220 protein-coding genes, 2 tRNA genes and 1 riboswitch (2 of these 223 only partly in view) are annotated in these 225484 nt (G+C 74.0%); of the genes, 87 read left to right on the top strand and 135 right to left on the bottom strand.

Translation table 11 applies throughout. The annotated features are described in order from the left end of the window. The 5 genes from sufU to ACOACO_RS11330 all read left to right on the top strand — a co-directional run. On the top strand, positions 1–416 hold the 3' portion of the coding sequence (gene sufU / locus ACOACO_RS11310) for a Fe-S cluster assembly sulfur transfer protein SufU (RefSeq protein ID WP_277498182.1). 49 nt of this gene lie to the left of the window's left edge; 416 of the gene's 465 nt are visible here — the last part of the coding sequence; its start codon lies off the left edge, out of view; its stop codon occupies positions 414–416. 359 nt (positions 417–775) lie between these two features. Next, a complete protein-coding gene (locus ACOACO_RS11315; protein WP_420297220.1) occupies positions 776–1135 on the top strand; it encodes a metal-sulfur cluster assembly factor in 360 nt (119 codons plus the stop codon). Positions 1136–1148: 13 nt separating this feature from the next. Then, positions 1149–1766: an acVLRF1 family peptidyl-tRNA hydrolase gene (locus tag ACOACO_RS11320; protein ID WP_420296384.1), complete on the top strand. Its 618-nt coding sequence runs from the start codon at positions 1149–1151 to the stop codon at positions 1764–1766. A 48-nt stretch (positions 1767–1814) separates the two neighbouring features. Beyond that, the gene (locus ACOACO_RS11325) at positions 1815–2717 is read left to right on the top strand and encodes a phosphotransferase (RefSeq protein ID WP_420296385.1); all 903 of its coding nucleotides are present in this window, start codon (positions 1815–1817) and stop codon (positions 2715–2717) included. Between the two features lie 86 nt (positions 2718–2803). Continuing rightward, the gene (locus tag ACOACO_RS11330) at positions 2804–4402 is read left to right on the top strand and encodes an ABC-F family ATP-binding cassette domain-containing protein (protein WP_420296386.1); all 1599 of its coding nucleotides are present in this window, start codon (positions 2804–2806) and stop codon (positions 4400–4402) included. Here ACOACO_RS11330 and ACOACO_RS11335 read toward each other — a convergent pair. Then, a complete protein-coding gene (locus ACOACO_RS11335) occupies positions 4375–6012 on the bottom strand; it encodes an adenylate/guanylate cyclase domain-containing protein (RefSeq protein ID WP_420296387.1) in 1638 nt (545 codons plus the stop codon). The two genes, ACOACO_RS11330 and ACOACO_RS11335, sit on opposite strands and share 28 nt — an antisense overlap. 85 nt (positions 6013–6097) lie before the next feature. Here ACOACO_RS11335 and ACOACO_RS11340 point away from each other — a divergent pair, with 85 nt between their 5' ends. Next, entirely contained in the window at positions 6098–7984 is a 1887-nt protein-coding gene (locus tag ACOACO_RS11340; protein ID WP_420296388.1) for an ABC transporter ATP-binding protein, read from the top strand. Between the two features lie 23 nt (positions 7985–8007). On the opposite strand, the gene ACOACO_RS11345 is transcribed toward ACOACO_RS11340, so the two are convergent. Next, a complete protein-coding gene (locus ACOACO_RS11345; RefSeq protein WP_420296389.1) occupies positions 8008–8862 on the bottom strand; it encodes an SURF1 family protein in 855 nt (284 codons plus the stop codon). A 45-nt stretch (positions 8863–8907) separates the two neighbouring features. Between ACOACO_RS11345 and moaA the strand changes: the two genes are divergently transcribed. Further along, positions 8908–9948, top strand: coding sequence for a GTP 3',8-cyclase MoaA (gene moaA / locus ACOACO_RS11350; RefSeq protein WP_420296390.1), 1041 nt, complete (start codon positions 8908–8910; stop codon positions 9946–9948). Positions 9949–9951: 3 nt separating this feature from the next. On the opposite strand, the gene ACOACO_RS11355 is transcribed toward moaA, so the two are convergent. Beyond that, entirely contained in the window at positions 9952–10188 is a 237-nt protein-coding gene (locus ACOACO_RS11355) for an acetone carboxylase (protein WP_420296391.1), read from the bottom strand. Next, a complete protein-coding gene (locus tag ACOACO_RS11360; RefSeq protein WP_420296392.1) occupies positions 10185–10667 on the bottom strand; it encodes a DUF3099 domain-containing protein in 483 nt (160 codons plus the stop codon). The genes ACOACO_RS11355 and ACOACO_RS11360 overlap by 4 nt, the downstream gene beginning before the upstream one ends. 74 nt (positions 10668–10741) lie before the next feature. Here ACOACO_RS11360 and ACOACO_RS11365 point away from each other — a divergent pair, with 74 nt between their 5' ends. The 4 genes from ACOACO_RS11365 (at position 10742) to ACOACO_RS11380 (ending at position 13426) form a co-directional block, all read left to right on the top strand. Next, positions 10742–10954 (top strand): dodecin, encoded by a 213-nt coding sequence (locus ACOACO_RS11365; RefSeq protein ID WP_420296393.1) that lies wholly within the window; start codon positions 10742–10744, stop codon positions 10952–10954. 111 nt (positions 10955–11065) lie between these two features. Continuing rightward, entirely contained in the window at positions 11066–11797 is a 732-nt protein-coding gene (locus ACOACO_RS11370; RefSeq protein WP_420296394.1) for a beta-ketoacyl-ACP reductase, read from the top strand. Positions 11798–11899: 102 nt separating this feature from the next. Next, on the top strand, positions 11900–12670 hold the full coding sequence (fabI, locus tag ACOACO_RS11375) for an enoyl-ACP reductase FabI (RefSeq protein WP_420296395.1): 771 nt from the start codon (positions 11900–11902) through the stop codon (positions 12668–12670). Positions 12671–12895: 225 nt separating this feature from the next. Then, complete coding sequence (locus ACOACO_RS11380; RefSeq protein WP_420296396.1) at positions 12896–13426, top strand: SixA phosphatase family protein; 531 nt, start codon at positions 12896–12898, stop codon at positions 13424–13426. An 18-nt stretch (positions 13427–13444) separates the two neighbouring features. Here ACOACO_RS11380 and serB read toward each other — a convergent pair whose 3' ends face one another. Both serB and ACOACO_RS11390 read right to left on the bottom strand, forming a co-directional pair. After that, positions 13445–14713, bottom strand: coding sequence for a phosphoserine phosphatase SerB (serB, locus tag ACOACO_RS11385; protein WP_420296397.1), 1269 nt, complete (start codon positions 14711–14713; stop codon positions 13445–13447). A 70-nt stretch (positions 14714–14783) separates the two neighbouring features. After that, positions 14784–15509: a hypothetical protein gene (locus ACOACO_RS11390; RefSeq protein WP_420296398.1), complete on the bottom strand. Its 726-nt coding sequence runs from the start codon at positions 15507–15509 to the stop codon at positions 14784–14786. A 51-nt stretch (positions 15510–15560) separates the two neighbouring features. Here ACOACO_RS11390 and ACOACO_RS11395 point away from each other — a divergent pair, with 51 nt between their 5' ends. Together ACOACO_RS11395 and ACOACO_RS11400 are read left to right on the top strand one after the other, a co-directional pair. Next, the gene (locus ACOACO_RS11395) at positions 15561–16364 is read left to right on the top strand and encodes an ABC transporter ATP-binding protein (protein WP_420296399.1); all 804 of its coding nucleotides are present in this window, start codon (positions 15561–15563) and stop codon (positions 16362–16364) included. Continuing rightward, on the top strand, positions 16361–17131 hold the full coding sequence (locus ACOACO_RS11400) for a sulfite exporter TauE/SafE family protein (protein ID WP_420296400.1): 771 nt from the start codon (positions 16361–16363) through the stop codon (positions 17129–17131). Before ACOACO_RS11395 ends, ACOACO_RS11400 begins: the two co-directional genes overlap by 4 nt. A 4-nt stretch (positions 17132–17135) precedes the next feature. Here ACOACO_RS11400 and ACOACO_RS11405 read toward each other — a convergent pair whose 3' ends face one another. Together ACOACO_RS11405 and ACOACO_RS11410 are read right to left on the bottom strand one after the other, a co-directional pair. After that, on the bottom strand, positions 17136–17684 hold the full coding sequence (locus tag ACOACO_RS11405; RefSeq protein WP_420296401.1) for an RDD family protein: 549 nt from the start codon (positions 17682–17684) through the stop codon (positions 17136–17138). Positions 17685–17754: 70 nt separating this feature from the next. Then, positions 17755–18720 (bottom strand): alpha/beta hydrolase, encoded by a 966-nt coding sequence (locus ACOACO_RS11410; protein ID WP_420296402.1) that lies wholly within the window; start codon positions 18718–18720, stop codon positions 17755–17757. A gap of 202 nt (positions 18721–18922) precedes the next feature. On the opposite strand from ACOACO_RS11410, the gene ACOACO_RS11415 reads away from it, so the two are divergent. The 3 genes from ACOACO_RS11415 (at position 18923) to ACOACO_RS11425 (ending at position 21874) form a co-directional block, all read left to right on the top strand. Further along, positions 18923–20023: a PP2C family protein-serine/threonine phosphatase gene (locus ACOACO_RS11415; RefSeq protein ID WP_420296403.1), complete on the top strand. Its 1101-nt coding sequence runs from the start codon at positions 18923–18925 to the stop codon at positions 20021–20023. A 61-nt stretch (positions 20024–20084) separates the two neighbouring features. Continuing rightward, positions 20085–21239 (top strand): LLM class flavin-dependent oxidoreductase, encoded by a 1155-nt coding sequence (locus tag ACOACO_RS11420; protein ID WP_420297221.1) that lies wholly within the window; start codon positions 20085–20087, stop codon positions 21237–21239. Then, a complete protein-coding gene (locus ACOACO_RS11425; RefSeq protein WP_420296404.1) occupies positions 21236–21874 on the top strand; it encodes an FMN reductase in 639 nt (212 codons plus the stop codon). The genes ACOACO_RS11420 and ACOACO_RS11425 overlap by 4 nt, the downstream gene beginning before the upstream one ends. A 97-nt stretch (positions 21875–21971) precedes the next feature. On the opposite strand, the gene ACOACO_RS11430 is transcribed toward ACOACO_RS11425, so the two are convergent. Both ACOACO_RS11430 and ACOACO_RS11435 read right to left on the bottom strand, forming a co-directional pair. Then, positions 21972–22910: a type IV toxin-antitoxin system AbiEi family antitoxin domain-containing protein gene (locus tag ACOACO_RS11430; protein ID WP_420296405.1), complete on the bottom strand. Its 939-nt coding sequence runs from the start codon at positions 22908–22910 to the stop codon at positions 21972–21974. A 227-nt stretch (positions 22911–23137) separates the two neighbouring features. Then, positions 23138–23659, bottom strand: coding sequence for a YbhB/YbcL family Raf kinase inhibitor-like protein (locus tag ACOACO_RS11435; RefSeq protein WP_420296406.1), 522 nt, complete (start codon positions 23657–23659; stop codon positions 23138–23140). A 74-nt stretch (positions 23660–23733) separates the two neighbouring features. On the opposite strand from ACOACO_RS11435, the gene cobT reads away from it, so the two are divergent. Genes cobT through ACOACO_RS11450 form a run of 3 tightly spaced genes read left to right on the top strand, consistent with a single transcriptional unit; the run spans position 23734 to position 26851 of the window. Continuing rightward, positions 23734–24810: a nicotinate-nucleotide--dimethylbenzimidazole phosphoribosyltransferase gene (gene cobT / locus ACOACO_RS11440; protein WP_420296407.1), complete on the top strand. Its 1077-nt coding sequence runs from the start codon at positions 23734–23736 to the stop codon at positions 24808–24810. Continuing rightward, a complete protein-coding gene (gene cobA / locus ACOACO_RS11445; protein ID WP_420296408.1) occupies positions 24810–26045 on the top strand; it encodes a uroporphyrinogen-III C-methyltransferase in 1236 nt (411 codons plus the stop codon). The genes cobT and cobA overlap by 1 nt, the downstream gene beginning before the upstream one ends. Before the next feature lie 2 nt (positions 26046–26047). Next, positions 26048–26851: a TrmH family RNA methyltransferase gene (locus ACOACO_RS11450; RefSeq protein WP_420296409.1), complete on the top strand. Its 804-nt coding sequence runs from the start codon at positions 26048–26050 to the stop codon at positions 26849–26851. A 22-nt stretch (positions 26852–26873) separates the two neighbouring features. Here the strand turns inward: ACOACO_RS11450 and ACOACO_RS11455 are convergent, their stop codons facing one another. After that, positions 26874–28145, bottom strand: a complete 1272-nt coding sequence (locus ACOACO_RS11455) for a DUF1501 domain-containing protein (protein WP_420296410.1) — start codon at positions 28143–28145, stop codon at positions 26874–26876. 13 nt (positions 28146–28158) lie between these two features. Further along, positions 28159–29697, bottom strand: a complete 1539-nt coding sequence (locus ACOACO_RS11460) for a DUF1800 domain-containing protein (protein ID WP_420296411.1) — start codon at positions 29695–29697, stop codon at positions 28159–28161. A gap of 276 nt (positions 29698–29973) precedes the next feature. Here ACOACO_RS11460 and ACOACO_RS11465 point away from each other — a divergent pair, with 276 nt between their 5' ends. The 12 genes from ACOACO_RS11465 (at position 29974) to gcvP (ending at position 41554) form a co-directional block, all read left to right on the top strand. Beyond that, positions 29974–31332, top strand: a complete 1359-nt coding sequence (locus ACOACO_RS11465; protein ID WP_420296412.1) for a hemolysin family protein — start codon at positions 29974–29976, stop codon at positions 31330–31332. Continuing rightward, entirely contained in the window at positions 31329–32375 is a 1047-nt protein-coding gene (locus tag ACOACO_RS11470) for a hemolysin family protein (RefSeq protein ID WP_420296413.1), read from the top strand. Before ACOACO_RS11465 ends, ACOACO_RS11470 begins: the two co-directional genes overlap by 4 nt. Before the next feature lie 89 nt (positions 32376–32464). Next, positions 32465–33100, top strand: a complete 636-nt coding sequence (locus ACOACO_RS11475; RefSeq protein ID WP_420296414.1) for a CDP-alcohol phosphatidyltransferase family protein — start codon at positions 32465–32467, stop codon at positions 33098–33100. A gap of 172 nt (positions 33101–33272) precedes the next feature. Continuing rightward, on the top strand, positions 33273–34049 hold the full coding sequence (locus ACOACO_RS11480) for a DUF881 domain-containing protein (RefSeq protein ID WP_420296415.1): 777 nt from the start codon (positions 33273–33275) through the stop codon (positions 34047–34049). Next, positions 34046–34378 carry a small basic family protein gene (locus tag ACOACO_RS11485; protein WP_420296416.1) on the top strand — a complete coding sequence of 111 codons (333 nt, stop codon included), beginning with the start codon at positions 34046–34048 and terminating at the stop codon, positions 34376–34378. The genes ACOACO_RS11480 and ACOACO_RS11485 overlap by 4 nt, the downstream gene beginning before the upstream one ends. Continuing rightward, entirely contained in the window at positions 34371–35135 is a 765-nt protein-coding gene (locus tag ACOACO_RS11490) for a DUF881 domain-containing protein (RefSeq protein ID WP_420296417.1), read from the top strand. The genes ACOACO_RS11485 and ACOACO_RS11490 overlap by 8 nt, the downstream gene beginning before the upstream one ends. 69 nt (positions 35136–35204) lie before the next feature. Further along, positions 35205–35591 (top strand): glycine cleavage system protein GcvH, encoded by a 387-nt coding sequence (gene gcvH, locus ACOACO_RS11495; protein ID WP_420296418.1) that lies wholly within the window; start codon positions 35205–35207, stop codon positions 35589–35591. 115 nt (positions 35592–35706) lie between these two features. Next, on the top strand, positions 35707–36207 hold the full coding sequence (locus ACOACO_RS11500; protein ID WP_420297222.1) for an FHA domain-containing protein: 501 nt from the start codon (positions 35707–35709) through the stop codon (positions 36205–36207). A 2-nt stretch (positions 36208–36209) separates the two neighbouring features. After that, the gene (locus ACOACO_RS11505; RefSeq protein WP_420296419.1) at positions 36210–36959 is read left to right on the top strand and encodes a MerR family transcriptional regulator; all 750 of its coding nucleotides are present in this window, start codon (positions 36210–36212) and stop codon (positions 36957–36959) included. 85 nt (positions 36960–37044) lie between these two features. Continuing rightward, positions 37045–37512 (top strand): bifunctional nuclease family protein, encoded by a 468-nt coding sequence (locus ACOACO_RS11510; protein ID WP_420296420.1) that lies wholly within the window; start codon positions 37045–37047, stop codon positions 37510–37512. A 216-nt stretch (positions 37513–37728) separates the two neighbouring features. Further along, on the top strand, positions 37729–38343 hold the full coding sequence (locus ACOACO_RS11515) for a MerR family transcriptional regulator (RefSeq protein WP_420296421.1): 615 nt from the start codon (positions 37729–37731) through the stop codon (positions 38341–38343). A 114-nt stretch (positions 38344–38457) separates the two neighbouring features. Next, a riboswitch (glycine riboswitch) is annotated at positions 38458–38567 on the top strand. A 77-nt stretch (positions 38568–38644) separates the two neighbouring features. Beyond that, positions 38645–41554, top strand: coding sequence for an aminomethyl-transferring glycine dehydrogenase (gene gcvP / locus ACOACO_RS11520; protein ID WP_420296422.1), 2910 nt, complete (start codon positions 38645–38647; stop codon positions 41552–41554). Between the two features lie 121 nt (positions 41555–41675). On the opposite strand, the gene ACOACO_RS11525 is transcribed toward gcvP, so the two are convergent. The 12 genes from ACOACO_RS11525 to ACOACO_RS11580 form a co-directional block, all read right to left on the bottom strand. Next, positions 41676–42845 (bottom strand): YihY/virulence factor BrkB family protein, encoded by a 1170-nt coding sequence (locus ACOACO_RS11525; RefSeq protein ID WP_420296423.1) that lies wholly within the window; start codon positions 42843–42845, stop codon positions 41676–41678. Between the two features lie 10 nt (positions 42846–42855). Continuing rightward, positions 42856–43254, bottom strand: a complete 399-nt coding sequence (locus tag ACOACO_RS11530; RefSeq protein WP_420296424.1) for a DUF3618 domain-containing protein — start codon at positions 43252–43254, stop codon at positions 42856–42858. Further along, a complete protein-coding gene (locus ACOACO_RS11535) occupies positions 43238–43648 on the bottom strand; it encodes a phage holin family protein (protein WP_420296425.1) in 411 nt (136 codons plus the stop codon). Before ACOACO_RS11535 ends, ACOACO_RS11530 begins: the two co-directional genes overlap by 17 nt. Positions 43649–43655: 7 nt before the next feature. Further along, positions 43656–43973 carry a hypothetical protein gene (locus tag ACOACO_RS11540; RefSeq protein ID WP_420296426.1) on the bottom strand — a complete coding sequence of 106 codons (318 nt, stop codon included), beginning with the start codon at positions 43971–43973 and terminating at the stop codon, positions 43656–43658. Between the two features lie 275 nt (positions 43974–44248). Beyond that, the gene (locus tag ACOACO_RS11545) at positions 44249–45640 is read right to left on the bottom strand and encodes a metallopeptidase TldD-related protein (protein WP_420296427.1); all 1392 of its coding nucleotides are present in this window, start codon (positions 45638–45640) and stop codon (positions 44249–44251) included. After that, positions 45637–47169, bottom strand: a complete 1533-nt coding sequence (locus ACOACO_RS11550) for a TldD/PmbA family protein (RefSeq protein ID WP_420296428.1) — start codon at positions 47167–47169, stop codon at positions 45637–45639. The genes ACOACO_RS11545 and ACOACO_RS11550 overlap by 4 nt, the downstream gene beginning before the upstream one ends. Positions 47170–47178: 9 nt before the next feature. Then, complete coding sequence (locus ACOACO_RS11555) at positions 47179–50238, bottom strand: AAA family ATPase (RefSeq protein ID WP_420296429.1); 3060 nt, start codon at positions 50236–50238, stop codon at positions 47179–47181. Then, positions 50235–51395, bottom strand: coding sequence for an exonuclease SbcCD subunit D (locus ACOACO_RS11560; protein ID WP_420296430.1), 1161 nt, complete (start codon positions 51393–51395; stop codon positions 50235–50237). The genes ACOACO_RS11555 and ACOACO_RS11560 overlap by 4 nt, the downstream gene beginning before the upstream one ends. A gap of 73 nt (positions 51396–51468) precedes the next feature. Beyond that, positions 51469–53916, bottom strand: coding sequence for an aminopeptidase N (pepN, locus tag ACOACO_RS11565; protein WP_420296431.1), 2448 nt, complete (start codon positions 53914–53916; stop codon positions 51469–51471). Between the two features lie 87 nt (positions 53917–54003). Beyond that, positions 54004–54696 carry a peptidylprolyl isomerase gene (locus tag ACOACO_RS11570; protein ID WP_420296432.1) on the bottom strand — a complete coding sequence of 231 codons (693 nt, stop codon included), beginning with the start codon at positions 54694–54696 and terminating at the stop codon, positions 54004–54006. A gap of 22 nt (positions 54697–54718) precedes the next feature. Further along, positions 54719–55786: an alanine racemase gene (locus tag ACOACO_RS11575; RefSeq protein ID WP_420296433.1), complete on the bottom strand. Its 1068-nt coding sequence runs from the start codon at positions 55784–55786 to the stop codon at positions 54719–54721. Then, on the bottom strand, positions 55783–56628 hold the full coding sequence (locus ACOACO_RS11580) for an aldo/keto reductase (protein WP_420296434.1): 846 nt from the start codon (positions 56626–56628) through the stop codon (positions 55783–55785). Before ACOACO_RS11580 ends, ACOACO_RS11575 begins: the two co-directional genes overlap by 4 nt. 77 nt (positions 56629–56705) lie before the next feature. Here ACOACO_RS11580 and ACOACO_RS11585 point away from each other — a divergent pair, with 77 nt between their 5' ends. After that, positions 56706–57902 carry an MFS transporter gene (locus ACOACO_RS11585; RefSeq protein ID WP_420296435.1) on the top strand — a complete coding sequence of 399 codons (1197 nt, stop codon included), beginning with the start codon at positions 56706–56708 and terminating at the stop codon, positions 57900–57902. Positions 57903–57905: 3 nt separating this feature from the next. Here ACOACO_RS11585 and ACOACO_RS11590 read toward each other — a convergent pair whose 3' ends face one another. Next, positions 57906–58649 carry a VWA domain-containing protein gene (locus ACOACO_RS11590; protein ID WP_420296436.1) on the bottom strand — a complete coding sequence of 248 codons (744 nt, stop codon included), beginning with the start codon at positions 58647–58649 and terminating at the stop codon, positions 57906–57908. A gap of 188 nt (positions 58650–58837) precedes the next feature. Between ACOACO_RS11590 and ACOACO_RS11595 the strand changes: the two genes are divergently transcribed. The 5 genes from ACOACO_RS11595 (at position 58838) to ACOACO_RS11615 (ending at position 63888) form a co-directional block, all read left to right on the top strand. After that, a complete protein-coding gene (locus tag ACOACO_RS11595) occupies positions 58838–59479 on the top strand; it encodes a TerD family protein (protein ID WP_420296437.1) in 642 nt (213 codons plus the stop codon). Continuing rightward, a complete protein-coding gene (locus tag ACOACO_RS11600) occupies positions 59476–60102 on the top strand; it encodes a class I SAM-dependent methyltransferase (RefSeq protein WP_420296438.1) in 627 nt (208 codons plus the stop codon). Before ACOACO_RS11595 ends, ACOACO_RS11600 begins: the two co-directional genes overlap by 4 nt. Before the next feature lie 9 nt (positions 60103–60111). Next, the gene (locus ACOACO_RS11605; protein ID WP_420296439.1) at positions 60112–61374 is read left to right on the top strand and encodes an MFS transporter; all 1263 of its coding nucleotides are present in this window, start codon (positions 60112–60114) and stop codon (positions 61372–61374) included. A gap of 227 nt (positions 61375–61601) precedes the next feature. After that, positions 61602–62852, top strand: coding sequence for a DUF222 domain-containing protein (locus ACOACO_RS11610; RefSeq protein WP_420296440.1), 1251 nt, complete (start codon positions 61602–61604; stop codon positions 62850–62852). Between the two features lie 346 nt (positions 62853–63198). Beyond that, a complete protein-coding gene (locus ACOACO_RS11615) occupies positions 63199–63888 on the top strand; it encodes a DUF6924 domain-containing protein (protein ID WP_420296441.1) in 690 nt (229 codons plus the stop codon). Between the two features lie 43 nt (positions 63889–63931). On the opposite strand, the gene ACOACO_RS11620 is transcribed toward ACOACO_RS11615, so the two are convergent. Continuing rightward, complete coding sequence (locus ACOACO_RS11620) at positions 63932–64369, bottom strand: hypothetical protein (protein WP_420296442.1); 438 nt, start codon at positions 64367–64369, stop codon at positions 63932–63934. Between the two features lie 286 nt (positions 64370–64655). Here ACOACO_RS11620 and ACOACO_RS11625 point away from each other — a divergent pair, with 286 nt between their 5' ends. Both ACOACO_RS11625 and ACOACO_RS11630 read left to right on the top strand, forming a co-directional pair. Beyond that, positions 64656–65720, top strand: coding sequence for an NAD(P)-dependent alcohol dehydrogenase (locus tag ACOACO_RS11625; protein ID WP_420296443.1), 1065 nt, complete (start codon positions 64656–64658; stop codon positions 65718–65720). Between the two features lie 234 nt (positions 65721–65954). Next, positions 65955–66644, top strand: a complete 690-nt coding sequence (locus ACOACO_RS11630; protein WP_420296444.1) for a hypothetical protein — start codon at positions 65955–65957, stop codon at positions 66642–66644. A gap of 64 nt (positions 66645–66708) precedes the next feature. Here ACOACO_RS11630 and ACOACO_RS11635 read toward each other — a convergent pair whose 3' ends face one another. The 6 genes from ACOACO_RS11635 to ACOACO_RS11660 form a co-directional block, all read right to left on the bottom strand. Continuing rightward, positions 66709–67230, bottom strand: coding sequence for a putative immunity protein (locus tag ACOACO_RS11635; RefSeq protein WP_420296445.1), 522 nt, complete (start codon positions 67228–67230; stop codon positions 66709–66711). A gap of 87 nt (positions 67231–67317) precedes the next feature. Then, positions 67318–67992, bottom strand: a complete 675-nt coding sequence (locus tag ACOACO_RS11640) for a hypothetical protein (protein ID WP_420296446.1) — start codon at positions 67990–67992, stop codon at positions 67318–67320. 83 nt (positions 67993–68075) lie between these two features. Next, positions 68076–70427: a signal peptidase I gene (locus ACOACO_RS11645; RefSeq protein WP_420296447.1), complete on the bottom strand. Its 2352-nt coding sequence runs from the start codon at positions 70425–70427 to the stop codon at positions 68076–68078. A gap of 91 nt (positions 70428–70518) precedes the next feature. Further along, positions 70519–71127 (bottom strand): hypothetical protein, encoded by a 609-nt coding sequence (locus tag ACOACO_RS11650; RefSeq protein ID WP_420296448.1) that lies wholly within the window; start codon positions 71125–71127, stop codon positions 70519–70521. A gap of 263 nt (positions 71128–71390) precedes the next feature. Next, entirely contained in the window at positions 71391–71846 is a 456-nt protein-coding gene (locus ACOACO_RS11655; protein ID WP_420296449.1) for a VTT domain-containing protein, read from the bottom strand. Further along, the gene (locus ACOACO_RS11660; protein WP_420296450.1) at positions 71843–72487 is read right to left on the bottom strand and encodes a CDP-alcohol phosphatidyltransferase family protein; all 645 of its coding nucleotides are present in this window, start codon (positions 72485–72487) and stop codon (positions 71843–71845) included. Before ACOACO_RS11660 ends, ACOACO_RS11655 begins: the two co-directional genes overlap by 4 nt. 190 nt (positions 72488–72677) lie before the next feature. Between ACOACO_RS11660 and ACOACO_RS11665 the strand changes: the two genes are divergently transcribed. Together ACOACO_RS11665 and ACOACO_RS11670 are read left to right on the top strand one after the other, a co-directional pair. Beyond that, positions 72678–73994 carry a serine/threonine-protein kinase gene (locus tag ACOACO_RS11665; RefSeq protein ID WP_420296451.1) on the top strand — a complete coding sequence of 439 codons (1317 nt, stop codon included), beginning with the start codon at positions 72678–72680 and terminating at the stop codon, positions 73992–73994. Then, entirely contained in the window at positions 73991–74650 is a 660-nt protein-coding gene (locus ACOACO_RS11670) for a hypothetical protein (protein WP_420296452.1), read from the top strand. Before ACOACO_RS11665 ends, ACOACO_RS11670 begins: the two co-directional genes overlap by 4 nt. Positions 74651–74694: 44 nt before the next feature. Here the strand turns inward: ACOACO_RS11670 and ACOACO_RS11675 are convergent, their stop codons facing one another. Continuing rightward, positions 74695–75216 (bottom strand): 2'-5' RNA ligase family protein, encoded by a 522-nt coding sequence (locus ACOACO_RS11675; protein WP_420296453.1) that lies wholly within the window; start codon positions 75214–75216, stop codon positions 74695–74697. A 50-nt stretch (positions 75217–75266) separates the two neighbouring features. Between ACOACO_RS11675 and ACOACO_RS11680 the strand changes: the two genes are divergently transcribed. Beyond that, positions 75267–76082 (top strand): SDR family NAD(P)-dependent oxidoreductase, encoded by an 816-nt coding sequence (locus ACOACO_RS11680; RefSeq protein WP_420296454.1) that lies wholly within the window; start codon positions 75267–75269, stop codon positions 76080–76082. A gap of 46 nt (positions 76083–76128) precedes the next feature. Here ACOACO_RS11680 and ACOACO_RS11685 read toward each other — a convergent pair whose 3' ends face one another. Then, entirely contained in the window at positions 76129–76587 is a 459-nt protein-coding gene (locus ACOACO_RS11685; RefSeq protein WP_420296455.1) for a VOC family protein, read from the bottom strand. A 248-nt stretch (positions 76588–76835) separates the two neighbouring features. On the opposite strand from ACOACO_RS11685, the gene ACOACO_RS11690 reads away from it, so the two are divergent. Together ACOACO_RS11690 and ACOACO_RS11695 are read left to right on the top strand one after the other, a co-directional pair. Further along, positions 76836–78281: a hemolysin family protein gene (locus tag ACOACO_RS11690; RefSeq protein WP_420296456.1), complete on the top strand. Its 1446-nt coding sequence runs from the start codon at positions 76836–76838 to the stop codon at positions 78279–78281. Next, the gene (locus tag ACOACO_RS11695) at positions 78278–79288 is read left to right on the top strand and encodes a CNNM domain-containing protein (RefSeq protein ID WP_420296457.1); all 1011 of its coding nucleotides are present in this window, start codon (positions 78278–78280) and stop codon (positions 79286–79288) included. Before ACOACO_RS11690 ends, ACOACO_RS11695 begins: the two co-directional genes overlap by 4 nt. A gap of 59 nt (positions 79289–79347) precedes the next feature. Here the strand turns inward: ACOACO_RS11695 and ACOACO_RS11700 are convergent, their stop codons facing one another. Further along, entirely contained in the window at positions 79348–79848 is a 501-nt protein-coding gene (locus ACOACO_RS11700; RefSeq protein ID WP_420297223.1) for a phosphoribosyltransferase, read from the bottom strand. A 152-nt stretch (positions 79849–80000) separates the two neighbouring features. Here ACOACO_RS11700 and ACOACO_RS11705 point away from each other — a divergent pair, with 152 nt between their 5' ends. Genes ACOACO_RS11705 through ACOACO_RS11715 form a run of 3 tightly spaced genes read left to right on the top strand, consistent with a single transcriptional unit; the run spans position 80001 to position 82671 of the window. Beyond that, positions 80001–80942: a MetQ/NlpA family ABC transporter substrate-binding protein gene (locus tag ACOACO_RS11705; RefSeq protein WP_420296458.1), complete on the top strand. Its 942-nt coding sequence runs from the start codon at positions 80001–80003 to the stop codon at positions 80940–80942. Then, positions 80942–81970: a methionine ABC transporter ATP-binding protein gene (locus ACOACO_RS11710; RefSeq protein WP_420296459.1), complete on the top strand. Its 1029-nt coding sequence runs from the start codon at positions 80942–80944 to the stop codon at positions 81968–81970. Before ACOACO_RS11705 ends, ACOACO_RS11710 begins: the two co-directional genes overlap by 1 nt. Next, complete coding sequence (locus ACOACO_RS11715; RefSeq protein WP_420297224.1) at positions 81970–82671, top strand: methionine ABC transporter permease; 702 nt, start codon at positions 81970–81972, stop codon at positions 82669–82671. The genes ACOACO_RS11710 and ACOACO_RS11715 overlap by 1 nt, the downstream gene beginning before the upstream one ends. Before the next feature lie 18 nt (positions 82672–82689). Here ACOACO_RS11715 and ACOACO_RS11720 read toward each other — a convergent pair whose 3' ends face one another. Continuing rightward, positions 82690–83706 carry a zinc-dependent alcohol dehydrogenase family protein gene (locus tag ACOACO_RS11720; RefSeq protein WP_420296460.1) on the bottom strand — a complete coding sequence of 339 codons (1017 nt, stop codon included), beginning with the start codon at positions 83704–83706 and terminating at the stop codon, positions 82690–82692. A gap of 106 nt (positions 83707–83812) precedes the next feature. On the opposite strand from ACOACO_RS11720, the gene ACOACO_RS11725 reads away from it, so the two are divergent. The 4 genes from ACOACO_RS11725 (at position 83813) to ACOACO_RS11740 (ending at position 88199) form a co-directional block, all read left to right on the top strand. Beyond that, entirely contained in the window at positions 83813–85351 is a 1539-nt protein-coding gene (locus ACOACO_RS11725; protein ID WP_420296461.1) for a helix-turn-helix domain-containing protein, read from the top strand. A 70-nt stretch (positions 85352–85421) separates the two neighbouring features. After that, a complete protein-coding gene (locus tag ACOACO_RS11730; protein ID WP_420296462.1) occupies positions 85422–86249 on the top strand; it encodes a glycerophosphodiester phosphodiesterase in 828 nt (275 codons plus the stop codon). Between the two features lie 164 nt (positions 86250–86413). After that, positions 86414–87736 carry an MFS transporter gene (locus ACOACO_RS11735; RefSeq protein ID WP_420297225.1) on the top strand — a complete coding sequence of 441 codons (1323 nt, stop codon included), beginning with the start codon at positions 86414–86416 and terminating at the stop codon, positions 87734–87736. 88 nt (positions 87737–87824) lie between these two features. Continuing rightward, the gene (locus ACOACO_RS11740; protein WP_420296463.1) at positions 87825–88199 is read left to right on the top strand and encodes an RNA polymerase-binding protein RbpA; all 375 of its coding nucleotides are present in this window, start codon (positions 87825–87827) and stop codon (positions 88197–88199) included. A 12-nt stretch (positions 88200–88211) separates the two neighbouring features. On the opposite strand, the gene ACOACO_RS11745 is transcribed toward ACOACO_RS11740, so the two are convergent. The 7 genes from ACOACO_RS11745 to ACOACO_RS11775 form a co-directional block, all read right to left on the bottom strand. Then, entirely contained in the window at positions 88212–88793 is a 582-nt protein-coding gene (locus ACOACO_RS11745) for an FxsA family protein (RefSeq protein WP_420296464.1), read from the bottom strand. Further along, positions 88790–89551 carry a polyprenol monophosphomannose synthase gene (locus tag ACOACO_RS11750; RefSeq protein WP_420296465.1) on the bottom strand — a complete coding sequence of 254 codons (762 nt, stop codon included), beginning with the start codon at positions 89549–89551 and terminating at the stop codon, positions 88790–88792. The genes ACOACO_RS11745 and ACOACO_RS11750 overlap by 4 nt, the downstream gene beginning before the upstream one ends. After that, positions 89548–91263, bottom strand: a complete 1716-nt coding sequence (gene lnt, locus ACOACO_RS11755) for an apolipoprotein N-acyltransferase (protein ID WP_420296466.1) — start codon at positions 91261–91263, stop codon at positions 89548–89550. The genes ACOACO_RS11750 and lnt overlap by 4 nt, the downstream gene beginning before the upstream one ends. A 441-nt stretch (positions 91264–91704) precedes the next feature. Continuing rightward, the gene (locus tag ACOACO_RS11760; protein ID WP_420297226.1) at positions 91705–92079 is read right to left on the bottom strand and encodes a hotdog domain-containing protein; all 375 of its coding nucleotides are present in this window, start codon (positions 92077–92079) and stop codon (positions 91705–91707) included. A gap of 35 nt (positions 92080–92114) precedes the next feature. Beyond that, on the bottom strand, positions 92115–92930 hold the full coding sequence (locus ACOACO_RS11765) for an OAM dimerization domain-containing protein (RefSeq protein WP_420296467.1): 816 nt from the start codon (positions 92928–92930) through the stop codon (positions 92115–92117). Continuing rightward, positions 92927–94492: a lysine 5,6-aminomutase subunit alpha gene (locus ACOACO_RS11770; protein ID WP_420296468.1), complete on the bottom strand. Its 1566-nt coding sequence runs from the start codon at positions 94490–94492 to the stop codon at positions 92927–92929. The genes ACOACO_RS11765 and ACOACO_RS11770 overlap by 4 nt, the downstream gene beginning before the upstream one ends. Continuing rightward, complete coding sequence (locus ACOACO_RS11775) at positions 94489–95574, bottom strand: L-erythro-3,5-diaminohexanoate dehydrogenase (RefSeq protein WP_420296469.1); 1086 nt, start codon at positions 95572–95574, stop codon at positions 94489–94491. Before ACOACO_RS11775 ends, ACOACO_RS11770 begins: the two co-directional genes overlap by 4 nt. Positions 95575–95701: 127 nt before the next feature. Here ACOACO_RS11775 and ACOACO_RS11780 point away from each other — a divergent pair, with 127 nt between their 5' ends. Then, positions 95702–97120: a KamA family radical SAM protein gene (locus tag ACOACO_RS11780; protein WP_420296470.1), complete on the top strand. Its 1419-nt coding sequence runs from the start codon at positions 95702–95704 to the stop codon at positions 97118–97120. A gap of 146 nt (positions 97121–97266) precedes the next feature. Here the strand turns inward: ACOACO_RS11780 and ACOACO_RS11785 are convergent, their stop codons facing one another. Continuing rightward, the gene (locus ACOACO_RS11785) at positions 97267–97704 is read right to left on the bottom strand and encodes an Lrp/AsnC family transcriptional regulator (protein ID WP_420296471.1); all 438 of its coding nucleotides are present in this window, start codon (positions 97702–97704) and stop codon (positions 97267–97269) included. A gap of 60 nt (positions 97705–97764) precedes the next feature. Here ACOACO_RS11785 and ACOACO_RS11790 point away from each other — a divergent pair, with 60 nt between their 5' ends. Then, complete coding sequence (locus ACOACO_RS11790; RefSeq protein ID WP_420297227.1) at positions 97765–98676, top strand: 5'-3' exonuclease; 912 nt, start codon at positions 97765–97767, stop codon at positions 98674–98676. 52 nt (positions 98677–98728) lie between these two features. After that, a complete protein-coding gene (locus tag ACOACO_RS11795; RefSeq protein ID WP_420296472.1) occupies positions 98729–99385 on the top strand; it encodes an SDR family oxidoreductase in 657 nt (218 codons plus the stop codon). Between the two features lie 11 nt (positions 99386–99396). Here ACOACO_RS11795 and ACOACO_RS11800 read toward each other — a convergent pair whose 3' ends face one another. The 16 genes from ACOACO_RS11800 to ACOACO_RS11875 all read right to left on the bottom strand — a co-directional run bounded on the left by ACOACO_RS11800 (position 99397) and on the right by ACOACO_RS11875 (position 117229). Beyond that, complete coding sequence (locus tag ACOACO_RS11800) at positions 99397–99963, bottom strand: GNAT family N-acetyltransferase (protein ID WP_420296473.1); 567 nt, start codon at positions 99961–99963, stop codon at positions 99397–99399. Positions 99964–99970: 7 nt separating this feature from the next. Further along, entirely contained in the window at positions 99971–102811 is a 2841-nt protein-coding gene (locus ACOACO_RS11805) for a DEAD/DEAH box helicase (protein WP_420296474.1), read from the bottom strand. Beyond that, a complete protein-coding gene (locus ACOACO_RS11810) occupies positions 102808–103674 on the bottom strand; it encodes a diacylglycerol/lipid kinase family protein (protein ID WP_420296475.1) in 867 nt (288 codons plus the stop codon). The genes ACOACO_RS11805 and ACOACO_RS11810 overlap by 4 nt, the downstream gene beginning before the upstream one ends. Positions 103675–103679: 5 nt before the next feature. Further along, positions 103680–104450, bottom strand: a complete 771-nt coding sequence (gene tatC, locus ACOACO_RS11815; protein WP_420296476.1) for a twin-arginine translocase subunit TatC — start codon at positions 104448–104450, stop codon at positions 103680–103682. Positions 104451–104537: 87 nt separating this feature from the next. Further along, positions 104538–104840, bottom strand: coding sequence for a Sec-independent protein translocase subunit TatA (gene tatA / locus ACOACO_RS11820; protein WP_277500858.1), 303 nt, complete (start codon positions 104838–104840; stop codon positions 104538–104540). 49 nt (positions 104841–104889) lie between these two features. Further along, positions 104890–105882 (bottom strand): helix-turn-helix transcriptional regulator, encoded by a 993-nt coding sequence (locus tag ACOACO_RS11825; protein ID WP_420296477.1) that lies wholly within the window; start codon positions 105880–105882, stop codon positions 104890–104892. Continuing rightward, a complete protein-coding gene (locus ACOACO_RS11830; RefSeq protein WP_420296478.1) occupies positions 105879–106910 on the bottom strand; it encodes a helix-turn-helix transcriptional regulator in 1032 nt (343 codons plus the stop codon). The genes ACOACO_RS11825 and ACOACO_RS11830 overlap by 4 nt, the downstream gene beginning before the upstream one ends. A 27-nt stretch (positions 106911–106937) precedes the next feature. Then, positions 106938–108101: an FKBP-type peptidyl-prolyl cis-trans isomerase gene (locus tag ACOACO_RS11835; protein WP_420296479.1), complete on the bottom strand. Its 1164-nt coding sequence runs from the start codon at positions 108099–108101 to the stop codon at positions 106938–106940. Between the two features lie 101 nt (positions 108102–108202). Continuing rightward, the gene (pafA, locus tag ACOACO_RS11840; protein ID WP_420296480.1) at positions 108203–109564 is read right to left on the bottom strand and encodes a Pup--protein ligase; all 1362 of its coding nucleotides are present in this window, start codon (positions 109562–109564) and stop codon (positions 108203–108205) included. Positions 109565–109665: 101 nt separating this feature from the next. Next, entirely contained in the window at positions 109666–110385 is a 720-nt protein-coding gene (prcA, locus tag ACOACO_RS11845; protein ID WP_420296481.1) for a proteasome subunit alpha, read from the bottom strand. Continuing rightward, on the bottom strand, positions 110382–111260 hold the full coding sequence (gene prcB / locus ACOACO_RS11850; protein ID WP_420296482.1) for a proteasome subunit beta: 879 nt from the start codon (positions 111258–111260) through the stop codon (positions 110382–110384). Before prcB ends, prcA begins: the two co-directional genes overlap by 4 nt. Positions 111261–111263: 3 nt before the next feature. Beyond that, positions 111264–111461, bottom strand: a complete 198-nt coding sequence (locus ACOACO_RS11855) for a ubiquitin-like protein Pup (RefSeq protein WP_277500865.1) — start codon at positions 111459–111461, stop codon at positions 111264–111266. A 54-nt stretch (positions 111462–111515) separates the two neighbouring features. Next, positions 111516–113024: a depupylase/deamidase Dop gene (gene dop / locus ACOACO_RS11860; protein ID WP_420296483.1), complete on the bottom strand. Its 1509-nt coding sequence runs from the start codon at positions 113022–113024 to the stop codon at positions 111516–111518. A gap of 66 nt (positions 113025–113090) precedes the next feature. Further along, complete coding sequence (gene arc, locus ACOACO_RS11865) at positions 113091–114842, bottom strand: proteasome ATPase (RefSeq protein ID WP_420296484.1); 1752 nt, start codon at positions 114840–114842, stop codon at positions 113091–113093. A gap of 101 nt (positions 114843–114943) precedes the next feature. After that, on the bottom strand, positions 114944–115864 hold the full coding sequence (locus ACOACO_RS11870) for a tRNA (adenine-N1)-methyltransferase (RefSeq protein ID WP_420297228.1): 921 nt from the start codon (positions 115862–115864) through the stop codon (positions 114944–114946). 201 nt (positions 115865–116065) lie between these two features. Beyond that, entirely contained in the window at positions 116066–117229 is a 1164-nt protein-coding gene (locus tag ACOACO_RS11875; protein WP_420296485.1) for a M50 family metallopeptidase, read from the bottom strand. A 61-nt stretch (positions 117230–117290) separates the two neighbouring features. Here ACOACO_RS11875 and ACOACO_RS11880 point away from each other — a divergent pair, with 61 nt between their 5' ends. Beyond that, positions 117291–118166 (top strand): RecB family exonuclease, encoded by an 876-nt coding sequence (locus tag ACOACO_RS11880; protein ID WP_420296486.1) that lies wholly within the window; start codon positions 117291–117293, stop codon positions 118164–118166. Here the strand turns inward: ACOACO_RS11880 and ACOACO_RS11885 are convergent. Beyond that, on the bottom strand, positions 118163–118831 hold the full coding sequence (locus ACOACO_RS11885) for an HAD family hydrolase (protein ID WP_420296487.1): 669 nt from the start codon (positions 118829–118831) through the stop codon (positions 118163–118165). The two genes, ACOACO_RS11880 and ACOACO_RS11885, sit on opposite strands and share 4 nt — an antisense overlap. Position 118832: 1 nt before the next feature. After that, positions 118833–122477, bottom strand: coding sequence for a methionine synthase (gene metH / locus ACOACO_RS11890; protein ID WP_420297229.1), 3645 nt, complete (start codon positions 122475–122477; stop codon positions 118833–118835). A 219-nt stretch (positions 122478–122696) separates the two neighbouring features. On the opposite strand from metH, the gene ACOACO_RS11895 reads away from it, so the two are divergent. Beyond that, entirely contained in the window at positions 122697–123548 is an 852-nt protein-coding gene (locus ACOACO_RS11895) for a PAC2 family protein (RefSeq protein WP_420296488.1), read from the top strand. Between the two features lie 26 nt (positions 123549–123574). On the opposite strand, the gene mshC is transcribed toward ACOACO_RS11895, so the two are convergent. From mshC to ACOACO_RS11915, 4 genes are read right to left on the bottom strand one after another with little or no spacing between them, the layout of a single operon-like run. Continuing rightward, a complete protein-coding gene (gene mshC, locus ACOACO_RS11900) occupies positions 123575–124813 on the bottom strand; it encodes a cysteine--1-D-myo-inosityl 2-amino-2-deoxy-alpha-D-glucopyranoside ligase (RefSeq protein WP_420296489.1) in 1239 nt (412 codons plus the stop codon). Between the two features lie 30 nt (positions 124814–124843). Beyond that, positions 124844–125692, bottom strand: a complete 849-nt coding sequence (locus tag ACOACO_RS11905; RefSeq protein ID WP_420296490.1) for an SCO1664 family protein — start codon at positions 125690–125692, stop codon at positions 124844–124846. Beyond that, on the bottom strand, positions 125689–126267 hold the full coding sequence (locus tag ACOACO_RS11910; protein WP_420296491.1) for a DUF3090 family protein: 579 nt from the start codon (positions 126265–126267) through the stop codon (positions 125689–125691). The genes ACOACO_RS11905 and ACOACO_RS11910 overlap by 4 nt, the downstream gene beginning before the upstream one ends. A 10-nt stretch (positions 126268–126277) precedes the next feature. Further along, positions 126278–127015, bottom strand: a complete 738-nt coding sequence (locus ACOACO_RS11915; protein WP_420296492.1) for an MSMEG_4193 family putative phosphomutase — start codon at positions 127013–127015, stop codon at positions 126278–126280. 35 nt (positions 127016–127050) lie between these two features. Here ACOACO_RS11915 and corA point away from each other — a divergent pair, with 35 nt between their 5' ends. Continuing rightward, positions 127051–128028 carry a magnesium/cobalt transporter CorA gene (corA, locus tag ACOACO_RS11920; RefSeq protein WP_420296493.1) on the top strand — a complete coding sequence of 326 codons (978 nt, stop codon included), beginning with the start codon at positions 127051–127053 and terminating at the stop codon, positions 128026–128028. 19 nt (positions 128029–128047) lie between these two features. On the opposite strand, the gene ACOACO_RS11925 is transcribed toward corA, so the two are convergent. Continuing rightward, a complete protein-coding gene (locus ACOACO_RS11925) occupies positions 128048–128872 on the bottom strand; it encodes an undecaprenyl-diphosphate phosphatase (protein WP_420296494.1) in 825 nt (274 codons plus the stop codon). Between the two features lie 129 nt (positions 128873–129001). Between ACOACO_RS11925 and ACOACO_RS11930 the strand changes: the two genes are divergently transcribed. Then, a complete protein-coding gene (locus tag ACOACO_RS11930; protein ID WP_420296495.1) occupies positions 129002–129961 on the top strand; it encodes an aldo/keto reductase in 960 nt (319 codons plus the stop codon). Positions 129962–129986: 25 nt separating this feature from the next. Next, positions 129987–130223 (top strand): DUF5703 family protein, encoded by a 237-nt coding sequence (locus ACOACO_RS11935; protein ID WP_301800648.1) that lies wholly within the window; start codon positions 129987–129989, stop codon positions 130221–130223. Positions 130224–130272: 49 nt separating this feature from the next. Here ACOACO_RS11935 and ACOACO_RS11940 read toward each other — a convergent pair whose 3' ends face one another. After that, positions 130273–131613 carry a M20/M25/M40 family metallo-hydrolase gene (locus ACOACO_RS11940; RefSeq protein ID WP_420296496.1) on the bottom strand — a complete coding sequence of 447 codons (1341 nt, stop codon included), beginning with the start codon at positions 131611–131613 and terminating at the stop codon, positions 130273–130275. 173 nt (positions 131614–131786) lie between these two features. On the opposite strand from ACOACO_RS11940, the gene ACOACO_RS11945 reads away from it, so the two are divergent. Beyond that, positions 131787–132560: a hypothetical protein gene (locus ACOACO_RS11945; protein WP_420296497.1), complete on the top strand. Its 774-nt coding sequence runs from the start codon at positions 131787–131789 to the stop codon at positions 132558–132560. 54 nt (positions 132561–132614) lie between these two features. On the opposite strand, the gene ACOACO_RS11950 is transcribed toward ACOACO_RS11945, so the two are convergent. Further along, the gene (locus tag ACOACO_RS11950; RefSeq protein ID WP_420296498.1) at positions 132615–133385 is read right to left on the bottom strand and encodes an isocitrate lyase/PEP mutase family protein; all 771 of its coding nucleotides are present in this window, start codon (positions 133383–133385) and stop codon (positions 132615–132617) included. 71 nt (positions 133386–133456) lie between these two features. Then, on the bottom strand, positions 133457–134179 hold the full coding sequence (locus tag ACOACO_RS11955) for an AfsR/SARP family transcriptional regulator (RefSeq protein WP_420296499.1): 723 nt from the start codon (positions 134177–134179) through the stop codon (positions 133457–133459). A gap of 414 nt (positions 134180–134593) precedes the next feature. Between ACOACO_RS11955 and ACOACO_RS11960 the strand changes: the two genes are divergently transcribed. Next, positions 134594–135511 (top strand): manganese catalase family protein, encoded by a 918-nt coding sequence (locus tag ACOACO_RS11960; RefSeq protein ID WP_420296500.1) that lies wholly within the window; start codon positions 134594–134596, stop codon positions 135509–135511. Positions 135512–135522: 11 nt separating this feature from the next. Further along, positions 135523–136704: a putative manganese transporter gene (locus ACOACO_RS11965; protein ID WP_420296501.1), complete on the top strand. Its 1182-nt coding sequence runs from the start codon at positions 135523–135525 to the stop codon at positions 136702–136704. A gap of 250 nt (positions 136705–136954) precedes the next feature. On the opposite strand, the gene ACOACO_RS11970 is transcribed toward ACOACO_RS11965, so the two are convergent. Next, on the bottom strand, positions 136955–137680 hold the full coding sequence (locus tag ACOACO_RS11970) for a hemerythrin domain-containing protein (protein WP_420297230.1): 726 nt from the start codon (positions 137678–137680) through the stop codon (positions 136955–136957). Further along, on the bottom strand, positions 137680–138447 hold the full coding sequence (locus ACOACO_RS11975; protein WP_420296502.1) for an MBL fold metallo-hydrolase: 768 nt from the start codon (positions 138445–138447) through the stop codon (positions 137680–137682). The genes ACOACO_RS11970 and ACOACO_RS11975 overlap by 1 nt, the downstream gene beginning before the upstream one ends. A gap of 69 nt (positions 138448–138516) precedes the next feature. Here ACOACO_RS11975 and ACOACO_RS11980 point away from each other — a divergent pair, with 69 nt between their 5' ends. Beyond that, a complete protein-coding gene (locus ACOACO_RS11980) occupies positions 138517–139305 on the top strand; it encodes an inositol monophosphatase family protein (protein ID WP_420296503.1) in 789 nt (262 codons plus the stop codon). Positions 139306–139362: 57 nt separating this feature from the next. On the opposite strand, the gene ACOACO_RS11985 is transcribed toward ACOACO_RS11980, so the two are convergent. From ACOACO_RS11985 to ACOACO_RS11995, 3 genes are all read right to left on the bottom strand, one after another. Then, entirely contained in the window at positions 139363–139926 is a 564-nt protein-coding gene (locus ACOACO_RS11985) for a hypothetical protein (RefSeq protein ID WP_420296504.1), read from the bottom strand. An 87-nt stretch (positions 139927–140013) separates the two neighbouring features. Further along, positions 140014–140098: transfer RNA gene (locus ACOACO_RS11990), tRNA-Leu, on the bottom strand. Positions 140099–140137: 39 nt separating this feature from the next. Next, positions 140138–140842 carry a SatD family protein gene (locus ACOACO_RS11995; protein WP_420296505.1) on the bottom strand — a complete coding sequence of 235 codons (705 nt, stop codon included), beginning with the start codon at positions 140840–140842 and terminating at the stop codon, positions 140138–140140. Between the two features lie 94 nt (positions 140843–140936). Between ACOACO_RS11995 and ACOACO_RS12000 the strand changes: the two genes are divergently transcribed. Next, positions 140937–141533 carry a LysR family transcriptional regulator substrate-binding protein gene (locus ACOACO_RS12000; RefSeq protein ID WP_420296506.1) on the top strand — a complete coding sequence of 199 codons (597 nt, stop codon included), beginning with the start codon at positions 140937–140939 and terminating at the stop codon, positions 141531–141533. Between the two features lie 92 nt (positions 141534–141625). Next, positions 141626–143479, top strand: a complete 1854-nt coding sequence (locus ACOACO_RS12005) for a BCCT family transporter (RefSeq protein WP_420296507.1) — start codon at positions 141626–141628, stop codon at positions 143477–143479. Positions 143480–143579: 100 nt separating this feature from the next. On the opposite strand, the gene ACOACO_RS12010 is transcribed toward ACOACO_RS12005, so the two are convergent. From ACOACO_RS12010 to ACOACO_RS12085, 16 genes are all read right to left on the bottom strand, one after another. Continuing rightward, positions 143580–143915 (bottom strand): muconolactone Delta-isomerase family protein, encoded by a 336-nt coding sequence (locus ACOACO_RS12010; RefSeq protein ID WP_420296508.1) that lies wholly within the window; start codon positions 143913–143915, stop codon positions 143580–143582. Then, positions 143912–144898, bottom strand: coding sequence for a LacI family DNA-binding transcriptional regulator (locus ACOACO_RS12015; RefSeq protein ID WP_420296509.1), 987 nt, complete (start codon positions 144896–144898; stop codon positions 143912–143914). Before ACOACO_RS12015 ends, ACOACO_RS12010 begins: the two co-directional genes overlap by 4 nt. Before the next feature lie 17 nt (positions 144899–144915). Continuing rightward, on the bottom strand, positions 144916–145386 hold the full coding sequence (locus ACOACO_RS12020) for a VOC family protein (RefSeq protein WP_420296510.1): 471 nt from the start codon (positions 145384–145386) through the stop codon (positions 144916–144918). Then, positions 145383–146375, bottom strand: a complete 993-nt coding sequence (locus tag ACOACO_RS12025) for an alpha-ketoacid dehydrogenase subunit beta (protein ID WP_420296511.1) — start codon at positions 146373–146375, stop codon at positions 145383–145385. The genes ACOACO_RS12020 and ACOACO_RS12025 overlap by 4 nt, the downstream gene beginning before the upstream one ends. Then, the gene (locus ACOACO_RS12030; RefSeq protein WP_420296512.1) at positions 146368–147306 is read right to left on the bottom strand and encodes a thiamine pyrophosphate-dependent dehydrogenase E1 component subunit alpha; all 939 of its coding nucleotides are present in this window, start codon (positions 147304–147306) and stop codon (positions 146368–146370) included. Before ACOACO_RS12030 ends, ACOACO_RS12025 begins: the two co-directional genes overlap by 8 nt. Next, positions 147303–148685: a lyase family protein gene (locus tag ACOACO_RS12035; RefSeq protein ID WP_420296513.1), complete on the bottom strand. Its 1383-nt coding sequence runs from the start codon at positions 148683–148685 to the stop codon at positions 147303–147305. The genes ACOACO_RS12030 and ACOACO_RS12035 overlap by 4 nt, the downstream gene beginning before the upstream one ends. Further along, entirely contained in the window at positions 148685–149482 is a 798-nt protein-coding gene (locus ACOACO_RS12040; RefSeq protein ID WP_420296514.1) for an SDR family NAD(P)-dependent oxidoreductase, read from the bottom strand. The genes ACOACO_RS12035 and ACOACO_RS12040 overlap by 1 nt, the downstream gene beginning before the upstream one ends. Continuing rightward, positions 149479–150597, bottom strand: a complete 1119-nt coding sequence (locus ACOACO_RS12045; protein ID WP_420296515.1) for a Gfo/Idh/MocA family protein — start codon at positions 150595–150597, stop codon at positions 149479–149481. Before ACOACO_RS12045 ends, ACOACO_RS12040 begins: the two co-directional genes overlap by 4 nt. Next, entirely contained in the window at positions 150594–151457 is an 864-nt protein-coding gene (locus ACOACO_RS12050) for an amidohydrolase family protein (protein ID WP_420296516.1), read from the bottom strand. The genes ACOACO_RS12045 and ACOACO_RS12050 overlap by 4 nt, the downstream gene beginning before the upstream one ends. Then, positions 151454–151834 carry an L-rhamnose mutarotase gene (locus ACOACO_RS12055; RefSeq protein ID WP_420296517.1) on the bottom strand — a complete coding sequence of 127 codons (381 nt, stop codon included), beginning with the start codon at positions 151832–151834 and terminating at the stop codon, positions 151454–151456. The genes ACOACO_RS12050 and ACOACO_RS12055 overlap by 4 nt, the downstream gene beginning before the upstream one ends. Then, positions 151831–153111, bottom strand: coding sequence for an ABC transporter permease (locus ACOACO_RS12060; RefSeq protein ID WP_420296518.1), 1281 nt, complete (start codon positions 153109–153111; stop codon positions 151831–151833). The genes ACOACO_RS12055 and ACOACO_RS12060 overlap by 4 nt, the downstream gene beginning before the upstream one ends. Then, positions 153104–154633 (bottom strand): sugar ABC transporter ATP-binding protein, encoded by a 1530-nt coding sequence (locus ACOACO_RS12065; protein WP_420296519.1) that lies wholly within the window; start codon positions 154631–154633, stop codon positions 153104–153106. Before ACOACO_RS12065 ends, ACOACO_RS12060 begins: the two co-directional genes overlap by 8 nt. Positions 154634–154741: 108 nt before the next feature. Next, complete coding sequence (locus tag ACOACO_RS12070; RefSeq protein WP_420296520.1) at positions 154742–155692, bottom strand: sugar ABC transporter substrate-binding protein; 951 nt, start codon at positions 155690–155692, stop codon at positions 154742–154744. 275 nt (positions 155693–155967) lie between these two features. Further along, positions 155968–157404 (bottom strand): GuaB1 family IMP dehydrogenase-related protein, encoded by a 1437-nt coding sequence (locus tag ACOACO_RS12075; protein WP_420296521.1) that lies wholly within the window; start codon positions 157402–157404, stop codon positions 155968–155970. A gap of 135 nt (positions 157405–157539) precedes the next feature. After that, a complete protein-coding gene (gene glpK / locus ACOACO_RS12080; RefSeq protein ID WP_420296522.1) occupies positions 157540–159033 on the bottom strand; it encodes a glycerol kinase GlpK in 1494 nt (497 codons plus the stop codon). Then, entirely contained in the window at positions 159030–159998 is a 969-nt protein-coding gene (locus ACOACO_RS12085; protein ID WP_420296523.1) for a putative protein N(5)-glutamine methyltransferase, read from the bottom strand. The genes glpK and ACOACO_RS12085 overlap by 4 nt, the downstream gene beginning before the upstream one ends. Here ACOACO_RS12085 and ACOACO_RS12090 point away from each other — a divergent pair. Next, the gene (locus ACOACO_RS12090; protein ID WP_420296524.1) at positions 159997–160296 is read left to right on the top strand and encodes a YiaA/YiaB family inner membrane protein; all 300 of its coding nucleotides are present in this window, start codon (positions 159997–159999) and stop codon (positions 160294–160296) included. The two genes, ACOACO_RS12085 and ACOACO_RS12090, sit on opposite strands and share 2 nt — an antisense overlap. A 113-nt stretch (positions 160297–160409) precedes the next feature. On the opposite strand, the gene ACOACO_RS12095 is transcribed toward ACOACO_RS12090, so the two are convergent. Then, the gene (locus ACOACO_RS12095) at positions 160410–161621 is read right to left on the bottom strand and encodes an acyl-CoA dehydrogenase family protein (protein WP_420296525.1); all 1212 of its coding nucleotides are present in this window, start codon (positions 161619–161621) and stop codon (positions 160410–160412) included. 42 nt (positions 161622–161663) lie between these two features. Further along, positions 161664–163028, bottom strand: a complete 1365-nt coding sequence (locus tag ACOACO_RS12100; RefSeq protein WP_420296526.1) for an acyl-CoA dehydrogenase family protein — start codon at positions 163026–163028, stop codon at positions 161664–161666. Between the two features lie 104 nt (positions 163029–163132). Here ACOACO_RS12100 and def point away from each other — a divergent pair, with 104 nt between their 5' ends. Next, positions 163133–163735 carry a peptide deformylase gene (def, locus tag ACOACO_RS12105; protein WP_420296527.1) on the top strand — a complete coding sequence of 201 codons (603 nt, stop codon included), beginning with the start codon at positions 163133–163135 and terminating at the stop codon, positions 163733–163735. Between the two features lie 58 nt (positions 163736–163793). On the opposite strand, the gene ACOACO_RS12110 is transcribed toward def, so the two are convergent. Beyond that, on the bottom strand, positions 163794–164450 hold the full coding sequence (locus ACOACO_RS12110) for a TetR/AcrR family transcriptional regulator (protein ID WP_420296528.1): 657 nt from the start codon (positions 164448–164450) through the stop codon (positions 163794–163796). Positions 164451–164594: 144 nt separating this feature from the next. Between ACOACO_RS12110 and ACOACO_RS12115 the strand changes: the two genes are divergently transcribed. The 3 genes from ACOACO_RS12115 to ACOACO_RS12125 all read left to right on the top strand — a co-directional run bounded on the left by ACOACO_RS12115 (position 164595) and on the right by ACOACO_RS12125 (position 165970). Continuing rightward, positions 164595–165035, top strand: a complete 441-nt coding sequence (locus ACOACO_RS12115; protein WP_420296529.1) for a CrcB family protein — start codon at positions 164595–164597, stop codon at positions 165033–165035. Further along, positions 165032–165403: a fluoride efflux transporter CrcB gene (gene crcB / locus ACOACO_RS12120; RefSeq protein ID WP_420296530.1), complete on the top strand. Its 372-nt coding sequence runs from the start codon at positions 165032–165034 to the stop codon at positions 165401–165403. The genes ACOACO_RS12115 and crcB overlap by 4 nt, the downstream gene beginning before the upstream one ends. A 99-nt stretch (positions 165404–165502) precedes the next feature. After that, entirely contained in the window at positions 165503–165970 is a 468-nt protein-coding gene (locus ACOACO_RS12125; protein WP_420296531.1) for a DUF3995 domain-containing protein, read from the top strand. Positions 165971–166025: 55 nt separating this feature from the next. Here the strand turns inward: ACOACO_RS12125 and ACOACO_RS12130 are convergent. From ACOACO_RS12130 to ACOACO_RS12140, 3 genes are all read right to left on the bottom strand, one after another. Continuing rightward, a tRNA-Pro gene (locus ACOACO_RS12130) sits at positions 166026–166099 on the bottom strand. A 209-nt stretch (positions 166100–166308) separates the two neighbouring features. Then, the gene (locus ACOACO_RS12135) at positions 166309–167226 is read right to left on the bottom strand and encodes a DUF72 domain-containing protein (RefSeq protein WP_420296532.1); all 918 of its coding nucleotides are present in this window, start codon (positions 167224–167226) and stop codon (positions 166309–166311) included. Between the two features lie 2 nt (positions 167227–167228). Further along, a complete protein-coding gene (locus ACOACO_RS12140; protein ID WP_420296533.1) occupies positions 167229–167384 on the bottom strand; it encodes a hypothetical protein in 156 nt (51 codons plus the stop codon). 97 nt (positions 167385–167481) lie between these two features. Here ACOACO_RS12140 and ACOACO_RS12145 point away from each other — a divergent pair, with 97 nt between their 5' ends. Continuing rightward, positions 167482–167889, top strand: a complete 408-nt coding sequence (locus ACOACO_RS12145; protein ID WP_420296534.1) for a hypothetical protein — start codon at positions 167482–167484, stop codon at positions 167887–167889. A 48-nt stretch (positions 167890–167937) separates the two neighbouring features. On the opposite strand, the gene ACOACO_RS12150 is transcribed toward ACOACO_RS12145, so the two are convergent. Further along, positions 167938–168924: a cation diffusion facilitator family transporter gene (locus tag ACOACO_RS12150; protein ID WP_420296535.1), complete on the bottom strand. Its 987-nt coding sequence runs from the start codon at positions 168922–168924 to the stop codon at positions 167938–167940. 95 nt (positions 168925–169019) lie between these two features. On the opposite strand from ACOACO_RS12150, the gene ACOACO_RS12155 reads away from it, so the two are divergent. After that, positions 169020–169784 (top strand): acyltransferase, encoded by a 765-nt coding sequence (locus tag ACOACO_RS12155; protein WP_420296536.1) that lies wholly within the window; start codon positions 169020–169022, stop codon positions 169782–169784. A 44-nt stretch (positions 169785–169828) separates the two neighbouring features. On the opposite strand, the gene aztA is transcribed toward ACOACO_RS12155, so the two are convergent. Continuing rightward, positions 169829–170515: a zinc ABC transporter ATP-binding protein AztA gene (aztA, locus tag ACOACO_RS12160; RefSeq protein ID WP_420296537.1), complete on the bottom strand. Its 687-nt coding sequence runs from the start codon at positions 170513–170515 to the stop codon at positions 169829–169831. A gap of 56 nt (positions 170516–170571) precedes the next feature. On the opposite strand from aztA, the gene aztB reads away from it, so the two are divergent. The 4 genes from aztB to aztD all read left to right on the top strand — a co-directional run bounded on the left by aztB (position 170572) and on the right by aztD (position 175049). Continuing rightward, positions 170572–171447 carry a zinc ABC transporter permease AztB gene (gene aztB / locus ACOACO_RS12165; RefSeq protein ID WP_420296538.1) on the top strand — a complete coding sequence of 292 codons (876 nt, stop codon included), beginning with the start codon at positions 170572–170574 and terminating at the stop codon, positions 171445–171447. Between the two features lie 133 nt (positions 171448–171580). Further along, on the top strand, positions 171581–172831 hold the full coding sequence (locus ACOACO_RS12170) for an ABC transporter (protein ID WP_420296539.1): 1251 nt from the start codon (positions 171581–171583) through the stop codon (positions 172829–172831). 71 nt (positions 172832–172902) lie between these two features. Then, positions 172903–173796 (top strand): zinc ABC transporter substrate-binding protein AztC, encoded by an 894-nt coding sequence (aztC, locus tag ACOACO_RS12175; protein ID WP_420296540.1) that lies wholly within the window; start codon positions 172903–172905, stop codon positions 173794–173796. Positions 173797–173831: 35 nt separating this feature from the next. Beyond that, complete coding sequence (gene aztD / locus ACOACO_RS12180; protein ID WP_420296541.1) at positions 173832–175049, top strand: zinc metallochaperone AztD; 1218 nt, start codon at positions 173832–173834, stop codon at positions 175047–175049. Between the two features lie 81 nt (positions 175050–175130). On the opposite strand, the gene ACOACO_RS12185 is transcribed toward aztD, so the two are convergent. The 3 genes from ACOACO_RS12185 to ACOACO_RS12195 form a co-directional block, all read right to left on the bottom strand. Next, a complete protein-coding gene (locus ACOACO_RS12185; RefSeq protein WP_420296542.1) occupies positions 175131–176762 on the bottom strand; it encodes a catalase in 1632 nt (543 codons plus the stop codon). Continuing rightward, a complete protein-coding gene (locus ACOACO_RS12190) occupies positions 176759–177229 on the bottom strand; it encodes a Fur family transcriptional regulator (RefSeq protein WP_420296543.1) in 471 nt (156 codons plus the stop codon). Before ACOACO_RS12190 ends, ACOACO_RS12185 begins: the two co-directional genes overlap by 4 nt. A 127-nt stretch (positions 177230–177356) precedes the next feature. Next, complete coding sequence (locus ACOACO_RS12195; protein ID WP_420296544.1) at positions 177357–177788, bottom strand: hypothetical protein; 432 nt, start codon at positions 177786–177788, stop codon at positions 177357–177359. A gap of 97 nt (positions 177789–177885) precedes the next feature. Between ACOACO_RS12195 and ACOACO_RS12200 the strand changes: the two genes are divergently transcribed. Continuing rightward, complete coding sequence (locus ACOACO_RS12200) at positions 177886–178509, top strand: TIGR00730 family Rossman fold protein (RefSeq protein WP_420296545.1); 624 nt, start codon at positions 177886–177888, stop codon at positions 178507–178509. Positions 178510–178571: 62 nt separating this feature from the next. Here ACOACO_RS12200 and ACOACO_RS12205 read toward each other — a convergent pair whose 3' ends face one another. From ACOACO_RS12205 to ACOACO_RS12215, 3 genes are read right to left on the bottom strand one after another with little or no spacing between them, the layout of a single operon-like run. Next, positions 178572–180023 carry an MFS transporter gene (locus tag ACOACO_RS12205; protein ID WP_420296546.1) on the bottom strand — a complete coding sequence of 484 codons (1452 nt, stop codon included), beginning with the start codon at positions 180021–180023 and terminating at the stop codon, positions 178572–178574. 56 nt (positions 180024–180079) lie between these two features. Continuing rightward, positions 180080–180376: a Dabb family protein gene (locus tag ACOACO_RS12210; RefSeq protein ID WP_420296547.1), complete on the bottom strand. Its 297-nt coding sequence runs from the start codon at positions 180374–180376 to the stop codon at positions 180080–180082. A 16-nt stretch (positions 180377–180392) separates the two neighbouring features. Beyond that, the gene (locus tag ACOACO_RS12215) at positions 180393–181034 is read right to left on the bottom strand and encodes a TetR/AcrR family transcriptional regulator (RefSeq protein WP_420296548.1); all 642 of its coding nucleotides are present in this window, start codon (positions 181032–181034) and stop codon (positions 180393–180395) included. 93 nt (positions 181035–181127) lie between these two features. Here ACOACO_RS12215 and ACOACO_RS12220 point away from each other — a divergent pair, with 93 nt between their 5' ends. Then, the gene (locus tag ACOACO_RS12220) at positions 181128–182144 is read left to right on the top strand and encodes an NADP-dependent oxidoreductase (RefSeq protein WP_420296549.1); all 1017 of its coding nucleotides are present in this window, start codon (positions 181128–181130) and stop codon (positions 182142–182144) included. 37 nt (positions 182145–182181) lie between these two features. Here ACOACO_RS12220 and ACOACO_RS12225 read toward each other — a convergent pair whose 3' ends face one another. The 10 genes from ACOACO_RS12225 to ACOACO_RS12270 all read right to left on the bottom strand — a co-directional run bounded on the left by ACOACO_RS12225 (position 182182) and on the right by ACOACO_RS12270 (position 194346). Further along, on the bottom strand, positions 182182–185511 hold the full coding sequence (locus tag ACOACO_RS12225; protein ID WP_420296550.1) for an error-prone DNA polymerase: 3330 nt from the start codon (positions 185509–185511) through the stop codon (positions 182182–182184). A gap of 101 nt (positions 185512–185612) precedes the next feature. Beyond that, positions 185613–186854: an NAD(P)/FAD-dependent oxidoreductase gene (locus tag ACOACO_RS12230; protein WP_420296551.1), complete on the bottom strand. Its 1242-nt coding sequence runs from the start codon at positions 186852–186854 to the stop codon at positions 185613–185615. Continuing rightward, positions 186851–187174 carry a 2Fe-2S iron-sulfur cluster-binding protein gene (locus ACOACO_RS12235; RefSeq protein WP_420296552.1) on the bottom strand — a complete coding sequence of 108 codons (324 nt, stop codon included), beginning with the start codon at positions 187172–187174 and terminating at the stop codon, positions 186851–186853. Before ACOACO_RS12235 ends, ACOACO_RS12230 begins: the two co-directional genes overlap by 4 nt. A 5-nt stretch (positions 187175–187179) precedes the next feature. Next, positions 187180–188379 carry a cytochrome P450 gene (locus ACOACO_RS12240; protein WP_420296553.1) on the bottom strand — a complete coding sequence of 400 codons (1200 nt, stop codon included), beginning with the start codon at positions 188377–188379 and terminating at the stop codon, positions 187180–187182. Between the two features lie 664 nt (positions 188380–189043). Then, the gene (locus ACOACO_RS12245) at positions 189044–190174 is read right to left on the bottom strand and encodes a DUF3500 domain-containing protein (protein WP_420296554.1); all 1131 of its coding nucleotides are present in this window, start codon (positions 190172–190174) and stop codon (positions 189044–189046) included. Further along, positions 190171–190392 (bottom strand): cupin domain-containing protein, encoded by a 222-nt coding sequence (locus ACOACO_RS12250; protein WP_420296555.1) that lies wholly within the window; start codon positions 190390–190392, stop codon positions 190171–190173. Before ACOACO_RS12250 ends, ACOACO_RS12245 begins: the two co-directional genes overlap by 4 nt. A 126-nt stretch (positions 190393–190518) precedes the next feature. Further along, the gene (locus ACOACO_RS12255) at positions 190519–191337 is read right to left on the bottom strand and encodes a fumarylacetoacetate hydrolase family protein (protein ID WP_420296556.1); all 819 of its coding nucleotides are present in this window, start codon (positions 191335–191337) and stop codon (positions 190519–190521) included. A gap of 18 nt (positions 191338–191355) precedes the next feature. After that, positions 191356–191799: a nuclear transport factor 2 family protein gene (locus ACOACO_RS12260; RefSeq protein WP_420296557.1), complete on the bottom strand. Its 444-nt coding sequence runs from the start codon at positions 191797–191799 to the stop codon at positions 191356–191358. A 55-nt stretch (positions 191800–191854) separates the two neighbouring features. Beyond that, entirely contained in the window at positions 191855–192631 is a 777-nt protein-coding gene (locus tag ACOACO_RS12265) for an alpha/beta hydrolase fold domain-containing protein (protein WP_420296558.1), read from the bottom strand. A 128-nt stretch (positions 192632–192759) separates the two neighbouring features. Then, on the bottom strand, positions 192760–194346 hold the full coding sequence (locus ACOACO_RS12270) for an FAD-dependent monooxygenase (RefSeq protein WP_420296559.1): 1587 nt from the start codon (positions 194344–194346) through the stop codon (positions 192760–192762). Positions 194347–194450: 104 nt separating this feature from the next. Here ACOACO_RS12270 and ACOACO_RS12275 point away from each other — a divergent pair, with 104 nt between their 5' ends. Beyond that, the gene (locus tag ACOACO_RS12275; protein ID WP_420296560.1) at positions 194451–195140 is read left to right on the top strand and encodes a FadR/GntR family transcriptional regulator; all 690 of its coding nucleotides are present in this window, start codon (positions 194451–194453) and stop codon (positions 195138–195140) included. A gap of 191 nt (positions 195141–195331) precedes the next feature. Here the strand turns inward: ACOACO_RS12275 and ACOACO_RS12280 are convergent, their stop codons facing one another. From ACOACO_RS12280 to ACOACO_RS12315, 8 genes are all read right to left on the bottom strand, one after another. Beyond that, on the bottom strand, positions 195332–195928 hold the full coding sequence (locus ACOACO_RS12280; RefSeq protein WP_420296561.1) for an NAD(P)H-dependent oxidoreductase: 597 nt from the start codon (positions 195926–195928) through the stop codon (positions 195332–195334). A gap of 4 nt (positions 195929–195932) precedes the next feature. Then, positions 195933–196952, bottom strand: coding sequence for a D-2-hydroxyacid dehydrogenase family protein (locus ACOACO_RS12285; protein ID WP_420296562.1), 1020 nt, complete (start codon positions 196950–196952; stop codon positions 195933–195935). 69 nt (positions 196953–197021) lie between these two features. After that, on the bottom strand, positions 197022–198608 hold the full coding sequence (locus tag ACOACO_RS12290) for a DNA polymerase Y family protein (RefSeq protein ID WP_420296563.1): 1587 nt from the start codon (positions 198606–198608) through the stop codon (positions 197022–197024). Next, positions 198608–199282, bottom strand: coding sequence for a hypothetical protein (locus ACOACO_RS12295; protein WP_420296564.1), 675 nt, complete (start codon positions 199280–199282; stop codon positions 198608–198610). The genes ACOACO_RS12290 and ACOACO_RS12295 overlap by 1 nt, the downstream gene beginning before the upstream one ends. A 45-nt stretch (positions 199283–199327) precedes the next feature. After that, complete coding sequence (locus ACOACO_RS12300; protein ID WP_420296565.1) at positions 199328–200398, bottom strand: prenyltransferase; 1071 nt, start codon at positions 200396–200398, stop codon at positions 199328–199330. A 53-nt stretch (positions 200399–200451) separates the two neighbouring features. Further along, on the bottom strand, positions 200452–201165 hold the full coding sequence (locus ACOACO_RS12305) for a class I SAM-dependent methyltransferase (RefSeq protein ID WP_420296566.1): 714 nt from the start codon (positions 201163–201165) through the stop codon (positions 200452–200454). Between the two features lie 10 nt (positions 201166–201175). Next, positions 201176–202438, bottom strand: a complete 1263-nt coding sequence (locus ACOACO_RS12310) for a glycosyltransferase family 4 protein (protein WP_420296567.1) — start codon at positions 202436–202438, stop codon at positions 201176–201178. 65 nt (positions 202439–202503) lie between these two features. Beyond that, positions 202504–203316 (bottom strand): response regulator transcription factor, encoded by an 813-nt coding sequence (locus ACOACO_RS12315; protein WP_420296568.1) that lies wholly within the window; start codon positions 203314–203316, stop codon positions 202504–202506. A gap of 161 nt (positions 203317–203477) precedes the next feature. On the opposite strand from ACOACO_RS12315, the gene ACOACO_RS12320 reads away from it, so the two are divergent. From ACOACO_RS12320 to opgC, 5 genes are read left to right on the top strand one after another with little or no spacing between them, the layout of a single operon-like run. Next, a complete protein-coding gene (locus ACOACO_RS12320) occupies positions 203478–204761 on the top strand; it encodes a PP2C family protein-serine/threonine phosphatase (protein ID WP_420296569.1) in 1284 nt (427 codons plus the stop codon). Further along, positions 204761–206755 carry a glycosyltransferase family 2 protein gene (locus ACOACO_RS12325; RefSeq protein ID WP_420296570.1) on the top strand — a complete coding sequence of 665 codons (1995 nt, stop codon included), beginning with the start codon at positions 204761–204763 and terminating at the stop codon, positions 206753–206755. Before ACOACO_RS12320 ends, ACOACO_RS12325 begins: the two co-directional genes overlap by 1 nt. After that, complete coding sequence (locus ACOACO_RS12330) at positions 206752–207084, top strand: STAS domain-containing protein (protein WP_420296571.1); 333 nt, start codon at positions 206752–206754, stop codon at positions 207082–207084. Before ACOACO_RS12325 ends, ACOACO_RS12330 begins: the two co-directional genes overlap by 4 nt. Further along, positions 207077–207532 (top strand): ATP-binding protein, encoded by a 456-nt coding sequence (locus tag ACOACO_RS12335; protein ID WP_420296572.1) that lies wholly within the window; start codon positions 207077–207079, stop codon positions 207530–207532. Before ACOACO_RS12330 ends, ACOACO_RS12335 begins: the two co-directional genes overlap by 8 nt. Then, entirely contained in the window at positions 207514–210105 is a 2592-nt protein-coding gene (opgC, locus tag ACOACO_RS12340) for an OpgC domain-containing protein (RefSeq protein WP_420296573.1), read from the top strand. Before ACOACO_RS12335 ends, opgC begins: the two co-directional genes overlap by 19 nt. A gap of 48 nt (positions 210106–210153) precedes the next feature. Here opgC and ACOACO_RS12345 read toward each other — a convergent pair whose 3' ends face one another. Genes ACOACO_RS12345 through ACOACO_RS12355 form a run of 3 tightly spaced genes read right to left on the bottom strand, consistent with a single transcriptional unit; the run spans position 210154 to position 214033 of the window. Further along, on the bottom strand, positions 210154–211446 hold the full coding sequence (locus ACOACO_RS12345) for an MFS transporter (protein WP_420296574.1): 1293 nt from the start codon (positions 211444–211446) through the stop codon (positions 210154–210156). A 31-nt stretch (positions 211447–211477) separates the two neighbouring features. After that, on the bottom strand, positions 211478–213607 hold the full coding sequence (gene uvrB / locus ACOACO_RS12350; protein WP_420296575.1) for an excinuclease ABC subunit UvrB: 2130 nt from the start codon (positions 213605–213607) through the stop codon (positions 211478–211480). 60 nt (positions 213608–213667) lie between these two features. Next, complete coding sequence (locus tag ACOACO_RS12355) at positions 213668–214033, bottom strand: response regulator transcription factor (protein ID WP_420296576.1); 366 nt, start codon at positions 214031–214033, stop codon at positions 213668–213670. A 76-nt stretch (positions 214034–214109) separates the two neighbouring features. On the opposite strand from ACOACO_RS12355, the gene ACOACO_RS12360 reads away from it, so the two are divergent. The 3 genes from ACOACO_RS12360 (at position 214110) to ACOACO_RS12370 (ending at position 216922) form a co-directional block, all read left to right on the top strand. Beyond that, positions 214110–215369 carry a phospholipase D-like domain-containing protein gene (locus ACOACO_RS12360; RefSeq protein WP_420296577.1) on the top strand — a complete coding sequence of 420 codons (1260 nt, stop codon included), beginning with the start codon at positions 214110–214112 and terminating at the stop codon, positions 215367–215369. Positions 215370–215480: 111 nt separating this feature from the next. Continuing rightward, on the top strand, positions 215481–216368 hold the full coding sequence (locus ACOACO_RS12365; protein WP_420296578.1) for an SDR family oxidoreductase: 888 nt from the start codon (positions 215481–215483) through the stop codon (positions 216366–216368). Then, positions 216365–216922: a carboxymuconolactone decarboxylase family protein gene (locus ACOACO_RS12370; RefSeq protein ID WP_420296579.1), complete on the top strand. Its 558-nt coding sequence runs from the start codon at positions 216365–216367 to the stop codon at positions 216920–216922. The genes ACOACO_RS12365 and ACOACO_RS12370 overlap by 4 nt, the downstream gene beginning before the upstream one ends. 28 nt (positions 216923–216950) lie before the next feature. Here ACOACO_RS12370 and ACOACO_RS12375 read toward each other — a convergent pair whose 3' ends face one another. The 9 genes in view from ACOACO_RS12375 to ACOACO_RS12415 are tightly spaced (at most 11 nt apart) and all read right to left on the bottom strand, a layout consistent with a single transcriptional unit that may run on beyond the window. Beyond that, positions 216951–218042 (bottom strand): MlaD family protein, encoded by a 1092-nt coding sequence (locus ACOACO_RS12375; protein WP_420296580.1) that lies wholly within the window; start codon positions 218040–218042, stop codon positions 216951–216953. A gap of 1 nt (position 218043) precedes the next feature. Next, a complete protein-coding gene (locus tag ACOACO_RS12380) occupies positions 218044–219108 on the bottom strand; it encodes an MCE family protein (protein ID WP_420296581.1) in 1065 nt (354 codons plus the stop codon). Then, complete coding sequence (locus tag ACOACO_RS12385; protein ID WP_420296582.1) at positions 219105–220202, bottom strand: MCE family protein; 1098 nt, start codon at positions 220200–220202, stop codon at positions 219105–219107. Before ACOACO_RS12385 ends, ACOACO_RS12380 begins: the two co-directional genes overlap by 4 nt. After that, positions 220199–221182 (bottom strand): MCE family protein, encoded by a 984-nt coding sequence (locus ACOACO_RS12390; protein ID WP_420296583.1) that lies wholly within the window; start codon positions 221180–221182, stop codon positions 220199–220201. The genes ACOACO_RS12385 and ACOACO_RS12390 overlap by 4 nt, the downstream gene beginning before the upstream one ends. Next, positions 221179–222201: an MCE family protein gene (locus ACOACO_RS12395; RefSeq protein WP_420296584.1), complete on the bottom strand. Its 1023-nt coding sequence runs from the start codon at positions 222199–222201 to the stop codon at positions 221179–221181. Before ACOACO_RS12395 ends, ACOACO_RS12390 begins: the two co-directional genes overlap by 4 nt. A 1-nt stretch (position 222202) precedes the next feature. Further along, positions 222203–223279: an MCE family protein gene (locus tag ACOACO_RS12400; protein WP_420296585.1), complete on the bottom strand. Its 1077-nt coding sequence runs from the start codon at positions 223277–223279 to the stop codon at positions 222203–222205. 4 nt (positions 223280–223283) lie between these two features. Then, entirely contained in the window at positions 223284–224105 is an 822-nt protein-coding gene (locus tag ACOACO_RS12405) for an MlaE family ABC transporter permease (protein WP_420296586.1), read from the bottom strand. Between the two features lie 11 nt (positions 224106–224116). Next, positions 224117–224950, bottom strand: coding sequence for an MlaE family ABC transporter permease (locus ACOACO_RS12410; RefSeq protein WP_420296587.1), 834 nt, complete (start codon positions 224948–224950; stop codon positions 224117–224119). A gap of 9 nt (positions 224951–224959) precedes the next feature. Further along, positions 224960–225484, bottom strand: partial view of an SCP2 sterol-binding domain-containing protein gene (locus tag ACOACO_RS12415; RefSeq protein ID WP_420296588.1) — the 3' portion only. Its footprint extends 423 nt past the window's final position; the window shows 525 of its 948 coding nt (coding positions 424–948); its start codon lies off the right edge, out of view; the stop codon is at positions 224960–224962.

Below are 225484 nucleotides of genomic sequence, written 5' to 3' on the forward strand. Positions count from 1 at the left end.
ACTACAAGAACCCCCACAACAAGGGGCTGCGCGAGCCGCACGAGGCCGAGGTGCACCACGTGAACCCGACCTGCGGCGACGAGGTCACCCTCCGGGTGCACCTGACCGGGGAGCCCGGCGCGGAGACGGTGGCCGACGTGTCGTACGACGCGGTCGGCTGCTCGATCTCGCAGGCCTCCGCGTCGGTGCTGACCGACCTCGTCATCGGCCGCCCCGTCGACGAGGCGATGGAGATCCACGAGTCGTTCCTGACCCTCATGCAGGGCAAGGGCACCGTGGAGCCCGACGAGGACGTCCTGGAGGACGGCATCGCGTTCGCCGGCGTCGCCAAGTTCCCCGCGCGCGTGAAGTGCGCCCTGCTGTCGTGGATGGCCTGGAAGGACGCCACGGCCCGAGTCATCGAGGAGAAGGCATGAGCACCGAGTCCCCCCAGCAGGCGCACGACGAGCAGGGCCTGGTCACCACCGACGGCCCCGTGACCGGCGAGGTCACCGACACCGCGCCCACGGCCCGCCCCGGCGAGGTCGCCCCGACCGCCGACGCCCCGGCCCGAGCCGCCGAGCTCGCGGCCGAGCAGGGTGCCGCGCACCGCCACGGCCAGGGCCAGGAGCCCGGCGAGGCGGACGAGCAGCACGAGGCGCTGCACGGCGACCACGGGCTCGCCGCCGGCACCCACGAGCACCACGACCACGCGGGTCACGACCACTCCGGTCACGACCACTCCGGTCACGACCACTCCGGTCACGGGCACGGTCACGGGCACGACCACGGCGACCTGCCGCACGTCCCCGAGGCGAGCGGCGGCGTCTCCAGCAGCCGCTCCGCCAGCGTGTCGGTCGAGGACGTCACCGAGGCGATGAAGGACGTCGTCGACCCCGAGCTCGGCATCAACGTGGTCGACCTGGGCCTCGTCTACGGCGTGCACGTCGACGAGGACTCCAACGCGGTCCTCGACATGACGCTCACGTCCGCGGCGTGCCCGCTGACCGACGTCATCACCGACCAGACGGTCAGCGCGCTCGAGGGCATGGTCAACGACGTCGCGATCAACTGGGTCTGGATGCCGCCGTGGGGCCCGGACAAGATCACCGACGACGGCCGCGACCAGCTGCGTGCCCTCGGCTTCAACGTCTGAGCGGTCCGCCCCCGTGGCCGAGGTCGTCGTGCCACCCGAGCGGCTCGAGCGCTGGGTGGTCAACTTCGGCGCGCGCCACGGGGGAGTGACGACCGACGTCGCCGCCGGACGCCTCACCGGTGCCGGCGGCGACGGCTCGACCTTCGCGGCCGCCCTGCCGTTCGCCCGCGCGTACGGCGGCAGCCCCGACGTCGACGCCTTCCGTGCGGCCGCCGCGCCCCCGGAGACCTGGGGCGTCCTGCTCGTGCGCAAGGGCGGCTTCGCCGTCGCCCGCCTGGCCGGTCCCCGCGTCGTGGCCAGCAAGGTCGGCCGACGCCACGTGCAGGGCCGCAGCAAGGCCGGCGGGCAGAGCCAGCAGCGCTTCGCCCGCCGCCGCGACAACCAGGCCCGGTCGGCGTACGACGCTGCCACCGACCACGCCGTGACCGTCCTCGGCGAGCCGGCGCTGGCGCTCGTCGTCGGCGGCGACCGCACCGCCGTCGCCGCGGTGCTGGAGGACCGCCGCCTGGCCCGGCACGCGGTCGTCGACCCCTGGCTCCCCGTGCCCGAGCCGCGCCGCGCCGAGCTCGACGCGGCGATCGCTGCCGCGGCGGCCGTGCGTGTCGAGGTCGTCAACGCGCCGGGCACGTAGCCCGCGTCGTACCACGTCGGCGGGCCCCGCTCTGCCAGACTGCGGGCCATGTGGCGGCCCGACGACGGCTGGGTGCCCCTCCCCGGCGGGAGCGGCACCTCGACCGGTGGGGTGTGGCTGGACCGGTCCACCGAGCCCGCCAGCGTCGTGAAGCGGTTCGTGCCGCCCGGCCCCGACGACCCCGACGAGCTCGCCGACCCGCACCACGCGGGCTGGTGGCGACGCGCGGCGGCCGTCGCGCAGGGCGGCGTCGTCGACGCCACGGCCGGCCTGCGGTCGGTGCGGACCCTCGACGTCGCCGAGGACGCCTCCGGCATCACCCTGCGGCAGGAGTACGTCGAGGCGGACCCGCTGCCGGGCCCCTACCTGGCCGCGCGCCTCGCGGTCTTCGCGGGCAACGCCGTGCCCCGGGCTGACTGGCTGGCGCGCGCCCAGCTCGCGGACCGGGTGCGGCGCGTGGAGTGGCGCGGCGGGTGGCGCACGCTCGCACGCACCAACATCGCCGACGTCGCCGACCGCCTCTGGGCGCGGCGCCACCGCCACCTGGCCGCGCTCGACGCGCTCCCGCAGGTGCTGCAGCACGGCGACCCCGTGCCCGCGAACTTCCGCGCGCGCTCCGGCGACGACGTGCTGGCGCTCGACTGGAGCACCCTCGGCACGGGCCCGGTGGGCGCCGACCTCGGCTACCTCGCGCTGTCGGCGCGGGAGGACCTCGAGGTGCTCCTCGACGTGTACGCCGCCGCGCTGCCCCAGGACCTCGCGACCCGTGAGGAGGCGCTGCTGGGCGCCCGGGTCACGGCCGTCTACACCGTGCTCAACCGGGCCGAGTGGGTGCTGGCCCGGGCCGCGGAGGGCGAGGGCGCCCTGGCCGGGAAGTTCCGGCACCCCAGCGTCGCGCCGTACCTGCGGGTGCTGCAGCGGCAGTACCCCCACCTCGAGGCCCTGCTCTGAGGCAGGACCGCGGTGCCCGCAGGGCGGCCTGGGCCACTCGCGCCGATGCGTGCCCGGGGGGCGCGGCCACGTAGAATTCCGGACCGATGATCACCGCACAGAACGTCGAAGTCCGTGCGGGTGCCCGCCTCCTGATGGAGAACGTCTCGTTCCGGGTGGCGGCCGGGGACAAGATCGGCCTCGTCGGCCGCAACGGCGCCGGCAAGACCACCCTCACGAAGATCCTCGCCGGGGACGCGCTGCCCGCCTCGGGCACCGTCACGTCCTCCGGCGACGTCGGCTACCTGCCGCAGGACCCGCGCGTCGGGGACCCCGAGGTCCTCGCCCGCGACCGGATCCTGTCCGCCCGCGGGCTCGACGACGTCGTGCGCCGGCTGCGCGAGGCGGAGGAGCAGATGGCGTCGGCCGACCCCGAGGTCGCCGACCGCGCCATGCGCCGCTGGTCCCGGGCCGACGCCGAGCTGCACGCCGGTGGCGGGTACGCCGCCGAGGCCGAGGCCGCGACGATCGCGGCCAGCCTCGGCATCCCCGACCGGATCCTCGGCCAGCAGCTGAAGACGCTCTCCGGCGGCCAGCGCCGCCGCGTGGAGCTCGCGCGCATCCTGTTCTCCGGCGCCGACGTGCTGATCCTCGACGAGCCGACCAACCACCTCGACGCCGACTCGATCGTGTGGCTGCGCGACTTCCTCAAGGCCCACCGCGGCGGCTTCATCGTCATCAGCCACGACAACGACCTGCTCGCCGAGACGGTCAACAAGGTCTTCCACCTCGACGCGAACCGCTGCGTCATCGACGTCTACAACATGGGCTGGAAGCACTACCTGACCCAGCGCGAGACCGACGAGAAGCGCCGCAAGCGCGAGCGGATGAACGCCGAGAACAAGGCGAAGACGCTCACCGACCAGGCCAACAAGATGCGGGCCAAGGCGTCGAAGGCGCAGGCCGCGCAGTCGATGCTCAAGCGCGCCGAGAAGATGATGGCCGGCGTCGAGGGGGAGCGCGCCGCGGACCGGGTCGCCAAGATCACCTTCCCGTCGCCCGCCCCCTGCGGGAAGACGCCGCTGACGGCCGAGGGGCTCTCGCGCACCTACGGCTCGCTCGAGGTCTTCACCGACGTCGACCTGGCGATCGACAAGGGCTCCCGCGTCGTCATCCTCGGGCTCAACGGCGCGGGCAAGACGACGATGCTGCGCATCCTCGCCGGGGTCGACGCGCCGGACTCGGGCTCCGTGGTGCCCGGGCACGGGCTCAAGGTCGGCTACTACGCGCAGGAGCACGAGACCCTCGACACCTCGCGCACCGTGCTGGAGAACATGCAGAGCGCGGCGCCGCAGCTCACCGACACCGAGGCCCGCTCGGTGCTGGGCTCGTTCCTCTTCTCGGGCGAGGACGCGCACAAGCCGGCCGGGGTGCTCTCCGGTGGCGAGAAGACCCGCCTGGCGCTGGCCTCGCTCGTCGTCTCCAGCGCCAACGTGCTGCTGCTCGACGAGCCGACCAACAACCTCGACCCCGCCTCGCGGGAGGAGGTGCTCGACGCGATCCGCCGCTACGAGGGCGCCATCGTGCTCGTCACCCACGACGAGGGCGCGGTGCTCGCGCTCGAGCCCGACCGCGTGCTGATCCTCCCCGACGGCGTCGAGGACCTCTGGAACGCCTCCTACGCCGAGCTGGTCTCGCTGGCCTGAGGTCGCTGCTCCGGCTGCCCGGCGGGCTTGTCGGCCGGCTCCTGGGCCGGCTCCTGGGCCGGCTCGTCCTCGACCGGTACGGCGAGCCGCGTCGGCGTCGCGCGCCCCCTGAGCACCTCGGTGCCGTCCGGGCGCCAGCGGGCCGCCTCGTCGGGGGCCGCGGCCTCGACGCTCTCCTGCGCGACGAGCACGAGGCCGGGGCGACCCTTGGCGAGGTCGGTGAGCCGGGCGGCGGAGTTCACCGCGTCGCCGATCACCGTGTACTCGAAGCGGCGCTCCGCCCCCACGTTGCCGGCGACGGCCTCGCCGGTCGCCACCCCGACGCCGGCCCGGATCTCCGGCACCTCGACGGCCAACCGGCGGGCGACGGTGCGGGCGGTGCGCAGGGCGGCGGTGGCGTGGTCGTCGCTCGCGACGGGGGCGCCGAACACGGCGAGGACGGCGTCGCCCATGAACTTGTTGACGAGCCCGCCGGAGCGGTCGACCTCGTCGATGACGACCGAGCAGAACCGGTTGAGCAGCTCGACGACCGCGGTGGGCTCGCGCTCGGTGGCCAGCGTCGTGGAGCCCATGAGGTCCACGAAGAGGATCGACACGACGCGGGTCTCGCCGCCGAGCTCGACCTGCTGGCGCAGCGCGGCGTCGGCGACGTCGGTGCCGACGTGGCGGCCGAACAGGTCGCGGATGCGCTCGCGCTCCCGCAGGCCGGCGGCCATGCGGTTGAAGCCCGCCTGCAGGTGGCCCAGCTCGGTGGCGTCGTAGACGGGCACGGCGACGTCGAGGTCGCCGGACTCGACCTGGCGCAGGGCGCGCTGCACCGACGCGATCGGCCCGACGACGGCGCGCGAGGTGAGCGTCGTGATGTTGAGCCCGAAGAGGAGCACGACCCCGCCGAGCACGAGGATGAGGACCGCCAGGCGCACGCGGTCCACCTGCTCGTCCCCGGCCAGCGACAGCAGCGCGGCGAAGACGAGCGCCGTGACGGGGATGCCCGTGCCGAGCACCCAGAAGATGATGAGGCGGCGTCGTACGCCGGACCCCCGCCCGGCCGGCGGCAGGCCCTCGGCGAGCGCCCGGGCCGTGATGGGCCGCAGGACGAACTCGGTCCACAGGTAGGAGATCGCGCAGACCACGATGCCGGCGATCGCGACCGCGATCGACTCGGTGAGCGCGATGCTCGGCTGGGTCAGCAGCGAGAGCAGCGTGAAGAGCAGGACGGCGACGAACCAGAGCGTGCCCTGGCGGACCATCACGGTGCGCGGGGCCCGCAGCGTCTCGTGGCGCTCGCGGTCGGTGGGGGAGCGGCCCTCCCGCGCCCACGCCAGGGAGCGCAGCAGCCGGCGCGTGATCCAGACCAGGCCCACGACGACCGCCAGTCCGACGTACACCGGCGTGGCGATGAAGTGCGCCAGCCGGAAGTCGCGGCCCAGCGGCTCGTCGGGGCGCACGAGCAGCAGCAGCGCGATGACGACGCCGGCGCCGATGAGGTTCGCGGTGAGCAGGATGAACGTCAGCAGGGCCTGCACGCGCACGCGGAGGACCTGGGGACTCTGGTCGGGGGCGCCGAGCAGTCGCGAGCCGAAGGGGCTGCGGGCGTCGGCGCTGGTCACGGCTCGCATCGTAGGGTGCGGTGGACCACCCCGCGTGAGCGGGAACACGGCCGCGCGGTGAGGGGTTGTCACGAGCATGTCGGGGATGACCGGGATGGGCGCCGCCTGGCGGCACCTGCGCACCGACCGCTCGGCGGTCGGCACGCGGGTGGACCGCGCCGTCGTACGACGGGTGGTCGGCGCCGCGCGCCCCCACCGGCGGGTGCTGACGGCCTTCGCCGGGGTCACCGTGCTCGACGCCATGCTGGTCGTCGTCACCCCGCTGCTGGTGCAGCGGCTGGTGGACGACGGCGTGGTGGCCGGCGACCTGCGGGTCGTCACGACCGTGGCGGCGCTGATGGCCGCGGTGGCGCTCGTGGACGCGGCCCTCGGCGTGCTCGGCGGCTGGTTGTCCTCGCGGATCGGCGAGGGGCTCATCCTCGACCTCCGCACGCAGGTCTTCGCCCACGTCCAGCGCCAGGGCCTCGCGTTCTTCACGCGCACGCAGACCGGCGCCCTGGTCTCGCGGCTCAACAACGACGTCATCGGGGCGCAGCGCGCCTTCACCACCGTGCTGTCGAACGTGGTCGCCAACTCGGTGGCCGTGGTGGTCGTCGGCGTCACGATGGTGGCCCTGAGCTGGCAGGTGACCCTGCTGTGCCTCGTCATGTTCCCGTTGCTCTTCGCCGTCTCCCGGTGGGTGGGCGCCCGCCTCGCGGGGCTCACCCGTGAGCAGATGGACGGCAACGCCGACCTCGGCAACGTGATGACGGAGCGCTTCAACGTCGGCGGCGCGATGCTGCTCAAGCTGTTCGGCCGCCGGGGGGAGGAGGACGCGCTCTACGCCGCCAAGGCGACCCGCGTGCGCGACCTGGGCGTGCGCATCGCGCTCCTCACCCGCCTGTTCGCGTCGGTGATGATGCTCGTCCCCGCGCTGGCGACCGCGCTGGTGTACGGCGTCGGCGGCTGGCTCGTCGTGCAGGGCGACCTGACGCTGGGCACGCTGCTCGCGCTGGCCACGCTCCTGCTGCGTCTGCTGGGCCCGATGCAGGGGCTCTCCAACGTGCGGGTCGACGTGATGACCGCGCTCGTCAGCTTCGAGCGGGTCTTCGAGGTGCTCGACCTGCCCTCGACCGTCACGGAGCGCGCCGACGCGGTGCCGCTGCGCGTCGCGGACGGCAGCCGCGGGGTGCGGCTGGAGTTCGACCACGTCGGCTTCGCCTACCCGGACCCGTCGACCACGACGCTGGCCTCGCTCGAGGCGGTCGCGAGCCCCGACCGCGGCAGCGCGTCCGAGCCCGTCCTCCACGACATCACCTTCGTGGCCGAGCCCGGCCAGACCGTCGCCCTCGTCGGCCCGTCGGGCGCGGGCAAGACCACGATCACCCACCTGGTGGCCCGCCTGTACGACGCGACCTCCGGCACCGTGCGGGTCGCCGGTCACGACGTGCGGTCGGTGACGCTGGAGTCGCTGGAGGACGTGGTCGGCTACGTCACCCAGGACGCCCACATGTTCCACGACACCATCCGGGCCAACCTCCGCTACGCCCGGCCGGACGCGAGCGAGGAGCAGATCTGGGCCGCGCTCGAGGCCGCGCGCATCGCCCCGCTGGTGCGCTCGCTGACGCACGGCCTCGACACGGTCGTGGGCGACCGGGGCTACCGGCTGTCCGGCGGCGAGCGCCAGCGCCTCGCGATCGCCCGGCTCCTGCTCAAGGCGCCGCCGCTCGTCGTGCTCGACGAGGCCACCGCCCACCTGGACGGGGAGTCGGAGCAGGCCGTGCAGCGCGCGCTCGACGCGGCGCTGGAGGGGCGCACCTCGCTCGTCATCGCCCACCGGCTCTCCACGGTGCGCAACGCCCACCGCATCCTCGTGGTCGACCAGGGCCGCATCGTGCAGAGCGGCACCCACGCCGAGCTGCTGGCGCAGGGTGGGCTCTACGCCACCCTGCACGGCACGCAGCTGCGCGACGACGTGACGACCGCCGGCTGACACGCCCCAGGAGGGGCGGACCGTCAGGTGCGGCTGCGCTCCCGCTCGGCCCGGATGCGGGCCTGCACCTCGGCCTGCTTCCGCTCCTCCTCCTCGGCCCGGGCCCGGCGCTCGGCCCGCAGCCGGTCGCGGCGCGCGGGACCACCGCGCCACTCGTCGTACGCCAGGTAGCAGAAGCCGAAGACGGCCAGCAGGCCGAAGAACCACCACTGGAGCCCGTAGAAGAAGTGCGGACCCTCGTCGAGCTCGGGCAGCGGCGGTGGGTCGAGCGGCTCGGCGGCCTCGGGCGACTCCTCGGCCAGGTCGACGAACCCCGTGAGCACCTCGCGGTCCAGCGCCTCGCCGATGCGGTCCGAGGAGATCGAGCGGGTCGACTGCTGCGTGACCTCGGTGCTGCCGCCGTCGGTGGCGTCCCGTCGCACCCAGCCGGTCACGGTGACCTCGCCGGACGGGGGAGCGGGCAGCGCGTCGGTGTCGGTGCCGCGCAGGCCCCCGCTGTTCTCCGTCGCCATCCAGCCGCGGTCGACGAGCACGGACGTGCCGTCGGCCAGCACCAGGGGCACGACCACGTCGACGCCGGGGGCGCTGTCGCGGGTGCGGTAGCGGACGACGACGGAGTCCTCGACGGCGTAGGTGCCGGTGGCCGTGACCGACGTCCACTCCTCGCTCGCGTCGACCGGCTCGCCGACCCCCAGCACGTCGGTCACCTCGACCGGGTCGCGGCCCTCGTTGCGCTCCACGATGGAGTTGCGGTCACGACGGTCGTCCAGGCGGTGGAACTGCCACTGGCCCAGCACCCACGCGAGGTAGGTCAGCAGCACCACCGCGATCCCGAACAGGATCCAGCGCCGGGACAGCAGGAAGCGGAAGGAACCCACACCGGAAGGCTATCCGGCGACCGGGCCCGACCTAGACTCGACCACGTGACCCAGTCCGTCGACCTCCCCCTGCTGCCCCGCGGTGCCGCGGGTGGTCTGGTCGACCGCCACGGCCGCACCGCGACCGACCTGCGCGTCTCCCTCACCGACCGGTGCAACCTGCGCTGCAGCTACTGCATGCCGCCCGAGGGCCTCGACTGGATGCCGGTCGAGGAGACGCTCAGCGACGACGAGGTCGTCCGGCTGGTCGGTATCGGGGTGCACCACCTCGGCATCCGCGAGGTGCGCTTCACCGGGGGCGAGCCGCTGGTGCGCCGCGGGCTCGTCGACATCGTCACCCGGGTGCGCCGCGACGCGCCCGACGTGGACCTCTCGCTCACCACGAACGCGCTCGGCCTGGCGCGCACCGCGCAGGCCCTGGCCGACGCCGGCCTCGACCGCGTGAACGTGAGCCTCGACAGCATCCGCCCCGACTCCTTCGCGGAGGTCACCCGCCGCGACCGCCTGCACGACGCGCTCGCCGGCGTCGAGGCCGCGGCCGCCGCGGGCCTGACGCCGGTCAAGATCAACGCGGTGCTCCTGCGCGGCATCAACGACGGCCAGGCGCCCGAGCTGACCCGGTGGGCGCTCGAGAACGGCTACGAGCTGCGCTTCATCGAGCAGATGCCGCTGGACGCCCAGCACGACTGGTCCCGCACCGAGATGGTGACCGCCGAGGAGATCCTCGCCTCCCTGCAGGCCGCGTTCACCGTCGTCCCGTCCGAGGAGGCGCGGGGCAGCGCCCCGGCCGAGCGGTTCCTCGTCGACACCGGGGACGTGCAGGGCGTCGTCGGCGTCATCGCCTCGGTCACCCGCCCGTTCTGCGGCGACTGCGACCGGGTGCGGATCACCGCGGACGGCCAGGTGCGCAACTGCCTCTTCGCCCGTTCCGAGTCGGACCTGCGGGCCGCCCTGCGCGGCGACGCGGACGACGCCGCGGTCGCGGCGCAGTGGCGTCGCGCGATGTGGACCAAGGCGGCGGGGCACGGCATCAACGACCCGAGCTTCCTGCAGCCCACCCGGTCGATGTCCGCCATCGGCGGCTGAGGCTCAGTCCCCGGCCCGGTCGTCGGGCTCGTCGTCGTCCGTCACGACCTCGGCCGCCGGCACCACGTCACGCAGGAAGTCCCGCGCGCCGAGGAAGTCCGACAGCGAGGCGCGGTGGTCGTCGCACGCCAACCAGATCTTGCGGCGCTCCGGGGTGTGCAGGCGCGGGTTGTTCCAGCGCAGCGCCCAGGTGGCCTCGGCCCGGCAGCCCCGGGCGGAGCAGGTCGCGGGCGCGCTCACGCGCCCGCCCGGCCGCCCGCGGGGCGCTCGTCGAGGTCGTCCCAGCGGTCCGCGCGCTCGGCGTCGTCCCAGCCCGCCTGTTCCCAGTCGACGTCGTCCCAGGCGGAGTCGTCGCGCGGGCCGGGGGCACCGGGGGTGCCGCCGTCGCCCGCACCCGGCTCGATCCGCAGCGTCTCGCCCGCGGCGGGCGGGAGCGCGTAGGCGTCGACCGGCTCGATCTCGAAGTCCTCGCTCCGCTGCGAGGTGACGTTGGCCGCGACCACCGCGAAGTACGGCAGGAACACCGCGCCGGCGAGCAGCACCCACCGCAGCCAGCCGGGGCCCACGGCGAAGGCGCCGAGGAAGCAGAGGGTGCGCACGGACATCGCGATGAAGTAGCGACGGCGGCGCTGGTCGAGCTCCTCGGTGGGGGAGACCGGGGCGGTGGTGATCCGGACGGCGTCGGCCTTCGGCGCGGTACGGCGGGGACGCGTCGGCATGCTCCCACTGTACGTCGGTAGCATCAGCCGACCCGGGCCGTGCCGGGCCGGGCCCCGTCCACGAGGAGACCACCATGACCAGCCGCACCTACCGCGTCACCGAGATCGTCGGCACGTCCCCCGAGGGCATCGACCAGGCGATCCGCAACGGCATCGGGCGCGCCGGCGAGACGCTGCGCCACCTCGACTGGTTCGAGGTCACCCAGGTCCGCGGGCACGTCAAGGACGGCCAGGTCGACCACTTCCAGGTCTCGATGAAGGTCGGCTTCCGCCTCGAGGACCAGTGAGTCCCGCCCGTCCGTCCCGCCCGACCGCGCCGGCCCGTCCGCGCCGTCCGGCGTGACCGGGCGGGGAGGCGGTTTTCCGGTACCTGTCGGTAAGCACTAGCGTCGCGAGGCGTGAGCGACGCAGAGCAGACCGGGCCCCAGGGCCGCACCGTCCTCGTCACCGGCGGCAACCGCGGCATCGGCCGCGCGATCGCCGAGGCGTTCCTGGCGCAGGGGGACCGCGTCGCGGTGACTACCCGCAACGGCGGTGCGCCCGAGGGTGCGCTCGACGTCCGCTGCGACGTGACCGACCCCGCCCAGGTGGACGCCGCCTACGCGCAGGTCGAGGCCGAGCTGGGACCGGTCGAGGTGCTGGTGGCGAACGCCGGCATCACCAGGGACACGCTCCTGCTGCGCATGAGCGAGGACGACTGGTCCTCGGTCATCGAGACGAACCTGACGGGCACGTTCCGGCTGGTGAAGCGCGCGACCAAGGGCATGCTGCGGCTGCGCCGCGGCCGCATCATCCTCGTCTCCTCCGTCGTCGGCCTGCTCGGCTCGGCCGGCCAGGTCAACTACGCCGCCTCGAAGTCGGGGCTCGTCGGCCTCGCGCGCTCGACCGCGCGGGAGCTGGGCAGCCGGGGCATCACGGCCAACGTCGTCGCCCCCGGGTTCGTCGAGACCGACATGACCGAGGTCCTCACCGACGCGCAGCGCGACGCCATCAGGACGCAGGTGCCGCTGGGCCGCTACGCGCAGCCGGCCGAGGTGGCCGGCGCCGTGACGTGGCTGGCGGGCGAGCACGCGGCGTACGTGACCGGTGCCGTCATCCCCGTCGACGGCGGCCTCGGCATGGGGCACTGAACGAGCCCCCCCGGTCTCCGGCCTCCCGCCGGACCTCACCACCCCGCGCACCGACCGTGCACACCACCACCCGTCACGGGTAGAGAAGAGGACACGCAGCAGATGGGCATTCTCGAGGGCAAGCGCATCCTGGTCGCCGGCGTCACGATGGACTCGTCCATCGGCTTCGCCACGGCGAAGTTCGCGCAGGAGCAGGGCGCGACCGTGCTGATCTCCAACTTCGGCCGGGCGCTCGGCATCACGCGGCGCATCGCGAAGCGCCTGCCGGTCGAGCCCGCGGTGCTCGAGCTGGACGTCACCGACCCCGAGCACCTGGCGGGCCTCGAGGCGGCGGTGCGCGAGCACGTCGACGGCCTCGACGGCGTCGTGCACTCGATCGCCTACGGCAACCCCGAGACGCTGCTCGGCGGCAAGTTCCTCGACGGGCCGTGGGAGGACGTGGCGCAGGCGGTGCACGTCTCGGCGTACTCGCTGAAGTCGCTCGCCGTCGCCACGCGCCCGCTCCTCTCGCGCGGCTCATCGGTCGTCGGCCTCACGTTCGACGCGACGGTGGCGTGGCCGGCGTACGACTGGATGGGCGTCGCGAAGGCGGGCCTGGAGTCCACCGCGCGCTACCTCGCCCGGGACCTCGGTGCGGACGGCATCCGCGTGAACCTGGTGTCCGCCGGGCCGCTGAAGACGCTGGCCGCCAAGGCCATCCCCGGCTTCGAGGACCTCGAGGCGCTGTGGGAGACCAAGGCACCGCTGGGCTGGGACAACAAGGACCAGGAGCCGACGGCCCGGGCCGTGTGCGCGCTGCTGTCCGACCTGTTCCCGGCGACCAGCGGCGAGATCGTGCACGTCGACGGCGGCTTCCACGCGATGGGGGCCTGAGCCCCGACCACCGGGCCGGGGGAAAGGGGAGGGGTGGCCCCGGGATGCGGGGCACCACACCGCGTGCAGCTCCTCCCTCCCAGTCGGAGCTGCGGGCGTGGTGCCCCGGGAGGCCGAGCCTCCCTCCCATGAGAGCCCGCTCAGCCTACCGCAGGCCCCCTGACCTGCGGGCGCCGACCTCGCGGGAGAGGCGACACGGGGTCCTCGCGGGTGGGACCATCGGGCGTGAGCTCCCCCCAGCCCTCCACGACCCGGCGCCTGGTCATCCTGCGCCACGCCGAGGCCGCGCCGGCCGCAGCGTCCGACCACGACCGCGACCTGACCCCCGACGGGCGCGCCGCGGCGGCCGCCGCCGGACGGTGGCTGGCCGCCGAGCAGCACGTGCCGTCGGCGGCGCTCGTCTCCGACGCGCTGCGCACGCGTCGTACGTGGGAGGAGCTGGCCGCGGCCGCGGGCTGGCTGGACGTGCCGGTCGAGCACGCGGCGCCGCTGTACTCCGCGGGGCCCGAGACGGCGCTGGACATGGTGCGCGGCACGGACGTGGACGTCGCGACCCTCGTGCTCGTCGGGCACAACCCGACGGTCGCGTCGCTGGCCCACCTGCTCCACGACGGGCAGGGCAACGAGCGCGCGGCCGTGCGGATGACGCAGGGGTACCCGCCCGCCGCCGTCACCGTGCTCGCATGCCCGGTGCCGTGGGCGGAGGTGGCGTGGGGCGGGTGCCGCCTCGTCGACTTCCACCTCGCCGGCGCCTGAGCGCCGGCGGGCGAGGAGTCAGGACAGGTCGGGGGAGGGCGTGACGAAGCCCGCGGCCGCGTCGGCCGCCTCGATCTCCTCGCGCGAGATGCCGAGCAGGTAGAGGATCGTGTCGAGGTAGGGCACGTTGACCGCGACCTCCGCCGCCTCGCGCACGGCCGGCTTGGCGTTGAACGCGATGCCCAGCCCGGCGGTGCTCAGCATGTCGAGGTCGTTGGCGCCGTCGCCGATCGCGATCACGGACTCGACGGAGACACCGACCTCGGCCGCGAACTGGCGCAGCGCCACGGCCTTGCCCGCCCGGTCGACGACCGGGCCGACGATGCGGCCGGTGAGCCGGCCGTCGACGATCTCGAGCTCGTTGGCCCGGGCGAAGTCGATGCCCAGCTCGGCGGCGAGACGGTCGGTGACCTGGCTGAAGCCGCCCGAGACGATGGCGAAGCGGTAGCCCAGCCGCTTGAGCACCCGCACCATCGTGCGAGCCCCCGGGGCCAGGCGGATGCCCTCGTAGACCGCGTCGAGCGCAGAGGCCTCCACGCCCTCGAGGCGGGCGACGCGCTGGCGCAGCGACTCCTCGAAGTCGAGCTCGCCGCGCATCGCGGCCTCGGTGACCTCCGCGACCTCGCGCTCGCAGCCGGCGTGGGCGGCGAGCATCTCGATGACCTCGCCCTGGATGAGCGTGGAGTCGACGTCCATCACGATGAGGCGCATGCCGCGGCGCAGCAGGTCGGCGGGCTGCACCGCGACGTCCACGCCCTGGCGTGCGGCCTCGGCGGCCAGCGCGGCGCGCAGGTGCTCGGGGGCGGTGCCGGAGACGTGCAGGTCGATGGCCGTGACGGGGTAGCGCGCCATGCGCTCGATGCGGTCGATGTTCGCGCCCGTCTCCGCGATGCGCCCCGTGATGGCGGCCAGCGCCCCGGCCCGCAGCGGCGCCCCGATGACGGAGACGTGGACGCGGCCCTCGCCGCGGCGACGGTTGTCTCCGGTTCCCTGCTCGACGTCGACCTGCATCTCGAGCTCGCCGGCCGCGCGGGTGACCTCGGTGCGCAGCCCCGCGACGTCGTGGGGCGCGGTGACGAGCACGCCGAGCACCATGCGGCCCCGGATCACGATCTGCTCGACGTCGAGCACGTCCACGCCGGCGGCGGCGAGGGTGGCGAGCACCGAGCTGGTCACGCCGGGGCGGTCCCTGCCCGTGAGGGTCACCAGGACCGTGTCGGTCGTGGGGCCGGCGCCGCCGGGTACGGCGGACGGCTCCGGGCGGCGGGGGGCGGCGGGCTCGCTCATCGCGCCGAAGGCTACCGCCGGGGGCGGGGTGCGCCGTACCCGGTGGGCGGCGCCGCGCCGGGGCCGCGGGTCAGTCGGGGGGCCAGGCCTCCGGGGAGGCCGCCGCGGTGAGGGCGTGCCGGGCGGCGCGGGCGAGGTCGTCGAGGACGGCGCGGCGCGCGACGGTCTCGCCCAGGGTCACCGCGGCGCCGTCGTCGCCGGTGCCGAGCTCGACGACGCGCAGCATCCGCAGGCCGCGGGCGGCGAGCTGCACGCACCGGGCGGGCACGCCGTCGGGGGCGTCGAGGCGGGGCACGGCGGTGAGGTCGAGGAGGTCGTCGGCCATGTCGGGGTTCCAGCGGGCGACGTCGAGCCGCGCCAGCCGGTCGGCCGCGTCGAGCAGGGCCGCCCGCAGCGCGCGGTCGGCGGCGCCGACGTCGGGGAGGGGACGCCGTGACGCGGGGTGCTGCTCCCACTCCACGGCGGCACCGACGGCGGCGGGCACCCAGCCCACGCCGGCGGCCGGCGCGAGCACGGCCTCGCCCGCGTCGATGGCGGCGGCGTTGAGGTCGCGCGGTCCGCCCAGGCCGACGGGGTCGCCGGGAGCGGGGAACGCGGCGCCCAGCTCACGGGCGCCGGCGCGGCGCAGGCCGCCCAGCACCTCGGCGGCCGTGGCGGGGTCCTCGCCCGGGGCGGCGAACACGTGGCGCACCCCGTGCTCGGCGAGGGCGTCGAGCACGTCGTCGGCGGCCGCACGGCCCCGCAGCCACGCGGTTCCCCACCACGCGAACGTCAGCGAGACGGGCACGGCGATCACGCCCCGAGGGTACGGACCGCGCCGACGCCGCCGGTCGATAGGGTGCTCGTCATGACCGCTGTGCTCGAGCTCGCCGACGTGACGGTCCGACGCGGGGAGGCGGTGCTGCTCGACCGCGTCACCTGGGTGGTGGACGAGGGTGAGCGCTGGGTGGTCCTCGGACCGAACGGGGCCGGCAAGACGACGCTGCTGCAGATCGCCGCCGCCCAGCTGCACCCCACCGACGGCGCCGTCGGGCTGCTCGGCGAGCTGCTCGGCACCGTCGACGTCTTCGAGCTGCGCCCGCGCATCGGCGTGGCCAGCGCCTCGGTGGCCGAGCGCATCCCGCGCGGCGAGAAGGTCCGCGACCTCGTCCTGACGGCCGCGCACGGCGTCGTGGGGCGCTGGCGCGAGGAGTACGACGAGGTGGACCACGCCCGCGCCGACTCGCTGCTGCGCGAGCTCAGCGTCGAGCACCTCGCCGACCGCGTCTTCGGCACGCTCAGCGAGGGCGAGCGCAAGCGGGTGCAGATCGCCCGTTCCCTCATGACGGACCCGGAGCTGCTGCTGCTCGACGAGCCCGCCGCCGGTCTCGACCTCGGCGGTCGCGAGGACCTCGTGAGCACCCTGTCGGTGCTCGCCTACGACCCCGACTCGCCGGCGACCGTGCTGGTGTCCCACCACGTCGAGGAGATCCCACCCGGGTTCACCCACGCCCTCCTGCTGCGCCAGGGCCGCGTCGTCGCGGCCGGGCCGCTCGGCGAGACGCTCACCGAGGCCAACCTCTCCGCCACGTTCGACACGCCCCTCACCGTCGCCCTCGAGGAGGGCCGCTGGTCGGCGCGTCGGCGCACGCGTCGCCAGGCCGGCGCGTGAGCCCGCTGGAGCTGGTGGCGATCCTCGTCGCCGGCGCGGCGGCGGGCGGCATCAACACGGTCGTCGGGTCGGGCACGCTCATCACCTTCCCGACGCTGATCGCGCTGGGCGTGCCGCCCATCACGGCGAACGCCTCGAACACGATCGGGCTCGTGCCCGGCTCGCTCTCGGGCGCGTGGGGCTACCGCCGCGAGCTGGCCGGCCAGCGCGCCCGGCTGCTGCGCTTCGCCAGCGCCTCCGCCCTGGGCGGCGTGCTCGGCGCCGTGCTGCTCTTCACGCTGCCCGACGGCGCGTTCGCGGCCATCGTCCCCGCCCTCATCCTGCTCGGGCTCGTGCTCGTGGTGACGGGCCCGCGGATCTCGAAGGCCATCGCGCGGCGCCGCGAGGAGCGCGGCTCGGGCGACCTGCCCGAGCACGGGCCGCGCTGGCTGTGGCCGGTGGTGGTGCTGACGGGGGCGTACGGCGGGTACTTCGGCGCCGCCCAGGGCATCATCCTCATGGCGTTCCTGGGGATCGGCCTGCCCGAGACGCTGCAGCGGCTGAACGCGCTGAAGAACGTGCTCGTGGCCCTCGTCAACGGCATCTCGGGCGTGCTGTTCGCGATCTTCGTCGACGTGGACTGGACGGTCGTGCTGCTCGTCGGCGTCGGCGCGGTGATCGGGGCCCAGCTCGGCGCGAAGTACGGTCGCAAGCTGCCCGACCACGTCCTGCGGGGGTTCATCGTGGTCGTGGGCGTCGTGGCCCTCGCCGCGTTCCTCCTCGGCTGAGCGGTCAGCCCACCTTCATCACGTAGGTCTGCCGGGCGAACCGGTCGTGCCAGCCCTGGTGCAGCCGGTCGGTCTGGATCGACCAGGCGAGCGCGGCGTACAGGGCGGGCGGGACCAGCACCGCCAGGAACGAGCCCAGGAGCGTCGGCACGAGCGCGATCAGCATGACCAGGTGGAAGGCGTTGCGCCGCAGGGACTGGGTGGGGGTGACCGCGGCGCCGGCCTGCCCGACGACCTGCAGCTCCAGCAGGGCCTTGCCCGGGGTGCGACCGGAGGTCGTCTCGAAGAAGAGGTGGTACCCCAGCGTCAGCACCAGGGTGAGGACGGGGACCACCGCGTCGGCCGCCCAGCGTTCCGTCGCGCTGCCCCCGTGGTCCAGGGAGAGGGCCGCGCGGACCCCGTTGCCGAGGAACGACGCCACGGTGACCACCAGCACCCAGTCGACGACGCGGGCGGCGACGCGGCTGGGCACCTGACCGGGGCGCGGCGGGGGCGGGCCGGGCGTCGGGGAGCGGGCGGCGTCGTACCCGCCGGGGGGAGGGAGGTGGCTCATGGTCGCTCCTTCGGCGGACACCGGTCGGCGCCGCCCCTCCACCGTAGCCGCGGCCGGCGGTCGGGCGCCGTCATCCTCCCCAGGCCGACAGCCACCGCTCCAGCGCCCGGTAGACCTCGGCACGGGCGGGCGCACGCGAGAGCACCACGTCGTGCCGGGCGCCCGGGATGGTTACGAGCGTGAGGTGGCGGGCCCCGACGTACGGCGCCCACCGCTTGATCTGCTGCACGTCGAGCACGACGTCGGAGCTGTGCACGTCCTCGCTCATCTCGGCCGGCGAGGTGGTGCGGTCCGACGACAGCACGAGCACGGGCACGGCCACCGCGAGCCCGCGGTGGAGCTCGGCGTGGGCGCGGCGCACCGCGCGCAGCCAGCCGAGGCTCACCGGCAGCGACTCCAGCGGCTTCCAGCGCAGGTCGAAGTCGAACTCGCCCTCGTGGTCGCGGTGGAGGCTGCGGCCGTAGAGCCCGCTCACCGACCGGGGGAGCACCCGTCGCGGCAGGACGGCTCCGAGGCGGTCGATCACCTGGGTGCCGACGGTGCGCATGAGCAGCGAGCCGCGCAGGTCGAACCAGGGGGAGTTGAGCACGAGCGCGGCGAGCCCGTGCGGGCGTCGGTCGTGGGCCCACAGCGCGAGGACGAGACCGCCCGTGCTGTGCCCGGAGGCGACGACGTGGGTGTGGCCGTCGCGCTCGACGATGCGCTCCCAGGCGGCGTCGAGGTCCTCGTGGTACTCGCGGAGGTCGGTGACGAACGCCGGCGTCTGGTGCTCGCGCAGGGACCGGCCGTACTTGCGGAGGTCGACCGCGTAGACGTCGTAGCCCTGCTCGGCCCACCAGTCGGCGTACTCGGTGTGGAAGAAGTAGTCGCAGAAGCCGTGCACGTGCAGCAGTGCGCCGCGGGAGGTGCCGACGGCCGGCCGGTGGACGAGCGTGGTGACGACCTCGCCCTCGTCGTCGGGGGGCAGGGGGATGGTCTCCGCGGTGTACGGCGCACCCAGGAGGTCGGGGACGGCCCCCGTCACGGCGTGGCTCATGGCGCCATGATGGCAGCGCCGACCCGGCGACCGGGGGGTCAGGTGGACCCCGCGGCGCGGCGCCGGGCCGTCGCGCGACGGTACGAGGCGACGAGGCCCGCCACGACCACGGCCGCGTCGGCGCTCGCCAGCGCGGGCGCAGCCCGGACAGGGCCGCGCATCCCGCCCTCGGCGGGAGCGCCGAACCCGTAGTCTCGCTCCGGTGATCACCTCGAACCGGGCACGGCGCGTCGCCACGACGTACGTGCGTGACGGGGTGGGTCGCTGGCGGTCCGGCTCCAGCGCCGGGCAGGCCTGGGTGCTGGGGGTGCTCGCCGCCGGCGTCGCCTGCTGCTTCGTGGTCTCGCTGCTCGACTACGACCTCATGCCGGTCGCGGCGTACCTCGTGTGGCTCCTCGCGGGCACCGTGCTGCTGCGGTTCTGGCCCCTGGTGGTGCACGCGCTCGTCTGCCTCCTGGCCGGCGTGACGGCGGTGCTGGTCGACGGCACCTTCGGCGGGGCCCGTACCTCCTCGCTGGTCGCGATGCTCGTCGCGGTCGGCCTGACGCTGCTGCACGCCCGGCGTCAGCGCACCGGGCTGCCGAGCCTGGTGAGCGAGGGCGTGCTGGTCGACCTGCGCGACCGGCTGCAGGCGCAGAGCACGGTGCCCCCGCTGCCCCAGGGGTGGCGGGCCGAGTCGGCGATGCGGCCGGCGCACGGGGTGGCCTACGCCGGCGACTTCCTCGTCGCCGAGCTCGACGAGGACGGCCGGCACCTCGAGATGATCCTCGTCGACGTGTGCGGCAAGGGGCTCGCGGCCGGCACGCAGGCGCTGCAGTTCGCCGGCGCGCTGGGCGGCCTGCTGGGTGCGCTGCCGCCCGTGGCCCTGATGTCGGCGGCCAACGCGTTCCTCCTGCGCCAGGGCGACGACGAGACGTTCGCGACCGCCGTGCACGTGCGGGTCGACCTGACGACCGGTGCCTACGGGATCGTCAGCGCCGGCCACCCACCCGCACTGCGGTACGACGCCGCGAGCCGCACCTGGCTCGTCGACCACGCCCGCGGCACCGCCCTCGGCGTCGACCACCGGCCGGAGCTGGTGACGAGCACGGGGACGCTCGCGGCGGGCGAGGGGCTGATGTTCTACACCGACGGCGTGATCGAGTCGCGCGACGCCGACCTCGACGTGGGTCTGGAGTGGCTGCGGGCCACCTCGGCGCGCGAGATAGCGCGGCGCGGCTTCCCCGGCGTGACGCGACGGGTGGTGGACCAGGTCGCGCGCGGCGACGACGACCGAGCGGTGCTCGTGCTGCACCGGGAATAGCCCGGCCCCCGCGGTCGTTCCCGTGATAGTTTCGCTTTCAACTATACGAGGAGTGAGCGACATGCAGATCGGGATCTTCACGGTCGGCGACGTGACCGCCGACCCCACCACGGGGCGCACGCCGAGCGAGCACGAGCGGATCAAGGCGACCGTGGCGATCGCGCGCAAGGCCGAGGAGATCGGTCTGGACGTCTTCGCGACCGGCGAGCACCACAACCCGCCGTTCATCTCGTCGAACCCCACCGCGACGCTCGCGTACGTCGGCGCGCAGACCGAGCGCATCATCCTGTCGACCGCCACGACGCTGATCACGACGACGGACCCGGTGCTCATCGCCGAGGACTACGCGAAGATCCAGCACCTCACCGACGGCCGCGTCGACCTGATGATGGGCCGCGGCAACACCGGCCCCGTCTACCCCTGGTTCGGCAAGGACATCCGCCGCGGCCTCGAGCTCGCCATCGAGAACTACGCGCTGCTCCACCGGCTCTGGCGCGAGGACGTCGTCGACTGGGAGGGGAAGTTCCGGACCCCGCTGCAGGGCTACACCTCGACGCCGCGCCCGCTCGACGGCGTACCGCCGTTCGTGTGGCACGGCTCGATCCGCAGTCCCGAGATCGCCGAGCAGGCGGCGTACTACGGCGACGGGTTCTTCCACAACCACATCTTCTGGCCGGCCTCGCACACGCGGCAGATGGTGGCGCTCTACCGACGCCGGTTCGAGCACTACGGCCACGGCAGCGCCGACCAGGCCATCGTCGGGCTCGGCGGGCAGTTCTTCATGCGCCGCAACAGCCAGGACGCGGTGCGGGAGTTCCGCCCGTACTTCGACAACGCCCCGGTCTACGGCCACGGCCCTTCGCTCGAGGACTTCACCTCGCAGACCCCGCTGACCGTGGGTTCGCCGCAGGAGGTGCTGGAGCGGACGCTGTCGTTCCGCGACTACGTCGGGCACTACCAGCGCCAGCTGTTCCTCGTCGACCACGCCGGGCTGCCGCTCAAGACGGTGCTCGAGCAGCTCGACCTGCTCGGCGAGATCCTGCCCGAGATGCGCAAGGGCTTCGCCGAGGGCCGCCCGGCGCACGTGCCGGACGCGCCGACGCACGGCTCGCTCGTGGCCGCGGCCGGCGGTGCCCGGGACACGACGGTGCACGCCACGGACGACGTGACCGGGCACCGCGTGGAGGACGACGCCCCCGCGCAGGTGACGGCATGACCCGCGTCGTCGTCGTCACCGCCGGGCTCTCCCAGCCGTCCTCGACGCGCCTGCTCGCCGACCGCCTCGCCGACGCCGTCACCGCGGCGCTGGCGGAGCGGGGGGAGCAGGTCGAGCTCGACGTCGTCGAGCTGCGCGACCACGCCCACGCGCTGGCCGACCACCTGCTGACCGGTTTCGCGACCGGCGACCTCGCCGACGCGATCGGCGCGGTGGCCCGTGCCGACGCGCTCGTGGTCGTCACGCCGGTGTTCAGCGCGTCGTACTCCGGGCTGTTCAAGACGTTCTTCGACGTGCTGGAGCCCGAGACGCTGGCGGGCACGCCGGTCCTGCTGGCCGCGACCGCCGGTACGCCGCGGCACTCGCTCGTGCTGGAGCACGCGCTGCGCCCGCTGTTCGCCTACCTCCGCGCGACGACCGTCCCGACGGCGGTGTTCGCCGCGACGGAGGACTTCGGCGCCGGCGACGGCTACCTGGCCTCCCGCGTCCACCGCGCCGCCGGCGAACTCGCCGACCTGGCCGCAGGCACGCGTCGTACGACGCAGCGCCGCCAGGCCGCGCTGCCCGCCGCCGACGAGGAGTTCGGCGACGTCATCCCCTTCGAGCAGCTGCTGCGGGGCTCCGACCCGCGGTGAGACGTCGGGTGGCGGGTTCCCCGGTGCACCGGGGAACCCGCCACTTCAGGGTGCAAACTTCACGCGACAAGTGGCGGGTTCGGTCCGCCGACCCGGCTCAGGCCAGGCCCAGCATCGACCGCGTGCGATCGATCATCCGCGCGCGCCGGTCGAGGTCCTGCCACGTGTAGCGGATGAAGCGGCAGCCGAGCAGCTCCCGGACCTCGTCCTCCCGCTGCTTCTCCGCAGCGAGCACGTCGGCCGGCGTCATCCCTTCCGGCACTAGCCGGCCGTACTTCGCCATGCCGTCGAACTCGCCGGCCAGGCCGTGCTCGGGCCACCAGAAGTCGAGCACCGCGACGAGTCGCTTCCCGTCCATGACGCGGTGCTGCAGGACGGGCGCCGGGATGCCGCCCCGCCAGAACTGGAAGCGGCTGCGTGACTCGCCGACCGACCCCGAAGCGCCGTCCGCCAGGTTGACGGCCATCCGGGTCCCGAGCGTGCCGGGCCAGGCGCGAGCGTGGTCCGCCATGTCCTGCAGCTCATCGGGCGTCACCTTGCGCTCGCGCAGGAGACTGTCCATGACGACGAGCGAACGCTCCGTGTCCGCGACGGTGGTCAGCTCGATGGCTGCCCGGGCCGCAGTGACCGTGGGTACGCCGCCGACCACCGCCAGGTGCTGCTCGGGGACCCGGCTCTGGTGGTGGACCACCCCGGACTCGCGTCGCTCGGATCGCCGGTGCGGGTGGGTGACGTGGACCGAGGACAGGTCGAGGTCCCACCAGCCGGCGGTGTGCAGCAGCACCGCGCTGGTGTGGGTGACGACGGGTTCGACGAGCGACCGGGCGAGGACGGCGTCGATGAGGACGCGGTGACGCGCATCGGCGTCCAGGCCGGCCCAGGTCTCCGGGAGGGAGAACGTGCCGTGCCGGAGCCGCTCGACGTCGCCGCGGCGCACGGCCCGGTAGAAGGCCGTCTCCGTGTAGCCGGCGGCGAGAGCGTCTCGCGTGAGGAAGTAGCCCTGACGGGCGCAGAGGTCGTGGAGGGCGTCGCGCATGGGGCGGAGGTGCCCGGCGGGGCAGTGCTCACACCCGGGCCCCCGGGGGCGGTGGAAGACCGGTGAGGCCAGGCCGCCTGTGGAGCACTAGTGGCCTCGGCGGGGCCGAGTCGTTCACGGCGTGAATGGTTGACCACGCAACCCGCCGCTTCCGGCGGGAAGTTTGGCACCGGAAGCGGCGGGTTCCCCGGTGCACCGGGGAACCCGCCAACCCGCCAACCACGCACTCAGTGCTGGTAGGTGCCGTGCAGGATGGCGCGGCCGAGGGTCTTGAACGCCAGGTTGAACGACACGACGGCGGGGGAGGCGTCGGCGTCGACGCCGAGCGACTCCTCGCCGACGGCGTGGACGACGAAGTAGTAGCGGTGCACCTGGTCGCCCTCCGGCGGGGCGGCGCCCATGAAGCCGTGGGAGCCGCCGTCGTTGCGCACGTGGAAGGCGGAGCCCGGGAGCTCGCCGGCGGCGGCGCCGGTGTCGAGGGAGGTCACCGACGCAGGCACGTCGACGAGCACCCAGTGCCAGAAGCCGCTCGGGGTGGGGGCGTCGGGGTCGAAGCACGTGACGACGTAGGACTTCGTGCCCTCCGGCGCGCCGCTCCACGACAGCTGCGGCGAGGTGTTGCCGAGGGCGGCGACCTGGTCGTCCTTCAGCGGCTGACCGTCGGTGACGTCCGTGCTGGTCACGGTGAACGACGCGGCGGCGGGCAGGAGGGTGTACGGGTCGGGGGTGACGGGGCGCTCGAGACTCATGTCACGAAACTAGCCAGAGCTCCCAGGGTGGACCACGACGTCCGCCGCGGCCGCCGTCGGGGAGAATGCCCGCCGTGCCACTTCTCGAGGAGACCCTCGCCCGCATCGTCCCGCCGGACGCCGGTGCCCGCCGCGACGCGGTGGAGCGCCAGGCCCAGCTGACCAAGCCGGCGGGCGCCCTGGGCGTGCTGGAGGACCTGTCGGTGCAGCTGGCCGGCATCGCACGCACCTGCCCGCCGCCGGCGCCGGCGCGCCCGGTCGTCGCCGTGTTCGCGGGCGACCACGGCGTGCTCGCCCAGGGCGTCTCGCCCTGGCCGGCCGAGGTCACGGTCGGGATGCTGGAGAACTTCCGCGCGGGCGGTGCGGCGGTCAACGTGCTCGCTCGCGCCTGCGGGGCCGACGTCGTCGTCGTCGACGTCGGGGTGGCCTCGCCGGTCGCGGCCGACGCGGTGGTCTGGGACCGGAACGTACGGCGGGGGACCGCCGACCTGCGCACGGGCGCCGCGATGACCCGCGACGAGGCCCGCGCGGCGCTCGAGGTGGGGATCACGGTCGCCACCGAGCTCGTCGCCCGCGGCCACGACGTGCTGCTGACCGGCGACATGGGCATCGGCAACACCACCCCGTCGGCCTGCCTCGTCGCCGCCCTCGCCGGCGTCGACCCGGCGGTCGCCACCGGACGCGGCACCGGCGTCGACGACGCCACGCTGGCCCTGAAGACCCAGGTGGTCGCCGACGCGCTGGCCCGGCTGGACACCGCGACCGGCACCGGATCCGCCGCTGACCCGCTCACCACCCTCGCGGAGGTCGGCGGGCTGGAGCACGCGGCGCTCGCGGGCTACCTGCTCGGCGGTGCCGCGGCCGGCGTGCCCGTGGTGCTCGACGGCTTCATCGCCGGCTCCGCCGCGCTCGTCGCCCAGGCGCTCGCGCCGGAGGTCACCGCCTACCTCGTGGCCGGGCACCGCTCGGCCGAGCAGGGCCACAGCGCGGCGCTCGCCCACCTCGGGCTGCGCCCCCTGGTCGACCTCGACCTGCGCCTCGGCGAGGGCAGCGGCGCCGCCCTCGCCCTCCCGCTCGTGCGCAGCGCCGCCCTGGTGCTCGCCGAGATGGCGACCTTCGACTCCGCGGGCGTGGCCCGCAAGGACGCCTGATGGGCGCCCGGGAGGAGGAGCACCCGCCGTACCCGGTCGGGCTGCGTCTCACCGGCCGCCGGGTACTCGTGGTCGGCGGCGGGCACGTCGCCCAGCGCCGCGTGCCGGCCCTCATCGCCGCCGGCGCCCGCGTGCACGTCGTCTCGCCGGTGCTGACCCCCGCGCTCGAGGGGATGCTGGCCGAGTTCACGTGGCGCGAGGGCCGCTTCGAGCCCGCCGACCTCGACGGCGCCTGGTACGCCATCGCCACCACCGACGACCCGGCCGTCAACCACGCCGTCATCGAGGCGGCCGACGAGCGCCGCATCTTCTGCGTGCGCGCCGACGACGCCCGCGAGGCCTCCGCGTGGACGCCGGCGGTCGGCCGCCACGGCGGCGTCACCGTCGCGGTGCTCGCGAACCGCGACCCGCGCCGTTCCTCGGCGGTGCGCGACGAGGTCGTCTCCGCCCTCGTCGACGGCCGTCTCGCCGCGGCGGGCACCGCCGACACCACGCCCGGCGTGGTGCTCGTGGGCGGCGGGCCCGGTGACCCGACGCTGGTCACCGTCGCCGCCCGCCAGGCGCTCGCGTCGGCCGACGTGGTCGTCGCCGACCGGCTCGCGCCCCGCGAGCTGCTCGACGAGCTGGCCCCGCACGTCGAGCTCGTCGACGTCGCCAAGCTGCCGCGCGGCCGGGCCGCGAGCCAGGACGCCATCAACGCGGTGCTCGTCGACCGCGCCCGGGCCGGCAAGCGGGTCGTGCGCTTCAAGGGTGGCGACAACTTCGTCTTCGGCCGCGGCTACGAGGAGATCCAGGCCTGCCGCGCCGCCGGCGTGCCCGTCACCGTCATCCCGGGCCTGTCGTCGTCGATCTCCGTGCCCGGCGTGGCCGGCATCCCGGTCACCCACCGCGGCGTCGCCCACGAGTTCACGGTGATCTCCGGGCACATCCCGCCCGGCCACCCCGACTCCCTCGTCGCCTGGGACGCCCTCGCCCGGCTCCGCGGCACCCTCGTGCTGCTGATGGCCGTCGCCAACGCGGGCGCCATCGCCGAGGCCCTCGTGGCGGGCGGGCGCGACGCGGCCACCCCCGTCGCCGTCGTGGCCGAGGGCACGATGCCGGAGGAGCGCACGGTGCTGAGCACGCTCGGCACCCTCGCCGACGACATCGCCGCCCAGGGCGTGCGCCCGCCCGCCATCATCGTGATCGGCGAGGTCGTCGCGGTCGCGCACCCCGAGCGGTACGGCGACCGCTGAGGATGGCGACCTTCGTCGAGGTCGACGCGGCCGACGACCCGCGCCTGTCCGACTACCGCGACCTGCGCGACGTCAGCCTGCGCAAGCACGTCGAGGCCACCCACGGCCTCTTCCTCGCCGAGGGCGAGAAGGTGGTGCGGCGCTCGGTCGAGGCCGGGCACGTGCCGCGGTCGTTCCTCATGGCGCCGCGCTGGCTCGACGGTCTCGCCGACGTGCTCGCCACCACCGACGCGCCGTGCTACGTCGTGTCCGAGCAGCTCGCCGAGGAGGTCACCGGCTTCCACGTGCACCGCGGCGCGCTCGCCTCCCTCGAGCGGCAGCCGCTGCCCCCGCTGGCCGACGTGCTCGCCGGGGCCCGCTCCGTGCTCGTGCTGGAGGAGATCGTCGACCACACCAACGTCGGCGCGATCTTCCGCAGCGGCGCCGCGCTCGGCTTCGACGCGGTCGTGCTCGCCCCGCGCTGCGCCGACCCGCTCTACCGCCGGGCGGTCAAGGTCGCGATGGGGGCCGTCTTCTCCCTGCCCTGGACCCGCCTCGACGACTGGTACGACGCGCTGCCGCTGCTGTCGTCGTACGGCTTCACCACGGTGGCGCTGACCCTGGCTGACGACGCCGTCGACGTCGAGGACGCCGTGCGCGGCGTCGACCGCCTCGCGCTGGTGCTCGGCTCCGAGGGGCACGGGCTCTCGGAGCGCTGGCAGGCCACCGCGGACCGGCGCGCCGTCATCCCGATGCACCACGGCATCGACTCGCTCAACGTGGCCGCCGCCAGCGCCGTGGCCTGCTACGTCGCCGCGCGCCGCTGAGGCGCGGGTCTCAGCGCGGGCCTCAGAGCATGACCCCCACGCGGGTCGGGGTGAAGCCGGGGAACACCTGGGCGGTGCTGGCCCCGAACCGCCGCGAGACGACCTCGGCGAGCACGCTGCGGTAGTCGGTCGTGACCAGCAGGTCGGCGTCGGCGGTGTCGGTGAGCCCGGGCCACGTGCCCAGGTACCGACCGCCGCGCACCCCCGCCCCGGCCAGCAGCATGACGTTGCCGTAGCCGTGGTCGAGGCCGTAGTTGTCGTTCTCCCGCACGCGGCGACCGAACTCGCTGAGCGTCACCAGCGTGACCTTGTCCCCGAGCGTGCCGAGGTCGGTGAAGAAGGCCGCCATCGCGCCGGCGAGGTCGGCGACGTTGCGCTGCATGCCGCCCCAGCTGAGCGTGCCGAGGTCGGTGTGCATGTCCCAGTCGCCCTGGTCGACGGTGACGACCTTGGTGCCGACGTCGCCGCGCACCACCTGGGCGACGTGCCGCAGCGCCTTGCCGAGGTCCGTGTTCGGGTACGTCGCGCCTCCGCCCGGTGTGGCGGGCAGCGCCCGCACCGGGGCGAAGTCGTCGACGGCCGCCAGCGCTGAGCGCACGCCCCGGCCGAGGGTGGAGGCGTCGGGGCCCCACAGCGACTGGATGGAGCGGCGGCGCCCGCCGATGGTGTCCCACTCGTCGGCGCCGGCCAGCTGGAGCGACGCGGGGTCGCGCATCGACGAGACCGCCTCGGCGCCGTACAGCGAGGTGGGCACCATGCCGTCGCCGACGGCCACGCCGTCGAGCGGGTGGGTGGAGGCGTCCTGGCCGAGCAGGCGGTTGAGCCAGCCCTCGCGGGTGGTGCTGCCGGCCGTGGCGTCCTCGACCTCCTCCATGGCGGCGAAGTGCGAGCGGTTGGGGGCCGGCAGGCCGGTCGCGTGGACGGCGGCGAGCTTGCCCGCGGTCCACATCGGCAGCAGCGGGGCGAAGCCCGGGTGCAGGCCGAACATCGCGTCCTTGGCGAGGAGGCGCTCCGCGGGGACGGCGATGCGCGGCCGGGCGCGGTAGTAGACGGGGTCGGCGTGGGGGACGACGAGGGACAGCCCGTCGGCGGCTCCCCGCAGGGAGAGCACGACGAGGACCTTGTCGCTCGGCGTGGTGCCGGCCGCGGCGTACCCGGCGGAGACGTTGACGACGGCACCGCCGAACGTGGCGGCGGCGCCGGCGAGGAGGGCGCCGCGCAGCAGGCTCCGGCGCGACACGCCGGCGAACTCGTCGCAGCAGGCGGGCGCGGCGGCGGGACGGGACTGGTTCACGAGGGTGCTCCGCTCAGCGCGTCAGGTGGTGGGGGGAGTCGAGCAGGATCGCCAGGAGCCGGTTGAACTCCCACTTGACGAGGGGGTGCGTGGCCGTGACGACCGTCGTGGGCTGGTAGCCCGTCGCCTCGCAGCACGCCTGCAGCAGCGCCGGCGTCGAGGGCGTGCCGAGCATCCGCCCGCACAGGTGGTCGACCAGCTGGGCGAAGGTGAGCGACGCCTGGGGGAGCCAGTCGGTGGGGGCGGCGTAGGCGATGTCGGTCTTGGGCCACCACCGCCCGGCCGCGCTCCAGTGGAAGGAGAACGAGGCGAGCGCCCGCGAGCCGGAGCTCCACGACGCGTTGTCGATCGGGGGGCCGTCCGGCCGCGGCCAGCTGAACGGGCTCGCGCCCAGGGCGGTGGCCTGCCACAGCAGCTGGTTGACCGCCGACCCGTCGGCGCTCGGGCGGGCGAGGGTGGCGCCGAGCGCGCGGTAGGTGCCCACGACGTCCTCGCCCGGGTCGCGCACCTTGCGACCGGCCGAGGCGAGGAACTCGGGGCGGGCCACGAGCGCCCGGAGCACCGCGGTGATGCTGGTGCCGCTCGTCAGGTAGACCGACGCGAGGTGGTCGACGAGCGCGGCGGGCGGGGAGTCCTGCACCAGCCTGGTCGCGATGCGCCGGCAGATGCGCCGCGCCGTCGCGGGGTGGCGGGCGAGGTAGGTGAGGTAGGCGCGGGTGACCGCGCGGCCGTCGGGGTCGGAGTTCGGGTGGGTGAACCCCATGACGCGGACGGGGCCCGTCGCGTGGTCGGTGGGCCGGTAGGTGGCGGCCCACGTCTTCCACACGTCGACGCGGTAGCCGGTGAGGATGCGGGCGGAGTCCTTGACGTCGGCCTCGGTGTAGTTGCCGCGCCCCACCGTGTGCAGCTCGAGCAGCTCGCGCCCGAGGTTCTCGTTCGGGCGGGCCTTGGTCGAGATGGCGTTGTCGAGGAACAGGCCCATGGCCGGGTGGGTGGTGGCCGTGATGAGGAGGTCGGTGAACGTGCCGAGCGCGCGGGCGCGCAGCGCGTCGCCGTACGACGTGCGGTGCACGAAGTGGGAGTCGCCGTTGACCGGCACGTGGAAGTGGCCCTCCCACAGCTCCGTCATCAGCTCGTGCACCTGGCGCTGCGACGTCAGGCGCCGCATCATCAGCCAGCGGGCGTAGTCGGCCATGACGACCCAGCCGTGCTCGATCTCCGCGACCTGGCGCTCCCACAGCTCGCTCGGCGCGCGGTTGAGCGAGGGCCACCAGGCGCGCAGGCCGTCGGCGGCCGCGTCCGGGATCGACGCGGGCCGCAGCTGGCGCTCGAACCACGCCCGCCGACCGCCCGCGGCCGCCATCTCGGCCGCCAGGGCCGGGGTGTAGCCGTAGGTGAGGCGGCGCGCGAAGTGCAGCGAGGCGGGGTCCAACGGTGCCGCACCGGGGTACCGCTGCGGTGTGTACGACGAGGTGGCCGCGGCGGGCGCGACGGTGCTCGCGCCGGTGCGCGTGCTGGTGCGTCCGGCCGGCTGTGCGACGGAGCGGCTCACGGTGCCTCCCGAGACGAGGAGGGGCGGCACCCTGCCGCCCTGCACCCGTCCCGATCGGTGCGCACGGGCCCGACCTGAGCGGAACCGCCGGACCGGTTCCGGGACCGCGCGCGGCGCGGACCTCGGAGCCGCGACGTGCCGGGCGTGGTCGCCCGGGGACGCACCTCCTAGGATGAGGCGTCCGACCGTCGTGCAGAGAGCTGGTTCGTCCTTCCCGATGGAGCGCCCCCGAAGTCCTGAGCCCCCCGACCCGACCGTGGTCCCCGGGGGGCACCGATGACCGAGTGGATCCTCCTCGCGGTCTCGTTCCTGCTGATCGCGGCCTGCGGCGTGTTCGTCGCCGCCGAGTTCTCGTTCGTCACCGTCGACCGCGGCCAGGTCGACCGGGCTGCGGAGAACGGTGAGCCCGGCGCCGAGGGCGTGCAGAAGGCGCTGCGGCACCTGTCGACCCAGCTCTCCGGGGCCCAGGTCGGCATCACGGTCACCAACCTGGCCGTCGGCTTCCTCGCCGAGCCCGCCCTCGCGGCCCTGCTGCGCGACCCGCTCACGGCGGCCGGGCTGCCGGCCGGCTCCGTCACGCCGGTCGCCGTCGGCGTCGCGCTCGTCGTCAGCACGGCCCTGACGATGGTCTTCGGCGAGCTGGTGCCGAAGAACCTCGCCATCGCCCTGCCCCTGCGCACCGCCCAGGCCACCCAGGTCTTCATGCGCGTCTTCACGGCCGTGATGGCCGGGCCGATCCGGCTGCTCAACGGGTCGGCCAACAGCGCGGTGCGCCGCCTCGGGATGGAGCCGCAGGAGGAGCTGCGCTCGGCGCGCAGCTCCCGCGAGCTGGCCTCGCTCATCGCCCGCTCCGCCGACCAGGGCACGCTCGACGCGGACACGGCCGAGCTGATGGAGCGCTCGGTGTCGTTCGGCGAGCGCACCGCCGGCGAGATCATGACCCCCCGCGTGCGCACCGACAGCGTCGAGCAGACCGACCGGGCGATCGCGGTCATCGAGCTCGCCCGTTCGACGGGTCACTCCCGCTTCCCGGTGCTCGACGCCGACGAGAACGTCGTCGGCACGGTCCACGTGAAGAACGCCGTGGGCCTGCCGGTCCACGAGCGCGCCACGACCCGCGTGCGCTCGATCATGGCCCCGCCCACCCTGGTGCCCGACACCCTGCGCCTCGACCCGCTCCTCACGCTGCTGCGCGACGACGGCTTCCAGCTCGCCGTCGTCCTCGACGAGTACGGCGGGCAGGCGGGCGTCGTCACGCTCGAGGACGTGGTCGAGGAGATCGTCGGCGACATCGCGGACGAGCACGACCGGCTCGGCTCCCGGGTGCGCCTGCGGCGCGACGGGACCTGGACCCTGTCGGGCCTGCTGCGTCCCGACGAGGTGGAGGACGCCTCGGGGATCGCCCTGCCGGAGCACGAGGACTACGACACCGTCGGCGGGCTCGTCGTGCGCGAGCTGGGCCGCATCCCCGTCGCGGGCGACGTGGTCGAGGTGCCGGTGCCCGTGCGCGACGGCGAGGACGGCGAGGAGCGCCAGCAGCTCGCGGTGCTCACCGTCGACCACATGGACGGCCTGCGGGTGGACCGCGTGTCGCTGCTGCTGCTGGACCGGGTGCCCGAGGGGGAGGACGCGTGAACGACTACGTCGCGATCGGCCTCGCCGTCGTGCTGCTCGGCCTCAACTTCTTCTTCGTCGGTGCCGAGTTCGCGCTCGTGGCGGCCCGGCGCAGCCAGATCGAGCCGCTGGCCCGCGCGGGTTCGCGGTGGGCGCGGATCACGCTGCGGGCGATGGAGCAGGTGTCGGTGATGATGGCGGGCGCCCAGCTCGGCATCACGATCTGCTCGGTCGGCCTGGGCGCGGTCGGCGAGCCGGCCGTCGCGCACCTGCTCGAGCCGCTCTTCGAGGCGGTCGGCGTGCCGCACGGCCTGACCCACCCCCTCTCGTTCGTCATCGCGCTGACGCTGGTGGTGTACCTCCACGTCGTGCTGGGCGAGATGATCCCGAAGAACATCGCGCTGGCCGACCCGGAGCGCGCCGCGGTCGTGCTCGGCCCGCCGCTCATGGTGGTCGTGACGGTGCTGCGCCCGCTGATCATCGCCCTCAACGCGGTGGCCAACACGACGCTGCGCCTGCTGCGGGTGGAGCCGAAGGACGAGGTGTCCTCGGCCTTCACCCGCGAGGAGGTCGCCGCGCTCGTGGAGGAGTCGCACGGCGAGGGCCTCATCGCGGCGGGGGAGTACGACCGCCTCTCCGGCGCGCTCGGCTTCACCGAGAAGCTGGTCGGCGCGGTGATCATGCCCCTCGACACGCTGGCGACCGTTCCCCGCGGGTCGACCGTGGCCGACGTCGAGGACCTGTGCGCCTCGACCGGCTTCAGCCGGTTCCCGGTCGCCGACGGCGACGAGCTCCTCGGCTACCTCCACATCAAGGACGTCCTGGAGACCGACGAGACCCGCCGCCAGCGCGTGATCGACGCGAAGTGGATCCGACCGTTCGCGGCGGTGCGCCACAGCGACCTGCTCCACGACGCCCTCGAGGTGCTGCAGCGGCGGGGGGCGCACATGGCCCGCGTCATCGGCGACGACGGCGAGCTGCTGGGTCTCGCGACGCTCGAGGACGTGATCGAGGAGCTGGTCGGCGAGATCCGCGACGCCGCCCACGCGGAGGACGGGGCCTGAGCCTGCCGGGGGCCGCCGACGACTAGGGTGACCCCGGCAAGGCCCCGGCGGGGCGTGGCACGACCGGAGTGAGTGCAGGTAAGTGACCCGTGTCCGATGAGTCGAGCCGGACGGCGAGCGTGTGGACGATCCCGAACGTCCTCTCCGGCCTCCGCCTCCTCGGCGTCCCGCTGTTCCTGTGGCTGGTGCTGGGGCCCGAGGCCGACGGCCTCGCCCTGCTCGTGCTCATGGTCTCCGGGGTCACCGACTTCCTCGACGGCTACCTCGCCCGCCGCCTCGACCAGCGCTCCTCCCTGGGGGAGGTGCTCGACCCGGTCGCGGACCGGCTCTACATCCTCGCGGTGATCATCGGCCTCGGCCTGCGCGACGTCATCCCGTGGTGGGTGGTCGTCATCCTCCCGCTGCGCGACGCGCTCCTGTGGTGCCTCGTGCCCTTCCTGCGCACCCGCGGCTACAGCGCGCTGCCCGTCCACTTCCTCGGCAAGGCCGCCACCTTCAACCTGCTCTACGCCTTCCCCCTCCTGCTGCTGGGCGACGGCACCGGGGTGGTCGCGACGCTCGCCCTCGTCTTCGGCTGGGCCTTCGCCGCGTGGGGCATCGGGCTCTACTGGTGGGCGGGCCTGCTCTACGCCTGGCAGGTACGGCGGCTGCTCGCCACGACCGAGCCCCTCGCCCGCCGCGCCGAGCGCGGACGCGCCGGCGACGGGGCCCCGGGGCCGCGATGACCACCCCGTCCGACCGCGCCACCCTGCCGCTTCTGGAGCTCGTCACCCGCCAGTCGCTGGAGGAGGACTACGTCCACGTCGCCGAGAAGAAGGCCCGTGCGGCGACGACGCCCACGGGACGGGCGCGCCGACCCCGGCCGGGCGCCGGCTCGGCCGGGCGACGGTCGTCGCGGTGGGGGTCTTCGGCCTCCTCGCCGCGACGGCGGCCGTGCAGAGCTCGCGCGACGCGGCGACCAACGAGACCAGCCGCACCACCCTCGAGGGCCGGGCCACGGAGGGCCGGGAGCGCCTCGCCGCGCTGCAGGAGCGCATCGCCGAGCTGCGGGCCGCCAACGGTGCCGCGACCGCCGCGCTGGAGGGGCTGGAGGCCCGCGAGCGCGCGGCGGCCGGCGAGGTCGAGGGGCTGCGCCTCGTGACGGGGTACGGCGAGGTGGTCGGCCCCGGCGTGCGCGCGGTCGTCGACGACGCGCCCGAGGACCCCTCCGGCGAGGGCACCGGCGACAGCTCCGGCCGGGTGCAGGACGAGGACCTGGCGCGGCTGGTCGCGGGCCTGTGGGAGGCCGGCGCCGAGGCGATCGCCATCAACGGCCAGCGGCTGACCCCGCTGTCGTCCATCCGCAACTCGGGCAGCGCGATCAACGTCAACAGCCGGCCCCTCACCGCGCCGTACGTCGTGGACGCCGTCGGCGACCCGCGCACGCTGCAGGCCGACCTGGCCGACACCCGGCCGGGGCGCGAGTTCGACGTCATCGCCTCGTCGGTCGGCCTCGTCGTGGAGCTCGACAACGTGGGCGAGCTGCGCCTGCCGGCCGGGCCCGCCCCCGTGCTGCGCCACGCCGAGGAGATGGCGCCGGCCGGCCCCGGGCAGCCGACCGACCCGCAGCAGGCCAACGACCAGGCGCCCGTCGGGGCGTCCACCCAGCCGTCGACGACGGGAGACCGACCGTGATCGCCGCCCTCGGGCTGCTCATCGGCATCGTGCTCGGGCTCGTGCTCGAGCCCGACGTGCCGCTGGCCCTCCAGCCCTACCTGCCCATCGCCGTCGTGGCCGCCCTGGACGCCGTGTTCGGCGGACTGCGCGCCTACCTCGACGGCATCTTCGACGACAAGGTGTTCGTCATCTCGTTCGTCAGCAACGTCGTGATCGCCGCGGTGATCGTCTACCTCGGCGACCGGCTCGGCGTGGGCGGCCAGCTCTCCACGGGCGTCATCGTGGTGCTGGGCATCCGGATCTTCTCCAACATGGCGGCCATCCGCCGCCACGTGTTCCATGCCTGAGGCGACCCTCCCCGACCCCGACGACGCGGCGGAGGGCAGCGGCACCACCGGACGCACCCGCCTGCGCGACGCGCTGCTGCGACCCTCGCGCAGCCAGGTGGTGGTGGGCGTCCTGCTCGCGGTCGTCGGGTTCGCGGGCATCGTCCAGGTGCGCACCATCGCCGCCGACGACACGTACTCCGGCTACCGGGAGCAGGACCTCATCGACCTGCTGAGCGGGATCGCGGGCACCACCCAGCGGGCGGAGGCGGAGATCGCCCGGCTCGAGCAGACCCGCGACGACCTGCGCTCGACCACCACCGGGCGCACCACCGCCCTCGAGCAGGCGCAGCGCGAGGCCCGCACCCTCGCCGTGCTGGCCGGCACGGTCGCGGTGGAGGGGCCCGGGCTGCGCGTGACGCTCACCGACGACGACGGCACCATCGACCCGGCCCACGTGGTCGACATGCTCCAGGAGCTGCGCACCGCCGGCGCCGAGGCGATCGAGGTCAACGACGAGGTCCGCGTGGTCGTGGACACCTTCGTCGGCACCGGGGGCGACGGGCTGGCGGTGGACGGGGTGCGGCTCTCCTCGCCGTACGTCGTCGACGTGATCGGCGCGCCCGACACGCTGGCCGGCGCCATGTCCTTCCCCGACGGCCCCACGGAGCGGTTCCGCGGCAAGGGCGTGGACGTCGAGGTGGAGGAGCTGGACTCCGTCGAGGTGACGAGCGTCGTCGAGCTCGACACGCCGTCCTTCGCCGACCCTGCCGGGTGACGCTAGGGTCGTCGTGCTGCCGCGTCGAGGGGCAGCCGCCAGCTCGTCCCGCACCCCGAGGAGCGCACCGTGTACCCCGAGGACCTGAAGTACACCGCCGAGCACGAGTGGGTGCGCCAGCCCGGTGAGACCGCCGGCGCCGTGCGCGTCGGCGTGACGCACTACGCGCAGGACGAGCTGGGCGGGATCGTCTACGTGACGCTGCCCGAGGTGGGGGAGTCGGTGAGCGCCGGCGAGCCCTGCGGCGAGCTCGAGTCCCACAAGTCGGTCAGTGAGATCTACGCCCCGCTGACGGGTGAGGTGGTGGCCGTCAACGAGGCGCTCGACGCCACCCCGGAGGTCGTCAACTCCGACCCGTACGGCGACGGCTGGCTCTTCGAGGTCGTGCCCGCCGACGCCGGCGCGGTGGACGCGCTGCTCGACGCCGCGGCCTACCAGGCCGACCTCCCCGCCTGAACAGAGCTCCACCACCCGTACCCGGTTGATCCGAGCCCTGTGACTGGTAGGTTCGGACCTCGTCACCCTCAGCCCGCCGTTGAGGGTTTCCGTGACTTCCCAGGAGGCCATCACCATGCCGTTCTGCACAGCCTGCGGTAGCCAGAACCCGGACGAGGCCCGGTTCTGCTCCCAGTGCGGCACCAAGCTGGTGACCTCCGCTCCCGCCGCGTCGGAGTCGACGGCCACCATCACCTTCGGCGCGTCGTCGTCCACGGAGAGCTCCGACCGGGCGCTCAACGCCGTCGACGCCGCCGCGGTGGACGCCCTGCCGCCGGGCCACGCGCTCCTCGTGGTGCAGCGCGGCCCGGGCGCGGGCAGCCGCTTCCTCCTCGACACCGACCTCGTGACCGCCGGGCGCCACCCGGAGAGCGAGATCTTCCTGGACGACGTGACGGTCTCGCGCCGCCACGCCGACTTCCGCCGTACCGGGGGGCGGTTCACCGTCTCCGACGTCGGCAGCCTCAACGGCACCTACGTGAACCGCGACCGCATCGACGAGGTCACGCTGAAGGACGGCGACGAGGTCCAGATCGGCAAGTACCGACTGGTGTTCTTCTCGGGCACGCCGGTCTGAGCATGGCCGCCCCCGGCGTCGACCCGCACCGGCAGGGGGGCGCCCACACCGACCGGATGAACATCGGTCAGGTGCTGGACGTCCTCCGGCCGGAGTTCCCGGGCATCACCATCCCCAAGATCCGGTTCCTCGAGGACAAGGGGCTCATCAAGCCCGAGCGCACCCCGTCGGGCTACCGCAAGTTCGCCCCCGGCGACGTGGACCGGCTGCGCTACGTGCTCGTCATGCAGCGCGACCACTACCTACCGCTCAAGGTCATCGGCGAGCACCTCGACGCCATCGACCGAGGGCTCGAGCCCCCGCCCATCGAGGGCGTGGTGCCGACGGTCCCGAAGGTCGCGCTGGCGGCCGACGGCCTCCCCGGGCCCGACGAGTTCCGGCGCCGCGGCCAGGTGCGGCTGACGCGGCGCGAGCTGCTGACCGTCGCGCGCATCGAGGAGTCGTTCCTCGCCACGCTGGAGGACTACGGCCTCGTGCGGCCCTCGGGCACGGGGCACTACGACGCCGAGGACCTGGTCGTCGCCGACACCGCCCGCGAGCTCGACGCGTTCGGCATCGAGCCGCGCCACCTGCGGGCCTTCCGCGCCGCCGCGGACCGCGAGGTCGGTCTCGTGGAGCAGGTCGTCGCCCCGGTACGCCGGGGGCGCGACGCCGCCGCCGAGGCCCGCGCCGCGGACGTCGCCGCCCAGATCGCCGCGCTGACCGTGCGCCTCCACGCGACCCTCGTCAAGGGATCGCTGCCGGGCCGCTGAGCGGCCCCGCGCTCCGTCCCGGGCTCGGTCCCCGCCCCGTCCGCACCGTCGGGGGCGCCTCGGTGCCGGGAGTAGGGTGGTGGACGTGCGCGAGGTAGATGTCGTCGGAGTCCGTGTGGAGATGCCCTCCAACCACCCGATCGTGCTGCTGCGCGAGAGCTCGGGGGAGCGCTACCTGCCCATCTGGATCGGGGCGGTGGAGGCGACGGCGATCGCGTTCGCCCAGCAGGGGGTGGTGCCGCCGCGACCCCTCACGCACGACCTGCTGAAGGACGTGCTGGACGCGACCGGCAACGGCCTCGAGGAGGTGCGGATCGTCGAGGTCCGCGACGGCGTCTTCTACGCCCAGCTCGTGCTCGCCTCCGGAGTAGAGGTGAGCGCCCGCCCGTCGGACTCGATCGCGCTGGCCCTGCGCACCGGATCGCGCATCGTCTGCGCCGACGACGTGCTGGACGAGGCCGGCTTGGCGGTGCCGGCCGAGCAGGAGGACGAGGTGGAGAAGTTCCGCGAGTTCCTCGACCACGTCACCCCCGACGACTTCGAGTCCCGCTGACACGGAGCGCCCACCGCGCCCGGAGGGCGGGCCCGCCCGTCACCGAAGTGTGACCCTCGACCTGAGATGGAGGGTTGCGACCGGCGTGTCGTGCGTTGACCCGGCTCGGTGGCAGGCCTACGTTGGGGACCGTCTTCGTTGTAACTCCACCGTTGTGCTCCGCACGACCACTTCCCTCCGGAGTTGCGTGACGCGAAGGAACCGACGGAGGTCGCAGTGAGCAGGAACGACGAGCAGCCCGCGCGCAGCGGGGCTGACGAGCAGGCGGTCGCCGAGGCGACCGAGCTCGCCGACGAGCAGGGGCTGCTCTTCACCGACGACGTGTCGCCGCTGCCCAGCGACCTGGGGTACCGCGGGCCGACCGCCTGCAACGCCGCGGGCATCACCTACCGCCAGCTCGACTACTGGGCCCGCACCGGCCTGGTCGAGCCGTCGATCCGCGGCGCGAAGGGCTCGGGCTCGCAGCGGCTCTACTCCTTCCGCGACATCCTGATCCTCAAGATCATCAAGCGGCTGCTCGATGCCGGCATCTCGCTGCCGCAGATCCGCACCGCGATCTCCCACCTGCGCGAGCGCGGCACCGACGACCTGACGCGCGTGACCTTGATGAGCGACGGCGCCTCGGTCTACGAGTGCACCACCAACGACGAGGTCATCGACCTGCTCCAGGGCGGCCAGGGCGTCTTCGGCATCGCGATCGGCGGCGTGTGGCGCGAGATCGAGGGCTCGCTGGCCGAGCTGCCGAGCGAGCGCACCGCGGACGACGCGGCCGCGAGCGACACGTCGGTCGTCGACGAGCTCGCCGCGCGCCGGGCCCGCCGCATCGGCTGAGCCGCTCCATCGGCCGAGCCGCGCCGTACCACCCGGAACACCTCCGTCGGGGGCCCGGCACCTTCGTGGTGCCGGGCCCCCGTCGTGTCCCGGTGGTAGCGTTGCGCCCGCTGACGAATCCGCACGGGAGAGCCTCCGTGCACCCGCGCGAGCGGGGGTCGACGGAGCGCCGAAGGGGCAATTCCTCCCCGGAACCTCTCAGGCGCACGGACCGAGCGGACGAGGCGACTCTGGAGCGGACGGCGACGTCGGTGACAGAGGGGGAGGCGGACCGACCGACCCCTGGTGACCGGAGCGCCTCATGACGGATCAGCCCACCCTCGCCGAGCTCGACTCGGCCCACCCCTTCGTCGAGCGCCACGTCGGCCCCGACGCCGACGCCGTCCGCACGATGCTCGAGCGGCTCGGCCACGACTCGCTCGAGAGCCTCCTCGACGCCGCCGTGCCCGCCGGCATCCGCGACCGCGACGTGGCGCTGGCCCTGCCGCCGGCCGCCTCCGAGGCCACCGTGGCCGCCGAGCTGCGGGCGCTGGCCGCCACGAACGCGCCGGGGGAGTCCCTCATCGGGCTCGGCTACCACCCGACGACCACCCCGCCCGTGATCCGCCGCAACGTGCTGGAGGACCCGAGCTGGTACACGGCCTACACGCCGTACCAGCCCGAGATCTCCCAGGGCCGGCTCGAGGCGCTCCTCAACTTCCAGACGATGGTCGGCGACCTCACGGGCCTGCCCACGGCGAACGCGTCCCTGCTCGACGAGGCCACGGCCGCCGCGGAGGCCATGACGCTGGTGCGCCGGGCCCAGCGGCGGGCGAGCGGACCGTTCGTCGTCGACGCCGACGCCCTGCCGCAGACCATCGACGTCGTGCGGACCCGCGCCGAGGCCATGGGCATCGAGGTGGTCGTCGCCGACCTCACCGACGGACTGCCGCCGACGGTCGCCGAGACCGGGCTGTGCGGGGTGCTGGTGCAGTACCCCGGCGCCTCCGGCCGGGTGCTCGACCCCCGCCCGCTCGTCGAGGCCGCCCACGGGCTCGGGGCGCTCGTCGTGGTCGCCGCCGACCTGCTCGCGCTGACGCTGCTGGAGTCGCCGGGGGCGCTCGGCGCCGACGTCGCGATCGGGTCGACCCAGCGCTTCGGCGTCCCGCTGTTCCACGGCGGCCCGCACGCGGCGTACATCGCCGTGCGTGACGGCCTGCAGCGCAACCTGCCCGGCCGCCTCGTCGGCGTCTCGGTCGACGCCGAGGGCCGCCCGGCGTACCGGCTGGCGCTGCAGACCCGCGAGCAGCACATCCGCCGCGACAAGGCGACCTCCAACATCTGCACCGCGCAGGTGCTCCTGGCGGTCGCGGCCGGGATGTACGCCGTGCACCACGGCCCCGACGGCCTGCGCACGATCGGCCACCGCACCCACCGGTACGCCGCCGTGCTGGCCGCCGCGGTCCGGGCCGCCGGCGGCACGACGCTCCACGAGGCCCTCTTCGACACCGTCACCGTGCGGGTGCCGGGCGAGGCCGCCGCGGTCGTCGCCGCGGCCCGCGAGCGGGGCCTGCACCTGCGCCTCGTCGACGCCGACCACGCCGGCATCTCGACGTCGGAGCGCACGACGCGCGGCACGCTCGACGGCGTGCTCGCCGCGCTCGCCGTGGCGCTGCCCGACCTGGCGGGCGTCGACGTCGACGAGGTCGACCGCACCACCGCGGACGCCCTGCCGGACGCGCTGCGGCGCGAGACGCCGTACCTGACCCACGAGGTGTTCTCGAGCCACCGCAGCGAGACCCAGATGCTCCGCTACCTGCGGCGGCTCTCGGCGCGGGACTACGCGCTGGACCGGGGCATGATCCCGCTCGGCTCCTGCACGATGAAGCTCAACGCGACGACCGAGATGGAGCCGATCAGCCTGCCGGGCTTCGCGGACCTCCACCCGTTCGTGCCGGCGGGCGACGCGGAGGGCTACCGCCGCCTCGTCGCCGACCTCGAGGGCTGGCTGGCCGAGGTCACCGGCTACGACCGCGTCTCGGTGCAGCCCAACGCCGGCTCGCAGGGCGAGCTCGCGGGGCTGCTGGCGATCCGCGCCTACCACCACGACCGCGGCGACACGGGCCGCGACGTCTGCCTCATCCCGTCGTCCGCCCACGGCACGAACGCCGCCTCGGCCGTCATGGCGGGCATGCGGGTGGTCGTCGTGCGCTCGGCCGAGGACGGGGGCGTCGACCTCGACGACCTGCGGGCCGCCTGCGCGGAGCACGCCGACGACCTCGCCGCGATCATGGTCACCTACCCCTCCACCCACGGGGTCTACGAGGACACGATCACCGAGCTGTGCGAGGTGGTGCACGCCCACGGCGGGCAGGTGTACGTCGACGGCGCCAACCTCAACGCGCTGGTCGGCCACGCCCGCCCGGGCGCGTTCGGCGGCGACGTGTCGCACCTCAACCTCCACAAGACGTTCTGCATCCCGCACGGCGGTGGCGGGCCCGGCGTCGGCCCGGTGGCGGTGAAGGCGCACCTGGCGCCGTACCTGCCCTCCCACCCGCTGCACGCGGAGGAGGACAAGCGGGCCGGCGTGGGCGCCATCAGCGCCGCGCCGTACGGCTCGGCGGGCATCCTGCCGATCTCGTGGGCCTACGTCCGGCTCATGGGCTCCGAGGGGCTGGCCCACGCGACGGCCGTGGCGGTGCTCGCGGCCAACTACGTCGCGGCCCGCCTGGAGGAGCACTTCCCCGTGCTCTACCGCGGGGAGAACGGGCTGGTGGCCCACGAGTGCATCCTCGACCTGCGGCCGCTCACGAAGGCGACGGGCGTGACTGTCGACGACGTGGCCAAGCGCCTGGTCGACCACGGCTTCCACGCCCCGACGATGTCGTTCCCCGTCGCGGGCACGCTCATGGTCGAGCCGACCGAGTCCGAGGACCTCGCCGAGATCGACCGGTTCTGCGACGCGATGATCGCCATCCGCGCCGAGATCGATCGGGTGGCGGCGGGGGAGTGGGCCGCGGAGGACTCGCCGCTGCGCCACGCCCCGCACACGGCCCGGGCGCTCACGGGCGGGTGGGACCGCGCGTACCCCCGCGAGCTCGGCGTCTTCCCCGCCGGCTACGACCCCGACAAGTACTGGCCGCCGGTCGGCCGGATCGACCAGGCGTACGGCGACCGCAACCTCGTGTGCGCCTGCCCGCCGCTCGAGGCCTTCGCGGAGGAGCGGGACTGAGGCGTCCCCCCCGTCCGGGTACGACGGAGCCCCGGGCCGCTGGGCCCGGGGCTCCGTCGTCGTGGCGCAGGTGGTGGTGCCGGCGGTGGGGGGCGAACCGGTCAGTCGCCCGGCTCCGACCTCACCGTCGATCGCCTGCGCGGTGCGCGTCCGCGTCCTGGGGTCCGCCGTCGGCCCGCAGGCGACGGCCCTCCGCGACGTCGTCGGCGTGCTTCTCGTCGGCCTTCTCCGTCGTGCGGGTGTCGCGCGGCGGCAGCTGGATGGTCTCCTCCGCGGCGATGCCCGCCTGCAGCTCCCGGCCCCGCTCGAGCTCGGCGTCGAGCTCGGCGCCGAACAGCAGCGCGAGGTTCGTGATCCACAGCCACAGCAGGAACACCGCCACACCGGCCAGCGATCCGTACGTCTTGTTGTAGCTGCCGAAGTTCGCGACGTAGAAGCCGAACGCCGCCGAGGCGACGACCCAGGTGAGGATCGCGACGATCGCTCCGACGCTGATCCAGCGGAACTTGGGCTGCTGCACGTTGGGCGTGACGTAGTAGAGCAGGGCCACGACGACCACGACGGCGAGCAGGATGACCGGCCACTTGGCGATGTTCCACACCGTGACCGCGGCCGAGCCGACGCCGATCGCGTCGCCCACGGCGGTGGCCGCGGGGCCCGAGATGACGAGCCCGAGCGCCACGAGGGCGACGAGCACCACCGAGACGGCGGTCAGCAGGAGCATCACCGGGCGCAGCTTCCAGATGGGCCGGCCCTCGCGGATCTCGTAGATCCTGTTCAGGGCACGACCGAAGGAGTTCACGTACCCCGAGGCCGACCAGAGCGCGGCCGCGAGGCCGATGACGAACGCCAGCCCCGCGCCCTGGGACGCGGACAGCTGCTGGAGCGTCGGCTCGAGGGTGTCCGCGGCCGAACCGGCGCCGACGTCCCGCAGGATCTGCAGGAGCGTGTCGACGGTCGCCTGGCCCTGGCCGAAGAGTCCGACCAGGGAGAGGAGGGCGACGAGGCCAGGGAACAGGGCGAGGACCGCGTAGTAGGTCAGCGCTGCCGCCAGGTCCGTGCACTGGTCCTTGCTGAACTCGCGCATCGTGCGGCGGGCGACGTAGCGCCACGACGCCTTCTCGATGTCGCCCATCGAGTCGGGCTTGCGGGGGTCGTCGGGGTCGGGTGCCGTCCGGCTCCGCTGCTCCTCCGTCGACTCGCCCGGGCGCGGTGTCGCGCGGGCGCCCGCGTGGTCGGCCGCGTGGTCGGCCGCGTGGTCGTCGTGCTTCTTCTTGCCTCGTCCTAGCACCGGGTCCACCTCACCGTCGACGGCGCCACAGGACGACGACGGTGACCAGGACGGCCACCGCCACCAGGCCGCCGGCACCCCCCAGGGCGACGGGAGTCGGCTTGCCGCGCTCGTCGGTCAGGGCCTCGCGGGCCTGCTCGACGGCGGCGGCAGCCTGGTCCTTGGCCTGGCCGGCGGCCCCGGCGACCTGGTCCTTGGCGTGGGCGACGCTGTCGCCGACGTTGCCCTTGACCTCCTCGACCTTGTCGTGGGCGCGGCCCTTGACGTCGAGCTTCGCGGTGAGGGCCTCGACGGTCTCGCCGAGCTCGGCGCGGACCTGCTCGACGTCGTGCTGCAGCTCCTCGATGCTCGGCTCCTCGTCGGTGGGCACGTCGGCGCGGTGCGCACCGGACTCAGGTGGTGTGGTCATGCTGACGGGCCTCCTTGACGGTGCGGACGTCTTCCTTGACGTTCTCGACGGTGCGCTCCGGCACCGCGGGCGCGGCGTGGTCGACCTGCTTCCGGCCGACGAGCGCGAGCACCCCGGCCAGCAGCAGGAGGGCCAGCGCCACGATGAGCCCCGCCAGCCACAGGGGCACGACGAGGTCGAGCGCGATGATCATCGTGGCGATCAGGGCCCCCAGGCCGAAGAACCCGATCAGCGCGGCCGCGCCGAACGCGCCCGCGCCGAAGCCGGCGTACTTGACCTTCTGCGAGATCTCGGCCTGGGCGAGCCGGATCTCCCCGCGCACCAGCTCGGAGGTCTGCGTCGACAGGCGGGAGATCAGCTCGCCGGTGGACTCGTCTCCACGGACGCTGCTCACGTCGACCTCAGATGCCGGCCGACGAGCCCGGCTGCGCCACGCCGTCCCCGATGGGCGTGCCCGACGGGTCCGCGTTGGTGCCGGCACCCTCGTCGTCCTTCTTGACCTTGGCGGCGACGCTGGAGGCCACCTCGCTCGCCTTCTCGCCGACCTTGGGGGCGGTCTCCTTGACCTTCTCCTGCGCCTGGGCGGCCTTCTCCTGCACGGCGGGGCTGTTCCACGCCTTCGAGGCCTGCGCCTTGATCTCCTCGTAGCGCTGCTGGCCGGCGCGTGCCCCCAGCACGTAGCCGATTCCGATCCCCAGCAGCAACGTCAGCTTGCGCATTGAAACGCCTCCTTGTCGATGTGTTCCGGAGGCCGATGGCGCTCCGGACCGCACGCGCTCCCTCTCGCGCGGTCACCGCCGGTACCCGCTCGCCCGCGGGACAACAGTGACCCGCACCGCTGCCCCGCACCGCTGCCCCGCACCGCTGCTCCGCACCGCCGGCCCGCACCGCTGGCCCGCGGCGCGGCCGAGCGTGCGACAACGCCCCGGACCGCTGGGTCCGGGGCGTCGTGGTGCGCGGGGGTGCGCGGGGGTGCGGAGGCGGGCTGCCCGACCTACTGCGCCTGGGACACGCTCGACATGTTGAAGTCGGGCAGGCGGAGCGCCGGCGTGGCGGTGCGGGAGAAGTAGTCGCCCCACTCACGGCTGAAGCTGGGCACGGTGGCGCCCGCGTGGGTGAACCGGCCGAGGACGTCGACGGGGCTCTCGTTGAAGCGGAAGTTGTTCACCACGCCCGTGATCTCCCCGCCCTCGACGAGGTAGACCCCGTCGCGGGTCAGCCCGGTCAGCAGGAGGCTCTGCGGGTCGACGACGCGGATGTACCACAGCGAGGTCACGAGCAGCCCGCGCTCGGTGCCGGCCACGAGGTCCTCGGTGCTGCCGGCGCCGCCGGCGACGTCGAGCACCAGGTTGTCGGGCGCGGGGGTCACGGGCAGGCCGGTGACGCGCGCCGAGTGCCGGCTCTGCAACAGGCTCGTCAGACGACCGTCGCGGATCCAGTCGGTGGGGCCGATGGGCAGGCCGTTGTCGAAGACCGACGTCGACTCGTCCGAGGTCGAGGTGTGCACGAAGGGCGCGCTCTGCAGGCCGGGGTAGCCCGGGTCCGAGTGCATCCGGACGGTCGGCGGCGCGACCTGCTCGCCGACGCGGGTGCCGCCGCCGCGGCGGCTCCACACCGACTGGCCGTCGTGGGCGTCGAGGCCCGAGCTGACCCACAGCGTGTAGATGAGCAGGTCGGCCACCGAGGTCGGCGGGAGCACGGTGTCGTAGCGGCCGGCCGGGAGGTCGACGCGGCGCCGCCCCCACGACAGCCGACGGGCGAGGTCGGCCTCGAACGCCACGGGGTCGACGTCGCGGAAGTCGCGGGTCGCGCCGCCGGCCCACGCGCTCTGCGAGAGGTCGGACGGCTTGGCGGTGCAGCCCCAGTGGCCCGTGGGCTGCTCGTGGCGCAGCCGCAACCCGGTCGTGGAGCCGAGGTAGGTCGTGGCGACCTCGTGGTCGACGAAGCCGTAGAGCACCCGGTCGGCGCCGCCCGCGGTGCCGAACGCCTCCCCGAGCGCCGGGGCCACCGCGTCGTACACGCCGATGGAGGTCGTGCCGGGCGGCTCGTCCCAGTCGGGGGCGGCGTCGCCGGTGACCAGGTCGGACGCGTCGTCGGCGACACCGGCGACCGTGGCCGCCGCGTCGGCCTCCTCGACGAGGGCGAGCACCTGCTCGACGGAGGCCGCGGCACTGGTGACGGAGCCGACCGCGACGCCGTCGGCGCGCCGGTCGAAGGCCAGCACGGTGACCTCGACGCCGCGCATCTCGCCGTTGGTGGTCAGGGTGTTGTTGGCCCAGCGCAGGTTCGCCGACGAGCGCGCGGTGACGATGACGACGGCGTCGTCGGAGCGCGTCGCGGCCAGGGCCCGCTCGACGAGGTCCTGGGGGCGGGTCTGCTCGCTCACTTGCCTGCCTCCTCGTTCGTGTTGAGGATCCGTACGCCGCGGAACAGCGCCGTCGGGCAGCCGTGGCTGACCGAGGCGACCTGGCCGGGCTGGGCCTTGCCGCAGTTGAAGGCGCCGCCGAGCACGTAGGTCTCGGGCCCGCCCACCGCCTCCATGGATCCCCAGAAGTCGGTCGTGGTGGCCTGGTAGGCGACGTCGCGCACCTGGCCGGCCAGGCGGCCGTCCTCGATGCGGTAGAACCGCTGGCCGGTGAACTGGAAGTTGTAGCGCTGCATGTCGATCGACCACGACTTGTCGCCGACGACGTAGAGGCCGCGCTCGACGCGACCGATCAGCTCGTCGGTGCTCGGCCCGTCGGGGGCCGGCTGCAGCGACACGTTCGCCATCCGCTGGATGGGGATGTGGCCGGGGGAGTCGGCGTACGCGCAGCCGTTCGAGCGGCCGCCGTTCAGCTCGGGGCGCTGGTGGCCCATGACCCGGTCGAGCTGGTAGCCGACCAGGACGCCGTCCTTCACGATGTCCCACTGCTGGGTGGCGACGCCCTCGTCGTCGTACCCGATCGTCGCGAGGCCGTGCTCGACGGTGCGGTCACCGGTGACGTTCATGACGGGGGAGCCGTAGCGCAGCGAGCCGAGCCCGTCGTACGTCGCGAAGCTCGTGCCGGCGTAGTTGGCCTCGTAGCCCAGCGCGCGGTCGAGCTCGGTCGCGTGGCCGATCGACTCGTGGATGGTCAGCCAGAGGTTGGAGGGGTGGATGACGAGGTCGTAGGTGCCGGCCTCGACGCTCGGGGCGCGCAGCTTCTCGGCGAGCAGCTCCGGCAGCTCGGCGACCTCCGCGTCCCAGTCCCAGCCGCCCTCGGCGACGGGGGACGCCAGGTACTCCCAGCCGCGGCCGACCGGCGGCGCGATGGAGGTCATGGAGTCGAACACGCCCGTGGTCGCGTCGGAGCCCATGGCGGTGAGGCCGGGCTGCAGGCGCACCCGCTGCTGGGTCGTGCGGGTGCCGGAGGAGTCGGCGTAGAACTTGTTCTCGACCACCTGCTGCAGGCTGGCCGTGGCGTGCTCGACCGCGGCGTGGGCGCGCAGCCGCTCGGTCAGGTCGACGAGCACCGCGACCTTGTCGGCGACCGGCACCTCGAGAGGGTTCACCGCGTACGACGACACCCACGTGACGTCGTCGTAGGTGGGCTCGGGCGCCAGCTCGACCGGCACCCGGGTCATCGCGGCGGCCACCCGGGCCACCTCGACCGCCCGGTCGGCGACGTGGCGGGCCTCGTCGTCGGTCAGGACGACCCCCGAGGCGAAGCCCCAGGCGCCGCCGTGCACGACGCGGACGGCGAAACCGACGTCCGAGCTGTCGCGGGTGCCCAGCAGGGAGCCGTCGCGGACGTTGAGGTCCTGGTAGCGGACCCGCTCGAACCGGAAGTCGGCGTGGGTCGCGCCGAGGTCGGTCGCACGCCGCAACGCCACGTCGGCGAGGCGGCGGAACGGGAGCGCGAGGAACGAAGGATCGACTTCGGGAACGCTCATGTCGCGAACCTACCCGTCGGCGTGGACCAGCCGCACGGTGGATCCGGAGCGGGCCGGGGTCACCTGCAGCTGGGTGGTGATGCGGGTGCGGAGCTCGCCGACGTGGCTCACCACGCCCACCACGCGCCCGCCCTCACGCAGCTCGTCGAGGGTGTCCATGACGTCGTCGAGGGTGTCGGGGTCGAGCGAGCCGAAGCCCTCGTCGACGAACAGCGTCTCCAGGTCGCTGCCCTCGCCGTCGGCCGCGGACTCCTGCGTGACGACGTCGGCGAGCCCGAGCGCGAGGGCCAGGGAGACGACGAACGTCTCACCGCCCGACAGCGTCGCCGGGTCGCGCCGCTCGCCGGACCAGTCGTCGCGCACGACGATGCCGAGGCCGCCGCGGGCGTCGGACTGCTCGAGTGCGTACCGGTGCCCCGACATGCGCCCCAGCCGGTCGTTCGCGGCCTCGACCACCTGACCCAGGCGCCACGCGACCACGTACGCCGGCAGCGCGAGCCGCAGGCGGTTGTCGCCCGAACGACCCGACGCGAGGGTGGCGACGCGCTCGGCGACCTCGTGGGCGGCACGGACCGGCTCCCACGCCGCCAGCGCGGCCCGCAGGTCGTCGGCGAGCGCCCCGAGGCGCCCCGCCCGGACGGCGGTGACCTCCGCCTGCGTGCGCGCGGCACCCGCCTCGGCGTCGGCGGCGCCGTGGCCGGCGCGGGCGGCGTCGAGGTCCGGGGCGGGGGCGGCGGCCGCCGCCACCAGCTCGGGGTCCGCCAGTGCGGCGCTCGTCGCCGCCACCGCGTCGTCGTGGGCGCGCACGCGCGCCTCGAGGGCAGCCACCTGCTCGGGGGTGCGGGCGGCGGCCTCCACCTCCTCCAGGCTCGCGAACCCGCACGCGGCGGCCTCGGCGCGGGCGGCCTCGTCGGTCTCCTCGACCGCGAGCCGGGCCCGCTCGCGCTGCTCGAGCGCCTCGAGCGCCCGGGTCCACCGCTCCTCGTCGCGCCGCAGGGCCGCCAGCGCGGTCGCCACGTCGGGCGCGTCCTCCGCCACGAGCAGGCCGCGCAGCCCCCGGTGCAGCTCGTCGGCGCGGGCGGCGTCGGCCGCCGCCCCGGCGCCCAGGGCGGCGCGCCGGCCCTCGAGCCGGCGCAGCTCGTCACCGAGCGAGGCCTGCCGCTCCTCGGCCCGGGCGAGGGCCGAGCGGGCGGCGGGGAGCGCGGCGACGCCGGCCGTCAGGTCGGCCAGCGCGCGGGCGAGGTCGTCGCCCTCGGCGCGCCACTGCACCGCGGGACGGTCCTGCGCGGCCTCACGGGCGCGGGCCAGCTGCTCGCGCAGGGTGCGCACGCGGTCGCCGTACGCCTGCTGCTCGACCTCGGCGTCGTCGAGGTCGCTGCGTGCCTGCTTCTCGGCGGCTGCGTCGGGGGCGTCGTGGGCCCGGCGGGCGGGCTCGGGGTGCTGGCAGGACCCGCACACCGGGCAGGCCCCGCCGACGGCCAGGCCCTGCGCGATCTCGGCGGCCATGCCCTCCAGCCGTGCCTCGCGGAGGTCGAGGAGCCGCTCGCGGCAGCGCTGGGTGCGGCCCGTCGCGTCGAGCAGGTCCTGCTCGGCGACGGCGAGGGTCTCGGTGAGCTCCTCGCTCCGCCGGGCGGCCTCGAGCCCCGCCCGCACGGCGCCCTGCCGCTCGCGCGTGGTCGTGATCGCCTCGACGGCGGCGACACCCGCGGCCACCTCGTCGCGCAGCGCGGCCAGGCGCCCCGGCAGCTCGCGCGCCTCCACCTCGAGGGCGGCGACGCGGTCGTCCACCTCGCCGATCTCGACGTCCCGGGCGGCCGCGGCCTCGCGCAGGCGTCGCAGCGTCGTCTCGTGACCTGCCGCGGCCTCGCACCGGTGGCGTCGGCCCACGACGTCGTCGAGGGCGCGCCGCGCGGTGGCGGCGTCCACCGCCGGTGTGCCCGCGGGCGAGCCGTCGCCGAAGTCGAGCTCGAGGGTGCCGGTGACGAGGTGCGCAGCCGTGCCCACCGCGCGGAGGGCGGCGTCCGCCGACGCCTCCGCCCGCGCGAGCCCACGGACGGCGCGGTCGTGAGCGCCCACCAGGGCCCGGGCCGGCGCGGCGCGGACGGCGGCGTCCCGCTCCGCCCGGGCCGCCTCGACCCCGTCCTGCTCCTCGGCGAGCTCCGCCGCGGCGGCTGCGGCGCGGGCGTGGCGTTCGCGCAGGCCGGCGAGGGACTCCGCGGCGGTGCAGGCGGAGGCCGCGGCCGCGAGGGCGTCCTCGGCGGCGGCGCGACGCCGGTCGGCGGCCTGCGCCGCACCGGCGGCGTCCGCGACGAGGCCCTCCGCCCAGGCGGTCAGCGCCGCGGTGCCCCCGTCGCCCGGGGTGCCCGACGGGTCGTCCAGCGCCAGGTCGTCGGGGAACGGGACGTGGCCGGCCTCGCTGAGGCGGTGCACGGTGCTCCGCACCCCCGCGAGGGCGTCGAGCGACTCCTGGCGCAGGGCCCGACGGCGGTCGGTGAGCCAGCGCTCGACCTCGGCGTACCGGCTCGTGCGGAAGATGCTCTGCAGGAGGCGCTGGCGGTCGTCGGCCCCGGCGCGCAGGAAGCGCTGGAACTCGCCCTGGGGCAGCAGGACCACCTGGCAGAACTGGGCCATCGTGAGCCCGAGCAGCCGGCCCACCAGCTGGCCCGCCTCGTCGATGCGCCCCGTCAGGTGGGTCCACGTGCCGTCGACGCGCTCCTCGACCAGCGCGCTGGCCTGCTGCGTCGTCGTGCCGGTGCCGCGCTTCTTGGGGCGCTCCCAGGCGGGGCTGCGGGTGAACCGGAACCGGCGGCCCGAGAGGGTCGCCTCGAGCACGACGCGCGGCGCGACGTCCGGGGCCGCGCCGTCGCTGCGCAGGTGGCGGGCGGTGCTCCGCTCGCCCGGGACCTGGCCGTAGAGGGCGAAGCAGATGGCGTCCAGGACGCTCGACTTGCCGGCCCCGGTGGGCCCGCAGAGCAGGAAGAGCCCGTCGGAGCCCAGGTCGTCGAGGTCGACGGTGACGGTGGCGGCGAACGGCCCGAACGCCGTCACCCGGAGGTCGTGGAGCCTCATCCGGCGGCGACCTCCCGCGTGGCGTCGGCGTCGCCGGTGCACGCCTCGCAGGCCGACGCGAGCAGCGCCGCCTCGTCGGCCAACGCGTCGGAGCCGCGGACGTGGCGCACGAAGTCGAGCGTGACGTCGTGGGGACTGCGGCCCGCCACGGGCCGGTGCGGCGCGGCCGGGGCGACCCCGCCCGCCGGCTCGTGGGTCAGCACGAGGGCGTGGGGGAAGCGGCGGCGCAGCCGCTCCATCGCGCCCCGCTGCCGCTCGGGGTCGGTGAGGGTCGCCTCGACCCACGCGCTCTCGTGCACCGCCAGCGACGGGTCGGACAGCAGCTCCTCCAGGGTGCCGCGGAGACGGGCCAGGGCCCGGGGGACCGGGGTGGGCAGGAAGGAGGCCGACACCGCGCCGTCGGCGGCGAGGTCCACGAGCCAGGAGCCCTTCTCGCGGCCCGCCTCGGAGAAGGAGTAGGCCAGCGGGGAGCCCGAGTAGCGCAGCCGGTCGGTCAGGACGTGGCTGGCGTGGAGGTGGCCCATGGCCACGTAGTCCACGCCGTCGAGGACCGGCACCGGCACGCGCTGCACGCCGCCGACCGAGATGTCCCGCTCCGACTCGCTCGGCTGCGCGCCGGCGACGAACGCGTGGGCCAGCACGACCGAGCGCGTGCCCGGACGGCCCGCCAGGTCCGCGCGCACGCGCCGCATCGCCTCACCGAGGGCAGCCTCGTGGGAGCGGGCGGGCAGGGCCCACGGCTCGCGGACCGCGTCGGGGTCGAGGTAGGGGATGCCGTAGACGGCGACCTCGCCGTCGCCGTCGGGGACCAGCACCGGGACGCCCACCTGGGTCGGGTCGGTGCGCACGTGCACGCCCGCCGCGTCCATCACCCGCGCGCCGAAGCCGAGGCGCCGGGCGGAGTCGTGGTTGCCGCTCGTCACGACGACCCGGGCCCGCGACGCCGCGAGCCGGGCGATCGCCTCGTCGGCCAGCCGCACCGCGTCGACCGGCGGCAGTGCCCGGTCGTACACGTCACCGGCCACCACGACCAGGTCGACGGCCTCCTCCTCGACGACGCCGACCAGGTGGTCGACGAACGCCGCCTGGTGACCCAGCAGGTCGGCCCGGTGGAACGAGCGGCCCAGGTGCCAGTCGGAGGTGTGGAGGATGCGCACGGGACGAACCTAGGTGGCCCCGCCGACAGTCCCGCGGACCCACGCCGCGGGGTGGCCGGGACCACCCTGGGCGTCAGCCGATCCGGCGCGCCAGCTCGTCGGCCATGTCGTCCACCCGGCGTCGCACGGCCCCGGGCAGGTCCGGGTCGGCCGCGAGCCGGCGTACCCGCTCGAGCACCTCGGGGCGCCGGGCCGTGAGCGGGAAGAAGGCCTCGGCGACGTCGCCGAGCAGCCAGCCCGAGAACACCTCCGCCGCGGCGGGCAGCCCGGTCAGGTAGCGCTCGACGTACGGCTCCGTCAGGTGCTCCTGGCCGCGCTGCCACAGGCCGAGCCCGGCGGCCTCGACCTCGTAGTTCGCGACGCGCGCCTCGCCGGTGAACCGCGCCCAGGCCCACTCCTTGGCCGCGGCCGTGGGCAGGGACGCGCGGGCCCGGGAGTGCTCGGTGCGCGCCACCGCGGAGGGCGCGGCGGCGAGCGCGGCGTCCAGCTCGTCGGCGTCGGTCGCGCCGCGCACCGCGAGCCGCACGAGCACCTTCCAGCGCAGCGCCTCGTCGAGCTCGACCCCCGGTGGCAGGTCGGTGCCGACGAGCCAGGAGCGCAGCAGCGCCTCGTCCTCGGTCGTCGCCACGACCGCTCCGAAGCCGGCGAGCTGGACGGTGCTGCCGGGCTCGGCGTCGCGCACGACGACCTCGGCCGCGGCCCGCACCTGCGTCTCCAGGTCCTCGGGGTCCGCCACGACGGCGCGGAGCCGGCCGAGGGCCCACGCGGTCACCACGCTGACGCCGTCGTCGTCGCGCTCGGAGGGCAGTCCGGCCGCGACCACCGCGAGCGCGGCGGCGGGCTCGACCGCGCCGGCGTGCACGCCGCTGCGCAGCGCGTTCCAGATCCCGGCCCGCAGCATCGGGTCGGTGGTGCGCGGCAGGAGGTCGGGCAGCGCCGCGAGCGTCGCGGCGTCGGGCGCGGACCACGACCAGGAGTCCTCGTAGGCGTCGACGACGACCGCGGCGTCGGGCCCCACGTCGTACGGCGTGCCCTCGCCGGCCAGCACGACCTCGTCGACCCGCCACGTCGCGTCGCCGGGCGCCGCGCTCGCGACCCGCACGGCGTGGGTCCGCTCGGCGGGGTGGGCGGCCGGCGGCACCCGCCGCAGCGTGCCCGCGGCCCGGTCCAGGCGCAGCTCGTCCACGCCGGGGGCGCGCAGCCAGCCGTCGACGAAGCCCGTCAGGTCGCCCGCGCCCGCGCGCTCCCAGGAGCCCAGGAGGTCGTTCATCGTGGCGTTGCCGAAGCGGTGGCGGGTGAAGTGGTCGACGGCCCCGGCCACGAACACGTCGTCGCCGACGACCGCGGCGAGCTGCTTGAGCACGCTCGAGCCCTTGGAGTAGGAGATGCCGTCGAAGTCCTGCAGCGCCCCGGCGGCGTCCTCGGCGCCGTTGCCGGCGACCGGGTGGGTGCTGGGGCGCTGGTCGGCGACGAGACCCCACTGTCGGCGGCGGTGGGCGTTGTGGACCCACGTGTCGCCGTACTCGGTGACGTCGGCGGCCACGCGGTTGCCCATGTACTCCGCGAACGACTCGTTGAGCCACAGGTCGTCCCACCAGCGGGGCGTGACGAGGTTGCCGAACCACTGGTGGGCCATCTCGTGGGCCACGGTGACGGCGCGCTGGATGCGCGCGCCGCGGGTCACGCGGCTGGTGAAGACCAGCGGGTCGCGGAACGTCACGCAGCCGGGGTTCTCCATCGCGCCCGCGTTGAACTCCGGCACGAACGCCTGGTGGTAGTCGCCGAACGGGTAGCGGATGCCGAACAGCCGGTGGAACTCGTCGAAGCACTGCCGGGTGACGGTGAGGAGCTCTTCGGCGTCGGCGTCGAGGTGCGGCGCGATGCTCCGGCGGCACGACAGGCCCAGGCGGATCCCGTCGTGCTCGTCCCGCACGTGGTGGTAGGGCCCGGCGACCACGGTGACGAAGTACGTCGCGAGCGGGGCGCTGCGCTCGAAGCGCCACAGCCCGGGCTCGGCCTCGGTCCCCGGCGCGTTGGCCGTGACCGTCCAGTCCCGGGGCGCGCGGACGGTGAGCGTGTACGGCGCCTTGAGGTCCGGCTGGTCGAAGCAGGCGAACACGCTCGGGGCGGCGTCCATGAAGCTCATGCCGTAGACGTAGCGGCGCCCGTCGGCGGGGTCGGTGTGGTGGTGCAGGCCCTCGCCGTCGGTGCGGAAGCCCATCACGGCGTCGACGACGAGGACGTTCTCGCCCGCCTCCGTCGGGAGCGGGAGGCGCCCGGCGTGGAGGGTGGCGGGGTCGAGCTCGGTGCCGTTGAGGGTGGCGCCGCGCAGCTCGAGCGGCTTGACGTCGACGAAGGTGTCGCCGCCCGCGCTGGTGAAGGTGATGGTGGTGCGCGAGGGGAAGGTGGCCTCGTCGGTGGCCAGGTCGAGCTCGAGCTCGTAGCCGGTGACGTCGAGCAGCGCCGCCCTCCGCTCGGCCTCGTCGCGACGCAGGGACGTGCTGGCTCCGGGAACGCTCACGGCGGCCACCCTACGAGGGGCGGCCGCCGTGGCGGGGTGGTGCTGGGTCGTGCCGGTCGTGCTGGGGTCGTGCGGGGCCGGGAGGGGTCAGCCGACGGTGACCGCGACGATGTCGATCGGGGTGTTGGGCGCGCCGCCGCCCGCGGGGTTCGAGCCGTCGTCGCCGGCCTCCGCGATCTCCTCGATCACGCCGAGGTCGGCGGGGTCGACCGTGCCGAAGACGGTGTAGTCGGGGGAGAGCTGCGTGTCGCCGTACACGATGAAGAACTGCGAGCCCTGCGTGTCGGGGCCCGAGTTGGCCATCGCCAGCGTGCCCGCGCCGTAGGTCTCGTCGCCGCTCAGCTCGTCGGCGTAGGAGTAGCCCGGGCCGCCGGCCGTCGTGCCCGACGGGTCGCCGCACTGCAGCACCTCGAAGCCGGCCATCGTCGTGATGCGGGGGCACGGGGTGTCGTCGTAGAAGCCCTGCTCGGCCAGCGACACGAACGAGTTGACGGTGCACGGTGTGGTGTCGCCGTTCAGCGTGACGTCGAGGTCGCCGTTCGAGGTGGAGATGACGGCCGGCGTCGGGGTGGTGACGGTGGGCTCGGCCGGCGGCAGGTCGACGTCGCGGGCGGCCTCGCCCGACTCCTCGTAGGAGCACGTGCCGTCGGTGACGCCGGTGGCGTCGGTCGACTCCTGCGAGCCGTTCGAGCCCTCGTCGGAGTCCGAGCCGCAGGCGGCGAGGAGCGGGAGGGCGAGGACGGCGGCGATCGACAGGGCGCGGGTGGTGGCTCGGCTCATGCGCCCGAGCCTAGGGGGACGGTCACGAGTTGCGGCCGCGGGCCTCCACGGGCAGGGGCGCACCGTCGACCCAGATCGTGTCGACGAGGTTGATCGCCGCACACACGTGGTTGGGAGCGACCTCCACCCGGGACCCGACGGCGGGCAGCGGGCCGCCCCCGAGATCGACGACGGCGTGGTGCTCCGAGAGCAGCACGACGCGGGCGTCGGGGTGGGCGGGGAGCCGCCCCCAGCCGGTCGCGTGCGGCGCACGGTCCGCGCCCAGCACCTTGCCGCCGGAGTCGAGGACGAGCCGTCCGCCCGCGTGGCTGACGACGGTCGCGACGCACGTGAGGGCGATGTCGTCCGGCTCGTGGTGGCCGAGCTCCCACTGCTGGGCGTCGCCCAGCAGGTAGACGCCCGGGCGCAGCTCGTCCGGCAGGGCACTGCCCACGGCCCCGGGTCCCTGCGCCAGGCTCGTGGCGAGGCTGGGCGTGGACCCGCCGCTGCGCACCGGGCAGGGCAGGCCGGCGGCCGCGAGGGCGTCGGCCGCGGCGGCGAGGGCCTCGGCCTCGGCCACCGCGGCGGAGGGCCCGGCCCCGGGGGCGTAGCTGTGGCCCGGGAAGGTGAAGACCCCGGCGATCTCCAGGCCCGCCTCGGCCGCGGCGCCCGCGACCGTCGCGGCCTCGTGGGGGAGCACCCCCGTGCGGTGGTGCCCGGAGTCGACCTCGACGTGCACGGCGACGTCGGGCGCGTGGGCGGCCACCCGCCGTACCCCGTCGACGGAGTCGACCCCCACGACGATGCGGGCCCGTTCGGCCAGCGTGCGCAGCCGGCGGCCACGCTCGGCGTCGACGAACAGCGGGTAGGCGACGAGCACGTCGTCGAAGCCGGCCCCCACGAACACCTCGGCCTCGCCGACCGTGGCGACCGTGATGCCCTGCGCGCCGGCCTCGAGCTGCAGCCGCGCCAGCACGGGCGACTTGTGGGTCTTGGTGTGGGGACGCAGCCGCACGCCCAGGTCGGCGGCGGCACCGTGCACGCGGGCGAGGTTGCGGGCGAGCCGCTCGCCGTCGACGGCGAGGTACGGCGTCGCGGGGGCGGCGCTCACAGCTCCTCGTGCGTCTCGGGGTCGGCGCCGAAGATCCGCCCGTCGGGGCGGCCGAGCGCGGTGATCGCGGCCACCTCCTCGTCGCTGAGCGCGATCTGGAAGACGTCGAGGTTGCTGCGCTGGCGCTCGGGTGAGGCCGACTTGGGGATGGGCAGCGACCCCACCTGCACGTGCCAGCGGAGCACGACGGCCGCGGGGTCGACGTCGAGGCGCTGCGCCGGTCCGGTCACGGCGGGCTCGTCGGTGAGGTCGCCGACGCGGGCCAGCGGGCTCCAGGCCTCGGTGAGGACGTCCCAGCGGGCGTGGGCCTGGCGCAGCGCCTCCTGGGGGAAGTAGGGATGCATCTCGACCTGGTTGACGCTGGGGGCCACGCCGGTGGCGTCGACGACGCGCTCGATGTGCTGCTCGGTGAAGTTGGAGACGCCGATGGAGCGCACGAGGCCGCGCTCGCGCAGGTCGACGAGCGCGCGCCACGCCTCGACGTACTGGTCGCGGCCGGGGTTCGGCCAGTGGATGAGCTGGAGGTCGAGGTGGTCGAGCCCGAGGCGCCGCAGGCTGCCCTCGACGCTGGCCACGGCGTCGTCGTAGGCGTGGTGGCGCCCGGGGATCTTGCTGGTGACCTGGAACTCGTCGCGGTCGAGCCCGCTGGTGCGCAGCGCCTCGCCGACGGCCTCCTCGTTCTCGTAGTTCACCGCCGTGTCGATGAGCCGGTAGCCCACCTCGAGGGCCGAGCGCACGCCGCGCACGGCCTCGTCGTCGCGCAGCGGGTAGGTGCCGAAGCCCACCGCCGGCAACCACGTGCCGTCGTTGAGCGCCCGGGTCGGGACGTCGATCGTCGTCATGGGCGTCAATGTACGGCGGCGGTCCACGGGCGGGGCCCGCGTCCGGGCCGGCGGTCACGGGGCCCGATGATGCGGGGGTGACGGCGACGTTCGAGGGCCACGACCGCGGCGATGCCGCCTACCGCCGGGTGGTGCTGGCGCTGTTCGCGGCGGGGTTCGCGACGTTCGCGCAGATCTTCGACGCCCAGGCGGTCCTGCCCGCGCTGGCCCGCGACCTCGACGTCACGCCGGCGACGGCGGCGCTGTCGGTCTCGGCGACCACGACCGGGCTCGCGGCCTCGGTGCTGGTGTGGGCGGCGGTGTCCGACCGGGTGGGGCGCACCCGGGCGATGGCGTGGTCGCTGACCGCGGCCACGGCCCTCTCGCTCCTCGCGCCGCTCATGCCGGGGCTCGGTGCCGTCATCGCCCTGCGCGCGCTGACGGGCGTGGCGCTGGGCGCGGTGCCCGCCGTGGCGATGGCCTACCTCAACGAGGAGGTGAGCCGGGCCTGGGTGCCGGTCGCGGCCGGCACCTACATCGCCGGCAACACGGTCGGCGGCGTCGTCGGCCGTCTCGTCGCCGGCCCGGTCTCCGAGGCGGTCGGCTGGCGGGCCGGGCTCTTCGCGGTGGCGGTGGTCTGCGCCGGGTTCACCGTCGCCTTCTGGCGGGTGGTGCCCACCCCGCAGGGCTTCCGGCGTCCCACGGAGCAGGTCTCCGCGGTACGGCGCGTGGCGCGGCACCTGCGCACCCCCGCCCTCGCCACGACGTACCTGGCGGGGTTCTGCCTCATGGGCGCGTTCGCGACCGTCTTCAACTACGTCGGGTTCCGCGTGAGCGGCCCGCCGTTCGACGTGCCGGTGACGTGGGTGAGCCTGCTGTTCGCGGTCTACGTCTTCGGCACGGCCGCGAGCCGCACCAGCGGGGTCCTGGCGCACCGCCACGGCGCGCCGCGGGTGGTCGCGTGCGGGGGAGCGGCGGTGCTCGTCGCGCTGCCGCTGCTCGCCGCCGGCGACCTCGTCGTGGTCGTGCTGGGCCTGGCGGTCTTCACCGTCGGCATCTTCCTCGCCCACCCGGTGACCAGCGCGTTGTCGGGGCAGCTGGCGAGCGTCGGCCGGGCGCAGTCGACCGCGCTCTACCAGCTGTCGTGGCTGGCGGGCACCGCCCTCGTGGGGTGGGCCGCCGGCCACGTGTACGACGACCGCGGCTGGTCCGCGACCCTGCTCGTCGTCGCGGCGCTCGTCCTGGTGGCGGTCGCCGCCGTGCTGGCCGGGCAGCGCCGCCCCGCGACCGCCTGAGGGTCAGGCGAGGATGCCGGCCCGGCGGGCCGCGGGAACCCAGCTCGTCACGTACTCCTCGAGCACGGAGTGGAACCACTGCTCGTCGGGGGTGCCCTTCGAGCTCGACATCGTGGTGAGGCCGACGTTGTCGACGACGCGCCCGCCCATCGTGTCGAGGTCGGCGAGGAACGTGGGGGAGTATCCGAGGCCGAGGAACTGCCAGAAGACGGGCTTGTCGGAGGCCTCGACGAGCAGCTTCTTCGCCGGGCCCTTGTCGAACGGCTCGCCGTCGGTGACGAAGAGGACGAGCGTCGGCAGCGTGGCCGGGCCCGACGACGCGGCCTTCCGCCCGCCGAAGAGGCGCTTGCCGATGCCCGCCTTGCCGTGGCCGGCCTCCGCGAGGACGTTGCGGATGACGTCGCCGTAGTTGGTGCCGCCCATGGAGCGGCCGGCGCGCCAGCGGTCGACGAAACCGGCGTACGACGAGGAGTCGACGACCTCGGCGTCGAAGGCCGAGCTGTGGAAGAAGTGCACCTGGATGTCGCCGTCGTCGTCGAGGCCCGCGAGGCTGAGCGCCAGCACGCGCTCCACGAGGTCCTGCACCTCGCCGTTCTCGTAGCGGGCGGTCATCGACGCCGAGTAGTCGATGGCCACGACGACGCGGGCGCTGACCTCGCCCAGGTCGATGCCCTTGTCCGCCTCGCGCTTGAGCAGGGAGATGATCGCTCCCTGCGCCGTGTCCGTCCGCTTCGTCAGGTCGACCACTTGTGCTGCCTCTCTCGGGTGCGTCCGGCGCCGGTCGGGGTGGACCGGGCCGCGGGGGGGTCCGCCGTGCGCGGCGGGCCGCGCCCCGTCCTGCCCTTTCCCGACCCGCGGGAAACGGCGGAGCCGGCCGGTAGGGTCCGCGGAGGGAGCGCACCCACGCGCACCGTGGCCGACGAGGGGAGCCAGAAGTGGTGGAGCAGCAGCCGGGCGGGGTCAACCTGTCGAAGATCACGCTGACGAAGTCGGCGCCGAGCATCTCGTTGAGCAAGGGTGCCGGTGCCGGTGGGCAGATGCGGATCAACCTGAACTGGTCGCAGCCCGCGCCCGCGAAGGGCTTCCTCAAGCGCGCCCTGGGTGGCTCGTCCGCCGTGGACCTCGACCTCGGCTGCCTGTGGGAGACCACCGACGGCAGCAAGGGCGTCGTGCAAGCACTGGGCAACGCGTTCGGCAACCTGCACCAGCCCCCCTACGTGCTGCTCGACGGCGACGACCGCAGCGGCACGAGCACCGGCGGGGAGAACCTGGTGGTGAACCTCGACCGGCTCGACCAGATCCGCCGCGTCCTCGTGTTCGCCTACATCTACGAGGGCGCCCCGAACTGGGCGGCCGCCGACGGCGTCGTGACCCTCTACCCCGCGGGCGGCGCCGCCCCCATCGAGGTGCGCCTCGACGAGCCGGCCGCCGACAAGCGGTTCTGCGCCATCGCCCTGCTGACGAACGACGGCGGGTCCCTCGGCGTGCGCCGCGAGGTGCAGTACGTCGCGGGGTGGCAGCCGGAGCTCGACAAGGCCTACGGGTGGGGCATGAACTGGACCTCCGCCACCAAGTGAGCGACGCCGACGGGACGCTGTGGCAGCGGGTCGCCCGGGCGCAGGCCGGTGACGACTACGCCCGCGCCTACGCCGAGCGGTTCCGCGCGATCGAGCGCGACGGCGGCGACGTGCACGGCGAGGCCGCCCTCGTGCGCTCGCTCGTGCCGGCGCCCGCGCGGGTGCTCGACGCGGGGTGCGGCACCGGGCGCCTGACGGTGCGTCTCGCCGCCGACGGGTACGACGTGGTCGGCTGCGACGTGGACGCCGCGATGGTCGAGGTGGCCCGCGCCGAGGCCCCGGAGCACGACTGGCGGGTGGCCGACCTGGCCTCGCTCGACCTGGGCACGACGTTCGACGCCGTCGTCCTGGCCGGCAACGTCCTGCCGCTGCTGGAGCCGGGCACGCTGGACGGCGCCTGCGTCGCGCTGGCCCGGCACGTGGCGCCCGGCGGGCTGCTCGTCGCCGGGTTCGGCCTCGACGCCGGGCACCTGCCGGCCGGCTGTCCCGTCACGCCGCTCGGGGCCGTCGACGCCGCGATGGCGGCGGCGGGCCTGCGGGCGGGGGAGCGGTGGGGCGGCTGGGCGCGGGAGCCGCTGCCCGCGGCCGACCCCGGCTACGTCGTCGCGACCTACCGGCCGTAGGTTCGCGCGGTGCCCGCCGCCGCCACCTCCGTCCCCACGCCGGGCCGGGCCCGTCTCGGGGTCTCGGCGATGTTCTTCACCAACGGGGTGCTCTACAGCGCCCTGCTGCCGCGCTACCCGGAGATCAAGGCCGCCCTCGGCCTGTCGAACACCGAGTTCGGCATCGTCGTCGTCGCCTTCCCGGCCGGCGCGATCCTGGCCGCGGCGAGCGCGGCTCCCGCCGTACGACGGCTCGGGGTCCCGCTCGTCACCGCCGCCGGCTCCGCGCTGCTGGCCGTCGCGATGGCCGTGGCGGGCTGGGCCCCGTCGGTGCTCGTGCTCGTCGCCGCGCTGCTGGTCGGCGGCGTCGTCGACGCCGTGGTCGACGCGGCGCAGAACGTGCACGGCGTCGCCGTCGAGCGGTGGCGGGGCCGCTCGATCATCAACTCCCTGCACGCGGTCTGGAGCCTGGGCGCCGCGACCGGCGGGCTCGTCGGGGCGGGGGCGGCTGCGGCCAGCGTGCCGATCGCGGCGCAGATGGCGGTCAACGGCGTCGTGTGGTCGATCGTCGCAGTGGTGGCCGCGCGCCTGGCGGTCATCCCGGCCGCGGTGGCCGCGGGCGAGGACGGGAGCGGCGGGCAAGCGGGTTCCCCGGGTCGCGGTGAGGGTGCCGCCGACGCCGACGCCGCCGGTGGCCCGGCCCGGGACGCGCGACGCGGTCGCCGTCGGGCGTGGCGGCTGCTGGCGCCCGTGGTGCTGCTGGCGGTCTGCGGCACGCTCGTCGAGGACGTCGCGTCGAACTGGAGCGTGCTCTACCTCGGGACCGAGGCGGGCGCCCCGGCCCGCGTCGCGACCCTGACGCTGACGGTGGTGCTCACCGGCCAGCTCGTCGGGCGGCTGCTCGGCGACCGGATGACCGACCGCTGGGGCCGCGACGCCGTGGCCCGGTCCGGCGGACTGCTCATCGCGGCCGGGATGGCCGTGGCGGTCGCGGCGCCGCCGTACCCGTTCGTGCTCGCCGGCTTCGCCCTCATGGGGTTCGGCAGCGCCACCCTCGTGCCGGCGGCGTTCGCCGCTGCCGACCGCGTGCCCGGCCTGCCCGCCGGCACCGGCATCGCCGTGCTCGGCTGGCTCATGCGGCTCGGCTTCCTCGTGACGTCACCGGTGGTCGGCGCGTTCTCCGACGCCACGAGCCTCCGGCTGGCCCTGCTCTTCCCGCTGGCCGCCGGCCTGCTCGCCGCCGCGCTGGCGCACCGCTCGGCACGGAGCGGTGGCCGCGCTCGACGCGGTTGAGGCGGGTGCGCCCGCGGTCCGATGGTCGAGGTGGCCGCGCTCGACCCGGTGGTTGAGGTGGCCGCGCTCGACGCGGTGGTTGAGGTGGCCGCGCCAGCGGCCCTCGAAACCACACCCGGCTGACCCGGCGGACGGGCGCGCCAACCCGCCTGACCAGCGGAAACTCAACCTGTGGAGGACCGCCGGTAGCGGCCGAGAATGTCGGTGGCCGGTGGTGTGATGGATCCATGACCGAGACAGCGCTGCACCCCATCGCCGGGGTCGCCGCGCGTCTGCACGGGGATCTCGACGACGGTTTCGACCTCGGTCTGCTGACGCTCGGCCCGACCGAGACGGGCGCCGCGCTCGTGGAGCTGGAGCGGGCGGCGAACCGTCTCGCGGCTCTGCAGTCGAGGCTGCTGGCCCACGCCACCGAGGTGCGGGTCGAGGACGAGACCGGCGCCGCGTCGACCGCGGTGTGGTTCGCGAACGCCACGCAGGTGACGCGCGCCGAGGCCCACCGCCGCGTCCGCGTCGCGGTCGCCACCCACGAGCGGTACGACGCCCTCGCCGCCGCTTGTTCCTCCGGCGCCGTGTCACCCGGCCAGGCCGAGGTGATCGTGCGAGCGCTCGACGACCTCGGCCACGGCATCGACGCCGGCGTCCGTGACGACGCCGAACGCGCCCTGGTCGGGTTCGCCGCCGACCACGACGCGAAGGACCTGCGGGTGCTGGGTCGTCGGATCCTCGACATCGTCGCGCCCGCGATCGGCGAGGCGCGTGAGGCGGAGCTGCTGGCGAAGGAGGAGCGCGAGGCGGCTGCGCGGATCCGGTTGACGATGCGGGAGGACGGCAACGGGTGCGTGCACGGGCGGTTCACGGTGCCGGAGATGCACGGGGCGATGTTCGCCAAGATGGTCGACGCCATCGCCTCGCCGCGTCGTGACCACCTGCGCGACGAGGCCGCTGACGACGCCGCCGGCCCTCGCCCGCTGTGGGAGCGGCGCGGTCAGGCGTTCGTCGAGCTGATCGAGCGGATGCGTGACGCCGACCTCCCCGATGCGGCCGGTGCAGGCGCGACGGTGGTGGTGACGATGCAGCTCGACACCCTCACCGGCGGCCTGGCCGCGGCGTCGCTGGACACCGGTCACCGCATCTCGCCCGGTGAGGCCCGGCGTCTCGCCTGCGGCGCCGATCTCGTGCCAGCCGTGCTCGGCACCAAGAGCGAGGTCCTCGACCTCGGACGCGCCGCGCGGTTCCACAACAAGCCGCAACGCATCGCCTTGGCCCTGCGCGACGGGGGCTGCACCACTGAGGGGTGCGACGCCCCGCCGCACCGGTGCGAGGCCCACCACGACGATGCGTGGTCACGCGGCGGGAGAACCTCGGTCGAGCGGGGGCGCTTGTTGTGCTGGCGCCACCACCGCGTCGCGCACGACCCGACCTATCTGACCGAGAGGCTCGGCACCGGCAAGCTCAGGTTCACCCGGCGGAACTGAGCAGCGCAGCCCAACAGCTCCCGTGGTTTCGAGGGCCGCTGGCGCGGCCACCTCAACCACCGGACCCGCGCGGCCACCTCAACCACCGGACCCGCGCGGCCACCACGACCACCGGACCCGCGCGGCCACCACGACCACCGGACCCGCGCGCCCACCACGACCACCCGACTGCACCCGCCTACCGCGATCACGCCGGTGGTTGAGGTGCTCGCGCCAGCGAGCCTCGAAACCACGGCCGCTTGACCCGAAACCCCGCTCCGCGCGCCCCGACGTGTGCAGGATGGGCGGGCCCGGACCACCGCTGCGCGGATCGGCCGCGGGCCCACGACGACCGAGGGGGACGGACATGCGACGACACGTGATCCTGTTGGCGGTCGCCGCGCTGATGCTCTCGGGGTGCGGGGGAGAGGGGGAGGACCAGACGGCGAGCGACCTCGTGGGGGGCACGCCGTACACGACGGACCCCTCGGCCGACGCGACCCCGTCCGCCGCGCCGACCCCGGCAGCACCGGCGACAACCTCGCCGTCCTCGCCGCCCTCTCCGACGTCGTTCACCGGCTTGCCCGACCACCTGTTCGAGAACAGGGCGACGCCGCTGGTCCGCACGGACTTCTCGGACGACGCCGCGTGGAACCGGGTCGTGGCGGCGGTGACGGCCGAGGTGGACCTGGGTTCCGGCACGGGGGAGTCCTGGCCGCTGGTCCCCAACGTGTGGGCGGTGGACGACCGCTCGTACGAGGGCGTCACCGCGGAGCTCGTGCTCGCGACGGCACCCGAGGGGCAGTACCGCTATGCCCTGCTCGCGGACGCTCGGAGCATGCAGGAGGTCGACGCCGACGGGGGACCGAGCGTCGTCTACGTCGACCTGACGACGTCACCGGTGGAGGCCGAGGAGTGGAACCTCCTGCGGCAGTTCCGCTGCGGCGCGAACATGGTGGCGGAGGTCGAGGCGAACCTGTCGATCGCGAACATGGCGTTCGACGACTACGCCGACGTCGAGGGTGCCGACGGCGTCTTCCGCGGGTTCCCGGGCTGAGCCCGAGACCTCTGCTGCGCGCTTGCGTCCGGAGCGGGACGGCTCAGCCGGCGGACCCGCCGAGCCAACGCTTGAGCACGCCCAGGTTGGCCAGGGGGATCCAGTGCCCCAGCAGGGGGTGGTCGACGGCCACGCCGAAGACGCCGGCCTGCTCGAACGCCGCGACGTAGTCGATCGCGGCCGGCAGCGGTACGCCGTACACCGGCACGTCGGTCGCGGCGTCGGCGAGGCCGAGGGCGCGGGCGGCGTCCCTCGCCCGGGCGGCGCTGCTGTAGAGGCAGACCACCGGGCCCTGGTCGAACGCCACGCCGTAGGGGCGGGGCTGCTCGGCCGAGCCCCGTGCGATGAAGAACCACTGCGGCAACCGGGTCACGTGCTGCCACAGCGCGATCTGAGCGGTCGTGTCCCCGGCGGGGGCCGTGCGCACCGCCGCGTCGAGGCGGTCCAGCTCGGCGAGCAGCCGGGCGTCGTCGTCGGTCATCTGGGTCCCTCCGCGTGCAGCAGCAGGGTGACGAAGTGCTCCCGCAGCGCAAGGTTCCGCAGGTCGCGGGTCACCTCGGTCTCGATCACCTCGAGGAAGTCCTCGTCCGCCATCTCCAACCCCCCCGGCCTGCGTGCGTGTCGTGCGGGTCCCCGCACCGGCGGCGGTCCCGCCATCGGCATTGTGTCGGATCGCCGGGGGACCGGCGCCCCCACCCGGCGTAGCGTGGAGAGCGACCGGCGGACGGCGAGCAGCGCGGCCCGCAGGACGACGGAGGGACCCTGGCATGAAGGCCGTGGTGTTCGACCAGTACAAGACGACTCCGAGCCTGAAGGAGGTCGACCGACCGAAGCCGGGCCCGGGGGAGGTGCTCCTCAAGGTCGCGGGCGCGGGTGCGTGCCACTCCGACGTCGCCGTCTACCGCGAGTTCGACGAGTCGTTCGGGCCGGCGCAGCTCAAGCCGTCGTTCACCCTGGGTCACGAGAACTCCGGCTGGGCCGAGGAGCTCGGCGAGGGCGTCGCGGGCATCGAGGTCGGTGAGGCGTTCCTGGTCTACGGCCCGATGGGCTGCGGCCGCTGCCGGGCCTGCTCGCGCGGTCAGGACACCTACTGCGAGAACGCCGCGACCATGCCGCACCTCGCGACGGGCCTGGGCCGCGACGGCGGCATGGCGGAGTACCTGACGGTCCCGGTGCGCAACCTGGTGCCGCTCGGCGACGCCGACCCGGTGGCGGCCGCGCCGCTCTCGGACGCCGGACTGACGCCGTACCACGCCATCAAGAAGTCCCTGCCGACCCTGGCCGGCGGTGGCAAGACCGCGCTGGTGATCGGGCTCGGGGGACTGGGCCAGATCGCCGTGCAGATCCTCAAGGCGCTGACCGGCGCCACGGTGATCGCGACGGACACCAAGCCCGAGGCCATGCGCCGCGCCGAGGCCAGCGGTGCCGTGACCGTCGCTGGCGGCGACGACCAGGCCGCGCAGATCCGAGAGATCACCGGCGGCAAGGGGGTCGACGCGGTGTTCGACCTCGTCGGCGCCGGCCCCACGATCGAGCTGGCCCTGGCGACCGTCGCCCAGCGCGGGCGCGTCACGGTCGTCGGCATCGCCAACGGCACGGCGGAGTGGAACTTCTACAAGGTGCCCTACGAGGTCGAGCTCACCAGCACCTACTGGGGCACGGTCGAGGAGCTGCACGAGGTCGTCGACATGTACCGCGCCGGCCAGATCACGCCCGAGGTCCAGGTCTACGCGCTGGACGACGCGCTCGAGGCCTACCGCGCCCTCGAGGCCGGCGAGCTCTCGGGTCGCGCCGTCGTCGCGCCGCACGGTCGGGGTACGGCGAGCAGCTGACGGCACGCGTCGTGGTCGGGACGTCGTCGAGGGCGTCCCGGCCCGCTCGAAGCGGAGGGCCCACCGTGCGCTAGTTGACATAATGCACGTTATCGGCGCACAGGGCTACGTGGTGTGCACACGCGGGAAACGCCGTCCAGGCCGTGCAGCTGAGAGTTGCCGGCCGACCACGACCAGACCGCCGCGACGACCAGGCGAGTTAGCAGAGGTCCCATGACGGGGAGAACCCAAGTCATGGACGAGATCGTGCGTGCCCGCGCCCGTGCAGCAGACGCTGTGCCCGGCTGGTGGGCTGACGTCGGACGGATGGCCCTCTACGCATCCGGCAGCATCACCCTGTGGACGGGGATCCTCTGGGTCGGCACGCTGGGAATGCTCCATCACCGCGCCTCGCCCATCGACCCGGAGACGATCCAACCGGGGATCTTCGCGGCCGCCCCGGTCCTGGCGTGGCCCTTCCTCCAGCTGAGCACCGAACGCCGGGACCGCGGCTTCAGAGCCGCGGGATTGCCGGGATTGATGGTGTGCACGATCTCGGCGGGAGCGGTCATCCACCTACTGGGCATGCTGCTGTGGCCGATGATCATGGGAGACAGGGCCGCCCCGGGCACCGTCGCAGCGGAGTTGCACCGGAACCCGACAGCGATGCTCCTGACCCTGGCCTTCCTGCTGGCCGGCATGTCGTGGTTCACCACGATCGCCCAGGCCATGATCTTCTGGCCGCTCTCTGCGGGATTGATCGCGCTCGTGCCCTTCCTGGCCGGGATCTTCGTCATCCCGTTCGCAGGGCTGGCGGTCTTCCAAGGCGTCGCTGCCACCGGCACCCTGGCCCTCTGGGGCCTGCTGGCACTCAGCGGGATGGTCGCTGTCTGGGTGGTCTCGCACCGGGTGACGCGACAGCGGCAGGCCGGGGCGATCCGGTAGCGCACGGTTCCATCTCGACGGGGCGCTGACGGTGGCCACGTCGGTGCTGATGCCACGGCTGATGTCACGCATCGAACACCGACCAGCACAGCTCGTTGCGACGACGCTGGTCCTCGAGCACGAGGTCCCGGATCTCCCCCGGCAGCTGGTCGCGCTGCCAGCGGCACTCGCGCCGGCCCGCCTCGACGGCGTCGTCCCCGGCCGCCTCGGCCGCGGCGCGCACGGCCTTGATGGCGTAGGCGGCGGCACCGAGGTCGTGCTCGGCGACGTGGGCCACGACGCCGGCCTGACCGGCGGCGTACGCCGCGTGCCGGGCCGCACCCCGCAGGTCCCGGGCCGCTCCCATGGCGTGACCGCCCGCGGCGCGCGACTGCATCATCGCCAGCTCGCCGCGGGTCCAGGCGCGTACCGCCTCGATGGCCTCCCGCGGCCGCGGGTCGTCCGGTCGGACCGCCGAGAAGAGGTCGAGCACGTGCTCCGCGCAGGTGGCCGCCCACGACGCGATCAACCGGTGGTCGGCGTCGGTGAGCGTGCCACCCCGGCGGACGGTCACGAGGCGGGGGTCCCGCACCTTCGACAGGATCACCGGCGCCACTCCCCCCGGCCGAGCCGCGCGAGCGACCCGGCCCGGTCGGCCGGGTGCGGTGCTCCGCGGTCCCCGCTCGGCGCCACCTCAGTCATCCGCCACCAGGCGCGACACGACCGTCCGTGACTCGCCGCCACCACCGGCCCCACCGAGGTCGGCCTCGGTCCACGCCTCCCCGTGGGTGACGAGGTCGACCTGGTCGAGCGTGCCCGACCACGCGACCGCCCCGTCGGCACGCCGCAGGGTGAGCACGGCGGTGGGCGGCCCCACGGCGACGATGGTCCCGTGCGGACCCACCCCCAGCTCGCGTCCGCCGAGCTCGCCACGGACCACGTCGAGCGCCACGCGCAGGAGGTCGACGCGCACGCCGTCGGCGAGCAGGTTGTGCACGGGCCAGCACCACGGCGGCTCGACGACGGCACGCCGCGCTGCGTCGCTCGCGGACGGCGCCGCGTCGTCGAACACATCCGTCGCCGCCAGGCTCCAGGTCGGTGGTTCGTCCTGCACGAGCACGACGACGACGTACGTGGAGGTGGCGCCCGACGGTTCGCCCGGGGCGGTCCGGACCGCCAGGGCGCACGTGGCCGCGGCCCGGTCGAGGTCACCGCCGAGGAAGTCCGCCGGGCCAACCGTCCGTTCCAGCAGGCGCCCCGGCGGGCCGGTGCGGACCCACCGCTCCTCGAACCCGCCCTCGATCAGCAGCGCCAGCTCGTCGGCGGGGTCGTCGGCCCCGAGGTCGAGGTGGTCCCAGTCGTCGGTCATGCGCTCCCCTGCCGCCGGCGGGAGCCCCGGGCCCCGCTCCCCCACGTCGGGCCCAGTTCACCAGACCGCGCGGTGCGCCGAGGTCAGAACTCGCGGTCCGACACCCCGGACTCGGTCACCGGCGTCGCCGAGACTGGCCGGCCGTTGAGGTCGGTGGCCGTGGTCGAGGGCGTCCACACCATCGCGGAGGGGGTGCTGACCGTGGAGAGCCCGGACCCGCTGGTCTGGGCACCGAGCACCAGGACGACCTGGGTGACGCTCACCCCGCCGACGGTCACCGTCGACGCGGTCATCGTGGCGTTGAACTGGACCGTCCGCAGCGACCGGATGTAGCTCTGCCGCAGGTTGATCGAGCCCAGCGCCACGGCCGAGCCGTTGCGGAGCACGTCGATCGTGTCGCCCGTGCTGCCGGTGCCGATCAGGTTGCCGTCCCGCAGGCGGACGCTCACGGCGAGCGCCTGACCGCTCCACCCGGTGGTGATCGAGGCCGGCCGGACCAGTCCGCCGTAGGTGAGCGTGATCCGGTCGCCGTGGTCCATGCGGCCGGCGGTCTGGCCGCCCTGGGTCGTCTGGACGTCGGCGGCGCGCACGGGGCTGTTGTCCACGCGGCGGCTCGCGACGACCGCCGACGTGGTGGTGCGGCCCGTGGTGTCGGTGAGGACCGCCCGCAGGTCGTACAGGCCGTTCGCGACGAGCGTCGTGTCCCAGGTGCAGGCGTACGGCGAGGTCGTGTCGGTGCACAGGTCGGTCCAGGTCGTCGAGCCGCTGGTGGCTCGCTGGACCCGGACCGAGGCGATGGCGCTCGGCGAGTACGCCGTCGCGGCGACCTGCACCGTGCCGCTGAGGAACGCCCCGGGGTCGGTGACGGCGACCGAGGCCACGCGGTTGTCGACCGTGCGGTTGGTGACGAGCGTCGAGGTGGTGGCGTTGCCGGCCTCGTCCGTGGCGACGGCCCGGAACGAGTACGAGCCGTCGGCGAGGGCGGTGGTGTCGAGACGACAGGTCGTCGGCTCCTCGGTGCTCACGCAGGCCTCGCGCCACGTCGTGGTGCCGGTGGCGGCGTACTGGAACACCACCGTGTCCACGCCAGAGTGGGCGTCACCGGCGCTGGCGGCGAGGGTGACCGTGCCGCGCAGCGGCGTGCCCGGGTCGGAGAGGACGACCGTCGGCGCCACGTTGTCGACCAGGACGTCCTCGACGAGCTCGGAGACGTGGGTGACCGAACCGGCGACCGCGACCGCCCGCAGGTCGTACTCCTGGTTGACGAGCGACGCGGTCGCCCAGCTGCACCCGTACGGCGCGGTGGTGTCGGTGCAGACGGTGCGCCACTGGGTGGTCCCGGCCGGGGCGTAGTCGATGCGCACGGCGGTGACGAGCTTGCTGGTGTCGGTGAGGGTCGCGGTCAGCGGGACCGTGCCCCGGACGGCGTCCGCCGGACGGTCGAGCACGACCTTGGTCGCGAGGCTGGCCGACACGGTCCAGCTCGAGCCCGGGTTGGCGGTGCTCGCCGTGAAGGCGGCGCCGGCGGTCCCCGACCAGGCGGTGGCCCCGAGGAGGAGCGCGGCGACCGCCAGCAGCGCGGAGCCGGCGCGCCGTGCGCTGGTGCCCGATCGCTCGGCCCGGTGGGTGGGCTCCGTTCCCTGGCCGGGTGCGTGGGCGCCGACCGCGGCCAGCGCTGCGGGCTGCTCGCCCGTCTCCCCCGCGCTCTCCCCGTCGCAAGGCCCACCGGCCCCCCCGGGGCCAGGGCCCCCGGGTCCCTCGGTGCGGCGACGCGAGGCCACGACGAACGCCGCGACCGTGAGGGCGAGCCAGCCGGCGAGGAGCAGGAGCTGGGCCGGCTGACCGCTGGCGGCCCACACGTAGGGCCGCCCGACGAACGGCACGAGCAGCACGGCCCTGCTGCGGAGGTCGTCCCTCGTGACAGGGGTGGCGTCGTTGCCGGGGTTCGCGTCGCCCCGGGTCGTCCAGGTGCCGTCGCCGCGGTCGTCCACGACGCGGTGCACGAGGAGCTGCTCGTGGTCGGGGCGCGCCGGGTTGCGGAAGATGAGGATGCGGCCGACCGGCACCTCCTCCGCGTCGGAGAAGGGCTGCGCGACGACGACGTCGCCGGGGCTGATCGTCGGTTCCATCGAGCCCGTGCGGACGACGTGGCTCGACCAGCTCCACAGGAGCGGCAGGGTCGCGATCGCCACGAGGGCGAGAAGGAAGGCGCGGTAAGCCCGCGCCGTGACGACGACGACCAGACCCGCCCACTCCCGCAGGGCGGTGGGGGCGGGCTGGGCCGGCGGTCCGCCGACCGTCCGGTCGCCCCGCCCGTCCGTCGGTGCGTCCGCCGGCCCACCCGCCGCGGAGCCGGAGCGTCCCGACCCGGGGTCGGTCGTCACGACCCGTGCGCCGGGGACGGCGGACGGGACGGGGACGACGGCGTCGACCACGGGCGGGACCTCCTCTCCGCGCACGGGCGGATCACGGACGGGGCGTCACGGGTGCGACGCCGGGGGTGGCGGGGACCCGCCGGGCGTGCGATCAGTCGGTCTGGAGCTCCCACTGGATGTCGATGCCGGTGCGGGCGCCCTGAAGCTGGTCGACCTGGGCCTGCGAGAGACCGGTCGTGTCGAAGGTCCACGTGATGGCGTAGGTGCGCGAGGTGGTGCCCGGGCCCACGGTCCACCCGCCGACGCCCTCGGCGTACTCGTCGATCTGCGACAGCGACCTCAGGCTCGTGCCGGCCGCCACGACGGTCTGCTCCTCGACGTAGCCGCTGCAGCTGCCGAACCCGCCGCCGTCCCCGGCGGTCATGCCGATCTTGATGTAGTTCTCGAGGCCCTGGGCGGAGCTGACCGCGTTGAGGGTGTAACCCTTCACGACGCCGGGGACGTCGGTGGTCGCGGTGACCTTGATGCACTTCGTCTCGGTGTCGCCCGGGGTCATGCTGGCGGCCTGGAAGCGGGCGGTGCCGGCGTCGTCGTCGGTGAGGCTCACCGCGCCGGTCGACCAGGAGTTGCCCGAGTTGCGGGTGGTGCCGCTGAACGCGGCGTGGGAGGACTGCCAGACCAGGGCGCCGGCCAGGACGACGGCGACGGGGGTGGCGGCAGCGGCGGCGATCTTCTTCGACTTGCTGGACGGGGTGCGCATGGCAGGGCCTTTCCGTGAGGGGTGTGATCCCCTCTCCCGTCGGCCGCGCAGCAGGGCTACCGAGGACAACCGCAGGAAGAACTGCTGCGAGCCCCGGAAATGGCCGACCGGTCGCCGGACCGGCTCGAAGGACCCAGGTGGTCTAGTCCGAAAGGACTACCTCGTGGTTGACCGACCCGTCGGCCGACCCGCTGACGACCCGCTGACCGACCCGCTGACCGACCCGCTGACCGACCCGCTGACCGACCCGCTGACCGACCGGCTCAGTGGAAGAGGAAGTGCACCCCGGCCAGCACCAGCCAGAACCGGATCGAGCGGCCGACGAGCACGGAAACCAGGAACACCTCGCGGCGCATCCGGAGCGCGCCGGCCACGGCGGCCATCACGAGCAGGGGTGGCACGCCGCCGAGGGCGGAGACGAACATGATGGCGGCGGCGTACCACGGCCGACCCTCCATGCGCTCGGTCCAGCGCTGGTAGACGCGCTGCACCTTGGGGCCGGACAGCTTCTTCTGTGCCCACTCGGTCTGGACACCACGGCGGGCGACCTCGTACCAGACCAGCTTGCCGAGCGTCTGGCCTGCGCCGGCCGCGATCGACAGCAGCACGAGGCCGCCGCTGCCCAGGGCGCCGACGCCGGCGAGGTAGGCCTCCGCGTTGACGACCGGGAGCAACGCGGACGCCACCCCCACACCGAGGGTGGTCAGGAGGAGGATCACCCGGTCGGTCCCCCGCTGGGTACGGCGGGCGCGGCCCGGGGCGCGGCGGGCACGGGCAGGCCGAGGTCGAGCACCCACTTGAGCGACACGCACTTCAGGACGAGCAGGCCCACGGCGATGATCAGCCCCAGCCACCACCAGCCCGTGACGAGCAGGATGATCGCGAAGAGCCCGGAGTTCGCCGCCTTGCCCAGCCGCGACCAGTTCCACAGGTAGATGCGGCGGTCGACGACGTGGAAGTAGTTGGGACTGCGCAGCGGCCACGCGAGGAACGCCATCGACAGGAACATGTCGATGACCATGAACTCGAAGAGGTACACGGCCACCGGGAACGCCATCTCGGGCTGGAGCCACACGAGGCCCAGGTAGAACGCGGCGCAGCTCATGCGGTCGCACAGCATGTCCACCACGGCGCCGATGCGGGTCTCGCAGTCGAACCAGCGCGCCCACTCGCCGTCCAGGGAGTCGCCCACCCAGTACACGACGAGACCGATCACGAGCAGCGTCAGGCTCTGCTCGTAGGCGCCCCAGAGGCTGAGCACGAGGGTCGCGACCGTGCGCACGAAGGTGATGACCGTCGCGCCCGTCATCAACCGCTCGGTCGAGGGGTCGGCGTAGATCCGGTCCGGGCTGCCCGCCATGCGCGCAACCTATCGCGCCGGGGGTGCCCGGTGACGAGCCGACTCGCGGTGCCGTGACTCGGCCGGCCCGCCGCGGGGTACCGGCGCCCGGGGTCGTCGGCCCCGCCGTCACGTCTCGCCGTGGGGCTCGTTGTATCTCGGGGGTGGATGAGGCGTGGACCCGGACCGCGCCCGATCGGAGGAGGCCCCGATGGTGACCACGGATCCCGACGTCCTCGCGGACCGCTACGCACTGCTCGAGCTCATCGGCAGCGGCGGGATGGCGGACGTGCACCGGGCGCGGGACCGCGTGCTCGAGCGCGACGTCGCCGTGAAGGTCCTGCGCGATCCCGGTACGCCCGGCGCCCACCACGACCGCTTCGCCGGGGAGGCCCGCACCCTGGCCGCCCTCAGCCACCCCGGTCTCGTCACCGTTCTCGACGCGGGCACCGACGGGGGCCGCCCCTTCCTCGTGATGCAGCTCGTGCGCGGCAGCACGCTGCGCGAGCACTGCGCCGCCGGCGCGCTCCCGCCGGCCCGGGTCGCGCACGTCGGCGCCCAGGTCGCGGAGGCCCTCGCCTACGTGCACGCCGCCGGCGTCGTGCACCGCGACGTGAAGCCCGGCAACGTCCTCGTCGGCGCCGACGACCGCGCCTGGCTCGCCGACTTCGGCATCGCGCGCCTCATGGGTGAGCAGGCGCAGCTGACGCGGGCGGGCGCCGTGATCGGCTCCCCGGCATACCTGTCGCCCGAGCAGGTCCGCGGCGAGCAGGGCGTGACCGCCGCCACCGACCTCTACTCGCTCGGGCTCGTGCTGCTGGAGGCCCTCACGGGGCGCCAGGTCTACTCGGGTCCGCCCACCGAGGCGGCCCTGGCCCGCCTCGCGCGCTCCCCCGCAGTCCCCACGCAGCTCGGCGGTGCGTGGGCGCGCCTGCTGAGCGAGCTCACGGCCTCGGACCCGGACCGACGTCCCGACGCCGCCCGGGTCGCCGCCCTGCTGCGTGGGCTCGCCGCCGCGCCGGGCGGTCGCAGGGTCGCGGTCTCGACGGTGGCCCCCGTCCCGAGCGCGGCCGACTCCTCCACCAGCACGCAGGCGTGGCAGCCCGGCTTCGGTACGGCGGGACCCGTCGCCGACCTGACCGCGCCGGCCCCGACGCCGGCCCCGACGCCGACGCCAACGCCGACGCCGGCTCACGCGGAGGCCACCGCGGCCCCCGCGGAGGCGGGCCACGGGCTCGCCGAGCCGGCGGGGACCGACGAGGTGCTCGCGAGGCCGACGGTTCCCGGCGACCGGGGCACCGCGGGGGCCCAGGAGACCCAGGAGGCGTCACCGCTGCCCCGCCGACGGGCGAGACGTCGCTGGGGCGTCGCAGCGGCGTCGGCCGCCGTCGTCGCGGCCGGATTCGTCGCCCTGCTGCCGACGGAGGAAGCCGTGCCTGCGGACGCGGAGCTGCCCGCGGAGGTCCCCGCGGAGCTGCGGGACCCGCTCGAGGACCTGCACGACGCGATCGACGGGACGGGCCGGTGACCGCGCGCCGCGGCCCCACCCGGCTCATCCCCGCCCGGGGCGTGCGACGGGCAGCCGGGGCGGTGCTGGTCGCCGTGCTCACCGTGGGGCCGCTGCAGGCCTGCGGCTCCGACAGCACGGCCGGCGAGGCGGTGCCCGAGCTGCGCACCTCCCTCGCGGCCATCGACGCCGCCGTGGCGGCCGGGGAGATCGAGCGCGCCGACGGCCTGCTGGCCACGCTGCTCGACCAGGTCACGCAGGCGCACGGCGACGGGGACCTCACGGACGCGCAGGCCGCCGAGGTGCTGACGGCCGCGCAGGCGCTGCGCTCGGCGCTCCCCGACCCGGCCGTGACCGACCCCGCGGTCGCCGACCCGGTCGCCACCGCCCCCGCGACGGCCGAGCCGCCGGCGTCACCCGCCCCGGCCGCGCAGCCCACGCCCACCCCCACGCCCTCCCCCACACCGGTCGCCCCGGCGACCGCCAGTCCCGCCCCTGCCCCGTCGGCGCCCTCGGGCAACGGGCGCGGCAACGGGTCCAGCGGCTCCGGCGGCTCGGGCAACAGCGGCGGCAACGGCAACAGCGGCGGGAACGGCGGCGGGAACGGCGGCGGCAACGGCGGCGGCAACGGCAACGGCGGTGGCAACAACGGGAACGGGAACGGCCGCAACGGCTGATCCGCCCCCTCCTGACGGACCCCTGCCGACGTCCGCGACGGTGGCTACCGGGCGCTGTCGTCGCCCAGGTCCCGCACGGCGCGGGTGCCCGGCGACCAGCGGCGCAGCCGGGCGCCGACGACGTCGTACCCCGGTCCCAAAACCGCGACCACCGCGCCCACCTGCGGCGGTTCGAGACGCCCGGAGACCGTGACGTGCGGCAGCCAGCGTCCCGGTGCCGACCACGGCGGACCACCCGGTCCCAGCGCCGCGTGGGCCGCGGCGTGCAGCGCGAGCAGCTCCGCGGTGGGTACGACGGAACGCGCCACGACGACCCCGCGCCGGGCGCCCAGCACCACGGGCGCGCCGAGGTGCACCGCGACCGGCAGCAGCGCCACCAGGGTCTCGATCGCCTCGTCGGCGCAGGGATCGACCGCGTCGCGCTCGGCCACCGTCACGTGGGGCGCGTGGGTCGCGTCGCGGCGGTCCCCGGCGCTCGGGAGACCAGCGTCGACCAGCGCCGTCCACTCCGCGCGGACAACGGCCTCCCCCGCGTCGTCGAGCAGGAGGTCGAGCGAGTCGCGCACGCCGCCACGCTACCGACGCTGCCCCCGGCGGGCGCTGGGTACCGGTGCGCATGGCACCCAGCGACCACGTCAGCGGCGATCGCCCCGGTCTCGCCCTCGTCACCGGAGCGTCCAGCGGCATCGGCCGGGCGCTGGCGGAGCAGCTCGTCGACCGGGGGTACGACGTGGTGGTCACCGGCCGCAGCGACGCCGTCCACGCCGCGGCCGACGCCCTCCGCGCACGTCGACCCGACCGCGAGGTCCACCCCGTCCGGGCCGACCTGGCGCACCCGGAGGGCGTGGAGCTCCTCTGGGGTGAGGTCACGGGTCGGGGCGAGGACCTCGCGGTGGCCGCCCTCAACGCCGGGGTCGGCGTGGGCGGCACGTTCGCGGGCAGCGACCTGGCCCGTCACCTGGAGCTCGTCGACCTCAACGTCCGCTCGACCGTGCACCTGGCGGGACTGGCGGTCGACCACATGGCGGCCCGCCGCAGCGGGCGCATCCTCGTCACCGCCTCCGTCGCGGCGGTCGCGCCGAGCCCCTACCAGGCGACGTACGCGGCGTCGAAGGCGTTCGTGCACTCGTTCGCGGAGGGGATCGCCCAGGAGCTGCGGGGATCGGGCGTCACCGTGACCTCGCTCATGCCGGGCCCCACCGACACCCGCTTCTTCGACCGCGCCGGTCTCGCGGACGCCCCGATCGCCCGCGGTCGCAAGGACGACCCGGGCGACGTCGCCCGCGACGCGGTCGACGCGCTGCTCGCGGGCAAGCGCCACGTCCGCGCCGGCTCCCTGCGCACGGCGGTGCTGGCCGAGGTGCTGACCCACCTCCCCGACGCGATCGGCTCCCGGGCGATGGGCCTGCAGTCGCGCCCCCGGCGGCGCTGAGCCCGGCTGACCTCTCCGGGGACGTCGGCGGGCATCCGCGGGCGGCTCAGTCCCCGGCCGGGTCGGGCCCGGTGAACGACACGCGGCCCTGCGGGTCGACGTACCACCCCGGGTTGTGCGCGACCTCCCAGACGACCCCGTTCGGGTCCTCGACGATCGCGTGGAAGACGCCGCCGAAGTCACCTTCCTGCGGCTCGACGAGGACCGTCCCGCCGCCGGCCACCATGGCGGCCACCACCTCGGGCACCTCCGCCCGCTCCCCCACGTTGTGGGCCAGCGTGACGCCCGACACCGCGGAGCGGTCGCGGTCGGTCCCCAGGTCCTGGTTGAAGCGGGACGCCTCGAAGAACCCCAGCACGGTGCCCGGTGCCACCTGGAAGAAGACGATCTCGTCCGCCACGTCCAGCAGCGGCTCCCAGCCGAGGCCGCCGGTGTAGAACCGGCGGGCGGCGTCGAGGTCGCGGGTGGCGAAGGTGATGAAGTGGACGTCCTGGCCGACGGTCATGGCCGCCATGGTCGTCCGTCGCCGACGGCCCCCGCAAGGACCCGACTGCGATGATGACGGTGACGTCGTGGCGGGAACCATCCGCGCCCCGGCGTCGTTGCACCCACCAGGACCGGCGCCCGCCGGAACCACCCCCGACAGAGGACAGGAATGAACGGGCCGACATCCGACCCCAGCGAACCCTGTAGACCCAGCTCGTCCCGGCAACGAGACGCCTGCCACCCCGCGCCCGGGGAGGTGAGCCGCCGGTGACGATCATCCTCTCCCTGCTCCTCGGCGTGCTCGTCGTCCTCGCGATCACCGCGGCGACCGGCTACTTCGTCGCCCAGGAGTTCGCGTACATGGCGGTCGACCGCTCCCGCCTCCGTGCCCGCGCCGAGGCCGGCGACGCCGCCGCCGTGCGCACGTTGAAGGTGACGAGCCGCACCTCCTTCATGCTCTCGGGCGCCCAGCTCGGCATCACCGTCACCGGCCTGCTGGTCGGCTACGTGGCCGAGCCGCTGATCGGCGCGGCGTTCGGCGACCTGCTCGGCCTCGGCGGCGTGCCCACCGCGGTCGGCGTGACCATCGGCACCCTGCTCGCGCTGCTGTTCGCGACGTTCGTGCAGATGCTGTTCGGCGAGCTGTTCCCCAAGAACCTGGCGATCGCGCGCCCCGAGCCCGTGGCCCGGTGGCTCTCGCGCTCGACGCTGGCCTACCTGGCGGCGACGGGCTGGCTGATCTGGTTCTTCGACCAGTCGTCCAACCTGCTGCTGCGGGCGCTGAAGATCGAGCCCGTGCACGACGTGGAGAGCTCGGCCACCGCTCGCGACCTCGAGCACATCGTGGCCGAGTCCCGGGCCTCCGGCGAGCTCACCGACGAGATGTCGGTGCTGCTGGACCGGGTGCTCGACTTCCCCCACCACGACGTGGAGCACGCCATGGTGCCCCGCAGCCGGGTCGACTCCGTCGACGCGGACGCGACGCTCGGCGAGGTCCGGGCGCTGATGCACACGGGCCACTCGCGCTACCCCGTCCTGGGTGAGGACGACGAGATCCTCGGCGTGGTGCACCTCGTCGACCTGCTCGACCTCGGCGCCGGTGACGACGACACCTGGACCCAGCCGGTGACCACCGCGTTGCGCCCCGCCGTCGTCCTGCCCGAGCTCATGCCGATGCCCGACGCGCTGCGGGCGATCGCCGAGGCCAAGGACCAGCTGGCCTGCGTCGTCGACGAGTACGGCGGTCTCGCCGGCATCGTCACGATCGAGGACCTGGTCGAGGAGATCGTCGGCGAGATCCGCGACGAGCACGACGAGCCGGCCGAGCCCGAGTTCCGCGTCGACGCCGAGCGCGGCGGCTGGGAGCTGCGGGGCGACCTGCCCGTCGACGAGGTCGAGCGGATCGTCGGTCGCGACCTGCCCTCCGGCGACTTCGAGACCATCGCCGGTCTCGTCATCGCCGAGTACGGCGCGCTCCCCGCGGCCGGCACGACGGTCGTCGTACGCCTGCCCGACGACCCGGGCGACCTGGCCGTGACCGACGAGCCGGGGGTGTGGCACCTCGAGGTCGAGGTGCTGGAGGTGGAGCAGTACGTGCCGGCCCTCGTGGGCCTGCGCCTGCTCCCCCCGCCGGACGAGGACGGCGCCGCGGACGACACGAACGGGTCCGAGCACGACGCACGCGCCGAGCGCACCGGTGAGGTGGACGCATGATGGAGAACCCCGTGGTCGTCGTGGTGGCGACCGTCCTGATCATCGCGCTCAGCGCGTTCTTCGTCGCGATCGAGTTCGCGCTCATCGGCGCGAAGAAGCACCGGCTGGAGGACGCCGCGGCCACGAGCCGGGCGGGCCGCGCGGCCCTGCGCAGCGCCTCCGAGCTGTCGGTCCTGCTCGCCGGCTCCCAGCTCGGCATCACGCTGTGCGTGCTCGCGCTCGGTGCGATCACCAAGCCGGCCGTGCACCACTGGCTCACCCCGCTCTTCGAGTCGTGGGGCGCCGCACTGTGGCTGGCCGACGTCGCCGGGTTCGTGCTTGCCCTCGTCGTGGTCACCTTCGTGCACCTCGTGGTGGGCGAGATGGCGCCGAAGTCCTGGGCGATCGCCCACCCGGAGCGCTCCGCGACGCTGCTGGCCATCCCCATGCGCGGCTTCATGTGGCTGACCCGCCCGGTCCTGCGCCTGCTCAACAGCGCGGCGAACTGGTGCCTGCACCGGGTGGGCGTCGACGCGGTGGACGAGCTGGCCTCGGGGCAGGACCCCGAGGCGCTGCGCCAGCTGGTGCAGCACTCGGCGAACGTCGGTGCGCTCGACGCCAGCTACTCCGCCCAGCTCGAGGGGGCGCTCGACCTGGGCCGCCTCCAGGTGCGCGACCTCGTGCGCCCGCGGCGCCCGGTGGCGGTGCCGACGGACGCGACGGTCGGTGCGGTGCAGGACGCCAGCCGGAGCACCGGGCACCTGCGCATCCTGGTGGGCAGCCCGGAGGTCCCGACAGGCCTCGTGCACGTGCGCGACACCCTCACCGAGGACCGCGACGGCCCCGTCGGCCCACTGGTGCGGCCGCTGCACGAGCTGGCTCCCGACACCACGGTGCTGGCGGCGCTGGCCGAGATGCGCGCGGAGAGCGCGCAGCTCGCCGTGGTGCGCGACCGCGACGGCCTCGTCGGCGTCGTCTCGTTCGCCGACATGCTGCGGGGCCTCTTCCCCGAGCAGGTCGCGAGCTGAGCACGGGCCGCCCGGGGTGCTCACCCCGGGCGGCTCCCCCGCGGCCCGGAGGGGCCGGGTCAGGCGTCGCGCACGCCGGAGCGGTCGGTGATGGGCGGCTGGGTCGACCAGGGGAAGTTGATCCACAGGTCGGTGTGCTTCCAGACGAAGTCGCCCTTGACCGCCGAGCGCGGCTTCTCGTAGATCACCGCGGTGCGAGCCTCCGCGACGTGGTCGCGGCAGAAGTCGTAGACCATCTCGAGCGTCCTGCCGGAGTCCGCCACGTCGTCGACGATCAGCACCCGCGCGTCGTCCAGCTCGGAGGCGTCGAGGTACGGCGGGAGCATCGTCGGCACCGCGAGGGTGGTGCCCACGCCGGTGTAGAACTCGACGTTCATCGTGAAGAGGTTCTTGCAGTCCAGGGCGTAGGCGATGGAGCCGGCCGGGATGAGGCCGCCCCTCGCGATGCCGAGCACGACGTCGGGGACGAACCCCGCGTCCGCCACCTGCTGCGCGAGCTCGCGCACCGCCTCGCCGTACGTCTCCCACGTCAGGGTCTCCCGCTCGCTCACCCGCCGCATCGTACGGGTCCGCGCCGGACGGGAGACGATGCTCACGTGGTCACCATGCGGGACCCGTGAGTCGCTGGGGTCACAGCGTCCTACCGTCTCATGGTCGCGGCTACCCGCCGCTCACGGTCGACGCGGTCACGAGCCGCAGAACAGGAACACCGATGTCCGAGAACATTCCCCTCGTCGAGAAGCCGAAGTCGCGGCTGCCGATCGTCGCCGCCGTCGTGGTGGCCCTCCTCGTCGTGGCCGCCGTGCTGGTCTTCGTCCTCACCCGCGGTGACGACGAGGTCGGCGCCGACGGCCAGCCCCTGACCGAGGTGAGCATCGGCGTCGCCGACGCCAGCGAGGAGTACTGGGACACCTTCGCCTCCGAGCTGGAGGACGAGGGCATCAAGCTCGACATCCAGAACTTCACGGACTACCTGCAGCCGAACCCGTCGCTCTCCGAGGGCGCGATCGACGTCAACCAGTTCCAGCACCTGCTGTACCTGGCCGGCTACAACGTGGCCAACGACGACGACCTGACGCCGATCGGCTCGACCGCGATCTACCCGCTGGGCCTCTACTCGAACGAGTACGACTCGCCCGAGGACATCCCGGACGGCGAGACCGTCGTGGTCCCCGACGACGACACCAACCAGGCTCGTGCCCTGCTGATGCTGCAGGAGGCCGGTCTCGTGGAGCTGGCCGACGGCGGCTCGGCGTACTCGACCGTCGACGACGTCGAGGACTCCTCGCGCGTCGAGGTCCGCGCCATCCAGGCCGACCTGACCGGCGCCTCGCTGCCCGACGTGGCCGCGGCCGTCATCAACAACGACTTCGTCGAGAACACGGGCCTGACCTTCGAGGACGCCATCGCGCAGGACGACCCGGCGGACGCCTCGGCCCAGGCCTACGTCAACATCTTCGTGGTGCGCGCCGAGGACGCCGACGACGCGACCTACCGCAAGGTCGTCGAGGTCTACCAGAGCAGCGAGGCCGTCCAGCAGGGCGTGCTCGACGCCTCCGGCGGCACGGCCGAGCTGGTCGAGATCCCCGCCGAGGAGCTGCAGGCGACGCTGGCGGACCTCGAGGAGCAGACCCGCGAGGCGAACGCAGGCTGATGTCCGTCGTCCAGCTCACCGACGTCGTCAAGGAGTTCCCCGGCCGCGGCCGCCGCGCCCCCGCGCTGCGCGCCGTGGACGGGGTCTCCCTGAGCGTCGAGGCCGGGGAGATCCACGCGATCGTGGGCTACTCCGGAGCCGGGAAGTCGACCCTCGTGCGCCTCGTCAACGCGCTGGAGGAGGCGACCTCCGGCAGCGTCGTGGTCAACGGGACCGAGCTCGTCGGACTGCCCGAGAAGCAGCTGCGGGAGGTGCGCCGCGACATCGGCATGATCTTCCAGCAGTTCAACCTCTTCGGGTCCCGCACGGTCTACGGCAACCTCGCCTACCCGCTGACCGTGGCCGGGGTGCCGAGGGACCAGCACCAGCGGCGCATCTCCGAGCTGCTGCACTTCGTCGGTCTCGCCGACAAGGCCCACGCCTACCCCGACCAGCTCTCGGGCGGGCAGAAGCAGCGCGTCGGGATCGCCCGCGCCCTCGCGACCGAGCCGAAGGTGCTGCTCGCCGACGAGGCGACGAGCGCCCTCGACCCCGAGACCACCCGGGACGTGCTCGACCTGCTGCGCCGCGTCAACCGCGACCTGGGGGTGACGATCCTGCTCATCACCCACGAGATGGAGGTCGTGCGCCAGCTCGCGCACACCGTCTCGGTGATGGAGGAGGGCCGGGTGGTCGAGCGCGGCGTCGTCGCCGACGTCTTCGCGGACCCCAGCCACCCCGTCACCCGCCGGTTCGTGGGCACGGTCGTCGACGACCGGCCCGACGACGCGCTCCTCGCGGTGCTGCGCGAGCGGCACCACGGGCGCTTCGTGCGCCTCGCGTTCCGCGACGCCGACGTGCGCCAGACCCAGGTGTACGACGCGCTCGCCCGCCACGGCGTCGGCTTCGAGCTCGTGTACGGCGGCATCGAGGCCGTCGGCGACCGCACCTTCGCCAACCTGACCCTCGCCCTCGAGGGCGGGCCCGACGCCGTCCAGGCGGCCATCGACGAGGTCGCCGGCCTCGTGCGTCTCGAGGAGGTCGAGTGATGGGCCCCGTCACGAGCCAGGCCGTCACGAGCCAGGCGGTGGACACCCGCCTGCCGGAGCTGTGGCCGCAGGTGTGGGAGGCCCTCGGGCAGACCCTCACGATGGTGTCGATCACCCTGGTGCTGGGCGGTGCGCTCGGGCTGCTGCTCGGGCTGGCCCTGCACCTGACGAAGCGCGGCGGGCTCTACGCGAACGCGCCCACCCACGTCCTGCTCAACACGCTGGTCAACTTCTTCCGGCCCATCCCGTTCGTCATCTTCATCGCGGCGGTGCAGCCGGCCGCCCGCCTCGTGGTGGGCATCGGCATCGGCACGCGGGCGGTCGTCTTCGCGCTGACGCTCGCGGCGATGTTCATGATCGCGCGCATCGTCGAGCAGAACCTGGTGAGCGTGAGCCCCGGCGTCATCGAGGCGGCCCGCGCCATGGGGGCGAGCCGCCTGCGCGTCACCTGCACCGTCCTGGTGCCGGAGGCGCTCGGCCCGCTCGTGCTCGGCTTCACCTTCGCGTTCGTCGCGATCGTCGACGCCTCCGCGATCGCCGGTGTCATCGCCGGCGGAGGACTGGGCACGTTCGCGCAGCAGTACGGCTACCGCCAGTTCGACTGGGTGGTCACCTGGACCGCGGTGCTCCTGCTCGTCGCGATCGTGCAGCTGGCCCAGCTCGCCGGCAACCTGCTGGCCCGCAAGGTCCTGCGCACCTGAGTCGCCGGGCGGCGCCCGTCACGGCTCGAGCATGACCTTGACGGCGCGCCGCTCGTCCATCGCCCGGTAGGCCTCGGGGGCCTCCTCGAGCGGCAGGGTCAGGTCGAAGACCCGGCCCGGCTCCATGGTCCCGGCCAGCACCCGCTCGAGCAGGTCGGGCAGGTAGCGCCGCACCGGCGCCATCCCGCCGGCCAGGCCCACGTTCGTGGCGAACATCCGGTTCACGGGCAGCTCGACGCCGTGCGGCACGCCGACGAAGCCGACGGTGGAGCCGGGACGGGCGATCGCGAAGGCGGTGCGCACCGCGTCTCCGGTGCCCACGCACTCCAGGACGGCGTCGGCCCCCACTCCCCCGGTGAGCTCGCGCAGCGCGGCGGTCGCCTCCTTGCCGCGCTCGGCGACGACGTCCGTGGCCCCGAACTCCCGGGCGAGACGCTGGCGCGGCTCGTGCCGCGACAGCGCGACGACCCTCTCGGCCCCCATGGCGCTGGCGGCGAGCACGCCGCACAGGCCGACGGCGCCGTCGCCCACGACCGCGACCGTGGACCCCGGACGCAAGCCGGCGCTCACCGCGGCGTGCCAGCCGGTCGCCATGACGTCGGTCAGGGTGAGCAGCGAGGGCAGCAGCGCCGGGTCTGGGGCGCCGCCGGGCACGGCGACGAGCGAGCCGTCCGCCTGGGTCACCCGCGCGTACTCGGCCTGGCCCGACACCGTCATGCCGAGGTTCGTGCAGGCGGAGTGCACGCCCGCCCGGCAGTGCGGGCAGGTGCCGTCGCTGTGGCAGAAGGGCACGACCACGAAGTCGCCGACGCGCACCTGGCGCACCTCGTCGCCGACGGCGACGACCTCGCCCACGGCCTCGTGGCCGATCGTGCGCCAGCCCTCGGTGGCCTCGTCGCGGTAGGGCCAGAGGTCGGAGCCGCACACGCAGCCCGCCCGCACCTTCACGATCGCGTCGGTGGGCAGCTCGAGGGTGGGGTCCGGGACGTCCTCGACGCGGATGTCGCGGGGGCCGTGGAGGGTGGTGGCGCGCATGGGCCCATCCTGCCGCAGCGGCCCGCACGGCGGCCTGCCCCGGGCCCTCGGCACGCCGTACGGACCGTGCGTTGTCCTATCTCATATCTGAGATACCGTGGTCGGCATGACTGGTGACGACCAGGCCGACTACAAGGCACGTATCGGCCGACTGATCCGCGACGCCCGCAACCACCGGGGCCTCACGCAGACCCAGCTCGCAGAGGTGCTCGGCACCTCGCAGAGCGCGGTGAACCGCATCGAGAAGGGACACCAGAACCTGTCCCTCGAGACGCTGGCCCGCATCGGCACGGCGCTCGACTCCGAGATCGTGGCCATCGGCTCCGGGCCCACGCACCTGCGCGTGACCGGGCCGACGACCCTCTCGGGCAGCATCGACGTCAAGACCTCCAAGAACGCCGGCGTCGCGCTGCTGTGCGCCTCGCTGCTCAACCGCGGCCGCACCGTGCTGCGCAAGGTGGCGCGCATCGAGGAGGTCAACCGCCTCCTCGAGGTGCTGCAGAGCCTCGGCGTGCGCACCCGCTGGCTCAACGCCGACAACGATCTCGAGATCATCCCGCCCGAGCACCTCGACCTGTCGAACATCGACGCGGCGGCCGCGCGTCGTACCCGCTCGATCATCATGTTCCTCGGCCCGCTGCTCCACCGCCTCGAGACCTTCGACCTGCCCTACGCCGGCGGCTGCAACCTTGGCGAGCGCACCGTCGAGCCCCACATGTCCGCGCTGCGCCACTTCGGCCTCGAGGTCAAGGCCACCGAGGGCCACTACCACGCGCAGGTCGCGCACGGCACCGAGCCGGTGAAGCCGATCGTGCTCACCGAGCGCGGCGACACCGTCACCGAGAACGCGCTCATGGCGGCCGCCCTCAACGAGGGCACGACGATCATCCGCAACGCCTCGTCGAACTACATGGTCCAGGACCTGTGCTTCTACCTGCGCAAGCTCGGCGTCGACGTCCAGGGGATCGGTACGACGACCCTCACCGTCACGGGCCGCGCCCACATCGACGTCGACGTCGACTACGCGCCGAGCGAGGACCCGATCGAGGCCATGTCGCTGCTCGCCGCGGCGATCGTGACCGGCTCGGAGATCACCATCCGCCGGGTGCCGATCGAGTTCATGGAGGTCGAGCTCGCGACGCTGGAGGGCATGGGCCTGCGCTACGAGCGCTCCGCGGAGTACGTGGCGCTCAACGGCGAGACCCGCCTGGTCGACATCACGACGTACCGCTCCGAGCTGCACGCGCCGCTCGACAAGATCCACCCGATGCCGTTCCCCGGCCTCAACATCGACAACCTGCCGTTCTTCGCCGTCATCGCGGCGGTCGCCAACGGCCAGACGATGCTGCACGACTGGGTCTACGAGAACCGGGCGATCTACCTGACCGAGCTGACGAAGCTCGGTGGCAACGTGAAGCTGATGGACCCCCACCGCGTGCTGGTGGAGGGCCCGACGCACTTCTCGGGTGCGGAGATCGTCTGCCCGCCGGCGCTGCGCCCGGCGGTCGTGATCCTCCTCGCGATGCTGGCGTCGAAGGGCACCTCGGTGCTGCGCTCGACGTACGTCATCCACCGCGGCTACGAGGACCTCGCCGAGCGGCTGAACCAGCTCGGCGCGAACATCGTCCCGTTCCGCGACATCTGAGCCGCACCCCTCCCCAGCCCTGCCGGCGACCGCCCTCCGAGGCGGTCGCCGGCGGGCTAGGGTGACGCCCGTGACCGCGACGACGACCCCGGTGACGGGGTTCGCCTACCTCGACGGCGACGAGGCCCACCCGGGCGCCCCCCTCGCCTTCGCGCACCGCGGCGGCGCCGCCCACCCGGCGGTCGTGGGCCACGAGAACACCCTCGAGGCGTTCGAGCACGCGGCCGACCTCGGCTACGTGCACCTCGAGACCGACGTGCAGGTCACGTCCGACGGCGTGCTGGTCGCCTTTCACGACGCCCTGCTCGAGCGGGTCACCGGTTCCACCGGCGCCGTCGGGGACCTGACGCTCGCCGAGGTCCGCCGGCTGCGGGTCGGCGAGCGGGGCACCGTGCCGACGCTCGCCGAGCTCGTCGAGCGCCTCCCGGGGGCCCGCTTCAACATCGACCTCAAGTGCGACCGCTCCCCCGACGCCCTCGCCGCGTTCATCGCCGAGGCCGACCTGTGGGACCGGGTGCTCGTCGGCTCCTTCTCGGCCGGCCGCCTGCGACGCTTCCGCCGCCTCGTCGGCCACCGCGTGCCCACCGCCGCCCACCGCGCCGAGATCCTCGCCTTCGTGCTGCTGCCCGGCCGGGTCGCCGACCGCCTCACCGGGGGCCGGGTCGCGGCGCTGCAGGTGCCGGTGGAGCGGGTCGTCCCGATCGTGACCCCGCGGCTGGTCCGACGCGCGCACGCCGCCGGCAAGCACGTCCACGTCTGGACGATCGACGACCGCGCCGAGATGGAGGCGCTGCTCGACCTGGGCGTCGACGGCCTCATGACCGACCGCACCGACGTGCTGCGCGACGTTCTCGTCGCCCGCGGCGCGTGGGGCGGGCGACACCCGCGCACGCCGTGAGCGGCGACCGCGACACGTCCGGGGACCACCCGCGGGACGAGCTGGCACCACCACGAGGAGGGGACGTGACGGTCGAGACGGACGGAACGGGCGGGACGGGCGGAACGGGCGGAACGCCCGGGAGCGGCGGAGCGGTCGAGCCGCGGAAGGCCCGCTGGCCCGTCGTGGCGTGGGGGCTGTGGGACTGGGGGTCGGCGGCGTTCAACGCCGTCATCACGACCTTCGTGTTCACGGTCTACCTGACGGCGGATGACGACGCGGGCGAGCCGCTGTTCGGCTCCGGCGTCGACACCAAGCTCGGCTGGGCCCTCGCCGCGGCCGGCCTGACCATCGCGGTGCTGGCCCCCCTCATCGGCCAGCGCGCCGACCGTTCCGGGCGCCGCACCTTCTGGCTGACGGTCAACACGATGCTCGTCGTGGTCGCCTCGGCCCTCATGTTCCTCGTGACCCCCGACGCGAGCATGCTCTGGCTGGGGCTGCTGCTCCTCGCGGCGGGCAACGTCTTCTTCGAGCTGGCGTCGGTCAACTACAACGCCATGCTCAACGAGATCGCCACCCCGGCCACCGTGGGCCGCATCTCCGGGCTCGGCTGGGGCCTGGGCTACCTCGGCGGCATCGTGCTGCTGCTGTTCGTGTACTTCGGCTTCATCAACCCCGAGGTCGGCCTCTTCGGGGTGACCGGGGACGAGGGCCTCGACGTGCGCGTGACGATGCTCGTCTGCGCGGCCTGGACCCTCGCGTTCTCCCTGCCCGTCATCCTCACCATCCGGGACCGTCCCCGCGACGCCGCCGCGGCCCGCGAGCCGCGCCTCGGGATCGCCGCGTCCTACCGCCGGCTGTTCGCGACGGTGGCCGAGCTGTGGCGCACCGACCGCGACACCGTCTACTTCCTCGGCGCCTCCGCGGTCTACCGCGACGGGCTCGCGGGCGTCTTCACCTTCGGCGCCGTCCTGGCGGCCGGCACGTTCGGCTTCAGCGACGGCGGCGTCATCATCTTCGGCGTCGCCGCGAACGTGGTCGCGGGCATCGCGACCATCGCGGCCGGCGCGCTCGACGACCGCGTCGGGCCGAAGCGGGTCATCGTCGTCTCGCTCGTGTGCATGTGCCTCGCCGGCGCGGCCGTCTTCCTGTTCCACGACGGCGGCACCACGGTGTTCTGGATCTTCGGCCTGGTCCTCTGCATCTTCGTCGGCCCGGCGCAGTCGGCGTCGCGCTCGCTGCTGGCGCGTCTCGTGCCGCCGGGGCGCGAGGGCCAGGTCTTCGGGCTCTACGCCACGACCGGCCGGGCGGCCAGCTTCCTCGCCCCGATGGGCTGGGCGCTGGCGCTGACCTTCGGCGCGGCCGTCACGGGCACCTCCTCCGACGACGCGCAGTACTTCGGGATCCTCGGCATCCTCGTGGTGCTGCTCGTGGGCCTGCTGCTCCTGCTGCCCGTTCGCGCGGGCCTGCGGCCGGGTACGACGCTCGCCGAGCCGCCCCGCGTGTGAGCAGGGGCGTCTTTTCGGGAATCCCCGGCCGACCAGTACCGTTGAGCACTTAGGCGTAGGGACCGATCGGAGAGGTGGAGGTGCCCGCATGGCAGAGCGCACGTTGCGAGGAGCGCGACTCGGGGGGCAGTCCTTCGAGGACGAGCGCGGCATCGAGTTCGCCGCGCGTCAGCAGGTGGGCTACCGCTGCACGCAGGGTCACGAGTTCGAGATCACGATGTCCGTCGAGGCCGACATCCCGGCGAACTGGGAGTGCCCGCGCTGCGGCTCCGAGGGGCTGAGCACCGCCGGCATCCAGCCGGAGGAGAAGGTCGAGAAGCCGGCCCGCACGCACTGGGACATGCTGCTCGAGCGGCGGTCCGAGGGCGAGCTCGAGGAGATCCTCACGGAGCGCCTCGAGATGCTGCGCGGCGGCCAGATCGGGCCGGCGCACCTGCACCGGCCCAGCCGCAGCAAGGGCTGACGCCCCGCGGGGTCAGGCCCGGGGCCCCTCGTCGGGGTCCACGACCTCGCCCCGCACCACGTCGTCGCGTCCGGCAGCCCCGGACGTCGCGGACGACCCGCCCCCCGGGGTGGGCCACGAGCCCGTCGGTACGCCGTACCGGCGGGCTCGCCGTGTCAGCAGGGCCCGCAGCGGCCGTCGTACGACGGGGCGCGCCACGAGGAGCAGCAGCCCCAGGACCCCGTTGACGAGGCCGGGCACGATCATCAGACCAGCTCCCACGACGACGAGGACGCCGTCGAGGAGGTCGTCGGCCGGCGGGCGACCCGAGCGGGCCGCGTCCAGCGCGGCGCGCCACGAGCGCCGCCCCTCGCGGCCCAGCAGCACGACGCCGCCGACCGTGGACGCCACGAGCAGCAGGGCGGTCGGGAGCACGCCGATCCACCCGGCGACCACCACGACCGCGGCCACCTCGACGACCACTCCCACCAGCAGCGGCAGCACGAGGCGCAGGGTGCGCAGGCGCGCCGCCCGGACGCTGCCGGCCGGGTGCGGTCCCTGTCCACCGGGTCCGCCGGGGCCCGGGGTGAGCGGGACGTGGGGCGTGGAGCTCACGGGCGGCGGCGCTCCCGGACGAACCGCCGCAGCTGGCGCCGGCGCTCGCGCAGGCCCCAGCGGGTGATGCGCCGCAGGGACTCCCCCGCCACCGCGCCCGTCATCTTCGACTCGCCGCGCTCGCGCTCGACGAACTCGATCGGCACCTCGGCGACCACGAGGCCCGCCTGCAGGGTGCGCCACGTCAGGTCGGTCTGGAAGACGTAGCCCGTCGACTGCACGGAGGCCAGGTCGATCTTCTCCAGCGTCGTGCGGCGGAAGAGCCGGAACCCGGCCGTCGCGTCACGCACCCGGATGCCGAGGAGGAGGCGCACGTAGAGGTTGCCGCCGCGCGACAGCGCCATGCGGGTCCACGGCCAGTTGACGACGGAGCCGCCGCGCACCCACCGCGACCCGATGACGAGGTCGGCGGACCCCAGGGCGTCGAGCAGCCGGCCGAGCTGCTCGGGCTGGTGCGAGCCGTCGGCGTCCATCTCGCCCACGACGTCGTAGCCGCGCTCGAGGGCCACCGCGAAGCCGTGGAGGTACGCCGCGCCCAGGCCGGCCTTCTCCGTGCGGTGCACGACGCTGACGGCCGGGTCGGCGGCCGCGAGGCGGTCCGCGATGGCGCCCGTGCCGTCCGGCGACCCGTCGTCGACGACGAGCACGTCGAGCTCGGGCTGGGCGGCGCGCACCCGGGCGACGACCGCCTCCAGGTTGAGCGCCTCGTTGTACGTCGGCACGACGACCACGCCGCGCCCCAGGTCGCTGTGGCTCATCCCACCGTCTCCCTCGTCGTCCCTGCGGTGCCCCGGGACCCGACGGGCCCGGTCTCCCCGTTCTCCGCTGTGTGCTCCGCGTGCCCGCCGTCCTCGGCCCGCCCGGACGCCCGCCCGGACGCCCGCCGGCCGGCGTCGCCGCTCGCGCCGTCGCGCTCCCCCGCAACGGTACGCCGCCGCAGCCACGCGACGCCCAGTCCCGCGAGCACCAGGCCGAGCAGCGGCAGGACGGTGGCCGCCGTGACGCCCGCCGCGACCCACGGGCCGATCCGCAGCCCCGGGGTCACCACGTCGTTCAGCACCACGTCGGCCTCGACGACGCCCCGCGTGCGCCGGTCGATCGAGCGCACGACCTCGCCGTCGGGACCGACCACGGCGCTCTGGCCGTTGATGGCGGCCACGACGAGGTACTTGCCGGACTCGAGCGCCCGCAGCCGGGTGATCTCGAACTGCTGGTCGACCTGGTGGGTGCGGATGAACATGGCGTTGGAGGTCTGCACGGTGAGCAGCTGCGCGCCGGCCCGGACCTGGTCGCGGAACCCGTCGTCGTACGCCACGTCGAAGCAGATCGCGTTGCCCACCCGGATGCCCGCGACGTCGAGCGGGGTGTCGCGGGTGCCCGCGACCATGTCGCGCGGGATCAGGTCGAAGTCGTCCACGATCGAGGCCAGGCCGGCGTTGCGGAACGGGATGAACTCGCCGAACGGCACGGGGTGGCGCTTCGCGTAGCGGTCGCCGGGGCCGGTGACGTCGTCCCAGACGATGCCCTGGTTGAGCACCTGGCCCTCGACCGGCGCGTCGACCATGCCCCCGACCACGACGGGCACGCCGACGGCGGCGACGGCCTCCTCGATGCCCGCGGTGGTCGAGCCGTCGGTGAAGGGGTCGACCGCGGTCGAGTTCTCCGGCCACAGCACGAAGGCGGGCTCCGGGGAGGTGCCGTCGGCGACGCGGTCGGCCAGCTCGACGGTGGTGCGCACGTGGTTCTCGGTGACCTCGCGGTGCACCGGCACGACGTCGTCGCCGGCGCCGGGCACGTCCCCTTGGACGGCGGCGACGGGGACGACCGGGCCGGAGGTGGGCACCTCGTAGGGCCGCAGCGCCGCCAGCGCGACGACGCCGCCCAGCACCCCGAGGGGTACGACGAGCCGCGCCACCCGGCGCCGGTCCCGCACGAGTCCCCGGCCCTCGGCCTGCAGCGCCACGACGGCGGCGGCGGCGAGGGTGCCGAGCAGGGCCAGCACGAGGCTGGTGCCGGCCGTGCCCACCCAGGGCAGCAGCGCGGAGAACGGGGTGTCGGCCGTGCCGAAGGCCAGCCGGCCCCACGGGAAGCCGCCGAACGGCCAGGTGCCGCGCAGCTCCTCGCAGGCCACCCACGCGGCCGCCACCCACAGCGGCCAGCCGCGCACGCGCTGCAGCGCCATCACGACGGGGCCGAGGACGGCGTAGTAGAGCGTCTCGATGAGGGACAGCGCGATCCACGCGTCGGGGCCCACGGCGCGCATCCACCACAGGAGCGCGAACTGGAAGGCCGCACCGAAGAGCGTGCCGAGCGCCAGGGCGGTGCGCACGCGGGTGCCGCGCACGGCGAGGGCGAGGCCGGCGACGGCCAGCGGGCCGCACAGCACGAGGCCCACCGGGTCGAAGGCGGCGGACCCGAGGAGACCCGCCACGACCGCGAGCAGCACGCGGAGACGGGACGACGCGGGCATGCGGGGAAAGGTAGCCCACCCGACGTGACGCCCCGGGATCGTCGGCGTGAACTCGCGGCGACCCTCCGCAGGGCGGAGGGGGTCGGCGTGGCCTTCGGACCGACGCGGGCCCGGCTGGCTACCGGGACCGAGAAGTTGTCTACGGACCACGCAACCCCCTCCGCGTCCACCACCGCAGCACGGGACCCGAGCGAGTCGGCCGGCCGGTCGGGAAGTGGTGCGCGACCCGTCGACCCACCGCTCGGCATCTCGGCCCCCACGCGCGAACTGCCCTAGGTGAACCCGGCACAGACTTCCGGTGTCGCCGGAGTGTGTCAATGTTGCGCTGACCTGGGCGGATGCACTATCGGCGCAGGTCAGGGCACGGGTGGCCCGCCGCGATTTTCCGCAGCGAATCCGCGCCCTCGCGGCGTGTCGCCGCCGGACACGCCGTCGTGCGGGCTAGGCCGCCTCGGGCCCCGGCACGACGACGGTCCCGGAGGCCCGCGTCGCGACCAGCGGCTCGTCCAGCAGCACGGCCGCGCCGGGGCGCCCCGGGGTGGCCGCGCCCCGCGCCACGACGCGCAGCTCGAGCGCCAGGCGGCGCGAGCGTCGCCCCACGGCGACGAGCTCGGCGCGCACCTCGACGACGTCGCCGGCCCGCACGGGAGCGAGGAACTGGACGTCGTCGTAGGAGGCGAACAGGCCCTCGTCGCCGTCGGTGCGGATGCACATCTCGGTGGCCACGTCGCCGAACAGCCCGAGCCCGAACGCGCCGTCGACCAGCCCCCCGGCGTAGTGGGCGTGGGAGTGCGCGACGTACCGGCGGTGGGTCACGACCGTGCCGACCACCGGGCCCGCCCCGGGGGCGCTCACGCCGCCACCCGCCGGCGTACCCGGTCGACGAGGAAGCTCGCGACCTCGCCCGGGGTCGTGCCGCGGGCGAAGACCCGGTCGACGCCGAGCTCGTCGGCCATCCGCTCGTCGAACCGCGGGCCCCCCACCACGAGCAGCGGCCGCCGCGCCGGCGGGTAGGCCTCCCGGAACGCCGCCGCCATCTCACGGGTGTTGAGCAGGTGCGCGTCGCGCTGCGTCACCACCTGGGAGACCAGCACGGCGTCGGCCTGCTCGGCCACGGCCGCCGCCACGAGGGCGGGGACCGCGACCTGGGCGCCGAGGTTCACCACCTTGATCTCCCGGTAGTACTCCAGCCCCTTCTCCCCCGCGAACCCCTTCACGTTGAGGATGGCGTCGATGCCGACGGTGTGGGCGTCGGTGCCGATGCAGGCGCCGACGACCACGAGGCGCCGCTGGAGGCTCTCGCGGATCGCGAGGTTCGCCTCCTTCGGGCCCAGCAGCGGGTAGTCGCGCTCCACGACCTCGACCCGCGCGGTGTCGACGACGTGGCGCACCCGTCCGTAGACGACGAAGAAGGTGAAGCCGTCGCCGATCGGGCGGGCGTGCACCACCATGGCCGGGTCCATGCCCATCTTCGCCGCCAGCTGCTCCGCTGCTCCCTCGGCGAGCTTGTCGTGCGGCAGCGGCAGGGTGAAGGAGAGCTGCACCATCCCGTCGCCGGTCGTGTCGCCGTACGGGAGCACCAGGCGGCCCGGCGGGGCCTCCCCCGGGGCGGGTGGTGTCCCGGGCGGGGTCGGGGGTGCCGGTACGTCGGCAGGTGCGCTGCTCACGTCGCCTCCAGCAGGTCGGTGGCCGGGTTGTGGTAGTCGTCCGCCTTGACGCGGACGCCGTCGAGGCCGCGGCCGCCGTCGGGCGGGCGGCGCATGAGCCCGAAGGTGCCGTCGGCGATGGCGTCGAGCAGGCCGCGCTCGTGGGTGAGGATCCGCTCGAGCAGGTCGACGGACTCGGCGAGCACCTGGTGGGCGCGCTGCACGATGACGCCGTCGGGGGCCGGGTGGAAGTCCTCGTGGAGCCGGCCCGCGGCGTCGAGCACGTAGCGGACGTTCTGCAGCGCCAGGTCGCGGTCCGAGAGCCACGGGGTGACGACCGCCTCCGTCATCATCCCGACGAGCAGGATGCCCTGGCCCGTCAGCGCCCCGGCCAGGTTGAAGAACCCGTCGAGCAGGTAGCCGCGGAAGACGTCGCCGGTCATGTGGCGCGTCGGCGGCATCCACTTGAGCGGGGCGCCGGGGAAGAGCTCGCGGGCCAGGAGCGCATGGGCCAGCTCGAGGCGGAACGAGTCGGGCACCGCCGGGTCGATCTCGAAGGCGTGGCCCAGGCCCAGCTGCCACGTCTCGAGCCCGGCCTCGCGGGCGAAGAACTCGTTGAGGAGCTGGCTGGTCGTCACCGTGTGCGCGGCCTCGACGGCGTCGGCGGTGGTGAGGTAGTTGTCCTCGCCGGTGTTGATGATGATGCCCGCCCGGGCGTGGACCTGGCGGCTGAACCGCTGGTCGACGAAGGTGCGCACCGGGTTGATGTCGCGGAAGAGGATCCCGTACATCGAGTCGTTGAGCATCATGTCGAGCCGCTCGAGACCGGCGAGCACGGCGATCTCGGGCATGCACAGGCCGCTGGCGTAGTTGGTGAGCCGCACGTAGCGGCCCAGCTCCCGGCTCGTCTCGTCGAGCGCGGCGCGCATGAGCCGGAAGTTCTCCTGCGTCGCGTAGGTGCCGGCGAAGCCCTCGCTGGTCGCCCCCTCCGGCACGAAGTCGAGGAGGCTCTGCCCGGTGCTGCGGATGACGGCGATGACGTCGGCCCCGGCGCGGGCCGCGGCCTGCGCCTGGGGCACGTCCTCGTGGATGTTCCCGGTCGCGACGATGAGGTAGATCCACGGCTGGCGCGGCGCGTCCCCGACCTCGCGCAGCAGGCGGTCGCGCTCGGCGCGCCGGGCGTCGACGCGGGCCAGGCCGGCGGCGACCGGGCCGTCGGCGGCGGCGCGGGCCGCCCGGGCGTCGGCGCCCGTCGGCAGGCGGAACCGCACGGACCCGGCGGCCGCCTTCTGCGCGAGCGACGGCAGGTCGTCGGCCTCGCCGCGCAGCAGGGCGTCCCAGACGGGCACGACGACGCCGTGCGCGAGGGCGTCCTCCCCGAGGTCCTCGTCGAGCACGTCGAGGAGCCGGTTCACCCAGGGCGTGCCCTCGGCGTCGGCACCGGGCAGCCCCGCCAGGCGCAGGGTGGCCCGCTCCACGGCCACGGTGGTGTGGGCGCGGGCCAGGTCGACCACGGGCTGCCCGACGCGGGCCGCGAGCTCGCGGGCGCGCCGTACGGTCTGGGGCGGCAGGTGCAGCTTCACCGGCGGGCCTCCCGCTGCTCCAGCAGGCTGCGCACGGCGGGCACCGTGCGCACGAGGTCGAGCGCGTACGCCGCGTGGCCCGGCACGTAGCCGTTGCCGACGAGCATCGTCACGTCGGCGGCCAGGCCCTCGGCGCCCAGCGCCGCCGCGGTGAACGACGTGGCCATGGAGAAGAACACGACCGTGCCGCCGTCGGCGGTGGCGAGCACCGCGCCGCCCTCGCAGCCGGGCACGTCGACGCAGACGACGGTGACGTCGGCCGGTCCCCCGCCGGCGACCACGGCGTCGCGCAGGGCGACCGGGTCCCGGGCGTCGGCGAGCACGACGGCGTCGGCGAGCCCCGACGCCTCGAGCGCCGCCCGCTCGTGCTCGACGGGGACGACGCCGACCACCCGTGCGGCCCCGGCGTCCCGGGCGGCGGCCAGCGAGAGCGACCCGGACTTCCCCGCGGCGCCCACGACGGCCACCACCGGTGCTCCGCGGTCGCGCTCGTGGTGCGCCGCCACCACGCGGCGGGTGAGGGCGGGGGCGCCGCACACGTCCATGACCGAGAGGGCGAGGTGGTCGGGCAGGTCGTCGGGGAGGACGGCGGCCACCGAGCGGCCGAAGAGGATGGCGTGCCCGTCCGTCGGCACCTGCTCGCCGCGCCCGTCCCACCGCTCGAGGCCGTCGGCCAGGACCAGGGGGGTCAGGGAGAGGGAGACGAGCGTGGCCACGCGGTCGCCCACCCGCAGCCCGAGCGGCGAGGCCGGCCCCACCTCCTCGACGGTGCCGAGCAGCATGCCGCCCGAGCCCGTCACCGGGTTCTGCATCTTGCCGCGCTCGGCGACGATCCCGAGCACCCGCGCACGCAGGGCGGGCACGTCGAGCGCGCCGTCGGGCTGCTGGTGCTCCCCCACGAGCTGGCGGTACGACGCGGCGTCCAGGTTGAGCCGCTCGACCCGCAGGCGCACCTCGTCGTCCGCCACCTCCGGGCGGGCGTCCAGGCGCGCGGCGGCCTGGGGCAGCACCCGGGGGCGGTCGAGCACGCGGTGCAGGCCGACGGGGTCGGCGGCGGGCAGGGTCTCTTGGGTCAGCGACATGTGGCGTCTCCCGGTCTGGACGACAGATCTTCCGGCGTGATGATCGACACACGGGACGATCTCCGCCTACTGTGGCAGAGGCCGCCCCCGGCGGCAACGACCACGCCGACACGTCCGGAGGAACCCCATGAGCCTCGACAGCGCGACCGGCCCGGTGGGCGCGCCGCAGCCCTACGCCTACGCGCGCACCGAGCTGGTGGAGCCCGACTGGCGGCGGCTGCCGGGCTGGCGCGACGTGACCGCAGAGGAGTGGGCCTCCGCGCAGTGGCAGCGGGCGCACTGCGTGAAGAACGTGCGGCAGCTGCGGGACCTGCTCGGCGACCTCGTCGACGACGCGTTCTACGCCGACCTCGAGCGCGACCAGGCCGCGACGGCCACGATGTCGATGCTCCTGCCGCCCCAGATGGTCAACACGATCGCGCCCCACGTCGTCCCGGCGGGTCCCGGCTCGCTGACGTCGGCCTGGTACGCCGACCCCGTGCGCCACTACATGCTGCCCGTGCAGTCCGACCGGCGCACCGACTGGCCCTCGCACCCCTACGCGGCGCGCGACTCCCTGCACGAGCACGACATGTGGGCCACCGAGGGCCTCACCCACCGCTACCCCACCAAGGTGCTCGCCGAGCTCGTCACCACCTGCCCGCAGTACTGCGGGCACTGCACGCGGATGGACCTCGTCGGCAACTCGACGCCCGCGGTGCCGAAGCTGAAGTTCGTGGGCCGCCCCGGCGACCGGCTCGAGGACATGCTCGCCTACCTGCGCCGCACCCCCGCGGTGCGGGACGTGGTGGTGTCCGGCGGCGACGTCGCCAACATGCCGTGGCCCCGGCTCGAGGCGTTCCTCGACGCGTTGCTGCAGATCGACAACATCCGCGACGTGCGGCTCGCGACCAAGGCGCTCGTCGGCCTCCCCCAGCACTGGCTCGGCGACGACGTGCTCGCCGGGGTGGAGCGCGTGGCCCGGACCGCTCGCTCGCGGGGGGTGTCGTTGGCGCTGCACACCCACGCCAACCACGCCGCGTCGGTGACGCCGCTCGTCGCCCGGGCCTCCCGGGCCCTGCTGGAGGCGGGCCTGCGCGACGTGCGCAACCAGGGCGTCCTGCTGGCCGGCGTCAACGCCGACGCCCACGACCTGCTGGACCTCAGCTTCGCGCTGCTCGACGGCGCGGGCATCACGCCGTACTACCTCTACATGTGCGACATGATCCCGTCGGCCGAGCACTGGCGGGTGTCGGTGGCCGAGGCCCAGCGCCTGCAGACCGCGATCATGGGCTACCTCCCGGGCTTCGCCACGCCGCGGATCGTCTGCGACGTCCCGTTCGTCGGCAAGCGCTGGGTGCACCAGACGGCGTCGTACGACGAGGTGCGCGGCATCTCGGGGTGGACCAAGAACTACCGCACCTCGCTCGAGGCCGACGACCCGGCGGCGCTGAGCCGCGAGTACCACTACTACGACCCGATCCACACCCTCGGCGAGGAGGGCCGGGCCTGGTGGCGCGAGCAGCAGGCGGTCACGCCCGTGCCCGGCGTGCCCGCCGGCGTCTGAGACCCGGCCACCCCTCCGAGGCCGAATGGGCAGCTCAGGTGACGGGGCTCAGGTGACGGGGCTCAGGTGACGGGGCTCAGGTGACGGGGCTCAGGTGACGGGGCTCAGGTGACGGGGCTCAGGTGACGGGGCTCAGGTGACGGGGCTCAGGTGACGGGGCGGTTCTCGTAGAACGTCGTGAGCACCATGGTCGTGCGCGTCGACACGTTGGCCGCCGCGCGGATGCGGGCCAGCAGGCCCTCCAGCAGCGCCGGGGTCTCGACCCGCACCTTGAGGATGTAGGACTCCTCCCCCGCGACCGACCAGCACGACTCGATCTCGACGATGTCGCGCAGCCGCTCGGGGCAGTCGTCCGGCTGCGAGGGGTCGATCGGACGGATCGAGATGAACGCCGTCAGCGGCAGCCCGAGCTGGTCGTAGTCGATCGTCGCGCCGTACCCCCGGATGAGGCCGCGCTGCTCGAGCCGCTTCACCCGCTGGTGCACCGCCGACGTCGAGAGTCCCGTGCCCCGCCCCAGCTCGGTGAAGGACATCCGGCCGTCCTGGGCGAGCAGGGCGAGGATCTTGCGGTCCGTCTCTTCCACGCCGGACAGGCTAACGACTCGTGGCAGGATCGGCGCGTGCCCCACCGTGACCCGCGCCTCCTGCTGCTCGACACCGCCTCGCTCTACTTCCGGGCCTTCTTCGGCGTGCCCGACTCGATGCGGGCACCGGACGGCACCCCGGTCAACGCCGTGCGGGGCCTCATGGACTTCGTCACCCGCCTCGTCGGCGAGTACGAGCCCACCCACCTGGCCTGCTGCTGGGACGACGACTGGCGCCCGCAGTGGCGGGTGGACCTGCTGCCGACGTACAAGGCGCACCGTGTGGTCGAGGAGCGGGCGGCCGACCCGGACGTGGAGGAGGTGCCGGACCCCCTCGAGGTGCAGGTGCCGATCATCCGCGAGGTGCTGGCCGCCTGGGGGCTGCCCGTGGTGGGGGCCGCCGAGCACGAGGCCGACGACGTCATCGGCACGCTGGCGACCGGGGCGGGCATGCCCGTCGACGTCGTGACCGGCGACCGCGACCTCTTCCAGCTCGTCGACGACGAGGCGCAGGTGCGGGTGCTGTACACCGCCCGGGGCGTCGGCCGCCACGAACGCGTCACCGAGGACGTGGTGCTGGAGAAGTACGGCGTGCGCGCCGACCAGTACGCCGACTTCGCCACCCTGCGCGGCGACGCCTCCGACGGGCTGCCGGGGGTCAAGGGCGTCGGTGACAAGACCGCCGCGACGCTCCTGGGCCGCTTCGGCGACATCGCCGGCATCCGGGCCGCCGCGACCGACCCGGCCGCCGACATGGCCCCGGGTGTCCGCGCCAAGGTCAAGGCCGCCTCCGACTACCTCGACGTCGCCCCGAAGGTCGTGGCCGTGGTGCGCGACCTGCCCGTGCGTGACGTCGACCTGCGCATCCCCGGGACGTCCATCGACCCGGCGGCCGCCGTCGCGCTGACCGAGCGCTGGGACCTCGGCACCAGCGCCGAGCGCCTGACCGCGGTGCTCGGCGCGCTCGACTGACCCCGGAACGGTCCCGTCCGGTGGCGTGGGGGGCCGCCGTACGGTGGAGGTCATGGCACGCATCGCAGTCGTCGGAGGAAATGGTCAGATCGCTCGCCACCTGCACCCGCTGCTGGTTGCGGCCGGGCACACGCCGGTCGCGTTGGTGCGCACGATGGCGTACGCGCCCGACCTCGAGGCGCTCGGCGCCGAGGTGCGCGAGCTCGACATCGAGAACAGCACGACGCGGAGCTACACGGACGCGCTGACGGGGGTCGAGGCGGTCGTGTTCGCGGCCGGCGGCGGCCCCGACGGCAAGATCGAGCGCAAGCGCACCGTGGACCTCGGCGGCGCCCTCGGCACCATCGCCGGCGCCCGGGAGGCCGGCGTGCGCCGCGTCGTCCAGATCTCCGCCATCGGCGTCGACCAGCCCGTCCCGGACGACACCGAGCCGGTCTGGAAGGAGTACGTCGCGGCGAAGCGCGACGCCGACAAGGCGCTGCGCGCCTCCGGCCTCGACTGGACGATCATCCGGCCCGGCGGCCTGACCGACGACGCGCCCACCGGTGCGGTCACCCTCGCGAGCGAGGTGGAGCGCGGCACCGTCACGCGCGCCGACGTCGCGGCCGTGGTCGCCGTCTGCCTCGGCGACGCCCGCTCGATCGGCCGGCAGTGGGAGCTCGTGAACGGCCCGACCCCGATCGCGGAGGCCGTCGCCACCGCGGAGTGACCCTCGGGCCCTCAGCCCAGCACGATCCTGGCCGGCTCCTCGCCCTCGCGAGGGGCCGGTCGTGCGTCGTGGGCCAGCAACGCCATGCGGCGCACGTCGTAGCGGGTCGCGCCGTACCGCAGCCGCTCCCGCTCCACGCTCTCGGGCACGAAGCCGACGGCCTCCGCCACGGCCGCCGACGCGGGGTTGTCGGTGCGGTGGCCCAGCTCGAGGCGGTGCAGCCCCAGCTCGTCGAACGCGTGGGCGACGACGGCGGCGAGGGCGCGTCGTACCAGCCCGCGGCCGCGCACCGCGCCCGAGCTGAGGTAGGACACCCAGGCGGTGTCGTGGGTGCGGGACACGTCGGTCAGCGCCACGTTGGCGACCGGCACGCCGTCGTCGAGCACGGCGAAGGCGTAGCGCTCCCCCGCCGCCGGGTCGGGCTGCCACACGAGCATGCGCTCCAGGCACGCGGACGCGTCGGCGAGCGTGCGCACCGGCCACGGGTACTGCCGCTCGAGGTCGTCGGAGGCGGTGAAGATCGCCAGCACCGCGGGCGCGTCGTCCCGCCGCCACGGGCGGAGCACCGGCCCGCTCACCGCGCCGTCACACCTCGGCACCGAGCGTGCTGAACGCCACGATCCCGCGGTCGAGCAGCCCCGCGGCCTCCCGGGCGGTACGGCGCAGCGCACCGTCCTGCGTCGCGTTCGCCACCTGGTCGACGACGTCGAGCAGCTGCTTGACGACGCGGACGAAGTCGCCCGCCGGCATGCCGGTCTCGCGCAGGATGTCGTCGAGGTCGTCGCCGCGCGCCCAGGCGAGCGCGGGCCAGGTGAACCCGGCGTCGGGCTCGCGCAGCTGGTCGAGCTTGTGCCGGCGCTCGAGCGCGGACAGGTCGGCCCACAGGCGCCGGGTGGTGCTCACCGCGTCGGAGACGGGACCGGCCGGGATGCGCGGGCCCCGCGGGTCGTCGGTGCGTCGCGACTCGAAGACCAGCACCGAGAGGGCCGAGGCCAGCTCGGGGGCGGACAGGCCGCTCCACGTGCCGGCGCGCAGCGCCTCGGCCGCGACGAGGTCGAGCTCGGAGTAGAGCCGCATGAGGGCCCGGCCGCGCTCGGTGACCTCGTCGTCCTCGAGGTAGCCGAGCGTCGTCAGCACCTCGCTGACGCGGTCGAACTGCCGGGCGATCGTGTTGGTGCGCGACTCGATGCGCCGGCGCAGCGTCGCCGCCTCGGCCTCGAGCTTGGCCCACCGCTCGGCCCAGCGGGCGTGGTCCTCCCGGTCGGGGCAGTCGTGGCAGGGGTGGGCCCGCACCTCGGCGCGCAGCCGGGCGACCTCGGCGCGCTGTGCCTCGTCGGCCGCGTCGGCGCCCGTCGCGGGGGCGGGTGGCGGCACCCGCAGCGTGCGCACGTGGTTGCGCAGCGTCGTCGCCAGGTCCCGGCGCATGCCGGGGTTCCGCCCGTCGAACGACTTCGGCACGCGGATGCGGCTGAGCGCCCGCACCGGCTCCGGGAAGTCCATGAGGCCCAGGCGGCGGGCCTGGCGCTCCACCGTGACCACGGAGGGGCGCGGCTCGTCCTCGCCGAGACCGGGGTCGACCACCACCGCCCAGCCGCTGAACTTGCCGGCGGGCACGTGGATGACGTCGCCGCGCCGCAGGCGCACGAGCGATCCGACGACCTCCTCGCGGCGGTCGAGGCGCCGGGCGCGCGCGCCCGCCTTCTCGGCCTCGCCCACACGGCGGCGCAGCGCGGCGTACTCCATGAAGTCGCCCTTGTCGCACGTCGCGGCCTCGGCGTACCCGCTCAGCGCGTCGTCGCTCTTGCGCAGCTGCCGCGCCAGCCCGACGACCGCCTTGTCGGCCTGGAACTGGGCGAACGAGCTCTCCAGCAGCTGGCGCGAGCGGTCCGCCCCGAAGCGGTGCACGAGGTTGACGGCCATGTTGTACGACGGGCGGAACGACGAGCGGAGCGGGTAGGTCCGCGTGGAGGCCAGGCCGGCGACCTCGGAGGGGTTCATGCCCTGCTGCCACAGCACGACGGCGTGGCCCTCGACGTCGAGGCCGCGGCGCCCCGCGCGGCCGGTGAGCTGGGTGTACTCCCCCGGCGTGATGTCGGCGTGGGTCTCGCCGTTCCACTTGCTCAGCTTCTCGAGCACGACGGTGCGGGCGGGCATGTTGATGCCGAGCGCGAGCGTCTCGGTGGCGAAGACGGCGCGCACGAGACCGCGCACGAACAGCTCCTCGACGCACTCCTTGAAGGTGGGCAGCATGCCGGCGTGGTGCGCCGCGACGCCGCGCGCGAGGCCCTCGGCGAACTCGTCGTACCGGAGCACCTTGCGGTCGGCCCGCGGCAGGTGGGCGCAGCGCTCCGCGACGTACGCGCGGATCTCGGCCTCCTCCTCGGCGGTGGTGAGGCGGATCTCGGCCTCGAGGCACTGCTGCACGGCGGCGTCGCAGCCGGCCCGGCTGAAGATGAAGGTGATCGCGGGCAGCAGCCCGGCGCGCTCGAGCCGCTCGACGACCTCGGCGCGGCTGGGCACCCACACGCGCCGGCCGTTGCCGACGTCGCGCCCGCGCCCGGCGCCCGCGCCGCCCTGGCTGCGACCGCCCCGCTGACCGCGGGGGGCCCGGCGGTCGCGGACCCGCACGCTCGCCCAGTCGTCGCGGGCGACCCGCAGCAGCTGCGGGTTGACCTTCGCGCCCGCCCCGGCGAAGCCCGCCGACGCCTGGGCGTCGTCGCGGGCGAAGAGGTCGTGGAGGTGCCGACCGACCATCACGTGCTGGAACAGCGGGACGGGGCGGCGCTCCTCGACGATGGTCGTCGTCTCGCCGCGCACGGTGGCCAGCCACTCGCCGAACTCCTCGGCGTTGGAGACCGTCGCCGAGAGCGAGGCCACCGTCACCGACTCGGGCAGGTGGATGATGACCTCCTCCCACACCGCGCCGCGCGAGCGGTCCGCGAGGTAGTGGACCTCGTCCATGACCACGTACCCGAGGTCGGCGAGCGTGCGCGACCCCGCGTAGATCATGTTGCGCAGCACCTCCGTGGTCATCACGACCACGGGCGCGTCGCCGTTGACGGCGTTGTCGCCGGTCAGCAGCCCGACCTGGTCGGCGCCGTACCGGTCCACCAGGTCCGCGAACTTCTGGTTCGACAGCGCCTTGATCGGGGTCGTGTAGAAGCACTTGCGGCCCTGCGCGAGCGCGAGGTGCACGGCGAACTCGCCGACGATCGTCTTGCCGGAGCCGGTGGGTGCGGCCACGAGCACGCCGCGGCCCTCCTCGAGCTCGCGGCAGGCGCGCAGCTGGAAGTCGTCGAGCCCGAAGCTGTAGTGCTCCGCGAACGCCCGGAGCTCGGGGTGGGCCTGCCCGGCCCGGAACGCGGCGTAGCGCTGCGCGGGGCTGAGGTCGTCGGTGTCGTCGGTGTCGCCGGCGGGGCCGCTCACGCGATCACCTCCACGGCGGCGGGGACGGCCGTGACCGTCAGGGGCAGCGGCCCCACGGGCTCGCCGTCGGCGTACGCCGTGATGCCGGCCGCCGCCACGGTCACCGAGCGCGCGCGGTGGTGCTCGTACGCCGGGTGGCCCGTGTGGGTGCCGCGGTAGAGGGAGGGGAAGGCGCGGACGAGACCGCGCCGGTCGAGGGACCGCACGACCACCACGTCGAGCAGCCCGTCGTCGGTGCGGGCCCCCTCCGTGATGCGCAGACCCCCGCCGAAGGACGAGGTGTTGCCGACAGCAGCGAGCACGGCCTCCACCGTACGCACCCGCCCGTCGAGCTCGAGGGTGTAGCGCCGCGGCGCGAGATGGCGCAGCTCCACCGCGGTGGCCACGACGTAGCGCGCGGGGCCGCGGGGCCAGCTCATCGCGGCAGCGCGGTCGGCCACGAGGGCGTCGAACCCGCAGGCCACGACGGTGGCGACCCACCGGTCGCCCACCCGCGCCAGGTCGAGGGTGCGGCGGGCGCCTCCCACCACGCGGTCGGCGGCACCGGCGGGGTCGCCGGGGATCCCCAGCTCGCGTGCCAGGTCGTTGCCCGTGCCGGCCGGTACGACGCCCAGCGCCGTCGCGGTGCCCGCCACGTGCTGCAGCGCGAGGTGCACCGTGCCGTCGCCCCCGCAGGCCACCAGGGACTCCACGCCGCTGCCGACCGCGTCGCGCGCGAGCACGCTCGCCTCCTCGGCGCTGCCGCCGACCAGGTCGAGCACCTCGAAGCCGGCGCGGCGCAGGCGCGGCAGGACGACCGCCCGGGCGTGGGCACCCCGGCCCCGGCCGGCCCCCGGGTGGGTGAGGAGGGCGATGCGTCGCACGCGGCTCAGATCGGCGACGGCTGGTCGTCGGCGAGGCCGGCGAACGGCGAGCGGGCCGCCTTGCGCTTGTCGAGGAAGCGGGCGATGACCTCGGAGATCCCGACGAGCACGCACATGGGGCCGGCGAGGAAGAGCATGGTGAACGGGTCGGTCGAGGGGGTGGCCAGCGCCGCGAAGACGAAGATGCCGATGACGAACCACGCCCGGTACTGCCCGATCGTGCGGCCCGGGAGCACGCCGACGAGGTTGAGCAGCACGAGGAAGACGGGGATCTCGAAGGAGATGCCGAAGACCAGCAGGGTGCGCACCAGGAAGCTGAGGTAGTCGCCGAACTCGACGAGGTTCGTCAGGTCGGCCTGGGTGAACCCGATGAGGATCTCCAGGCCCTTCGGCAGCGTCAGGTAGCCGACCGCGACACCGACCATGAACAGCGGCCCCGCGATGGCCGCGAACACCCGGCTCCACTTGCGCTCGTGCGCGTGCAGCCCCGGGAGGATGAACGCCCACACCTGGTAGAGCCAGTACGGGCTCGTGGCGACGACCGCCGCGAGACCGCACAGCTTCAGGTAGAGCATCAGCGGTCCGCCGACACCCGCGATGGTCGCCTGGGTGCTCGTCGAGTCGTCGAGCGCCTCACGCGCCGACTCGTAGGGCTGGAGGATGAGCTCGAAGATCAGGTCGAAGAAGAACAGGGCCACGACGAACGCCACCAGGAAGGCGACGAGCATGCGGAGCACCCGCCCGCGCAGCTCGCGCAGGTGGTCCGAGAGGGCCATCCGGCCGTCGGTACCGACCTCGTGCTGCGGCTTGACCGAGAAGAAACGCAGGAGTCCCTTGATGGCCACGGCGCTCGGTGGGACCGATCAGCCGTTGGTGGTGTCGCGGCGCTCCGGGCGCACGACGTCGGCGTCCTCCACGGGACGCGTCTCGGTGCGGGCCGCCGGGATCCCGCGGGGCTCGTCGTCGAGCGTCGCGGACGACGCGCCCTCCTTCGGGGTGTCGTCGTCGTCGCGCAGACCCTTCGTCTCGGACTTGAAGATCCGCAGCGCCTGACCGGTGCCGCGGGCCAGCTCGGGAAGCTTCTTCGCACCGAACAGCAGGATGACCACGAGCACGATCAGGACGAGCTCCCACCCGCCGGGCATTGCGATCAGTGGCTGAGTCATGGCTTCCTCACGTGGGGGACGACGGACGACTCCCCCATCCTACGGGACGTCACCGGTAGTGACGGAGGGCCCGCCGCGCGCGGTCCGCGAGCTCGTCCCCGGGGCCTGCCGGTGCCAGCACCCGGGCGTGCGGCGCGAGGCGCAGCAGCAGCCGCTGGAGCCAGCGCGGGTCGGCCACGCGCAGGTCGACCTCGACCGCGCCGCCGCCGGCGGGGCGCACCGCCTCCACCGGGTAGTAGTCCGGGACCCACCGCACCTCGGGGTCGAGACGCAGGGTGACGAGGGTGCTGCCGGGCGGCGGCACGAACAGCTGCTCCTCGCCCGCCGTGGTGTCGGCCGCGGGCGCGTCCTCGTGCTCCGCGTCCACCGGCGTCGGCAGCACGCGTGCGGCGTGGACGCGGTCCACGCGGAAGGTGCGGGGCGCGTCCGCGGTGTGGCACCACGCCTCGAGGTAGAGCAGGCCGCCGTGCTCGACGAGCCGCGCGGGGTCGACGACCCGCGTGGACACCTCGTCCCGGGTCGGCACGTGGTAGTCGATCGTCAGCTGGCGGCGGGCCGCGACGGCCTCGCGCAGGGTGTCCACGATCTCGGCGTCCCGCCCGCGCACCGCGGGGCCCTCACCGGGGTCGATCGTGGCCGTCTGCCCGCCCAGCGCGGTCTCGATCTTCAGCAGGGCCCGGTCGACGACGTCGCGGGTGGCGGGTGCCGCGTGGGTGCGCAGCACGCGCAGGGCCACGACGAGGGCGGACGCCTCGGTCGGGGAGAGCCGCAGGGGCCGGTCGAGGTAGTCCGCGTTGGACATGCGGATCAACCGGTCGCCGTCGGGCTCCACGAGCGCGTCGATGTCGACCTCGATGAGGTCGTCGGGGTACCCGCCGGGCAGCCCGCACAGGAACAGCACGCGCAGGTCCTTGACCACCTGCTGGGGCGTCACGCCCAGGTCGCGGGCGGCCTGGTCGACGTGCACCGCGCCGCGGGCGTTCAGGTACGGCACGAGGGCCAGCATCCGGCCGACCTGCTCGCGGGAGCCGGCGCCGCTCACGGCGCGTCCTCTCCCGGGGCGCCCTCGCCCGGCACGACGCCGAGGCCGTCCAGCAGGGCCTCGAGGCGGCGTACCACCTCGTCCCGCAGGCGCTCCGGCTCCTCCACGACCACGTCGGGGCCGTGCTCCAGCACCGCCTCCACGACGCTCGGGCCGGAGCCCTCCAGCCGCACGCGGTCCCACGTCTCGCCGTCGGGGCCGGGCACGCCGGGGCTGACCTCGACCGCGTCGCGGCGCAGGGCGAAGCCGGTGCCGGGCCGCACCAGCAGCACGGCCGGTACGCCGGTGGGCGGCGGCGGCGCGAGCCGGCGGGCGACCTCGCCGACGTCGACGCCCTCGGGCGGCTCGAACGCGTCCCGACGACCGGTCATGCGGGCCTCCCCCACGATCCGGGAGAGGCGGAAGACCCGCTCCTCCTGGCGGTCGACGTCGCGGCCCACGACGTACCAGCGACCGCCGTGGCGCACGAGGCCCCACGGCTGCAGGTGGCGCTCGACGGGCGCGTCGTCCTTGGTGCCGAGGTAGTCGAAGACCACCTCGCAGCGCACGTGCACGGCCTCGACGAGCACGTCGAAGGCGGGCTCGGCGGCCCCCAGGCGCGGCGGGGAGATGCCGAGGTCGGCGCCGTCGTGCCGGGGGTCCTCCAGGGGCACCGGGACCCCGGCGGCCGACAGCTTGCGCACACCGGCCAGCGTGGCGTCCGCGAGGCGGGCGCTCTCCCAGACCTGAGTGGCGACACCGAGCACCGCGGCCTCGTCGGGGTCGAGCACGACGTCCGGCAGCGCGAAGTCGCTCGGCCGCACCAGGTAGCCCGGCTCGTCCTCGAAGAGCACGTCGCGCTGGCCCACCTCGAGCGGGACGCCGAGGGAGCGGAGCTCCTCCTTGTCGCGCTCGAACATCTTCTCGAAGGCCTCGTCGCCGGCGTCGGGGTACAGCTCCGCCCGGATGCGGTCCTTCGGGACGTGGGTGCGCTGCACGAGCAGCATGATGAGCAGCTTCATCAGCCGCTCGCTGCGGTTCGCGCTCATGGCCTCACCCCGTGCCCGCGGGAGCGGTCACTCGGTGGCCGGGGCCGTCGGCTCGGTCGCGGCCGGGTCCTCGGTGGCAGCCGGGTCCTCGGTCGCGGCGGGGTCCTCGGTCGCGGCGGGGTCCTCGGTCGCGGCGGGGTCCTCGGTCGGCTCGACGACCGGCTCGGGCACCACGACGGAGCCGAGGACGTCGACGACGAAGTAGAGCGTGTCGGTGCCGGTGATGCCCGCGCCCTCGTTGCCCTCCTCGCCGTACCCGAGGGCCGGCGGGACGACGAGGACGACGCGCGAGCCGGCGGCGAGACCGACGAGGCCCTCGCTCCACGCCTCGATGACGGCGGCGTTCGGCCCGCCCACGACGAACGAGCGGGGCAGGCCGCCGCTGTAGGACTCGTCGAAGGGCGCCTCGCCCTCGTAGACCTGGCCCAGGTAGTTGGCGATGAGGGTCGCGCCCTCCTCGACGACGGGGCCGTCGCCCTCGACGAGCGGGATGACCTGCAGCTCGTCGGTGGGCGGGGTCGCGCCCGCGAAGTCGAAGCCGGTCACCTTCGCGCCGTCCTCGACGAGCGCGGGGGTGCCCTCCGGCGGCGCCACCTCCTCGCCCGACGGGCCGTCCTCGGCGCGGGCGAGCACGTCGACGACGTAGACGACGCCGTCGGCGTTGCCGATGCCGATGTTGGGCTGGCCCGTCTGGCCGAACGCGTCCTCGGCGTCGGAGGTGACGAGCACCCGCGAGCCGGCCTTGACGCCGTCCACGCTCTCCACGATCGAGGTGGGCAGGGCGCCCGTCAGCGGGTCGAGCACGACGCTGACCGCGGACTGCTGCAGCGCGGCCTTCACCGCGGCCGACGGCGCGTCGGCGCTGACCGGGAGCAGTCCGGGCTCGTACTCGAACGTGGAGAACGCCTCCTGGCCGGTGTAGCCGTTGCCCACCCACACGTGCAGCATCGCGACGTCGCCCTCCTCGACGACCGCGCCGTCACCCTCGACGAGCACCTCGGAGGCGAACCCGTCGGGCTCGACGACGTCGGAGATCTCGACCTCGGGCGCCTGGCCGAACTCGCCCGACACCGTCACGAGGTCGAGCCCGTCGCCCGACTCCTCCTCGCCGCAGGCGGCGAGGGCGGTCAGCGGCAGCACCGCGGTGAGCAGGAGGGCCGAGGGTCGTCGGACCGACCGGGCAGCGCGCACGAGGACACCTTCTTCGAACGTTCGGGGAGACGGCCGCGGTCACCCTACCGGCCGGGCCGCGCCGTCCTGCTGCCGCCTCGCCCGCCCGTCGTGCGACGTCGTCACATGCCGTCGACGAGGCGCTGGACCCGGTCGTCCTCGGACCGGAAGGGGTCCTTGCAGAGCACGGTGCGCTGCGCCTGGTCGTTGAGCTTGAGGTGCACCCAGTCGACCGTGAAGTCGCGGCGGCGCTCCTGCGCCTTGCGGATGAACTCGCCGCGCAGCTTGGCGCGGGTGGTCTGCGGGGGCACGGACTTGGCGCGGAAGGTGGCGAGGTCCGTCGTCACCCGGGCCGCCTGGCCGCGGCGCTGGAGCAGATAGAACAGCCCGCGGTCGCGGCGGATGTCGTGGTAGGCGAGGTCGAGCTGCGCCACGCGGGGGTGGTTCAGCGAGAGCCCGTGCTTGGCGCGGTAGGCCTCGATGAGCTTCCACTTGATGACCCAGTCGATCTCGGTGTCGACGAGGCCGAGGTCGTCGGACTCCACCGCCTTGATGCCGCGCTCCCACAGGTCGAGCGTCCGCTCGATGACGGGGGTGGAGATGCCGCGGCGGTCGACGAAGTCGCGGGCCTTCGACAGGTACTCCGACTGGATCTCCAGCGCGCTGGCCTCCCGGCCGTTGGCGAGGCGGACCTTGCGGCGCCCGGTGGTGTCGTGCGCGATCTCGCGGATGGCCCGGATCGGGTTCTCCATCGTGAGGTCGCGCATCACCACGCCCTCCTCGATCATCCGCAGCACGAGGTCGCAGCTCGCCACCTTGAGCAGGGTGGTGGTCTCGCTCATGTTCGAGTCGCCGACGATGACGTGCAGGCGGCGGTACTTCTCGGCGTCCGCGTGCGGCTCGTCGCGGGTGTTGATGATGGGCCGGCTGCGGGTCGTGGCGCTGCTGACGCCCTCCCAGATGTGCTCGGCCCGCTGGCTGACCGAGTACGTCGCGCCCCGCGGCGTCTGCGTGATCTTGCCGGCGCCCACGACGATCTGCCGGGTCACGAGGAACGGGATGAGCACGTCGGCCAGGCGGCTGAACTCGCCGGCCCGGCTCACCAGGTAGTTCTCGTGGCAGCCGTAGGAGTTGCCGGCCGAGTCGGTGTTGTTCTTGAACAGGTAGATGTCGCCGGCGATGCCCTCGTCGTGCAGGCGCTGCTCCGCGTCCACGAGGAGTCCCTCGAGGACCCGCTCCCCCGCCTTGTCGTGGGCGACGAGCTCGGCGATGTCGTCGCACTCGGGCGTGGCGTACTCGGGGTGGCTGCCGACGTCGAGGTAGAGCCGGGCGCCGTTGCGGAGGAACACGTTGCTGCTGCGGCCCCAGGAGACGACCCGGCGGAAGAGGTAGCGCGCCACCTCGTCGGGGCTCAGCCGGCGCTGTCCCCGGAACGTGCACGTGACGCCGTACTCGTTCTCGATCCCGAAGATCCGACGGTCCATGCACGAACACTACGACCACCGTCCTCACGCCGCGGGCGGCTCCGCGTGCCGACACGCGGAGCCGCCCGGGCGGTGCTGCGGAGGGCCGAGGCCCCGGCGGGTCAGGCGCTGGTCGCCCCCAGGACGGTCGCGAGCTGCTGGGCCCGCAGCCGGCGGAACTTGCGGGGCTGGATGCGCGTGCGGTCGAGCACCGCCACCTCGAGCTGCTCGACGCCGATCTCGCGGTCGGTGGTCTCGCCGCGCTCGTTGCGCGAGTGCCCCAGGGCCGCGACGGCCGTGCCGAGGGCGGTGCCGAGGTCCGCGCCCTCGGTGTAGTGCTCCTCGAGGTAGGACCCGACGACGTCGGCGGCGCCGCCCATCACGGCGTACCGGTGCTCGTCGAAGACCTGGCCGTCGTAGGTGAGCCGGTAGAGCTGGTCCTGGCCCGCGTCGCCGCCGATCTCGCCCACGAAGATCTCCACCTCGTACGGCTTCTCGCCGCCGGAGGAGAAGATCGCGCCGAGGGTCTGCGCGTAGGCGTTCGCGAGGCTGCGGGCCGTGACGTCGCGCCGGTCGTAGGAGAACCCGCGCATGTCGGCCAGGCGAACGCCGGCGATGCGCAGCGACTCGAACTCGTTGTAGCGGCCGACGGCGGCGAACGCGATGCGGTCGTAGATCTCGGAGACCTTGTGGAGCGCCTGCGAGGGGTTCTCCGAGGCGAAGAGGATGCCGTCGGCGTACTGCACCGCCACGACGGAGCGCCCGCGCGCGATGCCCTTGCGCGCGAAGTCCGCCCGGTCCTTCATCTGCTGCTCGGGCGAGACGTAGAACGGCATGCTCATCGGGCGCCACCCTCCTGCTCGAGACGGGCCGGCGGCCCGTCGGGACGGACCAGCCGACCGGCCACGACCTCCTCGGCCAGCGCGGTCACCTCGGACTCCGGGAGCCGGGCGCCGCCCTCGGCGGTGACGACGTGCACGATCGGGAAGATCCGTCGCGCCACGTCGGGACCGCCTGTCGCCGAGTCGTCGTCGGCGGCGTCGTAGAGCGCCTGCAGGGCGACGAGCGCCGCCGTACGGGCGTCGAGGTCGGGGCGGTAGAGCTTCTTCAGCGAGCCCCGGGCGAAGAGCGAGCCCGAGCCCACCGCGTGGTAGCCGGTCTCCTCGCTGCGCCCGCCCACGACGTCGTAGCTGAAGATGCGGCCCGCGGCGGCGTCGAGGTCGTAGCCGGCGAAGAGCGGCACGACCGCGAGGCCCTGCATGGCCAGGCCGAGGTTGCCGCGGATGAGGGCGGCGAGGCGGTTGGCCTTGCCCTGCATCGACAGCGTGGTGCCCTCGATCTTCTCGTAGTGCTCGAGCTCGAGCTGGAACAGCCGCACCATCTCGACCGCGAGGCCGGCGGTGCCCGCGATGCCGACGCAGCTGAACTCGTCGGCCGGGAACACCTTCTCGATGTCCCGCGAGGAGATGAGGTTGCCCATCGTGGCGCGGCGGTCGCCGGCCATCAGCACCCCGCCGGGGAACGTCAGGCTGACGATCGTGGTGCCGTGGGGGGCGATGTCGGACCCGGCCCGGTCCGGGGCGGCACGGCGCCCCGGCACCAGGTCGGGCGCGTGGGAGGAGAGGAAGTCGACGAACGAGGACGAGCCCGGCGTCAGGTACGACGCGGGCAGCCGTGCGCCCGGGAGCGAGCCCGGGCCGGAGGAGTCACTACCCACGCGTCACTGACCGCCCTTCTGGATGAACGACTTCACGAAGTCCTCGGCGTTCTGCTCGAGGACGTCGTCGATCTCGTCGAGGATCGAGTCGACGTCGTCGTCGAGCGCCTCCTTGCGCTCGGCGACGTCGGTCTCCGCCTCCGGGGCGACCTCCTCGACCTCGTCACCGCGGGTGTGGGGCTTCTTCTGCTCCTGTGCCACGACCGGACCTCCTGTGTCGTACTGGTGTCGTACGGACTCCCGACCCTATCGGGCTCACCCCGTGAGGGCCGCGAACAGCGCCTCGGCCGTCTCGCACTCGTCGAGGAGGCGGCCGACGTGCGCCCGCGTGCCGCGCAACGGGTCGACGGTGGGGATGCGCTGCAGCGACTCCCGCCCCGGGAGGTCGAGGATGACCGAGTCCCACGAGGCGGCCGCGACCGACGCACCGAACTTCGCCAGGCAGCGCCCGCGGAAGTACGCGCGCGTCTCCTCCGGCGGCTCGTGCACCGCCGCCTCCACCTGCTCGTCGGTGAGCAGCCGCTCGATGCGGCCGGCGTCGACGAGGCGGTGGTAGAGGCCCTTCTCGGGGCGGATGTCGGCGTACTGCAGGTCGATGAGGTGCAGCTTGGCGTCGTCCCACGACAGTCCGTCGCGCTCCTGGTAGCGGCGCAGCAGCTGGTACTTCGCGACCCAGTCGAGCTCGGTGGCGCACTCCATCGGGTCGCGCTCGAGCCGGTCGAGCACGCTGCCCCAGCGCGCCAGCACGTCCTTCGTCTGCGCGTCGACGTCCCCGCCGAGCCGCTCGTCGACGTACGCGTGGGCCAGCTCGAGGTAGACCCGCTGCAGCTGCACCGCGGTCATCGACCGCCCGTCGCGCAGCGTCACGAGGTGGGTCAGCGTCGGGTCGTGCGAGACCGCCCGGAGCGCCGCGACGGGGCCCTCCAGGGTGAGGTCGGTGGTGATGAAGCCGTCCTCGATCATCGCCAGCACGAGCGAGGTCGTGCCGACCTTCAGGTACGTCGAGACCTCCGCCAGGTTGGCGTCGCCGATGATGACGTGGAGGCGGCGGTGCTGCTCGGGATCGGCGTGCGGCTCGTCCCGGGTGTTGATGATGGGGCGCTTGAGCGTCGTCTCGAGGCCGACCTCGGTCTCGAAGAAGTCCGCGCGCTGGCTCACCTGGAAGCCGTGCTCCCGGCCGTCCTGGCCGATGCCCACGCGCCCGGCGCCGCAGACGACCTGGCGGGAGACGAAGAACGGCGTCAGGTGGCGCACGATGTCCGCGAACGGCGTCGAGCGCCGCATCAGGTAGTTCTCGTGCGCGCCGTAGGAGGCGCCCTTGCCGTCGGTGTTGTTCTTGTAGAGCACGATGTTCTCGCCCTGCGGCAGCTGGGCGGCCCGCCGGGTGGCCGCCAGCATGACCTGCTCCCCCGCCTTGTCCCAGCGCACCAGGTCCAGCGGCGTCACCACCTCGGGGCTGGAGAACTCCGGGTGGGCGTGGTCGACGTAGAGCCGGGCACCGTTGGTGAGGATCCGGTTCGCCAGCCCCAGGTCCTCGTCCGTGAGCTGGGTCGGGTCGGCCTGGCCCCGGCTCATGTCGAAGCCGCGGGCGTCGCGCAGCGGCGACTCCTCCTCGAAGTCCCACCGCGCGGGGCGGGAGCGTCCGGCCGTGGACGCGTAGGAGTTGACCACCACCGACGAGGCCAGCATCGGGTTCGCCGTGGGCTGCCCGACCACGCTGATGCCGTACTCGACCTCGGATCCCATGACCCGCCGCACGCTCATGGGGCCGAGCGTACGTCGCGGCCCTGCCCGCCCCGGGCCGCGACGTGCCCGCTCAGGCGAGCCGGCTCACAGGTACTGCCCCGTGTTGCTGACCGTGTCGATGGACCGGCCAGGCTCGGTGCCCTGCTTGCCCGTGACCAGCGTGCGGATGAAGACGATCCGCTCGCCCTTCTTGCCCGAGATCCGCGCCCAGTCGTCGGGGTTGGTCGTGTTCGGCAGGTCCTCGTTCTCCTTGAACTCGTCGACGCAGGCCTGCAGCAGGTGCTGCACGCGCAGCCCCTTCTGGCCGTGGTCGATGAAGTCCTTGATCGCCATCTTCTTCGACCGGTCGACGATGTTCTGGATCATGGCGCCGGAGTTGAAGTCCTTGAAGTACATGACCTCCTTGTCACCGTTGGCGTAGGTGACCTCGAGGAAGCGGTTCTCCTCGCTCTCCGTGTACATGCGCTCCACCGCCGCGCGGATCATCCCGTCGACGCAGGCCTGGCGGTCCCCGCCGAACTCGGCGAGGTCGTCGGCGTGCAGCGGCAGTCCGGGCGTCAGGTACTTGCTGAAGATGTCGCGTGCCGACTCGGCGTCGGGGCGCTCGATCTTGATCTTCACGTCGAGGCGCCCGGGGCGCAGGATCGCCGGGTCGATCATGTCCTCGCGGTTCGAGGCGCCGATGACGAGCACGTTCTCCAGCAGCTCGACGCCGTCGATCTCGCTCAGCAGCTGCGGGACGATCGTGTTCTCCACGTCGGAGGAGACGCCCGAGCCGCGGGTGCGGAACAGCGAGTCCATCTCGTCGAAGAAGACGATGACCGGGGTGCCGGCGCTCGCCTTCTCCCGGGCCCGCTGGAACACGAGGCGGATGTGGCGCTCGGTCTCCCCGACGTACTTGTTGAGCAGCTCGGGGCCCTTGATGTTGAGGAAGTAGGACTTCCCCTCCGCGCCGGTGCGCGCCGCCACCTTCTTCGCCAGCGAGTTCGCCACCGCCTTCGCGATGAGCGTCTTGCCGCAGCCGGGCGGGCCGTAGAGCAGGATGCCCTTCGGGGGCTTGAGCTCGTGCTCGGCGAAGAGGTCGGGGTAGAGGTAGGGCAGCTCGACCGCGTCCTGGATCTGCTCGATCTGGTTGCCCAGTCCGCCGATCGACTCGTAGGCGATGTCGGGCACCTCCTCGAGGACGAGCTCCTCGACCTCGGACTTCGGCACCTTCTCGTACACGTAGCCCGCACGGGAGTCGAGCAGCAGCGAGTCGCCGGCGCGCAGCGTCTCGGCCAGCAGCGGCTCGGCGAGGCGGACGACCCGCTCCTCGTCGGCGTTCGCGATGACGAGGACCCGCTCGCGGTCGGCGAGCAGCTCCTTGAACATGACGACCTCGCCCACCTGCTCGAAGTCGAAGGCCGCGACCACGTTGAGCGCCTCGTTGAGCAGCAGCTCCTGGCCGCGGCGCAGCTCCTCCACCTCGACGTCGGGGCTGACGGCGACCCGCAGCTTCCGGCCGCCGGTGAAGATGTCGACGGTGTCGTCGTCGTTGCGGGCGAGGAAGACGCCGAACCCGGCCGGCGGCTGGGCGAGGCGGTCGACCTCCTCCTTGAGCTTCGTGATCTGGTCGCGGGCGTCGCGCAGCGTGCCGGCGAGCCGCTCGTTCTGGCTCGTCACCGCCGCCAGCGAGCGCTGCGTGTCGGCGAGCCGCAGCTCGAGGCCTCGGCTGCCCCCCGGCGTGTCGGCCACCCTGCGCCGCAGCTCGACGATCTCGGACTCGAGCGCGCGGACCTGGGCGGCGAGCGCCTCCGCCTGCTCGGGACGGGCACCTGGACTGTCGGACGTCGACATGAGCGTCACCACCTCCTACCGGTGCACTCGACCCTACTCCCGGAGCACGCCGATGGAAGGTCGTGACCACGCTTCTCGGTCACGATCCGGTTGCGCCGACCTCAGTCCTCCAGCGCCTCGTCGGCCACGGCGGGCGGGACGTCGGCCGGGCGGGGCCCGGTGTAGTCCACGCCGTACGCACCGGGGGCCGGACGCCGCGTCTTGCGGGGGGCGCGCTCGCCGGGCGCCATCCGCCGGGCGGTCACGAGGAAGGCGGTGTGGCCGATCATCTTGTGGCCGGGACGCACCGCCAGGCCCTCGACGTGCCAGTCGCGGACGAGGGACTCCCAGGCGGCCGGCTCGGTGAACCCGCCGTGGGCGCGCAGCGTCTCGACGACGCGGCTGAGCTGGGTGGTCGTCGCGACGTACACGCACACGATGCCGCCGGGCACGAGGACGTCGGCGACGGCGTCGACGCACTCCCACGGCGCGAGCATGTCGAGGATGACGCGGTCGGCGGGCTCGCCGTACCGCGGCAGCTCCTCGGCCAGGTCGCCCAGGCGCAGGCTCCACGACGGGTGGGTGCCGCCCTCGGGGGCGCCGAAGAACTGGTGGACGTTGCGCCGGGCGACGTCGGCGAACTCCTCGCGCCGCTCGTACGACGTCACGCGGCCGTAGGGGCCCACGGCCCGCAGCAGGGAGCAGGACAGGGCGCCGGAGCCGACGCCGGCCTCGACGACGCGGGCGCCGGGGTAGATGTCGGCCAGCGCCACGATCTGGGCGGAGTCCTTGGGGTAGACCACGGCCGCGCCGCGCGGCATCGAGACGACGAACTCCGAGAGCAGCGGGCGGAACACGAGGTACTGCCCGCCGGCCGAGGAGGTGACGGTGAAGCCCTCCTCGCGCCCGATCATCTCGTCGTGCTCGAGGTGGCCCTTGTTGCTGAAGAACCGCTTGCCGGCCTCCAGGCAGAAGTTGTGCCGGCGGCCCTTCTGGTCGGTGAGGCGGACCCACTCGCCCTCGCGCAGCGGGCCCCGGTGCACGCCGGACCACGCCTCGGGCGGGACGTCGTGGGGAGCCGCGGGGCTCGGGGTCGGCGCGGTCGTCGCGGCGGGCGTCGAGGTGGGTACGGCGTCGGGCATGGGCGGCAGGGTAGTCGCGCGGGGCCCCTCGCCCCCACTCGACGGGACCCGCCTCCCGGGGCCTCGCCCTCCCGGCGGCCCCGCCCTCCCGGGGGCCGGGCGTCAGTCGCGGGCGCGCAGGGACCGGTCGAGGTCGGCGAGCGACAGCACGCCGTACGGGCTGCCGTCGGCCTCGACCAGCAGGTACTCCGACGACGGGGTGAGCGTCAGGGCGTCGACGAGGGCCTCACCCGTGAGGTCCGCCGGGAGCAGCAGCCCGTCGTCGAGGCGCCGGGCGACCTCGGAGACGCTCGCCCAGGGGCGGCGCTCGGACGGGACGCGACGCAGGGCCGCCTCGCTGACCAGCCCGGCGGGGGTGCCGTCGGCGGTGGTCGTGACGATGCCGCCCGCCTCGGCGGCCTGGGCCCGTCGTACCGCCTCCGCGACCGAGACGTCGCCGGGCACCAGGAGCGGCCGGCGCGCGAGCTCGCGGGCGCGCAGGGCCGGGATGCGGCGACGCACCCGGGCGTTGGCGATCACGGCGGAGGCGCCGGCCCACAGGAACGCGGCGACGAGGCCGGCGAGCAGGAAGTCGAGCAGCTGCGGGGTCGTGCCGAGCAGCTCGGCGAGCAGGACGGGCCACCCGAGGGCCAGCACGGCCACGGCCCGACCGGTCCACCCGGCCGCGAGCGAGCCCCGGTGGCGGTCGCCGGTCAGCTTCCACACGCCGGCCTTCATCACCCGGCCGCCGTCGAGCGGCAGGCCGGGCACGAGGTTGAGGACCCCGACGAGCAGGTTGGCCCCGGCGAGGCCCTCGACGGCCAGGAGCAGGAGGCCCGGGGGCGTCACGAACCACAGGGCCACGGCGGCGCCGCCGACCGCGATCGAGGCGAGCGGGCCGACGACCGCGATCCAGAACTCCTCGCGGGGCCGGCGCGCCTCGGTCTCGACCGCGGTCATGCCGCCGAGGAAGTGCAGGGTGATGGAGGTGACGCGGTGGCCGTAGTGGCGGGCGACGACGGCGTGCGCCGCCTCGTGCACCAGCACCGACAGGTAGAGCAGGACGGCGAAGGCGAGGCCGGCGACGTAGCGGCCCGCGCCCAGACCGGGCTCGACGCGCTCGACGACCGGCGCCACGACGAACGCGATGACCGCGGCGACGACGAACCAGGAGGAGGAGACGAGCACGTCGCTGCCGGCGATCGAGCCGATCCGCAGCGTCCCGGCGGGGCGCCGGGCCCGGTCCGCGCGCGGTCCGGGGCGGGTGCCGGGGCCTGGGTCGTCCACGTCACGAGGCTATCCGACGAGCCTGCGCGGACCGTCGGTCCGCTCACCTAGGGTTGCTCCCATGTCCTCCCCGGCCGATGCCCTCTCGACGCTGTCGGCGTCGGGCGAGGTCGCCGGCACGCTCTCCCCCAGCCGCGCCGGCGACTTCCTCACCTGCCCCCTGCTCTACCGGTTCCGCCACGTCGACCGCCTGCCCGAGCCCACGTCGCTCGACGCGCTGCGCGGCACGCTGGTGCACCGGGTGCTGGAGGTGCTGTTCGACGTCGCGGCCGACGAGCGCACCCCCGAGCGGGCCGCCGAGCTGCTCCGGCCCGTGTGGGAGGAGCTGCGCGCGGACGACCCCGCGCTGGCCGAGGCGTTCACGACGCAGGGCGTGGCGGAGGACGGGTGGCTCGCCGCCTGCCAGGAGGTCCTGGCGCGCTACTTCACGCTGGAGGACCCGCGCCGCCTCGAGCCCGCCGAGCGCGAGCTCTACGTCGAGACCGTCACCCCCTCGCGGCTGCTGCTGCGCGGGTTCGTCGACCGTCTCGACGTGACGCCCGACGGCCTGGTGCGGGTGGTCGACTACAAGACGGGCCGCGCGCCCGGCGCGGGCTTCGAGGCCAAGGCGCTGTTCCAGATGAAGTTCTACGCGCTGGTGCTGTGGCGCACCCGCGGTGTCGTGCCCGCGATGCTGCAGCTGATCTACCTGGGCAGCGGCGAGGTCATCCGCTACCGGCCCGACGAGGCGGACCTGCTGGCCTGCGAGCGCAAGGTCGAGGCCGTCTGGTCGGCCATCGAGACCGCGACGCGCACCGGCGAGTGGCAGGCCCGCAAGAGCCGGCTGTGCGGCTGGTGCTCCCACCAGGCGCTGTGCCCGGTGTACGGCGGCACTCCCCCGCCGCTGCCGACGCCCCAGGCGTCGGCGGAGCGCCCGGCCCTGCCCGTGCTGTCCTAACCGCCGACGAGGGTCCACAGCGCGCGGGCGTCGAGCCCGGCGAGCGTGTCGTGGGTCGTGTGCCCCGGTCCGGCCGGCACCTCGACGTGGTGGGGCACCGCGAGCACGCGGCATCCGGCGGCGACGGCCGACGCGACGCCGGTGGCGGAGTCCTCGATCGCGACGCAGTCGCCGGGGTCGACCCCCAGCGCGTCGGCCGCGGTGAGGTACGGCGCGGGGTGCGGCTTGCCGTGCTCGACCTCGTCGCCGGTGACGACGGCCGCGAACGCCCCGGTGGGCAGGTCCGCGAGGATCGGCTCGACGAATCGCCGGTAGGACATCGTGACGAGGGCGCAGGGAACGCCCGCGGCGGCGAGGTCGGCGAGCAGCTCCCGGGCGCCGGGACGCCAGGGCACCTCGCGCCGCACCTTCTCCACCACGCCGTCGAGCAGCAGCTCGACGATCTCCTCGGCGCTCGGCTCGATCCCCATGTGCTCGCGGATGTAGCGGCCGGAGACCAGCAAGTCGTTGCCGACCAGGTTGAGCGCGTGCTCGGTGCTCCACGTGCCGCCGTACCGCTCGGCGAGCTCGAACTCCGTGGCGATCCAGTAGGGCTCGGTGTCGACGAGCGTGCCGTCCATGTCCCACAGGGCGGCGGCGGGCAGGCCGGGTGTCTGCTCGCCCACGTCAGTCCTCGGGGTCGTAGCCGAGGTTGGCGGACAGCCAGCGCTCGGCCTCCGTCAGCGTCCAGCCCTTGCGCTCCGCGTAGTCGGCGACCTGGTCGCGACCGAGGCGGCCGACGACGAAGTACTGCGACTGCGGGTGCGCGAAGTACCAGCCCGACACGGCCGCGCCGGGCCACATGGCCATCGACTCGGTGAGCCTGATGCCGGTGCTCGCCTCGACGTCGAGGAGGTCCCACAGCGTCAGCTTCTCCGTGTGCTCGGGGCACGCGGGGTAGCCGGGCGCGGGGCGGATGCCGGTGTAGCGCTCCGCGATGAGCTCCTCGCTGCTCAGCCGCTCCCCCGCGGCGTGGCCCCAGAACTCGGTGCGCACCCGCTCGTGGAGCCGCTCGGCGAAGGCCTCGGCCAGGCGGTCGGCCAAGGCCTCCAGCAGGATCGCGTTGTAGTCGTCGAGGTCGGCCTGGAAGGCCTTGACCCGCTCCTCCAGCCCGATGCCGGTGGTGACGGCGAAGGCGCCCACGTGGTCGGCGAGCCCCGTCTCCTCGGGCGCGACGAAGTCGCCGAGCGAGCGGTTGGGCACGCCCTCGCGGTGCTCGCCCTGCTGGCGTAGGTGGTGGAGCACGGCGCGCTCGGAGGTGCGGGAGTCGTCGTCGTACAGCACCGTGTCGTCGCCGCGGCCCGCCGCCGGGAAGAACCCGAAGACGGCCCGGGCGGTGATCCAGCGCTCGGCGATCAGCTGGTCGAGCATGGCCTGCGCGTCGTCGTACAGCCGGCGGGCGGCCTCGCCCGTCGTGGGGTTGTTGAGGATGTCGGGGAAGCGGCCCTTCATCTCCCAGGCGTTGAAGAACGGCTGCCAGTCGATGTAGTCGCGCAGCTCGGCGAGGTCGTAGTCGTCGAGCACGTGCACGCCCGGCCGCGCCGGGGCCACGGGCTCGTACGACGACCAGTCGATCGGGGTGCGCCGCTCCCGCGCCGCCTCCAGCGGCACGAGCTTGCGCTCCTGCTTGCCGGAGTGGCGGGTGCGCAGGGCGTCGTAGTCGGTGCGGGTGGCGGCGAGGAGCTTCTCGCGCTGCGCGCCGTCGAGGAGCGCCGCGGCGACCGGGACGGACCGGGAGGCGTCCTTCACCCACACGACCGGGCCGTCGTAGCGCGGGTCGACCTTGACCGCGGTGTGGGCCCGCGACGTGGTCGCGCCGCCGATGAGCAGGGGGATGTCGAGGCCCTGGCGCTGCATCTCGTTCGCGAAGTTGACCATCTCGTCGAGGCTCGGCGTGATGAGCCCGGACAGGCCGATGATGTCGGCGGAGTGCTCCTTCGCCGCGTCGAGGATCTTCTGGGCCGGCACCATGACGCCGAGGTCGATGACCTCGTAGTTGTTGCAGGCCAGCACGACGCCGACGATGTTCTTGCCGATGTCGTGCACGTCGCCCTTGACCGTGGCCATGACGATCGTGCCGTTGGTGTCCTTCGCCGTCGCCAGCGCCGGGTCGTTCGCCTTCTCCTCCTCGATGAAGGGGATGAGGTAGGCGACGGCCTTCTTCATGACGCGCGCCGACTTCACGACCTGCGGGAGGAACATCTTGCCGGCGCCGAACAGGTCGCCGACGACGTTCATCCCGTCCATGAGCGGCCCCTCGATCACCTCGATAGGGCGCCCGCCGCGCTCGGCGATCTCCTGGCGCAGCTCCTCGGTGTCGGCCTCGACGAAGGCGTCGATGCCCTTCACCAGCGCGTGGGTGATGCGCTCGCCGACGGGCAGGGAGCGCCACTCGTCGGCGACGACCTCGGCCACCTCGCCGGTGCCGCGGTACTCCTCCGCGATCTCGAGCAGGCGCTCGGTGGCGTCGGCGCGGCGGTTGAGCACGACGTCCTCGATGCGCTCGCGCAGCCGCTCGTCGACCTGGTCGTAGACCACGAGGGCGCCGGCGTTGACGATGCCCATGTCGAGGCCCGCCCGCACGGCGTGGAAGAGGAAGACGGCGTGGATCGCCTCGCGCACGGGGTTGTTGCCGCGGAACGAGAACGAGACGTTGGAGATGCCGCCCGAGACGTGGGCGCCGGGCAGGTTCTCGCGGATCCAGCGCACGGCCTCGATGAAGTCGGTGCCGTAGGCCGCGTGCTCCTCGATGCCCGTCGCCACCGCGAACACGTTGGGGTCGAAGATGATGTCGTCCGGCTCGAAGCCGACCTCGTCGACGAGGATCCGGTAGGCGCGGGCGCAGATGTCCTTGCGACGCTGCAGCGAGTCGGCCTGGCCGTCCTCGTCGAAGGCCATGACGACGGCGGCGGCGCCGTAGCGGCGCACCAGCCGCGCCTGCTCGCGGAACGCGTCCTCGCCCTCCTTCATGGAGATCGAGTTGACGATCGGCTTGCCCTGCACGCACTTCAGGCCCGCCTCGATGACGTCCCACTTCGAGGAGTCGACCATGAGCGGCACGCGGCTGATGTCGGGCTCGGAGGCGACCAGCTTGAGGAACCGGTCCATCGCGGCGATGCCGTCGAGCATCCCCTCGTCCATGTTGACGTCGATGACCTGCGCGCCGTTCTCGACCTGCTGCACGGCCACCGACAGACCGGCGTCGTAGTCGCCGTCCTTGATGAGCTTCTTGAAGCGCGCCGAGCCCGTGACGTTGGTGCGCTCGCCGATGTTGACGAAGAGGCTGTCGGCGTCGACCGTCAGGGGCTCGAGGCCGGCGAGGCGCAGGGCCGGGCGCACCTCGGGGACGACGCGGGGGGTCCCGCCCTCGACCGCGCCGGCGATGGCGCGGATGTGGTCGGGCGTGGTGCCGCAGCAGCCGCCGACCAGGTTGACCAGGCCCGCCTCGGCGAACTCGCCGACGATGGCCGCGGTCTCGGCGGCGGCCTCGTCGTACTCGCCGAAGGCGTTGGGCAGGCCCGCGTTGGGGTACGCCGACACGAAGGTGTCGGCCACCCGCGCCAGGTCGGCGAGGAACGGGCGCATCTCCCGCGCGCCCAGCGCGCAGTTGAGGCCGACGAGCAGCGGCTGGGCGTGGCGCACCGAGTACCAGAACGCCTCGGTGGTCTGGCCCGACAGCGTGCGGCCCGACGCGTCGGTGATGGTGCCGGAGATGATGATCGGCCAGCGCCGGCCCAGCTCGGCGAAGAGCCCGGTGACGGCGAAGATCGCGGCCTTCGCGTTGAGGGTGTCGAAGATCGTCTCGATGATGAGGAGGTCGGCGCCGCCGTCGACGAGCCCGCGGGCCGCGGTCGTGTACGCCGCCACGAGCTCGTCCCAGGTCACGTTGCGCGCCCCGGGGTCGTTGACGTCGGGGCTGATGGACGCCGTGCGCGTCGTCGGGCCCAGCGCGCCGGCGACGTAGCGCGGCCGCTCCGGCGTGCTGTGGGCGTCGGCGGCCTCGCGGGCCAGCGCGGCCGCTGCGTGGTTGAGCTCGTAGGCCAGCTCGGCCATGCCGTAGTCCGACAGCGAGATCGCGTTCGCGTTGAACGTGTTGGTCTCGACGATGTCGGCCCCCGCCGCCAGGTACTCCTCGTGGATCCCGCGGACGATGTGCGGCTGCGTGAGGGTCAGCAGGTCGTTGTTGCCGACGAGGTCGCTCTCCCAGTCGGCGAAGCGCTCGCCGCGGTAGCCCGCCTCGTCGGGGCGGTCGCGCTGGATGGCCGTGCCCATCGCGCCGTCGATGACGAGGATGCGCGAGCGCAGCGCCTCGGTGAGCTCGGCGGTGCAGTCGGGGCGGTGGTGGGGAGCCGGCACGAGTCAACCTTCCGTCACGGGTCCAAGAGGTGGACGGGCGTACCAGATGGTGGCACCCGGGCGGAGGAGGGCTGAAATCCCGGGCCCACCCGGGCGCGCCGGGGGCGCGGCGGCCCCCCGGACTAGGCTGGTCGGGTGATCGAGTTCGACGACGTCCCCGGCCTGGTGGACCCCCTGGTGATCGCCGCGTTCGAGGGGTGGAACGACGCCGCCGACGCCGCGAGCGGCGTGGTGGACCACCTCATCGACGTGTGGGGCGCCCGTGTCGTCGGGGCGGTGGACCCCGAGGAGTTCTACGACTTCCAGGTCAACCGGCCCACCGTCGGCAACGACGAGCAGGGCATGCGGCGCATCACCTGGCCGACCACCCGCATCGCGGTGGCCTCGCCCCCGGGCCTCGACCGCGACGTCATCCTCGTGCGGGGCATCGAGCCCAACATGCGCTGGCGCCAGTTCTGCGCCGAGCTCCTCGCCGCCTGCGACGAGCTGGGCGGCACGATGGTCGTCACGCTCGGGGCGCTGCTGGCCGACTCCCCGCACACCCGGCCCATCCCGGTGTCCGGCACGGCGTCGGAGCCCGAGCTGGTCGACAGCCTCAAGGTGGACGAGTCCACCTACGAGGGCCCGACCGGGATCGTCGGCGTCCTCCAGGACGCCTGCGTGCGCCTCGACGTGCCGTCGGTCTCCTACTGGGCCGCGGTGCCGCACTACGTGGCGCAGCCCCCGTGCCCCAAGGCGACGCTCGCGCTCGTCAACCACCTCGAGGACCTGCTGGGCGTGTCGATCCCGCTCGGCGACCTGCCCGAGGACGCCCGTGCCTGGGAGCGCGGCGTGGACGAGCTGGCCGAGGAGGACGAGGAGGTCGCCGAGTACGTCCGCGCCCTCGAGGAGAGCCGCGACACCGCGGACCTCCCGGAGGCCAGCGGCGAGGCGATCGCCCGCGAGTTCGAGCGCTACCTCAAGCGACGCGGCGGCTCCGAGGGCTAGGCCCCGGGCGGGAGCCCGAGCGAGGGTTAGAGCACGACGCCGAGCGCGGCGTCGACGACCTGCCGCACGGCGCGGCCGGCGTCGGGGTCCGAGGTGTCGGCGAGCCCCGTCGTACCGAGGGTGGCGTCGACCCAGTCCTGCACGACCGCCAGCGCGGTCGGGGCGTCGAGGTCGTCGGCGAGGGCGGCGAGCACGCGCTCGACGACGGGGCCGGCCGGGGCGCCCGCCCCGAGGGCGACCGCCTTGCGCCACGACTCCAGGGTGCGGCCGGCGCTCCACAGCAGGTCGTCGGTCCACTCCCAGTCGGAGCGGTAGTGGTGCTCGAGCAGCACGAGCCGGATGGCCATGGGGTCGACGTCGCTGCGGCGCAGCTGCGAGACGAAGACGAGGTTGCCGCGCGACTTCGACATCTTCTCGCCGTCGTAGGCCACCATCCCGGCGTGCACGTAGGCCCGCGCGAAGGGGTGGGTCGGCACGGCGACCTGGGCCTCGGACGCACACATCTCGTGGTGGGGGAAGACGAGGTCGCTGCCGCCGCCCTGGACGTCGAACGCCGAGCCGAGGTGGCGCAGCGCGATGGCGGTGCACTCGATGTGCCACCCCGGGCGGCCGCGGCCCCAGGGGCTCTCCCACGCCGGCTCGCCCGGCCGTTCGGCGCGCCACAGCAGGCAGTCCAGCGGGTCGCGCTTGCCGGCGCGGTCGGGGTCGCCGCCACGCTCGCCGAAGACGGCCCGCATGGTGGCGCGGTCGGCGCGCGAGACCGTGCCGAAGCCCGGGTCGGCCGCCACCGAGAAGTAGAGGTCGTCGTCGACGTTGTAGACGGCCCCGGCCTCGGCGAGGCGCTCGACGAGCTCGATCACCCACGGGATGGACTCCACGGCGCCGACGTAGTGGGCCGGCGGCACGACCCGCAGGGCCTCCATGTCCTCGCGGAACAGCTGCGTCTCCCGCTCGGCGATGTCGACCCAGCTGACGCCGACCTTGTCGGCCCGCTCGAGCAGCGGGTCGTCGACGTCGGTGACGTTCTGCACGTAGGTGACCTCGTGGCCGGCGTTGCGCCAGGCGCGCACCAGCAGGTCGAACGCGACGTACGTCGCCGCGTGGCCCATGTGGGTGGCGTCGTACGGCGTGATGCCGCAGACGTAGAGGCGGGCGGGCCCGTGCGGCTGCGTCGGCGCGAGGCGGCCGGTCGCGGTGTCGTGGAGCGAGACCCGAGGGCCCGTCACCGGGAGGGTCGGGACGTCGGGAGCAGACCACGCACGCATGCCGGGGAGCCTATCCGGGTCGCCGCCGCATCAGAACGGCGGCCACGGGATGACCGGCCAGTCCTCCCCCGGGCCCGGCAGGTGGCCGTCGTCGAGCAGGGCGTGGCACCGGGCGCGGGCGGCGACGACCTCCAGCGGGGTCACCCACCGGCGCAGCCGCTCGCCCAGGTCGCCCCCGAGGTCGGCCTCGAGGCGCTCGAGCACGGCGACCTCGTCGGGCAGCAGCGGCTCGCCGGCCCAGCCCCACAGCACGGTGCGCAGCTTCGGCTCCTCGTGGAAGGTCAGCCCGTGGTCCACCCCGTACCGGTGGCCGTCCGCCATCTCGAGCACGTGCCCACCCTTGCGGTCGGCGTTGTTGGCCACGACGTCGAGGACGGCCATGCGGCGCAGGGCCGCGGTGTCCTCGTGGACGAGGGCGACGGGCTCGTCGGCGGCGTCGAGGCCGTCGAACACGTGGTGCCACCCGGGCGGCACCTCACCGGCGCGCACGACGTCGACCGCGGACTGCTCCGGGTCGGACTCCTGCCACGCCTGCACCATCCCGGGTCCGTGGGGGCCGTCGCGGAGCACGGTCGGCGGCACCACGTCCCACCCCGTCGCGACCGACAGCTCGTACGTCGCGACCTCCCGGCCCGCGAGGGTGTGGTCGGGGAAGTCCCACAGCGGGCGCTCGCCGCGCACGGGCTTGTAGACCACCCGGGCGCCGTCGATCTCGGCCACGAACGTGGCGTTCGACGCCGGCATCACGCGGCCCTGCAGCCGCAGCTCGCCCTCCAGGAGCCGGGCGGTGCGCTGCTCGTCGGGCTCGTCGGGCTCGTAGGGCTCGGTGGGCCGGGCAGGCCCGGTGGGGTCCTGGGGCCCGGGGGTTCCCGGGGTCACGGGTCGCGGCGGCGGAAGCCGTTGGCCCGGACGCAGAGGTGGCCGTCGGGGTCGATGGGCTCGGCGCAGAACGGGCAGGTGGGCCGGCCGGCCTCGACCACCGAGACGGCGCGCTGCACGAAGGCCCGGGCGGCGCCGGCGGAGACCCGCACCAGCAGGATCTCGTCGGGCTCGGGCTCGTCGATCTCCTCCTCCGGCTGACCGGGGGTGATGAGCGCCTCCTCGGTGAACGGGAAGACCTCGATGACGATCCGGTCGTCGGCCGGGTCCCACGACAGCGTCATGGTGCCGGCGCGGAACTCCTCCTCGATCGGCTGGTCCAGCGGCTCGTTGTCGACGAGGTCGACCGGCGCGAGCGCGGGCACGATGCCGGTGTGCTGGTCGCTGGCCATCACCTCGTCGAGCAGCTCGTCGACGCGCTCCGCGAGGGCGAGGACCTGCTGCTTCTCCAGGGAGATCGACACCACGCGCGCGTCCTCGCGGGCCTGGAGGAAGAACGTGCGCGAGCCCGGCTCCCCCACCGTGCCGACGACGAAGCGGTCCGGGGGGTCGAAGCGGTGCACCACGGGAGGCATGCCAGCAACCCTAGAGGGCGGGTGGCGGGGTCCCCGGCCCGGCGCCGCCCCCCACGACCGCGTCGCCCTCGGCGGCGCCCGCGGCGGGTGCGGCGGCCGGCGGCGCGGCCAGCCAGGACAGGTCCCCGGAGTGGGTGTTGGTCTGCAGCACCATCGGGCGGGCCGCGGTGTAGCGGATGACGGTGAGCGACGCCGGGTCGGCGTGCAGCCGCTGGAAGAGGTCGAGGTGCAGGCCGAGCGCGTCGGCCAGCAGCGCCTTGACGATGTCGCCGTGGGTGACGGCGAGCCAGACGGCGCCGTCACCGTGGGCGGCGGCTACCTCGGCGTCGCGGCGCCGGACCGCGTCGACGGCGCGCTGCTGCATGGCGCGCAGCGTCTCCCCGCCGGGGAACCGCACCGCGGAGGGCTGCTGCTGCACGACCTTCCACAGCGGGTCCTTCGCCAGCTCGGCGATCGGGCTGCCCTGCCAGTCGCCGTAGTCGCACTCCGCCAGCCCCTCGTCCACCTCGACCTCGGGGGCCGGGGCGTCGGGCGGGCGGTGGGCGGCGACGTACGACGCGGTCTGCAGGCAGCGCTCCTGGGGGCTGGAGACGAGGGCCGCGAGGGGCACGACGGCGAGCCGGGCGGCCGCGTCCCGCGCCTGGCGCTCGCCGGTCTCGTCCAGGCGGACGCCGGGGGTGCGCCCCGCGAGCACCCCGCCGGCGTTCGCGGTGGTGCGCCCGTGGCGCTGCAGGATCACGGTGGCCATGGGACCGACCCTAGCCGTGGGCCTAGGTTGTGCCCGTGATCGTGGACAACGCCCTGTACCGGGCCGGGGAGCGGGTCGAGGTGGACTGCCCCGCCGACGACCTCGGCGGGGTGCTCGCCGCGCGGCGCCCGGGCGACTTCGTCTGGGTGGGGCTCGTCGAGCCCGACGCGGCCGAGATGGACGAGGTGGCCCACCACTTCGGGCTGCACCCGCTCGCGGTGGAGGACGCCGTGACCGCCCACCAGCGGCCGAAGCTCGAGCGGTACGGCGACCAGCTCTTCGTCGTGCTCAAGACGCTCTGGTACGTCGACGAGGAGGACGCCGTCGAGACCGGGGAGATCGGGGTGTTCGTCGGCCGCGACTTCGTCGTGCACGTGCGCCACGGCGAGGGCTGCGACCTGCACGCCGTGCGGCTCGACCTCGAGCAGCGCGCCTCGGTGCTGAGCCACGGCCCCTCGGCGGTGCTCTACGTGCTCTGCGACCGGGTGGTCGACGACTACGCGGAGGTCGGCGCCGCCCTCGAGGTCGACGTCGACGAGGTGGAGGCGTCGGTGTTCTCCCCCGCCCGCACCGACGACACGGCGCGCATCTACCAGCTCAAGCGCGAGCTGGGCGAGGTACGACGAGCCGTCATGCCGCTGCGGGAGCCGCTGCGGCGCATCGTGGCCGGCGACGTCGACGCGGTGGCCGACGAGGCGGCGCCGTACTTCCGCGACGTGCTCGACCACCTCGTGAGCGTGTCGGAGGTCGTCGAGTACCTCGACGGCCTCCTGGCCGCGGCGTTCGAGGCGCAGCTGGCCCGCATCTCGGTGCAGCAGAACGAGGACATGCGCCGCATCTCCGCCGGCGTCGCGCTCGTGGCCGCGCCGACGCTGGTCGCCGGGATCTACGGGATGAACTTCGACCACATGCCCGAGCTGCACTGGCTCTTCGGCTACCCGATGGCGCTCGGCGTGATGGTGCTGGTCTCGGGGTTCCTGTGGTGGCAGTTCAAGCGCTCGGGGTGGCTGTAGGGCCCGGCTGCGCAGCCGCTCAGGCGCTCAGCACGCCCGCCGCGAGCAGGCCCATGACGCCGAGGCCCAGCACGACCCGGTAGGTCACGAAGGGCAGGAACGACCGGGTGGAGACGTAGCGCAGGAGCCACGCGATCACGGCGTACCCGACGAAGAAGGACACGACGGTCGCGGTGATCGTCGGCCCCCAGCCGTAGGGGTTGTCCGAGCCGGGGACGTCCTTGAGCTTGTAGACGCCGGCGCCGACGACGGCGGGGATCGCGAGCAGGAAGGCGTAGCGGGCGGTGACCTCCCGCTCGTACCCCAGGGCACGGCCCATCGAGATGGTGGCGCCGGAGCGGGAGACGCCGGGCACGAGCGCGGCCGCCTGTGCGAGCCCCATGAGGACGGCGTGACCGACGGTGAGGTCCTTCAGGGTGCGCTGCGTGGAGCCGTAGCGGTCGGCGAGACCGAGCACGATGCCGAGCACGACGAGCATCGTGGCGACGATCCAGAGGCTCCGCAGGGCGCTGTCGATCGCGTCCTCGAAGAGCAGGCCCAGCACCACGATCGGCAACGAGCCGATGATGATGAACCAGCCCATCCGCGTGTCGAGGTGGCCGCGCAGCTCGGGACGCACGAAGGAGCGCAGCCAGGACGAGGCGATCCGCCAGATGTCCTTGCGGAAGTAGAGGAGCACCGCCAGCTCCGTGCCGATCTGGCACACGGCGGTGAAGGCCGCGCCCGGGTCCTCCCAGCCGAACAGCTCCGGGAAGATGCGCAGGTGCGCGCTGCTCGAGATCGGCAGGAACTCGGTCAGTCCCTGGATGATGCCGAGCACAACGCCCTGGAGGTAGTCCCACACGATCGCCGAGCCTACGGGGCGGGCCGCCGTGCCCCGTGCCCCCGTGACGGCGCGTGCGGTGTGGGTCACCTCACGGCGGCGGCGCGTCCTCGCGCGTCGCGCGGCACCGGGGTGGATAGGTTGGCCCGCATGCATCAGCGAACGGTCGGGGCGACGGGCCTGCGCGTCTCACGCCTGGGGCTGGGCACCATGACCTGGGGCCGTGACACCGACGAGCACGAGGCGCGCGAGGCGCTGGGCGCGTTCACCGAGCGGGGCGGCACGCTGCTCGACACGGCGGCGGCGTACGGCGACGGTGCGGCCGAGGAGCTGCTGGGCTCCCTGCTCGGTGACGTGGTGGCCCGCGACGACGTCGTGCTGGCGACCAAGGCGGGCCTCGGCCAGCGCCGCGGCACGCCCGGCCGGGGCGCCCGCGACACGTCGCGGCGGGCGCTGCTCACCACCCTCGACGCCTCGCTGCGCCGCCTCGGCACCGACCGGGTCGACCTGTGGCAGGTGCACGTGTGGTCCGACGAGGTGCCGCTGGAGGAGACCCTCGCGGCGCTCGACCACGCGGTGGCGACGGGGCGTGCGCTCTACGTGGGCGTCTCCAACTACGCCGGCTGGCAGGCGGCGCGCGCCGCGACCTGGCAGCAGGCCGTGCCCGGCCGGGCGCCGCTGGCGTCGCTGCAGGTCGAGTACTCCCTGCTCAACCGGGCCGTGGAGGCCGAGGTCGTGCCCGCCGCCGAGGGCCTCGGGCTCGGCCTGCTCCCCTGGTCCCCGCTGGGCCGCGGCGTGCTGACCGGCAAGTACCGCACCGGCACGCCCACCGACTCCCGCGCGGCCACGTCCCACCTCGCCTCCTTCGTGGAGCCCTACCTCGACGACCGCTCCCGCGGCGTCGTCGAGTCGGTGGTCAAGGCCGCCGACGGGCTCGGCTGGTCGCCGGCGGAGGTCGCGCTGGCCTGGGTGCGCGACCGGCCCGGCGTCACGGCGCCCGTCGTCGGGGCGCGTACCGCCGCCCAGCTACGCTCGATCCTCGGTGTCGAGGACAAGGTGCTGCCGGCCGAGATCGCCGACGCACTGGACGACGTGTCCGCCCTGGACTGACCCGCCCGACCCGGAGGTGACCCGCGTGACCCGACCGCCCCAGCGCCCCCGCCGCACGCTCTCGCCCGGGGTGGAGTGGGAGTACCGCGACGTCGTGCTCTCGCGCCACCTGTCGCGCAACGCGGTGCGGCAGGCGCTCGTCGAGATGGCCGAGCACGGCGGGTGGGAGCTCGACCGGGTGCGGATCGCCACCGACGGCGTGCGCCGCGTGGTCGTGCGCCGCAAGATCATCCGCCAGCGCCCGACGCTCTGGGCGAGCTGAGACCGACCCGGCCGGCTGGACCGTCCGGGCCGGCTGGACCGACCGGGCCTCAGGCGTCGCCGAGGAACCGGTCGAGCACGCGGGCGCCGAACTCCAGCGCGTCGACGGGCACGCGCTCGTCGACCCCGTGGAACAGCGCGGTGAAGTCGAGGTCGGCGGGCAGGCGCAGCGGCGCGAACCCGTAGGAGCGCATCCCGAGCTGGCGGAAGTGCTTGGCGTCGGTGCCCCCGCTCATCAGGTACGGCGCCACGAGGGCGTCCGGGTCCTCCGCGAGCAGGCTGCGGCTCATCGCGTCGACGAGGTCGCCGTCGTACGGCGTCTCCCACGGCTGCTGGTGGGAGACGAAGTCGATCTCCACGTCCTCCCCCGTCAGCTCGGCCAGCGTCGCGAAGAACTCGTCCTCGAAGCCGGGCAGGAAGCGGCCGTCGACGTGCGCGGTCGCCTCGGTGGGCACGACGTTGACCTTGTAGCCCGCGCTCAGCATCGTCGGGTTGGTGGAGTTGCGGATGACGTTGCCGAGCATGCGGGCGGCCCCGCCGAACTCCTCGACGAGCGCGGGGGCGTTCTCCGGCGTGGCCGGCACGCCCGCGAGCTCGCCGATGGTCGCGAGGAGCACCTCCATCGTGGGGGTGAGCCGCACGGGCCACTGGTGGGCGCCGATGCGGGCGACGGCCCCGGCGAGGTCGGTCACCGCGTTCTCGGTGTTGACCATCGAGCCGTGCCCCGCGCGGCCGCGCGCGGTCAGCTTCATCCAGGCCATGCCCTTCTCGGCGGCCTCGACGAGGTAGACCCGGCGCCCGCGCACGGTGGCGCTGAAGCCGCCGACCTCGCCGACGGCCTCGGTGCAGTCCGCGAGCTCGTCGGCGTGCTGCTCGACGAGCACCTGGGCGCCCTTGTGGCCGCCCGCCTCCTCGTCGGCGGTGAAGCAGAGCACCATCGGGCGGTCGGGCACCTGGCCGGCCCGGGCCCGGGCGCGCACGACGGAGAGCAGCATCGCGTCGAAGTCCTTCATGTCGACGGCGCCGCGGCCCCAGACGTAGCCGTCCTGCACCTCGCCCGAGAACGGGTGCACCTGCCAGTCCTCGGCGGCGGCGGGCACGACGTCGAGGTGGCCGTGCAGCAGCAGCGGGTCGCCCTCGCTGCCGCCCCAGCGGGCCACGACGGACGTGCGGCCGGGCTCCGACTCGTAGAGCCGGGCCTCGATGCCGACCTCGTCGAGGAGGGTCGCCACGTGCTCGGCGGCCTTCCGCTCCCCCGGCCCCGAGTCGTCGCCGTAGTTGGAGGTGTCGATGCGGATGAGGTCGCGGCACAGCTCCACGACCTCCGCGGCGGGGTCGTAGGAGGGGGCGTACGACGCGTCGGCTCCCGGCTTGCTCGTCTCCTCGCTCATGCGCGCCATCCTCGCAGGCGCGGCCACACCCGCACGCGGGGCACCGCTGGCCCCCACCACCGGACCTGGCGCCAGACCTGGCTCCGGACCTGGCACCGGACCGTCGGTGGCGTGCGGCAGGCTGCTGCCATGCACACGTCGACCTCGGGGGTCCCGACGGGCGAGGGCCCGCGGTGACCGGCGTCGCCACCTGGCTCCTGCTGCTGGGCGCCTGCGACCTCTTCCGCGCCCACCGCGACCTCACGAGCCTGCGCCGGCGGCTCACCCTGGCGGGCGCGACGCTGGCCGGCACGGTGGTTGCGGCGCTGGCGGCGGACCCGTCGGGCCGCGGCTGGTGGGGCTGGGCGGGCGTGGGTGCGTCGGCCGCCCTGTGGGTGCTCGCCTCGGCCGCGGCGCTGGGCCGGGCGCGCGCGCTGCCGCCGGGGGTGCCCCTCGTGCGGGGCCGCTGGTTGTTCACGACGGCGTACGTCGCGCTGCTGGCCGGGCTGGTGGCGGTCGTGCTGTGCGGCCCGGCGATGGGCGAGGTCGCCGCGTTCGAGCGGCTCGTCGACCGCAGCGTCGCGGCCGACACCGACGCCGCGCTGCTGCTCCTCGTCGCCGGCGTGCTGCTGGTGCAGGTCTCGACGGCGAACGTGGTCGTGCGCCTGCTGCTGGACCTCGTGGGCGTGCCGGCCCACGACAACGAGAAGCAGCTGAAGGGCGGGCGGGTGCTGGGCCCGATGGAGCGGGTGGTGGTGGTCGGTCTGGGCCTGTCCGGCAACCTGACCGGCGCCTCGCTGGTCATCGCCGCCAAGGCCCTGCTGCGGTTCCCGGAGCTGCGCTCGCCCGCACCGGGGGCGCTGCCGCCGGGCGGGCCGAGCGACGTGACGGAGTACTTCCTGGTCGGCAGCCTCGCGAGCTGGCTGTTCGCCTTCGCGGGCGTGGCGCTCGTCGCGGTCGTGCGCTGAGCGCTCCCGGACCGGCGCTCCCGGACCGTGGTCTGGCCCGGGAGCGGCGCGGCGTCAGTTGAGCGGGCGCGTCCCCTCGGGGACGCCGCCGTCGGCGTGCACCGCCTCGACGAGCTCGGCGAGCGCCGTGAGGGCCACCCGCTGCGACAGCGGGCCGTAGGACACCCGCGCCACCCCCAGCTCCTGCAGGCGCGACGGCGACGGCACGCCGGGCAGGCCGATGACCGTGAGCCGCTGCGGGCCGAAGGCGTCGACCAGCGTGCCGATCTGCTCCTCGTCGAGCGGACCGGGCACGAACACGACGGGCGCGCCGGCCTCGAGGTAGGCCCGGCCGCGGGTCACGGCCTCGGCCAGCGGGTCGGCGGCGCCCCTGACGAACGCGTCGGTGCGGGCGTTCAGCACGAAGTCGGGCACGCCGGCGTCGGCCGCAGCGGCCATGACGGCCTCGACCTGGGCGGCGGCCTCGTCGAGCGGCTTGAGCTGGTCCTCCAGGTTGGCGCCCACGGCCCCGGCGGCGATGGCGGCCCGCACGGTCGCGGCGGCGTCGCCGTACCCGCCCTCGAGGTCGGCCGTGACGGGCAGGTGCGTCGCGGCGACGATCCGCCGCACCTCCTCCACCATCTCCTCGACGGGAATGTTCTCCCCGTCCTCGTAGCCGCGGGAGGCGGCGATGGAGTGGCTGGCCGTGGCCAGGGCCTTCGTGCCCGGGAGGTCGGTGACGACCTTCGCGGAGATGGAGTCCCAGACGTTGACGACGGTGAGGATCGCCGGGTCGGTGTGGAGTCGCAGGAGGGTCGTGGCCGCGGCAGCGGTGTCGGTGCGCATGGCCCGAGCATGCCAGCCGGGCGCGGTGCCGGCCCGGGCGTCGACCGGGGTCCAGCCCGGGCGGGGACGGGTCAGCGGCGGTCGAGCGGGCGCCCGAGCAGGGGCCCGACGAGGGAGCGGATCGCGGGCGACGGGGGCAGGCCGAGCTCGGCGGCGAGCAGGCGGCGGTACCCGTCGTACTGGCGCAGCGCCTCGGCGTGGTTGCCCTCCGCGAGGTGGACCTCGATGACCTGGCGGTGCGCGGTCTCGCGCAGCGGCTCGGCGCGGACCGCGGCGAGCCCGGCGGCGAGCGCCGCGCTGTAGCGACCGACTCCTCGCAGGCCCACCGCTCCCCGCTCCAACGCGTGCAGGCGCTTCTGGCGGTAGCTCTCCTGCTCGACGTGCAGCCACGGCTCGTCCCAGTCGGGCAGCAGGTCGAGGTGGAGCAGCCCGAGGTCCTCGTCCAGCGACTCCGGCGGCGGCTCGGCGCACAGCACCTCGGCGAGCTGCTCGGCGCGCACGAGGTCGACGTCGACGTCCGGGTCCAGCCACACGCACGCCGAGTCTGAACGCACGAGCACGCGACCGCGGGGCCGGGGCAGGCGCCAGAGCACCGAGCGCAGGTTGGAGGCCGCGCGACCCGGTGGGAGGTCTGGCCAGAGGCGCTCGGCGGCGGCCGAGCGTTGGGCGCGTCCCCGGCGCCGCTCGAGGCACAGCAGGGCCAGCAACCGCTGGCCCGCTCGGGAGACCCGTACGGGCTCCTCCTCGAACGTCACCGAGAAGCCGCCCAGCAGCGTGAGTCGCGCCGTGCTCATCCCGTACCTCCCCCGTCACTCCCTACTACAGGTGCCCGGGGCGGGCGCCTTCATGCAGGCGTCGGGAGCCCGGTACGACGGGCCCGCGGGGCGCTCGTGACGCCCCGGCGACGCCGTGGTGACGGAGAGCCCGCGGAGCGCGCCACGCCGGCGTCGACGGGCCGCCGACGCCCGGGCCACGAGCCGGGCGCCGTCGCCGCCACGGACCGGGGCACGGCGCTCGGACGCGACGACCACGGACCCACCCACGGGGGCGCCACGAGAGGGCCACGGCACGGGCCACGCGACGGCCCACGGGGTGACGACGGGAGTTCGACGCAGCCGCGCACGGTCGCGCCCACGCCGGCGACACGGCCGGCTGTGAGTGTCGTCGTCGGGAGGCAGCGACCGTCGCCGCCGCCGAGAGGAGACACCGTGTTCCGCCACAGCAAGGAGCTCCAGTTCGACGTCAAGCCCGAGCGCCCCGACGCCCTCTTCGCAGCCAAGCTGCAGGAGCTCGTCGGCGGTCAGTTCGGCGAGATGACCGTGATGATGCAGTACCTCTGGCAGGGCTGGAACTGCCGGATCCCCGGCAAGTACAAGGACATGATCATGGACATCGGGACGGAGGAGATCGGCCACGTCGAGATGCTCGTGACGATGATGGCCCGCCTCCTCGAGGGCGCCCCGTCGGAGACCCAGGCCGAGGCCGCCGCCGCCAACCCGGCGCTCGCCGCCGTGCTCGGGGGCCAGAACGTGCAGCACGCCATCGTCACCGGCGGCGCCGCGATGCCCACCAACAGCCAGGGCGTGCCGTGGAACGGCGGCTACATCGTCGCCAGCGGCAACCTGCTCGCCGACTTCCGCAGCAACGTCGCCGCCGAGGCCCAGAGCCGTCTCCAGACGGCCCGCGTCTACCAGATGACGGACGACCCGGGGGTCAAGGACACCCTCCAGTTCAACCTGGCCCGCGACACCTTCCACCAGCAGCAGTGGCTGCTCGGCATCGAGCAGCTCATCGAGGACGGCTTCACCGACGGCATCGAGGACTCCCTCGCCGCCGAGGAGAAGACCGAGCCCGGGCGCACGTTCTACAGCTTCCACGAGGGCAGCACCGCCCACGAGGGCCGCTGGGCGCAGGGCACGACGATCATCGGCGACCACACGATCGCGTTCGAGGAGGGCCGCCCGCTCGGGGACGACATCCAGGAGGTGCCCGCCCCCGACCCGCTGCTCTTCGCGACGTACGACGGCAGCAAGGGCCCCGGCAAGCCCGGCAACGCGGCCGGCGCCTACGCGCAGGGTGCCGAGAACCTCCTGCACAAGGCGAAGGAGAAGCTCACCGGCGAGTGAGCTGACCACCCATGACCGAGCTCCTCTGGCGCCCGATGGCGGACGCGTTCCTCGGGGTCGGCGTCTTCGTCGCCCTCCTGGTCGCTCCCTTCGGCTGGGCGCGCCTGCGGTGGGGCCACCGGATCGACGACGTGCTGCGTCGTCGCCGCCGGCTGGCCCCACTCGCGGGGGCCGCCCTCACCATGCCCCCGGGCTGCGGCGGCGCGATCGTGGTGGTCAGCCTCTACGGCCGCGGCGCGGTGTCCTACGGCACCGCGGTCGCCGCCCTCGTCGCCACGATGGGGGACGCCTCCTGGGTCCTCCTCGCGGCCGACCCCCTGCTGATGGTGCAGATCAAGGCGCTGCTGCTCGTGGTCGGGGCGCTGACGGGTTACGTCGTCGACGCGATCGGCCTCGACCCCCGCCGCGACGCGACCCGGGCGGCGGCACCCGCCGTACCCGTCCTGGTCGGCACCCCGGCCGGCACCCCGGTCGGCACGGCCGACAGCATCCTCACGACCGGCTCGGCCCGCCTCCCGGATACGCCGGCACCCCCCGCCGGCGGCGGGCTCACGCCGTCCCCGATCCCCGCCGCCGCGCTCACCCCCGTCGACCCCTCCCGGGCGCCGGTCGCGGTGCTGTGGCTGCTCCTCGGCGTGGGGGCGGCGCTCAGCGTCCCCGCCACGTTCCGGCTGCTCGACCCGGCCGCGCTCGGTCCCGCCCTGGGCGGTGTCGACCCGTCGCTGGTCGTCGGGTGCGCCGGCACCCTGGCGGCGCTCGGCTACCTGCTCACCGGTCGCGGGCCCGGTCCCGCCGAGCAGGCCGACCCGACCGACATGGCCGGCGTGCTCCGGGCCGGCGCCCACGACGTCGCGGTGGTCACCAGCTGGGTGGCGCTCGCGTTCGTCGGCTGGTCCCTGCTGTCCGCCACGACGGGGTTCTCCCCCGCCGACCTCCCGCTCGTCGGGCTGGCCGGGGTCGTGGTGGCCGCGCTGGTCGGGCTGGTGCCCGGCTGCGCGCTCCAGATCGTGTTCTGCGGGCTGTTCGCCGCCGGCGGGATGCCCGTGTCCACCTTCGTCGCCAACGCCATCAGCCAGGACGGCGACGCCCTCATCCCGATGCTGGCCCTGCAGCCCCGCTCGGCCGTCGTGGCCGCCGCGGTCACCACCGTGCCGGCGCTGCTCGTCGGCTCCCTGCTGCTCCTGCTCACCTGAGCGACCGGTCCGTCCCGCCAGTCGAGGTCCTTCCGACCGAACCCACGCTCCCACCGACCCCGGAGGTCCCGCCATGACCGTCGCCCTGCTGACCCAGCTCGCCTCGACCCCGGCCGCGCCGGTGCTGGCCACCCTGTACCTGGCGGCGCTGAGCGCCTTCTTCCTCCTGGCGCGCCGCGGCGCGCGCCGGTGGGCGCGCGCCGCGGTGGCCTCGGGCCTCTCGGTCCGGTCGGTGGTGGTCGCGACCGCCTCAGCGATCGCGGCCCCGGTGGGTGCTGGGGCGGTCGCCGTGCCGCAGGACGCCGGCCTGCTCCATGCGACCCGCCACGCCGGCCAGGGCGACGCTGCTGCGGTGCAGCGCGGGGGCCATCGCGGGTGAGCCGTGGCGCGCCCCGACGTCGAGCAGGTCCCGGCTGCGGTCGATGACCGTCAGCGGAAGCGCCGCGAGCGCGTTGCCCGGCGGGCGCCGGGCGACCAGCGGGTGCGGACGCGTCGGGGCCGTGCGCCGCACGGCCTCCCAGGCCACGCCGAGGGCGCGCAGGCGGGCCACCGGCAGGGCGTCCTGCAGACGGGGCAGCAGCGCGTCCTCCTCGTCGCGGACGTCCTCGCGCAGCACCTCGACGAGTCGGTCCACCAGCGCCTGGTGCCGCTCGAGCGGGAGACCCTCGGACTCCAGCTCGGTCCACAGCTCGTTGACCTCCTGGTGCTCCTGCTCGACCTGGAGGGTCAGCGCCTCCCCGTCGGGGAGCACCCGCCGCGCGGCGGGCCAGACGACGGACTCCTCCGCGAAGGCGTGCGGGAACACCAGCCGGGCGATCCGGTGGAGGACGTCGCGCCGCTCCGTGCTGCTGGGCTTCGTCGTCCCCAGCTGGTGGAGCAGGCGGTCGAGGTGGACGTGGTCGCGCTTCTGCCGCACGAGGATGCTCCACGTGCCGCCGAGCTCGGCGTCGGTCTGGTCGGCGATCGAGCGGGCCATCACGCCACCCCCGCCTCGGCCGCGCGGTCGGCGGCGGCCGCGGCTCCGTCGTACCAGGGCAGGCCGTGGCCCGGCAGCACCACGTCGGCGCCGGTGGCGCCGATCGCCTCGAGCGAGCGGACGGCGACCTCCGGGGCGTTCGTGGCGCCCGAGGCCACCACGCGCGGGCCGCGACGCCCCGTGTAGGGGTCGAGCGTGACCAGCGCGTCGCCGGTCACCACGGCCGAGGCCTCCGGGAAGTGCAGGACCGTGTGGCCGTCGGTGTGGCCCGGCGTGTGGAGGACGCGCGGGCTCTGCGGGAACGACGCGAGCACACCCGGCTCCATCGGCGTGGTGCGCAGCGGGGGCTTCACGCGCAGCGCCCCCAGCGAGGTCATGGCGGCGAGGTGCGGCCACCCGCCGGGGTGACGTCCGGCGAAGGCGAACCGGTTGTGCGCCGGCCGGTAGCTGTACGGGTGGGCGGCGAGGTGGCCGTCGTCCGGGTGCACGAGCACCGGCACGCCGTGCTCCTCCTGCAGCCAGCGGGCGAAGCCCAGGTGGTCGAAGTGGGCGTGGGTGACGGCGATCGCCTCGACGTCCCCCGGGCGGTGGCCGAGCCGGTCGAGCAGCTCGACCACGGCGGGCCGGGTGGCGGGGAGGCCGGCGTCGACGAGCGCGACGCGGTCGCCGTCCTGGACGACGTAGAGGTTGACCGGGCCGTGGCCGAGGCGGTGCAGCCCCGGCGCGACCTTCTCGATCACGACGGACGGGCGGAGGGGGTGGGCCATGCCGTCTGGTACCCGGGCCCCTCCGGGGGATGCGCGGCCACCGCGGTGGCGGGCGCTACCTTGCCTCCCGTGGACACCGACGACGTGCTGAGACTCATCCAGGAGGTCGCCGCCGAGGTGGTGACGCCACGGTTCGGCCACCTCGCGGACGACGAGGTGGGCGAGAAGGGCCCCGGCGACCTCGTCACCGCCGCGGACCGCGAGGCCGAGGAGCGCATCGGGGACGCGCTGCGGCGGGCCTACCCGGACGCCCTCGTGCTGGGCGAGGAGGCCGTCGCCGACGACGCGGGCCTGCTGGACGCGTTCGGCACCGCCGACCACGCGTTCACCCTCGACCCGGTCGACGGCACGCGGAACTTCGTCCACGGCTCCCCCGACCACGCCGTCATGGTCGCCGAGCTGCGGGCCGGCGAGGTCGTGCGCAGCTGGATCTGGCAGCCGCAGCACGAGGCGGCGTACGTCGCGGAGCGCGGCGCCGGCGCCTGGCGCGACGGCGTGCGCCTGCACCGCCCGCCCGTGGGCGAGGAGCTGTACGGCCTCACCGGGCGGCGCTCCTGGGTGGGATGTGCGCTCGGCACGCTCCGGGCGCTCGAGCTGACCTGGGTGTGCTGCGGCGTCGACTACCCCAAGCTGGTCGAGGGCGCCGCCGACTACGCGGTCTTCGGCCAGACCAAGCCGTGGGACCACGCGCCCGGGTCGCTGCTGCTCTCCGAGGCCGGCGGCGCGGTGGGCCACTTCGACGGTACGGCGTACCGCCCCCAGCAGCGTCCGCCGTTCGGTCTCGTCGCCGCCGCGGACCCCGAGGTGCTCGCGCTCGTGCAGGGCCTGGCCGGGGCGCTGCCGCTGCCGAGGGGCTGAACGCCCCGCGGTTGGTCGGACGCCTGGTCGGACGGCCTGCTCGGACGGCGGTCGGGCTCAGTCGCGGCGGACCGGGACCTCGCTGAACCGCTGCACCGCCTCGGCGATCGTGGTCGCGGAGGCGTCGACCGCGGAGGGCATGAGGAGCAGCTGGGTGCCGTACCAGCGGTGCCGCAGGCGGGCGCCGAGGCCACCCGCCACGACCACCGGGCCCGCGAGCCGGGACGAGGGGAGGGCGGCCAGCTCGACCCCCGGCCGCCCGACCACCGCCACGACCCGGTGACGCGACGCGAGGAAGAGCCAGCGCGGCCGCATCCTCGTGATCCGTACCTCGTCGACCTGCGACCAGGGCACCGTCGGGTGGTCCCGCACCGTCACCCCGTCGCGGTCGAGCCGGAGCTCCCACGACGAGCGCCGTGCCCGCAGCACCGACCGGACACCCAGGAGCACCGCCCACCCGAGCACGACTGTGCCGAACGCGACGAGCCAGGGACCGATGAGGCCGGTGAGACCGAGCACCGGGTAGAGGCACCAGAGACCCACGAGGAGCGCCACCGTGGGGAGCTGGCGCCGCGCGGACGGACTGACGTGGAGGGCCTCGTCGGGCTCGTGGGCGGTCACACCCCAGGTCGTACCAGAGCGCGGTCGAGCCTGCCCGGGAAATGCGACCGGCCCCGGATCTCCGAGGAGATCCGGGGCCGGTTCCGGTGTCCGAGGGGGGACTTGAACCCCCATGCCCAATAAGGGCACTAGCACCTCAAGCTAGCGCGTCTGCCAATTCCGCCACCCGGACGAGTGCGGAGGAAACGTTAGCAGGATCTTCGCCCAACCCTCACATCGGGGTCGGGCGCCCACCCGCCGCGTCCGCCGACGTCGCCCCTGCCGCGCCACCCGCCCCGCCACCCGTCGCCGACGCGAACCGGCGCAGCTCGGCGTGGGCGTCGCGCACGGCGCCGACCCCGCGCCGCAGGTGCTGGGAGACGGCGGGCTCCGAGATGCCCTCGGCCGTCGCGATCTCGCGCTGGCTGGCGCCGCCGAGGGACGCCCGCAGGATGCGTTGCCCCCGCTCCCCCAGGCGGTCCACCAGCGCGTCGCGGCACAGGAGGTAGGCGTTGACGACGCCGGCGCCGGCGGGTCCCCCGGGGGCGTGCGTGGCGTCGTACCAGCCGCGGCGCGCACGGGCGGACGGGCGACCGAGCTCGTCGATGGCGGCGCGGGCCGTCCACCAGGCCGGGCCGTCCTGGAGCGGAGGGGTGCGCGTGACGTCCAGGACCTCGCGCTCGCCGACCCCCACGCCGTACCGTGTGTCGACGAGCGGCAGCAGGTGCAGCCGTGCCAGCAGGGTCACCGACACGGCGTCCTCGAGGGTGGCGTAGGCGCCCTGGAACTCGTCACCGACGGTGGGCAGCAGTCCGTCGAGCGAGGGCACGACGGCGTCGACCCGGGCGAGGGCGGGCGCGAGGGCCGCCTGCACCGCGCTGCGGGAGGCGGCGCGGCGCGAGCCCACGATGTCGCCGATGACGGCGTAGACGATCATGGACTTAAGCCTATTCCTTAACTTCGCGAGAATGAAGGCATACGCTTAAGTCCGAGGTGTCGGGACCGGCGCCGGCCGTGATGTGCTGGTCCCCGTGACCACGACCTTCCGCCTCGGCTTCGTCGACGGGGCCACCCCCGACAAGTGGGCCGCCCGCTGGCGCGAGCGCCACCCCCGCGAGCGCCTCGAGCTGGTGCCGGTGACCGCGGACGACCAGGAGCGCGTGCTGCGCGACGACGAGGTCGACATGTGCCTCGTGCGCCTGCCCGTCACCACCGACGGGCTCCACGTCGTGCGCCTGTACGACGAGCAGCAGGTCGTCGTCGCGGGCCTCGACCACGTCGTCGGCGCGGTGGACGAGGTCGAGCTCGCCGACCTGGCCGACGAGCAGCTCGTGACCGACCCCGCCCGGGTGCCCGGCTGGGCCGAGGTCGCCCGGGTCGAGCGGCTCCCGTGGCCGGCGATGAGCGACCGCGAGGCCGTCGAGGTGGCGGCGAGCGGCTCGGGGGTGGCGGTGCTGCCCCTGGCCCTGGCGCGGCTGCACCACCGCAAGGACGTCGTGCACCGACCGGTGACGGACCTGCCGCCGACGACCGTGGCCCTCGCCTGGCGCGTCGAGCGTGACGACGACCGCACCCAGGAGATGGTGGGCATCACGAAGGGCCGCACGGCGCGCAGCAGCCGCGGATGAAGTTGCACGTCGCAACGATCTGAGGCAATGTCACGAGGTCCGGCGGCGGACCGAGCAACGGGCCGTCGCTTTCGTGAACCCGAGAGGAACGCGTGACCGTTCTCGACCCGAAGCCCGCTGCCGACGATGCCGAGGAGCACCGCGAGCCGTCCGCCGAGACGGGGTCGCACCCCGCGCTCGACGTGTCCCCGCCCGTGGAGCGCCGACCCCCGACCGCCTCGCTCGACCCCTGGGTCTTCGGCGTCACCGCGATCTTCGCGGTCGCCTTCCTCCTCTGGGGCTTCCTCGGCACCGACTCGCTCTCGAACGCCTCGTCGGAGGCCCTGACCTGGATCGTCGAGCACCTCGGCTGGCTCTTCGTGCTGGCCTCGTCCGGCTTCGTCGTGTTCGTCCTGTGGCTGGCGCTGAGCCGCTACGGCTCCATCCCGCTCGGTCGCGACGACGAGGAGCCGGAGTTCCGCACCGTCTCGTGGATCGCCATGATGTTCAGCGCGGGCATGGGCATCGGCCTCATGTTCTACGGCGTGAGCGAGCCCGTCTCGCACTTCACCACCGGCCCGCCCGGCACGGGTGACGCCGGCGACCAGAAGACCGCGCTCGCCACCACCCTCTTCCACTGGGGCCTGCATCCCTGGGCCACCTACGCCGTCCTCGGTCTGGCCGTCGCGTACGGCGTCTACCGCAAGGGCCGCGTGCAGCTCGTCAGCGCCGCCTTCGAGGCCGTCCTCGGCCGCCGCGCCCACGGGCCCATCGGCAAGGTCATCGACATCCTCGCGATCTTCGCGACGCTCTTCGGCTCGGCCGCGTCCCTCGGTCTCGGCGCGCTGCAGATCAGCAGCGGGCTGCAGATCGTCGCGGGCATCGGCGAGGTCGGCAACATCGTGCTCGTCTCGATCATCGCGGGCCTGACCGCCGCCTTCGTCGTCTCGGCCGTCTCGGGCGTCGCCCGCGGCATCCAGTGGCTCTCCAACATCAACATGGTGCTGGCGCTCGCCCTGGCCCTGTTCGTCTTCGTCGTCGGCCCGACGGTCTTCATCCTCGACATGCTGCCGAGCGCGCTCGCCTCCTACGGCGGCGACCTCGCCGAGATGGCCGGCCGCGTGCCGTCCGACACCGACACCGCCTCCGACGGCTCCACCGCCGCGACCTGGCTCTCGAGCTGGACGATCTTCTACTGGGCGTGGTGGCTGTCCTGGACGCCGTTCGTCGGCCTCTTCATCGCGCGGATCTCGCGTGGACGCACCATCCGCCAGTTCGTCGCCGGCGTGCTGCTGGTCCCCACCGCCGTGAGCCTCGTGTGGTTCGCGATCTTCGGTGGCGCGGCCATCCACCTCGAGGAGATGGGCCGCGACATCGCCGGCGCCGCCGGCCTGGAGAGCCAGCTCTTCACGGTGCTCGAGGCCTACCCCCTGGCGACGCTGACCAGCATCGTCGTCATGGTGCTCGTCGCGATCTTCTTCGTCTCCGGCGCCGACGCCGCCTCGATCGTCATGGGCCAGCTCTCCGAGCGCGGCGCCAGCGAGCCGCGACGCTGGACCGTCGTGTTCTGGGGCTGCCTGACCGGTGCCGTCGCCGCCGTCATGCTGCTCGTCGGCGGCTCGGACGCGCTGCAGGGTCTGCAGAACATCACCATCGCGGCCTCGGTGCCGTTCGTCCTGGTGATGATCGGTCTGTGCTTCGCCCTGGTGAAGGACCTGCGCACCGACCCGATCGTCGTGCGCCGCCAGTACGCCGTGCAGGCCGTCGAGCAGGCCGTCCTCGCCGGCGTCACCGAGCACGGCGACGACTTCGTGCTCTCCTACGAGGGCACCGAGCCCGGCGAGGGCCTCGGCGACTACATGGCCAACGGCCACCCGGTCAGCACCACGGCCGTGCCCGACGCGGTCACGGCCGCCCCGGGCAGCACCGGCGTGGCCGGTGCTCCCCCGGTGGACCCCACGAAGTAGCACCACCCACGAGCACCACCGCTACGGCGCGGGGCCCGGGCAGACCAGCCCGGGCCCCGCGCCGTACCCGTTCCGCAGCGGGTCACTCTCCGGCGCCCCGTCACCGGCCGGGATCGTTCGGGTGTGCGGCGAGCGGCTCGACCCGGGTGCGCAGGTGCGGGGCGAACGGCAACGACGCCAGGGCGGCCTCGAGGGCGGCGTCGTCCTCGGCCCGCCACAGGCCCACGTTGCGCCACCCGGTGCCCGCCGGGCGCCACAGGCGCACCAGCGTGCCGGCGGCGGCCAGCTCGCCGGCGCGCCGCGACTCCGCGGCCCGCAACGCCTCGAGCTCGCCGGGAGGGACGCCGTCGACGTCGACGACCTCCATGGTGACCAGGTACTCGCGCAGGGGGCGGTCCCCCCGTCCGCTCCCCGGCCCGTCCGCCGGCGCGCTCACCGGACGGGGCCCGTGGAGTCGCGCACCACGAGCTCGATGGGGGCGTCCACGACCTCCGCGATGGACTCGGTCGGCGGCAGGGTGGTGAGCAGCTCGATGCCCCGCGCCCCGAGCTCCTGCAGGGGCATCCGGACGGTGGTGAGGCGGGGAACGACGTACTCGGCGATCTCGGCGTCGTGCACCGCGACCACCGACGCCTGGTCGGGCACCCTGACACCGGCGTCGCGCAGGCCCTCCAGCGCGCCGATCCCCGAGGGCAGGTTGGCCGCGACGATCCCCGTGACGTCCGGGGCGTCACGCACCAGCGCGGTCGCGGCGGCGCGGCCACCGGCGGCCGTGTAGTCGCCGGCCAGCTGGCGCACCGTCGCGCCCCGGTGCTCGCCGACGGCCGCCCGGAAGCCGGCCCAGCGTCGCTGAGCCGTGTCGGCGTCCGCGGGTCCGCCCACGAAGGCGAGGTGCCGGTGCCCGAGGGCGAGGAGGTGGCCGGCGGCCTCACCCGCCGCCCGCTCGTCGTCGAGGACGAGGTGGCGGGCGACGCCCGGGACGCTGCGGTTGACCAGCAGGTAGGGCACGCGCAGGCTCGCGAGCTCCACGGCAGAGCCACCCGCCACGAGCAGGCCGTCCACCCGCCCGCCGTCCAGGGCCTCGTACCAGGCGGACCGGCTCCACCCCTCGCCGCTCGAGGTCATCATCACCGAGCCGCGGCGCGCGGCGGCGGTCTCGGCGCCGGCGATGATCTGGGCGTAGACCGGGTTGCTGAAGTTCGGGATGACGAGGCCGAACGCCCCCGCCTTGGCCGAGCGCAGGCTGCGCGCGATCGCGTTCGGGCGGTAGCCCAGCTCGCGGGCCTGCTGGTGGATCCGCTCCTTGGTCTCGTCGAGGACCTTGACGTCGTGTCCCCGCAGCACGCGCGAGACCAGCGACACGTCGACCCCCGCCGCGCGGGCGACGTCGGCGAGGGTGACGCGCTGCGGGGGGCTCATGGCCCCACCCTCCCCCATCAGGTGCCGACCGTGCGCGACGGAACCTGCACGAGCTCGAGCGTGATCCGGTCGGGGTCGAGGAAGTAGCAGGTGAATCCCCCGCGGTTGACGCCCGAGGTGATCGCCTGGGGCGGGGAGACGAACTCGACCCCGGCGGCGTGCAGTCGCTCGTAGGTCCCCACGGCGTCGTCGACCGCGAAGGCGAGGTGCGACGCCCCGGGCCGGTTCCGCTCCGTGCTCGTCGGCTCGGCGCGGGGCGCGACGTACTCGACCAGCTCCAGGTCGTGGCTCGACGCACCCCTCGGCACGCCGGGCACCCGCAGCTGCGCGATCCGCAGGCTCGCGTCGGGATACCCCACGAGGCTGCGGGTGTAGGCGTTGTCCTGGTCCTGGCGGTGCACGAGCTCCATCCCGAGGACGTCGGCGTAGAAGGCCACCGACCGGTCGATGTCGGCGACGGTGAAGCTGAAGTGCCAGATCCCGATCACGCCTCGGCCCCGCCCACCATCGTCCGCAGAGCGGCCTCGACGTCCCCGGTCTGCGGCAGCAGCACGGCGGCGAGCTGGGGCGCCGACGGGATCCGCGAGTCGTCCAGCGCCACGCGTCGCGGCGGCGTTCGCAGCTCCACGCCCGACTCCGCCACCCGCGCCACCACCTCGGCGCCGAAGCCGCCGGTGCGGGAGGCCTCGTGCACGACGAGGAGGCGCCCGGTGCGCCCGACGCTCTCGAGGACCGCGTCCCAGTCGAACGGGTTGAGCCAGACCATCTCGAGCAGGTCGACGGTCACGCCCTGGGACTCGAGACGGTCGACGGCGTCGAGCACCTTGGTCGTCACGGCACCCCAGCACACGACGGTGGCGTCGGTACCGCTGCGCAGGCGGCGGTGGCCGCCGATGGGCCGGACGGGACCGCCGACCTCCACGGCCTCCTTCGCCCCGGCGTACAGGGTGCGGTTCTCGATGACCACCGTGGGGTCGTCGCAGGCGACCGCCGAGAGCAGCAGGTCGTAGGAGTCCTGCGGCGTGCGCGGCATGCACACCCGGATGCCGGGCACGTGCAGCAGCAGCGCCTCGAGGTTCTGGGAGTGCTGGGCGCAGGCGCCGGGGGCGTTGCCCTGCTGCGTGCGGATCGTCAGGGGCGCGCTCGTGCGCCCCGCGGAGACGTAGCGGACGTTCGCCGCCTGGTTGACGATCTGGTCGAAGGCCACGAGCGAGAAGTCGATCCACATGATCTCGACGATCGGACGGCGGCCGAACGAGGCGGCGCCGACCGCAGCGCCCAGCATCGCGGTCTCGCTGATCGGGGTGTCGAAGACCCGGTCGCCGAAGCGCTTGGCGAGACCGCGGGTGACGCCGAACACACCGCCGGGCTTGGCGACGTCCTCGCCGTACAGCAGCGTCTCCGGCACCTCCTCCAGCGCGCGGGCGAGGGCGGCGTTCACCGCGCCGCCGACGTTGAGCTTCACGATCTCAGGCATAGAGGTGGTCCTTCGCGGTCGCGGGGTCGGTCAGCGGGTCGGCGAGCGCGGCGTTCGCGGCCGCGTCGATCTCGGCGCGGGCGCGCTCCTCGCAGCGGGCGACGGCGTCGGGGGCGACGCCGTCGGCGAGCAGCTCCCGGGTCAGGCGCGCGATGGGCTCGAGGTGCAGGTCGCGCTCGAGCTCGCCTGCGGGGCGGTACTGCTCGGCGTCGCCGATGTAGTGCCCGACGATGCGCTGGGTGTGGGCCTCGATGAAGGACGGACCGCGTCCGGCCGCCGCCGACTCCACCGCGAGCCGCGTCGCCGTGCGCACCTGGGCGAGGTCGTTGCCGTCGATGCGCACGGCGGGGATCCCCAGCGCGGTGGCGCGCCGGGACAGGTCGGGCTGGGCGACCATGTCGTCGATCGGCGTCAGCTCGGAGTAGCGGTTGTTCTCGCAGACGAACACGACGCCCAGGGCGAACGCGGCGGCGAAGTTCATCGCCTCGGCCACCGCCCCCTGGTTGATCGCACCGTCACCGAACACCGTCATGGCGACGCGGCCGGAGCCGTCGTGCTTGCCCGCCAGGGCGGCACCCACCGCGATCGGCGCGCCGGCGCCGACGATCGAGTTCTCGCCGTGGAACCCGTGCTGGGGCGCCGAGAAGTGCGCGGAGCCTCCGCGGCCCCCGTTGACGCCGGTCGCCCGGCCCATCAGCTCGGCGAGGACCTCGCGGGGCGGCACCCCCCGGGCGACGGCCCACCCGTGGCCACGGTAGGTCGCGTACAGCGCGTCCTGCGGCCGCAGCTGGCTGGTGGCACCGACGGCGACGGCCTCCTGGCCGTTGGCCAGGTGCACCGAACCGACGATGGGGCCCTCGAGCCGGAGGTCGCGGATCTTCTCCTCCAGCGCACGGATGCGCCACATCGAGAGGAGGTCGTCGAGCTTCATGCGGGGTCCTTCCACGGTCGGGGTTCGGTGCGGAGCGTGTCGCTCCAGAGGGCGAGGGAGGCGCGGCTCAGGCGTACGGCGTCGCCCACGGCACCCTGGTCGGCCGCGACGTCCACGGGGGGCAGCGACGGGTGCTCCCGCAGCCACTCCTCGAGGACGACCGCGAGGGTCTCGTTCCGCCGCCGCGACTCCAGGGCGAGGCCGTAGACCACGTCGTGGGCCTCCTCGCGTCCCAGGTGGGTCGCGAGCCGGATCATCGCGTGCTCGCTCATGATGAGGCCGCCGTCGGCGGCGAGGTTCGAGCGCATGCGCTCGGGATAGACGGCCAGGGAGGCGACGAGCTCGACGGCCAGGCGCAGCGCCGAGCTGCCGTTGGCGAAGAGCGCCGGGAGCAGCACCCACTCCACCTGCCACTCGCCGGCCGACCGCTCGTGGCCCGCCTCGGCCGCGCGCGACAGCCCCGGGAGCGCCGAGCGCGCGGCCACGGCGAACCCGATGATGGACTCGCTCGTGATCGGGTTCGCCTTCTGCGGCATGGTCGAGGAGGCGCCCCGGTGGTGGCCGACGGTCTCGCCGATCTCGCCGATCTCTGTGCGGGACAGGTCGGTGACCTCGCGGGCGAGCCGGGCGGCGGTGGTCGCGGCCCCCACGACGACGCCGGCGACGTGCACGATCGAGTCGCGCGCCACGTGCCAGGGCACCTCGGTGTCGACGAGTCCCAGGTGGTCCGCGACGAGCGAGCGGACCCGGGTGGCCTCGGGCCCGAGCGCCGCCGACGTGCCTCCGGCGCCGAAGAGCGAGACCCGGCGGACGTCGTCACGGGCGGCGAGCAGGCGCGCCCGGTGCCGGCGCACCTCGTCGAGGTAGACCGCCAGCTTCGCGCCGAGCGTGGTCGGCACGGCCTGCTGGCCGTGCGTGCGCCCGGGCATCACGGTCGCCTCGTGCGCCACGACGAGCGCGGCGAGGCCGTCCCCCAGCTCACGCAGGCGCTCCTCGACGACCGCCATGGCTGCGTCGAGCTGCAGGGCCAGCCCGCTGTCCATGATGTCCTGCGTCGTCGCCCCGAAGTGCACGCTGCCGCGCATGTCCGCGGGGAGCGCGGCGTCGACCTGTCGCACGAGGTTGAGGATCGGGTAGCCCACGTTGCGGGCTCCCTCCCACAGCGCCGGGAGGTCGATGAGGCCGGGGTCGGCACAGGCGGCCTGGATGGCGGCGGCCCGCGCGGCATCCACGATCCCGAGCTGTGCCTGCGCCTGGGCGAGGGCGGACTCGACCCGCACCCAGCACGCCACGGTCTCCTCGGCGGAGAACACCGCGGCCATCTCCTGGTCCCCGTACAGCTCCCAGAGCAGGTCGAACGGGCCCGTTCGTCGACTCATCAGTCCATCTCCAATCCACCGTCGACGTTGATCGCCTGCCCGGTCACGAACGAGGAGGCGGGACCGGCGAGGAAGGCCACGACCGCGGCCAGCTCCCGGGGTTCCCCCACCCGCCCGAGCGCGGCGCGCCCGGACTGCTCCTGCAGGTAGCGCTGCCCCGCGCCCGGGCCGAACTCGGCGTCGCGGTCGCGCAGGATGCCCTGCCACATGTCGGTCAGGAAGATCCCCGGGCACACGGCGTTGACGCGGGTCCGCGGAGCGAGCGCGAGGGCCGCCGACTTCGTCAGCGACAGCAGCGCCGCCTTCGTCGCGGCGTAGTCCGCCGCATTGGGCCGGCCCGAGCGCGCGGCGACCGAGGCGACGTTCACGATGCTGCTGCCCTCGCCCATGAGGCGGGCGGCCGCCTGCGTGGTCGCGAAGACCCCCGACAGGTTGACCGCCAGCGTCCGGTCCCACTGGTCGAAGCCGAGGTCGGCAAGCGGCGTCGTGCGCATGACGCCGACGGCGTTGACGAGCACGTCGAGGCCGTCGAGGCCCGCGACCTCCAGGGCGAGGCCCGGCAGCGCCGCGGCCTGCTCCTTGGTCGACAGGTCGAGCGCGAGGGCGTGCACACGACCGGGGTACGCCGTACCCAGCTCGTCGGCCACGGCCCCCACCGGGGAGCCGGGCGCGTCGCTCAGCACGACGACGGCCCCGCCCTCGAGGAAGGCCTCGGCGCACGCCCGGCCCAGCCCGCCCGCGCCGCCGGTGACGAGGGCGCGGCGACCGGCGAGCCCGGCCTGGCCCGTCCCCGTCACCGGTCCACGTCCTCGGCCCGACCGCTGGCGATGGAGGCGTAGAGCGCCTCGACGAGCCGGAGGGTGCCGACGTTGTCGGCGGCCGATGTCGGCGCGGGCTCGCCCGTGGCGATCCAGCGCAGCAGGCCCTTCATCGGTCCGGCGAAGGCGTCCGGGATCCAGCGGCGGGTGACCGGGAACGGCACCCAGCCGTCGGTCGGCACGACCCGGCTGAACAGCTCGACGGTGTCGGGGCGCCCGTGCGGGTAGTCGAGGAGCATGCCCAGCTCGCCGCGCACGGACCCCTCCGAGCCGTCGAGGCGGAACTCGGCCCGTGCGTCGCCGCCGAGGTTCTCGTGGTTGACGTGCAGGCCGGCGCTCGCGCCCGAGGGGAAGCGCAGGGTCGTCATCGTGCGCGTCTCCGCGGCGGGTGCCTGACCGGGCCGGCGGCCCGCGGCGCAGTACGCCGACGTCGGGTCGCCCAGGATCGAGCGGATCGCGTCGAGGTAGTGGATGGAGTGGTAGGCGATCTCCAGGCGGTCGGAGGTGAGCAGCCAGGGCCACGCGCCGAAGTCGGTCGCGATGTCGACGTGCACCGTGAGCGCGGTCGGCTCCCCGATCCAGCCCGCTTCCGCGACGGCCCGCGCGACGGCGATGCCCTCGTCGAAGCGCAGCTGCTGGTTGACGGCGACGCGCACGCCGGCCGCCTCGGCCAGGTCGCGGAGCTCCTCGGCCGTCGTCACGTCGGGCGCGAACGGCTTCTGGCACAGCAGGTGCTTGCCGGCCGCCACGGCCGCCCGCACGATGTCGGGCTGCGCGGTGGCGACGACGGCCACGTCGATCACCTGCACCCGCTCGTCCGCGAGCACCTCGTCGAGGCTGCCGTAGACGCGGTCGATGCCGTGACGCCGCGCGACGTCCTCGGCCCGGGTGGCGTCGATGTCGTGGATGCCGACGACCTCGAGGCCCGCGGCCCGGTACGCCGGGAGGTGGGCGACGTCGACGATGGCACCCGCGCCGACGACCGCGATCGGCACCCGGTGCTCGACGGGGACGCGGAGGTCGACCGCGTCGGCGACCGGGCCCCAGAGCTCGATCCCGGTCGGTCCGGTCGCGCCGGCCGGTGCGGCGCTCATGCGGCCACCCCGATCCCGCAGCCGTAGACGGCACGGGCGGTGCCACCGAGCACGGCGACCTGCTCGTCGGGGCTCAGCGGCGCCAGCAGCTCGGTGACGACCTCCCACCAGCGCCCGTGGCCGCCGGCGAGGATGCTGACGGGCCAGTCGCTGCCGAACATGAGGCGGTCGGCACCGAAGCAGTCGAGGGCGTGCTCGACGTACGGTGCGAGGTCGCCCGCCGTGTAGCCGGGCGCCGCGGCCGTGTCGAGCCCGGAGATCTTGGCCGTGACGTTGGGGTGCGCGGCGGCCGCCCGCAGCAGCTCGGCCCACGGCTCCCAGCTGCCCGCGGCGACGGGCGGCTTGGCCAGGTGGTCGATCACGAGGCGCAGCTCGGGGTGCCGGGCGGCGAGCGTGGGCACGTGCTCGAGGTGGCGGGGCTCGACGGCGACGACGTCGTACGCCAGGCCCGCCCGGGCGACGGCGCCGAGGCCGTCGAGGACCGGCGCGCGCACGACCCAGTCGGCGTCGGGCTCGTCGTGGATCTGGTGGCGCAGGCCCACGACCCGCGGCTCCCCGGCGTACCGCTCGAGAGCGGCGGCGAGCACCGTCGGGTCGTCGAGCGGCGCCCAGGCGACGACACCGACGACCCGCGGCCAGGCGTCGGCGGCGGCGAGCATCGCCTCGGTGTCGGCGAACGTGCCGTCCGCCTGGACGAGGACGACGTCGTCGACGCCGCTCGCCGCCACCAGTGGCTCGGCGTCGGCGACGCCGAAGCTCGCGTGCAGGGGCCCGGCGTCGGGCGTGAGCCAGCCGTAGCGGCCCTCCCCCAGCGTCCAGAGGTGCTGGTGCGCGTCGAGCACGCGCTGTCCGTGGATCATCTGCTCCTCGTCTCGGATGGGTGGCGCGGGGCGACGGTGCGCCCGGCGACCTGGTGCTGCAGCGACCACACCAGCGACGGCCGGTGCGGGGTCGGCAGCGTCGTGAGGGGCGTGAAGCCCTCGACGTGGACGGCCATGCGGTCCTGCCAGCGGCGGTTGGCCGCGTCGTCGGCGATCGCCGCCTCGAGCGCCGGGTAGTCGTCGACGTCGACGAGGTGCAGCAAGGAGCGCTCCTCCCGCCAGATCACCCAGTCCCGCACGCCGTGCGCGCGGAGCGTGGCAAGGAGGTCGTCGGGCACGCGGGCGTGCTCGGCGTCGTAGGCCTCCTCGTGGCCCGGGCGCAGCGTGCTGAGCAGGACGGTGGCGCGCAGGGTCACGGTCGACCCGTCCCGGCGCCCGCGGTGACCGGCTGCGCGTGCTCGGCCGGCTCGGCCGCCGGGTCCGGCGAGGGGACCGGGGGCTCGGTCGAGCGGAGGCTGACGCGCTGCTTGTTGCGCAGCGCCACCGTGTACATGCCCGCCGCGACGATGAGGACGACGCCCTCGATCAGGCCCTGGTAGTTGGCTCCCAGGTTCAGCACGTTGAAGCCGTTGGCCAGGGTCACGAGGATGAGCGCGCCGACGAGCGACTTGGCGACGCTGCCGAGCCCGCCGAAGAGCGAGGTGCCGCCGAGGATGGCCGCCGCGAGCGCGGTCAGCTCGAAACCGCTGAGGCCCGTCGGGTTGATCGAGCCCAGCCGGCTCGCGTAGAGGACGCCGACGAACGCGGCGGCGGTGCCGTTGAGCACGAACGCCATCACGCGGTAGCGGTCGACGGCGACGCCGGACAGGCGCGCGGCCTCCGCGTTGCCGCCGGTGGCGTAGAGACGGCGCCCGACGGTCGTGTAGCGCAGCACCCACGCCGCCACGGCGACCAGCACGAGCATGTAGAGCGCACGCTGGCTGAGCCGCACCGTGAAGACGGCGACCGGTGACGCAGCGAGCAGCGCGACGCCGGCGACGAGCGGCAGCCACGTGGCCGGGCGGCGGCGCTCCTCGGGGCGCTCGCGGCCGGACCACAACCGCCAGGCGGCGACGGCGAGCAGCACCAGGCCCGCCAGCAGGTAGAGGTTCGGCGTCACCCAGCGGGAGCCGTCGAGCGCGCGCAGGGCGTCACGGTCGGCGCCGTCGCTCGCGGTCACGGTGCGGCCGTCGGTGATGATGAGCACCAGTCCGCGCACAGCGGTGAGCGTGCCCAGGGTGACGATGAACGCGTTGATCCCGACGTACTGCACCACCACGCCGTTGAAGAGACCGATGCCGGCCCCGGCGAGCAACGCCACGGCGAAGGCCCCGTAGAAGCCCAGCGCCGGCATCAGCCCCAGGCAGGTCGCCGCCCCCAGGGCGGCGACGGACCCGACCGAGAGGTCGAAGTTGCCCGAGATCAGCACGATCGTCGTGGTGACGACCAGGATCCCCAGCAGGGCGGTCTGGTCGATGATGTTGGAGACGTTCGTCGGGGAGACGTACGTCGGGCGGCCCGCGCTCGCCGTGGCGAGGCTGAGCACGACGACGAGGGCGGCGAACGCGTAGACCACGCCGGCGTTGCTCGGGTGGAGCCACGCGGGCACCCGCGGGCGGGACGCCCCCTGCGGGGTCACGACCTTCTCAGACATGGACGACCTCTCGGCTTCCGGCGCCCAACCCGTGGGCGAGCATGATGAGTTGTTCCTCGGTGGTGTCGTGCGCGGGCAGGTCGTGCACGACGCGGCCGCCGCGCACGACGAGCACGCGGGTCGCGACGGACAGCAGCTCGTCGAAGTCGCTGCAGGCCAGGACGACCGCCCGCCCCTCGGCAGCGAGACGCCGCACGAGCTGGAGGATCTCGGCCTTGGCCCCGACGTCGACCCCCGCCGTCGGCTCGTCGAGCAGCCACACCGACTTGTCGGCGTACAACCACTTGGCGAAGACGACCTTCTGGGCGTTGCCGCCGGACAGCTCGCTGGGCAGGGCGTCGGGCCCGGACGCGACGATGCCCAGCTCCTCGATGGCCCGCTGTGCGGTCGCCCGCTCGCGGGCCTCCTGCGGCAGGAACCGCCGCAGGGCGCTGCGCTCGAGGTCGGGCAGGCTGATGTTCTTCCACAGGGGCTCGTCGGGGTGCAGACCCTGGTTGACGCGGTCCTCCGGGACGTAGGCGCACCCCGCCGCCACGGCGGCGCGGGGGGACCGCTTCAGGCGTTCGCCGCGCACCTCCACGACCCCGGAGGCCGCGCGGTCGGCGCCGAAGACGGCGTCGAGGATCTCGGAGCGTCCCGAGCCCAGGAGCCCGGCGAGGCCGACGATCTCCCCCGCCCGCACCTGGAAGGACACGTCGCGCACCCCGACCGGGGCGTTCAGGCCCCGGACGTCGAGCAGCACCTCGCCCGGCGGACGCTCGCCGCCGGCCGCCGCCTCGACGGCCAGCAGCTCGCGACCGGCGATGGCCTGCACGAGGCGCTCCTCGGTGAGGGTCGCGGTGGGCTCGTCGAGCAGGGCCCGCCCGTCGCGGAGCACCGTCACGTGATCGGTGATCTCGAGGATCTCGTCGAGGAAGTGGGAGATGAAGACGAAGGTCGTGCCATCCGCCGCCAGCCGCTTCACCGCGTCGAGGACGATGCGGCGCTCGGCCTCCGAGAGGGAGGCGGTGGGCTCGTCCATGATGACGAGCTGGGCGCCCAGCGCCAGCGACTGCAGGATCGCGATCATCTGGCGGGTGCCGATGGGCAGGCTGGCCACCTGGACGTCGGGGTCGATGTCGTAGCCGAGCCGCTCGACGAGACGGGCGAACTCGGCCCGCATGCCCGCGGTGCGCCGCCAGGGGCCGCGCCGCCAGAGGAACACGTTCTCCAGCGCCGAGAGCGTCGGCACCAGGGGGACGTGCTGGTGGATCGTGGCGAGGCCGGCCGCCTGGGCGTCCCCCGGGTCCTTCCACGCCCGCTCCTCGCCGGCCCAGTGGATGGTGCCGCTGGTGACCGGCTGCACGCCGCTCACGCACTTGATGAGCGTCGACTTGCCGGCGCCGTTCGCCCCGACGAGCCCGTGCACCGCGCCGCGGCGCACGACGAGGTCGACCCCGCGCAGCGCCTGCGTGCCGTTGCCGAACCGCTTCGTCACGTTCCTCAGCTCGAGCAGGACCTCGCCCGCCGTGCCTTCCCTCATGCCCCTCGCCCTTCTCGCATCGCCCGTGGGGTGCCTGCCGGTGGCGGGTGCGGGCCCGTCGGGGACCCGCACCCGGTGCGGTGAGGAGGCGGTCGCCTCCTCACCGGTTCACCACTGCGGGTCGCAGTCGTCCACGTTGTCGGCGGTGATGGCCGGGGTCTCGTACGAGACGAACTCAGCCTCGCGGGTCTCCTCGCCCGTCAGGTGGTCGTAGATCACCTGCATGGCGAGCTCGCCCAGGTCGCGGGGCTTGAAGCAGACCGTGCCGTAGACGCTGCCGGACTCCACGCCGTCGATGCCGAGCTGCGAGCCGCCGATGCCGATGACGACCGCGTCGGAGCCGGCCGACTCGACGGCCTGGGCGCAGCCCACCGCCATGTCGTCGCTCTCGGCGTACAGCACGTCGAGGTCGGGGTTGCTCGCCAGCAGGTTCTGGCAGGCGCCCTGGGCGCCCTCGACGGTCCAGTCACCCGGCTGGCGGGCGACCACGTCGAACGTCACGCCCGCCTCCTCGGCCGGGTCGAGGAACTCCGCGAAGCGCAGCTCGACCTCGGCGAAGCCCGCCGCGCCCTCGACCACCGCGAGCTTGCCGCCCTCGGGCAGCGCCTGCAGCGCGAGCTCACCGGCGGTGCGGCCCGCGGCCAGCTCGTCCTGGGTGACCAGGGCCGTGAGCTCCTCGTACACGTCCTCGAGGTCGCGCTCGCTCGGGTCACCGACCTGCGAGGCGACCGCCACCACGGGGATGTCCGCCCCGCGGAGCTGGTCGACGAGGCCGACCGCGACGCCGGAGTCGACCGGCAGGAGCAGCACGCCGTCCGGCGCCTGGCCGATCAGGTCCTGCACGTCGTTGGACTGCTTCTCGGTGTCGCTCTGGGCGTCGAGCTCGACGATCGTCACGCCGAGCTCGTCGGCGCGGGCCTTGATGCCCTCGCCGATCGCCGACGGGAACGGGAAGCTGAGGCCGAGGTTGGACACCCCGACGGTCAGCTCGCCGGAGTCGGAGCCCGACCCGCTCTCGGCACCGTCGACCTCGCCGCACGCAGCGAGCCCCAGAGCCATCACACACGCCAATCCACCGAGGAGGGGGCGTCGGTTCATCGTTGTTTCTCCCTTGCCTGGACGCGACGTCGCGCCGGTCCCACCGACGACGACACCCGAGGTGGTCGGCCGCTCCTGAGCGGCTCCAGTGGACCGTTCAAACGTTTGACTGGTTGAACCGTACGTGAGGCGCATCTCATTGGCAAGGAGGTTCGAGACGTGGGTCACGCGGGGTCTGGACCACCCCGCACCGGCACACGTCGGGTCCCGGGGCGCCCCGGGACCCGACGGCGCACTCACCAGCCGGCGGGCAGGGGCCGACCCTCCTGGTAGCCGGCGGCCGACTGCACGCCGACGACGGCGCGCTCGTGCAGCTCGGCGAGCGACCGGGCGCCGGCGTAGGTGCACGCCGAGCGCACGCCGGCGCAGATCTGGTCGACGAGGTCCTCGACGCCGGGGCGCTGCGGGTCGACGTACATGCGGGAGGAGGAGATGCCCTCCTCGTAGAGCGCCTTGCGGGCGCGGTCGTACGCCGACGCGGTGGCGGTGCGATGCGCCACCGCGCGGGCCGAGGCCATCCCGAACGAGACCTTGTAGGCGCGGCCGTCGGCGTCGACCTGCAGGTCGCCCGGCGACTCGTGGGTGCCGGCGAACCAGGAGCCCACCATCACCGAGGACGCGCCGGCCGCGAGGGCGAGCGCGACGTCGCGCGGGTGGCGCACGCCGCCGTCGGCCCACACGTGGCCACCCTCGGCGCGGGCGGCCTCGGCGCACTCGAGCACTGCGGAGAACTGGGGGCGGCCGACGCCGGTCATCATGCGGGTCGTGCACATGGCGCCGGGGCCCACGCCGACCTTGACGATGTCGGCGCCCGCGGCGAGGAGCTCGCGGGTGCCCTCGGCCGAGACGATGTTGCCGGCGGCGACCGGGACTCCCGGGTCCAGCGCGCGCACCGCCCGCAGGGCCTCCACCATGCGGCCCTGGTCGCCGTGCGCGGTGTCGACGACGAGCGTGTCGACCCCGGCGTCGAGGAGCGCCGCCGCCTTGCCGGCCACGTCGCCGTTCACGCCGACGGCCGCGGCGACCCGCAGGCGGCCGGCGTCGTCGGTGGCGGGCGTGTAGAGCGTGGCGCGCAGGGCCCCGACGCGGGTGAGCACGCCGATGAGCCGCCCGTCGGCGTCGACGGCCGGGGCCATCCGGACGCGGGCGCGGTCGAGCAGGTCGAACGCCTCCCGCGGGTCCGCGTCGGCGGGCACCGTCACCAGCGACGACGACATGACGTCGCGCACCTGCGTGAAGCGGTCGACGTCCACGCAGTCGTCGGAGGCCACGACCCCGACGGGCCGGCCGTCCTCGACGACGACCGCGGCCCGGTGGGAGCGCTTGGGGATGAGGGCGAGCGCCTCCCCCACGGTCTGGTCGCCGCGCAGCTCGATGGCCGTGTCGAAGACGAGGTGGCGCGACTTCACGTCCGCGACGACCTCGCGCACCACGTCGACCGGGATGTCCTGCGGGAGCACGGTGATGCCCCCGCGGCGGGCGACGGTCTCGGCCATCCGGCGGCCGGCGACGGCCGTCATGTTCGCCACGACGATCGGCAGGGTCGCGCCCGTGCCGTCCGTGGTGGCCAGGTCGACGTCGTACCGGCTCGTCACCGTCGAGTGCCGCGGCACCATGAAGACGTCGTCGTAGGTCAGGTCGTGGGCCGGGGCCCGGTCGTGGAGGAAACGCACGTGGATCCACGCTACGTCAGGGCACCGACCGACCGTCATTCCCCGGTGCGTGGCTCCCGGTGCGCAGCAGGGCGGGCCGGACGGCCGGCCTCAGTCGACGTCGACCCAGTCGAGCGTGCGCTCGACGGCCTTGCGTCAGCCGCGGTGACCGCTCTCGCGCTGCTCCTCGCTCCACGTCGGCTGCCAGCGCTGCGACTCGTGCCAGTTCTCCCGCAGCTCGTCGGTGTCGCGCCAGAACCCGACGGCCAGACCGGCGGCGTACGCCGCGCCCAGCGCCGTGGTCTCGGCGACCACCGGACGGCTGACCGGGACGCCCAGGACGTCGGCCTGGATCTGCATGCACAGCTCGTTGGCGGTCACGCCGCCGTCCACCTTGAGCACCTCGAGGCGCACCCCCGAGTCGGCCTCCATGGCGTCGACGACGTCGCGGCTCTGGTAGCAGATCGCCTCGAGCGTGGCCCGGGCCAGGTGGGCGTTGGTGTTGTAGCGCGACAGGCCGACGATCGCCCCGCGGGCGTCGCTGCGCCAGTGCGGCGCGAACAGCCCGGAGAAGGCCGGCACGAAGTAGACCCCGCCGTTGTCCTCGACCTGGCGGGCGAGCGACTCCGACTGCGCGGCGCCGGAGATGATGCCGAGCTGGTCCCGCAGCCACTGCACCGCCGAGCCCGTCACCGCGATCGAGCCCTCGAGGGCGTAGACGCACGGCTCGTCGCCGAGCTGGTACGCCGGGGTGGTGACGAGGCCGGCCTTCGAGCGCACGATCTCGGTGCCCGTGTTGAGGAGCATGAAGTTGCCGGTGCCGTAGGTGTTCTTGGCCTCGCCGGGCGCGAAGCAGACCTGGCCGACCGTGGCGGCCTGCTGGTCGCCGAGGATGCCGGTGATGGGCACCTCGCCCGCGAACGGCCCGCTCGAGCGGGTGGTGCCGTAGCCGCCGGCCACCGACGAGGGGCGGATCTGCGGCAGCATCGCGCGCGGGATGTCGAAGAACCCGAGCAGCTCGTCGTCCCAGTCCAGCGTCTCGAGGTCCATCAGCATGGTGCGGCTGGCGTTGGTGACGTCGGTGACGTGCACCCCGCCGTCGCGTCCGCCCGTCAGGTTCCACAGCAGCCACGTGTCGGTCGTGCCGAAGAGGGCGTCGCCCCGCTCGGCCGCGGCGCGGGCGCCGTCGACGTTCTCCAGGATCCACTGGATCTTGCCCCCGGCGAAGTACGTCGCGGGCGGCAGCCCCGCGCGGTGGCGGATCACGTCGCCGCGACCGTCACGGTCCAGCGCGGTGGCGATCCGGTCGGTGCGGGTGTCCTGCCAGACGATGGCGTTGTGGAGCGGCCGGCCGGTACGGCGGTCCCACACCACCGTGGTCTCCCGCTGGTTCGTGATGCCCAGGGCGACCAGGTCGTCGGCGCACAGCCGCGCCTTGCCGAGCGCCGTCTGCACGACGGCGCTCGTCCGCTCCCAGATCTCGACGGGGTTGTGCTCCACCCACCCGGCGCGCGGCAGCAGCTGCTGGTGCTCGAGCTGGTGGCGGGCGACCTCGACGCCGTCGTGGTCGAAGATCATGAAGCGCGTGCTCGTCGTGCCCTGGTCGATCGCGCCGACGTAGCGACCCGCGTCCTCCCGGTCCGTCGTCATGCGTGCCCTCCCCTGCGCTCGGGACCACCGTCGTCGCGCCGCCGCCCGCCGGGTGCCCCCGAGGTGGGCGACGCCCCGTCACCGTACTGACCCGCGCGGGCCCCGGCGAGACGCCCCACCACGGCGGTGCCGTCGACGTCGTCGTCGACACGCACCTCGGGCACGAACCCGTGGGCGCGGAACCGGTCGGCAAGGGCGGGCGCGCCGGCGCGGGACGTCTCGATCGCCAGGATCCCGCCGGGGCGCAGCCAGGCTGCGGCCCCGGCGAGGACGCGCTGCTGCACCGACGTGCCGTCGGGCCCACCGTCGAGGGCGACCCGCGGCTCGTGGTCGCGGGCCTCGCGCGGCATGGTCGCGACCGCTGCGCTCGGCACGTACGGCGCGTTCGCCGCCAGCACGTCGACCCGTCCCCGCCAGCGGGGCGGCAGCGCGTCGTACAGGTCGCCGCCGTGGGCCTCGGCGGGGCCCGCGAGACCACCGAGACCGGCGAGGTTGCGGCGCGCCACGGCGACGGCCGCCGCGTCGACGTCGGCGGCCAGCGCGGTGACGTCGGGGCGGTCACGTCCGACGAGCGTCGCGACCGGCGCCGCGCCGCAGCACAGCTCCAGCAGCACGCCGCCGAGCGGCAGCCGCTCGCGGGCCACGTCGACGAGCACCCGGGTCCGTGCCCGGGGGACGAAGACACCGGGCGCGACGGCGATCCGCTCCCCCGCCAGGACGACCTCCTCCAGCAGGTGCTCGAGCGGTGCCCCCGCCACCCGGCGCGCGACGGCGTCCGCCAGCCAGGTGGCGCCTCGACCGGGCCGGCCGGCGGCCCCCAGGAGGGCTGCGGCCTCGTCCTCGGCGTAGACGCAGCCGGCCGCCCGGAGGCGCGCGACCAACGATGACGCGTCGACCGACTCAGGCACGGCTGAGTACGACGGCGGGTACGCGGACCCCCCGCCCGCCGCGAGGCTCTTCCCCATGACCTCCTCCTCCCTTCCCGAGCAGCCCGCCAAGAACACCAGCGCCTTCTTCGCCCAGGCCGGCATCGCCTTCGCCGTCGCGCTGACCACGATGATCGTCGCGGTCATCTACGTCCCCGTCGACCCGTGGATCCGCGCCTTCCTCGCGCTGGGCAGCCTCTTCCTCGTCACGTCGTCGTTCACCCTCGCCAAGTGCGTGCGCGACGCCCAGGAGAGCTCGTCGGTCGTCAGCCGCATCGACCAGGCCCGCATCGAGCGCATCCTCGCCGAGCACGACCCGTTCCGCTCCGTCGCCTGACCCCGACCTGCCCCCTCCAGCCGTGCTCGGCACCGGGGCGCACGACGGCCCCCGACACCACACGGTGTCGGGGGCCGTCGCACGTGCCGGCGGCGCTCGGGCCGGCCCGGGTCTCAGCGCAGCTGCGCGCTGGTGAGCCCGAGCAGCCGCCGGGCCACGATGAGCTGCTGGATCTGCTGGGTGCCCTCGAAGATGTCGAGGATCTTGGAGTCGCGGGCCCACTTCTCGAGCAGCTCGTTCTCGCTGTAGCCGAGCGTCCCGCACAGCTCGACGCAGCCCAGGGTCACGTCGGAGCCCACGCGCCCCGCCTTGGCCTTGGCCATGGACGCCTCGAGCGAGTTGGGCTTGCGGTTGTCCGCCATCCACGCCGCCTGCATGGTGAGCAGCTGGGCGGCCTCCCAGTCGGCCTCGAGCTGGAGGAAGCGCGCCGCGGCCGCCGACTGCAGCACCCCGGGGCGGTCGTAGTCGACCTCGACCCCGGCCTGCGCGAGCAGGTCACGGGTCAGGTCGAGCGACGCGCGGGCGCAGCCCACGGCCATGGCGGCGACGAGCGGCCGGGTGTTGTCGAAGGTCGCCATGGCGCCGGCGAAGCCCTGCTTGACGTCCACCTCGGGCGAGCCGAGGAGGTTCTCGGCGGGCACCCGGCAGTTCTCGAAGATGATGACCGCGGTGTCGGAGGCGCGGATGCCGAGCTTGTGCTCCAGCCGCTCCACCCGCATGCCGGGCGTGCCCTTCTCGACCACGAACGACTTGATGGCCGCCCGGCCCAGCGACCGGTCGAGGGTGGCCCACACGACGACGGAGTCGGCCCGCTCGCCCGAGGTGACGTAGATCTTCTCCCCGTTGATGACGTAGTGGTCGCCGTCGAGGGTCGCGGTGGTCGTGATGTTGGCGGAGTCCGAGCCGACGCCCGGCTCGGTGATCGCCATCGCGGCCCAGGTGCCCTTGAACCGCTCGAGCTGCTCGTCGTTCGCGACGGAGGCGATGGCGGAGTTGCCGAGGCCCTGGCGCGGCATCGACAGCAGGAGGCCGACGTCGCCCCAGCACATCTCGGCCACGGACATGACCGAGGCGAGGTTGGAGCCGTTCTTGACGCTGCCGTCGTCCTTCTTCTCGTCACGACGCACGCCGGTGGCGCCCGCGCCCTCGGAGGCGCCGGACTCCGACAGCCCGTCGATCATCGCGGCGAGCATGTCGAGCTCCTTGGGGTACTCGTGCTCGGCGCGGTCGTACTTGCGGGAGATGGGACGCAGCATGTTCATCGCGACCTGGTGGGCCTGGTCGATGAGCACGCGGTGCTTCTTGGGGGTCTCGAGGTTGATCATGGCTTCTCTCCTGGAGGGTCGGTTCCGTCGGGACGGGTCGACTCAGACCAGGACCCCTCCCTCCATGACGCCGAGCGCCCGCAGGTCGCGGTACCACCGCTCCACCGGGTGCTCCTTGACGAAGCCGTGACCGCCGAGCAGCTGCACGCCGTCGAGGCCGATCTGCATCCCCTTCGCGGCGCACAGGTTGCGGGCCAGCGCGACCTCGCGGGCGAAGTCCTTGCCCTGGGCCGCGCGGGAGGCCGCCTTGTAGGTCACCAGGCGCATCGACTGCAGCTCGATGGCGATGTTCGCGACCATGAACGCCACCGACTGGCGGTGGGCGATCGGCTCGCCGAACGCCTCCCGCTCCTTGACGTACGGCGTCACGTAGTCGAGCACCGCCTGCGCCGTGCCGACCGCGAGCGCGCACCAGGCGAGCCGTGAGAGGCGCACGGCCTCGGTGTACGTCGTGCCGTCCGCCGCACCGAGGAGCGCGTCGCCCGGCACGTGGACCTCGTCGAGGTGGAGCTGCGACAGCGTCGCGGCCCGCACGCCCATGGAGGGGTCCGCCTCGACCCGGAGGCCGGCGGTGCTGGACTCGACGAGGAACAGCGCGGGCCTCCCGTCGAGCTCGGCGCCGACGACGAAGAGCTCGGCGTCGTCGCCGCGGGGCACGGCCGACTTGGTGCCCGTCAGCACGAACCCGTCGCCCTGGCGCACCGCCCTGGTGGCGGGGCGCAGCACGTCGAAGAGCACGGCCGGCTCCGCCAGCGCGAGCGCCGCGGCGGGCACGTCGTCACCGGTGAAGGCGGGCAGGTACGTCGCCTGCTGGGCGTCGGTGCCCCACAGCGACAGCGCGGTGGCGACCGCGCCGGGCGCCAGCGTCGCCACGGCCAGGCCCATGTCGCCCTTCGCCAGCGCCTCGGCCACCAGCGTGCCGGCCATGGCGGAGCGCTCCTCCGAGATGCCGCCGAGCTGCTCGGGCACGCCGAGGATGGGCAGGCCGATCTCGAGGCTGCCCTTGAGCAGGGCCTCGGGGGCCCGGCACGCCTCGTCGGCCTCGGCGGCCGCCGGGCGGACGACCTCGGTCGCGAACTCGCCGACGACGTCGACGAGCATCTGCTCGTCCTCGGTCGGGGTCAGGTCGAAGAGGCCCTTCGGGGTCGCGGCGGGCACGCGCACGCCCGGCTCCCCCTTCTTGCCCCGCCGCGCGAACGTGCGGCTGGCCGCACCGAGCGCGCTGAAACCCCCGCGCGTCGAGGTGAACACGGCCTGCTCGGCGCGCTTGCGCAGCCCGAGACGGTCGATGAGGTCGCTCTGGGCGACGACGTTGAGGGCGGCGACGGCGTACCCGATCGGGTCGCGGGACTCCTTGCGGGCGAGCCCGTTCCTGCCGCCCGGCCTGAGGCTGTTGGGGAGGGACATGCGCACAATGTAACTGGGAGTTACACAGCGCGCCACAGGTTCCGCCGACCGTCTCGGCCGACACCTCGCGCGACGCCTGCGCCCGCCCTCCTACGATCGCCCCCATGAGCGACGACGCCGCAGCCGCCGACGGGCCCGACCTCACGCCGTACGGGCCGCTCCCGACCGGCGGGACCGTCCGGCCGATCACCCGGTGGGGCACGCCCGTGATGCACGCGCCGCAGGCCCCGGTGACGGAGTTCGACGACGAGCTGCGCGGCCTCGTGGCCGACATGGTGGCGACGATGTACGCCGCCGACGGCGTCGGCCTCGCCGCCTGCCAGATCGGCGTCGACCGCGCCGTCTTCGTCTTCGACTGCCCCGACGCCGAGGGGCGCCGGGTCGCGGGCGTCGTCTGCAACCCCGCCGTCACCACCCCGGAGGGGGCCGGGCGTCGGCTGGACGACGCGGAGGAGGGCTGCCTGAGCTACCCGGGCGCGTTCGTCGAGTGCGCCCGGCCGGACGAGGCGACCGTGGAGGGCCAGGGGCTCGACGGCTCCCCCGTCCGGCTCACCGGCGACGGGCTGCTCGCCCGCTGCTTCCAGCACGAGACCGACCACACCCGCGGCGTCGTGTTCGGCGACCGGCTCGGCACCAAGGCCCGCAAGCGACTGGCGAAGGCCCACGACAAGGCGGCGGACGAGTTCCCCGCGGACTGGCCCGCCTGACCGGCCCGGGCGGGCCCGACCGACCGACCGACCCGGCCGACCCGGCCGACCCGGCCGATCAGCCTGGCGTCGGCAGGGTGGCGTCGCCCGCGTCGTCTACGTCGGCCAGCTCGAAGACCTGGTCGCGCAGGGCGCGGACCACCCACGCGGAGAAGCGCTCGTGCGACCAGCCGGCGTCGACCACGAGCAGCTGGTAGGTGTCGGCGCGGGTGAGCAGGTTCCACAGCCGGGCCCGGTCCTCGTGCGGGGTGGCGCCGGTCAGCAGTCCCCGGGAGTCGGCGAACGCGACGGCGTCCCGGCAGGACGTGAGGTTGCGCGCCTCCGTCTCCTCGAACGCCGCACGCGCCTCGGCGTCCGCGGAGGCCGCCTCGCGCAGGGCGAACCACAGGCCCGCCGAGCGGGCGTGCGTCGCGGGCAGCCACGCGGCGTACGCAGCCAGCGCCTCCTCGGTGGGCAGCGCCATGATCGCGGCCATCTCGGGCTCCTGCGTGATCGGCCGCAGCTCCGACGAGCCGCCCGCCCGCTGCTCGTAGGCCTCCACGAGCAGCGCCGGCTTCGAGCCCGACAGGTTGACGCGCGGCACCGAGACGCCGGCGAGGGTGGCGATCGCCGCCAGCGTCGTGGCCCGGTAGCCGCCGCGGGCGAACAGCTCGGCCGCCGCGTCGACGATGCGTTGGTGCGTGGCCGCCAGCGCGGCCTCGCGGACCGGCGACACGTACTTCCGCCTGGGGCGTGCGCCCTCGTCGCTCACTGCGCCTACCGCCTTCGTGGTCGATCCGACACGACTCCCCCACGTGCGCCCGAGTGCACTCCGGGAGCCTATCGGGACCCGGCCGCGGACCTGACCTACGGTCTCCCCGTGCCCGAGCCCGCGACCGCGCCCCCCTCCCGCCCGCCGCTCACGGACGTGCTCGTGGTGCTCGTGGGCGGCGCGACCGGTACGGCGGCCCGGGCGGCGGCCACGCTGCTGGCGCCCACGCCGCACGGCGGTGTCCCCTGGGCGGTCGGCGTCGTCAACGTCACCGGGGCCCTGCTGCTGGGGCTGCTCCTGGGCTCCCTCGCGGGGCGCCCGGAGACCGGGCGCCGCCGCCGGACCCGCCTGCTGCTCGGCACCGGGGTGCTCGGCGGGTTCACGACGTACAGCGCGCTCGCGGTCGACACGGTGCTCCTGCTCGACGACCGGGCCCTGGCTGCCGCAGCGTACGCGGCGGGCAGCCTGCTGCTCGGGCTCGTCGCCGCGGGGCTCGGTCTCCTCGTCGGGGCCCGGCTGGGGCGCGCGGACCGCCGGGGCGCGGCGTGAGCCCCGCCCTGCTCGCCCTCGTCGCGCTCGCCGGCGGGATCGGGGCCGCGGTGCGCTTCCTGGTCGACGACGCGGTACGGCGGCACACCGGCGGCGCGCGCCCCCTCGGCACGCTCGTGGTCAACCTGACGGGCGCGTTCGCGCTCGGGCTCGTCGTCGGCCTGGCCGACCGCGGGTCCGTCGGAGGGGACCTCGTCGCGGTGCTCGGCACGGGGCTGCTCGGGGGCTACACGACGTTCAGCACCGCGGTCGTCGAGCTGGCGCGCCTGCTGGAGGAACGGCGCTGGGGGTACGCCGTCGTCCACGGCCCGGGGATGCTCGTCGCCGGCGCGCTCGCCGCGGCGCTCGGGTGGTGGCTGGGGGCGTGAGCACCCGGGACCCCGGCGAGCCGGGCGGGCTGCGGGTCCGGGTGGTGTCGGGGTCGTCCCCGATGGTCGCCGACCCCCGCTGTGCCTAGCGTCGAGGTCATGACCGGATCCCGGAACGGCTGGTTGGTCGCGGCGGGCGCCGCCGGCCTCGTGCACGCCGCATTCAGTGCCTACTGGGCCCTCGGGGGCACGTGGCTGCTGGGCACCGTCGGACGGTGGGCGGTCGAGTGGACCCGGGAGGCGCCGGCCGGCGCCGGGGTCGTGCTGGCGACGGTGGCCGCGGTGAAGGTGGCGGGCGCGGTCGTGCCGCTGCTCGTCGAGGCGGGCCGCCTGCCCGGGCGCCGGGCGTGGCGGGGCCTGTCGTGGGCCGGCGCCGTCGTGCTCGTCGGGTACGGCACGGCCAACGCCGTCGGGGCCTGGCTCGTGCTCACCGGGCTCGCCGGGTCGGGTGGCGGCGACCGCACCGCGCTGCTCGGGCACGCGGTGCTGTGGGACCCGCTCTTCGCGCTGTGGGGCGCACTGCTGGCGACCGGTTTGTGGACCACGCGCGACGACGCCCGGAGATGAGCAGAGGCCGTCCCCGCGTCTCGCGGGAACGGCCTCTGACCTGCTGCTTCTCCGGTCGGGCTGACAGGATTTGAACCTGCGACCCCTTGACCCCCAGTCAAGTGCGCTACCAAGCTGCGCCACAGCCCGAAGCTCGCCCAGGATCACCGGGCGGAGCGGTCGGAACACTACCGCAGCAGGTCGACGCGGTTCGAACCGGGTGGGGCGGGTGTCGCCCGGGGAGCTGTGACGCGGCCGAGCGGCCAGCGACGACTCGACGCCCCAGCGGGTGCGTCTGGCGACGACTCGACGCCCCAGCGGGTGCGTCCAGCGACGACTCGATGCTTCAGCGGGTGCGCCTAGCGACGACTCGGCGCGACGGCGGGTGCGGCTGGCGACGACTCGGCGATGGCCGGCTCCCACACGTCTCCCACACGCCCGGCGAGGGCGATGGCGTCGTGCGGGGCGAAGCCGCGGGCGTCGTTGTCGAAGTAGACGTACACGTCGCGAGGGCGCCCGTCGGGCGTCGTGGCCCCCGTGGCCCAGCCGTCGATCCGCGTCGCCCAGGCGTCGAGCTCGTCGGGGGTGTAGCCGCTGGCGTAGAGGTCGTGGGCGCCGTGGAGGCGCACGTAGACGATGCGCTCGGCCGTCACCTCGCCGAAGCCGGGCCAGAGACCGGCGTTGTCCGCGACGGCGAGGGCGACGTCGTACCGGCGCAGCAGGTCCGCGGCCGCGGGGTCGGTGAAGCTGCGGGCCCGGGGTTCGAACGCGTGGCGCAGCGGGCGGTCCTCGTCGATCTCCAGCCACGCGCGGTCGTCGAGCCGGGCGTCGTGGTTGCGGGCCAGGTCGAGCGCCTCGCCGGTGGTGCGCGGCAGCTGGCGCAGGAAGCCCTCGAGGCCGTCGGGGTCGAACTCGTGACGCTCGGGCAGCTGCCACAGCACGGGGCCGAGCTGGTGGTCGAGCGCGAGCACGCCCGAGGCGAAGAAGTTGGCGAGCGCCGTGGAGACGTCGCCCAGCCTCAGCATGTGGGTGATGTAGCGCGACCCCTTGACCGCGAACACCAGGTCCGGCGGGACCTCGGCGCGCCACCGCTGGTAGCTGCTGGGGCGCTGCAGCGAGTAGAACGAGCCGTTGAGCTCGACCGTCGACATGCGCTGCCCGACGTACTCCAACTCGCGGCGCTGCGCCAGGCCCTTCGGGTAGAAGTCACCGCGCCAGCGCGGGTAGCGCCAGCCCGAGATGCCGACCCGCACCCGCCCGCGCTCGGGCCGCGCCATCGTCAGGCGTTCCCCGGCTCGGGGTCGGGGTCGCTGGCCGGCTCGGAGCCGGGCTCGAGCTGCTCGGCGTCGGGCTCCTCTCCGGTCGGGGTCGCGGGTTCGGCGTCCTGGTCGTGGTCGGGGTCGGGAACGGCTCCGTCGTGTCCGGTGGTGGTCATGCCGAGCCGGTACCCGGCCGGTCGGGTGTCGAGCCGCGCCGTACGGTGGCCCCACGGCGCGCGGGTCCGGACGGCGCGCCGCACGAGGAGGAGATCCGTGAAGTTCACCGAACGGGAGATGACGGTCGCGGTCGAGGCGGTGGCCGCGCGGTCCTTCGCATCGCTGCCGCGGCTCATCCGCAGCCGCGCCGGCGCGGCGTCGTGGGACGACCTGTCGCGCGGTGCCCGCTACCCGCACCTGGCCGCCGCCGGCGAGCTCGTGCTGCCGGCACTGGCGGACCTGCCCGAGCGCCCCACGGTGGGCGCCACCCCCGCCTTCACCGACGAGGAGTACGAGGCCGCCGTCACAGGCGTGCTGCGCTCCCGCTCGCCGGAGGGCACGGACGACGGCTCCCGGCGCTGGCGCAAGACCGTCGCCGGTGCCGCCGCGCTGCTCCGCATCGCCGTCGAGGCGATGCCCGTGCGCCAGGACCCCGACGCACTGATCGTTCCCGACCACCTCTGAGCGGGGCCGAGCGCGGGGGCGACCGCGGGCCTGAGGGCGGGACGTGCCTCAGGCCGGGGGCAGCGACGCCTCCTCCGGGGCGGCGAGCGTGAGCACGGCGTCCTCGATGAGCAGGTCACGCTCGAGGTCCGCCTCGAGCGCGCGGAGCCGCCGGGCGACCACCGGCTCGGGCTCGTCGCCGACGAGGTCGACGGCGGCCACGAGGAACACGCGGCGCGGGCCGACGTACTCCAGGTGGAGGTAGGTCACCCGCGCGACCGAGGGGTGGTCGGCGACCAGCCCCTGCAGCCGCTCCCGCAGGGCCGCGGGGACGGACTCGCCGAGGAGGTAGTCCATGTTGCGGCGGATGAGGAAGAGGGCGACGACGCCCAGCAGCAGCCCGACCGCGATCGAGCCGAGCGCGTCCCACACCGGGTCACCGGTGGCCTGGTGGGCCGCGACGCCCGCGCCGGCGAGCAGCAGGCCGACGAGGGCCGAGGAGTCCTCGAGGAACACGGCGCGCAGCGTCGGGTCCGAGGTGCGGTACACGAACGCGAGCGGACGCAGGTGCCAGCGGCGCGACTCCCGACGCACCTGGCGCAGCGCCTGCAGGAAGGACGCCCCCTCGAGGAGGAAGGCGACGGCGAGCACGACGTAGTTCAACGTGTACGCCGGGGCCTCGGTCTCCGCCTCGCCCTGCAGGTCCGCCCACAGCACCGTGCCGCCGTGCCACAGGGAGACCACCGAGCCCGCGGTGAAGAGACCGAACGCGGCGACGAGGGACCACAGGTAGGCGGAGCGCCCGTAGCCCCGCGGCCGAGCGACGTCGCGGGGTCGGCTCCCCCGGCGCTCCGCCACCAGGAGCGCGATCTCGTTGCCCGTGTCGGCCCACGAGTGGGCCGCCTCCGCCACCATCGACGCCGACCCCGTCAGCGCAGCGGCCACCGACTTGGCCACCGCGATGAGGGCGTTGGCCACGAGGGCGACGACGACGGTCACCAGGGACCCGCCGCCACCGGCCTGCCCCTGCTTCCGCGGCTGCTCCTGGTCGTCCACCCGTCCTCCTGCCCCGCCCGGTCCCCCGGGCTCCGTCGCACCCGCACGTCCTGCCTGTCGGACCACTGTGGCACCGCGGTCGCTAGCCTGCCCGGGTGCCGACGCTGCCGACGCCGCCGCCCATGCCGACCCCGCGTCGCCTGCGCGACGCCCTGGTCCACGCCCCTGCCGTGCGCCGCGCGCTCGGGTCGGCGGTCCACGCGGGGCGCCGGGCCGTGGAGTGGTACGGCGCGGTCGCGCCCGGCACCCGCGCCGCCGACGGCTTCGGCAGCATGGGGCCCGGCAGCTGCATCGCCTTCCCCGCCGCCACCCTCGCGGGCACCGCGGCCATCCACGTCGGCGCGGACACCCTCGTCGGCCGCTCGGCCACCCTCACGGTCGGGTACGGCGACGGGCGGCCGCTGCCGGAACGGGGGCTCGTCATCGGCGAGCGCTGCGTCATCGGCGCCCGCAGCACCCTGACCGCCCACGAGTCCATCGAGATCGGGGACGACGTGTGGTTCGGCCAGGGCGTCTTCGTCTCCGACGCCAGCCACGGCTACCAGGACCCCACGACGCCCGTCGGCCGTCAGCTCGGCCGGCACCAGCCCGTGCGGGTCGGCTCCGGCACCTGGGTGGGGCACCACGCGGTCCTGCTGCCCGGCACCACGCTGGGCCGCAACGTCGTCGTGGGGGCGGGGTCCGTCGTACGGGGCGAGGTGCCCGACCACAGCGTGGTCGCCGGGGTGCCCGCCCGCGTGGTGCGCCGCCTGGAGGAGGGCGTGGGGTGGGTCGGTGACGACCCCGAGGACGTGCGCCCCGCCTGGTCACCGGCGGAGGTCGGCGCCTACCTGGCGGCCCGCGAGGCCGCCGGTCGCTGACCCGCCCGACGCCGACCCGGCCGCTGCGGGCCCCGGCTGCGCCGTCAGGCGGGCTGCGGCTCCGTTGCGCCCGCCCCGAGGTGGCCGTCGACCACGCGCCCGTCGACGAGGCGCACGACGCTGTCGGCGATCCGCAGCACCTCGGGGTCGTGGGAGACGCAGACCACCGCGGCTCCGCGCTGCGCCTCCGCCCGGACGACGGCGCGGATGCGCTCCCCGCTGTCGCTGTCGAGCCCGGTCGTCGGCTCGTCGAGGAGGAGGAGGTCGGCGCCGCAGGCGAGCCCCTGGGCGAGCAGGGTCCGCTGGCGCTGACCGCCGGACAGCGCGAAGAAGGGCTTGCGCGCCAGGTCGGTCACCTCCATCCGCTCCATCGACTCGTCGACGGCGGCACGCGCAGCGGGGTCCAGCCGCCGCCACGGGCCGCGGCGTCCCCAGGCGCCGACGCTCACCACGTCGCGCACGGTGATCGGCAGCCGGTCGGGGACCGCGGCCCGCTGCGGCACGAACGCGACCGCAGCCATCGCCCAGCGGGTGCCCGACGTGGGCGGCCTCGTGCCGGCGACGACCTCCAGCAGCGTCGACTTCCCCGCCCCGTTCGGGCCGGCGACGACCGTGACCGAGGCCGCCGGGACGTCGAGGTCGACGTCGCGCACGGCCGTGCGGGTGCCGAAGTCGACGCGGACGTCGCGGAGACGGGCGGCGAGGGGGTCGGGGGCGGGATGAGGGCTCACCCGCCCATCGTAGCGCTTTTGATAATCATTCCGATTACCGTCTAGGGTCCCTCCCCGTGACCATCCTGACCGAGGGGCTCCTCGAACCCTTCGCCCTCGACTTCCTGCGACGCGCCCTGCTCGGCGGGGCCCTCGTGGCCGTGCTGTGCGGCGTCGTCGGCACGTGGGTCGTGATCCGCGGGATGGCCTTCCTCGGCGAGGCCCTGGCGCACGGGATGCTCCCCGGCGTCGCCCTCGCCACGGTGCTCGGGTGGCCGGCCATGGCGGGCGGCGCGGTGAGCGCGATCGCGATGAGCCTGGGCATCGGGGCCCTGCAGCGGCGCGGCCGGCTGTCGTACGACACCAGCATCGGCCTGCTGTTCGTCGCGATGCTGGCCCTCGGGGTGATCATCGTGTCCCACTCGGGCAGCTTCGCGACCGACGCCACCTCGATCCTCTTCGGCGACATCCTGGCGATCGCGCCCGTCGACCTCGTGCTCCTGGCGGTCGCGGCCGGGGTGGGGCTCGTCGTGGCGACCGTCGCCCACCGCCCGCTCCTCGCGCTGGCCCTCGACGCGCGGATCGCGGCCGTGCTGGGCCTCGGGCCCCGTCTGGCCCAGGCGGCGCTCGTCGGGCTCGTCACGCTGGCGGTGGTCGCGTCGTACCAGGCGGTCGGCTCGCTCCTCGTGGTCGGCCTGCTGCTCGCCCCCGCGGTGGCGGCCGAGCACTGGACCACCCGCATCCCCACCCGGATGCTGCTCGCCGCCGGGTTCGGCGTCGTGGCGGTGCTCGTCGGCCTGCTCGTGTCGTGGCACGCCGCGACCGCGGCGGGCGCGTCCGTCGCCGCCGCGGCCATCGCCCTCGCCGTCCTCTCGTGGGCCACCCGTGCGGCGCTCGACGCCGTCCGGGCCAGGACCACCGCCAGACCCACGACCCGACCCGCGACCGCCTGACCCGCACCCAGCCCGACCCGCAACCGCCCGACCCGGCCCCGCTACCGCCGGACCAGCCCGGCTCCCCACGCACCGCACGACCGTCCGCCGTACCGGCGCACGGCGCTGCACCCACCCCAGACGGAAGGACCCCGTGCGCTCCCGCATCCCCTCACTCGCCCTCGCGGGCCTCGTCGGCCTCACCCTGGTCGCCTGCTCCGACGACCCGGCCGGCCCCCCGGCCGCAGGCGCGTCCGACGCCGGTGCGGCCGGCGGCACCGCCGGCGACGGCCACGGCGACGTCGCCGGCGCCGCCGAGCTGTCCGAGCCGCAGCTCGGCCTCACCACGATCGACCCGGCCGGCACCGTCACCCACCTCGACCTCCTCGACGAGAGCGTCGGCGAGCTGGGCAGGATCGGCGCGCCGAGCGCCATGACCACCGACGGTCGCTACCTGTTCGCGCAGACCGACGGGGGCGTCGAGGTCGTCGACAGCGGCGTGTGGACCTGGGACCACGTCGACCACTTCCACTACTACCGCGCCGAGCCCGCCCTGCTCGGCACCGTCGAGGGGGACGGCGTCGCGACGGTCGCCACGACGAACCTCTCCACCACCTCCGGCACCGGCTTGTTCTTCCCGGAGTCCGGCGAGGCCGTGCTGCTCGACACCGAGGAGCTGTCGAAGGGCGAGATCACCGAGCAGTTCCGCCTCGACACCGACCCGCACGCGGGCCTGGTCGTGCCGGTCGGCTCGTTCGCCCTCGTCACGGAGGCCACCGACGGCGTGGCGACGTCCGTCGTCGCCCGCACGGCGGACGGGGAGCCCACCGGCCTCGAGGTCCCTTGCACCCAGGCGTCCGGCACCATCACGACCCGCGTGGGCGCCGTCGTCGGGTGCGCCGACGGCGCCCTGCTCGCCCACGTGCAGGACGACGAGCTGGTGGTCGAGGAGATCCCCTACCCGGAGGGCGCCACCGCTCCCCCGGCCACCGCCTTCGCGAACCGGGAGGGACGCCCGACCGTGGCGGCCCTCGCCGGCGACGCGGGCATCTGGCTGCTCGACACCCGCGAGCGGTCCTGGACGCTGCTGCCCGCCCCCGAGCCGCTCGTCGCCGTGACCGCCGTCGACGACGCCGACCAGCACCTGCTGGCCCTCACCGCCGAGGGCCGCGTGCTGGTGCTCTCCGGCGAGGACGGGGCCGTGCTGGCCGCGACGGACCCGCTCGTCGCCGAGTCCCTCGCCGCGGGGGTCGTCCCGACCCTCGTCGCCGACCAGCAGCGGGCCTACCTCAGCGCCCCGGTCGAGCAGCGGCTGCACGAGATCGACTTCGCCGACGCCGCGCGCGTCGCGCGCACCTTCGAGACCACCACCGAGCCGGCGTTCACCGCCGAGACGGGACGCTGACCGTGCGCCGCACCCGTGCCCCCCACCCTCGTCCGCGCCGGCGCCCCCGGCAGCAGCGCCGGTCGCTCGCCGTGGTCCTGGCGACCGCCGTCGCGGCCGGAGCCCTGTCGGCCTGCTCGGCGTCGGGCGACGACCGCCCGCTGGTCGTGGTCTCGACCAACATCCTCGGCGACGTCGTCGACAACCTCGTCGGGGAGCAGGTCGAGGTCATGACCCTCATGAAACCCGACGCCGACCCCCACTCCTTCGAGATCTCCGCGCAGGAGGCGGCGCGCCTCCGCTCGGCCGACCTCGTCGTCTCGAACGGCCTCGGCCTGGAGGAGGGGCTGCAGCAGCACCTCGACGCCGCGGCCGACGAGGACGTCCCCACCTTCGTGGCGGGCGACGTCGTCGACGTGCTCGAGTACGCCGAGGGCGACGCCGCCGGCACCCCCGACTCGCACTTCTGGACCGACCCCGCCCGGGTGCTCGACGTCATCGACGCGCTCGGACCCGTGCTCGAGGGCCTCGGCGGTGTCGACGCCGAGACCCTGGCGACGCGCACGGAGGAGTACCGCGCGGAGGTCGAGCAGGTCGACGCCGAGATGACCGAGGCGTTCGCCGCCATCCCCGAGGAGCGGCGCGCGCTGGTCACGAACCATCACGTCTTCGGCTACCTCGCGGACCGTTTCGACTTCGAGGTGGTCGGCGCGGTGATCCCCGGCGGCACGACGCTGGCCGCACCGTCGGCCTCCGACCTCGCCGACCTCGTCGAGGCGGTCGAGGAGACCGGCGTGCCCACCATCTTCGCGGAGTCCTCGTCCCCCGACCGTCTCGTGCAGGCCCTCGCGAGCGAGGCCGACGTGCACGTCGACGTCGTCGAGCTGTTCACCGAGTCGCTGACCGGTCCCGACGGCGGCGCCCCCGACTACCTCACGATGATGCGCGTCAACACCGAGCGCATCGCCACCGGGCTCTCCGCGTGAGCGCCCACACCCACCCCAGGAAGAAAGAGACAACGATGCGCACTCCCCGCCCCTTCCGCCTCGGCACCGCGGCCCTCGCCCTCGGCGCGGTCGCGACCCTCGCGGCCTGCTCCTCCGGCGACGCCGCCGACGACTCCGGCGACGACGCCGCCGGCTCGTCCTCCTCCGCCCCGGCGGCCGGCCCCCGCCTCGCCGTCGCCTACGAGGGCGGCATCCTCGTGCTGGACGGCACCTCCCTCGAGACGCTCGCCGACCTCCCGTCCGAGGAGTTCACCCGGCTCAACCAGGCCGGCGACGACCGCAACGTGATGGTCACGGTCAGCGACGGCTTCCAGGTGCTCGACACGGGTGCCGGCACGACCGAGGAGCCGGAGCTCACCGACCGCCTGTTCGAGGCCGACACCCCGGGCCACGTCGTCCGCCACGCGGGCAAGACGGTGCTCTACGCCGACGGCACCAGCGACACCACCATCTTCGACACGGCCGACCTGGCCGAGGCCGACGGCCTGCCGGAGCACGAGACGATCGAGGGCGTCGAGGCGCACCACGGCGTGTCGGTCGTCCTCGAGGACGGCACCTTCCTGACGACGGTCGGCAACGCCGACGGCCGCAACGGGATCGTGGTGCAGGACGCCTCCGGCGCGGTCTTCGCGCAGAGCGACCAGTGCCCGGGCATCCACGGCGAGGGCACCGCCCAGGGCGAGGTCGTCGTGTTCGGGTGCGAGGACGGCGCCCTGGTGTACGACGACGGCGAGATCACCAAGCTCGCCGCGCCCGACCAGCCCTACGGCCGCATGGGCAACGCGTACGTGAGCGAGACCAGCCCCATCGTCGTCGGCGACTACAAGACCGACCCGGACGCGGAGGGCTACCTCCTGCAGGCCGTCACCCTCATCGACACCGAGGCGAAGACCCTCGAGGTCGTCGACCTGCCCGAGGGCGTCGGGTACACGTTCCGCGACGTGGCGCGCGGCCCGGGCGACCTCGCCTACGTCCTCGCCACCGACGGCTCCATCCACGTGCTCGACCCCGCGACCGGCGAGATCACCGAGTCGTTCCCCGTCATCGAGGCGTGGGAGGGCCCGGTCGACTGGCAGGACCCGCACCCGGCCATCGTCGTGTCCGGTGACACGGGCTACGTGACCGAGCCGGCCACGAACGAGGTGCACGCCGTCGACCTGACGACCGGCGAAGTGCTCGCCAGCACCGAGCTCGAGGTCACCCCGAACGAGCTCGCGCCCGCGGCGGGCTGAGCCCCGCCCCACGACGCGACGACGCCCCGGCCTGCCGAGCAGGCCGGGGCGTCGTCGTACCCCGAGGGGTGGCCGGAGCGGTCAGCCCGCGAGGACCACCCGCTCGTTCGGGACGCAGTGCGTCATCGTGTGGCCCTCGACGTCGCGGGGGCCGTTCTTGCCCAGGTTGGCAGCGCGCTGCTGCTCCTCCTCCGACAGCGTCTGCGTCGGCAGCGGCTCGAGGTGCCGGACGTCGTCGGCCGTGATGCCGAGGCCCTCGCCGACCCGCTGGCCCAGCTCGTCCTCGCAGAGGAAGAAGTGCCAGACCATGCGCTCCTGCACCTCACGGGTGGCCTGACCGATGTTCGCGACCAGGTTGGCGACGAGGTCGTCGCGCTCCCAGTCCTCCATCAGCCGGAACCGCTCGCCCGCCTGGGCGTAGTCGTTCGTCCGCGGGATCCGGGCGCTGGTGAGGCGACCACCCAGCTCGGGACCCACCTCCGCGGGACCGGGCCGGGGGGCCTCCTGCACGCCGCCCGTCGTGGACGGCTCGTAGTTGACGTGGGGGTTCTGGCCCTCGGCGAGGTCCACGCCGTACGACATCTGGCCACCGCGCTGGTTCGTCGCGACCGTGGCGTTCTTCGCCTGGTTCACGGGCAGCTGGAGGTAGTTCGGGCCGACCCGGTAGCGCTGCGTGTCGCTGTAGGAGAACGTGCGACCGACGAGCATCTTGTCGTCGGAGAACTCCAGGCCGTCGACGAGCACGCCCGTGCCGAAGGCGATCTGCTCGTTCTCGTTGTGGAAGTCCGCGACGTTGCGGTCCAGCGTCATGGTGCCGACCAGCTTCGGCTCGAACAGCTCCTCCGGCCACACCTTCGTGTCGTCGAGCGGGTCGAAGTCGAGCTCCGGGTGGTCGTGGTCCTCCATGAGCTGCACGTAGAGGTCCCACTGGGGGTACTCGCCGCGCTCGATGGCCTCGTAGAGGTCCTTCGACGCGTGGCCCAGCTCCGTGGCCTGGATGGCGGCGGCGTCGGCCTCGGTCAGCGACTTCACGCCCTGCCGCGGCAGCCAGTGGTACTTCACGAGGTGCGAGACGCCCTCGGCGTTGACCCAGCGGTAGGTGTTGACGCCGAAGCCCTGCTGGTGGCGGTAGTCCGCCGGGATGCCCCGCGGGCTGAACAGGTTGACGAGCATGTGCATCGACTCGGGCGTCTGGCTCATGAAGTCGAAGATCCGTGCCGGCTCCTGGCGGAACGTGACCGGGTCCGGCTTCAGCGAGTGGATGACGTCGGGGAACTTGATGGCGTCGCGGATGAAGAAGACACCCAGGTTGTTGCCGACGAGGTCCCAGTTGCCGTCCTCGGTGTAGAACTTCACCGCGAAGCCGCGCGGGTCGCGCGCCGCCTCGGACGAGTCCCGGCCACCGATGACCGTGGAGAACCGCACGGCGACGTCCGTCTTCTTGCCCGCCTCGGCGAACAGCTTCGCCCGGGTGTAGGTGGCGATGGGCTCGTCGCCCCACTGGCCCGTGGCCTCGAAGGTGCCGTAGGCCACCGCACCCCGCGCGTGCACGACCCGCTCGGGGATGCGCTCGCGGTCGAAGTGGCTCACCTTCTCGAGGAAGTGGTAGTTCTCCAGCGTCGCCGGGCCGCGCGGGCCCACCGTGCGGGTGTTCTGGTTGTCGTAGACCGGGTGACCCTGCCGGGTCGTCAGGTGACGGTCGGGTGCGGTCATCGCGTTGTCCTCTCCTCGGGAACGGCGTGGTCCACGGCGGCGGCCTCGGACGTGCAGGAGCCGCAGCGGCCCCAGAACACGATCTCGGCCTCGTCCACCGTGAAGTCGTGACCACCGGCCGGCGTCAGGCAGGGCGCCGCGCCGACCGGGCAGTCGACGTCGACGGTCCGGCCGCACGAGCGGCAGACCAGGTGGTGGTGGTTGTCGTCGGTGCGGGACTCGTAGCGGGCCGGGAAGCCGGGGATCTCGACCCGGCGCACCAACCCGCTCCCGGCCAGCGCGTCGACGCAGTCGTAGACGGTCTGCGTCGACGTGCGCGGGCGCAGTGCCCGCGCCTCCTCGGCGAGCTCGGACACCGCGACGTGACGTCCGGCCTCGGTGGCCCGGTCGAGAGCGGCGAGCACCGCGAGCCGCGGGCCCGTGACCCGCAGCCCCGCGCGCTTCAGTCGTCCCGCGTCGTCACCCACGTGCTTCCGGGTACCCGAGGGCCACCGGTGGCATGCGCCGCCGGCCGCGGCGTCCGCCGGGCTCCGGGCTCCGGGCTCCGGGGGTCACGGTGGTCGCGTGCCCCTGGCTTCCTCGGCGCCCTGCCGCTCAGCCGCGGCCGCGCGGGGACCGCGTCCGGGCGAGCATCCCGGGGACGACGACGAGCAGCGCGCCCACCACGACGGTGCCCAGGCCCCCGTGGGCCGGCAGGACGAGCCAGGACGCCGGGGGCGGGAGCGTCCGCACGTCGGAGGTGCACGTGAGCCCGCCCGCCCCGACGAGCCGACCCGGTCGCAGGTAGCGGTGGGAGGCGCCCACGCTGCGACCGATCTCGCTCCGCGCGGGCCGGTCGAGGTCCCAGCGCTCGACGACGACGTCGTCGCGGCGCAGCTCGCACCGGCCGCGGTCCGTGACGGGCACGACGTACGCCCCGGCGCCCACCTCGTGGGCACCCCCCGCCGCGACTCGGGACCCCGCGACGCTGCCGAGGACGTGCCCGAGCACGCACGACAGCAGGACGACGACACCGACGACCCTCACCCACCTCGCGGCCCGTTGCACGCGCACACGATGCCACGCCCGGGCCCGGCGCCGGGTGCGTCCCGGTCCGCCGGGACGGGGCGGCTACCGTCCTCGCGTGACCGACCAGCCTGCCGCCGCACCCCGTCCCCTCTCCGCCGTCGCCGTCTTCTGCGGGTCCTCGTTCGGGGACTCCCCGGCCTTCGCCGAGGCCGCCCGCCTGGTCGGGCGCACCCTCGCCGAGCGGGGCACCACGCTCGTGTACGGCGGCGGCCGCGTCGGGCTCATGGGCACCGTCGCCGACGCCGCGCTCGAGGCGGGCGGCGAGGTCGTCGGCGTGATCCCCCGGGCGCTCGACGAGCGCGAGCTCACCCACACCGGCTGCACGGAGCTGCTCGTCGTGGAGTCCATGCACGAGCGCAAGGCCCTCATGGCGGAGCGCGCCGACGCGTTCCTCACGCTGCCCGGCGGCGCGGGCACGCTGGAGGAGGTCGCGGAGCAGTGGACCTGGGCGCAGCTGTCCATCCACACCAAGCGCAGCGGCTTCCTCGACGTGGACGGGTTCTGGGCGCCGCTGCGGGAGATGCGCGACCGGATGGTCGAGCGCGGGTTCGTGCGGCCCGAGCAGGGCGGGATCGTGTCGTTCGACGACGACCTCGAGCGGCTGCTCGCCACCCTCGCCTCCCCGCCGACCTGGACCGACAAGTGGGGCGGGCGCGGCGCTGTGCCCCCGCCGGTCTGACCTGCGGGGGCCCGCCCCCGGGCCCGGTCGGCCCCGGCCCCGGCCCGCGGTCGGCCCCGGCCTCAGCCCCGGGCGAGCGGCTGCGGCTCGCGCCGCCACGACCACGTGGCGGCCGCGAGCGCCGCGGTGAGCAGCACGACGGAGACCCCGATGCCCCACCGCAGGGCGGCGTCGGGGTCGTCGGAGGCGTCCACCGCCACCTGGTAGGCGGTCATCACGGCGGCGGCGCCGATCGCCGCGCCGAGGCGCTGGCCGGTCTGCAGCGCCCCGCCCGCGGCGCCTCCCATCCGGGTCGGCACGTCGGCGAGCGAGAGGGTCATGTTCGGCGAGACCACCGCCCCGCCGCCCGCGCCGGCGACGAGCAGCGGCACCGACAGCACCAGCCACAGCGGCGCACCCTCGAGGGGTACGGCGAGCGCCAGCACGACGAGGCCGGTCATGAGGACGACGAGGGCGACCACGGTCAGCACCCGCCCGACCCGGTCGACGACCCGCCCGGCCAGGGGCGACGCCACGGCCGACCCCACAGCGAAGGGACACAGCAGCAGGCCGGCCTCGAGGGCGCTGAGCTCGCGGCCCTCCTGCAGGAAGACGCTGAGCACGAGGAAGACGCCGGTGAACCCGGTGAAGTAGAGCGTCCCGATCGTCACGCCGCTCGCGTAGCCCGGGGTGCGCACCAGCAGGCTCACGTCGAGCAGCGGTGCCCCGCCCCGCGCCACGACCCGCCGCTCCCAGCGCACGAACGCCGCGCCGAGGCCGGGCACCAGCACGAGCAGCGCGAGCGGCAGCAGCGCACCGCCCTCGAGGCTGATCACGGGGACGAGGACGGCCAGGACGGTGGCGCCGAGCAGCAGGGCGCCGACGAGGTCGAGGTGCACGCTCTCCCCGGCCGCCGCGGGGTCGCGGCCGGGCACCATCCGCAGGATCGGCACGACCAGCAGCAGCCCGATGGGCACGTTGACGAGGAAGATCCAGCGCCAGCCGTCCTGCTCCCCCGCGATCGCGATGAGGAGGCCGCCGAGGACGGGGCCGAGAGCGGACGACACCGAGACGACGAGCCCGAAGGTGCCGAACGCGACCCCGCGCTCGTGCCCGCGGAACAGCGTCTGGATGAGCCCCGAGTTCTGGGGCGTCAGCAGGCCCGCCGATGCGCCCTGCACGAGGCGGGCCACGATGAGCCAGGTGGCGTCGGGGGCGAGCCCGGCCGCGGCGCTGGAGGCGATGAAGCCGAGCAGCCCCACCACCATGAGGCGACGCCGCCCGAACGCGTCGCCCAGGCGGCCGCCGGTGACGAGGGTGAGGCCGAACGCCAGGGCGTAGCCCGAGACGACCCACTGGATCGTGCCGGGACCGGTGTCGAGGCCCGCGCTCATCGACGGGATCGCCACGTTCACGATCGTGACGTCGAGCAGCACCATGAACCCGACGACGAGGCTCACCCCGAGGACCCGCCAGCGCCGGGGGTCCGGCTCGTACGACGCGGTCTCCTCGGTCTCCTGCGTCGTCCCGGTCACCTCGACACGCTAGCCACCGCCCGCAACGGCTACGGCGACGGCGACGGCGACGGTCCTCAGCCGGGGAGCCGGAACTGCACCTGCTGCATGCTGCGCGAGATGGGCACGAACAGCTCGCGGCGGATGCGGTCGTGCTCGGGGTCGCGGTCGTAGCGCACGTAGTCGGCCTCGCTCGGCAGGTCGACGGTGATCGAGTAGGACGCGTTGCCCTCCCGCAGGCCGAGGTCGCGCCCGGCGAGCACGTGCAGGTCGAGCCCGTTGACCGTCAGACCCCGCAGCGCCCGGAGGGCCGCGTCGATGCGCTCGGGTGTCACTCCGGGCTTGAGGACGCCGACCACCACGTTGCGGATCATGGGTCCAGTGTGCGGGTCAGGTCCCCACCGGACCGTCGACGAGCACCAGGGCCGCGTCGAGGGAGCGCAGTGCCTCGGCCCGGTCGACCCGCACGAGGGCCAGCGCGGCGAGGACGAGGGCGCTGATCGCGTCGGCCAGGGCTCCGCGCCACGCCTGCGCGGGGTCGCCGGCTGGGTCGCCGGCTGGGTCGCCGGGCGGGTCGCTCATCGGGGCGGCGCCGGCGCGGGCGTCGACCCCCCGGCCCACGGCGCGCCGGAGCTCGGCGCGGTAGTCGGCCACCGCCGCGCGGACGACGTCGTCGCGGCCGATGGGGGCGCCGGCGGCGCTCATGAGCAGGCACCCGTGGCGCGCGGAGGTCGTGCGCTCGTCGGCGAGCACGGCGCGCAGGCCGGCGAGGTACGCCGCGAGGGCACCGGCCTCCACCTCGGTCGCGAGCAGCGGGGCGAGCCGGGGGCGGACGACCTCGTCGAGGTAGCTCGCCACCGCTCGCTCGAACAGGCCGCGCTTGCTGCCGAAGGTGTTGTAGATGCTCGAGCGCGCCAGGCCGGTCGCCCGTTCCAGGGCCGGCAGGGCGGCGCTCTCGAAGCCGTCGCGCCAGAACACCTCCCGTGCCGCGCGCACGGCGGCCTCGGTGTCGAACGCCTGGGTCCGGGCCACGACGACCTCCTCGGCGGCTTGTGGTCTCCTCGATCGAGCCTATTCTGGATCGGTCGGTCCAACAAACGACCCCCACCGCTCGAGAGGAGCACCGTGGTCCCCACCACCAGCACCCAGGTCCAGCTCGTCCGTCGTCCCTCGGGGTGGCCCGAGCCCGACGACTTCCGCACCGTGGAGGTCGAGCTTCCGGAGCTCGAGGACGGCGAGGTTCGCGTCGCCAACGCGTTCGTCTCCGTCGACCCCTACATGCGCGGGCGCATGAACGAGGGCAAGAGCTACATCCCGCCGTTCGCGCTGGGCGAGACCATGACCGGCGGTGCGGTCGGCCGGGTGGTCGCCTCCCGCGACGACGCCCTGGCGGTCGGTACGCCGGTGCTCCACGACCTCGGGTGGCGCGACGTCGCCCAGGGCCCGGCCCGCGCGTTCCGGCCCGTGCGGGAGGTGCCGGGCGCGCCGCTCTCCCTCCACCTCGGCATCCTCGGGATGACCGGCCTGACGGCGTACGTCGGGCTGACCCGCATCGCCGGGCTGCGCGAGGGCGACACCGTCTTCGTCTCCGGCGCCGCCGGTGCCGTCGGCACCGCCGTGGGCCAGATCGCCCGCCTGCTGGGCGCGGGCCGTGTCGTGGGGTCGGCCGGGTCGCACGAGAAGGTCGCCCTGCTGACGGACAAGTACGGCTACGACGCCGCGTTCGACTACAAGGCGGCCCCGGTGCGCCAGCAGCTCGCCGAGGCCGCCCCCGACGGCGTGGACCTCTACTTCGACAACGTCGGCGGGGACCACCTCGAGGCCGCGCTCGGCGCGATGAACCGCGGCGGGCGGATGGCCCTGTGCGGCGCGATCGCGGCGTACAACGCCGACGCCCCCGTGCCGGGCCCGCGCAACATGTTCCGGATCATCACCCAGGGCCTCACCCTGCGGGGTTTCACGCTCGGCGACCACCGCGACCTGGCGGGCGAGTTCGGCGAGCGAATGGCGGGCTGGTTCGCCGACGGGCGGATCGCGTACGACGAGACGGTCGTCGACGGGGTCGAGAACGCCGTCGAGGCACTGCTGTCGATGATGCGCGGCGCCAACGTCGGCAAGATGGTCGTGCGCACCGGCGACTGAGCAACCCCGCGAGCGGGCCGGGCCGGGCCGGGCCGGCTCAGCGGAAGTCGCGGGACCGGGCGCGGGACTGCAGCACCTCCCCCGCGCCCGGCACCACGGTGTCGATGGCCTCGAGCCGGTCGGCCACGAGGTTCGTCACCCCGTCGCTGCGCTCGAGGATCCCCCGGACGACGACGGCGACCCGGTTGCGCGCGACCTGCCGGTGCCGGGCGAAGACCCCCACCGAGCAGACGACGTTGAGCATCCCCGTCTCGTCCTCGAGGTTGAGGAACGTCGTGCCCTGCGCCGTGCCGGGCCGCTGCCGGTGGGTCACCAGGCCCGCGACGTGCACCCGCCGGTTCGCCTCCGTGTGTTCGAGGTCGGCCACCGAGCGCACGCCCGCCTCCCGCAGCAGCCCCCGGAGGTGCTCGACGGGGTGGTGCTCCGGGGAGATGCGGGTCGCCCACAGGTCCGCCAGCGTCTCCTCGACCTCCGCCATCGGCGGCAGCGTCGGCGGCGCGGGGGCGGGCGTCGTGCCGGGCAGGTGCTCGGCGCTCTCGGCGTACCCCGCGCTCCACAGCGCCTCGCGCCGCTCCAGGCCGAAGCAGCCCAGTGCGCCCGCCGTGGCGAGCGCCTCGAGCTGCGTCGTCGTCAGGGCCGCGCGCCGCGACAGGTCGGTGACGCTCTCGTACGGCGCCCGCTCCCGCTCGGCAACAATGCGCCGGGCCACGTCCAGCCCGATGCCCTGCACCCCGTCGAGCCCGAGGCGGACGGCGAGGTCCCCGTCGTAGCGGTGCTCGACCTGCTCGGGGAACCGGGTGGGCGGCGCGGTGCCGGGCTCGAGCGGCTCGAGGTCGGCCTGGGCCGACGACCGGGCCACGTCGGGACGCAGCACCCGCACCCCGTGGCGCCGGGCGTCGCCGACGAGCGACTGCGGCGAGTAGAACCCCATCGGCTGGTTGCGCAGGAGGCCGGCGAGGAACGCCGCCGGGTAGTGCAGCTTGAACCACGACGAGTGGTACACGAGCAGCGCGAAGCTGAGCGCGTGGGACTCCGCGAACCCGAAGTTCGCGAACGACAGGATCTGCAGGTAGATCCCCTCGGCCCGCTCGCCGGTGATGCCGCGGCGCTCCATGCCGGCGAAGAGCTTCTCCTTCACCGACTCGATGCGCTCCACGCCCCGCTTGGAGCCCATCGCGCGGCGCAGCAGGTCGGCGTCGTCGCGGGTGCAGTCGCCGATCGCGACCGCCATCGCCATCAGCTGCTCCTGGAAGAGCGGGACCCCGAGGGTGCGCTCGAGCACGGGCTCGAGGTCGGGGTGGTCGTAGCGGACCGGCTCCTTGCCCGTGGCCCGGCGCACGTAGGGGTGCACGGCGCCGCCCTGGATGGGCCCGGGACGGATGAGCGCGATCTCGATGGCCAGGTCGTAGAAGCAGCGCGGCTGCAGCCGCGGGAGCGTGCCGATCTGGGCACGGCTCTCGACCTGGAAGACACCGATCGAGTCGGCGCGGCAGAGCATGTCGTAGACGCACGCCTCCTCGCGGGGCACCGTGTCCATCCGCCAGCGCACCCCGAGGTGCTGCTCGACCAGCCGCATCATGTGGTCGAGGGCGCCGAGCATGCCGAGGCCGAGCAGGTCGAACTTGACCAGGCCCATCGTCTCGCAGGCGTCCTTGTCCCACTGCAGCACCGTGCGCCGGTCCATCCGCGCCCGCTCGATGGGCACGACCTCCCCGATGGGCCGCTCGGTGAGCACCATGCCGCCCGAGTGGATGCCCAGGTGGCGCGGCGCCCCGACCAGCTGCTCGGCGAGGTCGAGCACCGGGCCGGGGATGTCGAGGCTGCGGTCGATCTCGCGACCCCACCCGTCGACCTGCTTGCTCCACGCGTCCTGCTGCCCGGTCGAGTGGCCCAGCGCCTTCGCGGCGTCGCGCACCGCCATCCGCGGCCGGTAGGTGATGACGTTGGCGACCTGGGCGGCGTTGCGCCGCCCGTAGGTGTCGTAGACCCACTGGATCACCTCTTCGCGCCGGTCGGAGTCGATGTCGACGTCGATGTCGGGCTCCTCGTCGCGGTGCTCGGAGATGAACCGCTCGAACGGCAGCCGGTAGTAGACGGCGTCGACGGCGGTGATGCCCAGCGCGTAGCAGACCGCGGAGCTCGCCGCCGACCCGCGGCCCTGGCAGAGGATGTCCTGGCTGCGGGCGAAGGCGACGATGTCGTGCACGATCACGAAGTAGCCCGCGAAGTTCTTGCGCTCGATGACGGCCAGCTCGGCCTCGATCCGCGGGGCGGCCTCGGCCTCGTTCTCCGTGCCGGCGTAGCGCTCCGCGAACCCGCGGCGCACCAGCTCGCGCAGCCAGCTCGCCGCCGTGTGCCCGGCCGGGATGTTGCGCGTCGGCAGCTCGGGCGAGGCCTTGCGCAGGTCGAAGGCCAGCTCGTCGGCGAGCTGGACGCTGCGGGCGACCGCTCCGTCGTACCGGCCCAGGAGGCGGGTCATCTCCACCCCGCTGCGTAGGTACGCCGACGGGCCGGGCGGCAGCCAGCCGTCCATGTCCGTGAGGCTGCGGCGGGCGCGCACGGCGGCCATCGCCGCGGCCAGCCGGTGCTCCCCCGGCGTCGCGTGGTGGACGTTGCCCGTCGCCACCACCGGCAGCCCGCGGTCCGCGGCGATGCCGGCGAGCACGTCGTTGGCCTCGGTGTCGCCCGGGCGGCGGTGGTGGGTCAGCTCGACGACGACGTGCTCCGCCCCGAAGCGGTCGACGAGGTCGTCGAGCGCCGCGGCCGCCGCGGCCGGGCCGCCGTGGGCGAGCGCCGCGCGGACGGCGCCCTTGCGGCAGCCGGTCAGCACCAGCCAGTGGCCCCGGCCCCGGTCGACGAGCTCGTCGACGTCGTAGACCGGCCGGCCCTTCTCGTCGCCGCGCAGGTGCGCCTCCGTCATCGCGCCCGCGAGCCGGTGGTAGCCCTCGACCCCGCGCGCCAGCACGAGCAGGTGGTGGCCCTCCGGGTCGGGCACGCCGTTCTGCGGGCTGGACAGGCCGAGGGAGAGCTCGGCGCCGTAGACCGTGCGCAGCGGCTGGCCCTGGGCCGCCTCGGCGATCATCGGGGCGCCGTGGAAGCCGTCGTGGTCGGTGAGCGCCAGGCCGTGCAGCCCGAGGCGCACCGCCTCGGCGACCAGCGCGTCGGGGGCGCTCGCCCCGTCCAGGAAGCTGTAGTGGCTGTGGCAGTGCAGCTCCGCGTAGGGCACGCCGTCGCGGGCCCCCGGGGCCGGCGGGATGGCGACGGGCGCACGCTTGCGGCGCGACACCGGCGCGTCGTCGGCGCCGGGGCGCCCCGACAGCCGGCGCTCCAGCTCGCTCCACGGCACCGCCGGGTTGTTCCATCCCACGCACACACCTTATCGAACACCTGTTCGATCTTCGAGCCGGGATGGGATCGGCCTTGCGCGTGCTGACTGCCAACACAGACGGGACGCCGCGACGCTCGTCGTCAGACCTTGTTGCCGAGCTCGGCGTGCGCATACTCCTTGAGATCGAAGCCGTCGCGCTTCGCGTCGCACACGCGCAGGTCACCACCTTCGTCGAGGATGCGCCGCGCCGCCATGTGGTCCCGAGGACGGTTGACCGACTCGACGGCCACGAGACGGTCGTTCCGGAAACGACACACCGAGAACCGATCACGATCCCGTTCGCCGAGGACGACGTGTTCGTCATCCGCCGACCCCAGGCCCACGGTCTGGATGCGCAGGTCGAGCTGGTGTGTCCAGAAGTAGGGAACCCGCTCGTACGGTTCACCCCTCCCGTGCACGATCGATGTCGCGACGTGCCGAGCCTGGTCGACGGCGTTCTGGACACATTCGAGTCGACGCGGTGTCGGAGAGCCCTCATGCACCCGAGCTGCGCAGTCGCCGATGGCGAAGACGTCCGCGGCGGACGTCCGTAGCCACGGGTCGACCACGATCCCGTTGTCGACGTGCATGCCAGCCTCGAGTGCGAGACGGTCGTTGGCCGTCACGCCGACAGCGACGACGACCAGGTCCGCTGGAAGCTCGACCCCGTCGGTCAACCTGACCCGCCGTACCTGGCCTTCATCACCAGCGAAAGCCACAGCCCCGGTTCGCACGATCACATTCACCCCGGCGCGAGCGTGAGCACGTTGGACCGCGTCTGAGACGAACGGGGCGACCGCACGCGCCATGACGCGCTCTTGCGGTTCCACGACGGTGACCGACGAGCTCGCCGCGGCCACGGCTGCCACTTCCAGCCCGATGAAGCCTCCTCCGATCACGACGATGTTGCGTGCCGTGCGCAGGCGACCCCGAAGGGCAGAGGCATCGGCAAGAGTGCGGAGCTCGACGACACCGTCGAGCTCGGTGCCAGGGACCTCGAGAGCTCGGTTCGTGGCGCCCGTCGCGAGAACCAGGTGGTCGTAGGCGAGCGTTCGACCGTCGGCCAGCCGTACGTGGTGATCGGCGGTCCGAAGGCCCGTCACCTCTGCAGCGAGCTCGAGCTCGACCCGATGGCTGTCGAAGAACTCCCGCGCCCTCAGCGGCTCGCCCTCTCCCCCTCGCCCGCCGGAGTCGCCGAGAAAAGCCTTCGAGAGCGGAGGTCGCTGGTAGGGCAGGTGGGGCTGGCCGTCGACGAGGACGATCTTGTCGGTGTAGCCCAGGTCCCTCAGCGACGCCGCCGCTTGGACGCCGCCGTGACCCGCTCCGACGACGACGACCGTCACAGCTGCGCCTCCGGAATCGTGAAGGTCATGTCGCCGGGATCGTCGCCGATGGTCAGCTGGCAGCTCAGACGGCTCGTGGGCAGACGGGGTGAGGCCGTCGAGTCCAGCATCTCGTCCTCGACCTCGGAGATGGGCGGCAGCCGATCCGCTGTATCGGGGTCTGCGTACACGTGGCAGGTCGCGCACATCAGATTGCCGCCGCACTCGGCGACGATGCCGGACACGTCGTGCGACATGGCTGCCTGCATGACAGTTCGGCCCGCCGCCTCCTCGATGCTCCGGCGGGTGCCATCAGCGAGGATGAAGTTGACGTTGGTCATCGAGTTCACGCGCCCTCGGCGATGACGTGGAGCTCCTGGGGTGAGCGGAACAGCCAGCCCCGCATCTGCCAGCCTTCCTCGGCCAGCCGGAGTCGGGGTGCGACCTTCGTGAGCTCCTCCAGGGCGATCCGTGCCAGCTCCCTGCCGAAGACGTTCCCGGCACAGAAGTGTCTGCCTCCGCCGAACGACATGTGCGAAGGACCATCACGGTGCAGCTCGTAGCGGTCGCCGTTGGTGAACTTCTGCTCGTCGCGGTTGGCCGAGGCGACCATCGAGTAGACGAGGGAGCCCTGCGGGATCGCCAGGTCGTGGATGACCGCGTCTCGCGTCGTCTCACGGAAGACCCCGCCGACCGGGGCTACCCAGCGCAGTCCCTCGGCGAGCGCGGTGGGGATGAGGGTCGGGTCGTCGACGATGTCGCCGTAGGTCCCTTCCTCGAGCAGGCCCAGGAGCGTAGTGGCCGAGACGTGCCCCGGCTCCTGCATCCCTCCGACGAGCTCGATCAGGAACGACGAGTAGATGTCGTCTCGCGACCGCAGCTGACCGGCCGGCATGCCAGCGTGGAGGAGGTGGGAGAGCCCGGAGTTGTCCGGCTCGGTCTCGAGGCGGACGAGCACCGGTTCGAGCACCTCCTTGATCTCCGCGACGACCTCGTCACTCCGCTGGAAGACCTCGTCGGAGAACGTGTAGTTCGAGGCGGCACCGATCACGGTGTGGAACCATCGTCGGAGCACGTCGGCGGGGACGTCGCCGATGCCCAGCATGCTGGCGAGCCCGCGGGTGCTGACGGGCTCGAGGTACTCGGCCACGATGTCGAACGAAACAGCCCCGGGAATCGCCGCGGCTACTTCTCTCGCGATGGGGCGAGCCAGCTCGTCGATGTAGGTGCTCACCGCGCCGCGACGCAGCGGCGGGTCGACCGAGGCTCGGCGGTCTCGGTGGACGTCACCGTTGGAGATCAAGATGTTCTGGGCGCCGAACGTCCTCTCCAGCACCGGCTGCGTGGCGGGTGCCTGGCTGAGCTCGGAGTCCGCCAGGAACTCGCGGACCTCGTCGTAGGTGGTCAGGAGGTAGGCGTTGAGAGCGGGCACGAACACGCACGGCGCTTCGCTGCGCATCCGTTCGTACAGGGGGTACGGGTCGGCCTCCAGTGCATCGATGTCGATGTCGTCGATCCACTCGACACCCGAACTCGTCACAGTCACGCGGTTCCTCCATTTACTGATCGGCCGCTAAAGACCCGAAGGGTTAGCGGGGTTTCAGGTGATCATCGTTACAACGCGCTCGTTCGTCAACCCCTGCATCGAGAGCGCAACGACGAACCGGCCTTGGAGACCTCGGGGGCTTCAGCATGCGGGACCGTGCCCACGAAACTCACCGAACGTTCAGGCTGGAACACGCGTCTGCCGACGATTCGGGGTGTCCCACGGTGAGGTTCATCAGGCCACCGCCGAAGCCGCCGCCCTGGATCGCTCGGGACGGTTCCACAGCGCGAACGGCACGCTCGGGGTGGACGCGATCCGTTGGCCGGGAAGACCTGGGGCCGGGCGACGCTGGCAACGCCGCTGCCGCATGCAAGCGGAGGCCGTCATCAGGCGAGTAGTCAGCCCGTACCCGGTTACACGCCGAAGGCGCCGAGCTCCGTACAGAAGATGCACTACCGGGAAGGGCAACCCTCGGCACCTGATCAGCGACGGCGACCAGTCGGCATGCTCGTTCTACGAGCCCGGTGGCGTCGGTCTCGACGACGCGGGGGGAGACGCGCCCCAAGCCGGCGGCCAGCGACAGTAGTGGTTGCGTCAGGACAGTCTGTCCAGCTCTCGAATCGCGCTCGACTCGGACGACAGGGTCCCGGGAAGTTGTGGTTCCTCAGTCGTGCCGGTGCTGGGCGGCTCGGTGCTCGGCGAGGACGTCGATGCCGAAGTCGTTGCTCGGGTCGCGCCATACGGCGTGGATGTGGTTGGCGTTGTCCTCGGTGTTGTCGAACTCGATGAGAGTGACCGGGCCTTCGATCCGGAAGTAGTGCGGCAGGTCGAGGCGGTGGCCACCTGCCCACACGAAGTGGAGCCGGTCGTCTCCGGCGCGGCGGATGCGGTCCATCTCGCGACCCACTTGCGCGTCCTTCACGTTGCCGAGGAAGGAAGCCAGGAGCTCGTCGAACGCAGCTGTCTGGGCGGCGTTCATCGCCGCTCGGGAGAGGCCGCGGGGCTGGGCCTTGACGTAGCGCAGCGCGTATCGGTCCTCGTCGGTGATCATGGCGTCGCGTCGGCCCACGCCGTGGACGTCGGGCCACTCCTCCTCGCCGATGAAGGGGACGCACCGGGTCACGAAGTCCGGCGGCGGCACGGCGTGGATGGTCGCCGTTCGTACCTGGTCGGGGTCGAGGCTGTTGAGAAGACCGAAGGCGCGGTCCTCCTCGTCGCCGAGGATGCGGAACGGCCCCAGCTTGGCGGGCTCGCTTCCGAGGAGCAGTGGGGTGACGGCCAGACGGTCCTGGCCGACGACGGTGAAGTTCAGCGACAGGTGGTGACCGACGAGCCGCCACCCCCAGTTGCTGTCGGGCTGGGGCTGGTCGAAGAACGTCAGGAAGTAGCCCTGGGGATCGCGGAAGTACGGCGCGACGTGGCCGAACACGTCGGTGTTGAGCTCGCGCAGAACGCCCTCGAGGGACATCACTTGGACGACCTTGGCGTACCCGGTGACCGACATGCTCTGGGCGATGACGCGGTGTGCCAGATAGCGCTGGGTGTCGTTCATGTCGCGCAACGGAATCCCCCGGCGGCCCGACTCGGGCAGGAAGTTCCAGTTGGTTCGGTTGGCGTCATCCATCGGGATGACGATGCGGGCGCGCTGGGCGTCGTCGAGCTGGTCGAAGAGCGCCATCGCGGCGAAGGTGACGGCGGTGGCATCGAAGTCACCGTCGAGTGGCCGGTTACGGGGCGCGTGCAGCACGACGCCGTCGGAACCGTCGGAGTGGGCCGTGCTCGCGTCGTGGCTCATGCCTTGATCCTCACTACCAGCATGCTCGCCGGCAGCCGGCTGTTGTTCTTCACGGTGCGTGTCGTCCCCGGGGTGTAGTGCACCGAGTCCATCGGCCCGAGTGTCACCTCCTCGCCCTCGCTGGTGAAGGTCAGCTCACCAGCTGTGACGACGTAGACGGTCTCGGTCTGCTGGGCCGCGAGGCCGGCCTCGGCGCCGGGGAGGTAGTGCGAGAGCACGACGGTGAAGCTCTCCGTAGGTGTGCGCTCTCCTCCTTGAAGCCGGACCGGGCCGACGCCTGTGTGGCCTTCGGGAACGAACGGCTCGCCATCGGCGATCCGGGTGACACGCATCGGCATGGTGTGTCACCCGGCCCTGTGGACCGGAGTGCTGACCGACCCGATGCCCTCGACCTCGACCTCGACGACGTCGCCGGGTTGGAGAAGCCGCGGTGGGGTGCGCGCGTAGCCGACTCCGGAGGGCGTGCCGGTGGCGATGAGGTCGCCCGGCAGAAGGGTGAGGGTGCGGCTGATGTAGGAGAGGATCTGGCCGACGTCGAAGATCATCTGGTCGGTCGTGGCCTCCTGCATCACCTCGCCGTTGACCCGCGCGACGACCTTGCGGCCAGCGAGGTCGCCGATCTCGTCGGAGGTGGCCAGGTCGGACATCGGCCCGCTGTTGTCGGCGTTCTTGCCGAGCGTCCACTGGGAGGTGAGCTTCTGGGCCCGGCGAGCGGTGATGTCGTTGAACGCCGCGTACCCGAACACGGCCCCGTGGGCCTGCTCGGAGTCGACCAGGTGGATCGGCTTCCCGACCGCGACCAGGAGCTCGGCCTCCCAGTCGAGCCCGTCCTCGTCGACAGGGACGATGACGGGCGTGCCGCCGACCGTGAGTGACGGGGTCCACCGACCGAAGATCGTCGGGTACTCCGGGATGTCGTAGGGGCCCTCGCGGACGTGCTCGCTGTAGTTGAGACCGACGCAGAGGATCCGGGCGCCGGGCTTGACCGGCGGCACGAGGTCGACGGTGCTGGGGTCCACGCGGTCCGCGACGGTGGTGGCCGCGGCTGCGGCGGCGTAGGGATCCTCCCAGAACGTCTCGACGGGCCCCAAGGGGATCAGGCTCGAGCCGTCACGGGCCGCGACGTGGACGCGGCCCTGGTGTTCGTATCCGACGATGCGCATGAAGTGGGCCTCTACCGGTCAGTTGGCGGGGCCGTACTGGCGGGCGAGCCAGCCACCCGGGGCGGCGCCCTCGACGACGATGGACCGGTCGCGGATCAGCCAGCGACCGTCGCGCTGCTTGACGAAGCGGTCCCGCCAGCAGCCCCAGTGGTCGGGTGCGGCCTCATCGGTGATGGCGATGTACATGGTCAGCACGTCGGCCTCGTCACCGTCGAAGGTGATGTCGAGCGTGGTGGCGTTGTGCCGGATGAAGGTGGGCTCCTGGCCCTTGACGACGCCGGCCATGTCGCGCGGGCCGACGGTCACGCCATCGGGGAAGCGGATCGTGGCATCGTCGGTGTACAAGACGGCCATACCGTCGAAGTCGGCCTTCTCTCGGGCCATGTTGCAGTAGCGGTGCATGACCGCGGCGATGAGGGCGCGGTCCTCGACTCGGGCCTCGTTCAGGCTGGCGTCGCTCATGGTGGGTTCCTTGTCTCTGGTTCGTTCTGAGGCGCGGCGGTGCCGCACCGCATGGTCAGTTCCCGGCGAGGTGGCTGCGCAGGAACGCAGCCGTGACGGCGATGTTGTCGGCCGAGTCGAAACGGGGGTCCTCGTGTCCTGCTCCGCCCAGGATCATCAGCGTGGAGGAGCTACCGGCACGGGTGAGTGCCTCGTGCAGCTGGACGCTCTCGCTGCTCTCGATCACGTGGTCCCGGTCGCCGTGGGCGATCAGGAACGGCGGTGCGTCTGCTCGGACGTGGTGGAGCGGGCTGGCCCGGCGCACGAGGTCGGGGACCGACGCCAGGTCCTCGACACCGAGCAGGTTGTGCTCGGCCCCCGGGGGCAGGATCGCTGCCTCGAGGGGGCTTCGCGACGCGCTGGTGGCGATGTCGCTGAAGCCGAACCAGGACACGACGGCCCCTACCTGTGCCGAGTCCGTATCTGGACTGAGCGCCGCGAGCGCCGCGAGGACGGCGCCGGCGGACGCTCCCCAGAGCGCGATCTTCGGGTTGGTGGTTCCCACGACGTCGAGATGGTCACGGACCCAGGTGATGGCCGCGACGATGTCGTCGAGCTGATCGGGAAAGCGTGCCGAGGGCGCCAACCGGTAGTCCAGGGACACGACGTTCAGGCCGTGCGCGGCGAGCGCGCGAATGCGGTCGCCGTCCATGGCCCTGTCCCCGACGGCGAACCCGCCACCGTGGATGTACATCACCGTGCCGAGGCTGGGGTCGACGGGTCCACTGGCCGGGTGGAGATCGAGGTTCAGGGGTCCCGAGGAGGTGCTGGTGTACTCGAACGTGTTGTTCATGAGGCTCGCATTCCGGTCGTCGACCGTGGAAACGTCAGTCGTCGCAGTGTGCTCCGGCAGGGGTGCTGCCGGGGCGAACCCGTGCCGGGATGACCGTGGAGAGCGTCACCGGCGGTAGTCAGGGCGGCCTAGACGGCCGCGGCGACCTGCGCCGGCCGAGGCAGCTGGGCGAGGAGGCTTTCGACGAGTCGGACCGAGTCCTCCACGCCGTCCGCGATGCCGAACACGTAGACGTCGGGGCGCGAGAGCAGCGTGGTGGCGCCGTGCCGGCCGAAGTAGTCGGCGTACGTGTCGTCGGCGTCGGTGAAGTCCTCGCCGATCCGGATGCGCCTGACGCCCAGCTCGTCGAGCCGCACGAGCCTCTCCTCGCCCAGCGCCTCGTCGAGGGCGAGCGTGGAGACCAGCTGGAAGCCGTAGCCGACGACGTCGTCGAGCAGCTTCTCCTGGCCGTCGGCCCGGACGGTGCCCTGCGGGGCGACGGCGCCGGCCTGGGGGCCGTACTCGCCGTCGGCGGTGCGGTGCAGGATGCCGTCACGCAGCGGCGGGATCGGCGGGGTCACGTTGCCGCCGGTCGACTCCAGGTAGGCGTCCCGGCCAGCTGCCTCTTCCGGCGATGCGGGGTTGACCATCTTGTACGCCGCCAGGGAGCCCTCGACGAAGAAGCGGCTGTGTGCCAGGCGCTCACTCTCGTAGGTGTCGAGGATGGACTCGTCGGCGAGGCCGCGCAGGACCAGGTCGAGCTTCCAGGACAGGTTCCCGGCGTCGCGCATCGCGCAGCACGCGCCCTGCCCCATGTAGGGCGTCATGGCGTGGGCGGAGTCGCCGCCGATGAAGACGTTGCCGCGTCGCATGCCGGTGGCCACCTGGCTACGGAAGCTGTAGATCTTGCGCCGCGTCTGCCGCACGTGATCGCGCGGGATGCCGACCTTCCGCTCGAGGAAGTCCAGGCCCCGCTCCTCGACGGCCTCGACCTCGGCGTCGTCGGTGGGCAGCATCCGGACGTCGGTCCGGACGCGGCCGACGCCGTTGGGCGCGAAGAAGTAGGGCTGGTCGAGGTCGAGGTCGAAGTAGATCCGGTGCTCCAAGTCGTTCGGGAGCGGCTTGACCACCTCGTAGTCGGTGAGGATCCAGCGGTCGTCGTGGTGGTGGAGCACCTCGACGTCAATGCCGATCGCGTCGCGCACGTAACCGCTCGCACCGTCCATTCCGACGACGTAACGGGCGACCACGGTCTCGACGTCGTTCGACGTGTCGGCGGTCTGACCGTTGGCGTTGGAAATCCGGGTGGTCACGACGTACCCGTCGCCCTCAGCGCGCAGGTCTGTGACGCTGCGGCCCCAGCGCACCTCGACGTTCGGGTTCTGCGCGATGCGCCGCTCCATGGCGGCCTCGATGTTCGGCTGGTGAAGCGAGAGGTGCGACCAGTGGCCACTGCGCTTGTAGTTCCAGTCGAAGAAGCCTTTCTGCTTCCCGTCTGCACCCCAGAGCTCGACCGTACGCTGCGGGAGTGACTCGGCGAGCGCCTCGCGAGGGTCCGACGCGTGCTGCAGCAGTCGGGCCACCTCGCCGTCGAGAGTGCTCATGCGCGGGAGCCCGTAAGGCTCGGGGAACTTGTCGAACACCACGATGCTGTGGCCGCGCTGGCCCAGCAGCGAAGCGAGCATCTCGCCCGCAGGGCCGAAGCCCACGATGGCGACGTCGACGGTCTTCCTCATCGTCTTCTCCTCAACTGCCCAACCACCCGAACGTTTAGGGGTGAATGCAGCGATCGTTCACCCACTCGTGGGCAAGAGTCAAGAGATCGGGCTAAACTGTCCGAGTGTTTTCTCCCGCACTCACCCGCGCTCAGTCACTGGCAGACGACATCGAGCGCATCGTCGTCGACCGTGACCTTCGGCCCGGCGACCGCATCGCCACGATGGACGAGCTGCGCGAGCAGACTCGTCTGGGCCGCGCCACGATCAGTGAGGCCGCCCGGCTCCTGACTGAGCGGGGGACGGTCGATGTCCGACCTGGCCGTGGCGGCGGCCTGTTCGTCGCCGAAGCCGGTCATGTCGTGCGCCTGCGCCACACCCTGCTCGCGGCCGGCCAGGACGCCGCGAGCGTGGCCAACGCACTCGCCGTCCGCGACGCGTTGGAGGAGCTGATCGACACCGACGCCGCACGCCATCGGACCGTCGACGACATCGACGCACTCCAGGCGATCGTGCGCCGCATGCGTGAGGACGCCACCACGCGCGAGGCGTTCTTGCGGGAGAACTGGGAACTGCACTCGAGGATCGCCGAGATCACCCCGAACGACCTCGCACGAAGCGTCTACCTCGCCGCGATGGCACAAGCGGTCGGGCTTCCCAGTCACGCGGACTCCGTGACGGCAGCGGACGAGGGCGCCTATCTCCTTTTCCGCGTGGACGTCCACGCCGAGCTGGTCGATGCGATCGCATCCGGCGACGTCGCCCGTACCTCGCGAGCGGTGGCCGCCCACCGCGCCGTAGCTAGCAACGACTGAGCGTCAGCACGGTGTGAACCGTAGGTCTCGACCCCCCACTCGACGTGTGCGGCCAGTCTGCTGACTGGTCTCAACTCGGTGGGCACGAGCCGCAACGCGTCGACTCGGGGGTCCTCGACCAGCGGCGGAAGGAGTCCGACGCGCACCTCACCGCCCGCGGGGACGCGCTCACGGGCGAGCTGCTCGTGAAATCACTGCTGGCTCCGCGTAATCGCTGCGACCACCGTGTCGACGGCGGTCTCGACGGCGGCGCCGACGGCCTCACGGTCGGTGGACTCGGAGTCGTGGACGAAGGCGCGCGCCCCGCGCCGCATGCCGCAGAAGTCGACGATGCCCTCCTCGACCTGGGTGGTGAACGCCCGGTCGTAGCCGTGGCGGGCGAAGGACGCCGCGGAGGTCCCCGAGAGCGGCAGCAGGTGGACCGTGAGCCGGTCGAGCCATGGGACGACGCGGTCCTCTTCGTCGAAGCCGAACGCCCACCCGCCCACGAAGACGCGGTCGACCCAGCCCTTCAGCAGAGCCGGCAGTGACCACCAGTAGACCGGGAAGACGAGCACGAGGTGGTCGACCGTGTCGACCCTCGCCTGCTCCGCCGCGACCGCGGGGTCGGTCAGCGACCGCTCGAGGTAGTCCTGGCGGTCGCCCGCCGCGAACCGCGGGTCGAAGCCTTCCTGGGCCAGGTGCGCCAGGGTGGTCCGGTCGGCGCCGAGCTCTTCCTGCAGCCGTCGGGCCGCGTGGTGGGTGAGCGAGCCGGTGTCCGGGTGGGCGGTGACGATCAGGGTGCGCACGCCCTCATCCTCCCGACCCCCGCCGCCCCTCCTCCCCAGGCCCCCCCTCAGGGCCCCGTCGTCGGGGCTGGTACGACGGGACCCGCACCGGCTGGCCCGCCGCGAACGCCAGCACTTGCTCGACGGCCGCGCCGTACAAGCTCTCGAGCACCTCGGCGACGACGTAGCCCAGGTGCGGGGTGGCGGTGACGCCCGGCAACCGCAGGAGCGGGTCGTCGCCGGCGGGCTCGACCTCGAAGACGTCGACCGCCGCGCGTCCCGGTCGTCCCGCGGCGACGGCCGCGGCGAGCGCCCCGGGAGCGACGGGCCCCGCGCGCGAGGTGTTGACGAAGAGCGCGTCGGGCCGCATCCGACCCAGCAGGTCGGCGGTGACGACGCCCCGTGTGGCCGGCACCGGCGGCAGGTGCACCGTCAGGACGTCGCTCGCCTCGAACAGCGCCCGCCGGTCGGCGGCGACCTCGTGCCCGGTCTCGTGGGCCCGCACCCGGGAGCCCTCCCGCCCGTCGACGAGCACGCGCATGCCGAAGGCCCGCCCGACGTCGGCCACCCGCGCGCCGATGCGTCCCAGCCCGAGGACGCCGAGGGTGCGGCCGCGCAGCAGGGTGCCGACCGACCCCTGCCACCCGCCCGCACGGAGGCGCGCGACCTCGTCGGGCAGCCGTCGGCTCGCCGCCAGCACGAGCGCCCACGTCAGCTCGGCCGTCGCCGCCGGGTCGCCCGCGCCGCCGGCGCACACGGCGACCCCCCGCTCGCGGCAGGCGTCGAGGTCGAGGTGGTCGGTGTGCCGGCCCGTCTGGCTGACGAGGCGCACCGTGCCCAACCGCTCGACCACCGCCCGCGGGAGCGCCGTGCGCTGCTGCAGCAGGACGACGGCGTCGAAACCGTCGAGCCGCGCGATCAGCCGGTCCCCGGTCACGGCGTCGGGGAAGGTGACGACCTCGTGCTCGGGGGCGTCGAGCAGCGGACGCGCCGCGGCCAGCGCGGTGAACGCGCCCTGGTGGTCGTCGAGCAGGGCGACCCGCACGGTCGACCTCCGTCCGTCCGCCACCGGCGGCGGCCCTCCCGGCGAGCACGCCACCCGCGCTCGCGTCGCTCAGTCGTAACCGGCCTCGACCCACCAGGCGCCGTCCACGCACGCCATCAGCCAGGCGCGGCCGTCGACGCCGACCACCTGGAAGCGCGCCGCGCGCCGCACCGGCGAGCCCGTCTCCTCCCACCACGCCTCGTCGACCGGCCACGGGCCGGCCCACGCGTCGACCGGCAGCCAGCCCGCGTCGGGCACCCGCACCGTGGTCGGCTCCCCCGTCACCCAGCCCCGCTCGTCCACGCGCACCGGCACCCCGGAGGCGTCGTGGACCTCGCCGGGCAGCGGCTCCGCGAAGACCCGGGCGGGCGCCGGGCCCGGGATGCGCCCCGGCCACGGCCGGTCGACGGCCCGCAGCCCGACGGGCCGCTCCCCCCACGGCACGGCGGCCTGGCGCGCCGCCGGACCCCGACCTCCCTGCGCGACCGGCACCAGCACCGCGTCGTACCCCAGCATCGCCTGCACCCGCGCCATCCCTCTCTCCACCAGCTCGTCCGCCCCTCCGCCCCACAACGCCTCCGCGTGCGCCGCCGCCGGCTCGGCCGTCTCCGGCACGAACCGCACCCGCGTCACCGGCTCCAGCACCGGCCCCGCCGCCCGCCGACTGCGCACCGACCCCTGCGACTGGCCCTGGAGCTGCCAGTGCACCCGGTCCACCAGGTCGCGCGCCGAGAAGTGCCGCGGGTGCAGCCAGCTGCGCGCGGAGACCACGACGTCCTCCCCGTGCGCGCCCGCGCACGACGCCTCGACCCGCACGGCGGTGGCGACGAGCTGGCGCTCCGCGAGGCCGGCCACGAACCGCTCCGCGGTGGTGCGCACGCTGAAGCAGATCGCCTCCACCGACTCCAGCGGCGGCTCGAACGGGACCTCGCGGGCCAGCTCGGGCGGCGGCGTGCGCGCCGCCAGCACCGCCTCGCCCTCGCCCCGCACCCGGCGGTGGACCTCCGCCCCGTAGGCGCCGAAGCGGCGGCCGACGTCGGCGCCGGGGAGCGCCCCGAGGTCGCCGAGGGTGCGCAGTCCCAGCCGCCGCAGCAACGAGACCAGCTCCTCGGCCGCCGGGTCCGCCAGCAGCGCCTCGACCGGCAGGCCCCGCAGGAACGCGGCCGACTCCCCCGGCCCCACGACCACGTGCTCCTGCACCCCCGCGCGGCGCGCGGCCTGCTCGGCGGTGAACAGGTCGTCGGCGACGCCCATCCGCACGTCCCACACCCCGGCGGCCACGAGGGTCTCGGCGAGCAGGGCCGCCGCGTGCGGCTCGCCCCCGCCGTACCGCCCCGGCGCCCGCAGGGCCAGCAGCCCGGGACGCAGCGGCGCGACCCCGGGCCGCACCTCCTCGACGACCCCGAGCACGGTCTCGAACGCCCGGGCGTCGCGCTCGGGGTTGGCGTCGAGCAGCACGAGCTCGGGGCAGCGCGACTGCGCGTCGCGGCGCCGCATCCCCCGCCGCACGCCCTCGTCGCGGGCCGGGCCGTTGCAGACCTCCACCACGTTGCTCGACAGCACCGCCGCCGGCGCACCGAGGGACAGCTCCTCCTCGGCGAGCGCCGCGACCACCGACCAGTCCGGGCACCAGACGACGAGCACGCGGCCGGCCACTAGCCGACCCTCCCCACGGCCCGCTCGGGTCGCTCCAGGCGGGCGGCCCCGCCCTGCTCGGCGGGGAAGCGGAGGTCGGCGTGGCGCGCCGGCGCCGCCCCCCGTCGTACGGCGACCCGCACCCACCGCTCCCGCAGCCGGCCCTCGCCGTGCTCGGCCCCCGTCCAGCGCACGCGCTCGACGCTCAGGCGGGCCTCGCAGCGCGGCCAGTCGCCCCACACCACGAGCGCCGCGGAGCGCTTGCGCAGCCGGGCCTCCAGGACGCTCGCCGACTTCGGGTCGACGACGCCCCGGGGCCGCAGCACCACGAGCCGCACGACGTCGACGAGCGCCGCCGTCGCCTCGAGCCACAGGTCGCCCGGGTCGGGCACCAGCACGGTGCGCGCCGGGTCGAGCCCGAGGTCGAGGGCCGCCTCGACGCCGAGGTCGGGCCACCCGACGACGGCCACCCACTCACCGGCCGCCGAGGCCCCCGCGACGAGGGCGAGCGCGAGCCGCGCCGAGTCCACCCCGTAGGCGCCCCCGGCCCGCAGCTGGAGCAGCTCGGCGAGCGCCGGGTGGGTGGGCAGCGGGAGCCGCGTGGGCCCGCCCTGCATCGCCGTCACCCGGTCGCGGAGCTGGGCGACGACGCCCAGGTCCACCCCGTCGGGGGCGGGGACGGGGAGCGCGGTCATGACGTCGATGATCGAACATTTGTTCGAACGACGCAAGGCGCCAGGTCAGCAGCCGCAGCCGCCCACGACCTCGTCCGGCTCGGGCCCGAACGTCGCCCCGGGCATGATGTCGGCGCCCGGGGTCGTGCCGCTCAGCTGGTCGGCGGCGAGCACGACGGCGGCGGCCGTGTAGGTCGTCAGCTCGCGCGGCCAGAGCACCTCGTCGGGCCACACGTAGCCCGTGAAGTAGCCCCCGGTCTCCTCGTCGCGCAGGAACTGCACATCCGTGAGCAACCGCAGGGCGCGCTCACGGTCGCCCACCGCGTCGAGGGCCATCACCAGCTCGCAGGTCTCCGCCCCCGTCACCCACGGGTTGGTGTCGACGCAGCGGATCCCGAGGCCGGGCACGACGAAGTCGTCCCAGCGCCGCGCCAGCAGCGCGTGCGCCTCCTCGCCGCGCACGGCGCCGCCCAGCACGGGGTAGTACCAGTCCATCGAGAACGTCGCCTTGTCGAGGAACGCCTCGGGGTGCCGGCGCACCGCGTGGCGCAGCCGGCCGGCCGCGCGCTCCCACGCGGGCTGCGGCTCCCCCACCAGCCCGGCGAGCGCCACCCCCGCCCGCAGCGAGTGGTAGGTGCTGGAGGACCCCGTCAGCAGGGCCTCCTCCCGCACCGGCCCGGGCGCGCCGTCGACCCACTCCTGCAGCCACGCCACGCCGCCGGAGGGCAGCTGCAGGCGCACGACGAAGTCGAGGGCCGCGCGCACCATCGGCCAGCAGCGGTCCACGAACCCGCGGTCGCGCCGTACCAGCCAGTGGTGCCACACGCCGACCGCGACGTACGCCGACATGTTCGTCTCGCCGCCGTCGTCCTCGACCCGGTCGCCGACGACCTTGACCGGCCAGCTGCCGTCGGCCCGCTGGTTGTCGCGGCACCAGGCGTAGGCCCGCTCGGCGGCCTCGACCTCGCCGCCCACGAGCAGCGCCATCGCGGCCTCGACGTGGTTCCAGGCGTCGGTCTTGTCACCGGTCGTCCAGGGGATCGCGCCGTCGGGGTGCTGCACGTCGGCGATGGACGCCGCGGTCCGGCGCACCTGCTCCGCGGTGAGCACGCCCGGCACCGCGGGCACCGCCGGCACGGCGGCAGGCTCCGGAGGCCCGTCGACCCCGACGGGCTGCGGGTGCGGGGGCATCAGGCCGGCTTGCGGAAGTAGAGCACCAGGCTCTTGCCCACCAGCGGGTCGAGCACCCGGCCGGCCAGGCGCAGCGCCAGCGGCTGCTTCATGATCTCCCAGACGAGCAGGCGGTGGTACGCCTTCGCGAGCGGGTGGTCGTCGTTGCGGACGCCGACGGCGCACTTGATCCACCAGTACGGCGTGTGCAGCCCGTGGGCGTGGTCCTTGCCGACGAGCTCGAGACCGGCGTTGGTCACCTTGGTCGCGAGCTCCTTGTCGGTGTAGATCCGGATGTGGCCCCCCGGGACGTCGTGGTACTCCGTCGAGAGCTTCCAGTTGACGACCTCGGGGAACCAGCGCGGCACCGAGACGGCGAGCGTGCCGCCGGGGCGCAGGACGCGCACGAGCTCCTCGATGGCCTGGATGTCGGCGGGGATGTGCTCGAGCACCTCCGCGGCCACGACGCGGTCGAACTCGCCGTCGCCGAAGGGCAGGCTGAGCGCGTCGCCCTCCTTCGTGTCGGCCTCCGCGGCCGCCGGCACCTCGCCGGCCTCCTTCATCGCGCCGAACAGGTCCCGCACGCCGGCGAGCTCGTCGGCGTCCTGGTCGAACGCCACGACGTCGGCGCCGCGCCGGTACATCTCGAAGGCGTGGCGCCCGGCGCCGCAGCCCATGTCCAGCACCCGCTCGCCGGGCTGGAGGCCCAGCCGGTCGAAGTCGACGGTCAGCATGTCCGCTCCCTCACTCGTTCCCACGACGCCGGGACGCGGCCTGCGCGCGCGTCACCTCGATGACGTCCTCGTACGCCTGCGCGGTGGCCCGTGCCACCGCCCGCCAGCTGAACTCCGCGAGCACCCGCTCGCGACCCGCCCGGCCCATGCGCTCGCGCCGCTCCGGGTCGTCGAGCAGGGCCGCGATCGCGTGCTCGAGCTGACCCACGTCGCCGGGGTCGACCAGGTCGGCGCACAGCCCGTCCGGGCCGGTCACCTCGGGGATCGCGCCGGCCCGCGAGGCCACCAGCGGCGTCGCGCAGGCCATCAGCTCGGCCGTCGGCAGCGAGAAGCCCTCGTAGAGCGACGGCACGCAGGCCAGCTCGGCGGAGCCCATGACGCGCACGAGCTCCTCGTCGCTGACGCCGTGCACGAAGGTGACCGCGTCGGCGATGCCCAGCTGGTCGACGAGCTGCTCGGTGCGCCCGCCCGGCTGGGGCTTGGTGACGAGCACGAGCTCGAGGTCGCGCTCCGTGCGCAGCTTCGCGAACGCCTCGAGCAGCGTGCCGATGCCCTTGAGCGGCGCGTCGGCGCTGGCCATCGCGACGATGCGGCCCGGCACCCGCGGCTCGGTCGGCGGCACGAAGACGTCGTCGACGCCCAGCAGGATGACCCGCAGCCGCTCGGGGTCCACGCCGAAGTCGGTGATGATGTCGCGCTTGGACGACTCCGACGGCGTGAGCACGAGCGTCGCCTTCCGGGCGACGCGGCCCTGCATCCGCAGGAAGCCGTACCAGCGGCGCAGCGACAGCTTCTTGCGCCACGTCGGGGCCGCGGCCAGGTCGATCCGGCGGTCGAAGGTGATGGGGTGGTGCAGCGTGGTCACGACCGGCATCCCGTCGGCCGCGAGGTCGAGGATCCCGTAGCCCAGCACCTGGTTGTCGTGCACCACGTCGAAGTCGTCCGCTCGCTCGCGCAGGATCCGACGCACCCGCTCGGCGAACGTGCGGGGCTCGGGGAAACCGGCCGTCCACATCGTCAGCACCTCGCGCACGTCGGTCAGGTCGCGGATCTCGCCGAGGCCGGGCGTGCGGAACGGGTCGGGCTCGCGGTAGAGGTCGAGGCTCGGCACGGGCGTGAGCCGCACGCCGGGGTCGAGCTCGGGGTAGGGCTGGCCGGAGAACACCTCGACCTCGTGGCCCAGCGCGACGAGCTCGCGGCTGAGGTGACGAACGTAGACGCCCTGGCCTCCGCAGTGCGGCTTGCTGCGGTACGACAGCAGTGCGACGCGCATCCACGCACCTCTCCACTCGGGCGGCCGCCCGGGGCGGGGGCACTGGACCGAAGGTTACCCGCGGGTCAGTCGCCCCGCGGGCGGTCCCCCTCCGCCGGGATGAGCGCGTACGCCTGGCCCTCGACGCTGCGGATCCACTCGCCGCCGGCCCCGTCCGCCTTGCGCAGCTTGCGGCGCAGGTTGCCGACGTGGACGTCGAGGAGGAAGTGCGACTCGCCGAACTCCTCGGTCCACACCGCCTGCACCAGCTCGCGCCGGCCCCACGCCCGGCCCGGCTCGCGGGCCAGCGCAGCGAGGATGGTGACCTCGACGCCGGTGAGCGGCAGCGGCACGCCGCCGAGGAGGGCGACGTCGCGCGCGGGGACGACGACGAGCCCGCGTCCGGCGTCCACCGCCTCGGGCGCGGAGGGCGCCGTGGATGCCGTGTCCGGTACGGCGGCAGCCCCGGCGGGCGCGCCCGTCGCCGTGCCCGTCGTACCGGCGGGCGTGGCCGCCACGGCGGGCCGGGAGCGGCGCAGGAACGCGCCCACCCGGGCGCGCAGCTCGCGCGGGGAGAACGGCTTGACCATGTAGTCGTCCGCGCCGACGTCGAGGCCGGCGAGCCGGTCGGACTCGTCGGTGCGACCGGTCAGCATGATCACGAACGCGTCGCTGAACGCGCGCAGCCGGCGGCAGGTCTCCATGCCGTCGATGTCGGGCAGGCCGAGGTCCAGCGTCACCAGGTCGGGCTGCTCGCGGCGCACGACCTCGACGGCCTCGGCTCCCGTCGCGGCCTCGAGCACCGTGTAGCCGGCCTCCTCGAGGACGGTCACGACGAGGAAGCGGATGTCCTCGTCGTCGTCCACGACCAGGACCGTGCGTCCCGTCTCCGTCGTCACGCCCGTGCGCCTCCCTCGTGCGTCTGGTGCATCCCCGGCCGCTCCGGTACCCCACGAGCCGCGGCAGCACCGGCCGTGGCCTGCCCCGGTAGGTTCGACGCTACCGCGAGGAGCGCACGGACCGCCTCGGGCGGTGAGGGCACGTACGCGAGGAGCGGCAGATGCAGGACGAGCGTCAGGGGACCCCGGCGACCCCTCCCGGGCCGGCGCCGTCCGGGCCCGGGGGGCACGGGGGGCCCGGGGGGCACGGGGGACCTGACGGGGACGACCCGCGGGACCCGGTCGCGCTGCAGCGTGCCGTCGACGGGGTCAGCGACGTGGTGGGCTCCGGCAGCGAGCAGCTGGACCGGATCACCCGGGTGGCCCGCAAGCTCTTCCGGGTGACCGCCACCTCGATCACCCTGTTCGACCGCGACCGGGCGTGGCTGCCCAGCGCCCAGGGCACCGACGTGCGCACCCTCCCCCGCTCCCAGACCTTCTGCGACACCACCCAGGCCCTCGGCGACCTCCTCGTGGTGCACGACGCCCGCGACGACGAGCGGTTCGCCGATCTCGACATCGTCCGCGACGGCGGCATCGTCTTCTACGCGGGGCACCCGCTCACCGACCACCTCGGCAACGTGGTGGGCACGCTGTGCCTGTTCGACGACGCCCCGCGCGACCTCGACGAGGAGGGCCGCGCAGACCTGGCCGACCTCGCCGCCTGGGCCCAGCACGAGCTCGTGGCGTCGACGGAGATGGGGCAGGCGCGCGAGGTGCAGGCCTCGCTGCTGCCCGCGGACCCCGTCTCCGAGGGCCCCTGGCGCGCGGTCGGCACGTGCCTGCCCGCCCTCGCCGTGGGCGGCGACTTCTTCGACCACGGTGTCGGCAACGGCGTGCTGCACCTCGGGGTCGGCGACGTGATGGGCAAGGGCACGAGCGCCGCGCTGCTCGGCGCCGGCGCACGCGCCGCGATCCGCAGCACCCACGCCGCCGTGACGGCGGGCGCGGACCTCGGCGTCACCGCCACCCAGGTCGCGCACAGCCTCACCCCCGACCTGGAGCGGGCGGGCGCCTTCCTCACCCTCTTCGAGGCCGCGATCGACCTCGACGACGGCTACACGCGGTGGGTCGACGCCGGATCCGGCCTCGCCGCGGTCGTCCACCACGACGGGTCGTGGACGGCCCTGAGCGGCGACGACCGTCCCTTCGGCGTCTTCCCCGACGACCACTGGAGCGAGCACACGACGACGGTGGGACCCGGCGACCGCCTGGTGGTCATCAGCGACGGCGTGCTCGACCTGCTCGACGCCCCCGAGGCCCCCTGGCCCGAGCTGGCGCGCCTCGTGCGTGCCGAGGAGTCGCCGGACGACCTGCTCGAGGCGGTCCGGCGGCTCGCGCGGGAGCGCACCCCCCTGGACGACGTGACGGTGCTGGCGGTGTTCCGCCGGCCGGAGGTGGGGTGATGTCGCGGCGGCTCCTGCTGCTGCGGGCCATCGTCCTCGTCACGGCGCTGCTGGGCATCAACTACGTCACCTGGCGCTGGCTCTTCTCGGTCCACTGGTCCGCGTGGTGGATCGCGGTGCCCCTGGTCGTCGCGGAGACCTACAGCCTCATCGACTCGCTGCTGTTCGGCATGGCCATGTGGCGCCTGAAGGAGCGGGGCGAGCCACCGCCGCCGATCCCCGACGCGACCGTCGACGTGTTCATCACGACCTACAACGAGCCGATCGACCTGGTGCGCGGCACGGCGGTCGCGGCGGTCGCCATCCGCCACCCGCACCGCACCTGGATCCTCGACGACGGCAACCGGCCCGAGATGGAGCGGCTGGCCGAGGAGCTCGGCATCGGGTGGATCACCCGCTCCGGGGACTGGGCGGGCATGCCGCGCCACGCGAAGGCCGGCAACCTCAACAACGCGCTGCAGGCGACCGACGGCGAGTACCTCCTCATCCTCGACGCCGACCAGGTGCCGTCGCCCGACATCCTCGACCGCACGCTCGGCTACTTCGCCGACCCCGAGGTGGGGCTCGTGCAGACGCCGCAGTACTTCGTGAACGTCCCCGAGGACGACCCGCTCGGCAGCCAGGCACCGCTGTTCTACGGCCCGATCCAGCAGGGCAAGGACGGGTGGAACGCTGCGTTCTTCTGCGGCTCCAACGCCGTCCTGCGCCGCGAGGCGCTCATGCAGGTGGGCATCTCCCGGTACGTGCACGAGGTCGGTGTCGGGGTGACCCGTGCGCTCCGCTCGGCCCGCTCCGTCGTCGCCGACGCCCGCAAGGACCTCGGCCCCGGCGACGAGGCGCTCGCCGCCGCCCTCGACGAGGTGCTGTACGACGTGAACCGCGCGCGGCGCGAGATCGCGCGGGGCGAGGCGCTGCTCGACGTCACCTACCGCTTCCAGAACCGCATCGCCGACATCCGGCGCCGCCTGGTCGCCGCCGACCTGCAGCTCGTCGCCGCGGACCTCGAGGTCATCGCGCAGCTCGACGAGCTCGCCGAGGCCTCCGACCAGTCGCTGGCGACGGTCAGCGTCGAGAGCATCGACCGGGTGACGGCCCAGGCGCTCTCGCCGCTGGGCGCGATCGAGGCCGTCGAGGCGCTGCTGCGCGCCGTCGACGTCGACCGCTCCGACGAGGCGATGCCCGTCATGCCGATGGCGACGATCTCGGTCACCGAGGACATGGCCACCTGCATGCGCATCCACGGGCTGGGGTGGCGCACCGTCTACCACGACGAGGTGCTGGCGCACGGGCTGGCGCCGGAGGACCTGGAGTCGATGCTGACCCAGCGGCTGCGCTGGGCCCAGGGCACCGCGCAGGTCATGTTCCGGGAGAACCCGCTGGTGCAGAAGCGGCTGCGCTGGCCGCAGCGGCTCATGTACTTCGCGACGATGTGGAGCTACCTGTCGGGCTTCGCCGCCCTGGTCTACATCGCCGCTCCGGTCGTCTACCTCACCATCGGCGTGCTGCCGGTGCAGGCGCTGAGCTCCGACTTCTTCCTGCGGCTCGTGCCCTTCCTCGTGGTCAACCAGCTGCTGTTCTTCGTGGCGGCGGCCGGGCGACCGACGTGGCGCGGCCAGCAGTACTCCCTCGCGCTCTTCCCGGTGTGGATCAAGTCGGTCACCTCCGCCTTCGGCAACGTCTTCCTGGGACGCGACCTCGACTTCTCCGTCACGCCGAAGGTGCGCAAGGAGGAGGACCGGCTGCGGTGGGACCTCGTGCGCCCCCAGCTGATCGCCATGGGCCTGCTCGCGCTGGCCGCCGTGATCGGTGTCGTCCGCCTGGCCGTCGGCCAGGCGTCGCTGCTCGGCACCTCGCTCAACCTCGTCTGGGTCGTCTTCGACCTGGTGATCTTCTCCGTCATCATCCGGGCGGTCCGCTACCGCGGCTCCACCCCGGACGAGCCCGTCGCGGCGTCCGCGCCACCCCCCTCCCCCTCCACCGAAGGAGACCGATGATCGAGATCGACGTCAGCACCGAGAACGGCATCGCCGTCGTCGTTCCCCGGGGGCGGCTCAACATGGTCGCCGCGCGCCAGCTGCGGGAGACGCTGACCGGCGTCGTGGGCGGGGGCACGAACCGCGTCGTGGTCGACCTGGCCGAGACCACGTTCCTCGACTCCTCCGGGCTCGGGGCGCTCATCAGCGGCCTCAAGACCGCCCGCCAGGCCGGCGGCGACCTCCGCATCGCCCGGCCCACCCCCGGGGTGCAGGCGGTCTTCGAGCTGACCAACATGGACAAGGTCCTGCGGGCGCGGGCGGACGTCGAGAGCGCGTTCGATGCCTGACCGGGCCCACCCGGGCGGCGAGTCGGGCGGCACACGCGTCCTCGTCCTCGACCTGGCCGCCGAGCCCGGCGCGCTCGACGACGCGCACGACGCGCTCGAGCAGGCGTGGGAGGACCACCCCGAGGTGGGCGAGGGCGAGCGCCTGCGCTTCGTCATGGCCACCATGGAGATCCTCGGCAACGTGGTGGAGCACGCCTACGCCGCCGACGACGAGCCCCGCCGGCGCCGGCTGGCGCTCGAGGTGCGCCGCGCCGACGGCGGGCTCGTCGGCACCATCAGCGACAACGGCCAGCCCGCGGCGCTCGACCTCAGCGACGTGACCATGCCCGGCGAGGACGCCGAGAGCGGCCGGGGCCTGGCCCTCGCCGCCGCGGCGCTCGACGAGCTCGCCTACGAGCGCGTCGAGGGGCGGAACGTCTGGACGCTGCGGTGCGGTCCCCGGGACTGAGCGTCCCCGGAGCGGCCCCCACGCCCGGTGCGCTCCGCCGTACCCCGGTCGTGCTGGTCTGCCTCGGGCTCCTGCTCTCCCTCCTCGCGTGGGCCCCGCCCGCGGGTGCCGCCGAGGACGACGCGCCCCCGGAGCTGCCGCCCGCCGGCAGCCCGTGGTTCGGTCCCGGTCTCACGTGGACCGAGGACTCGGCGGCCGACTACGCGAACCGGCTGGGACGCTCGCCCTCGCTGTACACGCAGCGGGTCAACTACCCCCTCGACGACGACGACCGCGCCTACCTGCGCCAGTTCGTGGAGCAGGCCGCCACCCAGGGCGCGGTCGCGGTCGTCAGCCTCGAGCCGGTGCGGCCCCTGACGGAGCTCACCGACGAGCACGCCGCGGACCTCGCCGACCAGCTGGTGGAGCTGCACGACGATTTCGACACCTACTTCCTCGTGCGGTTCGCGCCGGAGATGAACGGCACCTGGTACGGCTGGGGCCAGCAGCCGCGCTCGTACGTCGCGGCCTTCCGCACCGTCGCCGACGCCGTCCACGACGCCACGCCGCACGCGGCCATGGTCTGGTCGCCGGTGTACGGCGCGGGCTACCCCTACGGCGCGGCCTACGGCGACGTCGACCCCGAACGCGTCGACGAGGTGCGCGACCTCGACACCGACGGCAACGGGCGGCTCGACGAGGGCGACGACCCCTACGGCCCCTACTGGCCGGGCCCCGACGCCGTCGACTGGGTGGGGCTGACGCTCTACCACTTCGGACCCGACCGGGGGCGCATCGACAACGACCTCGACCCCGACGAGGGCGGCGAGACCGGTGACGTCGAGACGAGCGAGGGCTTCGAGCTCGACCGCGTGCCCGCCGAGGACGCCTACCGCGACCGGCTCGAGGAACGGTTCAACTACGTCGGCGACGGCGGGCGGACCCCGTTCTACGAGCGGTTCGCCGAGGAGTTCGAGCTGCCGGTGCTGGTGGAGACGGGGGCGCTGTGGATCCCCGACGACGCCGGCGACCCCGAGCTCGACATCAAGCAGGCGTGGTGGCGCCAGGTGCTCGACGTCGAGGCCGACTACCCGCTCGTCCGGGGCTACTCGTGGCTGGAGCAGCGGCGGCCTGAGGCCGAGGCCGGCGACCGCACCGTCGACTGGCGCGCCACCCGCACCGACGAGCTGACCGAGGCGCTGCGCCCCGACCTCCTCGCGAGCGGCACCCGGCTCGGTCCGGTGACCCGGGTGCTCGACCAGGAGGCGGCCAACGAGGCCACGGCCCAGGGCCGTCAGCCCGACGCCGACGAGATCGGCGCGGAGATGGGCTGGATCGTCTTCTGCGTCGCAGTGCTGGCCGTGCTGTTCGCGCTCGCCGGTCCGGCCGGTCGCTACCTGCCGTCCTGGCGCTACCCCGACGAGGACGACCCGCGCGACCGCCGCCTCGACCTGTTCCGCGGCTGGATCATCCTCGCGGTGGTCATCACCCACATCGAGGTCGCGAGCCCGTACACCTACGTCACCCTGAACGCCGTCGGCGCCATCACCGGCGCGGAGATGTTCGTGCTGCTCTCCGGCGTCGTGCTCGGGATGATCTACCTGCCCACCGTGCGCAAGCTCGGTGAGTGGCCGACCGCGGTCGTGATGTGGCGCCGGGCCCGCAAGCAGTACGTCGTGGCGCTCGTCGTCGTGATGCTCGTCTACCTCCTGGGCCTCCTGCCGTTCATCGACGCGACCATCATCACGACGTTCACCGACCGCGGCACCGGCGAGGACGGCGAGGTCGTCTCCGGCCAGGTCTACGACCTCTACGCGAACGCGCCGCGCCTGTTCGACTACCCCCCGCCCTGGTACGCCGTCCAGCAGTTCCTCCTGCTGGAGATGGGGCCGTGGGTCTTCAACATCATGGGCCTGTTCGTGGTGCTGAGCCTGCTGCTGCCGGCCCTGATGTTCCTCGTGAGGCGCGGGCTGTGGTGGCTGCTGCTGGCGATCTCCTGGGGGCTCTACCTGTGGAACGCGGTGCACGAGGTGCACCTGCTGCCCTCGCAGTTCGAGGCCGTGTTCCCGCTTCTGACCTGGCAGGTCGCGTTCACGCACGGGCTGGTGCTCGGCGTCTACCGGCGCCAGGTCACCCGGGCGCTGCTGACCCGGGCCGGGAAGATCGGCTGCGCGGTCTTCGTGTTCGGCTACGCCGGCAGCCTGGTGTGGTTGTGGCTCGCCCACACCTACGGGTACTCGGCGTCGCCGTTCCCGGAGGGCGCCTACGGCTGGCTCTACGACAACGCCTACACGCGGGTGTTCCTGCAGCCCGGCCGCCTGCTCGACCTCGCCCTCATGATCATCGTCGCCCACGCCGTGCTGACGACGATGTGGAAGCCGATCGACAAGGTGATCGGCTGGTTCTGGACGCCGCTGGGGGCCTCGAGCCTCTACGTCTTCATCGTCCACGTGTTCTTCGTGCTCACCGTCGGCAACATCCCGGGGCTGGACCGGGGCTCGATCTGGCAGGGAACGCTGGTGCACACCGCCGTGCTGGCGCTGATCTGGCTCATGGTGCGCAAGCGGTTCCTGTTCTCCGTGATCCCGCGCTGACCGGTCCGAGCCGACCAGGCCGACCAGGCGAGCACGGGCCGGACGGCCTCAGGCCGCGGTGGGGGCGGCCGCCGCTTCGCCCGCGCGCAGGTGCGCGCGGGCGAAGCGGCGGTAGCGCCAGACCTGCACGAGCCCGATGCCCCAGAGCACGAACTGCAGGCTCATCGCCCAGCGGAACGCCTCGGGGGTGTACGCCGCGGCGTCCTCCGGCGTGCGCCAGTCCAGCACCAGGCCGATGCCGACGACGAGCAGCAACGTGGCGTAGAAGCCGCCCTGGTTGACGAGACCCGTCGCGCTCGCCAGCCGCGAGAGCGGGTTCGAGGTGCGGGCGACGTCGAACCCGATCATCGAGGCCGGGCCGCCGACGCCGACGACCACGACGAGCAGCACGAGCAGGGCCAGCGGGGCCTCGCCCGGCCACGCGAGGACCGTCGCCCACACGACGACCATCGCGCTGACGATGCCCATCGCCATGGTCGAGCGGTGGAAGGGGAAGGTGCCGACGAGCCAGCCGAGCACCGGCCCCGCCGTCATCACCGCCACGACCATGAGGGTGAGCAGCAGGCCCGCCACCTTCTCGTCCTGGCCCTCGCCCTGCACGAAGAACGGGTAGCCCCACAGGGTGCCGAGGGCGTTGGCGCTGAACGGGGTCATGAAGTGCACCCACATGCCGAGGCGCGTGCCCGGGTGCCGCCACGCCTCGGCGAGGCCGGCGAGGGTGTCGCGCGGCGACAACGCCGGGCCGCGCAACGAGCGCTGCGTCGGGGTGTCGTGCACGAAGGCCAGCAGCGCGACGAGCAGGACGATGCCGACGGCCGCCGCGCCGAGGTAGGTGCGGGTCCACCCGAAGGCCCCCAGCGCGAGCGTCATCGGCACCGCGGCGATCACCGCCCCGAGCTGGCCCAGGGTGCCGGTCAGCTGGCTCATCAAGGGGACCTGCCGCAGCGGGAACCACGACGACACGAGCCGGAGCACGCAGATGAAGGTGAGGGCGTCGCCCACCCCCACGAAGACGCGAGCCAGGAGCGCGAGGGCGTAGGTGTCGGCGAACGCGAAGCCGGCCTGGGCGCAGGTCAGCACCACGAGCCCGCACAGCAGCACGCGCCGCGAGCCGAACCGGTCGACGAGCAGCCCCACGGGCACCTGCATCACGGCGTACACCAGCAGCTGCAGCATGACGAAGGTCGCCAGCTGCGAGGCGTTGATGTCGAAACGCTCCCGCGCGAGGAGGCCGGCGACCGCGAGGGAAGAACGGTGGAAGACCGCGAGGAGGTAGATCGCCAGCCCGAGCCCCCACACGAGGTAGGGACGCACCCGTCCGGCGACCGGGTCGTTGCTCATTGCAACGAACTCTACGCCGCGGCTCGGGGCCTCACTTCGCGGCCTCCATCATCTGGCGCAGCTCCTTCTTCAGGTCGGAGATCTCGTCGCGCAGGCGGGCAGCGAGCTCGAACTGCAGCTCGGCCGCGGCCGTCTTCATCTGCTCGGACAGCTCCTGCACCAGCTGGGCGAGCTCGGCGCTCGGCAGGCCCGCCGCGCCGGCGACCCGGTCGGCGACCGCCTGGTCCCCCAGCACCGGCACCGGCGCCTCGCGGGGCTTGACCCCGCCGGCCCGGCCCTTCTGCCCCACGTCGGCCCAGGTCTGCAGCAGCGCCTCGGTCGTCTCGTCCTCGCGGGCGAGCATCTCGGTGATGTCGGCGATCTTCTTGCGCAGCGGCTGCGGGTCGACCCCGTGGGCGACGTTGTAGGCGACCTGCTTCTCACGACGGCGGTTGGTCTCGTCGATCGCCGAGGCCATCGAGGGGGTGATGCGGTCGGCGTACATGTGCACCTGGCCGGACACGTTGCGGGCCGCGCGGCCGATCGTCTGGATGAGCGACTTGTCGGAGCGCAGGAAGCCCTCCTTGTCGGCGTCGAGGATCGCCACGAGGGACACCTCGGGCAGGTCGAGGCCCTCGCGCAGCAGGTTGATGCCGACGAGCACGTCGTAGGCGCCCAGCCGCAGGTCGCGCAGCAGCTCGATGCGCTTGAGGGTGTCGACCTCGGAGTGCAGGTAGCGCGTGCGGATCCCCGCGTCGAGCAGGTAGTCGGTGAGGTCCTCCGACATCTTCTTCGTCAGCGTCGTCACCAGCACGCGCTCCTGGCGCTCCACCCGGGTGCGGATCTCGCCGATGAGGTCGTCGATCTGCCCCTTCGTGGGCTTGACGATGACCTCCGGGTCGACCAGGCCGGTGGGGCGGATGATCTGCTCGACCACGTCCCCGCCGACCTTGTCCAGCTCGTAGTTGCCGGGGGTCGCCGAGAGGTAGATGGTCTGCCCGATCCGCTCGAGGAACTCCTCCCAGCGCAGCGGCCGGTTGTCCATCGCGCTGGGCAGGCGGAACCCGTGGTCGACGAGGTTGCGCTTGCGCGACATGTCGCCCTCGTACATGCCGCCGATCTGCGGCACGGCGACGTGCGACTCGTCGACGACGAGCAGGAAGTCCTCGGGGAAGTAGTCGAGCAGCGTGTTGGGCGCCGTGCCGCGGGCGCGGCCGTCCATGTGCATCGAGTAGTTCTCGATGCCCGAGCACGAGCCGACCTGGCGCATCATCTCGATGTCGTACGTCGTGCGCATCCGCAGCCGCTGGGCCTCCAGCAGCTTGCCCTGGCCCTCGAAGACCTCCAGCTGCTCGGCCAGCTCGGCCTCGATGCCCCGGATCGCCCGCTCCATGCGCTCCGGGCCCGCGACGTAGTGGCTGGCGGGGAAGACGTAGAGCTCCTCGTCCTCGGTCAGGATCTCGCCCGTCACCGGGTGCAGCGACATCAGCCGCTCGATCTCGTCGCCGAAGAACTCGACCCGCACCGCGTGCTCCTCGTAGACCGGGAAGATCTCGAGGGTGTCGCCCCGCACGCGGAACGTGCCGCGGGTGAACGCCAGGTCGTTGCGCGTGTACTGGATCTCCACCAGCCGCCGCAGGATCGAGTCGCGGTCGCGCTCCTCCCCCACGCGCAGCCGCAGCATGCGGTCGACGTACTCCTGCGGGGTGCCGAGGCCGTAGATGCACGACACCGTCGAGACCACGATGACGTCGCGCCGCGTCAGCAGCGAGTTGGTCGCCGAGTGCCGCAGCCGCTCGACCTCCTCGTTGATCGAGGAGTCCTTCTCGATGTAGGTGTCCGTCTGGGGGACGTAGGCCTCGGGCTGGTAGTAGTCGTAGTAGGAGACGAAGTACTCCACCGCGTTCTGGGGGAACAGCTGGCGCAGCTCGTTCGCGAACTGCGCGGCCAGCGTCTTGTTGGGCTGCAGCACGAGCAGGGGGCGCTGCACCTGCTCGGCCACCCACGCGACGCTCGCGGTCTTGCCGGTGCCGGTCGCGCCGAGCAGCACGACGTCCTGCACGCCGGCGTCGATGCGGCGGGAGATCTCGGCGATGGCGGCGGGCTGGTCGCCGGCCGGCTGGTAGTCCGAGACGACCTGGAACGGCGCCACCCGGCGCTCGAGATCGGTGACGGGTCGCATGGGTCCGAGCGTACGACGGGCCACCGACAAGCCCGGGTCGGAGCGCTCCCGGGGGCGGGCTCAGCCCGTCGCGAGGCCCCGCTCGGCGAGGGCCGCGCCGACGACCTCGCGCAGCTGCTTGGGCGAGAACGGCTTCGACATGAAGGTGTCGGCGCCGCACTCCGCGCCCGAGTCGCGGTCGGCCTTCTCCTCGCGGGCGGTGAGGATCACGACGTACGCCTCGCTGAACTCGCGCAGCCGCCGGCATGTCTCGATGCCGTCGATGTCGGGCAGCCCGAGGTCGAGGGTGACGACGTCCGGCGGGTTGGCGCGGGCGAGGTCGAGGGCCTGGAGGCCGTGGGAGGCCTGCTCGACCTCCACGTCCAGGCGCTCGAGCACCAGGGCGACGAGCTCGCGGATGTCCCCGTCGTCGTCAACGACCAGCACTCGTCCTCGGCGTGCCATCGCCACCTCTTCCCTCCCTGGGCGGCCGACAGGAGCCGACCTCGCTAGATTGTCGCCCGTGAGATCACGCAGCGCCGGCACCGACCGTATCCTCCGCGTGCTGCGGCGCACACTGCTCACCCTCCTCGGCGTGCAGCTGGCGCTCGCCCTGGGCATGACGTTCGTCGACTCCTACCGTCGGCGCGGCAAGAAGCCCAAGCCGTTCCCGACCACCTCCCCGACCACCGTCGAGATCGGCGAGGGCACCGTCACCACCTACACCTTCGGCCAGGACCTGTACGACGACATGCTCGCCGCCATCGCCGGCGCGCGGCGCCGCATCCTGCTGGAGACCTACATCTGGAAGGGCGACGAGGTCGGGGAGCGCTTCAAGCAGGCCCTCGTGGACGCCGCCGCGCGCGGGGTCGACGTCTACTGCATCTACGACGGGTTCGCGAACCTCGTGGTCGACCCGCGGTTCAAGCGGTTCCCGCCGGAGATCAAGGTCCTGCGCTACCCCGTGTACGGCGCGGGCCTGCGCTTCTGGGACCTGCGCCGCTACGGGCGCGACCACCGCAAGATCCTCGTCGTCGACGACGAGACCGGTTTCGTCGGCGGCTACAACATCGGCGCGCCGTACGCGACCGAGTGGCGCGACACCCACGTGCGGATCACGGGCCCCGGGGTGTGGGACCTGACCCGCACGTTCGCCGACTTCTGGAACCTGCACCGACGCAAGCGCTTCCGCAGCAGCGAGCGTCCCCTGCTGCTCGAGACCGCGTCCGTGTGGGAGCCGCGCATCCGGTTCCACCGCAACATCCCGCGCCTGTGGATGTTCCCCATCCGCTCGATGTACCTCGAGGCCATGGACCGGGCCACCCACAACATCTGGATGACGCACGCCTACTTCATCCCCGACCAGGACTTCGTGGACTCGCTCGAGCGCGCAGCCCGGCGCGGCGTCGACGTGCGCATCCTGCTGCCGCACAAGTCGAACCACATCGTGGCCGACTGGATCTCCCGGGGCTACTTCTCCCAGCTGCTGGAGTCGGGGGTGCGCGTCCTGCGGTTCCGCGAGGCGATGGTGCACGCCAAGACCGCGACGATCGACGGCAGCTGGTCCACCGTCGGCACGGCCAACGTCGACCGCCTCAGCCTGCAGGGCAACTACGAGATCAACGTCGAGGTCATCGACGAGGAGTTCGCCGCGACGATGGAGGAGATCTTCCTCTCCGACCAGGGCCACAGCTGGGAGCTGCGCGCGGACGAGTGGGAGGCCCGCTCGGCCCACCGCAAGTTCACCGAGTTCGTCCTGGCTCCCCTGCGCCCCCTGCTCTGACGCCCCCGCCGACCCTTCCGCCCCGGGCCGACGCCGTGCGAGGCTGACCCGGCCCGGGCCCGGCGTCGACGCCCGTCCGCGCGGCACCGGGCGACGAGGAGGGGACCCACCATGCCGCCGTGGCGCCGCACCTTCGACCTCGCCGGCCGGGACGTCCTCGTCACCGGCGCGGCCAGCGGCATCGGCCGCGCCGTCGCGCTACGTGTGGCGCGCGACGGCGCCCGCCTGCACCTGACCGACCTGCGGGAGGAGCCCCTGCGCGCCGTCGCCGCGGAGGTCCGCGCCGCGGGCGGCGAGGTGGGCCTGGTCCGCGCCGCGGACGTCTCCGACCGTACGGCGGTGCTCGCCCTCGGCGCCGACCTCACCGCGGCCCACGGGCCGATGGACGTCGTGATGAACGTGGCCGGCATCTCCGCGTGGGGCACGGTCCGCTCGCTGGAGCACCACCACTGGCGCAGCATGGTCGACGTCAACCTCATGGGCCCGATCCACGTCATCGAGGCGCTCCTGCCCCCGATGGTCGACGCGGGGCGCGGCGGCGCGCTCGTCAACGTCTCCTCCGCGGCGGGCATCATCGCGATGCCGTGGCACGCGGCGTACAGCGCGAGCAAGTTCGGTCTGCGGGGTGTCTCGGAGGTGCTGCGCTTCGACCTCGCCAAGCACCGCATCCGGGTGAGCCTCGTGTGCCCCGGCGGCGTCGCCACACCGCTGACCGAGACGGTGCAGATCGCGGGCGTCGACACGACGACACCGCGGTTCCGGCGGTTGCTCGGACGCTTCCGCAGCCACGCGGTCACCCCGGAGCAGGCGGCCGAGTCGATCGTCGCGGGCGTGCGGAAGGGCCGGTTCTGGGTCTACACCTCCACCGACATCCGCCTGCTGCACCTCCTGCAGCGCCTCTTCCCGCCTGGCTACCGCCTGGCCATGACGGTGTTCCACCGGGCCGCGAACGCGGCCCTGCCCGAGGTCGAGCGCGCCCGCAGGGCGGAGGTGGCGTGAGCGGCATCGAGCCCCGCGTCCCTCCGGGGGACCGCCGGGACGTCGGCGTGCCCGCCTGGCTGCTCGCCCGCGCCGCCGGGCGCCTGACCGGCACCGAGCCGCCCGCCGTGCTCCTCACGCTCGGGCGCACCCGCGGCCTGTTCTGGGGGTGGCTCCACTTCGCGGGCCGCCTCATGCCGGGCGGGCGCCTCCCCCGGCGCGACACCGAGCTGGTCATCCTGCGCGTCGCCACCCTCGCGGGCAGCACCTACGAGCTCACCCAGCACCGCCGCCTGGCGCGGCGCGCCGGTCTCGACGAGGCGGCCGTCGCCCGGGTCGCGGACGGCCCCGCGGCCGACGGCTGGACGCCGCGGCAGCGACTCCTCCTGGGCGCGACCGACGCCCTCGTGCGCGACCGCGACCTGGACGACGAGACGTGGGCGGCGGTGCAGCGCGAGCTCGGCGACCGCTGCGCCGTCGAGCTGCTGCTGCTCGTCGGGCACTACGACATGCTCGCGCTCGTGCTGCACGCCCTGCGGGTGCAGCCCGACGCACCGCGCCGACGCCGCCGCTGAGGCGGTCGGCCCCGGCCTGCGCGCCGGGTCAGCGGTCCAGCGGGGGCGGCGCGTACTGGGCGCCGCGGCGCACCGGGCCACCGATCGCGCAGCGTCCGTCGACGTAGGTCTCGAGCCGGTCCGTCGAGCGCGGGTCGCCGCGGTACTCGCGGTAGTCGCACTCCTGGGCACCCTGCAGCCACAGGTCGACGTTGAGCCAGCCGCCCTCGAAGGCGCTGGCGAACCGGCTCATGCCGTAGACCAGCGCGTCGGGCAGCGCCCGGAGGTGGGGCTCGCGCTCGTAGACGACCTGACCGAGGGTGTTGAGCTGGGTGAGGAGCGGCGGCAGCACGGGCCGCAGGTCGGCGACCAGCAGCTCGACGTTCGCGAGGTCGCTGCCGGTGCGGCCGAGGATCTCCCGGAACTGGGGGTCGAAGTCGCGCAGGAAGGCCGAGACGGAGGCCGCCGCGGTCGAGAACCGCTCGAGCAGCGGGATGTTGCGCTCCAGCAGCTCGCCGACCGTCTCGCCGTTCGTGAGCAGGCGCTGGGTCTCGGGGAAAGCGGCGTCGAGGGTCGCCGAGAGGTTGTCGGTCGCGTCGAGCAGGGTCTCGAGGTCGTCGCCGACGCCGTCGGTCGCCGCGCCCAGCTCGGCGAGCACGAGCTGCAGCTGGTCCTCGTCGATGACCTGGATGAACCCGTTGAGGCTCTCCGCGGCCTCGGCGAACGACACGGGGATGTCGACGGCCTCCGCCGAGATCCGGTCCCCGTCCTCGAGGTAGGGGCCCTCGTCGTCCTCGGGCCGGAAGTCGAGGTACTGCTCGCCCACCGGCGACAGGCTCCGCACCTGGGCCTGGGTCGACTCCGGGATCTCGGTGCCCTCGGACAGGCTCACCGTCGCGGTGACGCCCCCCTCCGGGTTGATCCGGATCGTGTCGACCGTGCCGACGCGCGTGCCGCGGTACGACGCCGCCGACCCCTCGAAGAGACCGCCACTGCGCGGCAGGTCGATCGAGATGTTCGCCGGCCGGCCGGTGAGCGGCAGATTCAGCACCGACGTCAGCATGTAGGACAAGGTCAGCGCGAACACGACCACGAGGCCGATGACGCTGAGCACGAGCTTGCTCGGCAGGAGGCGGGACATGTCAGCCACCGTTCGGCGTCGAGCCGCCGAGGAGGTCGCCCAGCCCCGGCAGCGGTGAGGTGAGGACGGAGTCGACCCGCAGCTTGAAGTACAGGTTGAGGTAGTCCGTCGGCGTGCGGTCGTCGAGCGTCGCGGAGAACGTGGCCAGGTCGTCGAGGGCGGGCAGCAGCTCGCCCTCGGCGGCCAGCACCGTGTCGAGCACCGGGCCCAGCTCCTCGACGATGAGCACGAGGTCGTCCCGGGTCCGCACGACGAGGTCGTCGGCGGTGATCGCCAGCGCGTCGGCGGAGCGCAGGAGGGCGGCCAGGTCGTCGGTGTTCTCCGTCAGGGTCTCCGCGGCCGGACGCAGGTCCCGCAGCGCCGCGTTGATCGTGTCCTCGCGGGCGTCCAGCGTGGCCGACGCCGCGGAGAGCGCGTCGAGCACCCGGTCGATCTCCCGGGTCGAGGCCAGCGCCTCCGCCAGGAAGACGTCCGTCTGCTGCAGCAGGCTCTGCGTCGCGCCCACGCGGCCGTCGAGCGCGGTGTTGAGCTCGCTGACGATCGTCTGGATCTGGCCGAGGTTGCCGCCGTTGACGAGCAGCGAGGCCGACGCCAGGGCGTCCTCCACGCTGGGCGCCACCGCCGTGCTCGCCTCGTCGACCGTGTCGCCGTCGGCGAGCACCTCGCCGTCGCCGTCCGGGGTGACCTCGACGTACACCTCGCCCAGCGCCGTCGTGTAGCGCAGGCGGAAGCGAGACGTCGTGGGGATCTCGATGTCGTCGTCGATGGCCATCGTGACGCGGGCCCGGTAGTCGTCCGGCTCGATCTTGATGACCTTCCCGACCTGCACGCCGTCGACCTTCACGCTCGCGCCGTCGGGCAGGTTCAGCGCGTCCTCGAAGCTGGCGGTGAGCTGGTAGCGGTCGGCGCCGGCCGCGGTGGGCCGCAGGTTGTCGACGCGGCTGCAGCCGGCGGCGGCCATCGCGACGGCCGTCGCCACCACCAGCGCGGTCGTGCCGCGGCGCAGCGGTCGGGCGGCCCCGGCGGGGGGGCGGGACCCGGTGCGGTTGCGGGGGAAGTGGGTCATGGCGTCAGCAGTCCTCCCAGCTGGCGCAGCAGCGCCAGCAGGTCCGGGCTGGTGCCGAGCTGCGCGCACACGTCCAGCGGCAGCGACGCGAGCGTGCTGCACAGGGCCTCCGTCACCGGCTGGACCGGCGAGAAGTACTGCGGCGGGAGCTTGACCAGCAGGCGGTTCTCGTCGGTGACCGCGTCGCCGACGTTGGTGAAGGCCATCGGCCCGATCTCGATGGTCTCCTCGAGCTGGGTGCGGTGGGCCGCCAGGTTCTCCAGCACCCGGGTCAGGCCCCGGGACGTGGTCGCGATCTCGGACCGGTTCTCCACGGAGAACCGGCCGAGCGCCTCGAGAGCGTCGCTCAGCGCGACCAGCGAGGCCTCGAAGTTGTCCTGCTCGGCCGCGAACAGCTCGGTGGCCTCGGTGACGCTCAGCAGGAACTCGTTGATCGTGCCCTGGTTCGCCGCCAGCAGCGTCGTCAGGTCGTCGAGGTCGCCGATCGTGCCGGCGATGTCGTCGCTGTTCGCCGACAGCGCGTCGGCGGCCTGGGCGAACTGCCGGATGGTGTCGTTGATCTGCGCCCCCCGGCCGTTGAGCGTGCCGGCGCCGACCTCGAGCAGCTGGTTGAGCGTGTCGGCATTGCCGTCGGGCCCGCGCAGGCCGTCGCTGAAGGTGCGCAGCGTCTCGAGCACCTCGTCGAACTCGATGGGCGTGCGGGTGCGCTCGACCGGGATCACCGCGCCGTCCTCCAGGCGGGGGCCCTCGGCGAACGCGGGGGTCATCTCGACGTACCGGTCGGTGGCCACCGAGCGCGACATGACGAGGGCGCCCGCGCTGGCGGGCAGGTCGGCGTCCGGCTCGATCTCGAGCGTCACGTCGACGACCTCGCCGCGCGGCTCGATCTCGGTGACCGTACCGATGGGCACGCCCAGCACGCCCACGTCGTTGCCGACGAAGAGACCGGAGGTGTTGGTGAACTGCGCCGTCACCTCGATCATGCCGTCGTCCCCGACCGAGCAGCCGCCGGTCGAGAGGAGCACGCCGCCGGCGAGGAGGGCGGCCGTGCGCGTCCGCAGGCGTGACCGCCCGCCCTGCTGGGCCCCGCTCATCGGACGCACACCCTTTCGATGACGCACTCGAGGTTGTCCGGCAGCCCGCCGGGCGTGTACTGGGCGAGCCACGGGCCGGTGCCCGCGCTGTTCGTGAAGTAGCGGGCGGTCGCCGGCAGGATCTCGAGCGCGGAGTTCAGCGCGCCCTCGTGCCGCTCCAGCACCGCCACCGTGGTGTCGAGGTCCGCCAGCAGCGGCTGCACGGCCTCCTCGTTGTCCTCGATGACGCCCGTCAGCAGCGTGCCCAGCTCCGTCATGTCGGTCAGGAGGGCGTTGATCGCGTCGCGACGCACGCGCAGCGTGTCGAGGATCAGGTCGCCCTGGCGCATCAGCTCGACGAGGTCGGGCGTGGTCTCGCTCAGCTGCTGGGTGACCTGGCGGGCCGCGCTCAGCAGGGTGGTCAGCTGCTCGGAGCGGCGCACCACGACCCCGGAGAGGTCCTGCACGCCGTCGAGCGCCGGACCCAGGTCGTCGGCGGTGACGTCGAGCACCGCGGTGACCTCCGCGAGGCTGCGCTCCAGCGCGACGCTGTCGAACTCCTGGAGCTCCCCCACGGCGCCGTCGATGGCGTCCTGCAGGTTGTAGGGCACCCGGGTCTGGGCCAGCGGGACGGTGTCGTCGGGCAGCTCGCCGTCGCCGGCCGGGGTCACCATGAGGAAGTGGGTGCCCAGCAGGGTGGCCACCTTGACCTCGACGGTCGTCTCGGAGCCCAGCTCGACGTCCTCGTCGAGCGTGAAGGTGACGCGGACGGCCTGACCGTCGAGCTCGATGTCGGTCACGTCGCCGGAGCCGACGCCCGCGACCTGCACCTCCTCGCCCACCCGGATGCCGCCGGTGCTCTCGAGCATCGCGGAGTAGGTCTTGGTGCCCAGGGACAGGCCGGAGGCCGCGCCGACGACGGCGGCGAGGAACGCGAGGACGGCCAGGCCGGCGAGGCCGACGCGGTAGCGGTTCGCGTTCGCGAGGTTCAGCTTGCTCATGACGACGTGCACGCTTCCGAGTAGGGGCCCCCGCTGCCCGGCACCCAGATCGTCGCCCCCGCGACGTCCACGCCCAGGTTGCAGAGGTAGATGTTGAGGTAGGCGCCGTAGGACATCGACCGCGAGTAGGCGCCCAGCAGCAGCGGCAGCGACTCCACGGTGCGGGCCACGCGGTCCTGCTCGCGCGCGAGCAGCGCCGCCGTGTCGGCCAGGCTGGCGACGTCGCGGGCCAGGGGGGCGCGGATGTCGGCGAGCAGGTCCGAGGTCGACGCCACGAGGTTGCCCAGGTTGTCGATCGAGTTGGCGAAGACGTCGCGCTGGGCCGCGAGGCCCGTCATCAGGTCGCGCAGCTGCACGACCGTGGCGTCGAACTGCGCCGACTGCTCGTCGAGGTTCTGCAGGACCGGCGTGAGGTTGGCCAGCACCTCCCCGAAGACCTGGTCCTTGCCCGCCAGGTACTCCGTCGCCTCGGCCGTGTTCTGCAGCAGCGACTCGATGGTGCCGGCCTCGCCCTGCAGCACCGCGACGATGTTGCCCGCGAGCTGGTTGACCTCGGACGGCTCGAGCACCTCGAACAGCGGCTCGAAGCCGTTGAGCAGCACCGTCAGGTCGAAGCCCGGCGAGGTGCGCTCGCGGCTGATCGGGGTGCCCTCGTCCAGCTCGGCGCCGCGGTCGCCCTCGGGCGCCGTCAGGGCGAGGTACCGCTGCCCCAGCAGGTTCTGGTAGCGCAGCGCGACCAGCGTCTGCTCGTACACGGGCTGGTCCTCGCGCAGCGAGAACGTCACCTCGGCCGAGTTGTCCTCGGCCAGCTCGATCGACTCGACGCGGCCGACCTTCACGCCGGCGACGCGCACGTCGTCGCCCTCGCGCAGGCCGCTGACGGCCGTGAACTGCGCCGTCCACTCGCGGAGGTCGCCACCGACGGTGTTCGTCATCATGCGGAACAGGCCGACGAACAGCACCAGCGCGACCACCGCGAAGATCACGAACTTGACCAGCGTGCTCTTGAGCCCGGTCACGTCAGCACCCCCGTCCCTGCAGGTCGCCGTACGACGGGCAGTCCGCCGCCCCGTAGGCGCGGGGACCCGTCAGCACGAGGTCCGCGTCGATGCGCACGTAGCGCCCGTAGCTCATGGCCTCGGTGAAGCCGCGGCCGAAGTCGGCGGCCGCCAGCACGCCCGCGACCACGTCGTCGCGCTCGTCGTACAGCACGTCGACGGTGACCGCGGTGCGCAGCAACATGTCGACGAGGGCCTGCTCGTTCTCCGTCAGCAACGCCCGCGTCTCGTCGAACGCCGAGGTGCCGTTGGTGACGAGCGCGGCGAAGTTGCGCTCCTGCTCGATGAGGGTGCGGGCCGCGACGAGGATGTCGTCGGTGGCCTCGAAGAGCTCCGGCGCGTAGCGCTGGAACGCCTCCAGGTTGGTGGACAGCAGCTCGAGGTTGCGACGCACGCGGGGGAACTCCGGGTTCAGCTTGGTCAGGTACTCGTCGAGACGCTCGATGGTGCGTCCCAGCTGCTCGCCGTTGCCGTCGAGGGCCTGGGCGAGGTTGCGCAGGGTGGTCGCCAGCTCGGCCGGGCCGAGCGCGGTGACGATCTGGTCGATGCTGTCCAGCACCTCCTGCAGCTCGAGCGTCTCGGCGCTGGTGTCCTGCGGGATCGTCTGGCCGGCCTGCAGGAACTCCGTCGTCTCCCGGGGGGAGGTGAGCTCGACGAACGACGTGCCGAAGACCGTGGCCGGCAGCACCCGGGCCTGCACGTTGCTCGGGAGGTCCGTCGACAGGTCGGGGTCGAACTTCACCCCCACCTCCACGTACGCGCGGCCCGTGTCGGCGTCGGCCTCCTCGCCGTGCTGGATGGACTGGACCCGCCCGACGATGACGCCCTGGAAGCGCACGTCCGCGCCCTCGCGCAGCGCGCCGCCGGCGTTGTCGAGCCGGACCATGCCGTCGAACTGCTCGGCGAACGCGCCGCGGCCCACCAGCACGAGGAGCGCCACGACCAGCCCGATGACGGCCACGCCCGCGGTGCCGCGCAGCACCAACGTGGCCTTCGCCGGCTCGCGGTTGTTGCCCTTGAGGATCTCCCAGATGCTCATGCGCTCACCCCGTGATCCTGAAGCCGGGGTCGTTGCCCCAGAACGCGAGCGTCAGCAGCATGTTCATGAGGATGACGACGACGATGCTCGCCCGGATGGCCCGGCCGGTCGCCTCCCCCACGCCCTGGGGTCCGCCACCGGCGTTGAAGCCGTACCAGCAGTGGATCAGCGTGACGAGCACGGCGAAGACGACGATCTTGACGACGGAGAAGAAGACGTCGCGCCCCGAGATGAAGATGTCGAAGTAGTACTCGTAGGTGCCCGAGGACTGCCCGAAGACGACGACCACCGAGAGCTGCGAGGCGATCCAGGAGCCGAGCAGGCCGATGAGGTAGAGCGGCAGGATCGCGAACATCGAGGCGAGCAGCCGCGTGGTGACGAGGTAGCGCAGCGGGTGCACCGCCATGACGCCGAGGGCGTCGATCTCCTCGTGGATCCGCATCGAGCCCAGCTGCGAGGTGAAGCGGCAGCCGACCTGCGCGGCGAGGGCGAGCGCCGCGATGAGCGGGGCCAGCTCGCGGGTGTTCACCGACGCCGACACGAAGCCCGTCAGCGGCGCCAGCCCCACCAGCTCGAGGCCGTTGAAGCCCTCGATGCCGAGCGACGTCCCCGCGGACAGCGACAGGAGCACCATCACGCCGATGGTGCCGCCGCCGACGATGATGGCGCCGGAGCCCCAGCTGATGTCCATCAGCTGGCGCAGCACCTCCTTGCGGTAGTGCACGAGCGTGTAGCGGATCGCGAGGATCGCGCGGACGGCGAAGGTGAAGAAGTCGCCGATCCGGGCCAGCCCTTCGGCCGGCGCGTCGAGGATCTTGGCTGCCATCGGTCCCTCCCTCAGGCGATCCGCTGCGGCACGAGCATGACGTAGGCCTGCGTCACCGCGACGTTGACGACCGAGAGCAGGATGAAGCTCAGCACCACGGCCTGGTTCACCGCGTCGGCCACGCCCTTGGGCCCGCCCTTCGCGTTGAGGCCCTTGTGGGCGGCGACGATGGTGGCGATGAAGCCGAACAGGGCCGCCTTGAACTCGGCCAGCAGGAGGTCGGTCGGCTGGGCGAACGAGATGAACGAGTTCAGGTAGGTGCCCGAGCTGACGTCGCCGCTGCCGACGTTGAGGAAGTACCCGGTGCCGATCGCCGTCACGGCGACGATCACGTTGAGCAGCAGGGCGACCACGATGGCGGCGAACAGCCGCGGCGCGACCAGCCGGTTCACGGGGTTGATGCCCATGACCCGCAGGGCGTCGACCTCCTCGCGCACCGTGCGTGCTCCGATGTCGGAGCACAGCGCGGACCCGACGGCGCCGGCGATCATCAGCGACGTCACCAGCGGGGCGCCCTGGCGCAGCACGCCGATGCCGTTGACGGCGCCGCTGAAGGAGATGGCGCCGATCTGGTTGGCGATGCCGCCGATCTGCACGGACACGATGACGCCGAACGGGATCGCGACCAGGATCGTCGGCAGCAGCGAGACCTTGGTCATGAACCAGGCCTGGAACAGCGCCTCCTGCCAGGAGAACTTGCGCTGGACGATGTCGACGAAGATCGCGCGGGTCGCCTCGACGGCGAGGATGACCATGGCACCGGTGGTGGTGATGCCGGCCTGCATCCGTCCCCGGAGGTCGCCCACCAGGGCTGCCCCGGGGAGGCTGCGGGTTGTTGCGGACACGGTGGCTCCTCAGCTCGGACGGGGGATGTCGATGGCGGAGCTCAGCAGCAGCGCCTTGGCGCGGTCACCGCGCACGCGCAGCTGACCGCGCAGCACGGCGGTGAGCGGGTTGAGGTGGCCGGTCGCGACGCGCAGGAAGTCCTCGCCCGAGCACGTCACCGTCGCGTCCCGGTCGGCGGTCGGGTCCTCGTCGACCGGACGGTCAGGGGCGATCGGGGTGACGGTGGCCGCCCCGTCCGCGACGCGCACGACGAAGCGGTCGTGGCCGCCACCGGGTGCCCCGGTGATGCGGAAGACGACCGTGAGGCGGACGAGCCCGGGCAGCCGCGGCTTGACGTGGTCGGGCAGGCGACGGGCCACCTCGGCCAGCACGACGTCCCGGAACGGCCCGGCCATGACGGCCCGCAGGTGCTCGGTCGAGACGCCGACGAGCACCGTGGACACGGCCCGCGGGTCGAGGGCGGCGGGCTCCACCAGCGGCTCCCCCGTGCCCGGGACGCGCAGCACGCGACCGGCCTCGAGCACCGTCGGCTG

Source organism: Nocardioides sp. CPCC 205120 (assembly GCF_048654585.1).
In the GTDB taxonomy this organism is placed as follows: Bacteria; Actinomycetota; Actinomycetes; order Propionibacteriales; family Nocardioidaceae; genus Nocardioides.

Bases quoted from the DNA above. Each gene is read 5' to 3' on its own strand.
- ACOACO_RS11330 (WP_420296386.1), top strand. From the start codon at position 2,804: ATGATCACCGCACAGAACGTCGAAGTCCGTGCGGGTGCCCGCCTCCTG.
- ACOACO_RS11555 (WP_420296429.1), bottom strand. From the start codon at position 50,238: ATGAGGCTCCACGACCTCCGGGTGACGGCGTTCGGGCCGTTCGCCGCC.
- ACOACO_RS12135 (WP_420296532.1), bottom strand. From the start codon at position 167,226: ATGGCGCGGCCCGAGCGCGGGCGGGTGCGGGTCGGCATCTCGGGCTGG.
- fabI (WP_420296395.1), top strand. From the start codon at position 11,900: ATGGGCATTCTCGAGGGCAAGCGCATCCTGGTCGCCGGCGTCACGATG.
- ACOACO_RS11750 (WP_420296465.1), bottom strand. From the start codon at position 89,551: ATGAGCCACAGCGACCTGGGGCGCGGCGTGGTCGTCGTGCCGACGTAC.
- ACOACO_RS11420 (WP_420297221.1), top strand. From the start codon at position 20,085: ATGCAGATCGGGATCTTCACGGTCGGCGACGTGACCGCCGACCCCACC.
- ACOACO_RS11630 (WP_420296444.1), top strand. From the start codon at position 65,955: ATGGACGAGATCGTGCGTGCCCGCGCCCGTGCAGCAGACGCTGTGCCC.
- ACOACO_RS11710 (WP_420296459.1), top strand. From the start codon at position 80,942: ATGTCCGTCGTCCAGCTCACCGACGTCGTCAAGGAGTTCCCCGGCCGC.
- ACOACO_RS12335 (WP_420296572.1), top strand. From the start codon at position 207,077: ATGCCTGACCGGGCCCACCCGGGCGGCGAGTCGGGCGGCACACGCGTC.
- ACOACO_RS12325 (WP_420296570.1), top strand. From the start codon at position 204,761: ATGTCGCGGCGGCTCCTGCTGCTGCGGGCCATCGTCCTCGTCACGGCG.
- lnt (WP_420296466.1), bottom strand. From the start codon at position 91,263: ATGCCCGCGTCGTCCCGTCTCCGCGTGCTGCTCGCGGTCGTGGCGGGT.
- ACOACO_RS11410 (WP_420296402.1), bottom strand. From the start codon at position 18,720: ATGAGCCACGCCGTGACGGGGGCCGTCCCCGACCTCCTGGGTGCGCCG.
- ACOACO_RS11725 (WP_420296461.1), top strand. From the start codon at position 83,813: ATGACTGGTGACGACCAGGCCGACTACAAGGCACGTATCGGCCGACTG.
- mshC (WP_420296489.1), bottom strand. From the start codon at position 124,813: ATGCGTGCGTGGTCTGCTCCCGACGTCCCGACCCTCCCGGTGACGGGC.
- ACOACO_RS12375 (WP_420296580.1), bottom strand. From the start codon at position 218,042: ATGTCCCGCCTCCTGCCGAGCAAGCTCGTGCTCAGCGTCATCGGCCTC.
- ACOACO_RS11325 (WP_420296385.1), top strand. From the start codon at position 1,815: ATGTGGCGGCCCGACGACGGCTGGGTGCCCCTCCCCGGCGGGAGCGGC.
- prcA (WP_420296481.1), bottom strand. From the start codon at position 110,385: ATGAGCATGCCGTTCTACGTCTCGCCCGAGCAGCAGATGAAGGACCGG.
- ACOACO_RS12140 (WP_420296533.1), bottom strand. From the start codon at position 167,384: ATGACCACCACCGGACACGACGGAGCCGTTCCCGACCCCGACCACGAC.
- ACOACO_RS11775 (WP_420296469.1), bottom strand. From the start codon at position 95,574: ATGTCGCTGACCCAAGAGACCCTGCCCGCCGCCGACCCCGTCGGCCTG.
- ACOACO_RS11795 (WP_420296472.1), top strand. From the start codon at position 98,729: ATGGCACGCATCGCAGTCGTCGGAGGAAATGGTCAGATCGCTCGCCAC.
- dop (WP_420296483.1), bottom strand. From the start codon at position 113,024: ATGAGCGTGCGGCGGGTCATGGGATCCGAGGTCGAGTACGGCATCAGC.
- serB (WP_420296397.1), bottom strand. From the start codon at position 14,713: ATGAGCGAGCCCGCCGCCCCCCGCCGCCCGGAGCCGTCCGCCGTACCC.
- ACOACO_RS11955 (WP_420296499.1), bottom strand. From the start codon at position 134,179: ATGAGCACGGCGCGACTCACGCTGCTGGGCGGCTTCTCGGTGACGTTC.
- ACOACO_RS12330 (WP_420296571.1), top strand. From the start codon at position 206,752: ATGATCGAGATCGACGTCAGCACCGAGAACGGCATCGCCGTCGTCGTT.
- ACOACO_RS11340 (WP_420296388.1), top strand. From the start codon at position 6,098: ATGACCGGGATGGGCGCCGCCTGGCGGCACCTGCGCACCGACCGCTCG.
- ACOACO_RS11550 (WP_420296428.1), bottom strand. From the start codon at position 47,169: ATGAGCGTTCCCGAAGTCGATCCTTCGTTCCTCGCGCTCCCGTTCCGC.
- ACOACO_RS11490 (WP_420296417.1), top strand. From the start codon at position 34,371: ATGCCTGAGGCGACCCTCCCCGACCCCGACGACGCGGCGGAGGGCAGC.
- ACOACO_RS12050 (WP_420296516.1), bottom strand. From the start codon at position 151,457: ATGATCCACGGACAGCGCGTGCTCGACGCGCACCAGCACCTCTGGACG.
- metH (WP_420297229.1), bottom strand. From the start codon at position 122,477: ATGGGCACGGCCATCCAGCGCGACCGCCCCGACGAGGCGGGCTACCGC.
- ACOACO_RS11625 (WP_420296443.1), top strand. From the start codon at position 64,656: ATGAAGGCCGTGGTGTTCGACCAGTACAAGACGACTCCGAGCCTGAAG.
- ACOACO_RS12060 (WP_420296518.1), bottom strand. From the start codon at position 153,111: ATGTCTGAGAAGGTCGTGACCCCGCAGGGGGCGTCCCGCCCGCGGGTG.
- ACOACO_RS11715 (WP_420297224.1), top strand. From the start codon at position 81,970: ATGGGCCCCGTCACGAGCCAGGCCGTCACGAGCCAGGCGGTGGACACC.
- ACOACO_RS11680 (WP_420296454.1), top strand. From the start codon at position 75,267: ATGGCACCCAGCGACCACGTCAGCGGCGATCGCCCCGGTCTCGCCCTC.
- ACOACO_RS11365 (WP_420296393.1), top strand. From the start codon at position 10,742: ATGACCAGCCGCACCTACCGCGTCACCGAGATCGTCGGCACGTCCCCC.
- ACOACO_RS12310 (WP_420296567.1), bottom strand. From the start codon at position 202,438: ATGCGCGTCGCACTGCTGTCGTACCGCAGCAAGCCGCACTGCGGAGGC.
- ACOACO_RS11430 (WP_420296405.1), bottom strand. From the start codon at position 22,910: ATGCGCGACGCCCTCCACGACCTCTGCGCCCGTCAGGGCTACTTCCTC.
- ACOACO_RS11660 (WP_420296450.1), bottom strand. From the start codon at position 72,487: ATGGCGGGCAGCCCGGACCGGATCTACGCCGACCCCTCGACCGAGCGG.
- ACOACO_RS12125 (WP_420296531.1), top strand. From the start codon at position 165,503: ATGACCGGATCCCGGAACGGCTGGTTGGTCGCGGCGGGCGCCGCCGGC.
- ACOACO_RS11620 (WP_420296442.1), bottom strand. From the start codon at position 64,369: ATGACCGACGACGACGCCCGGCTGCTCGCCGAGCTGGACCGCCTCGAC.
- ACOACO_RS11650 (WP_420296448.1), bottom strand. From the start codon at position 71,127: ATGCGCACCCCGTCCAGCAAGTCGAAGAAGATCGCCGCCGCTGCCGCC.
- ACOACO_RS11975 (WP_420296502.1), bottom strand. From the start codon at position 138,447: ATGGCCCACCCCCTCCGCCCGTCCGTCGTGATCGAGAAGGTCGCGCCG.
- ACOACO_RS11665 (WP_420296451.1), top strand. From the start codon at position 72,678: ATGGTGACCACGGATCCCGACGTCCTCGCGGACCGCTACGCACTGCTC.
- aztD (WP_420296541.1), top strand. From the start codon at position 173,832: ATGCGCACTCCCCGCCCCTTCCGCCTCGGCACCGCGGCCCTCGCCCTC.
- ACOACO_RS11880 (WP_420296486.1), top strand. From the start codon at position 117,291: ATGTCCTCCCCGGCCGATGCCCTCTCGACGCTGTCGGCGTCGGGCGAG.
- ACOACO_RS11780 (WP_420296470.1), top strand. From the start codon at position 95,702: ATGAGCCTCGACAGCGCGACCGGCCCGGTGGGCGCGCCGCAGCCCTAC.
- glpK (WP_420296522.1), bottom strand. From the start codon at position 159,033: ATGACGACGGACCGGGAGGACGCGGGTCGCTACGTCGGCGCGATCGAC.
- ACOACO_RS12270 (WP_420296559.1), bottom strand. From the start codon at position 194,346: ATGAGGAAGACCGTCGACGTCGCCATCGTGGGCTTCGGCCCTGCGGGC.
- ACOACO_RS11965 (WP_420296501.1), top strand. From the start codon at position 135,523: ATGACCGAGCTCCTCTGGCGCCCGATGGCGGACGCGTTCCTCGGGGTC.
- ACOACO_RS11425 (WP_420296404.1), top strand. From the start codon at position 21,236: ATGACCCGCGTCGTCGTCGTCACCGCCGGGCTCTCCCAGCCGTCCTCG.
- ACOACO_RS12030 (WP_420296512.1), bottom strand. From the start codon at position 147,306: ATGAAGCTCGACGACCTCCTCTCGATGTGGCGCATCCGTGCGCTGGAG.
- ACOACO_RS12035 (WP_420296513.1), bottom strand. From the start codon at position 148,685: ATGAGTCGACGAACGGGCCCGTTCGACCTGCTCTGGGAGCTGTACGGG.
- ACOACO_RS11695 (WP_420296457.1), top strand. From the start codon at position 78,278: ATGATGGAGAACCCCGTGGTCGTCGTGGTGGCGACCGTCCTGATCATC.
- def (WP_420296527.1), top strand. From the start codon at position 163,133: ATGAGCGACGACGCCGCAGCCGCCGACGGGCCCGACCTCACGCCGTAC.
- arc (WP_420296484.1), bottom strand. From the start codon at position 114,842: ATGTCGACGTCCGACAGTCCAGGTGCCCGTCCCGAGCAGGCGGAGGCG.
- ACOACO_RS12100 (WP_420296526.1), bottom strand. From the start codon at position 163,028: ATGTCCCTCCCCAACAGCCTCAGGCCGGGCGGCAGGAACGGGCTCGCC.
- ACOACO_RS11450 (WP_420296409.1), top strand. From the start codon at position 26,048: ATGGCGACCTTCGTCGAGGTCGACGCGGCCGACGACCCGCGCCTGTCC.
- tatA (WP_277500858.1), bottom strand. From the start codon at position 104,840: ATGACTCAGCCACTGATCGCAATGCCCGGCGGGTGGGAGCTCGTCCTG.
- ACOACO_RS12405 (WP_420296586.1), bottom strand. From the start codon at position 224,105: ATGGCAGCCAAGATCCTCGACGCGCCGGCCGAAGGGCTGGCCCGGATC.
- ACOACO_RS11950 (WP_420296498.1), bottom strand. From the start codon at position 133,385: ATGCGCACCGACACCGCTGCCGCGGCCACGACCCTCCTGCGACTCCAC.
- ACOACO_RS11940 (WP_420296496.1), bottom strand. From the start codon at position 131,613: ATGAGCGAGGAGACGAGCAAGCCGGGAGCCGACGCGTCGTACGCCCCC.
- ACOACO_RS11970 (WP_420297230.1), bottom strand. From the start codon at position 137,680: ATGGCCCGCTCGATCGCCGACCAGACCGACGCCGAGCTCGGCGGCACG.
- ACOACO_RS12235 (WP_420296552.1), bottom strand. From the start codon at position 187,174: ATGACCAACGTCAACTTCATCCTCGCTGATGGCACCCGCCGGAGCATC.
- ACOACO_RS12390 (WP_420296583.1), bottom strand. From the start codon at position 221,182: ATGAGCAAGCTGAACCTCGCGAACGCGAACCGCTACCGCGTCGGCCTC.
- uvrB (WP_420296575.1), bottom strand. From the start codon at position 213,607: ATGCGACCCGTCACCGATCTCGAGCGCCGGGTGGCGCCGTTCCAGGTC.
- ACOACO_RS11910 (WP_420296491.1), bottom strand. From the start codon at position 126,267: ATGCCTCCCGTGGTGCACCGCTTCGACCCCCCGGACCGCTTCGTCGTC.
- ACOACO_RS12210 (WP_420296547.1), bottom strand. From the start codon at position 180,376: ATGATCCGCAACGTGGTGGTCGGCGTCCTCAAGCCCGGAGTGACACCC.
- ACOACO_RS12320 (WP_420296569.1), top strand. From the start codon at position 203,478: ATGCAGGACGAGCGTCAGGGGACCCCGGCGACCCCTCCCGGGCCGGCG.
- ACOACO_RS12015 (WP_420296509.1), bottom strand. From the start codon at position 144,898: ATGAGCCCCCCGCAGCGCGTCACCCTCGCCGACGTCGCCCGCGCGGCG.
- ACOACO_RS11570 (WP_420296432.1), bottom strand. From the start codon at position 54,696: ATGAGCCGAGCCACCACCCGCGCCCTGTCGATCGCCGCCGTCCTCGCC.
- ACOACO_RS12065 (WP_420296519.1), bottom strand. From the start codon at position 154,633: ATGAGGGAAGGCACGGCGGGCGAGGTCCTGCTCGAGCTGAGGAACGTG.
- gcvP (WP_420296422.1), top strand. From the start codon at position 38,645: ATGACGGATCAGCCCACCCTCGCCGAGCTCGACTCGGCCCACCCCTTC.
- ACOACO_RS12095 (WP_420296525.1), bottom strand. From the start codon at position 161,621: ATGATCAACCTCGAGACCCCCAAGAAGCACCGCGTGCTCATCGACCAG.
- ACOACO_RS12305 (WP_420296566.1), bottom strand. From the start codon at position 201,165: ATGCTGACCGTCGACTTCGACCGGCTGGGCCTCCAGCCCGGCGAGCGG.
- ACOACO_RS12085 (WP_420296523.1), bottom strand. From the start codon at position 159,998: ATGGGGAAGAGCCTCGCGGCGGGCGGGGGGTCCGCGTACCCGCCGTCG.
- ACOACO_RS11540 (WP_420296426.1), bottom strand. From the start codon at position 43,973: ATGCGCAAGCTGACGTTGCTGCTGGGGATCGGAATCGGCTACGTGCTG.
- ACOACO_RS11720 (WP_420296460.1), bottom strand. From the start codon at position 83,706: ATGCGCGCCACCACCCTCCACGGCCCCCGCGACATCCGCGTCGAGGAC.
- ACOACO_RS12070 (WP_420296520.1), bottom strand. From the start codon at position 155,692: ATGGCTCTGGGGCTCGCTGCGTGCGGCGAGGTCGACGGTGCCGAGAGC.
- ACOACO_RS12260 (WP_420296557.1), bottom strand. From the start codon at position 191,799: ATGAGCGACGCCAGCCTGAACGAGGCCCGAGTCGAGGACCGCGCCCTC.
- pafA (WP_420296480.1), bottom strand. From the start codon at position 109,564: ATGGACCGTCGGATCTTCGGGATCGAGAACGAGTACGGCGTCACGTGC.
- ACOACO_RS12090 (WP_420296524.1), top strand. From the start codon at position 159,997: ATGACCTCCTCCTCCCTTCCCGAGCAGCCCGCCAAGAACACCAGCGCC.
- ACOACO_RS11615 (WP_420296441.1), top strand. From the start codon at position 63,199: ATGCGACGACACGTGATCCTGTTGGCGGTCGCCGCGCTGATGCTCTCG.
- ACOACO_RS12385 (WP_420296582.1), bottom strand. From the start codon at position 220,202: ATGAGCGGGGCCCAGCAGGGCGGGCGGTCACGCCTGCGGACGCGCACG.
- ACOACO_RS12380 (WP_420296581.1), bottom strand. From the start codon at position 219,108: ATGACCCACTTCCCCCGCAACCGCACCGGGTCCCGCCCCCCCGCCGGG.
- ACOACO_RS11505 (WP_420296419.1), top strand. From the start codon at position 36,210: ATGGCCGCCCCCGGCGTCGACCCGCACCGGCAGGGGGGCGCCCACACC.
- ACOACO_RS11700 (WP_420297223.1), bottom strand. From the start codon at position 79,848: ATGCGGCGGGTGAGCGAGCGGGAGACCCTGACGTGGGAGACGTACGGC.
- ACOACO_RS12255 (WP_420296556.1), bottom strand. From the start codon at position 191,337: ATGCGCATCGTCGGATACGAACACCAGGGCCGCGTCCACGTCGCGGCC.
- ACOACO_RS11915 (WP_420296492.1), bottom strand. From the start codon at position 127,015: ATGGCCACCGTGATCCTGCAGCGCCACGGGCGCACCACCGCGAACGCC.
- ACOACO_RS11685 (WP_420296455.1), bottom strand. From the start codon at position 76,587: ATGACCGTCGGCCAGGACGTCCACTTCATCACCTTCGCCACCCGCGAC.
- ACOACO_RS12400 (WP_420296585.1), bottom strand. From the start codon at position 223,279: ATGAGCATCTGGGAGATCCTCAAGGGCAACAACCGCGAGCCGGCGAAG.
- ACOACO_RS11395 (WP_420296399.1), top strand. From the start codon at position 15,561: ATGACCGCTGTGCTCGAGCTCGCCGACGTGACGGTCCGACGCGGGGAG.
- ACOACO_RS11530 (WP_420296424.1), bottom strand. From the start codon at position 43,254: ATGACCACACCACCTGAGTCCGGTGCGCACCGCGCCGACGTGCCCACC.
- ACOACO_RS12365 (WP_420296578.1), top strand. From the start codon at position 215,481: ATGCCGCCGTGGCGCCGCACCTTCGACCTCGCCGGCCGGGACGTCCTC.
- ACOACO_RS12265 (WP_420296558.1), bottom strand. From the start codon at position 192,631: ATGAACAACACGTTCGAGTACACCAGCACCTCCTCGGGACCCCTGAAC.
- ACOACO_RS11500 (WP_420297222.1), top strand. From the start codon at position 35,707: ATGCCGTTCTGCACAGCCTGCGGTAGCCAGAACCCGGACGAGGCCCGG.
- ACOACO_RS12245 (WP_420296554.1), bottom strand. From the start codon at position 190,174: ATGAGCCACGACGCGAGCACGGCCCACTCCGACGGTTCCGACGGCGTC.
- ACOACO_RS12045 (WP_420296515.1), bottom strand. From the start codon at position 150,597: ATGAGCGCCGCACCGGCCGGCGCGACCGGACCGACCGGGATCGAGCTC.
- ACOACO_RS11930 (WP_420296495.1), top strand. From the start codon at position 129,002: ATGCATCAGCGAACGGTCGGGGCGACGGGCCTGCGCGTCTCACGCCTG.
- ACOACO_RS12025 (WP_420296511.1), bottom strand. From the start codon at position 146,375: ATGCCTGAGATCGTGAAGCTCAACGTCGGCGGCGCGGTGAACGCCGCC.
- ACOACO_RS11740 (WP_420296463.1), top strand. From the start codon at position 87,825: ATGGCAGAGCGCACGTTGCGAGGAGCGCGACTCGGGGGGCAGTCCTTC.
- ACOACO_RS12295 (WP_420296564.1), bottom strand. From the start codon at position 199,282: ATGACCGCGCTCCCCGTCCCCGCCCCCGACGGGGTGGACCTGGGCGTC.
- ACOACO_RS11830 (WP_420296478.1), bottom strand. From the start codon at position 106,910: ATGAGCGCGAACCGCAGCGAGCGGCTGATGAAGCTGCTCATCATGCTG.
- ACOACO_RS11705 (WP_420296458.1), top strand. From the start codon at position 80,001: ATGTCCGAGAACATTCCCCTCGTCGAGAAGCCGAAGTCGCGGCTGCCG.
- cobA (WP_420296408.1), top strand. From the start codon at position 24,810: ATGGGCGCCCGGGAGGAGGAGCACCCGCCGTACCCGGTCGGGCTGCGT.
- ACOACO_RS11435 (WP_420296406.1), bottom strand. From the start codon at position 23,659: ATGAGTCTCGAGCGCCCCGTCACCCCCGACCCGTACACCCTCCTGCCC.
- ACOACO_RS11995 (WP_420296505.1), bottom strand. From the start codon at position 140,842: ATGATCGTCTACGCCGTCATCGGCGACATCGTGGGCTCGCGCCGCGCC.
- ACOACO_RS11465 (WP_420296412.1), top strand. From the start codon at position 29,974: ATGACCGAGTGGATCCTCCTCGCGGTCTCGTTCCTGCTGATCGCGGCC.
- tatC (WP_420296476.1), bottom strand. From the start codon at position 104,450: ATGGCCCTCTCGGACCACCTGCGCGAGCTGCGCGGGCGGGTGCTCCGC.
- ACOACO_RS12345 (WP_420296574.1), bottom strand. From the start codon at position 211,446: ATGAGCAACGACCCGGTCGCCGGACGGGTGCGTCCCTACCTCGTGTGG.
- ACOACO_RS11610 (WP_420296440.1), top strand. From the start codon at position 61,602: ATGACCGAGACAGCGCTGCACCCCATCGCCGGGGTCGCCGCGCGTCTG.
- ACOACO_RS11405 (WP_420296401.1), bottom strand. From the start codon at position 17,684: ATGAGCCACCTCCCTCCCCCCGGCGGGTACGACGCCGCCCGCTCCCCG.
- ACOACO_RS11640 (WP_420296446.1), bottom strand. From the start codon at position 67,992: ATGACCGACGACTGGGACCACCTCGACCTCGGGGCCGACGACCCCGCC.
- ACOACO_RS11360 (WP_420296392.1), bottom strand. From the start codon at position 10,667: ATGCCGACGCGTCCCCGCCGTACCGCGCCGAAGGCCGACGCCGTCCGG.
- ACOACO_RS11580 (WP_420296434.1), bottom strand. From the start codon at position 56,628: ATGACGACGATCGACGTCCCGACCCGGGCGCTCAACGACGGCACGTGG.
- ACOACO_RS12185 (WP_420296542.1), bottom strand. From the start codon at position 176,762: ATGACCGCACCCGACCGTCACCTGACGACCCGGCAGGGTCACCCGGTC.